Below are 226,986 nucleotides of genomic sequence, written 5' to 3' on the forward strand. Positions count from 1 at the left end.
ACCTACGAGTGGGCGGTTCGGTTCCCCGACAAGGTGCTGCGTGCCGCCCCCATCGCAGGTACGGCCCAGAACCTGCCGCACGACTTCCTCTACACCCAGACCTTGATGGATGCGATCACGTCGGACCCGGGCTGGAACGGTGGGGAGTACGCCGCGAACACCGACGTGGCTGACGGGTTGCGGCGCCACGCCGGCATCTGGGCGGTCATGGGACTGACCACGGACTTCTGGAAGACGGAGTTCTGGAGGGACATCCCACCCGTGGTGGAAGGCCTCGAGTGGGAGACGTTCGAGGAGTTCCAGCAGAACTTCATCGCGTTCCTCTTCGGCCTGATGGACCCCAACGCACTGCTGTCGATGGCCTGGAAGTGGCAACGCGGGGACGTGGCGCGCAACACCAACGGGGACCTCGCAGCGGCGCTGGGCAGGATCACCGCCAAGACGTTCGTGATGCCGATCGAGCAGGACATGTTCTTCCCGCCCCGCGACTGCATCCCGGAGCAGGAGATGATCCCTGGCGCCGAGCTCAGGATGCTGCACAGCGTCGCCGGTCACTTCGGGTTGTTCGGCTTCGAGCCCTCCTACACCGCCGAGGTGGACGCCGCACTCTCAGAGCTGCTGGCCATCGAGGTCTGAGGGCTCAGCAACGGGCTCGAAGACTGCCCGGCGTCGGCTCCGTACCTCCGACCGGCGGCTACTGGACGATTCCGTCAGGACTCGGTCCAGGTGGTCGGCCGGAGCACGGGAGCTGTCAACGGGCGAAGAGCGCCCTGTTCTCCTCGATCCATCTGATCTCCGCTGCTTCGTGCTCGAGGCTGCCTTCGGCGACCCAGGTCTTCTGAGGCTCTAGCCCTTGGCCGGCGAGGGAACGGACGTGCTCGATGGTTGCGTGACGGCGTCGGATGACGGCGTCGGCCACGTCGAAGTCGGCCGGGATTCCGTACGCGTCGAGGAAGGCGACGATGCGCGCACGACGGTCGGGCACCTCGGGGAAGTGGTGCCACTCCAGAGCCGACTCGTCGTCGCGCATGGGGGCGAACCACAGCAAGGCGTACACCACGTCGTCGAGTCGAGGCGCAGGATGCAGGAAGTCCCAGTCGAGAAGTGCGACTGCCTCTCCGTCTCGCCACACGAAGTTCCACGGCCCGGGGTCACCATGGACGAAGACGTCGCCGTGTCCGGTCGTGGGCGGCGCGTCGAAGACGGCGTCCTGTGGCGGAACCCAGTCGGCCGAGGCGTCATGGATGCGTCGCAGAAGTCGCGCGGCTGAGCGAAGCCCCGCCTCGTCGTGCTGGTTCTTCCACCCGTCGCCGCCGCTCTCGCCGTCGATGTAGCGGAGCACCTCGGTCTCGTCACTCAGCGACAGCGGCTCGGGGACGCAGTCCATGCCCTTCTCGCGAAGGTGGCGCAGGAACGAATGCACCGTCCGACTCTGGGGTCCTGCCGGCCGAGTCACCGTCTCGGCGGAGAGCCTGACGGGACGGAACCGCTCATTCACGTCTGCTGCTCGGCTCAGCGCCTCGTCATCGGCCACGACTGCACCCTCACACAGGCCGCGGACAAGGCACCATCGAGTTGTCGTACGGCCCGCCGGTCGTCTACGCGCGCAGCGTACGGATCCCCAGAGCGACCGCCAGCAGCAGGGCACCGATGGACACGGTCCCGACCCACGCCCACCCCGGAACGGTGTCGAAGGGGCTCGGGCCCCAGGCCATCAAGGCGCCGAGGAGCATCAGGGCGACCCCGCCACGCAGTGCGCCGACAGGTGCGAACTTCGCCTCTGGAGATGCCATGGCGCGACAGTAGCCGACGTGGAAACTGCGGTGGCACACGGCGGACGCGCCGAAAGGCGGGCTGCCTAGTACAGCTGCGGGACGAACGTCTGCTCGTGCATCGGCGGCCTGACGTAGGGGATGTCCCGCACCTCCGGGAGCTCCACGGGCGCGGGAGCGACATCCTCGTAGTCGAACTGCGCGAGCAGATGGCTGATGCAGTTGAGCCTGGCCGCCCTCTTGTCGTCGGACGGAACGACGTACCAGGGCGCCTGCTTGATGTCGGTGTACTGGAAGGTGGTGTCCTTGGCCATGGAGTAGCGGACGTAGAGCTCGCGCTCCGCGAGGTCCATGTCGGACAGCTTCCACCGCTTGAGGGGCTCGGCGTTGCGCGCCTCGAAGCGCCGTTGCTGCTCCTCCGCGCTGATGGAGAACCAGTACTTGAGGACCACGATCCCGGAGCGGACCAGCATCCGCTCGAACTCGGGACAGCTGCGGAGGAACTCCTGGTGCTCGTCCTCCGTGCAGAAGCCCATCACCCACTCCACGTTCGAGCGGTTGTACCAGCTGCGATCGAACAGGACCATCTCCCCAGCGGCCGGCAGGTGCTCGACGTAGCGCTGGAAGTACCACTGGGTGCGCTCGCGCTCGCTCGGCTTCGGCAGCGCGACGACCCGTACGGTGCGCGGGCTGGTGCGTTCGGTGATGCGCTTGATGACCCCGCCCTTGCCGGCCGATCCGCGACCCTCGAAGATCACCAGCACCTTGAGTCCCTCGCGCTGGATCCAGTACTGCAGCTGCACGAGGCGCTCCTGGAGCTTCTCGATCTCGGCCTCGTAGACGGCGGAGCGGAGCCTGCCGCCGCGCGTGTAGCGCTCGGGGTCGCGGTCGGCAACGGGCTGGGCGTCGTCCGCGCCGGGCGGCGGCGAGATGGTGACCATGGCCCACCCTAAGGCCGAGTCGCGGCGACCGGATGCCGTGAGGGCGCGCGATCTAGAGTCGGTCCATGGAGTCCGACATCCGCTTCTACTTCGACCCGGTGTGCCCGTTCTGCTGGCTGACGAGCAAGTGGGTCCGGATGGTGCAGGCCGAGCGCGACCTGTCGGTGGACTGGCGCTTCATCTCGCTGCGCCTGATCAACCAGCACATCGACTACGACGCCCACTTCCCCCCGGAGTACGAGGCGGGCCACACCGCCGGCCTCCGCCTGCTGCGCGTGGTCGCCCGGGCGCGTGCGGAGCACGGTGCCGCAGCGGTGGACTCCCTCCAGGCCACCTTGGGCGCGCACGTCTTCGACACCCCGCCCGGCGACACGGACGCGGAGGCCGACCCCGGACGGGCGGGCACGCGGGAGTTCCTCGAGCCCGTCCTGCGCGAGGTGGGCCTGCCGACCGACCTCGCCGACGCCCTCGACGACCCCTCCTGGGACGAGGCGATCCGCGCGGACGGCGACGAGGCCCTCGCGCTGACCGGCAAGGACGTCGGCACGCCGATCATCCACTTCGAGCCGCCGGACGGAGTGGCGTTCTTCGGCCCCGTGATCAGCCGGCTCCCCGAGCCCGACCGGGCCGGGGAGCTGTGGGACCACGTGGTCGGCCTGGCCCGCTTCCCCGGCTTCGCCGAGCTCAAGCGCAGCCTGCGTGAGCGACCGCAGCTGGTCGCGTTCGGGGTGGAGCCCGGCACGGTCGGCGTCGAGGAGGACTGGCACGGCGGCAGCCGTCGACAGCGGAGCGAGCGGGGATAACCGCGGCGGATCGCAGCAACGAACCGGTCCCGGGGGCTCGCTGCGAACGTCGCGCTCGTCAGCCGACCGTGGGCGCTACGAGACCTACAAGCTCTCCGGCGGCAGGTGCTTCTTCATCAGGCGCCGGACCCGCTTCTGCTTCCGGTCCGGGATCATCGACCGCATCTCCTCGAGCTTCCCGAAGCACAGGAGCCGGTCCTCGCCCTCGAGCACGGTCTTGTTGCGCGGGTTCGGGATGACCTGCGGGCCACGGTGGAGCGTCAGCACGGTGATGTCGCGCTCGTCGAGACCGGACTCGCCGAGCTTCTTGCCGACCATGTCGGAGCCGCCGTGCACGACGATCTCGGCCACGCCGTAGCCGGTCGAGACGGTCAGCCGCTGGCGTACGTCGATGTCGGGGAAGGCGACCTGGTTGGCCATGTAGTCGACGATCGCGCCGGCGACGTCGAGCTTGGTCGCGGCCTCGATGCCCTCCAGGCCGGGTGAGGAGTTCACCTCCATCACCTGCGGGCCCTTGCGGCCCTCGAGCATGTCGACGCCCGCGACGCGCAGGCCCATGATCTGCGCGGAGCGTACGGCCACCCGCTCGAACTCCTCGTCCAGCTCGACCGCCTCGACGCTGCCGCCGCGGTGGACGTTCGAGCGGAACTCGTCGCCCTGCGCCACGCGCCGCATCGCCGCCACCACGCGGTCGCCGACGACGAGGGCGCGGATGTCGCGGCCCTTGCTCTCCTTGACGAAGCGCTGGATCAGCACGTTCTGCCGGGTGCTCTGCAGCGTCTCGATGATCGCCTCGGCCACCTTGATCGTCGGCGCCAGGATCACGCCGATGCCCTGCGTGCCCTCGAGCAGCTTGATCACGACCGGCGCACCACCGACGCGCTCGATCGCAGGGATCACGTCGGCGCGGTCGCGCACGAACGTCGTCGCCGGCATCGGGATCTTGTGGCGCGACAGGATCTGCGTGGCCCGCAGCTTGTCGCGGCTGTTGGCGATGCCGTAGCTCGTGTTGGGCGTGTAGACGTCCATCTGCTCGAACTGGCGCACCACCGCGGTGCCGAAGTAGGTGATCGAGTTGCCGATGCGCGGCAGCACCGCGTCGTACGTCGAGAGCTGCTTGCCGCGGAACAGCAGGTCGGGCTCGTCCGACGACAGGTCGATGCCGAAGCGCAGCGTGTTGAGCACCTTGACGTCGTGGCCGCGGTCGATGGCCGCGGTCCTCAGCCGCTGCGTGCTGTAGGAACGCGGGGCCCGAGAGAGGATGGCGAGCTTCATGGTGAGCCATCCAACCATCCACCCTCCATCCACCTCGCCCGTCGGCGCCACCTGCCAAGATGGCCCGGTGTCCGCCGACCCGCAGCTGCCCGCGACCGAGCACGTCGTCGTCGGCTGGCGCGAGTGGGTCGCGCTCCCGCAGGCCGGCGTGGAGTGGGTGAAGGCCAAGATCGACACCGGCGCACGCTCCTCGTCCATCCACGCCTTCGACCTCGAGGCCTGGGAGCAGGACGGCGCCGAGTGGGTGCGCTTCTCCATCCACCCCTGGCAGCGCTCCGACGAGGACCACGTCGAGCTCAGCCTCCCCGTCCTCGACCGGCGTGAGGTCCGCTCCAGCAACGGCCAGGTGGAGCAGCGCTACGCCGTCGCGATGGACGTGACGCTCGCCGGGCGCACCATCACCACCGTCATGACGCTGAGCAACCGCGACGAGATGGGCTTCCGGATGCTCATCGGCCGCGAGGCGCTCGAGCGCGGGTTCCTCGTGGACTCGGCGCGCTCGTACGCCGGGGGCAGGCCCAAGCGCGCCGTGCGCCGCAAGAACTGGGGCAAGTAGCGCCTCAGCGCAGGCGTACCTCGCAGCTCGTCAGCCTCTCGCCGCTGCACCGGTCGCGGTTGGCCCTGCCGTGGGTCGTGTCGCGGCCCGGGCCACCGACAAGCAGGTCCTTGCCCCGGCTGCCGGAGATCCGGTCGTCGCCGCCGTCGCCGTAGATGCGGATGGTGGACTTCCGCGCGTCGCAGTCGAGCAGGAAGGTGTCGTCGCCCCTGCGGTAGGACTCCAAGGAGTCCTTGCCCGCGCGGCCGCGGACGGTGGCCGTGCAGGCGGCGAAGCGGATCCTGTCGGCCTTCCTGGTGCCGAGGACCTTCATCCGCTTCGCCACGACCTTCACGTCGTCCCAGCCACGGAAGGTGCTGCGCTGGGTCCTGCCGAAGAACCGGTTCTCGAGTCGGCCCGTGGCCAGGTCGAGGTCGAGGCGCTTGCCGGCCCACAGGTCGATCGAGTCCTCGCCCGGGCCGCCGACGTACTCACTGCCGCGCCAGCCGGTCCCGTCCGGCACGTCCAGGATGTCGTCGCCGCCGCCGAGGGCGATCCGCAGGGCCGTTCGGGCACCGCGGCTGAGGGAGACGCCGACGTACTCGTCGCGGTCGCTGCCGGTGAGGGACAACGAACGCGGCGCGCCACCGTGCAGCTCGAAGCGGGTGACCGCACCCGTCCACGAGAGCACCGGCGCACCGTCCTCGGTCCACGTTCCCCGGACCGCGTCGATGGAAATGTCGCCGACGCCTAGGGCGGGTCGCAGCTCGGCCGAGGTGCCGACCGCCACGCGTGACCCGGGGGCCTGGATCCCGCTCCAGTAGATCGTGTGCGAGGCCCCGGCGAGGTCCAGGACGTCGGCGTTGGCCACGTCGAGCATCCCGGAGAAGTACCAGTCGCCGGACTGGATCGAGCTCGCCCCGGACGTGGCCACGACCGTGTCGGCCTCCAGGTCCGTGCGGGTGCGACCATCCCTGGACCCGAGCACCACGACGTCCCGGCCGGCCGAGGCGGTGTAGTGGTCGGACCCGCTGCCCAGCTCGGCGTCGATCATCGACCCCGACACCGAGGCGTCCACCACGTCGTCGCCCGCCCCGGTGCGCAGCGTCAGAAGGCCGGGCCGGTCCACGTCGGTGACGCAGACCAGGTCGTCACCCCCGAGCGTGTCGATGCCGAGTGCACCGTTGGTCACCACCACGTCCGGACCGTCCGTCCCGACGAGGCTGGTCTGCAGTGGCTGGCCCACGATCGTCGCAGGCCGCCCCTGGCAGGTCTCTCCCGCGGCGTACGCCGGCGCGGTGGCGGGCAGCAGGGTGGCGGCGAGGAGGCCGGTGGCCACGACGGAGAGCGATCGCATGGGGTTCCTTCGGTGGGACGGTGACAGGGAGACGGTGCCAGACGACGAGAAGTTGTCACGCCGGCCCCCGGGGACTGTCCCCGCGCGCCACTAGGCTGGACGCGTGACCACCGCCGCCGCACCGACGACCGCCCGCTGATGGCACGCGAGTCGTTCGGCATCGGCGGCGTACGGATCCGCGCGGGCACCGTACGCGCCCTGGAGCTGCCCATCACCCGCCTCGTCACCGGCGCCGACGTCACCCTGCCGGTGCGGGTCGTGCACGGGCGCGAGGACGGGCCCACCGTGTGGATCAACGCCGCCATCCACGGCGACGAGGTCGCGGGCGTCGAGGTGGTGCGCCAGGTGATGGCCGGCCTCGACCCCAAGTCGTTCCGCGGGACGCTCGTCGCCGTACCGATCGTCAACGTCCTCGGCTTCATGACGGGCGACCGCTACCTCCCCGACCGCCGCGACCTCAACCGCTCCTTCCCCGGCTCGGCCCGCGGTTCGCTCGCCGGCCGCATCGCGCACCTGTTCATGCGCGAGATCGTCGCCGGCTGCGAGGTGGGCATCGACCTGCACACCGGCTCCGACCGCCGCAGCAACCTTCCGCAGGTCCGCGCCGACCTCGACGACCCGCGCACCCGCGAGCTCGCCGCCGCGTTCGGCGCGCCGGTGATGCTGCACGCGAAGATCCGCGACGGATCGCTGCGCCACGCCGCCCGCGAACGCGGCGCCACGGTGCTGCTCTACGAGGGCGGCGAGAACCTGCGCTTCGACGACTACGCCGTCGAGGCCGGCGTCGCGGGCGTACGCCGGGTGCTGGCCGCGCTCGGCATGACCGACGCGGTCGTCGAGCCGCCCGTCGAGGACAGCCTGGAGTGTCGCTCGAGCGGCTGGGTCCGCGCCCGCCGCACGGGCATCCTGCACCTCGACGCGCACCTCGGGCAGAAGGTCAGCGACGGTGAGCGGCTCGGCACCCTCTTCGACTCCTTCGGCAAGACGCTGCGCGCGGTCTACGCCAACCGCGACGGCATCGTCATCGGCCGCACCGAGGCGCCGCTGGTGAACTCCGGGGACGCCGTGGTGCACATCGCCTCCTGAGGCGTCTGGTTGAGTGCGGGTGTGCCCGCCTTCGACGTCGCCGCCTTCCGCTCCGAGTTCCCCTCCCTCGCCTCCGGCATCGCCCACTTCGACAACCCCGGCGGCACGCAGACGCCGCGCGTCGTCGGCGAGGCGATCGCCCGTACGCTCACCGGCCCGCTGTCGCAGCGCGGGTCCGCCCTGGTCAGCCAGCGCAACGCCGAGGACGCGGTCGCCGGCTTCCGCTCCGCCGTCGCCGACCTCGTGGGCGGGGTCCCCGGCGGCGTGGTGCACGGGCGCAGCGCCACCGCCCTGACGTACGACATCTCCCGCGCACTGGCGAAGACCTGGTCACCGGGCGACGAGGTCGTGGTCTGCGAGCTCGACCACGACTCCAACGTCCGGCCGTGGATCCAGGCGGCCGAGCGGGCCGGCGCGACCGTGCGCTGGCTGCGGCTCGACCCGGCGACCGGCGAGCTCGACCTGTCCTCCCTCGACGCGATCACCCCGCGGACGCGGCTGGTCGCCCTCACCGCCGCGTCCAACCTGCTCGGCACCCGTCCGCCGGTCGCGACCGTCGCGTCGCAGGCGCACGAGGTCGGGGCGCTCGTCCACGTCGACGCCGTCCACCACGCCGCGCACGCGGCACCGGACATCGCCGCGATGGGCGCCGACCTCCTGGTCTGCTCGCCCTACAAGTTCTTCGGGCCGCACTGCGGCGCGCTGGTCGCCGACCCCGCGCTGCTCGAGACCCTGCGCCCCGACAAGCTCCTGCCGTCGTCCGACGCAGTGCCCGAGCGCTTCGAGCTCGGGACCCTCCCGTACGAGCTGCTCGCCGGGGTGACGGCCGCGGTCGACCTCATCGCGTCCGTCGGGAGCGGCGACTCCCGCCGCTCGCGCCTCGTGTCCGCTGCCGCGTCGATCGCCGAGCACGAGCTGGGGCTGCGGCTCCGGATCGAGGAGGGTCTGGCCGAGCTCGGCGACCACCTGACGCTGCACTCCCGGGCCGCCGACCGGACCTCCACCCTCTTCCTCACGCTGCGCGACCGCGAGCCCGTCGAGGCGTACGAGCAGCTGGCGAAGCGTGAGGTCCTCGCCCCCGCCGGGACGTTCTACGCCCACGAGACCTTCCGCGCGCTGGGCCTCCCCGTCGACGCCGGGCTGCGGATCGGGCTTGCGGCCTACAACGACGACAGCGACGTCGACCGACTGCTCGAAGGGCTCACGGACGTCCTCGCCTGACGGTCAGTCCCCTCGCCGCCAGCGGTAGGTCCGCGTGCGGGCCCCCGGCACGAATCCGATCCGTCGGTAGAGCCGGGCCGGTCCGGGGTAGCCGTCGTCGCCGCGCGGGCACACGAGCCCGGTCGTGGCGCCGGCGTCGCGGGCGGCGGTGAGCGCCGAGACCGAGGCGGCCGTGGCGAGACCCTGGCGGCCGTGCTCCTCGACGCACCCCACGGGCTCGACCAGGGCGACCCCGGTCGTCGCGTCGAGCCAGACGCAGCAGGAGGCGACCCACTCGCCGTCGGTCGTGGTCACGACGTGGTCGAGCTCCGGGCGATAGGGCGCGGTCGCCATCAGCCGCTCGTAGGCCGCAGTCGTCACCCGCGACGTCGGCGACCAGGCGGCACGGTGGACCGCCGCACGGGCCTCGGCCTCGTCGGCCCGCACCGCGCGGACGGTGTACCCCTCGGGGAGGTCCACCGCGGGCAGGCCATCGAGGTCGAGGTGGTGGTGGGTGAACCACGGCGACTCCACCTCGGTGAAGCCGTGGTCGGCCAGCACGCCGATCACGGCGGTCTCCGTCTCGAGGGTGCTGGCGGTGACCTCGTCGGCCGCCTCCGCGAGGGCGGCGACGACGACGGCGTCGACCGCGGTCGGGTCGGTGCCGCAGACCTCCAACCAGTCCAGCGACTCCAGCCACGCCCAAGCGTCCTCGAGCACGTGGGCCGGACCGAGGTCGAGCACGTCGGGCTCGCCGTAGGCCGCCGACCAGGCGAGCTGGCCCGGGTGGTGCCGTGACTCCGGCGACCAGGTCCGCGAGGCCAGCTTCTGCATGCGAGCCAGGGCCTGGTCGACGTCGAGACGCTCAGGAGTCATGGGCGAACAGTCGCACCCGGTCGTGCCGGCTCGCTCCCGATTTACTGCTCGTGGGCCTGCCGGTCGACCTCGTCGGCCCCCGGCCCGTCCTCGTGGACACGGGAGTCGACGCGGTCGGTGGCGACCGTGTCGCCGACCGTGGCGTTGCCCGCGGGCTCGGCGTCGAGCGCGCGCCGGCGGTCCTCGTCGCTGACCCGCTCGCCCGCGGCCGGGAAGACGGACTCCTCCGGGTGCTCCGCGTACGGGTCGGGGTCGCGCTGGTGATCGTTCATGGCCTCGACCGTACGCCGACGGCGGGACGCGGCGACCCCCCGCAGGGGTGGCGGCACATCGCACGCCGAAGGCTGGTCCGGCTGCAATCTGCCGCCACCACCACGACGACCCCCCGCAGGGGTGGCGGCACATCGCACGCCGAAGGCTGGTCCGGCTGCAATCTGCCGCCACCACGCGGCAGCCACTGCAATGTGCCGCCACCCCCACCGGCGGGCGCCATGATGGCCGGGTGACCCAGTGGGTGCTCCACGTCGACATGGACCAGTTCCTCGTCGCCGTCGAGCTGCTGCGCCGACCGGAGCTGGTCGGCCTGCCGGTCGTGGTCGGCGGCCGGGGCGACCCGACGGAGCGGGCAGTCGTGTCGACCGCGTCGTACGAGGCGCGCGAGCACGGCGTACGGTCCGGGCTGGCGCTCAGGCTGGCGAAGCGGCGCTGCCCCGACGCGGTGTTCCTGCCCGTCGACCGGCCGGTGTACGAGGAGGCGTCGGCGCGGGTGATGGAGACCCTGCGATCCCACCCCGGCGCGGTCGTCGAGGTGCTCGGCTGGGACGAGGCGTTCGTCGGCGTCGAGACCGACGACCCGCTCGCCACCGCCCGCGAGGTCCAGGCCGCGGTGCTCGCGGCGACGTCGCTGCACTGCTCGGTCGGCATCGGCGACACCCTGGTGCGGGCCAAGATCGCGACCGAGTTCGGCAAGCCCCGGGGCACCTTCCAGCTCACCCGCGACAACTGGATGGAGGTCATGGGCGAGCGACCGACGACCGCGCTGTGGGGCGTCGGTGCGAAGATCGCCGCCCGACTCGAGGCGATCGGCATCCGTACGGTGGCCGACCTCGCCGCGGCGGACGAGGACGCGCTGGTGGCGGCGTTCGGGCCGTCCAGCGGCGCCCACCTCGGACGGCTCGGTCGCGGCGGTGGTCGGTCGCGTCCCGACGACACCCCGTGGGTGGCCCGCGCCCATGGCCGCGAGACGACCTTCCAGGCCGACCTCACCACCGCCGACGACGTACGGGCCGCCCTGGCCGAGCTCGCCGAGCGGGTCGTCGACGACGTGCGCGCCGAGGACCGGCCGGTGCAGCGGGTGCACCTGAAGGCCCGCTTCGCCCCGTTCTTCACCTTCACCAAGGTCCGCAAGCTCGCCGAGCCGACGTACGACGTCGAGGTGATCGCGAGGACGGCGTACGAGCTGTTCGTCGCCCTCGACGACGACCGGCCCGTACGCCTGCTCGGCGTGCGCGGCGAGATGGTCCCGCCGCCCGGCGGCTACTGATCCGGCGTCACTCGGTGGCGATCGCCTCGAGCACCTTCATCCGCGACGCGCGGATCGCCGGGACGACCGCGGCCAGCACTCCGAAGACCACCGCCACCACGAGGAAGACGCCCAGGCTGCCCAGTGGCAGCGACAGCTCGGTCAGGTCCTCCTTGAGCGACTCGCGCAGCACCACGCCGATGACCAGGCCCAGCGCCATGCCGAGCACGGCGCCGAGCACGGCGATCGCCACCGACTCCAGCGTGATCATCCGCCGCAGCCGGCGCCGCGACAGGCCGACCGCGCGCAGCAGGCCGATCTCGCGGGTGCGCTCGATGACGCTGAGGCCGAGGGTGTTGACGATGCCGATGACGGCGATGACGACGGCCAGCGCGAGCAGTCCGTAGATCACCGACAGCAGCTGGTTGACCTGGCTGCTGATGAGCTCCTTGAACTCGACCTTGTCCTGCACGGACAGGATCGGCAGCTCGGCGACGACGTCCTCGAGGTCCTGCTTGACCGCTCCACGGTCGGCCCCGTCGGCGACCATGATGCTGAGCGCGGAGTCGCTGCGCTTGAGCCCCGCCTCCTCGAGCACCGGCAGCGGGACGGTGATGCCGCCCGTGGTCGGGGTGTCCTCGAAGATCCCCACGACCTCGACCGGGATGGTCTCACCGCCGGGGAAGGAGATGTCGACGGTGTCGCCGACGCCGGCGTCGAGGTCGTCGGCACGCCCCTCGTTGAGCAGCGCCTGCCGGCCCGAGATCTCGTCGGTGCCGTCGACCATCCCGAGCTCGTAGATCTCGAAGAACGCGTCGTCCACCCCGACCAGGAAGGTCTGGTCCGGCTCACCGTCCACCTCGACGCTCACCGGGGTGCCCTGCTGGCGCGAGACCAGGTCGACGCCGTCGACCTCCGCCATCCGGTCGCCGTACTGCGCGGGGAAGCCCTGGAAGGTCGGCATCTGGACCAGGAAGTCGCTCCTGAACTCGTCGTCGACGATCGCGTCGTTGGTCGCGCTCAGCGACGAGGCCAGCACGCCGACCGCCGACACGACCGCGAGGCCGATCATCAGCGCGGAGGCGGTGGCGCCCGTACGACGCGGGTTGCGCAGCGCGTTCTCGCCGGCGAGGCGACCGGCGGTGCCGAAGAGCCGGCCGAAGACGGTCCGGCACGCGAGCAGCACCGGCCTGCCGACGACGGGGGCGAGCACAGCGGTGGTGATCACCCAGATGACCGCGCCGACGCCGATCCAGATCGCGTCGTTGCCGGGGGCGCCGAGCAGCCCGAGGACGGCGAGCGCGGTGCCCACGACCATGGCGATCGTGCCGAGCAGGAGGCGGCGCCCCATGCCCTTCTCCTGGACCACCAGGTCGTCGCGCATCGCGGCGACCGGCGGCACCTTCGCCGCGCGGCGGGCCGGCACGAACGCCGCGACCATCGTGACGACGATGCCGACGACGTAGCCGGCGACCACGGTGAAGGGGGTCAGGGTCAGCACCTCGCCCGCGATGTCGAGGCCGAAGGTGCGGAAGAGGCTCGCCAGCAGGCGCGAGAGGCCGAGCCCGAGCAGCAGCCCGAGCGTGGCGCCGACGAGCGCCATCAGGAAGGCCTCCACGAGGACCGACTGGGTGACCTGCTTCTTGCTGGCGCCGAGGGCGCGGAGCAGCGCGGACTCGCGGACGCGCTGGGAGACGAGGATCGAGAAGGTGTTGAAGATGATGAACGCGCCGACGACGATCGCGATCACCGCGAAGGTGACGAGGAAGTAGGAGATCACGTCGAGGAACTGGCCGAGCTGCTCCTGGCTCTCCTCCACGACCTCGTCGCCGGTCACGGCGGTGAAGCCGTCGGGCGCGACGGCGGCGGCCGCGTCGGCGAGCTCGGTCTGCGACACCCCGGACGCGCCGGTCAGCGCGACGCTGGTGAAGGCGTCCTGGCCGTCGAGGAAGATCTCCTGGGCCTCGGCGGTGTCGAGCAGGACGAGCGTCGCGCCCGCCGTACCGCCGCCGTTGAAGTCGGCGGTGCCGACGAGGGTGAACTCGCGCATGGTCTCGGCCGTCGGCACGATCATCGTGACCGTGTCGCCGACCTCGTACGAGCCGCGCTCGGCCGAGGACGTGTCGATGGTGATCTCGCCCGGCTCGGCCGGCCAGTCGCCGGCCGTGAGCTCGAGGATCGACTCGCCGGCCATGTTCTCGACGGGGGCGTAGTTGAAGGCCAGCGTCGGGGCGCCCTGGCCGCCGACGAGCTTGCCGTCCTGGCCGAGCAGGAAGGACCCGACGCCGTCGACCGAGCCGACCGCGTCGTCCACCTCGGGCAGCGCGCCGATGCGCTCGACGTCCTCGGGGGTGACCACCTGCGACGTGCCGACCCCCGCGTTGGCACCCTGCAGCTCGCCCGCCGGGCGTACGACCGCGTCGGAGGTGGAGCCGCTGATGATGTTGTCGAAGGTCGCGTTGAGGCCGGTGCTGAAGGTCATCACACCGGCGAGGAAGCCGATGCCGAGCACGATCGCGAGCGTGCTCATCAGCAGGCGCACCTTGCGAGCGAGCAGGTTGCGCCAGGTCAGCCGGAGCATGTCAGCCCGCCGCCTTCGCGACCGCGGCGTCCTGCAGGCGCGCCATCTTCTCGAGGATGTGGTCGCGGTCGGGCTGGCGCAGCTCGTCGACGATGCGGCCGTCGGCGAGGAAGAGGACGCGGTCGGTGTAGGACGCGGCGACGGGGTCGTGGGTCACCATCACCACGGTCTGGCCGAACTCGTCGACGCTGCGGCGCAGGAATCCCAGCACCTCGGCGCCGCTGGTGGAGTCGAGGTTGCCGGTCGGCTCGTCGGCGAAGACGATGCTCGGCTGGCTGACGAGCGCGCGGGCGCAGGCCACCCGCTGCTGCTGGCCGCCCGACATCTCGCTCGGGCGGTGCCCGAGCCGCGGGCGAAGGCCGACCGCGTCGACCACCTGGTCGAACCACGCCTTGTCCGGCTTGCGGCCGGCGAGGTCGAGCGGGAGGAGGATGTTCTCCTCGGCGGTCAGCGTCGGCACCAGGTTGAACGACTGGAAGACGAAGCCGACCCGCTCGCGGCGCAGCGTCGTGAGGTCCTTGTCCTTGAGCCCGCCGAGGGCGGTGCCGTCGACGATCGCCTCGCCGGACGTCGGGGTGTCGAGGGCGGCCAGGCAGTGCATCAGGGTCGACTTGCCGGAGCCCGAGGGACCCATCACGGCCGTGAACTCCCCCTTCATCAGGTCGACGGTCACGCCGTCAAGCGCGCGCACCTCCGCCTCGCCCTTGCCGTACGTCTTCACCAGGTCACGCGCGCTCGCCGCGACGCCGCGCGCCGCTCCCCCCGGGGTCTGCTCAGTCATGGCGGCAAGTCTGGCAGGGGGCCTGAACAGCCAGCCATGGGATAACGCCCCGGTCCACCCCTGACGCTCGTCAGGGGTCCCTCGGGGTCCAGACCAGTGGTCCGGTGGCCGATGGGCCTAGGTTGGCCCCGTGGGAGACGTGGCGGCCGGGCTGCTGACCGGCCTCTCCCTCATCGTCGCCATCGGCGCGCAGAACGCCTTCGTCCTCCGCCAGGGCCTGCGCCGCAGCCACGTCGGGCTCGTCGTCGCGATCTGCGCGCTCTCCGACGTCGTGCTGATCCTCGCCGGCGTCGGCGGCATCGGAGTGGTGGTGGACCGGGCGCCGTGGGCCGTCGAGGTGGTCCGCTGGCTCGGCGTCGCGTTCCTGACGGTGTACGGGGTCGGGTCGCTGCGCCGCGCCCGTACGCCCCAGGTCCTGACGGTCGGCTCCCCCGGGTCCGCTGTCCCGTCGCGGCCCGAGCGCCGTGTCAGCGTCGCGGCCCGCGCGGTGGCGCTCACCTGGCTGAACCCGCACGTCTACCTCGACACCGTCCTGCTGCTCGGCTCGATCGCGGGCACCCACGGCCCCACCGGGCGGTGGTGGTTCGCCCTCGGCGCCTGTGTCGCGAGCCTCGGGTGGTTCGCCGGCCTGGCGTACGGCGCCCGCCTCGCCGCGCCACGGCTCGCCAGCCCCCGCGCCTGGCAGGTGCTGGACGTGGTCATCGGCCTGGTGATGCTGGCGATCGCCGTACGCCTCGCCCTCGGTAGTTAGGGACGTTCTGGTAGGTCTTCGGGCCAGTTCACCTACGAGAACGTCCCTAACTACCGGGGGCGACAGGCGGACCGTCCGCCCCAGCCTCGCGCGCCACAGCCTCGTCGTGCCGCCGGTGCAGCCGCTCGCGGATCTCCGACGGCTCGTAGTGGCGGCGTACGCGCTCGTCGCGGGCGACCGCGGCGCCGGTGGCGACGCCGGCCAGGATCCCGGCCAGGCCGAGCCACTTCCATGCGCGCATGGCGCCAAGCGTAGGACCCGGTGGGGCAGACTGCGCGCATGGCATCGCCCCTGACCCTCGACCAGGCGGTGGACCTCACCCGCAGCGGCGACATCTGGCTCTTCCGCGGGCGCCGGGCCCCCGACCGGGCGATCCGGGCCGTCACCAACTCGCCGGTCAACCACGTCGGGATGGCGGTCGTGGTCGACGACCTGCCGCCGCTGATCTTCCACGCCGAGCTCGGCAAGAAGCAGCTCGACGTGTGGACGGGCGCGCACCACCGTGGGGTGCAGCTGCACGACCTGCGCGATGCGGTCGCGCGCTGGCAGGGCGAGTACGACCAGGACGCCTGGCTGCGGCAGCTCGAGCCGGAGATCGGGCGCGACGAGGAGGACGGCATGCTGCGCGCGATCGCGCGCCTCGACGGGGTCTCCTTCCCCAGCCTCACCCGGCTCGGCGCGCGCTGGCTGCGCGGGCGCGACGCGTACGTCCCCCACCGCAAGCGCGGCCGCAAGGTCACCCCGGAGGCGGCGTTCTGCGCCGAGATCGTAGCCACCTGCTACATCGAGATGGGCATCCTGCGCGACGACCGCCGGGCGACCTGGTACGACCCCGGGAAGTTCTGGAGCGGCGACTACCTGCCGATCTCGCCCGGGTGGACGCTGCGCACGGAGGTCGCGGTCAGCCGCTGACCGAGCGCGCCAGCCGCTGCGCCACCGCCTCCACCGCGGCCCGCAGCTCCGGCCCGCCCACGACCGTGAACGGGACCGGCACCTGCGCGAGCCACTCGCCGGCGTACGCCTCGGGGTTGCTGGTGCTGCCGACGAGCTCGCACCGCCCGTCGGGCAGCCCGCGCAGGGTGCCGCGCGTGGGCGGGACCCACGGACGGAGCCGCTCGAGAGGGGCGTCGAAGACCACGTGCGTCCCGTGGTCCCAGCCGGTGCCGAGGTTGGCCTCGAGCTCGGCGGCCGGGTCGAGGTCGGCGGGCACCTCGAAGCCTCCCTCGAGCTGCACCACCTCGGTGACCCGGTCGATGCGGTAGGTCCGCAGCGCGTCGGCGTGGTGCGAGCGGCACAGCAGGTACCACCGGCCGTACCTCACCACCACCGACCACGGGTCGACCTCGAACGTCCGGGCGTGGCCCGCCGCCGTCCGGTAGCCGAGGCGCACCTGCCGCTGGGCCGCCACCGCGGCGACGAGGTCGCTGGTCACGGTGGGGTCGGGCCGGGCCGGGGCCCGGTCGGGCACCGTACGCGCGGTGTCGCGCAGCGCGACCGCCTGCCGCGCGACGTTGGCCGGCAGCACCCGGAGGATCTTGCCGAGCGCGGCGCCCACCGGGTCGTCGGGGTCCGCGACGGCGTGGCGCGAGTCGAGCGCGGCCATCACCAGGCCGAGCGCCTCGGTCGCGGAGAACACCAGCGGCGGCAGCCGCAGCCCGCGACCCAGGGTGTAGCCGCCGTAGGGCCCGCGGGTGGACTCGACCGGGATGTCGGCCTCGCGCAGGATCGCGACGTAGCGCCGGGCCGCGCGCTCGGTGACGCCGAGCCGCTCGCCCAGCTCGGCTGCGGTGACACCGGGCCGGCCCTGAAGGACGTCCAGCGCCCGCAGCGCCCGTGCGGTCGGGCTGACGTCCCTCATCCCGCCAGTCTTGCACCGATTCCGGACGCAGATCGTCCGGAATCGGCTCTACCGTCGTCCTCGACACCGACACATCAAGGTCAAGGAGACCCCATGGACATCGTGCTCATCGCCGGACTCTGGCTCGACGGCTCCGCGTGGGACGCCGTGCTCCCCGAGCTCGAGCAGCGCGGCCACCGCGGCATCCCCGTCACCCTGCCCGGTCAGGGGGACGGCGCGACGACGGCGACGTACGACGAGCAGGCCGCCGCGGTGCTCGCCGCGGTCGACGCCGCCGAGGGCTCCCCCCTCGTGGTCGGCCACTCCGCCGCGTCGACCCTGGCGTGGGTCGCGGCCGACCGGCGGCCCGACGCGATCACCGGCGTGGTCCTGATCGGGGGCTTCCCCGCCACCGGCGGCAACACCTACGCCGACTTCTTCGAGCCGACGGGCGACGGCGTCCCGTTCCCCGGCTGGAAGCCGTTCGCCGGCCCCGACTCCGACGACATGTCGCCCGACCTCAAGGCCGAGGTCGCCGCGGGCGCGCACCCGGTCCCGACCGGGGTGACCAAGGGAGTGGTGACCTGGACCGACGAGCGCCGCCACGGCGTACCGCTCACGCTGGTGTGCGCCGAGTTCACTCCCGAGCAGGCGCGGGAGTGGATCGCCACCGGCGACGTGCCCGAGCTCTCCGACGCGACCGCGCTCGAGCTCGTCGACATCGACTCCGGCCACTGGCCGATGTTCACCAGGCCGGCCGAGCTGGCGGCGCTGCTGGACGAGGCGACCCGGAGGTAGCCGTCAGTCGAGGAGCTCCTCGGGGCCGGCGGCCATCGTCGGGAGGTCGGCCGGCGCCCGGTCCGGGGGCTTGACGGCCTCCAGCGGCGTCGACGGGGTGAGCGGGGTGACCGGCATGACGACGTAGCCGCTCGACACCCCGGAGGCGTCGACGTCGACCTCGGCGAGCTCCGGAGGCGCCATCCCGAGCAGCACGGCGACGGAGAGCGCGCAGTCCGGCCGGTCGGCAGGGTCCTTCTCCAGCAGCGACGCCACGACCGCGCGCAGGTCCTCCGGCACGTCGTCGCCCAGCGGCGGCGGCGGCTCGTTGACGTGGCACATGGCCGTCGCGATGGGGGTGCCGCGGTCGAACGGACGCGTGCCGGTGAGCATCTCGTGGCCGACGACACCGAGGGCGTAGAGGTCGCTCGCGCCGGTCGCGGTCTGCCCGACGGCCTGCTCGGGGCTGATGTAGTTGGGGGTGCCGAGCATCTCGCCCACCCGCGTGTGACCGATGGTGTCGATGGCACGCGCGATCCCGAAGTCGGTGAGCTTCACCAGGCCGTCCTCGCGCACGAGGATGTTGGCCGGCTTGACGTCGCGGTGCACCACGCCCGCCTCGTGAGCCGTACCGAGTGCGAGGGCCGCCTGGCCGAGGATCGAGCGCACCGCCTCGGGGTTCATCGCGCCCTGCTCGCGGATGACCGCGGAGAGCGGGAGCCCCTCGACGAGCTCCATCACGAGGTAGGTGCGGTGGTCGTCCTCGCCGTAGTCGAAGACGGTGGTGATGTTGGTGTGCATCAGGGCGGCGGAGTGCTGCGCCTCGTCGCGGAACCGCTCGAGGAAGATCTCCTCGTTGTCCGGGTCGGCGCGCATGACCTTGACGGCGACGTCGCGCTTGAGCACGTCGTCGATGCCGCGCCACACGTCGGCCATGCCGCCGGAGGCGATCCGCTCCTGCAGCACGTAGCGGTCCCCGAGGCGGAGTCCTTCCACGAGCCTGTGCATGGGCCGTGCCCCACTTCCCTAGAGATCCAGCGCGCAGATCGCGCCAGCGTCGGATGCTACTCCCGCCAGTGCCCCGATCCGACGTTTTCGTACACGCTCCCCCTCCCTCCGGGTGGCCTTGACAACCTACAACCAATTAGTTGTAGGTTGTCGTCATGACCGAGACGGACGATGACCGGGCCGATGCCTGGTTCCACGCGCTCGCCGACCGCACGCGCCGCGACATCCTGCGCCGCGTGCTGGCCGGCGAGCACTCCGTCTCGGCCCTGGCACGCAGCTATGACATGAGCTTCGCCGCCGTCCAGAAGCACGTCGCCGTGCTGGAGCGGGCGGGCCTGCTGACCAAGCGTCGGCAGGGACGCGAGGCCCTGGCGAGCGGCGACGTGGAGGCGGTGCGGTCCGTGGGCGCGATGCTCACCGACCTCGAGGCGCTCTGGCGCGGCCGCATCTCCCGCATGGACGAGCTGTTCGCCACACCCCAGCAGGCACCGCAGCCACCTGGGACCGATCACCCAGAAGAGGAATGAGCCCATGCCCGTCACCGACGTCCGCCACGACCCGGACACCCTGACCCTGACCATCACCGCCGACTTCGCCGCACCCGTGGATCGCGTGTGGCAGGTGTACGCCGACCCCCGCCAGCTCGAGCGGGTGTGGGGTCCTCCGACCCACCCCGCGACGTTCGTCGACCACGACCTCGTCCCCGGCGGACGGATGAACTACTACATGACGAGCCCCGAGGGCGAGAAGTACTACGCCTACTGGGACGTGGTCACCGTCGAGGAGCCCACCTCCTTCACCTTCCGCGACGGCTTCGCGCTCGACGAGACCTTCGCCCGCAACACCGACCTGCCGGAGTCGACCAACACCTACGAGCTCGCGCCCACCGACACCGGAACCCGAGCGACCTACGTGGCGACGTACGCCAGCGCCGAGGCCCTGCAGCAGGTCCTCGACATGGGCGTCGTCGAGGGCTCGAGCCTCGCGATCAACCAGATCGACGAGCTGCTCGCGTCCTGAGCGACCGGCACCCGACCAGACCCGACCGCACCACACCCAGAGCAGCAGGAGAGCACCATGCGCCCCATCGTCGTCACCGAGTTCGTCACCCTCGACGGCATCGTCGACTCCCCCGGCGGCGGGGACCACCCGCACGCCGGGTGGACCTTCGCCGACGTCGCCTTCGACGAGGCGGCCTACGACATCAAGGGCCGCGAGGCCGAGCAGGCCTCCGCCCTCCTCTTCGGCCGGCAGTCCTACGAGGAGTTCGCCCCGCACTGGCCCTCGATGGAGGAGTTCGCGACCTACAACGCGATGCCGCGCTACGTCGTGTCCACGACCCTGCCGGGCGACACCGCGCCGTGGGGCGACGACGAGGTGCGGGTGCTGCGCTCCCTCGACGCGGTCGCCGAGCTCAAGGAGACCGAGGGCGGCGAGATCCACGTCCACGGCAGCCCCACCCTGGCCCAGGGCCTGGCCCGCGCCGGCCTGGTCGACCGCTACCACCTGCTGGTGTTCCCGCTGCTGCTCGGCAGCGGGAAGCGGCTCTTCGCCGACGGCGACAAGACCTCGCTGGCGCTGACGGAGCACGCGGCGTACGCCAACGGGATCACGCTCCAGGTCTACGACGTCGTGCACTGAGACGGCACCGGCCGGGGCACTACGCTCTGGCCATGGGTGCGCCCGCCATCGTCATCGCCTCCGCCCACCACGCCGACGTCCTCGCCGAGGCGTTCGCCCGCTACGAGCGCGAGTACGACGTCCGCCACGTCGGCGACGAGGACGCCGCCAGGGCGACCGCGGAGGACCTGGGGCGTGAGGGGCACCAGGTCGCCCTCTTCGTCATCGACAGCGACCACGACCGGGACGAGCTGCTCGCGCTCATCGGCGGCACCCGCCAGGCGGTGCCGACGGCGCGCCGCCTGGTCGTGGCGCACGTCAGCCGCTTCCTCGCCGACAGCCAGGAGTTCCGGCACGCCGTCGCCGCCGGCAAGGTCGACGCCCTGCTGCTGATGCCGCAGGGACCGAGGGACGAGGAGTTCCACGGCGCTGTCGGCGAGCTGCTCAACGAGTGGAACGCGACGGTGGCCGCGCCTGTGGTCGAGAACGTCCGCATCATCACGCCCGAGAAGGACGCGCTCACCCGCGAGCTCCTCGACTACCTCGCCCGCGTCGGCATGCCGGCCGGCGTGCACCACCCCGACAGCGAGGTGGGTCGCGAGGTCATGGCGACGTGTCCCGAGCACGAGGGACGCTGGCCGGTCGTCTCCTCGCTGGCCGGCTGGTGCGGACACTGCCCGAGCGTGCGCGCGCTGGCCAACCAGCTCTACGGCCGTCCCGACGACATCGACGTCGACGAGGTGGTCGACCTGGTGGTCGTGGGCGCGGGCCCGGCCGGGCTGGCGGCCAGCGTGTACGCCTCGAGCGAGGGCCTCTCGACGGTGTGCCTCGAGGCGGAGGCCATCGGCGGCCAGGCCGGCACCAGCTCGATGATCCGCAACTACCTCGGCTTCCCGCGCGGCATCTCGGGCATGCGACTGGCCCAGCGGGCGCGCGGGCAGGCGCTGCGCTTCGGCACCCGGTTCTTCACCGGGTGGCCGGCGACCGGCATCTCCCCGTGCACCGACGGCGACCACCACGTCGTGCACACCGACGGCGGCGACGTGCACACCCGTACGGTCCTGGTCGCCACCGGTGTCGACTACCGCCGCCTCGGGGTGGACTCCCTCGAGGAGCTGGTCGGGCGCGGTGTGTTCTACGGCGCGGCGATGGCCGCGGCGCGCGAGCTCGCCGGAGACGACGTCGTGGTGGTGGGCGGCGGCAACTCCGCCGGCCAGGCGGCGATCCACGCGGCCCGCTTCGCGCGCACGGTCACGATCGTCGTACGCCGGGCCGACCTGACCGCCACGATGTCGTCCTACCTGATCGACGAGATCGAGTGGAACCCGCGGATCTCGGTGCGCGGCTCGACGCGCGTCGTCGACGGCGGGCCCGACGACGTGGGCCACCTCGCCTGGCTCGACCTCGAGGACGTCGCGAACGGCGACCGCGAGCGGGTCGGGGCGCGCGGTCTGTTCCTGCTGCTCGGCGCCGCCCCGGAGTGCGCCTGGCTGCCCCCGAGCGTGCTGCGTGACGAGCGGGGGTTCGTCCTGACCGGCCGCGACATCCCGCCGGACCGGTGGGTCGGGGACGTGCCGCCGGAGGACCTGGCCACGACCGTGCCGGGCATCTTCGCCGGTGGCGACATCCGGTCGGGATCGATGAAGCGGGTGGCCTCGGCGACCGGCGAGGGCGCGTCGATCGTGTCGTCGGTCCACGCCTGGCTGGCGCAGTAGCCGCCTACCCCTGGGAGGGTGGTCCCGGGCGCACCCGGACGGCAGAGTGGAGCACCGGCTATCCCGCCGAGTGGATCGAGGAGGTCCCCATGGGACGACTGATCAGCATCCTGGTCGTGGTCTGGCTCGTCATCGGCGCGTTCGCCGCGTTCCAGCGCGGCTACTTCGAGGACGCGGAGACCAACTGCTCCGAGGCGAGCGACATCGCGCTCAACATCGTGGCCGGCCCGCTCAACTACACCGGGCTGAACCCCAAGGTCGACTGCGCCGACGTCGACGTCGACGTGCCGGAGCCCAGCCAGTAGTCGCGGACTCGCTGCGCCATCCGTCCGACCCGCGGCGTCGAACCCCCGGCGTGCGTGACCTCGACACCCTCTTCGCGAGCCGAAGCGTCCCCGAGCACCTGGTGCGCGGAGCGGTCGGCCTGCCGCTGCTGGTCGCGGCCTTCGTCCTGGTGCCGTCGTGGGGGCCGCTCGCGATGCTCCTCGCCGTGCCGGCGGTCGTCTTCCTGCGCGGCTGCCCGGGGTGTTGGGCGATCGGGCTGTCCCAGACCTGCGAGCTGCGGGACGCCCGCCGCGACGGTGCGCGCGAGCCCGACCGGCAGCCGGTCGCTCGCTAGGGTCGAGGCGTGCCCGACCTCTCCCACGTCCCCACCGCCCCGCTCCTCGCGGCCGGCCTCGTCGGCGGCTTCGCGCTCGCCCAGCAGACCGGGGTACGCCCGCTCGGCGGGGTCGCGATGATCGGCGCCAACGCGCTCGCCGCACGGCAGTGGTACGCCGTGGGCGGCGCGCCGCTGGCCGCTGGCCTGACCGCGGCGTACTGGACCGCGATGGGCCTCTCGCACCCGCTGGCCAGGAAGGTCGGCACCTGGCCGTCGGTCCTCGGTGTCACCGCAGCCGCGTCCGCGGCCGCCTGGGTGCTCGCCGACCGCCGCTCGCGCTAGTCCTCCGGCAGGGCCGCGAAGGCGGCCTGCATGTCGCGGCACCAGCCGAGCGACTTCTTGGGGGTGTGACCTCCAGTGTGCCACCCCGCCGACCTCGCGCCCGAAGGTGGCGGCAGATCGCACCCGTACGGCCCTCAAACCTGCGATGTGCCGCCACCCCGCGGGGTGCCGGACGGCCGGACCTCACCACCCTCGCGGCGTACGACCCGGGCGAGCACCTCGGGGTCGGCACGGAAGGTGATGGCCGCGACCCGGCCGTGCTCGACGGTGAAGTCGAAGACGACCGCCGCGCGGCCACGGTGGAACCACGCCGCCGCCGGGCGGTCGCCGACGAAGACCGCCATCGCGGCCTGGGCGCTGCCGTCGAAGAAGGCCGCGACCTCGCTGCGACCCTCGAGGGACGCGGGTGTGCCGGCCAGGACTGCCGCCTCGTCGGCGCCGACGACCGCGTCGGGCGCGAGGAGCCGGAGCAGCCGCTGGAGGTCACCACCGCGGGCCGCCGCCATGAACGCGTCGACGACCTCCCAGTCGGCGAGGGCGTCCTCGGCCGGGGGCTGGGCGACCTTGGCCCGCGCACGCGAGGCGAGCTTGCGGGCGGCGGCCGGCGTGGTGTCGAGCAGGCTCGCGATCGTGGCGAACTCGAAGCCGAAGCTGTCGTGCAGCACGAACGCTACCCGCTCGCGCGGTGAGAGCCGGTCGATGACCGCCTGCAGAGCGACACCCACCGTGTCGGCGAGCGCGACGTCGTCGGCCGGGTCGACCGGCGGCTGCGACCACACCTCGCCCGGGTCGTCGAGGTCGTCCACCGGGACCGGCGTACGCGCCCGCAACCGGTCCAGGCACAGGCGGGTGGTGACCGTCGTCAGCCAGGCCGGCAGGTTCTCGATCGCGGTGCCGTCGCGGGTGACGGCACGGTCCAGGCGCAGCCACGCCTGCTGCACGACGTCCTCCGCCTCGTCCCGGTCGGCCAGCACCCGGCCGGCCAGGGCCAGCAGCCGTGGCCGCTCGGCCTCGAAGGTCTCCACCCGTTCCATCGCTCCGCCCTCCCTCGCCCGCATCATCGCAACCCGGTGACGAGTGGGCGGCCGGATGTGTGACCAGCCCTCCCGCACACTGGACGCCATGGACGCCCCCCGGCTCCCCGCACCCGGACTCGTCACGGCACTGGTCGTGCTGCTGGCGCTGCTCGCCGGGTGCACCGGCGAGTCACGGTCCGCGCCGTCCCCGGACGTGCCGTCACCGACCGCGTCCTCGGACGAATCCACCGAGGAGCCGACGTCCGGGGCGACCGAGGCACCCACCGAAGAGCCCTCCACGGAACCCACCGAGGAGCCCGAGCCCGTCGACCCGATCTCGATGGCCGCCCTGGCACAGGCCGACCTGACCGGGGGCGACCTCCGGTTGGGAGCGGTGCGCGAACGGACCTCGGCCTACACGTCGTACGACGTCACCTTCGCGTCGACGACCGCCGGAAGGGGCACCCGGCCGCTGCGGATCAGCGGCGTGCTCAACGTGCCGACCGGCCGGGGTCCCTTCCCCGCCGTCGTCCTCGCCCACGGCTACATCGACCCTGCGGTCTACGTGCGCGGGCAGGGCATGACGCGCGAGCGCGGCTTCCTCGCGCAGCGGGGCTACGTGGCGCTGCACGTCGACTACCGCAACCACGCCGAGTCCGCTGACGACCCACGCGTGGACACCGCCGTACGCCTCGGCTATGCCGCCGACACGATCGCGGCGCTGCACGCCCTGCGCAGGTCGCGCGACGTACGGGTGGACCCCGACCGGATCGCGCTGTTCGGCCGGTCGATGGGCGGCGGCGTGATGATGAAGGCGCTGGCCGCCGAGCCCGGGCTCTTCGCCGCGGGCGTCGGCTGGGCGTCGGTGTCGAGCCTCGAGGCGGAGAACTTCGCGCAGTTCCAGCGACCGGACGCCCCGCTCGCGCAGCTGAAGGCCGAGTTCCGCGGGCGGCACGGTCTCCCCGCCGAGGACCCCGGGTTCTGGCGCGGCATCTCGCCCCGCCCCCTCTTCGGCGAGATCACCGAGCCGGTCCTGATGGTGCACGGCAGGTTCGACGACACCTGTCCGCCCGCGTGGGCCCGCGCCACGCAGCGTGCGATGACGCGCGCGGGCGTGGACGCGACGCTCGAGTGGTACGACGACGGGCACGCCTTCGGTCCGGCCTTCGTCGCCGCGATGGACCGGACCGTGCGCTTCCTCGACGCCCGGATGCCGGCCTGAACGCGGGACGCGGGGACCGGGAGCCCGTCCGCCGTGCGCGCGAGCAGTGGCGGCGGTGGCGGAGCACGGCCGCCTGCACCGGGGTCGGGCTGCTGAGCGTGACCGCGCTGGTCTGGCTGGCCGACCGCAGCCAGCACACGCGGCTGGGACAGGAGCTCGACCAGGCCGGGATGGACATCGTCGCCGGCGACGCGGCCGCGACCCGGCGTCTCGTCGGCGTCCTCGGCAACGTCTCGCTCGGATCGATCGCGGTCGCCGTCGCGTTGCTCGTCGGGGTGGCGTGGGTGCGCCGGCTGTACGCCGCGGCCGTGGCGGCGGGGGCGCTGGTGCTCGGGGCCAACGTGACCACCCAGGCGATGAAGGCGCTGTCCGAGCGCTCCGACTTCGGCTACCTCACCGTGACGAGCTTCCCCAGCGGGCACTCCACGGTCGTGGTCTCGCTGGTCCTCGCCGCGCTCCTCGTCGTGCCCGGTCAGGCACGCGTCACCGTCTCGCTCGTCGGCTCGGCGGCCGTGACGGTGACCGCCGCCGCGACGCTGGTCGCGAGCTGGCACAGGCCTGCAGACATCGTCGGCGCGATCCTGGTGTGCCTGGCTTGGGGCACGGGCGTGCTGACGGTCTGGAGCCTGACGCGCGGCGGGATGCCCGGCACCGCCCCCGCCCGCCAGCACCGCGTCTTCGCCGTCACCGGCGTCGGCGTGGCCCTGGCCGGGCTGCTGGCCGTGGGCGTACGGCCCGACACCGGCTGGTCGGGCTTCCTCGACGCCGGGGTGGTGCTGGCCGGGATCGCCCTGGCCACCGCCCTGGCCGTGACCGCGTTCGCCCAGCTGTCCGCGCCGATGGCGGCCGGCGCGCCCGTGCCACGCACAGGGGCCGGCCGCCACGACGACTGAGGCGGTCGGTCAGGTCGTCGCGCGCTCCTCGACCGGGACCTCCTTGATGGCGCCCGTACGACGGCCCTCGCGGAAGGAGCGCAGCTCCTCGCGGACCTTCGGCAGCAGGATGTAGCAGGCGAGCAGGTTCACGATCGCACAGACGAAGAGCATCGAGTCGGCGAAGGTGAGGACCGAGGTGAAGGTCATGACGCTGCCGATGACGGTGAAGAGGCAGAAGACGATCTTGAAGATCGCCTCGCTGCGCTTGGACCGGCCGAACAGCTCGGTCCACGCCTTCATCGTGTAGTAGGACCAGGTGATCAGCGTCGAGAACGCGAACAGGGCGACCGCGATGGCGAGGATCACCGGGAACTGCGGCAGGAACGTCTCGAACGCCCGCGAGGTGACCACGACGCCGTCCGGGGTCGGTCCGCCGCCGGCGACGATCTCGCGCTGCTCGGAGTAGTAGGCCGAGTCGGCGATCACGATCGTCAGCGCGGTCATGGTGCAGATGACCACGGTGTCGATGAAGGGCTCGAGGAGGGAGACGAAGCCCTCGCTGACGGGGTGCTTGGTCTTGACCGCGGAGTGGGCGATCGGCGCGGAGCCGACGCCGGCCTCGTTGGAGAAGGCCGCACGCTGGAAGCCGATGATGAGGACGCCGAGCGCACCACCGGCGACGCCCTCGGGGTTGAAGGCGCCGGTGACGATCGTGCCGATCGCGTCCGGGATGTTGGTGAGGTTGCCGAGGATCACGAGCAGGCAGGTGCCGAGGTAGAGCAGCGCCATCACCGGGACGAGCTTGGAGGTCACCTTGGCGATGGAGGTGATGCCGCCGATGATCACGGCGCCGACCAGGAGCGCCAGGACGATGCCGAAGATCAGAGCGGAGCCCGCGGACCCGAGGAAGCCGTCGTCACCGCCGGTCACCTCGCGCGCCTGCGCGAAGGTCTGGTTGGCCTGGAACATGTTGCCGCCGACCGCGCCGAACAGGAACAGCGCGACGGCGAACACGATCGTGAGCCCGCGGGAAACGCCGCTGCCGAAGCGCTCGAACGCGACCGGCAGGTAGCGGAACGGGCCGCCGGTCACGCTGCCGTCCTCGTGCACCTCGCGGTACTTCACGCCGAGGGTGCACTCGACGAACTTGGTGCACATGCCGAAGAGGCCGGCGATGATCATCCAGAACGTCGCGCCCGGGCCACCGAGCGTGACCGCCGCGCCGACGCCGGCGATGTTGCCGAGGCCGACGGTGCCGGACACGGCCGACGAGAGGGCCTGGAAGTGGGTGACCTCACCGGGGTCGCTGGCGCGGGAGAACTTGCCGCGCACCAGGTCCATCGACGTCTTCCACGACGTGAACTGGATGCCCTTGAAGTAGATCGTGAAGACGATCGCCGCGACCACGAGCCACAGCACGATCAGCGGGAAGGAGACCCCGCCGATCGTCGGTGCGTAGAAGATGACCGACGCCACCGCGTTGGCGACCGGGTCGAAGGTGGAGTTGATCGCGTCCTCGATGGACGCCAGCCATTCCCACTCCTGCTGGATGCCTTCTGCCGCCACTATCTCTGCCGCCTCGGATGTCATAACCGACGACCCAACCAGTGATCGGCGCCGCGCTCAACCCCTAGGGGTGGGTTCGTTCACACCGGTCGCGGGGTCCACCCGTCCCACATCGCCGCGACGTGTCGCGCGTCCGTGCCGCAGCAGCCACCGACGATCCGTACGGCCGGGAGGTCGCTCGCGAGCCTGCGCGTCGTCTCCCGGAGGTCGGCGAGGTCGCCCTCGTCGAGCTGCTCGGCCTCGTCGAGCTCGGCGTGGCTCAGCCGCGACGAGTTCACGCGCAGGCCGGCGATCCGTCCGGTCCACGGCGCGGCGACGTCGACCCCGGCCGCGACGTGGTCGGGGTGGGCGCAGTTGACCAGCAGGTGTGCCGCGGCGGCCGCCGTCAGCTCGTCGAGCCGCTCGACCGCCTCGCCGAGCGCGGTGCCGTCGGGCAGCCGGCCGTCGGTCTCGACGGTGAAAGAGACCGCCACCGGGAGGTCGACGTCCTGGGCCGCGCGCACGACGCCCACGGCCTCGGCGACCGTGCTCAGGGTGTACGCCGTGGCGAGGTCGGCGCCCTCCTCGGCGAACGCCTCGAGCTGGGGCCGGTGGTAGTCGGCGTAGTGCTCCGCGTCGTGCTCGCCGGCCCGGTAGCCGTCGCCGCGCGGACCCATCGCGCCCACCACGAGCGTCGTCACCACGCGGTCGCCGAGCTCGTGGGCAAGTGCCCGCAGGTGGGCGACCGCCTCACGGTTGATCCGGCGGAGGGCCTCGGGGTCGTAGCCCAGACGTGCTCCCCAGTCGGCGTTCGCCCGCCAGGTCGGCGTCTCGAGGAGCAGGCCCGCGCCGGCGCGTGCGGCCACCCCGGCGTACGCGCGGTAGTAGTCCTCCAGCACCGCGCGACCCTCCGCGTCGTCGAGCAGCGGGAAGGACGCGAAGTCCGGCAGGTCGATGCCGCGGTGGAAGATCAGGTCGGTCTCGAGCCCGCCGTCGGTGACCCAGCCGTTCGCCGTCGCCGGCAGCTGCCACGTGGTCGACATCGCGCCTCCCGGGGATCTGCTGACCTTCCGGTGTAGCACCATCGGCGGCACGCGTCAGCCGTGGTCTGGACCTGCGGGGGCGCGGCGTACGGTCGCAGGCGTGAGCTCCCGCGTGCACTCGATCCACCTCGCGCCCGGCCGCCGCCTGCCGACGAAGCCGGTCCCGTCCGTCGCGGCCGAGGCGGGCGCGGGCCTGGTCGGCGACCGCTACCACGGCAGCCGGCACCGCCACGTCACCGTGCAGGCGCTCGACGACCTCACCGCCGCCGCGGAGGTCCTGGGGCGCCCCGTCGACCCGGGCCTGACCCGGCGCAACATCACCCTCACCACCGGCCCGATCCCGACGCGCCCCGGCGAGCGGATGCGGATCGCGGACGTCGAGCTCGAGGTGGTGCGCATCGCCGCGCCGTGCCGGCTGCTCGACGACTGGCTCGGCCCCGGCGCGATGCAGGCGCTGCGGTCCCCGCGCGGCGGCACGGTCTTCCGGCTGCTGTCGTCGGGGACGATCAGCGTCGGCGACGACGTGGTCCTGGGCGAGGGGTCGGGCTAGGGGTTCTGCACGAGCCGCAGCTGGTTGCCGTCGGGATCCACCAGGTGACCGATGCGCATCCCGGAGGCCTCGACCTGCGGCGGGTGCAGGCGCGGCCACCCGAGGTGCGTCTCAGGCAGGCCCGCGGCCAGGAGCGCGGCGTACAGCCCGTCCAGGTCGTCGACGCGCAGGCAGCAGCCGGCCGAGGTGGTCGTCGGGTCCGTGGTCGGGTCGCGGAAGAACTCCACCTTCAGCCCGCCGCGCTCGACGATGAGCCAGCCGGGGTTGCGGTAGGTCTCGGCGAACCCGATCGAGCCGAAGAACGCCGCCGTCGCGTCGAGGTCGCGGCAGGGCAGGTTGGGGGTGGCGTGGTCGGCCATGGACCCACGCTAGCCGGACGCACGCCGGCCCGGACTCCCGCGAGGGAGCCCGGGCCGGCGAGGCGTACGGGGGTCAGCGCAGGTCGAACCGGTCGTTGTCCATGACCTGGGCCCACGCGGCGACGAAGTCGGTGACGAACTTGTCGCCCGCGTCCTCGCTCGCGTAGACCTCGGAGAGCGCGCGGAGCTGGGAGTTCGAGCCCAGCACCAGGTCGACCGCGGTGGCCGTCCACCTGACGTCGCCGGTGGCGACGTCGCGGATCTCGTAGACGCCCTCCTCGGACTGCGACGCCTTCCACTGCGTGCCCGGGGACAGCAGGTTCGCGAAGAAGTCGTTGGTCAGCACGCCCGGCCGGTCGGTCAGCACGCCGTGCGCGGCGCCGCCGGCGTTGGCGCCGAGCGCCCGCAGGCCGCCGAGCAGGACGGTCATCTGCGGCCCGGAGAGGCCGAGCAGGTAGGCCTTGTCGACGAGCAGCTTCTCCGGCTGGAGCTTCTCACCGGGACGGGTCCAGTTCCGGAAACCGTCGGCGCGGGGCTCGAGGTAGCCGAAGGACTCCACGTCGGTCTGGTCCTGCGTGGCGTCCGTACGCCCGGGGCTGAACGGCACGGTCACGTCGTGGCCGGCATCCTTGGCCGCCTTCTCGATCGCCGCCGCACCGCCGAGGACGATGAGGTCGGCCAGCGAGACCTGCGCGCCGCCCTGGGCGTTGAAGTCCTGCTGCACCTGCTCGATCTTGGCCAGGGTCGCGTCGAGGTCGAGGTCGGCGTGTACCGCCCAGCTGCGCTGCGGCTCGAGGCGGATGCGGGCACCGTTGGCGCCACCGCGCCGGTCCGTGCCGCGGTAGGTGGCGGCCGAGGCCCACGCCAGCGACACGAGCTGCGAGACCGACAGGCCGGTGCCGAGGAGCTGCTGCTTGAGGGACGCGACATCGGCGTCACCGACGAGCTCGCCCTCGACCGGCGGGACCGGGTCCTGCCACAGCTGCGCCTCGGGCACCCAGGGGCCGAGCAGGTGCGGGCCGACGGGGCCCATGTCGCGGTGCAGCAGCTTGTACCAGGCCTTCGCGAAGGCCTTCGCGAACTCGTCGGGGTTCTCCAGGAAGCGGCGCGAGATCTTCTCGTACGTCGGGTCGAAGCGCAGCGCGAGGTCGGAGGTGAGCATCGTCGGGCGGTGCTTCCTCGACGGGTCGTGCGCGTCGGGGATGATCGCGTCGTCGGTCTTGGCGACCCACTGCTTCGCGCCGGCCGGGCTCTCGGTGAGCTCCCACTCGTAGCCGAAGAGGATCTCGAAGTAGCGGTTGCTCCACTGCGTCGGCACGTCGGTCCACGTGACCTCGAGGCCGGAGGTGATGGTGTCGCCGCCCTTGCCGGTGCCGTACGAGCTCAGCCAGCCGAGGCCCTGCGCCTCCAGCTCGGCGCCCTCGGGCTCGGGGCCGACCAGGTTGGCGTCACCGGCGCCGTGGGTCTTGCCGAAGGTGTGGCCGCCGGCGATCAGCGCGACGGTCTCCTCGTCGTTCATCGCCATCCGTCCGAAGGTCTCGCGGATGTCGCGCGCCGACGCGATCGGGTCGGGGTTGCCGTTGGGGCCCTCGGGGTTGACGTAGATCAGGCCCATCTGGACCGCGCCGAGGCCGTCGCCGAGCTCGCGGTCGCCGGAGTAGCGCTCGTCGCCGAGCCAGGTGTCCTCCGGGCCCCAGAAGATCTCCTCGGGCTCCCACACGTCCTCGCGGCCGAACGCGAAGCCGAAGGTCTCGAAGCCCATGTCCTCCAGGGCGACGTTGCCCGCGAGCACGAGCAGGTCGGCCCACGAGATCTTCTGGCCGTACTTCTGCTTGACCGGCCACAGCAGGCGGCGGGCCTTGTCGAGGTTGGCGTTGTCGGGCCAGGAGTTGAGCGGGGCGAAGCGCTGACCGCCGTCGCCCGCGCCACCGCGGCCGTCGTGCACGCGGTAGGTGCCGGCGGCGTGCCAGCTGAGCCGGATCATCAGGCCGCCGTAGTGGCCGAAGTCGGCCGGCCACCAGTCCTGCGAGGTGCGCAGCACCTGCGCGATGTCGGTCTTGAGCGCCTCGACGTCGAGCTTTGCGAACTCCTCGCGATAGCTGAAGTCGGCGCCCAGCGGGTTGCCCTTCGGCGAGTGCGCGTGCAGCACCGAGAGGTCGAGCTGGTTGGGCCACCAGTCCTGGTTGGTGCGCGGGCGGTGCCCCCGGGGCTCCGGCGCGTCGATGACCGGGTTCTCGCTCTCGCTGCCCTGCGCGGTGGCGGAGTCGTGCATCACCGGGCAGCCCGCCTCGGCCTTGCGGTCCACGCCCTGGGGGCTCTCGGGTGCGGTGTCCTGGTTGTCGGTCATGGCAAGTCCTTCCGGATGGGTGTCGAGGTCACGAGCGGTGGTCGGAGGTGGTGCTGGTCGAGCAGTCGGGGCACAGGCCCCAGTAGGTGACCTCGGCCTCGTCGATGACGAAGCCGTGGGTGTCGGAGGCGTCGAGGCAGGGGCGTACGCCGACGGCGCAGTCGACGTCGGCGACCACGCCGCACGAGCGGCACACCACGTGGTGGTGGTTGTCGCCGACGCGCAGCTCGTAGCGCGCGACCGAGCCTGCGGGCTGGATCCTGCGGACGAGGCCGGAGTCGGCGAGCGCGCCCAGCACGTCGTACACCGCCTGGTGGGAGACCGTGGGCTCCTCGGTGCGGACGGCCGCGAGGACGCTGCCGGTGTCGGCGTGCGGATGGCGGCGTACGGCGCGCAGCACGGCCAGGCGCGGGCGGGTGACCCGCAGGTCAGCGCCGCGGAGCAGCTGCTCGAACTCAGCCTCGGTCGCGTGGTCGTCCATCGCGGTCAACCCTGCCGCCTTTTCTTGAACGGGTCAAGTTATCTGCGGGCGGGGTCTTCGGTTCCCCCAAGCTGGGGTAGTCCAGTGGCGAACGGTCGTGGAGCGGCCTCCGGAACGACAGAAGCTCACTGGACTATCCCGGCCCGGGGACAGGAGGTCACTGGACTACCCCGGGCTTCCCGGCGGCAGCCCCCCGGCCCGCGGTCGGCAGGCCGGACCACTCACGCGACAGGAGCGCCCAGACCTCGAGGTCCTGGCGCTCCTCGCGCACCGGGAAGACCTCGCGCAGCGTCCCCTCGTGGGTGAAGCCGAGCCGCTGGGCGACGCGCCGGCTGGCGACGTTGCCGGGGGCGCAGCGCCACTCGACGCGGTGCAGACCGCGCTCGACGAACGCCCAGTCGAGCATCGCCGCGACCGCGCGGGTCACGATGCCGCGACCGCGGGCGGAGGAGGCGAGGAAGACCCCGGCCTCGGCCGTGCGCGATCGGGCGTTGATGCTCGGGAAGAGCGTGCCGCCGACGAGCTCGTCACCGATCCAGATGCCGTAGAGCCGGCGGGCGTCCTCGCCGCGCCCCTGGGCGAACCGCTCGATGAACCCGCGAGCGCCGGCGACCTCCTCGAAACCCTCCCACGGCAGCCAGTCGTAGAAGTCGGCGCCGTGCGCGCGGAACAGCCCGGCGAGCTGGTCGGCGTGCCAGGGCTCGAGGTCGGACAGGCGGGCGTCGTCGATCTGCAGGCTCAGCACCGCGCCACCCTAGACGTCGCGGACGTCCGCTCGGCCCAGGCCGGCGGCCGCCACCAGCCACGTCCACGCCCGGGCGCGGTCGACGTCGCTCGCGCGCGTCGTCGGGAGCAGGTTGGTCGGCCGCTCGACGCGGTCGTGCCAGAAGCGACCCGTGGGCGGGGCTGGCTCGACGGCGGTCAGCCACACGCTCGTGTCGGCGCCCTGGGCGTCGTCGCGCAGCACCGGCCGGGTCAGCCTCCGGAAGGTCGGCAGCGACTCCTGCACGCCGGGGGTGTCGGCCCAGCCCGGGTGCATGGTGGCCACGGTGATGCCGTCCGCGCCCCACCACTCCGCCAGGTGCGGGGTCATCTCGACCTGCCAGCGCTTGGACCGGGCGTACGCCGTCGTCGGCGAGTAGTCGCCCGTCGTGTAGTCCGGGTCGTCGGCGCGCAGCACCTGGCCGTACATGCCGCCGCTGCTCACCAGCACGACCCGGCCGCCGGCGCCGTCGCGGGAGAGCGGTCCGCGCAGCGCCTCGGTCATCACCACCGGGCCGACGAGGTGCACCGCCATGCTGAGCTCGTGGCCCTGCGCGGACTCGGTCCGGGTCGGGGGCATGACGCCCGCGTTGTGCACCACGGCGTGGAGCTCGGGGACCTCCTCGGCGAAGTCGGCGGCGAAGCGGCGCACGTCGTCGAGGTCGGCGACGTCGCACCGCCACAGCCGTACGTCGGCGCCGGGGTGCGTGGCGCGGATCCGTTCGGCGACGGCCGAGCCCTTGGCCTCGTCACGCACGAGCATGTGCACGACCGCACCGAGGGCGACCAGGCCCTCGACCGTGGCGATGCCGAGGCCGGAGCTGGCGCCGGTGACCAGCACGTGGCGTCCCGCGAGTGCCCTCGGCGCCGGGTCGGCCGGCCAGCCGGGCAGCGTGCGCCGCACGGCGAGGCCGATCGTGGTGTAGCCGAGGACGAGCGAGCGGTCCATGACCGCGTCGACCGCCCGGGTGAGCAGGGGGCGTGCCACGGCTCGCCTCAGCTCGCGTCGAGCCGCGACAGCTCGTCGGCCGTGAGCTCGATGTCGGCCGCGGCCGCGGAGTCGGTGATCGACGAGGGGCGCTTGGCGCCGGGGATCGGGATGACCACCGGCGACTGCGCGAGCTCCCACGCGAGGGCGACCTGCTGCGCGCTCACCCCGCGCGCCTGCGCGATCTCGGCGAAGGCGGGGTGCTTCTCGGCGAGCTCCTTGGCGTCGGAGAGACCGCCCAGCGGGCTCCACGGCAGGAACGCGAGACCGAGCTCCTCGCAGACGTCGATCTCGGGACGGCTCGAGCGGAACTTGGGGCTGAACTGGTTCTGCACGCTCACCAGCGCGTCGCCCAGGACGGCGTACGCGTCGCGGATCTGCTGCGGGTCGGCGTTGGAGAGCCCGACGTGGGCGACCTTGCCGCTGTCGGCGATCTCCTTGAGGGTGCCGATGACCTCGTCGTAGGGGACCTTCGGGTCGGGACGGTGGTGCTGCCACAGCGAGAGCTGGTCGACACCGAGGCGCTGCAGGCTGGCGTCGACGGCCTCGCGGAGGTGGGCGGCGGAGCTGTCGGTGTCCCAGCCGCCGCCCTCGGTGCGGACGTGGCCGCCCTTGGTGGCGAGCAGCACCTTGTCGCGCACCCCGAGCTCGTCGAGGAGCGAAGCGATGAGCCGCTCGTTCTCGCCCTGCGCGCCCGCGCCCTTCTCGTCCCCGGGGCCGTACGCGTCGGCGGTGTCGAAGAGCGTCACGCCGGCGTCGAGGGCCGCGGTGACGGTGTCGAGGAGCTGCTGGCGCGGCTGGGTGCCGGTCTGGTCGAAGGTCATCAGGCCGAGCCCGATGGCCCCGACCTGCTGGTTGCCGAGAGTACGAGTCTGCATGCCGACGACCCTACGACCGGGACCGAAAGCCGTGCCCACCCCGAGGGCCGGTCACCGGCAGGCCTCAGGCGGTGTTGAGCCGGAAGGTCTCCAGCAGCTCGAAGGCGGAGGCCGCGTGATCGACGAGGGCGTGACCCACCGACTGCCGCGCGAACTCGTTGAAGTCCTGCAGGTCGGCGACCTCGCGCGCGGTGACGTTGCGGAAACCCATCGACCACGTCGCGAAGGAACGGTCGTCCACATAGCGCCGGTCGACGATGCACACCTCGCCGTGGCGGGGGTCGGCGCGGATCGCGTCGAAGACCTCGTAGACGGCGGCCGACGCGCCCTCGAGCGTCTGGATGACGTTGCCGCCGCTGTAGAGCAGCAGTCCGGTCAGGCCGAGACGCTCGTTCTTGGGGCGGATCTGCTCGATCAGCTCCACCAGCTGGGCGACGGACATCAGGTGCGTCGTGGCGCTCGTGTAGGTGAGCGTGAGGATCCCGCGGGCGTCGCTGTGCATGGTCGAGCGGGACGCTACCCAGCGACGAGGGTGGACACATCATCCCTAGGGGGAAGGCTGTCCTCGGTTCGCCCGCTCCTGGTCGGGCCGGTGGAGACGCCTACTCGTCGTCGGCACCGGTGATGGCGCGCAACATCCGGTCGGCCTCCCGTTCGCACTCCAGCCAGAACCCGGCGCCGAAGAGGGGCTCCGAGCCGTGCCGCGTCACGTCGATGGTCTCCACTGCGCTCACCTGACCGTTTCGCCCCCATGTCCTTGACGACGAGACGTCTGCGGCCCGCGGCCGTGACGCGGACTCACGGACCTTTTCGGCTCATGTCCGTCGGGCACGAGGCGCTCCGGTGTCAGGCCGGCGACACCGCGTCGAGGTCGGTCATGTCGTAGGTGACCCAGGCCGTACGGGTGGCCACCCGGTCGTAGACCGCACGTGCCCGGCCGTTGGACTCCGCGGTGATCCACCGGACCCGCTCCCACCCCTCGGCGCTCGCGTGCTCGCGGACCGCGTCGAGGAGGGACTCGACGACGCCGGTGCCCCGGTGCGCGGGGTCGACGAACAGGTCGTCGAGGAATCCGGCCACCACGGCGGCCACCGGACGGATGAACTCGCGGACGTGAGCGAGACCGACGAGCTCCCCGGGAGCCTGGGCCGAGCAGGCCACGAGCGAGACGAGACGGCCCTCCTGGATCCACGTCCACAGCGTGTCCAGCCGATCCCGGGTGACCTCGCGCTCGTAGAACGTGCAGTAGCCGACGTAGAGCCGCTCCCACTCGGTGCGGTCCTCGGCCGCGACGCGGCGCACCACCCATGTGGTCATCAGGTGCTCAGCCCTGCGCCATGTCGACGAACCGCGAGTAGTGGCCCTGGAAGGCGACCGTGAGGTCGCGCGTGGGGCCGTTGCGGTGCTTGGCCACGATCAGGTCGGCCTCGCCCGGGCGGGTCGACTCCTTCTCGTAGACGTCGTCGCGGTGGAGCAGGATCACCATGTCGGCGTCCTGCTCGAGCGAGCCGGACTCACGCAGGTCGCTCATCATCGGGCGCTTGTCGCCACGCTGCTCGGGACCACGGTTGAGCTGCGACAGCGCGATGATCGGGCACTCGAGCTCCTTGGCGAGGAGCTTGATGTTGCGGGAGAACTCCGAGACCTCGAGCTGGCGGGACTCGACCTTCTTGCCCGAGCTCATCAGCTGCATGTAGTCGATGACGATGAGCTTGAGGTCGTGGCGCTGCTTGAGCCGCCGCGCCTTGGCCCGGATCTCCATCATCGTCATGTTGGGGCTGTCGTCGATGAACATCGGCGCCCCCGAGACCTGGCCCATCTTGCGGGCGAGCTTCTCCCAGTCGTCGTCGCGCATCGTGCCGTTGCGGATGTGGTTGAGCGGCACCTTCGCCTCCGCGGAGAGCAGGCGCATCATGATCTCCGAGCGCGTCATCTCCAGGCTGAAGAAGACGCTGGTGAGGTTGTTGTGGATCGACGCCGCGCGGCAGAAGTCGAGGGCGAGCGTCGAGTTGTGGGTTGGGATCATGGACCGACCCGCGAGGTAGAGGTGATCATCGTTGTCCACCTCCACGCAACGCACCGGCACTGACTCGATGGGGCGCACGGACGTGATGTAGCGCTTCCCGATACGGACCGTGGAGGACGGACGCTCCTCCTTGTGGAGGAGGGCCTTCCGCTCCAGCTTGAAGACGTCATCGACCGTCGAGAAGTTGAGGATGTGACAGGTGGATGAAGCCTCGGAACGCCCAGCCACCCGCTTGGTCGTCCTGCTGCACCGGTAGCCAAGGCTCACGACCAACTCGTGCACGGTGTCGGCCAGTCGCTCGTTGGTAACGGCGAACTGAACCGAGCCCACTCCCTTGACCACGGTGCCGTCGGTGTCAAGCAGACCGGCCAGGAGGTCGCGCCGGGCCTGTTCGGACGCTCGCAGGTAGACGTCGGGGACGTGCTTGTTGTCGAGCACACCGACCGTACGAAGAAGTGCGGTGAAGGAACCGTGGTCCTGCTGGCAGGACGCGCAGAGATAGGTGCCGTGCATGGCGCCGCCGCAGTCGGGGCACACCGATCGTTGCGCAGCGGCGACACGCGGAGTCCGGATGCTGTAGAGCATGTTGCCCTGAGCCGTGACGGTGTAACCGCGACCTTCGATCCGCATCGGGATCTCCGGTGTCTCACAGGTGATGCGGCATCCGGCGCTGTGCCCGTCGCCCAGCCAGGCCCCGAGGACGTAGGGATCGATCGGAAGCGCGTCGTCGTGACCCGCCAGCGCCTCCGCGTTCAGCACCGCGTGGTTGGCTCGTCGCTCCTTGCCGATCCGCACGGTGCGAGCGATGTCCTCCGTGGTCACCACGCTCGCCCGGATGCGTTGATTCTTCGCCCGGTTGTAGCGGTTGTCCGCTGCCCAGCGCGACTTCCTGGCCGCCCTCGTCTCGGTCAACCACTGGTGTTCGGCATCCGCCACGAGCACGGAGCCGTCAGAGAAGGTCACCTCGTAGCACGGCCGGTCGAGCATCACGTCGGTCGCGGCGACGACGCGGGTCGGTCGGCCCTTCGCGTCGTAGAGCTCGTCGCCAACCGCCACCTCGCCCATGGTCGTCCACCCGGTGGGGGTCGGGAGCGGGGTGTCGAGCGCAAGCGCTTTGCCCATGGCCGGACGCGCCGCGACGATGATCATCTGGCCGGAGTGGAGGCCGTTGGTGAGGTCGTCGAGGTCGGCGAAGCCCGTCGGCACACCGTAGAGCCCGGCCTCCCGGTTGCCGATCGCCTCGATCTCGTCGAGGACGCCGCTCATGATGTCGCTCAGCGGCGCGTAGTCGACGGCCGCGCGCCGGTCGGTGACCTTGTAGACCTCGGCCTGGGCGTTGTCGACGACGTCGTCGATCTCGCCCTCGCCGGCGTAGCCGAGGGCGGCGATGCGGGTGCCGGCCTCGACGAGGCGGCGCAGGATCGCCTTGTCGCGCACGATCTCGGCGTAGTAGCCGGCGTTGGCCGCGATCGGCACGTTGGCCGAGAGCGTGTGCAGGTAGGGCGCGCCGCCGATGCGGCCCAGCTCGCCGCGCTTCTGCAGCTCGGCGGCGACGGTGATCGGGTCGGCCGGCTCACCACGGCCGTAGAGGTCGATGATCGAGTCGTGGATGACCTCGTGGGCGGGGCGGTAGTAGTCGACGCCCTTGATGACGTCGACGACGTCGGCGATGGCGTCCTTGGACAGCAGCATCGAGCCGAGCACGCTCTGCTCCGCGGCGTTGTCCTGCGGAGGCGTACGGTCACCCGCCGAGCGCGGCGACTGGCCGGGCTCGTAGGCCGCGGGACCGTCGCCCCAGGCCTCGTCGGTGTCCCCCTCGAAGGCGATGCTCACTCCTCGGTCCTCACTTCCTGTGCCACCCACGACCCGCCGACCCTGACGGTAGGCACGACCACCGACAACCGCTGTCCCGATCCACGTCCGCGCGAGACCGTACGTGCTCCGGCGGGGTCAGGGGAAGCCAGCGAGGCCGAGTTATCCACAGGTCGTGTGGACAACCTGCGGACAGGGGTGGACGACACGCAGGCAGGCGCGCACACGACGTGGACGAGCCTGTGGAGGCCCAGGTGTCGACCGCACCCAAGACCGCTCTGACCTGCGAAAACTCTGTACACACCTTGTGGAGGAGAAATACACGGCCGCTGCGGTCGTTCACCTGTCCGACATCTGGCGGTCGCCGTCCGCTCGGCCGACGGGCGGGCCTTGACGCCCACCCGCGCTGCGTCATCCACACGGCCATTCACAGGTAGCCCGAAGGGGCTATGTACGTGCCGTGCACCCGCCGGGTAACGCACCGCCGACGTCGTCGCCGGCGCAGGTCGTTCCTAGGGTGTGCACGTGACGGCGGACCGGGAGCGCGAGCAGGAGACCGACCGGGAGACCGACCGGGAGATCCTGCGCCTCGCGGTCCCCGCCTTCCTGGCGCTGGTCGCCGAGCCGCTCTTCCTGCTCTCCGACGCCGCGATCGTCGGACACCTCGGCACGCCCGAGCTCGCCGGACTCGGGGTGGCCGCCGTCGTCCTGCAGACCGTCGTCGGGCTGTGCGTCTTCCTCGCCTACGGCACGACCGCGAGCGTCGCGCGGCACCTCGGCGCCGGCGACCTGCGCGCCGCCCTCGCCCAGGGGGTCGACGGCGTTTGGCTGGCGGTCCTCATCGGCACGCTCGCCACCGCTCTCGGCATCGTGCTGACGCCGACCCTGGTGGGGATCTTCGGTACCGGGGAGGAGGCGGCCGGGCACGCCGAGACCTACTTGTCGATCGCCTTCCTCGGCACCACCCCGCTGCTCGTCATGCTCGCCGCGACCGGCGTCCTGCGCGGCCTGCAGGACACCCGTACGCCGCTGGCCGTCGCCGTCGTCGGCAACGGCCTCAACATCGTCTTCAACGTCGTGCTCGTCTACGGTCTCGACCTCGGCATCGCCGGCGCGGCCATCGGCTCGGTGCTCGCGCAGGTGATCAGTGCCGCTTGGCTGCTCGTCGTCGTGGTCCGCGCGGCCCGCGCCCACGACGCACCGCTCTCGCCCGACCGCGCCGGCATCGCCGCGGCCGCGCACGCCGCCGTCGCGCTCGTCGTCCGCACGCTCGCGCTGCGCGCCTGCCTCCTCGTCGGGACGTACGCGGTCACCCGCGTCGGGACCGGCACCACCGACGTCAACGTCGCGACCCACCAGGTCGCGATCACCCTGTGGACGTTCCTCGCCTTCGCCCTCGACGCCATCGCGATCGCTGCGCAGGCGCTCACCGGCCGCGCGCTCGGCAGCGGCGACGTCGACGGCACCCGCCGCCTCACCCGGCGGATGGTGCGTTGGGGCTGGGGCAGCGGGATCGTGGCCGGGATCGCCCTCGCCGCGGTCGCCCCGTTCGTCGGCGCCCTCTTCACCCCCGACCCCGAGGTCCGGGCGCTCCTCGTGCCCGTCCTGCTCGTCGCCGCGCTCGGCCAGCCGCTGGCCGGGATGGTCTTCGTCCTCGACGGCGTCCTCATCGGGGCCGGCGACGGCGCCTACCTCGCGTGGGCCGGGCTGGTCGTGCTCGCGGCGTACGCCCCGGCCGCGCTCTGGGCCGCCAGCCTCCCCCACGGCCTGGTCGCGGTGTGGGTCGCGATGACCTTCGTCTTCATGGGTGCGCGGGGGGTGCTGCTGTCGTGGCGGGCCCGCGGCGAGGCGTGGCTCGTGACCGGAGCGACGTCGGCTCGTTGAGCCTGCACCACGACCGGGGAGGGGCCCGATGGAGATCAAGCACGCAGCCGTCCGACCGGCGATCCGGCTGGGGGTGGTCATGCTGGTCGCCGGCGCCCTCGTCCCGCTCGGGACCGCAGCACCCGCGGCCGCGGAGCCCGGATGCGTCGACGAGACGGCACCCAACCTGCTGCAGGACGGCTGCGACGACAGCACCCCGCCCGACACGGTCGTCGCCGCGTCGACCACCCCCAACGGCGCCGGCCTGGTGAGCGTGTCCACCATGACGTTCACCGTGGGCGTCCAGGTCTCCGACGCCGACCCGGGACCCTTCGGCCTCGAGTGCACGCTGGCGGGCGGTCCGCAGGCCCACGACTGGCGCACCTGCACCAGCCCCGTGACGTACGCCGACCTGCCCGACGCGCCCGCCGGGACGTACGTCTTCCGGGCACGCGCGGTCGACCTCGGCGACGCCGGCCGCGACCCGGATGCCAACCCGCTGCCCCCGGCCGTCGCCGACACCCCCGACCACGACCCCACCCCGGCGACCGTCGGCTGGGGCCAGGACACCCGGGCGCCGTTCGTCTTCGTCACCCCCACCACCTACGACGAGGTCACCCCCACCCAGCCGGTGGTCATCGGCCCGAGCGTCCCGATCCGGCTCAACAGCAGCGAGGCCGGCTCGACGATCGAGTGCACCGACAACGGTCGCCCCGTCGCGTGCGCCACCGGCCGGTGGGAGCTGCCCGACCCCGCGGCGGGCCGGCACCGCTTCGCCGCGCGAGCGGTCGACGCGGCCGGCAACGCCGGCGCCTGGTCGGAGCCGGTCGAGTTCTTCGTCCCCCGCGACCTCACCCGCCGGCGCGGCTGGACGACGGTGCGCGACGACGGCTACTTCCGCGGCGACGCCCTCACCACCACCCGGCGCGGCGCCCGGCTCGTCCTGCCGCGCACGAAGGTCGGCGAGCTCCGCCTCCTCGCCCCGACCCGCCGCGGCTACGGGAAGGTGCGGGTGCGCGTCGGCAGGCGCGCGTGGCACGTCGTCGACCTCTCCGGCCCGAGGAGGGCCCTGCGGCAGCTCGTCGTCATCGACCGCTACTCCGGCCTGCGGTCGGGGAGGATCGTGATCGAGTCGCTGAGCAGCAGGCGCGTCGTCGTCGACGCCGTCGTCGCCAGGCCCAACCGCTTCCCAGCGGCCACCAGGAAGGACGCCCTGCGACTCGGGACGTGACCGTCGCGGGACACGATCCGGGGTTACGTCTGCGTTACGGGAGAATCTTCAGGCGCGGTTTTCGTTGACAGACTGATCGAGGTGATCCTCACCTGATCCACTCGGAGGGGCCGGCGGTGTTCGCACCGTCGGCCCCTTCGTCGTCCACGGAACGCCCTCCGGCGTCCTGGCGTCACACTGGGGTGATGCACATGATGCGCCGCCTCCCGTTGCTGCTGGCGACCGTCGTCCTGACGGTCCTCCCGGCAGCGGCCTGCGGCGGCACCGACCGGTCCCCCGACACCGAGGAGACAGCCGTGGACCCCCGCACGTCCTCCAGCCCGTCCAGCCCCTCGTCCAGCCCGTCCGGCGACGTCGGGCGAGCCGTCGACGACCTCGCCTCCGCGCTCGGCGTCGCTGCCGGGGACGTCGAGGTGGTCGCCGTCGAGGAGGTCACCTGGCGCGACGGCAGCCGCGGCTGCGCCAAGCCGGGTGAGATGTACACCCAGGCACTCGTCGACGGCCAGCGGATCACGCTGCGTGCCGACGGACGGACGTATGAGTACCACTCCGGCGGGAGCCAGCCGCCCACGCGCTGCGACAAGCCGACCGAGTAGCCCGGACAGCACGACGGCCCGCCACCCCTCAGGGGCAGCGGGCCGTCGTGGCGTACGGAGTGTGTCCGGGTCAGGCGGGGACCACGTTGAGGGCCACCGTTGCGGTCACCTCGTCGTGCAGCTTGACCGACACCTCGTGGGCGCCGAGCGTCTTGATCGGGTTGGCGACCACGATCGTGCGGCGGTCGACCTTCTCGCCGGAGACCTCGGTGATCGCGTCGGCGATCTCCGTGGTCGTGACGGCGCCGAACAGGCGACCGCCCTCGCCGGCGCGGACCTTCACGTTGACCGCGTTGGCCTCGAGCTTGGCCTTGACGTCCGTCGCGTGGTCGGCGTCGCGCACCGCGCGGGCGGTGCGGGCGGCCTTGATGGACTCGATGGTCTTCTCGCCGCCGCGGGTCCAGCGGATGCCGAGGCCACGGGGGACGAGGTAGTTGCGGCCGTAGCCGTCCTTGACCTCGACCACGTCACCGGGGGCGCCGAGACCGTCGACCTCCTGGGTCAGGATGAGCTTCATGTCTTCCGCTCCTCTCAGCGACCGGTGGACGTGTAGGGCAGCAGGGCGAGCTCGCGCGCGTTCTTGACGGCGATGGCCACGTCGCGCTGGTGCTGGACGCAGTTGCCGGTCACGCGACGGGCGCGGATCTTGCCGCGGTCGGAGATGAACTTGCGGAGCAGGGTGGTGTCCTTGTAGTCGACACCGGTCGCCTTCTCCTTGCAGAACTGGCAAACCTTCTTCTTGGGCTTGCGCAGAATTGCCTTGGCCATTGTGGTGCTCCCTTTCAGTGAGCCCGGCCCTGAAGGCAATCAGGGACGGAATGGAATGTGTGTTTCTTTGTCTGGTCCGGATCCGGACTAGAAGGGGGGCTCGTCGTTGCCGCCGCTGACCCCGGGCGTGGCCCACGGGTCGTTGGGCGGGGACGACTGGCCGCCACCCTGGGGCTGGCCGCCCTGGGACTGACCGCCCCAGCCGCCGCCCTGGCCACCCTGGGAGGGAGCGGGGCTGGCCCACGGGTCGTCGGCCGGCGCGGACTGCTGCCCGCCACCGCCCGAGTAGCCGCCGCCACCACCGGAGTAGCCGCCACCGCCGCCGGATCGCGTCGTCTTGGTGACCTTCGCCGAGGCGTTGCGCAGCGACGGGCCGACCTCCTCGACGTCGATCTCGAAGACGGTGCGCTTCTCACCCTCGCGGGTCTCGTACTGACGCGACTTGAGACGACCCTGGACGATCACCCGCATGCCCCTCTGGAGGGACTCGGCGACGTTCTCCGCGGCCTGGCGCCACACAGCGCACGAGAGGAACAGCGTGTCGCCGTCCTTCCACTCGTTGCTCTGGCGGTCGAAGGTGCGCGGCGTCGACGCGATCCGGAAGTTGGCCACGGGTGCCCCCGAGGGGGTGAACCGCAGCTCCGGGTCGTCGACGAGGTTGCCGATGACGGTGATCGTGGTCTCGCCTGCCATGTCAGGTCTCCTCTAGATGTCCTGCTGATCCGGGGACGCTCCCGGCGTGGTGCCCATCAAACAGGCACCGACCGACAGCGGGAAGGGTGTTTCCACAGGCGCTCAGTGAGCGTCGGGACGCATGACCTTCGTGCGCAGGATCGACTCGTTCAGCGTGAGCTGGCGGTCGAACTCCTTGACCGTCGCGGGCTCGGCCGTCAGCTTGACGACGGCGTAGATGCCCTCGGCGTTCTTCTTGATCTCGTACGCCATCCGGCGACGACCCCACACGTCGAGCGACTCGATCGAGCCACCGTCCTTGCGGATCACGTTGAGGTACTTGTCGAGCGACGGCTCGATGGTGCGCTCGTCGAGACTCGGGTCGAGGATGACCATCACTTCATAGGCACGCATAGCGGTCTCCACCTCCTCTGGGCTAGAGCGGCCACGGGCTCTCCGTGGCAGGAGGACTCTGCGTTCGCGGGGCGTGCGACGTGGGTCGCGGCCCCGAGGTCGCCCGAAGGCAACCGGTGAAGGCTACCAGCGCCCGGCCGTACGCCCGGAATCGTCAGTGGCGCCCACCTGCACCTGTGGAGGACGCCCCGGTGACCGCGTCGCGGGGCTAGCGTCGGGACGTGCCCGCGACCGCCGCTCCCCGCTCCGCCACCGTGGTGGCCGGGCGCTACCGCCTGCTCGACCAGGTCGGCAGCGGCGGGATGGGCTCGGTGTGGCGCGCCACCGACGTACGCACCGGCCGGGACGTGGCGCTCAAGGTCCTCGGCCGGCACGGCTCGGCGCTGCTGGCCCGCTTCGTGCGCGAGCAGGCGGTCCGAGTGCGTCACCCCCACGTCGTCGCGCCGCACGGCTGGGCCGCCGAGGACGACCTGGTGGTCCTCGCCATGGAGCTGGTCCCCGGTGGGTCGGTCGCCGACCTGCTCCGCGAGCACGGACCGCTCGACGCGGGCACCGCCGCGCTGCTGGTGGAGCAGCTGCTGATGGGTCTCGCGGCCGTGCACGGCGCCGGGCTCGTGCACCGCGACGTCAAGCCCGCCAACCTGCTCCTCGAGGCGACCGGCGATGGCCCACCGCACCTGCGCCTCGGCGACTTCGGGGTGGCCGCCCCGATCGCCGACCGCCGCTTCACCACGGTCCCCGGTGCGATCGGCACCGACGGCTACATGGCGCCCGAGCAGGCGCGCGGAGCGCCGCCGGAGCCCACGCAGGACCTGTACGCCGTGGGGCGCGTGGCGCTCGAGCTGGTGACCGGTCTGCCCCCGTCGCGCCAGGGCGAGGTCCCCTCCCACCCCCTGCGTCCGCTCCTCGAGCGTCTGCTCGTGACCGACCCGGAGCAGCGCATCGCCACCGTCGAGGCGGCCCTGCGCCTGCTGCGCCGGCTGCCCGTCCCGCCGCCCGACCCTCCGCCGGTGCCCGACCGGCTCGGCCCGCGCCCGCGCCCGCGCCGTCGGCGTACGTCCCGGACTGCCCGGACCGCCGACGGCGCCGGAGGCGTGGACTGGCTCGGCTGGCTCGCCGTCGCCGCGCTCACCGGGGTCGTCCTGGGCTGTCTGCACCTGCTCCTAGGGTGGTCGGCATGACGATCCAGATCGGCGCCCACGTCGACCAGAGCGACCCGGTCGCCGAGGCGCTCGCGCGCGGCACGACCCTCGTGCAGTTCTTCCTCGGCGACCCCCAGGGCTACAAGGGCCCTGAGGTGCGCTTCGAGGGCGGTGCCGCCGCGCTGCGGTCCGCGGCCGAGGAGGCGGGCGTCGACCTCTACGTCCACGCGCCCTACATCGTCAACGTCGCCACCACCAACAACCGCATCCGCATCCCCAGCCGCAAGCTGCTCCAGCAGCACATGGACGCCGCGGCCGAGATCGGCGCGAAGGGGCTGATCGTGCACGGCGGGCACGTCAACAAGGCCGACGACCCGGCGGTCGGCTTCGACAACTGGCGCAAGGCGATCGAGGCGACGGACCTCAAGGTCCCGCTGCTCATCGAGAACACCGCCGGCGGCGACAACGCGATGGCGCGCCACCTCGACCGGATCGCCGGCGTCTGGGACGCGATCTCCACGGCCGAGGGCGCCGACCGCGTCGGCTTCTGCCTCGACACCTGCCACGCGTGGGCCGGCGGGATCGAGCTCGGCGACGCGGTGGAGAAGGTCCGCGCCATCACCGGTCGCATCGACCTCGTCCACGCCAACGACTCGCGGGACTCGTTCGACTCCGGCGCCGACCGCCACGCCAACTTCGGTCACGGCACCCTGCCGGCCGACGAGTTCGCGGCCGTCGTGCGCGAGGCCGGCGCCCCGGTCATCTGCGAGACCCCGGGCGGGGCCGCGGAGCACCGCGCCGACTTCGCGTGGCTGCGCGAGCACCTGTGAGAACCCTCAGCCCGTGAGCCTCAGCCGCGCCGCGCGGTGACCACCACGTTGCTGCGGTAGGAGGTGCCGTCCCAGTCCTCGCAGGTGATGAGGACGAGCCGACCAGACCCCGAACGGGAGAACAGCGACGCGCTCCTGCGCGCCAGCTGCTCGCGACTGAGCACCTCGACGCTGTCGACGACGAACGGGACCGTCCGGGTCCCCGAGCGCACGAGCACCTCGTCGCCGGCGGTCAACGTCTCCAGGTCGTCGAAGGCACCGCCTCCCGCGCGCACGGTGTGCCCGGTCACCACCGCCGCGCCCGTGGACGCACCCGGACGGGCGCCGCCCGTCCACCACCCCACCTGTGACGGGTCGTCCGGTGGCGTGAGCGCGCCGTCCACGGTGCGGATGCCCGTCACCGGAGCCCGGACGCCCAGCTCGGGCACCACGACCACGTCAGGGCGTACGCCGGGGTCGGCGGTCGCACGCGCGGTGGCGGGGCTCGGCGCCGCCGTGCTCGACGGTGCAGTACGGGCGTGCTCGCTCACCGCGACCACCGCCGGGGACGGCGAGGGGTCGTCCGCCGGTGACGGCCAGGTCCCGAGGGCGCCGCCGGCCAGGAGCAGCCCACCCGCGACGAGCGCGGGTGCGGCTGCCCCCAGCAGGACCGCCGTCAGCCGACGGGGAGCGGCATCAGCCACGTGCGCGGAGCCACCCGAGCCGTGCGCACGCACCACCGAGCAGCACCAGGAGCGCGCCCAGCAGGACCTGGACGGGCCCGGGACCGGACGGCTGCGCCTGGTCGAGGCCGGCGTTGACCGCCGTCGGCAGCTGCTGCTGGGCCGCAGGAGCGGACTGGTTCGGGCCGGCGGAGTTGTTGTTGCCGGCGAAGGCCTGCTCACCGAGCACCTCCGGCGCCTCGGACTCCGGGGTCTCCGGGGTCTCCGTCTCCTGCTCCCCGAGCACCTCCGGTGTCTCCGAAGGCGGCGTGACGGGCGGGGTGACGGGCGGCGTCACGGGCGGGGTGACCGGCGGCGTCACCGGCGGCGTCACCGGCGGCGTCACGGGCGGGGTGACCGGCGGCGTCACCGGCGGCGTCACGGGCGGCGTCACGGGCGGCGTCACCGGCGGCGTCGTCGGCTCGCAACCCCCGACCCAGAAGACCTTGGTCTTGGTGTCGTTGCCGATCGAGCCGGGGGTCGAGATCGTCAGCTTCACGTGGTAGCCCTGCTGCGGGTGCGGGGCGCCGGTGAAGGACAACGTGTAGGTCTCGCGGCCGTCGAGGCCCGTCGGCGTGCCCGCGCCCGTCGCCGGGTCGTCCCCGACGAACACCTGGCCCGGTCCGTCGACGGTCATCCCGACGCCGGTGGTCGGCGCCTGCTCGGCGAACGAGACGGTCGAGACGATGTCCGGCCCCTCGTCGAAGCCGTACCACTCGACGTCGAAGCTGCAGCCGACGTGCGGGGTGTTGTTCGGGATGGAGTCGATGTCGCCGTAGGGCGCGATCTTCACGGTGCCGTTGTTGCCGGGCGGGTCCGCCAGAGCAGCGAGGGGCGCAGCCGTCACGGTCCCGAGACAGACGAGGGCGGCCAGCCCGAGGCGCGGGGCGAGTCGGTAGCGGTCGTTCGAGGTCGTGGTCATGCGGGGTCCCCCAAGGGTTCGGTGCGGCGCGTGCCGCGCGGCAGGTGGCGAGGGAGCGAAGAACGTCGGTCTCCCACAGACCGCATCGCGCCCCTCACACCAGAGAACGTCGGCACCACCACGGGAGGCACGCCCAAAGGGCGGATTCGGTTGAACGTGCAACCTTTCTTGAGACCGTCCAGACCTTCTTGACGAAACTCGTGGCACAACCGGGGTCCGGGACGCGCAACCGAACCAAGGTGCGATGCGTCTCTCCTCATGAAGGGACCAGACGCGTACGGGGGTCGTGTCTGGTCCCTTGTAGCCTTGCCGGAGTGACGACCCCCCTGACGCTCCGCCCGATCTCCTCGCAGGAGCACCGCGACTTCATCGCCGGCAGGTCGTCCGCGAGCTTCCTCCAGACGCCCGCCTGGGCGCGCGTGAAGGCGGAGTGGCGGGCCGAGTCGATCGGGTGGGAGCGCGACGGCGTCGTCGTCGGAGCCGCCCTCGTCCTCTACCGCCAGCTGCCGAAGGTCCGCCGCTACCTCGCCTACCTGCCCGAGGGCCCGGTCATCGACTGGAGCGATGACGACCTCGGTTCGTGGCTCGCCCCGATGGTGGCGCACCTCAAGGACCGGGGCGCGTTCGCCGTACGGATGGGTCCCCCCGTGGTGACCCGCCGCTGGTCCGCCGCGCAGGTCAAGGCCGGTATCGCCGACGAGTCCGTGCGCCGACTCGGCGACGTGCCGCCGCTCGAGCGCTCGCAGGACGGCGCCCGCGTGATCGCCCAGCTCCACGAGCTCGGCTGGCAGCAGCAGAGCGCCGAGAGCGGCTTCTCGGCGGGGCAGCCGCAGTTCAACTTCCAGGTCCCGCTGGTCGACGCCGACGGTGAGGCACGCAGCGAGGACGACGTGCTCAAGGGCATGAACCAGCTCTGGCGCCGCAACATCAAGAAGGCCGACAAGGCCGGGGTCGAGGCCACCCTCGGCGAGCGCGCCGACCTCAAGGCGTTCCACGACCTCTACGTCCACACCGCCGAGCGCGACCACTTCACGCCGCGACCGCTCGCCTACTTCGAGACGATGTACGACGCGCTCACCGCCGAGGACCCCGACCGGATGCAGGTCTGGCTGGCCCGGCACGAGGGCGACCTCGTCGCTGCCACGATCGCCATCCGAGTCGGCACCCACGCCTGGTACTCCTACGGCGCCTCCTCCACCGAGAAGCGCGAGGTCCGCGGCTCCAACGCCGTGCAGTGGGCGATGATCCGCCACGCCCTGGCCGCGGGCGCACACGTCTACGACCTCCGCGGCATCACCGAGACCCTCGACGCCGACGACCCGCACGTCGGGCTCATCCAGTTCAAGGTCGGCACGGGTGGCGAGGCGGTGGAGTACGCCGGGGAGTGGGACCTGCCGGTCAACCGCGCGATCTACAAGGCGTTCCAGCTCTACCTGAAGCGGCGCCCATGAGCCTCACCCTCACGGTCGACGGCGAGCGCTGGCGTCGGCACCTGCTCGCCACCGCCGCCAAGCACCCGGGCATCGTCCCGGTCGCCAAGGGCAACGGCTACGGCCTGACCCTGCCCCGGCTCGCCCGCCGCGCCCAGTGGCTCGCCGACCACGCCGCCGAGACCGGGGCGCCGCTCGACACCCTCGCGGTAGGCACGTACGACGAGGTCGAGCAGGCAGCCTCCCGATACGCCGGCGACCTGCTGGTGCTCACCCCGTGGCGTCCCTTCGGCGCGGCGCTCGAGCTCGACCCGCGCACGGCCCGGCGCGTGGTCCACACCGTCAGCCGCGTCGAGGACCTCGCCGCCCTGCGCGAGCGGCACCCCGACGCCCGGTTCGTGCTCGAGCAGCTCACCTCGATGCTGCGCCACGGGATGACCCGGCGCGACCTCGCCGCCGCGGCGGACGCGCTCGGGCCGGCGCGCAGCGGGCTGCGCGGCGTCGCGCTGCACCTGCCGCTCAACACCGCCTCGCACCTCGGCGAGGTGAGCCGGCTGATCAACGACGTCGTCGCCTCGGGCCTGCCGACCCGCACCGTGTTCGTCTCGCACCTGACCGAGGCCGAGCTCGACCGCCTGGCCGGCAGCTATCCCGACTTCACGGTGCGTCCGCGCACGGGCACCGACCTGTGGCTCGGTGACCGCGGCGCGCTCTCGGTCACGGCGACCGTGCTCGACGTGCACGAGGTCGAGCGCGGCGACACGTTCGGCTACCGCGGGCGCAGCGCCCCCAAGCACGGCCACATCGTCGTCGTGAGCGGCGGCACCGCCCACGGCATCGGCCTCGAGGCGCCCACCGGCGACCAGTCGCTCAAGGCACGCGCAGCGACGCTGGCCCGCGGCGGCCTCGACGCCGTCGGCTTCGTGCGGTCGCCGTTCTCCATCGACGGCAAGCAGCGTCTGTTCGCCGAGCCCCCGCACATGCAGGCCTCGATGCTGTTCGTCCCGTCAGGCGCGCGGGTGCCGCACATCGGCGAGGACATCGACGTCCGGGTCCGCTTCACCGCGACCGACTTCGACCGGGTCCTCGTCCGCTGACGCGTCGCGCACAACCGCGACGACGAGCCACACCAGTCCTGCGACGCGCAGCAGGATCGCGAGCCAGTAGGCCCGTCCGTCGTCGGTCACCGTCGGCACCAGCTCCTGCCCGACGTACCACCCGGTGAGCACCCAGCTCACCAGGTGCAGGCCCTGCCACACGAGCAGGTCGCGCCACCGGCGTACGGCGAGGGCTGCGAGCGGCAGCACGAGCAGCGCGGTCTCGGGCGGGGCTGCCGGCGCGACGACGAGTGCGGTGGCGAGCAGGACCAGTCCCGCGCGGGCGCTGGTCAGGGCGGTCGGCCGGCCGGCGCGACGCACCAGCCACCACACCAGCGTGCCGGCCGCGGCCAGCGCGGCGACCTGGACGAGCGTGCGGGTCAGGGTCGAGCCGCCGAGGCCGACCCGGTCCAGGAGCAGCCAGACGGACCCGACGTCCGGGGTCTCGCCGGTGCCGCGACCGGGCAGGGTGAGGAGGACGTACGCCGCGGCCGCCGCGAGCAGCGCGTCCACGCGGTCGCGCAGCCGTCCGCCGACCGCGAGCACGCCGACGAGCGCGACCGCCACCGGGAGGGCGAAGGCGGCGCCCGCCCCCGCGCCGGCGCCGGCGATCCACGGCCGTCCCGTCGCCCAGCCCCAGAGGCAGACCGCGACCCCCGCGGCGGCCACCGTCTCCCAGGAGAGCCAGTGGACCAGCAGGACCGGTGACAGTGCCCAGCCGGCCGCCGCCCACGGCCTGCGGGTGTCGACGCGTGCGAGCAGGACCGTCGCGATGAGCACCAGTGCGGCGAGGAGGACCGCGAGGACGGCGGTGGTGGCGACGGTGCCGGCGCCGGGCAGCGCCTGCGCGAGCCGGACGAGCCAGCCGGCGACCGCGGGCGGCGACGCGGCGTCGACCGGCGTGCCCGCCAGGTCGCTCCAGCAGAGCTGGGCGTAGGGCTGGTCGGTCCCGCTCCATCCCGACGGCACGCACGCGGCCTTGCTCGCCATCCCACCCGCCAGGACGACCGCGGTCGCGCCGAGGAGCGCACGCCGGGCGTCCCACCACCGGTGGCCCGCGGCGTGGTCGCCCAGCGGTCCTCCCAGGACCTCCGACATCGCCGCCGCGACCGGGTCGGTACGCGTCGGCGCCTCGCGAGCCACCGGCTCGCTCAACCCTGGCGCAGCTGCGCCCGGCCGACCGGGGTCGGCGTCTCGGACGGTGGCGGCGTCGTGGGCGTCTCCGTCGGCGTCGGAGTCGGCGTCGGCGTCGGCGTCGGGGTCTCGGTGGGCAGCGGGGTCTCGGTCGGCGTCTCCGTCGGGGTCTCGGTGGGGGACTCCGTCGGCTCCTCCGGCTCGACCGTCGGCTGCTTCGTCGGCTGCTTGGTGGGCTTCGGCGGCGGGGGCGGCGGCGGGGTGTACTCGTGGCCCTCCTCCGGGGCGTCACCGTCGACGTAGACGGGCTCGGGGAAGTCCTCGACCTCCATCCCCTCCATCACCCGCTGCATGATCGCGGTCCAGGTCTTGGCCGGGTAGTTGCCGCCGAAGTAGCCCGACTTGCCGTCGGAGCTGGTCGGGAGCCACAGGTCGGCACCGTCAGGACGGACCTCGTCCAGGGCGGCACGACCCTTGCCCCGGACGTACATCACCGCTGTGGACATCTGCGGGGTCATCCCGACGAACCACGACGAGGACACCATGTCGTCGGCGTTGGTGGCGGTGCCGGTCTTGCCGGCGGCCGGGCGGCCGAGCGCGAGGGCCTCGGTGCCGGAGCCGGACTGGACCACCTGCTGGAGGGAGTAGGTCACGTCGGCCGCGATGTCGGGGTCGACTGTCTGCTTGCTGCGCTTGCGGGCCTCGTAGAGGACCTCGCCGCTCTTGTCGACGACCTTCTGGAGGACGTGGACCTCGTTGCGCACGCCGTTGTTGGCGAGGGTGGCATAGGCATTGGCCATGTTGATCGGGCTCACCTGGGCGGTGCCGAGGGTGACGCCGACGTTCTCCTGGAAGTCGATCGAACGCCGCGGGATGCCCCAGCGCTGGGCCTCGTTGCCGGGGATGCCGAGGTCCTCGGCGGCCTGGATGACCTTCTGGGGGCCGTCGGGCATCGAGTCGACCATGTCGACGTAGGCGGTGTTCACCGAGTTCTCGGTCGCGTCGAGCATCGAGACCGCGGGGCCGTAGTCGGTGTCGCCCTGGTTGCCGAACTCGGTGCCGGCGATGTCGATCGGGCTGTTGCCCTCGAACGTGTCGGTCAGGGAGTAGCCCTCGCGGATGGCAGCGACGTTGGTCGCCGCCTTCATCGTCGAGCCGGACATGCCGCCGGAGACGGCCCAGTTGATCTGGGAGTCGAGGTAGTCCTGCCCGCCGTAGAAACCGAGGAGCTCGCCGGTGCGGGTGTCGACAGTGGCAGCGCCGACGTGGAGGTCCTTGTTCCCGGCCGCTCCGGGCATGCCCGCGTCGGGACGCTGCTCGGTGACCGCCTCTTCGACGTCGGCCATCACCTGCGGGTCGAAGGTCGTGGTGATCCGCAGGCCACCGCCGTCGATCTCGTCCTCGGAGGCGATGCCGCGCGCGAGGATCTCCTGCTTGACCAGCGCGAGCATGTGGCCGCGCTGCCCGCCGTACTGGCTCTGGGCGGCGATCTTGGGGAACTTCGGCAGCCGCTTGATGGCCTTGTCGCGCTGCTCGGGCGTGATCGTGCCCATCTCCGCCATGCTGTCGAGGACGTAGGCGTAGCGACCCTTGAGGTCGTCCTTGGCCTCCTTGCCGTTGGCCGGGTCGTAGCGCGAGGGGTTGTTGAGCACGGTGGCGAGCACCGCGGACTCGCGCAGGCTGAGGTCCTTGGCCGGGTGGTTGAAGTAGGCCTGGGAGGCCGCCTCGATGCCATAGGCGCCGCGGCCGAAGTAGATGGTGTTGAGGTAGCCCTCGAGGACCTCCTCCTTGCTGAGCTGCTGCTGGATCTTCAGCGAGACGACGGCTTCGCGGATCTTGCGCTTGTAGCTCTGCTCGCTGGTGAGGTAGAGGATCTTGACGTACTGCTGGGTGATGGTCGAGGCGCCCTGGCGGTCGTTGCCGCGAGCGTTGGAGAACGCCGCACGCACGATGCCCCGCGGGTCGATGCCCTTGTCGGTCCAGAAGGTCTGGTTCTCCGCGGCGACCACCGCGTCCTGGATCGTCTCCGGCATCTCCGACAACGGGATCGAGACGCGGTTCTGGTCCTCGTAGTAGGTGCCGAGCTCCTGCTTGCCGTCACGGTAGTAGACGAACGTGGTCTGCGCCTGGAAGGCCGAGTTTGCCGTCGGGATGCTGATCGCCTGGTAGAGGACCACCGCGATGCCTGCCAGGACGAGGGCGCCGACGACGCCGAGGACCGCGAGGACCTTGGCGACCTTCGCTGCTCGCTGCTTGCCCGTACGGCGCGGCGCCGGGCGCCGGGTCTGGGCCTTGCCGTCGGCCCTCCGCTTCTTCGCACTCACCCGGAAAGGGTACGGGGAACGCTCGGGCATCCCTGATTCCTCGTCGCGGGATATATCGGTACGATAGATCGCATGGCGCGTCGCGGTGACACCATCGAGCTGGCAGTCCTCGGGCTGCTGCACGAGGGACCCATGCACGGCTACGAGCTGCGCAAGCGGCTGAACCTCATGCTCGGGTGGGGTCGCGTCCTGTCGTACGGCTCGCTCTACCCGGCGCTGAAGAAGATGCTGCGGGCCAATCTCATCACCGAGGTGAGCACCACCACGACCCCGACGAGCCGCCGGCCGCGCATCGTCTACGAGGTCACCGAGGCCGGCACCGAGCAGTTCCAGCGACTGATGTCGGAGGTCGGCCCCACCGCGTGGGAGGACGACAACTTCGACATCCGGTTCGCGTTCTTCTCCTCCACCGACATGGAGATCCGGCTGCGCGTCCTGGAGGGGCGGCGCTCGCGCCTGCAGGAGCGGCTGGCCCGCGTGCAGGACGAGCTGGCCCGCACCCAGGCCGAGGTCGACCGCTATGCCGGTGAGCTCCAGCGCCACGGCGTGGAGTCGGTGGAGCGCGAGGTCCGCTGGCTCTCCGACCTCATCCGGGCCGAGCGCGGGGACGACACCCCCGGCTCGGCGGGCAACGCGAGTCCCAGCACCAGTCCAGCCAGCAAGCCAGTCGTCAACGACTGACCATCCACCAGCCAGAGCAGGCAGCACAGAGAAGGAGAGCCCCATGGGTTCGGTACGAGTAGGGATCGTGGGAGTCGGCAACTGCGCCACCTCCCTCGTCCAGGGCGTGGAGTACTACAAGGACGCAGACCCCAACGGGACCGTCCCCGGGCTCATGCACGTCGTCTTCGGCGACTACCACGTCAAGGACGTCGAGTTCGTCGTCGCCTTCGACGTCGACGACAAGAAGGTCGGCAAGGACCTGTCCGAGGCCATCAACGCCTCGGAGAACAACACCATCAAGATCGCCGACGTCCCGACGCTCGGCGTCGAGGTCAAGCGCGGTCCCACCCTCGACGGCCTCGGCAAGTACTACCGCCAGACCATCGAGGAGTCGGCCGCCGAGCCGGTCGACGTCGTGCAGGCGCTCAAGGACGCCGAGGTCGACGTCCTGGTGTCCTACCTCCCGGTGGGCTCGGAGGAGGCCGACAAGTTCTACGCCCAGTGCGCCATCGACGCCAAGGTGGCCTTCGTCAACGCGCTGCCGGTCTTCATCGCCTCCGACCCCGTGTGGGCCAAGAAGTTCGAGGACGCCGGCGTCCCGATCGTCGGCGACGACATCAAGAGCCAGGTCGGCGCCACCATCACCCACCGCGTGATGGCCAAGCTGTTCGAGGACCGCGGCGTCGCGTTGGACCGTACCTACCAGCTCAACGTCGGCGGCAACATGGACTTCAAGAACATGCTCGAGCGCGAGCGCCTGGAGTCCAAGAAGGTCTCCAAGACGCAGGCCGTCACCTCGAACCTCGAGGGCTCGCTGGCGGGCGTCGGCGCTGACGACCGCAACGTCCACATCGGCCCGTCCGACTACGTCGCGTGGCTCGACGACCGCAAGTGGGCGTACGTCCGCCTCGAGGGTCGCGCGTTCGGCGACGTCCCGCTCAACCTCGAGTACAAGCTCGAGGTCTGGGACTCCCCCAACTCCGCCGGCATCATCATCGACGCAGTCCGGGCCGCGAAGATCGCCAAGGACCGCGGCATCGGCGGCCCGATCATCTCGGCCTCGACCTACCTGATGAAGTCGCCCCCGGTGCAGATGCCGGACGACCTCGGTCGCGCCGAGCTGGAGAAGTTCATCAAGGGCGAGTGACGCCCGCGTCGTCCGACGCAGCAGCACACACCGCAGGGCGGTGACCGGGTCGACGGTCACCGCCCTGCGGCACGTCCTGAGGACCTTCGTCACCGGTGCCTCCGGCGGCGGGTGACGAGGCTGGAGGGGCCCGGAGCGGAGGAGCGATGACGGAGCACGCCGCCAGCGCCGCGACCTCGTCGGAGCCTGACCGTGCCCGGACGGGGCACGCTCGCGTAACGAGCGCCGCTACACCTCGTTGAGCGAATCACGACGCACCGATCGTGCGGCGTCATTCCTCACCTGGAGAAGTCATGCCTGCTCACCGGAGGCTCCCCGTCCTGGCGGTCACCACCGCCCTCGCGGCCAGCCTGCTCCTCCCGCTCTCGTCCTCCACGGCAGCACCGGCGCCCGCGCCCGCCCCGGCCACCGCCCCGTCCCCGACCATCGACTCCGAGTCCACCGTCGGCGGCCTCGAGGTGGAGAACTCCTTCGTCTCCGCCGTCGGCTGGGTCAAGCCCGGCGAGTCCTACCCGTCGCGGATCATCGTCCGCAACACCTCGCCGCTCACCGTGACGGGTGCGAGTGTCGAGGTGACCGCCCCGGAGGGCAGCACCATCGTCCAGGCCGGGACGACCGCGGTCGGGGCGTCGACGTACACCTGGCAGGTTGGCAGCCTCGCCGCCGGCGCCACCCGCACCCTCGTCCTGGAGAGCCGCGCCGCCGACCTCGCCGAGCTGCCGACGATCGTGTGGCGCGACCTGTCCACCACCGCCGTGGTGAGCCTCGACTCCGCCACGACCACGGTCACCAGCCATGGACCCAAGGTCATCCCGCCGGGCTCGGAGTTCGACACCGCCCGCTACGGCGACCGCCCCTTCCCCGTGGTGCCGGTGGCCTACACCGATCGCGACTACATCGCCCACGCCAGCACCCTCGACGAGGTCATCAACGACCCGGCCTACGAGGGATCGACCTACAACCTGTTCCAGGAGATGAGCCTGGGCCAGCTCCACCCCGAGGGCACCGTCCCCTCGACCGGGAAGGAGACCGCCGACTTCGCCTACGGACCCGGTTTCCCCTTCACCACAGTGCAGCCGGGCCAGACGTGCACGGGCGGCGCGACCTACGCCGACAGCCCGATCCCCGCCGAGGGGACGCCGCTCTACCCCGAGCGCATCCAGGAGGGCGTCTACCAGCTGCCCGGCAACACCGCCTACTACGGCGCGGACGCCAACGGCTCGGCGCTGGCCGGCGCGGTCGCCGGCGTCGGCGCGCTCCAGGCGATCGACTCCGGCTGCGGGCCCGTCGGCAAGCTCGTCCACGACGCCGCGGCGATCGCCGACCCGGAGATCGACTACTCCGACTACGACACCGACAAGGACGGCGTCGTCGACTTCTTCATGGCGGTCTTCGCCGGCTGCGGCGGGAACGGCTCCTCACAGCTCTCCGTGGCGGGCTGCCCGACGGACTACGGCGTGACGCCGTACGACAACGTGTGGCCGCACTCCTCGAGCCTGGAGTTCTACTACTCCGACCCGGCCACCGGCCTGCCCGGCTTCACCACCGACGACCAGCTCAAGGACCTCGAGGGCCGGCCCCTCTGGTACACCGACACCACCTACTCCACGATGACGACGACCGACCGGGGCGAGGACCTCAAGGTCCTCGTGCGGGTCGGTCCCTACAACGTCAACCCCGAGACCGCGATCGACGCGGCCAGCGTCATCTCCCACGAGTACGGTCACTCGCTGGGCCTGCCGGACTTCTACTCCACCGGTAGCCGCGAGACCTACGGCGACTGGAACCTGATGGCGACCGACAAGTCCCACCACATCGACGCCTTCGGTCGCCAGGAGCTGGGCTGGGTGGTGCCCGAGGTGCTCGACTCCTCGCGCACCGAGACGGCCATCACCGACTCCAAGCAGGACACCGACACGATCACGTGGCAGACCCCGAGCGGCGAGCCCTACACGCTCACCGAGGGCGTCGACGGCGTCGGGCGCGTGCAGAACTCGCAGATGTACGTCGCCAAGCTCCCCGGCCGCGTGCTGCTCGACCCCGCGAAGTTCGACACGGGAGACACCGCGACCGCGTCGCACACCTGGTGGTCGCGCTCGGGCAACGACTACGGCTGCGCCAAGGACCCGGGCAAGGGCCACAACATCGACGTCGCCGTCCCCGAGGTCGCCTCGCTGCCCGCCGGCACCACGCTCACCGCGGACTTCAAGTCCATGTGGGACATCGAGTGGGACTACGACTACGGCTTTGTGCTGACCTCGACCGACGGCGGCCGGAGCTTCGCCTCGAACCCGTCGGAGAACGGCTACACCACCTCCAACACCGACCCGCTCGCCGGCAACCCCAACCAGAACGCGTGCCAGCAGCACTACGACAACGGCATCACCGGGACGTCCGGCTCCTACCAGGCCGGCTCCGAGGCCGTCGACCGCAAGGCGGGCGGCACCCCGGAGATGGTCTTCCTCGCCGACAGCTACGACATCTCCGAGCTCGTGGGCGCCGCGAGCCCGGTGCTGCGGTTCAGCTATTCCACCGACCCGGGGCTGGCCCGGCCGGGCTGGTTCATCGACGACCTCACCATCACCGCCACGCTGCCCGACGGCAGCACCCAGGTCGTCTACGGCACCGACTTCGAGACCAGCGGCTCCCCGGAGGACCCGCGCATCTTCAACGGCGGCTGCCGTGCCGACGGTCCCGGTGGACAGTGCACGCAGGGTTGGCAGTACGTCGCAGCGGGCGCCGAAGGCCCCTCGGACCACGCCTACTACATGGAGATGCGCGACCGCTCGGGCTTCGACCTCGACGGCAACGGGCAGATCGACCGCGACCCGATCGCCTTCGCGTCGGGCTTCTACACCGCCTACACCGACGAGGCCCATGGCTACGGCAACGCCGGCACCGACGACCCGCCGGCGCAGTCCCCGCTCGACAGCCAGCCCGAGCCGGGGAACAACACCCCCGACCTCTCCGACGCGGCCTGGACGGCCGCCGCAGGAGACTCCCGCTTCTCCGACGCCGGGGCGGGGTGGACCGACAACTACGCCGACCCGAGCAGCGCGTCGGGCAACTGGGAGTTCGCCTGGGACTGCCTCACCTTCGACGTGCTCGGCATGAGCGGCAACGGCGACGGATCCCAGGCCGGCGAGGGCCCGCAGCAGGCCGACGGCGACCTGACGGGGGAGGTCCGCTTCACCCTCGGCGAGGGCTGCGGCGCCTACGACTACGGCTACGGCGACGAGGCGGCAGCGCCCGCGAACACCGCGCCGGAGGCCGTGGCCACGGCCACCCCCGCGTCCGGGGTCGTTGGGACGACGGTGCGTCTCGACGCCTCGAGCAGCACGGACGCCGAGACGCCGGGCGACCTCACCTGGTCGTGGGACCTCGGCGACGGCGGCGACACCAAGGACGCCGAGGGGGCGGTGGTCGAGCACGTGTACGCCGACCCCGGCACGTACGACGCCACGGTGACCGTCTCCGACGCCGGCGGGCTCACCGACACCGCCACGGTGCGCATCACCGTGACCGCGTCCGGCACGACCACGACCCCGCCCGCCGTCGGAACCACCGGCACTCCGGAACCGTCCGGCACCGGCGGCGGGACGGGCGAGCCGACCGTGACCGTCACGTCGGGCTCGCCGGCCGAGCTCGCGAGGAAGCACCCGTGCCAAGGGCGCTCGGTGGGTCACCTGGGCAGCTGGCGGGTCGTGGACGGGCGGGCCCCCGGCGGGTCGTACTGCGACAACGGCGGCAAGCGACCCGGTCGTGACGTGCTGCGCCTGGGCTTCCAGGGCGACTCGGTCGCGATCGTGTTCGGCCGTGCGAGGCGGGGCGGGAAGGGGGTGCTGTTCGTCGACGGCGAGCGAGTGGGCACCCTCTCCTTCAAGGGCGGCAGGAGCCGGCCCCGCCTCGATCGTCACGCCGTCGTCACCGGTCTCGGTCAGGGACGTCCCCACCGGCTCCGGCTGGTCGTGAAGCGGGGACGGGCCTTCGTCGAGGGCTTCCGCACCGCCCGCTGAGCTCCATCTCGCGGCCCCGCAGGTCCGACCCTGCCCTGCGGGGCCCGTACGCTCGCCGGCGTGACCGCACGCACGCCGCTCGTGGTCGGGTTCGACCTCGACCTCACGCTGATCGACACCGCCGCCGGCGTCCGCGACGTGCTGCTTGCGCTGGGCACCGAGCTGGGCGTCGACTTCCCGGTCGAGGACATGACGGCCCGGCTCGGTCCGCCGCTCGACCACCTGCTCGCCCCCCACCTCCCGCCGGAGCAGGTCGGCCCGGCGGGTGATCGCTTCCGCGCGCTCTACCCCGACCACGCGATCACGACGGTGCCGGTCCTGCCCGGAGCGCACGAGGCGTTCGAGGCGGTGCGCGCCCACGGCGGACGGGTGCTCGTCGTCACCGGGAAGTACGGCCCGAACGCCCAGCTGCACCTCGACCACCTCGGCCTCATCGCCGATCACCTCGAGAGCTGGGTCTGGGGCGTGGGAAAGGCCGAGGTCCTCCGCCGCGAGGGAGCCCTGGCCTACGTCGGTGACCACGTGCACGACGTCGAGGGCGCCCGCGCCGCCGGCGTGCTCAGCGTGTCGGTGCTGACCGGCGGCTGCACCCGCGCCGAGCTCGAGGAGGCCGGCACCGACGTCGTCCTCGACGACCTCACGGCCTTTCCGGCCTGGCTCGACGCCGCGGTCGTCGACCGCAGCGCCTGAGGTTCGCGCTCAGCCCCGCGCGGCCCACCACTCCTTCAGCGCGGCCTCGGCCTCCTCGGACGACTTCGGCCCCTCCTCCATCCGCAGCTCGAGCAGGAAGGCGTACGCCTGCCCCACCTCGCGGCCGGGGCCGATGCCGAGGACCTCCATGATCCGGTTGCCGTCGAGGTCGGGACGGATGGCGGCGAGCTCCTCCTCCTCGGAGAGCCGCGCGATCCGCTCCTCGAGGGAGTCGTACGTCCGGCGCAGGCGGTCGGCCTTGCGCTGGTTGCGGGTGGTGCAGTCGGCGCGGGTGAGGATGTGCAGCCGTTCGAGCTGGTCCCCGGCGTCGCGGACGTAGCGGCGCACCGCGCTGTCGGTCCACTCCCCCGAGCCGTAGCCGTGGAAGCGCAGGTGCAGCTCGACCAGCCGCGCGACCGCGTCGATGTCGTGGTTGGAGAAGCGCAGCGCCTTCATCCGCTTGCGGGTGAGCTTGGCGCCCACCACGTCGTGGTGGTGGAAGGTGACGATGCCGCCGTCCTCGAAGCGCCGCGTCCGGGGCTTGCCGACGTCGTGCATCAGCGCCGCGAAGCGGGAGACGAAGTCGGGGCCGCCGCCGAGGCGGTGCTCGAGGTCGATCGACTGCTCGAGCACGGTGAGGGTGTGCTCGTAGACGTCCTTGTGGCGGTGGTGCTCGTCGCGCTCGAGCGCCAGCGCGGGCAGCTCGGGCAGGACGTGCTCGGCCAGGCCCGTCTCGACGAGCAGGGTCAGGCCCAGGCGGGGGTGGGGGGCGCAGACCAGCTTGACCAGCTCGTCGCGCACCCGCTCGGCGGAGATGATCTCGATCCGGGCGGCCATCGCGGTCATCGCCTCGACCACCTCGGGGGCGACCGAGAACCCGAGCTGCGCGGCGAAGCGGGCGGCGCGCATCATCCGCAGCGGGTCGTCGGAGAACGAGTCCTCCGGGGCGCCGGGCGTGCGCAGCACCCGCTCGGCGAGGTCGACGATGCCCCCGAACGGGTCGACGAACTCGCGACCCGGCACCCGCACGGCCATCGAGTTGACGCTGAAGTCGCGACGACCGAGGTCGCCCTCGAGGGTGTCGCCGAAGTCGACGTCGGGCTTGCGTGAGGTCGGGTCGTACGTCTCCGAGCGGTAGGTCGTGATCTCGACCTGCCACGGACCCTTGCGGCAGCCGATCGTGCCGAACTCGCGTCCCATGTCCCACACGGCGTCGGCCCAGCCGGACACCAGCCGCTCGGTGACGTCGGGGTGGGCGGAGGTGGTGAAGTCGAGGTCGTTCTGGAGGCGGCCGATCATCGCGTCGCGGACGGGACCGCCCACCAGCGCCAGCTCCTCGCCGGCCGTGGCGAACAGGGCGCCGAGCTCGTCGATGACGGAGCCGATGCGGTCCAGCTCCGCGGAGACCCGGCGCTGGATCTCGACGATCGTGAGGGGTTGCAGTGCGGCGTCGGACACGACCAGACAGTCTAGGTGCCGGCCCGGGACCACCGAACAACTAGCATCGGTGCGTGCCCCGCCCGTCCGTGTTCCGCGCTGCCCTGGCGGGGCTCCTGACACTCGGCGTCGCCGGGGTCGGCACGCCGACGCCCGCCAAGGCCGCCGAGGACGACGCCGACCCCCTGGTCGTCCACATCGACACGATCAGCCCCGAGCTGCCGCGCAGCGGCGACGTGGAGATCACGGGCACCGTCACCAACGTCAGCGACGACACCTACACCCGGGTGAACCTGCACGCCTTCTCCTCCGCCTCGCCCATCCTCGACTCGGCGACGCTCTCCGCGTCGGCGACCACCGACCCCGCGGAGTACGTCGGGGACCGCGTGCTGGTGCCGGGCACCTTCGACACCGTCGACACCCTCGAGCCCGGCCAGACGGCGAGCTTCACCGACACCGTGCCCGTCGAGCTGCTGCCGGCCTCCGGCGAGCAGGGCGTCTACTGGATCGGCGTCCACGCGCTCGGCGACACCGCGGAGGTGCCCCGCGACGGTGTGGCCGACGGTCGGGCGCGGACCTTCATCCCGACACGCCCGAGCGGTGACGAGACCCAGGAGGCGTCGGTCGTCCTGCCGATCCGCACCCGCGTCTGGTACACCGAGGACGGAGCCGTCGCAGGCACCGAGCGGTGGGCGCGGCGCCTCGCCGAGGGCGGGAGCCTCGACGGCGTGCTCGACATGGCCGAGTCGGCCGGCACCACCCCGTACAGCTGGCTGGTCGACCCTGCGGTCCTGCTGGCGCTCGTCCGGCTCGCCGAGGGCAACGCCACCCGCAGCCTCGCGCCCGACCCGAGCGTCCCCGGGCAGGAGATCACACCCACCGAGACGCCGACGGACGGCGACGTGACGCCGACCGAGGGGGTGGCGCCGTCGACGAGCCCGGAGACGCTCACTCCGACCGAGGCGCTGCCCACGGAGGAGCCGAGCGAGGAGGACGCCGAGCTCGCGGCAGCCGCGTCGGCCTGGCTGGCACGGTTCACCGAGCTCGTGGGCTCCATCCCGGTGCTGACGCTGCCCTACGGCGACATCGACGTCTCCGCCGCGGTGCGCCACGACCCCGCCCGCCTCGAGCAGGCGGTGGCGCGCGGCAACGAGATCATGGCCGCGCTCGGCCTGCCGACGCAGCCCGCCATCGCGCCGAGCGGCGACGTGCTCAGCCCGGAGGCGCTGTCGGCGGTCCCGGTCAGCACGGTCGTCATGCTGGGCGACAACGCCTTCGCGATCCCCCCGCGCAGCCCGAACTCGGTCGTGCGGCTCCTCGGCCACAAGGTCCTGGTCACCAGCACCGGAGCCGAGGCCGGCGGACCCGGCCCCACGGCCGCGAGCGACCCGCTGGCGCTGCGACAGCGGCTGCTGAGCGAGGCCGCCCTCCGACTCTCGGCCGGGGACACCGCCCCCTTGGTGGTCACCCTGCCCACGGTCTGGCGCGGCGAGGACGCCGCCTCGTTCTTCACCGACCTCGAGCAGGGCTGGCTCGACGTCGTGCCGGTGGGAGAGGTCGCGAGGCGGCAGGCCGTCGGCGTGCCTGCCACGAGCCTGCTCTACACCGAGAGCGACGTGGAGGCCGAGCTCGGCGCGTCCGCCTTCTCCACCGCCACCCGCGCCACCTCCGACGCGACCCTCCTCGAGCAGGTGCTCTCCTCGGTCACGCGGGTCGAGGCGCTGGTGCGCGACGAGGTCCTGGTGACCCTGTCCGAGCAGCACCGCGCACGCCCCGGGCTCGCGCTCGCGGCCGCGCGCCGGGTCCAGGACTCCCTGCGCGACGACCTCGCCAAGATCGAGATCGAGGGTCCCACCGCGGTGACCCTGTCCGGCGACTCCGGCCCGCTGGGCGCCACCCTCGTCAACGGCCTCGACCAGCCCGTCGAGGTGCAGGTGCTGGCCAGCACCGACGGCCGGCTCACCCTCACCGGAGGCGGCGTACGGCGGCTCGCGCCCCAGGCGCGCAGCGTCGTGCGCTTCGAGGCGACCACCAGCCGCGCCGGCGTCCACAACGTACGTCTGTCCGTCACCAGTCTCGACGGCGTCCCGCTCGGGTCCTCCGACGAGCTGCCCATCCGCGCCGCGCGGGTCAGCGCACTGATCTGGATCGCGATGGCGGGAGGCGCCCTCGTGCTCTTCGGGATGATCGGCTACCGCCTGCCCGGACAGATCCGGCAGCGCCGGGCCGAGCTGGCGGCGGCCGAGGCACGGTCGGCGGAGGAGCAGCCGACGTGACCGAGCAGCGCATCCTGGCCTCGTCCGCCGTGATGGCGGCGGGCACGGTGGTCTCGCGCGCCTCGGGCTACGTCCGCGCCGCCCTGCTCGTCGTGGCGCTCGGAGCGGGCCTGCGCGGTGACCTCTTCGCCATCGCCAACACGCTGCCCAACATGGTCTACATCCTGCTGGCCGGCGGCATCTTCAACGCCGTGCTGGTCCCGCAGCTCGTGCGCCGGATCAAGGACGACGCCGACGGCGGCGACGCGTACGCCAGCCGGGTCATCACGCTGTCCGCCCTCTTCCTCGGCACGGTGACCGTCCTCCTGGTGCTCGTGGCGCCCCTGGTGCTGCGGATCTACCTCGACGACCGGTTCCTCGACCCCGACCGGGTCTCCCAGCTCGAGTCGATCGTCGACCTCACCCGCTGGTGCCTGCCGCAGGTCTTCTTCTACGGCATGTACGTCCTGGTGGGGCAGGTCCTCAACGCGCGGGGCCGCTTCGGCCCGATGATGTGGGCGCCGATCGCCAACAACCTGCTCTCGGTGCTCATGCTGGTCCTCTACCTGGTGTTCTACGGGCCGACCGGCCGTGGGCCGGAACGGGCGGAGGCGTTGGGCACGGGGCCGGAGGTCCTGCTCGGCCTCGGCTCGACCCTGGGCATCGCGGTGCAGTTCCTCGTGCTGGTGCCCTACCTGCGAGCGTCCGGCTTCACCTACCGCCCGCGGTTCGACTTCCGCGACCCCGAGCTGCGCCGGACGCTGTCGCTGGGCGTCTGGACGGTGCTGTTCGTCGTCGTCACGCAGGCGGCCTACCTCGTCGTGGTCAGGCTGGCCTCCGGCGGCACGGTCGACGGCGGCGACGGCACCGGGTACCTCGTCTACAGCAACAGCCTGCTGATCATGATGGTGCCGCACGCGGTCGTCACGGTCTCCCTGGCGACGGCGATCCTTCCGCGGCTCTCCGCCTTCGCCCACGAAGGCCGGCTCGGCGACCTGGGGAGCACCGTCGGGTCGACGCTGCGCACCGCCCTCGCCCTCGTGCTGCCGTTCGCGGTGCTGCTGCCGATCACAGCGGGCGACGTCGCCGGGTTCGCCTTCGGGTGGGACAACCCCGAGGAGGCGGCCGCCTTCGCCCCCACCCTGGCCCTCTTCGGCCCGGCGCTGGTCTTCTTCACCGTCCACTACTTCATGCTGCGCGGCTTCTACGCCATGGAGATGACCCGTCTGGTCTTCTTCATCCAGCTCGCCGTGTCGTCGACCAACGTGGTGGTCGCGTCCGTCCTGGTGCCGCTGCGACCGGCGGCGGAGACCGCCCCGATGCTCGTGGTGGCCTACCTCGCCTCGTACGCCGTGGGCGCCGTGGTCAGCTTCGTGCTGCTGCGACGCACGGTCGGGGGCCTGGAGACGCCGCGCCTGCTCCGGTTCCTGGTGCGGATGGTCCTCGTGCTCGCCGCCGCGGGCGCGACCGCGTGGCTGGTCGAGCAGAGCCTGTCCGGGCTCGGCTCCTATCCCGGACCCTTCGCCTCCCTGCTCCGGGGTGGCCTCAGCGCGCTCGCCGGGCTGCTGGTGGTGCTCGCCGGCAGCCACCTGCTGCGGGTGCGCGAGGTCACCTCGCTGGTGGACACCGTCGCGGCGCGGCTGCGGAGGACGTGAGACTCCCTAGAGTGGCAGTCAGCAGTGGGAAGCCGGAGGGAAGTGGGGTGAGCGATGCCGACGTCGATGCAGGCTGGTGACGTGCTCGCCGACCGCTACCGCCTCGACGACCTGCTCGCCGAGGCCGGGACGGGCCGGTTCTGGCGTGCCCACGACCTCGTGCTGCACCGGCCCGTGGCCGTGCACCTGCTGCCCGCCGACGACGAGCGGGCCACGCCGATGCTCGAGGCGGCCCGCCGTACCGGCCCGGTCGTCAACCGGCGACTGCTGCGGGTGCTCGACGCCGAGTCGGCGGACGGGCGGTGCTTCGTGGTCCACGAGTGGGGCCAGGGCGAGTCCGTGGACGTGCTGCTCACCCGCGACGGACCGCTCCCGCCCCGTCGCGCCGCCTGGCTGGTGGCCGAGGTCGCCGACAGCATCGCTGAGGCCCACGACGCCGGTCTCGCCCACGGGTCGCTGACGCCGGAGAACGTGCTCGTCGACCAGCACGGGCAGGTGCGGATCATCGGGTTCGGCGTCGAGGCGGCGCTGCGCGGCCTCCCGTCCGGGCGCACCGACGTCGACGAGGTCGACCTCGCCGGTCTGCTCTACTGCACGCTCACGGGCAAGTGGGCCGGTGCCTCCCGCTCGGAGGTCCCGCCGGCGCCCGAGGCCCACGGCGAGGTGCTCCGCCCGCGACGGGTGCGCGCCGGCATCCCGCGCGTCCTCGACGCCCTCTGCGACCAGGTCCTCAACCCGCACGGGGAGTCCACGGCCGGCCACCCCTCGGCCCACACGATCCGTGACGTGCTCCTCGACTACGTCGGGGAGATGACCGGGACCCACGTGCCGGTGCCAGGCCTGCGTCCCGCCCCCGTCGCACCCGAGTCGACGCCGACCGCGGTCGTCCCGGTCGTGCCGGCCGAGGAGGCGGCACCGGAGGCCGAGGCCGAGGTCACGCCGGAGCCTGCCCCCGAGCCCGCCGCGGAGACGACCGCGACCGACGTCTCGCCCGTGCCTGCCGCACCGGTCCGGCCGGCAGCGGTCCACGACCTGCCGACCGAGGCCGGCATGCCGGTCTTCCACGACGACGACGAGGTCGACTGGCTGCGCGCCCGCGCCGACAAGCCGGCGCCCCCGCCGCCGCTCGACGACCCGACGCCCAAGCCGCTGTTCGCCCCCGACCCGCCCGAGGGGGAGCCCGTACGTCGTCCCCGTCCCGGGAGCCGCGCCGCATCGGCCGACAAGGACTACTGGCCGTGGGACAGCAGCCAGGCCCCGGGCCGCGCCGCCGCGACCGGGTCGGGGGTCCACCCGGTCGGCCGCGACACCGGCTCGTGGGGCTCGGGCGCGTGGACCGACGACCGGTGGGGGACGCAGGACGGCATCGACGACACGGGCGAGCAGGTGCCCGGGCGCAGCTGGATCCGGCTGGCCATGATCGTGGGGATCTGCCTGCTGGTGGGCGTGGCCGCGGTCGCGGCCTACCAGCTCGGGCGCCGGCCGCCGACGTCCGGCTCCAGCGACGAGCCGACCGCCTCGCCGACGCCGACCGTCGTCGAGCCCACGCCCTTCGAGGGGCTCAGCGCCGACGACTTCGACCCCCAGGGCGGCGACGGAGGGGTGGAGAATCCCGAGTCGGTGCCCAACGTCCTCGACGGCGACCCCGCCACGTCGTGGAACACCTCGACCTACCTGCAGAACTTCGGTCCGGCCGGGCTGAAGACCGGCGTCGGGCTGGTCGTCGACCTCGGCTCGACCCAGGCGGTGCGCCAGGTGCGGGTGACGACCGAGGGCGGCCAGACCTCGCTCGCGGCGTACGTCACCTCCGAGCCGCCCACCGGCATCGCGGGACTCACCCCGATCGGCACCGCGTCAGGTGCCGGCGACCTCACGATCGACCTCGACGAGGCCGTCTCGGGCCGCTACGTCACCGTCTGGCTCACGCTGCTGCCACCGGTCGACGGCGGGTTCCGCGGGACGGTCTCCGAGGTGCAGGTGCTCGGGTGAGGTCCGGCCCGCGATGAACCACGAGCGCTCCGACTCCGAGCTGCTCCGGGCCCACGTCGACGGTGACGTGGACGCGTTCGGCGAGCTCTTCGCCCGCCATCGCGACCGGTTGTGGGCCGTGGCGCTGCGCACGATGGGCAACCCCGACGACGCCGCCGACGGGCTCCAGGACGGGATGGTCGCCGCTTTCCGCCGGGCCGGGTCCTTCCGCGGCGAGGCCGCCGTCACCACCTGGCTGCACCGGGTCGTGGTCAATGCCTGCCTCGACCGCCTGCGCGCGGCGAAGATCCGCCGCTTCGACGCGCTCCCCGACGACGTCGACGACCGCGGGACCGTGGTCGCCACCGCGACCCGCGACGACCAGCCCGACGAAGCCGCCGAGGTCGCCGAGCGGCGACGCCGCGTCCTCGCCGCGCTCGCCACGTTGCCCCCGGAGCAGCGGGCCGCCCTCGTGCTCGTCGACATGGAGGGCTACCCCGTCGCCGAGGTCGCCGAGATGCTCGGCTGCGCCGAGGGCACCGTGAAGTCCCGGTGCTCGCGCGGGCGCACCCGGCTCGCCGGCCTGCTCGACGACCTGCACCGCCCGGTGGGTGAGCGTCCTCACGGGAACCCGCCCCAGGACGGTCCCGTCCAACCCACCGTGCGGCCCCGCGGCCCGCCCACGCCCTGAGCCCTCCCCCGCACCGCACCCGACCGACCGCCCTCCGAGGAGGTGACCCACGATGACCGACGCGTCCGACCTGCCGCCCGCCCAGGAGGCCGTACGCCGCCAGCTGGCCGACGCCCGTCACGTCGGGCCGCCGCCCCCCGAGGTCGTGGCCCGTCTCGACGACACCCTGGCCGCGCTGGTCGCCGAGCGTGGGGCTCCTGCGTCAGGGGCTGTGCCCGGCACCGCCCCTGACGCGCCCGCCCCCGCCGCGTCCGCCCCGGCCGTCGACCTCGCCGCCCGCCGGCGGCGCATCACCGGCGTCGGTCTGCTGGCCGCCGCCTCGGTGGTGGTCGCCGGGGTCGCCCTCGGCCAGGTCCTGCCCCGCGGAGCCGGCGACGAAGGAGGGTCGAGCGCGAGCTCCGACTCCTCGCTGGCCGAGGCGCCGGCCGACTCCGGCGGTGGCTCCGAGCCCGAGTCGGGGGACGCCGGGACCGACCGCGGGGAGGTCGCCCCGGAGTCGCTCCGGAGGAGCCCTCCCGCGACCACGTTCGCCGGCCGTCCCGCGCTGACCTCCACCGACCCCGACCTCGACCAGCAGGTGCTCGCGCTGCGTCCCGACGCGGCGCGGGAGGGGGACCTCGACTCCCTCGACGCCCTGTCCGGGTGTGCCCTGCCGAGCCCGGGTCCCGGCCGGCGGCTGCTCGCCCAGGTCGACGGCGCGGCCGGGGTCGTGGTCTACCGTCGCCCCGCCGGCGCGACCCAGCAGGCGGAGGTCTTCGTGTGCGGCGCGTCGGACCCCGTACGCACGCTCACGCTGCCTGCCCCCTGAGCGGTGCGGGCCGCGCCGGAACAACGGTCGCCTACGATCGGTTGAGCAAGGCGTACAGCCCGTCGAGGCAGACCCGATCCCCAGGAGTCCGATCCACCCATGAGCACCAGCACCGAGACGCGCAACGTCATCATCATCGGCTCGGGGCCGACCGGCTACACGGCCGCCGTCTACGCGGCCCGCGCCTCGCTCGAGCCCCTCGTCTTCGAGGGCTCGGTCACCGCCGGCGGCGCGCTGATGAACACCACCGAGGTCGAGAACTTCCCCGGCTTCCGCGACGGCATCATGGGCCCCGCCCTGATGGACGAGATGCGCGCCCAGGCCGAGCGGTTCGGCGCCGAGCTCGTCGCCGACGACGTGGTCGAGGTGGACCTCACCGGCGACGTCAAGGTCGTCAAGACCGCCACCGACACCTACACCGCGCGTGCGGTGATCCTCGCCACGGGTTCGGGCTACCGCAAGCTCGGCCTGCCCCGCGAGGACGAGCTCTCCGGCCGCGGCGTGTCCTGGTGCGCGACCTGCGACGGCTTCTTCTTCCGCGAGCAGGCGATCGCCGTCGTCGGCGGCGGCGACTCGGCCGTCGAGGAGGCCACCTTCCTGACCCGCTTCGCCTCGAAGGTCTACCTGATCCACCGTCGCGACGAGCTGCGCGCCTCCAAGATCATGCAGGAGCGCGCCTTCAACGACCCCAAGCTCGAGATGGTGTGGAACTCCGAGGTCGCCGCGATCAACGGCGAGGACAAGCTCGAGTCGATCGTCCTGCGTGACACGGTCACCGGCGAGGAGCGCCAGCTCGACGTGACGGGCCTGTTCATCGCGATCGGCCACGACCCGCGCTCGGAGCTGCTCACCGGCCAGGTCGACCTCGACGACGACGGCTACGTCCTGGTCAACCACCCCTTCACCGCGACCAACGTGCCGGGCGTGTTCGCCGCCGGCGACCTCGTCGACCACCACTACCGCCAGGCGATCACCGCTGCCGGCACCGGGTGCGCCGCCGCTCTCGACGCCGAGCGCTTCATCGCCGCGCTCGACCACGAGGCGTCGACGGCCGGCGACGCCGCCGCGACCGTCGAGGCCATCGCCGAAGAGGTGCAGACCGCGGGCGCCTGAGCGCCCCCCACCGGCCGCGACGGGGAACAACTGTCGCCGGCATGGTGTTGAGTACACATCGCCGCACGACAACCGCAGACTCCTGAAAGGGGCACTTCCGTGGCCAACATCGCCGCCGTGACCGACGCCGAGTTCGAGGCGCAGGTCCTCAAGTCCGACAAGCCCGTCCTGGTCGACTTCTGGGCGGAGTGGTGCGGTCCGTGCCGCCAGGTCGCTCCGATCCTCGACGAGCTCAACGCCGAGCACGGCGACAAGCTCACCTTCCTCAAGATGAACGTCGACGAGAACCCGGTCACCCCGTCGTCCTACCGCGTGACCGGCATCCCGACGATCAACGTCTACCAGGGCGGCGAGGTCGTGAAGTCCATCGTGGGCGCCAAGCCCAAGGCCGCGCTGCTCAAGGAGCTCGAAGGCATCATCTGATGTGACACGCAGCAGGGCGCGCTCGCGCGGCCTGCGTGGGCGTGGCCAGGTTGAGCAAGCCCTGCGGCTGAGGGACGAAGCCGCAACGGGCGGGTCGAAACCCCTCGGAAAGGGGAGTCGAGACCCCCTAGTCTCCCGGGGCGACCCGCACCGATCCGATCGGGCGGGTCGCCTTGTGCGTGGGGCGCACGACGCCCCACACCCGCTCGAGCGCGAGCTCGACCTCGTCCTTCCAGCTCAGCGCGGTGCGCAGCTCCATGCGCATCCGCGGAGTCGTCGGGTGGGCGCGTTGGGTCTTGAATCCGACGCTGCCGAGGAACTCGGCCGGCAGCACGCACCCGTTGGTCTGCCCCCGTGTGTCGCCGTACGCCTCGATCGCCGTGTGACCGCGCTCGACGAGGTCGGCCGCCATCGCCTGCACCAGCAGGCGCCCCAGCCCGCCCCCACGCAGGCCGGGCTCGATCCACGCCGTCGCCGCGATGATCGCGTCCGGTGACCCCGGCGCCGTCGGGAGCGTCGCTGCGCCCGGCAACCGCGCCGCAGGGGCGTACAGGATGTAGCCGACCGTGCGCCCGTCGACCCGCACGACGCGTCCGCACGACCCCCAGTCGCGCAGCGTCGAGGAGAGCCAGCTCTCCTTCTCCGCGATCCGCTCCTGCTCGTCGAGGCGGGACCGGTCGACGGGGCCGAGCTCCCAGAACAGGCACGCGCGGACCGGGTCGGCCAGCTCCGCGAGGTGGTCGACCGTCAGGCGCGCGGTCTTGCGTGACACGCATCCCATGCTAGACGCGGGCGGCGCCTGAGAGGATGAGTCGTGCGCCCGATCCGACAGAGCAAGAAGCTGCAAGGTGTCCGCTACGACGTGCGCGGACCGATCCTGGTCGAGGCCCAGCGGCTCGAGGCCGAGGGACACCGCATCCTCAAGCTCAACATCGGCAACACCGCGCCCTTCGGCTTCGAGGCGCCCGAGCAGATCCTCGCCGACATGATCCACCACCTCCCGCAGGCGCAGGGGTACGCCGACAGCCAGGGCATCTGGTCGGCCCGGACGGCGGTGATGCACTACTACCAGTCCCGTGGGTTGCGTGACGTGGGCGTCGAGGACATCTTCATCGGCAACGGCGTCTCCGAGCTGATCTCGATGGTCCTGCAGGCCTTCGTCGACGACGGCAACGAGATCCTGGTGCCGGCGCCGGACTACCCGCTGTGGACCGGTGCGGTGACGCTGGCCGGCGGCATCCCGGTGCACTACCGCTGCGACGAGGCCGACGACTGGAACCCCGACCTGGCCGACATCGAGGCCAAGATCACCGAGAACACGCACGCCATCGTCATCATCAACCCCAACAACCCCACAGGTGCCGTCTACAGCGAGGAGACGGTCAAGGCGCTGGTCGACATCGCACGCCGCCACCAGCTCGTCGTGATGGCCGACGAGATCTACGAGAAGATCCTCTTCGAGGACGCCCAGCACCACCACGCCGCGACGTACGGCGGCAACGACGTGCTGACGCTGACGTTCTCGGGGCTGTCGAAGGCCTACCGGGTGTGCGGCTACCGCGCCGGGTGGGTGATGGTGTCGGGGCCCAAGGAGCTCGCCACGGACTTCCTCGAGGGCCTCACCCTGATCGCCAACATGCGTATGTGCGCCAACGTGCCCGCCCAGCACGCGATCCAGACCGCTCTCGGCGGCTACCAGTCGATCGAGGAGCTGATCGGGCCCGGCGGCCGCTTCTACGAGCAGTCGATGCTCGCGCACCGCCTCCTCAACGAGATCCCGGGCGTCAGCAACGTGAAACCCCGCGGCGCGCTCTACTGCTTCCCGCGCCTCGACCCGGAGATCTACCCCATCGAGGACGACCAGGAGTTCGTCATCGACCTGCTGCGCGCCAAGAAGATCCTCGTCACGCACGGGACGGGCTTCAACTGGCCCGCTCCCGACCACTTCCGGCTGGTCACGCTCCCCGAGGCGGCCGTGCTCGAGGAGGCGATCGGCAGGATCGCCGACTTCCTGGCCACGCGACGCTGATCACGAAGGGTCGCGGTCGCTGCGCGCGGACCCTAGGCTCCTCGCCATGCGCGATGTGACCTACCCCCCGATCGTCGTCACCGCCAAGGCGGCCTTCAAGGCGCTGGGCCAGCGCATCGTCATGACCGGCACCGAGCACGTGCCCCGCGAGGGCGGCGTGCTGCTCGCCTACAACCACATCGGGTACGTCGACTTCGTCTACGGCGGGCTCGCGGCCAACCCGTCGGGCCGGCTCGTCCGGTTCATGGCCAAGCGCGAGCTCTTCGACCACAGGTGGACCGGGCCCCTGATGCGCTCGCTGCACCACATCGAGGTGGACCGTGGCGAGGGCCTCACCAGCTTCCACACGGCCGTCGACTACCTGCGCCGGGGCGAGGCGGTCGGCATCTTCCCCGAGGCGACGATCTCCCGCGCGATGGAGCTCAAGGAGTTCAAGACCGGAGCCGTACGCATCGCCGCCGAGGCCGGGGTCCCGCTCGTGCCGGTGATCATGTGGGGCACGCAGCGGATGATGACCAAGGACCACCCGCGCGACTTCTCCCGCGGGAAGACCATCATGCTCACCGTCGGCGAACCCATGCGCCCCACCGGGGACGACCCGGTGGGCGACACCGCGCGCCTCAAGGCGCAGATGTCGAAGATGCTCGTCGAGACGATCGCCGCCTACCCCGCCGACGAGCAGCCCCCCGGGTCCTGGTGGGTGCCGGCCTCGATGGGCGGTACCGCCCCCACCCTCGAGGAGGCGTCCCGCCTCGATGCGGAGGAGAAGCGGGAGCGGGCGCGCAGGCGGGCTGAGAAGCGCGCCAAGAAGACGAAGCGCTAAATCAACAGGTCGATGTGGCAATACATCGATCTGTCGCTTTGTCGACAAAGCGTTCGCTGACGGAATCCCCGCTCGAGCGGGGATTCTGGCTCTTGGAGGCCGTTGCAACCGCCTCGAGGAGTCAGGATGCCCCTACAGGTACGTCCGCGGGCTCCTAGATCGGGCGGTCGTCCCGGTTGCGCGGGTCCATGATGTCGACGATCCGACGCAGGTCGTCAAGGCTGGCGAACTCGACGGTGATCTTGCCCTTGGCCTTGCCGAGGTCGACCTTGACCCGGGTCTCCAGCCGGTCCGAGAGCCGGTCGGCCAGCTCGGCCAGCCCAGGAGCCACCGGCTTGGCACGCAGCGTTCGGGGAGCGGCGTCCTCTACCCCGACGGAGACGATCTCCTCCAGGCCGCGTACCGAGATTCCCTCGGCCGTGACCCGGGCGGCGAGCCGGTCCTGGAGGCCTTCGTCGTCCACCGAGAGGAGGGCGCGCGCGTGGCCGGCCGACAGGACCCCGGCTGCGACGCGTCGCTGGACCGCCGGGGACAGCTTGAGCAGGCGCAGCGTGTTCGAGATCTGCGGCCGCGAGCGTCCGATGCGCTGGGCCAGCTCGTCGTGGGTGCAACCGAAGTCCTCGAGCAGCTGACCGTAGGCAGCGGCTTCCTCGAGGGGGTTGAGCTGGGAGCGGTGCAGGTTCTCCAGCAGCGCGTCACGCAGCATGTCGTTGTCGTCGGTCTCACGCACGATGGCGGGGATGGTGTCGCGCCCCGCCTCCTGGGAGGCGCGCCAGCGGCGCTCGCCCATGATCAGCTCGTACGCGTCCTCGCCCGTGCGACGTACGACCACCGGCTGCAGCAGCCCGACCTCGCGGATGGAGTGCACCAGCTCGGCGAGCGCCTCCTCCTCGAAGACCTGCCGCGGCTGGCGGGCGTTCGGGCGGACCTGCGAGATCGGGAGCTCGGCGAAGTACGCCCCGGCGACCTGGTCGCCGGTCACCGCTGCCGAGGGTGCCGCCTCGCCCCGGGCCGAGGGGCCGTCCGTCGCCCGCGCCGTGCCGTCGACCCGGTCGGCCTGGATCGAGGAGCCGTTGGTTTGGGGCGCGGTGGACGGCGTCGGCTGGCTGGGAGCGGTGGGAATGAGAGAACCCAGACCGCGTCCGAGGCCACGACGAGGGGGATTCGATGTCATGCGGGTGCTCCCTTGCTGGCGATCTCGCGGGCGGCCTCCAGGTAGGAGAGCGCTCCTGCCGACGCAGGATCGTAGGTCATCACCGTCTGGCCGTAGGACGGCGCCTCGGAGACGCGCACGGACCGGGGGACGGCGGTCTTGAGCACCTGGTCGCCGAAGTGTCCGCGGACCTCCTCCGCCACGCCTGCCGCGAGACGCGTCCGCGCGTCGTACATCGTGAGCAGGATGGTGGAGATGGTGAGACCCGGGTTCAGGTGCTGGCGCACCATCTCGACGGTCTCAAGCAGCATGCCGAGCCCCTCGAGGGCGTAGTACTCCGCCTGGATCGGGATGAACATCTCCCGGCCCGCCACGAGGGCGTTCAGCGTGAGCAGGCCCAGGGACGGCGGGCAGTCGACGAAGACGTAGTCGAACCGCTCGTCTCCGACCTCGTCCTCGGTCCCGACGAGGGGGTGGGCGGCGATGGCCCGGGCGAGCCGTTGCTCGCGCGCCACGACGCTGACGAGCTCGATCTCGGCGCCGGCGAGGTCGATGGTGGCCGGCACGGCCCACAGGCCCGGCAGGTCGGCACATTCGGTCATGACGTCGGCGAGGGGCTGGCCATCGACGAGCATGTCGTACGTGGACGGGGTGCCGCGGTGGTGCTCCACGCCGAGCGCGGTCGAAGCGTTGCCCTGGGGGTCGAGGTCGATCACCAGGACCTTCTGACCGAGCTGGGCGAGGCCAGCGGCGACGTTCACGGTCGACGTGGTCTTGCCGACGCCACCCTTCTGGTTGGCGACGACGAGGACACGGGTCTCGCGCGGCCGGGGGACGCCCTGTCGGCGCAACCCTCCTGATCGTGCCAGCACCGAGTGCTGGGCAGCCCGAGCGAGGGGGGTCCCATGATCGGTGAAGTCGGCCTCGCGTTCGGCAAGGTCGCCGGCGGTACGGACCTGCCACGCCGGTCGCGTTTCACGTGAAACGTCTCCGGTAGTCGTTTCACGTGAAACATCGTCGGTCGCACCAGCCTGTGGATGAACGGGGTCCACCTGTGGATATCCCCGCTCAGAGACGCCATCTGGAGCGGTGGAAAACGGGTACGGCGCATCCGCGCCGGACCGCCAGCCCGTGCCGTCGGTCGTGCCTTCGGTCGTCAACTCAGCTCACCTCTCGCGTGGCTCACGTCGGCCAGGTCGCGGCTTGCGCCGCTTGGGTTCACGGGCAAGGGGCCAACCTATCCGGGCCGGGTCGGCCCACGACACCCGCACTACGGTCATCGGTGGGGTCACCACTCCGACTCCGAGCTCCAGGACCTCTGGGTCCCCGCACCGCCACGCGCTCAGGAAGGCTCGCGCTTCGTCGATCTCGTCCTGGACTGAGCGACCCTTCATTGCGACGAGGGCCCCGTCGGGGGACACCAGCGGCATCGACCAGCCGAGCAGCCGCTCGAGCGGCGCGACCGCCCGCGACGTCACGACGTCGAACGTCGCCGCCCCGTGGAGGTCGTCGGCCCGACCCCTCACCACCGTGACGTGATCCAGTCCGAGCTCGTCCACCACCTCCTCGAGGAAGGTGGTCCTGCGCAGCAGGGGCTCGACCAGGGTCATGCGTACGTCCGGACGCGCGATAGCGACGACGACCCCCGGGAGTCCGGCTCCGGTGCCGATGTCGCACACCGACGCACCGTCCGGGATGGCCTCTGCGAGAACCGCCGAGTTGAGCAGGTGACGCTCCCACAGACGTGGTGCCTCGCGCGGGCCGATCAGTCCGCGTACGACGCCTTCGGTGGCGAGAAGCTCCGCATAGCGCTCAGCGATCGGCAGTCGCTCGGACGCGAACACCCCCTGCGCCTCGGAAGGGGCAGAGGGTGGTCCCGATACAGCCCCGACGGGCCTGCTCGACCCATCGGTTTCACGTGAAACGTGGTCGCTCACGCGGGGAGGATCACCACGTAGCGCTTGGGCTCCGCGCCCTCGGACTCCGACGTCAGACCAGCGGCGGCCACCGCGTCGTGCACGACCTTGCGCTCGAAGGCGCTCATCGGCTCGAGCGACACCGGCTCCCCGGACTCGCGAACAGCTGCGATGGACTTCTCAGCGATCGCGACCAGGCGCGTGCGCTGCTCGGCACGGTGTCCGCTGACATCGAGCATCAGCCGCGACCGCTCGCCGGTCTCGCGGTAGACCGCGAGGCGCGTCAGCTCCTGCAACGCCTCGAGCACCTCGCCGTTGCGACCGACGAGCATGCTCAGGTCGGCACCACCGATCTGGACGCTGGCCCGGTCGCCCTCGACGTCCATGTCGAGGTCCCCGTCCAGGTCAGCGATGTCGAGGAGCTCCTCGAGGTAGTCCGCGGCGATGTCACCCTCGTGCTCGAGGCGCTCGATCTTCGACGGCCGGGCCTTGCCGCTCTCGGTGGACTCGTTCGCGTCGACGTCCTCGCCGTTCGGCTCGACGCTGTCCACGGCGTCAGCGTCCGTCAGCTGCTCACTCACGTGTGTCTCCTGCTTCTCGATCGGGTGCGACGTCGCCGGAGCGAGCGTTCGCGGATGTCTGGGGTCAGCGCTTCTTCTTGTTGCGCTGCGCCTTGGTCTGGCGCTGGGGCTGCTGCCGCGTCTGGGACTTCTCCGCGCGACGTGCCTCGGCTTCGGCCGCGAGGCGCTCCTCCTCGATCTGCGCCGGGGTCTTGAGTCCCTTGCGCGCGGCCTTGGCCCGGTCACGCTCCTCCTTGGCCTCCGCTGCGGGAGTCCCGGGGGCTGGGTTGTTCCGGATCACGTAGAACTGCTGACCCATCGTCCAGAGGTTCGACGTCGTCCAGTAGAAGAGGACACCGACCGGGAACGCGATGCCACCCACGGCGAACACCACCGGGAGGACGTACAGCAGCATCTTCTGCTGCTGGGCGTACGGACCGGAGAGCGCGTCGGCCGGCATGTTCTTGCTCATCAGCTGACGCTGGGTGAGGAACGTGGTCGCCGTCATCGCCAGCACCAGGACCGCGGCCAGCACCCGCACCTCGACACCCTCCGCGTTGAGGAAGGTGTCGGAGATCTTGCCGCCGGCGAAGACGGCCGCGCTGAGCTGCTCGTTGAGCTCCGGGGTCATCAGGCCGCGCTTGTCCTGGGGGTTGCGCGCAGCCTGGTCGAGGATGCGGAAGAGTGCCAGGAAGATCGGCATCTGCAAGAGGATCGGCAGGCACGAGGCGAACGGGTTCGTCCCGGAGTCCTTGTAGAGCTTCATCGTCTCCTGGGCGAGACGCTCACGGTCGTGGCCGTACTTCTTCTGCAGCTCGCGCACCTTGGGCTGGATGAGCTGCATGTTGCGGCTGGACTTGATCTGCTTGACGAACAGCGGGATCAGCGCGGCGCGGACCACGAGCGTGAGCCCGATGATCGACAGAACCCAGGCGAGGCCGGACGTGGGCCCGAACAGGTCGCCGAAGACGTTGTGGAAGCCCACCAGCACGAACGAGATCGCGTAGTAGAGCGGCGTCATGATGGCGCTGCCGATGGACACGAAGAAGTCGATCACTCAAGCTCCCTGACTCGGGGTGGTGGGCCCCACGCTCGTGGCGTGGGAAGGGACGCGGGGTGGAACCGGGTCGTAGCCGCCGTCGGACCACGGGTGGCAACGGACGAGACGACGGGAAGCGAGCCAGGTGCCGCGCAGCGCGCCGTGGACGGTGACCGCCTCCAGCGCATACGCCGAGCAGCTGGGGTGGTAGCGACACACCTGGCCGTAGAGCGGGCTGATGGCGAAGCGCCACGCGCGGATGAAGCCGATGAGGAGGTACTTCATGACGCGCCCACGTGGCCGAGGATACGCGTCAGGTCGGCACCGAGCCCGGCGTACGACGCGTCCGCAGCGGCCGGCAGCGCCCGCACCACCAGTGCAGCACGACCCGGGAGCTCCTCCAGTGCAGGGAGGTGTTCCCGGGTCAGGTGCCGCAGTCGCCTCTTCACGCGGTTGCGCGTGACGGCGTCGCCCACGGACTTGCCGACCGTGAATCCCACCTGTGCCGGACCGGGCGCTGAGGCCTGGTCCACCCACAGGTGGACGACGAGCGTCGAGCACCCGGCACGTCGCCCCTTGCGGACGGTGCGACGGAAGCCGTCACTGTCGGTGAGGCGATGGACAGCGGAGAGCACGGCGGGTGCCGTGAGCCCTGGGCCGTCAGACGGCCAGGCTCTTGCGGCCCTTGCGGCGTCGGCTCGACAGGATCGCGCGACCGGCACGGGTCCGCATGCGCAGGCGGAAGCCGTGCACCTTGTGACGGCGACGGTTGTTCGGCTGGTACGTACGCTTGCTCACGGCTATTTCTCCGAAGGTTTCGAGGGATGTCCACTCCACACGGCGTCGGTGCTGGCCCAACATCAGGTACTTCGGCCGGCACCGCCCACCCACGCGGCCGCCGTGTGGCGGATCGTGGACATGCGGCACCCGTCGACAGGGAGCGACCGGCCAACGGTACGCGGAGGGGAAAGTGAGGGTCAAACCCTCGCGGGCGCACCGACCGCCGGCCTGTGGATGACGTCTTGCTCCGTACGCCGCGCCGTTGTTACGTTCCACCCCTCCGCGGTCGCACCGGACCACGGTCGCTCCAGGGTCCACGGCATGCTGTGATCCGGGTCACAAAGCCTGTGAATAGGGCTCTGACCTGCGGAAACGCTGGAAGGATCGCCGACCGGAGCAGCCCGGAGGTCCCGACCGCCCCGGTCGGGGAGATCAGTGCACAGCTTGTGGACAACTCTGTGGAAGCACAACCGGCCGACGTCGCGCACGACACACCTCGACGCCGCCTGGGAGGTCACGAGACCTCGTGCCCGCCGACGGGCACGGGACGGCACGACGACATGGTGGAAGCGAAGGCGGTCCGGTGGACGACCAGCAGGTAGATCTCGGGACGGCGTGGCAGCAGATCGTCGCCGACCTCCAGCCCAACCAGCGGGCCTGGTTGCGCCCGAGCGTGCCGATGACGCTCCACGAGAACACCGCGATCATCGCGGTGCCCAACGACTTCACCCGCAACCAGCTCGAGGGCCGGCTGCGCAACCACATCGAGGACGCGCTCAGCGAGGGCTTCGGGCGCGAGATCCGGATGCTCGTCACGGTCAACCCCGCGCTGGAGGACGCCGCGCCACCCCCTGTCGACGAGTCGACGGATCGATCTGTCGCCATGTCGACAATTGAGCAGCCCTACGAGTCGGCGGCGCCCGAGCACACCCACTCCCTCGACCCGACGCCGACCACAGGCGAGCGGCGACCGTCCGCGCTGGAGACACGGCTCAACCCCAAGTACACCTTCGAGACCTTCGTCATCGGCTCGTCCAACCGCTTCCCCCATGCTGCGGCCGTGGCCGTGGCCGAGGCGCCCGGCAAGGCGTACAACCCGCTCCTCGTCTACGGCGAGTCCGGTCTCGGCAAGACCCACCTGCTCCACGCGATCGGCCACTACGTGCGCAGCCTCTACAGCAACGCCAAGGTGCGCTACGTCTCCAGCGAGGAGTTCACCAACGAGTTCATCAATGCGATCCGCGACGACCGGCAGGACCGCTTCAAGCGGCGCTACCGCGACGTCGACGTGCTCCTGATCGACGACATCCAGTTCCTCGAGGGCAAGACGCAGACGCAGGAGGAGTTCTTCCACACGTTCAACACCCTCCACAACGCCAACAAGCAGATCGTGCTCACCTCCGACCGCGCACCCAAGCGCCTCGAGGCGCTCGAGGACCGCCTCCGCAACCGGTTCGAGTGGGGCCTGATCACCGACGTCCAGCCCCCCGACCTCGAGACCCGCATCGCGATCCTGCGCAAGAAGGCCGCGATGGACCGCCTGACCGCGCCGCCGGACGTGCTGGAGTTCATCGCCTCCAAGATCCAGACCAACATCCGCGAGCTCGAGGGCGCCTTGATCCGCGTGACGGCCTTCGCGAACCTCAACCGCCAGGAGGTCGACATGACCCTGGCCGAGATCGTCCTCAAGGACCTGATCCCCGAGGGTGGCGAGCCCGAGATCACCCACGCGTTGATCATCGCCCAGACCGCGGCCTACTTCGGTGTCTCCCTCGAGGACCTCACCGGACCCTCCCGCGGACGGCACCTGGTGATGGCGCGCCAGATCGGCATGTACCTCTGCCGCGAGCTGACCTCGATGTCGCTGCCGCAGATCGGACGCGAGTTCGGCGGTCGCGACCACACCACCGTGATGTACGCCGACCGCAAGATCCGCCAGCTCCTCGCCGAGCGACGCGCGGTCTTCAACCAGGTCAGCGAGCTCACCAACCGGGTCAAGATGCAGGCCCGTCAGGCCTGACGACGCCAGGACCCGTACGGCGCCGGTCGCGTGTGGAGAAGTTGTGATTCGGTCGCCCCGTCCGTCCCCAGCCCCTGTGGACACCTCGGGACGAACCACACGCCACCGCGTCGCGTCCACATCGGACACAGGCTCGTCGCGCTGTGTCCACACCCGTCGTCCACAGGGTTTCAGCGCCCTGACCTGCACAGACACTCGTCATCCACAGTTTCCACGGACCCTACGACGACTGTGAACCTCAAGATTGCCCCGATCTCCCACCAACACCTGACCGCGCCCCCTCTGGGGAGAACCCTGCCGGAGCGCCCGCCGCGCGTGGCAGGATGCACTTCCCACGCGCACGTGTGTGGTCCTCATCTGCCTGCCCGTTGCTCGCCCCACCTCTCCTCGAGGAGACCCTTGTGAAGTTCCGCGTCGAACGCGACGTCTTCGCCGACGCCGTTGCCTGGGCTGCCCGCAGCCTTCCCGTCCGCCCCAGCTCCCCGGTCCTGGCCGGTCTGCTGATCGAGGCGAGCGACGCCGGCCTGGTGCTCTCCACCTTCGACTACGAGACCTCCGCGCGCGCCACGCTGTCGGCCGAGGTCAACGACGAGGGCAAGGCACTGGTCAGCGGCCGGCTGCTCGCCGACATCTGCCGCAGCCTGCCGGCCAAGCCCGTCGAGCTGACCCTCGAGGGACCGCGCGTCTCGCTCACGTGTGGCTCGGCCCGCTTCAGCCTGCAGACCATGCCGGTCTCGGACTACCCGACCCTGCCGGAGATGCCGTCGGCCACCGGCACCGTCTCCAGCGCCGACTTCGCCCACGCCGTCGCCCAGGCGGTCACCGCAGCCGGGCGCGACGACATGCTGCCGGTCCTCACCGGCGTACGGATCGAGATCGACGGTTCCACGATGGCGCTGCTCGCCACCGACCGGTTCCGCCTCTCGCACCGCGAGCTGACCTGGAACCCGCAGTCCCCCGACGTGTCGGTGGCCGCCCTGGTCCCGGCCAAGGTGCTGGGCGACACCGCCAAGTCGCTCACCTCCGCGGCCGAGATCACGATCGCGCTGAGCACCAGCGGCACCGGCGAGGGTCTCATCGGCTTCGAGGGCACCGGCCTGGGGGGCGTACGACGCACCACCACCCGCCTCCTCGACGGCGAGTTCCCCAAGGTCCGCTCGCTCTTCCCCGCCGAGCACCTCACGGTCGCCAAGGTCAACAAGGCCGAGCTCATCGAGACCGTCAAGCGCGTCGCGCTCGTGGCCGAGCGCAACACCGCGGTCCAGATGAAGTTCGGCGACAACCAGATCGTCCTGGACGCCGGGTCAGGCGACGAGGCGATGGCGACCGAGGCCGTCGACGCCGAGATCAGCGGCGACGAGCTCACGACCGGCTTCAACCCGCAGTTCCTCCTCGACGGCCTCACCGCCATCGACGGGGAGTTCGTCGACCTCGCCTTCACCCAGGCGACCAAGCCGGTCGTCATCTCCGGGACCGACGCCGCGGACGACGACAGCAGCTCCTTCCGCTACCTGCTGATGCCGCGGCGCCTGTTGAGCTGACCGTGCGATCGCACGTCGATGGGTTTCGACGCGCGGTTCCGACCTCGTGCCTCGGTCGGACGCTTGCTCAACCTCCCGAGCCACGCCGCGTGCTCCTCCGTCGCACCCGGCTAGGCTCGTGACATGGACATCGGACTCATCGGGCTCGGCAAGATGGGCGGCAACATGCGCGAGCGCATGCGCCGCGCGGGACTCACGGTCGTGGGCTACGACCGCAACCCCGACGTGAGCGACGTCGACTCGCTCGAGGCGCTGGTCGAGGCGCTGCCCAGCCCCAAGGTCGTGTGGGTGATGGTCCCGGCCGGCGAGCCGACGCGGGCCACCGTCCAGGAGCTCGCCGGGCTGCTCGGCGAGGGTGACGTGGTCGTCGACGGCGGCAACTCCCGCTGGACCGACGACCTCGCCAACGCCGAGCTCCTCGCACCGAAGGGCATCGGCTACGTCGACTGCGGCGTGTCCGGGGGCGTGTGGGGCCTCGAGAACGGCTACGCCCTGATGTACGGCGGCGACGCCGACGACATCGCCAAGGTGCAGCCGGCCTTCGACGCCCTCAAGCCCGAGGGCGAGTTCGGCTCGGTGCACGCCGGCAAGGTCGGCGCCGGGCACTTCTCCAAGATGGTCCACAACGGCATCGAGTACGCGATCATGCAGGCGTACGCCGAGGGCTGGGAGCTGCTGGAGAAGGCCGAGCTCACCGAGAACGTCACCGAGGTCTTCCGCTCGTGGCGCGAGGGCACGGTGATCCGCTCGTGGCTGCTGGACCTGATGGTCAACGCCCTCGACGCGGACCCGGGCCTGAGCCAGGTCGCCGGCTATGCCGAGGACTCCGGCGAGGGACGCTGGACCGTCGAGGCCGGCATCGAGAACGCCGTCGCGACGCCCGCCATCACCGCCGCCCTCTATGCACGCTTCGTGTCCCGCCAGGACGACGCGCCGACGATGAAGGCGATCGCCGCGATGCGCAACCAGTTCGGCGGCCACGCGGTCCGCTCGTCCGCACCCAAGGGCGGCGACGCCGAGGGCACCAGCGGCGCCGAGCAGTCCGAGACGGCGAAGAAGGCCGGCGCCGGCAGCGCCGAGGAGCCGGCCGAGAGCTGATGCAGCAGTGCACGTCGCCCACCTGACCCTCCACGACTTCCGCTCCTACGGCGACATCGACGTCGCCCTCGAGCCGGGTGCGACGGCGTTCATCGGCCGCAACGGGCAGGGCAAGACGAACCTCGTCGAGGCCATCGACTACCTCTCGCGGCTGTCCTCGCACCGCGTCGCCACCGACGCGCCACTGGTGCGCGCCGGTGCCGACCAGGCGATCGTGCGCGCCTCGGTGGTCAAGGAGGGGCGTACGGCGCTGCTCGAGGTCGAGCTGAACCCCGGCCGGGCCAACCGGGCGCGGATCAACCGCTCCCCCCTCCCCCGACCCCGGGAGATCATCGGCCTGGTGCGCACGGTGGTCTTCGCCCCCGACGACCTGACGCTGGTCAAGGGCGACCCGTCGGACCGGAGGAAGTTCCTCGACGACCTGCTGGTCCTGCGCACCCCGCGCCTGGCGGGCGTGCGCTCCGACTACGACCGGATCCTCCGCCAGCGCAACAGCCTGCTCAAGACCGCCGGCCTGGCGCGCGGCTCCTCGCGTGACGCGGCCATGTCGACGCTGGAGATCTGGGACGACAACCTCGCCCGGGTCGGCGCGGAGATCCTGGGCGCGCGCCTGCAGCTCGTGGCGGACCTGCGGCCGTACGTCGGCAAGGCCTACGAGGCGGTGGCCCGCGGGGCGAGCCGTGACGACGCCGACCTGGACTACAGGGCCAGCATCGACCAGGGTCTCGTGACAGGACTCCGTCCGTCCTCCACCAGCGAGTCCTCGCTCGAGCCGGGCGCCGACCTGCAGCAGGCGCTGCTCGACGCGATCGTGGCCCGCCGCAAGGAGGAGCTCGACCGCGGTGTGTCCCTCGTCGGCCCGCACCGCGACGAGCTGGTGCTGACCCTCGGCGACCCCGAGCTCCGCCTGCCTGTCAAGGGCTACGCCTCCCACGGGGAGTCCTGGTCCTACGCGCTGGCACTGCGCCTGGCGTCGTACGACCTGCTGCGCGCCGACGGCGACGACCCGATCCTCGTGCTCGACGACGTGTTCGCCGAGCTCGACGCCGAGCGTCGCAGCCAGCTCGCCGAGCTCGTCGCGGGAGCCGAGCAGGTGCTCGTCACCGCCGCCGTCGCTGCGGACGTGCCGGCCTCGTTGCAGGGCGTGCGGTTCCTCGTCGCCGACGGGACGGTGACCCGTGACGGATGAGCAGCAGCCGGCCGGGGGCACGGCCGACGAGGACGGCGCGCCCGAGGGGGCTCCCCTGCCGGAGCACCGCGCCGACGGCCTCGACCTGGCCCGCGCGGCCGCCCGTGCCGCGGCCGCCAGCCCCGGCGCCGCACCCGCCAAGCGACGTACGACCCCCCGGCGCCGCACGGTGCCGCGCTCCTCCGGCTCGCGGCCCGACGACCGCGACCCCCAGCTGCTCGAGCAGGCGATGGGCCGGCTCATCGCCAACCACGGGTGGGAGGTCGACCTCCGCGTGCAGGGCGTCTTCGGCCGGTGGGCCGAGCTCGTCGGGTCCGAGGTCGCCGACCACTGCACGCCCGAGTCCTTCGACGACGGCCGGCTCGTCGTGCGCACCGACTCGACCGCCTGGGCCACGCAGCTCAAGCTGCTGGCGCCGAGCATCGTGAGACGGCTCAACGAGGACCTCGGCCATGGGACCGTCACCGTCATCGAGGTGCTCGGCCCGCACCTGCCGACCTGGACCAAGGGCCGGCTCGCCAGCCGCGACGGCCGCGGTCCGCGCGACACCTACGGGTGAGTGCGCGAGAGCCCCGTTCTGCCGATCTGGGAGGCGTACGACCACATGGGGGCCCACCGGCCCCCCTGTTCGAGCGGCTGAACGGCCCGCACAGGGCCGCTGCGGGCATCTTTTCGCACGGATCCATCCCCAACCCGGGCTGGTCGCTTCGTTTCAGGCCTGCTGACAGGTAATATGAGCGTACGAGTCGCACGTCGTGTTGCTGGCGCAACCGCAGCGACTCGACTCATGTCGAACGCCCTCGGACGAGATCCCGGGGCGACGAGCAGAAGGCTGTGCCTTGAGCGAACAGAATCACGAGTCCACCCCGGCCACCACCCACGATTCTGACCCCACTCCACAGTCCGGACCCTCTCCCGCGGACGCCCCGACGGAGAGCGAGCGCGCCGAGGCGCTCGCTGCCGCCGTCGAGGAGGCGGCCGAGGCGGTCGAGAAGCGCTCCACCACCGCCGTCGACGGCAGCGTCGAGTACGACGCCTCCGCGATCCAGGTCCTCGAGGGCCTCGAGGCCGTGCGCAAGCGCCCCGGCATGTACATCGGCTCCACCGGGGAGCGCGGCCTGCACCACCTGATCTGGGAGATCGTGGACAACGGCGTCGACGAGGCCCTCGCCGGCTACGCGACCCGCATCGTGCTCACCCTGCAGGCCGACGGTGGCGTGCGGGTCGAGGACAACGGCCGTGGCATCCCCACCGACACGGCCCCCGGCCAAGAGATGCCGGCGCTGACGATGGCGCTGACGATGCTCCACGCGGGCGGCAAGTTCGGCGGCGGCGGCTACAAGGTCTCCGGCGGTCTCCACGGCGTCGGCGTGTCCGTCGTCAACGCGCTGTCCACCCGGCTCGTCGCCGAGGTCAAGAACCGCGGCCACCTGTGGCGGCAGAGCTTCCAGCTCGGCGTGCCCGACGCCGACCTCGAGCAGGTGCGTCCGATGGAGGACGGCGAGCAGACCGGCACGACCGTCACCTGGTACGCCTCGGAGGACATCTTCGAGCACACCACCTACAACCTGGAGACCATCACGTCGCGGCTGCGGGAGATGGCCTTCCTCAACAAGGGCGTCGAGTTCGTCGTGCGCGACGAGCGCCCCGAGGCGGAGTCGCGCGTCGACGCCGTCCAGGACGACACCATCGACAACGAGGTCGACAACGCCGGCCACGACGCCATCAAGCGCGCCGAGACCGGCGGCCTCGAGCAGGTCTTCAAGTACGACCGCGGCCTCGTCGACTACGTCGAGCACCTCAACCGCCGCAAGACCGTGGCCAACCCGAGCGTGATCTCCTTCGAGGCCGAGACCGCCGAGGGCGCGGTCGGGCAGCACATGAGCCTCGAGGTCGCGATGCAGTGGAACACCTCCTACACCGAGTCGGTCCACACCTTCGCCAACAACATCAACACCCACGAGGGCGGCACCCACGAGGAGGGCTTCCGTGCCTCGCTCACCTCCCTGGTCAACAGCTGGGGCGAGGAGTGGGGCCTGATCAAGAAGAAGGAGGACCGGGTCTCGGGCGACGACATCCGCGAGGGCCTGACCGCCATCATCTCGATCAAGCTCGGCGAGCCCCAGTTCGAGGGCCAGACCAAGACCAAGCTCGGCAACACCGAGGCCAAGGGCTTCACCCAGCGGATCATGAACGACCAGCTCGGTGCCTGGCTCGAGCAGAACCCCTCCGAGGGCAAGGAGATCGTCCGCAAGTCGCAGGCCGCGGCCAACGCGCGCATCGCTGCCCGCAAGGCACGCGAGCTGGCCCGCAACCGCAAGGGACTCCTCGGCGGCGGCGGCCTGCCCGGCAAGCTCAGCGACTGCCAGTCGACCAACCCCGCCGAGTGCGAGGTCTTCATCGTCGAGGGCGACTCCGCCGGCGGGTCGGCGCGCCAGGGCCGTGACCCGCGCATCCAGGCGATCCTCCCGATCCGCGGCAAGATCCTCAACGTCGAGAAGGCCCGCATCGACAAGGTGCTGGCCAACTCCGAGGTCCAGGCGATCATCTCCGCGCTCGGCACCGGCATCCACGAGGAGTTCAACCTCGAGAAGCTGCGCTACCACAAGGTCGTGATGATGGCCGACGCCGACGTCGACGGCCACCACATCAACACCCTGCTCCTCACGCTGCTGTTCCGCTTCATGAAGCCGCTGATCGAGCACGGCTACGTCTACATGGCCCAGCCCCCGCTCTACCGCCTGCGGTGGAACAAGCCCGCCGAGCACGAGTTCGTCTACTCCGACGCCGAGCGCGACGCGCTGCTCGCCGACGGCCAGGCCCAGGGCAAGAAGCTGCCCAAGGAGAACCCGGTCCAGCGCTACAAGGGTCTCGGCGAGATGAACGCCGACGAGCTGTGGGAGACCACGATGGACCCCGACGCCCGCCTGATGAAGCAGGTCACCCTCGAGGACGCCGCACAGGCCGACGAGATCTTCTCGATCCTCATGGGCGAGGACGTCGAGCAGCGCCGCTCGTTCATCCAGCGCAACGCCAAGGACGTCCGCTTCCTCGATATCTAGGTCGCTAGCCCCATCTACGAGCAGCCCTAGACATCGATAGAACGCAGGAGAGAAGACAGACATGACTGAGACCCCCACGGGCACCGGAGCAGGCGGCTTCGGCTTCGGCGACGACCGCATCCAGCCGATCGAGCTGCAGACGCTGATGCAGCAGTCCTACATCGACTACGCGATGACCGTCATCGTCGGCCGCGCGCTGCCCGACGTGCGCGACGGCCTCAAGCCGGTGCACCGCCGCATCCTCTACGCGATGTACGACGGCGGCTACCGCCCCGACCGTGGCTTCTCGAAGTGCTCGCGCGTCGTCGGCGACGTGATGGGTCAGTACCACCCCCACGGCGACACCGCGATCTACGACACGATGGTCCGCCTCGCGCAGCCGTGGGTGCTGCGCGCACCGCTGATCAACGGCCAGGGCAACTTCGGCTCGCCGGGCAACGACTCCGCCGCCGCCATGCGGTACACCGAGTGCCGCATGGCGCCGCTGGCGATGGAGATGGTGCGCGACATCGACGAGGACACCGTCGACTTCCGGCCCAACTACGACGGTCGCTCGCAGGAGCCGACCATCCTGCCCTCCCGCTTCCCCAACCTGCTGGTCAACGGCTCGGCCGGCATCGCGGTCGGCATGGCGACCAGCATCCCCCCGCACAACCTGCGCGAGGTCGCCGAGGGTGCCGTGTGGGCGCTCGAGCACCCCGACGCCACGAAGGAAGAGCTCCAGGACGCGCTCGTCGAGCGGATCAAGGGCCCCGACTTCCCCAACGGCGCGCTGATCGTGGGCCGCCAGGGCATCGAGCAGGCCTACCGCACCGGGCGCGGCTCCATCACCCAGCGTGCCGTGGTCGAGATCGACGAGGACGCCAAGGGCCGCGTCATGCTCGTGATCAGCGAGCTCCCCTACATGGTCAACCCGGACAACCTCGCGCTCAAGATCGCCGAGCTCGCCGACTCCGGCAAAATCCAGGGCATCTCCGACGTCCGCGACGACACCAGCTCGCGTACGGGCCAGCGCCTGGTCATCATCCTCAAGCGCGACGCCGTCGCCCGCGTCGTGCTCAACAACCTGTTCAAGCACACCGAGCTCCAGACCAACTTCTCGGCCAACATGCTGGCCCTGGTCGACGGCGTGCCGCGCACGCTCCCGATCGACCAGTTCATCTCGCACTGGGTGACCCACCAGATCGAGGTCATCCAGCGGCGTACGCGCTTCCGCCTCGCCGAGGCCGAGCGCCAGGCCCACATCTACCGCGGTCTCGCGAAGGCGCTCGACGCGCTCGACGAGGTCATCGCGCTCATCCGGCGCAGCCCCGACGTCGAGGAGGCCCGCAGCGGCCTGATGTCGCTGCTGGAGATCGACGAGATCCAGGCCAACGCGATCCTCGAGATGCAGCTGCGGCGCCTCGCCGCCCTCGAGCGCCAGAAGATCATGGACCGCCTCGCCGAGCTCGAGCGCGTGATCGCCGACCTCGAGGACATCCTCGCCAACGAGGCCCGCCAGCGTCAGATCGTCGCCGACGAGCTCACCGAGATCGTCGACAAGTACGGCAACGACCGCCGCTCGCAGATCATCGCGGCCGACGGCGACCTGTCGATGGAGGACCTCATCCCCGACGAGGACCTCGTCGTCTCGATCACCCGTGGCGGGTACGCCAAGCGCACCCGCGCCGATCAGTACCGCCTGCAGAAGCGCGGCGGCAAGGGCGTACGGGGTGCCACGCTGCGTGGCGACGACGTGGTCCAGCACTTCATCGCGACCACCAACCACCACTGGTTGCTGTTCTTCACCACGGCCGGTCGCGTCTACCGCACCAAGGCCTACAACCTGCCGGAGGCGGCACGCGACGCCAAGGGCGGGCACGTCGCCGGCCTGCTGAGCTTCCAGCCCGACGAGGACATCGCCCAGGTGCTGGCGATCCGCGACTACGACCAGGCCCCCTACCTGGTGCTCGCCACCCGAAACGGGCTGGTCAAGAAGACCAAGCTGGGCGACTACAACAGCCCCCGCCAGGCCGGCGTCATCGCGATCAACTTCCGCGAGGAGGACGACGAGCTGATCGGCGCCGAGCTGGTCAACGGCGACGACGACATCCTGCTCGTCTCCCGCAAGGGCCAGGCGATCCGGTTCCAGGCCAGCGACGACCAGCTGCGCCCGATGGGACGCGCGACCGGCGGCGTGCGCGGCATGAAGTTCAAGCACGACGACGACTCCGTGCTCTCCCTCTCGGTGATCCGCGCGGCACAGGTCGCGGCCGAGGAGGCGGCGGAGGCGCGCCTGGTCGAGGACGGCGAGGCGCCGGCCGACATCGAACCCGGTGACCTGCCCGACGTGAAGGAGCAGTACGTCTTCACGATCACCGACGGCGGCTACGCCAAGCGCACGCGCATCACCGACTACCGCATCACCAACCGCGGCGGCGTCGGCATCCGCGCGGTGCGGCTCACCAACGAGGACCGCGGCGGCCTGGTCGGCGCGTTCATCGTGGAGGAGGGCGACGAGGTCCTGTCGATCACCAGCGGCGGCCAGGTGGTGCGCAGCCCCATCGACGCCAACTTCCGCGCGACCGGTCGCGACAGCCAGGGCGTGAAGTTCGTGACGCCCAAGAAGGGCGACACCGTCGCCGTCGTGGCCCGGTCGGTGGAGGCGCCCGAGGAGGACGAGGAATCGCCCGCTGCGGCCGACGGTGCAACAATCGACGGTCAGGACGCCCCTGCCGACACCACCGAGGAGTGAGTGATCCATGTCGGAACGCACCGCGACTCCCCGCCGTACGTCCGGGGACGCGCCCGCCAAGCGGTCCCTGACCGACCGGCTCCAGGACACCTTCTCCAGCGCCGCCGAGGAGCACCGGGCCAACGCCGGGCTCCGTGAGGCCAGGGGCAGCCGCGCCCGCCGTACGCCCGGGCGCCAGCCGCGCCGGGCCAGGCTGCGGTTGACCCGGATCGACCCGTGGTCGGTGATGAAGACGTCGTTCCTGCTCTCCGTGGCCTTCGGCGTCGTCACGTTCGTCGCGATCTTCATGGTCTGGTCGGTGCTCGGCGCGGCCGGCGTGTGGGACTCCATCAACTCAGCCGTGGCCAGCATCGTCGAGGGCGACAGCGGCAACTCCACCTTCGACGTCACCGACTACGTCGGGATGTCGCGGGTCCTGGGCTTCACGCTCCTGGTCTCGGTCCTCGACGTCGTCCTGATCACCGCGATCGCCACGCTGACGGCCTTCCTCTACAACCTCGCCGCCGCCCTGCTCGGTGGCATCGAGGTCACCCTGGCCGAGGACGAGAAGTGAGCCCGGCCTGAACGACGCCGGGCCGATTGGCATGGCCTGACCGCGGTCAGGTAACCTTCGGCGTCGCCGCTTGCGGCGCGAGCGGGCCTATAGCTCAGACGGTTAGAGCGCTTCCCTGATAAGGAAGAGGTCACAGGTTCAAGTCCTGTTAGGCCCACTCCAGTTCCTCCGACTTCGTGCCAGCCACCGAGGAGAGTCCATGAAGAAGCTCCTGCTCCTCGTCCTCGCCGCCGCCGGTGCGGTCGTCGCGAAGAAGAAGCTGGACGAGGGCAAGAACGAGCAGGCCCTCTGGGCCGAGGCCACCGACACCGTCGAGAAGGCCTGACGCTCACCCGCTCGGGGCCTTGGCGCAATTGGTAGCGCACCTGCTTTGCAAGCAGGGGGTTAGGGGTTCGAGTCCCCTAGGCTCCACTAGAGAAGCCGCAGGTCAGGTGCGGGTTCTTCCATCTTTGCATCGTTCTGCGACTTCAAGATCGACCTGCTTGGGGGACTGGTGGGGGAAGCGAACTCATCTCCCAGAGACGCAGAGGACGTGGAGGCGCCCTCGTAACCGGCCCGGGCTTGCGGCCCGAGCCCTGTAGCGGCGAGCCACGTAGACGCCCGCGGGGTGGCTTCGGCGAGAGACGGGCCCAACGTGCCACGCGTGTGTAGTCGCCTCGCTAGCATCAGCGATACCAATACGAGAGGCTGGGCATGCCGTTCAACATTCGATCGGGACTTCTCAAGAAGCTTCCGCAGACGGAGCAGGGAACGGCGGAGGAAGTCGGCCAAGCCCTCTACGACGCCCAGGGCGGACTGTGCAACCTCTGCGCCGGCGCGATGAATGTCGCCTCCGAGGTGCTGCAGGCCGACCACGACGTCCCAGAGAACGAGGGCGGACCGACCGTCCTCCGCTCGGGTCTCACGCGTACTCCGCACCGTCACAATCGGAACGAGCCCTTGCTTGCTGACAATCACATTCTGGACGCGGGGCTCGTCGCCCCGAGCACGAGGTCGGGCTTGAACCAGTGGGACGACGGCTTGTCGTCCGAATCGATCAGGGACCGGATCGATCGGGCCATCTTCTCCACTGGCTGGCGCACCGTGGTCAGGGAGGGGTGTGCGAGTGCTGCGGCGCCGATTCCGTCGAAGCCGATCACGCGGAATTCGGCGGGGACCGAACGGCCCTGGTGGAGCAGGTGCGCCAGGACGCCGAGCGCAATCACGTCGGCCGCGGTGATGATGGTGGCGCCGGTCCAGCCGTCGGCGAGGATGCGGGCGGCCGCCTCGCGGCCCCAGGCCGCGGAGAAGTCGCCTAGCAGGGTTGGGGTCTCGGGCGAGAACCACCGACGGATGCCGTCGAGACGTTCGTGCGCGGAGGAGGAGTCAGGCTTGGCGCCTACGTAGACGACCGGCTGCGCGCTGAGGTCGACTACCGAGCTCACGTGCTCGTGGACCAGCCGCATCCCAGCCCGGTTGCTCACTCCGACGTAGGACGCTGCCGTCCCCGCGACCTGGCGGTCGAGCTGGATGGTGTGCACGGCCGCCGCGGCAGCCGAGACCGAGGCCTCGCTCAGCTGTTCGTGCACGGGGATCAGGACGAGGGCGTCGACCTGGCGACCGAGGAAGGAGCGGACGCCGCGCGCCTCGGTCTCCAGCGACCCGTCGGCGCTGAACACCAGCAGGTCGATCCCGGGGTCGGAGAAGGCGCGGGAGAGTTGCTGGGCCAACGCGGAGAAGTAGGGATTCTCCAGGTCGGGAACGACGAGGCCGACGGTGGATGTGCGCGTCTGGCGCAGCGCGCGCCCTACGAGGTTCACCTGGTATCCGAGTTGCTCGGCGGCCTCGGTGACCTTGCGCTGCATGGCAGGGTCGACGGCGCGGGTGCCGCTGAGGGTGCGTGAGACGGTCGACACCGAGACCCCTGCGAGGCGCGCGACGTCGGCCATCGTTGCTGAGCGAGTTAGCGGCACGAAGTTCTCCTGCGGTCAGACGACCCCCGAGAAACTTCTCGGACATCGATTTCCCGACAACTCTGGACGACGCTGCATCCCTGTGTCTAGAGTCACGTCCATCTCGGCAATCGATTTCCGACCAAGCGAGGACCCCATGAACCGATTCTTCCGCCGGGCCGCCCTAGCGACCGCCGCGACCCTGACTCTCGCCGCCTGCAGCACCGGCAACGAGGAGCCCACCACCGGCGAGGCCGGTGAGCCCGCTGACGAGTGCGTGATCGGCATGACGCAGATCAACCAGACCGCCACCTTCTTCACCCAGATGAACGAGGGTGCGCAGGAGGCGGCGGACGAGGCGGGGTGCGAGCTGCAGATCGCCAACGCCAACAACGACTCGGCGAAGCAGAACAGCGACATCGAGAACTTCGTGTCTCAGGGCGTCACGGGGCTCATCGTCGTCGCCATCGACGTCAATGGGGTGCTGCCCGCAGTGGAGCAGGCCCGCAGCCAGGGCATCCGCACCGTCGCCATCGATGCCGAGCTGGAGGAGGGGGCCGTCGACACCTTCGTCGGCGTCGACAACGAGGCCGCTGGAGCAGAGGCCGCCCAGTGGGTCGTGGACCAAGGCCTCGCCGAGGGGGCCAGCTACGGCATCGTCGACGCTCGCAGCTCCTTCATCCAGAACCAGCGCGAGGACAGCTTCCGTGAGGTCGTCGATGCGGCCGGCGCGAAGTTCACCCAGGCCGTGGATGGTGAGAACGTGCAGGAGCAGGCAGCCACGGCCGCGCAGAACCTGGTGACGGCTCAGCCCAACCTCGACTTCGTGTACACCACCGGCGAGCCGGCCACCGTCGGTGCCGTCGCGGCTCTGGATGCGGGCGCTGACACCAAGGTCATCGGCTGGGACCTGACAGCGGAGGTGATCGCCGGCATCGACAGCGGGCTGGTCACTGCGGTCGTGCAGCAGGATCCCCGCCAGGAGGGGGTGGAGGCCGTCAACGAGCTCGTCGCCATCCTCGACGGCGCGGAGCCGGCCGGCTTCATCGACGTGCCGATCACCATCGTCACCGCTGAGAACGTCGACCCGTACCGCGAGATCTTCGAGTGACCTCCGCGACCCGGGACGTCTCGGTCCCGCGCGTCGAGATGCGCGGGATCCACAAGAGCTACGGCGCTCTCGACGTGCTCCGCGGCGTCGACCTGACCGTGGGTCGGGGTGAGGTCGTCGGGCTGGTCGGTGACAACGGCGCAGGCAAGTCGACCCTCATGAAGATGCTGGCCGGCGCGGTCTTCCCGGACGCGGGGGAGATCCGCGTCGACGGAGTGGCGCTGACCGGCTCGGGCCCACGGGCGGCGCGGGCCGCGGGGATCGAGATGGTCTACCAGGACCTCGCGCTATGCAACGACGTGGACGTCGCGGGCAACCTCTTCCTCGGCCGGGAGATCTATCGCCCCTTCAGCCGACGCCTGGACCACAGGCGGATGCACGAGGAGGCTGCGCAGGACCTGGCGACGCTCCACATCCGCATCAAGGACACCCGGCAGCTCGTGGCCAACATGTCCGGCGGTCAACGCCAGGCCATCGCCATCGCTCGCGCCGTCACCTTCGAACCGAAGGTGCTCGTGCTCGACGAGCCGACCGCCGCCCTCGCGGCCCGCGAGGTCGAGATGACCCTGCAGCTGATTCGCGACGTCTCCTCCCGCGGGGTGAGCGTCGTGCTGATCACTCACCGGCTGCAGGACCTCTTCGAAGTGGCCGACCGGTTCGTCGTCCTCTACGAGGGTGTCAACCACAGCCAGCTGAAGCCGTCAGAGACCGACCTCGGCGGTCTCGTCACTGCGATGATGGGGAAGTGAGATCGTGAGCACCCGGACCGTCACGCCTGCTCGAGCCTCCACCCGCCGCGGTGCTCGCCAGGACTTCGTCACCCGCAACTTCGGGGTGCTGTCCATCCTGGCCGTGCTCGCCGTGCTGTTCGTCTTCTTCAGCGTTCAGACCGACGCCTTCCTGACGTCGAACAACCTCGTGAACGTCGCCCGGCAGGTCGCCCCGACCGTCATCGTCGCCGTCGCCATGACGTTCGTGATCACCACCGGCAACATCGACCTCTCGGTCGGCTCCATCGTCGGGCTCACCGCTGCATCGTTGGCGATACTGGCCGAGAGTCGCAACCCTCTGGTGGCGCTCATGCTCACCCTCGTGCTCGGCGCGGGCATCGGGTTGATCAACGGCGCACTGACGGCATTCGGCAAGCTGCAGTCGTTCATCGTCACGCTCGCCGCCCTGACGGCCGTACGGGGTGTCGCGCTGCTCATCACCGACGGCTACAGCACGCCGATCACCTCGGACGTGCTGTTGCCGATCGGCAACGGCAAGCTCGCCGGGCTCTACACGCCCACGTGGATCGCACTGGTGGCCGTGCTCCTAGGCTGGTACGTCTTCAACCACACCCGCTTCGGGCGGTACGTCGTGGCCGTGGGCTCCAACGCGGAGTCCCTGCGTCGCGCCGGGGTCGACGTACGACGTATCCAACTGGCCGTGCTCACGCTGACGGGACTGGCCGCCGGACTGGCCGGGATCATCACCGCCGCGAGGCTGGCCAGCGGTTCGTCCAACTCGGGGACACTCTTCGAGCTCGAGGTGATCACCGCCGTAGTGCTGGGCGGGACCGCGCTGATGGGCGGCAAGGGATCCATCGTCGGCTCGGCGATCGGCGCGATCACACTCGGCGTGATCAGCAACGGACTGGTCCTGCTGAGGGTGGACGTCTACTGGGTGCCGATCACCCAGGGCCTGATCCTGATCGTGGCGATCCTGCTCAACGCCAAGCTCTTCGGCCGGATCTCCGGCCAGCGAGGGTGAGGCCGGTGACGTCCGTCCAGACCGTCCGCGGTCCCGTTCCCGTCGACGACCTCGGCATCACCCTGAGCCACGAGCACCTGCTCAATGACGTCTCCTCTTGGTGGACGCGCAGCGAGTCCCCCGGTCTCGACCCGGACGAGTACGCGGAGGCCCCCATCAGCGAGGAGCTGCTCTGGGACCTGCGCCAGGACCCCTTCGGCAACCGCGCCAACCTCGCGCTGGACGACGTGCAGCTGGCCTGCGACGAGCTCGGCCGCTTCGCCGCCCTGGGCGGGCGCACCGTCGTCGAGACCACCGGATGGGGGATCGGCCGCGATCTCGCTGGGCTCAGGAGGCTGTCCGAGCAGACCGGCGTCCACATCGTGGCAGGCACCGGCTTCTACCTCGAGGCCTCCCACCCGGTCGACGTGGTGGCCCTCGGGATCGACGGCGTGACCGAGCGCATCCTGGCCGACCTCCGCGACGGCGAGGACGGCGTGCGGCCCGGGATCATCGGGGAGATCGGGGTCAGCACCGACTTCACCCCCGCCGAGCAGGTCAGCCTCCGCGGTGCCCTGGCGGCCCAGGTCGAGACCGGGCTGCCGGTCCAGGTGCACCTGCCGGGCTGGTTCCGCCTCGCCGGCAGTGTCCTCGACCTCGTCGAGGAGACGGGTGCGGACCCCACCAAGGTCGTGCTGTGCCACATGGGTCCCTCCGGGGACGACCTGGGCTACCAGAGGGCGGCCTTGGACCGCGGGGCCTGGGTCCAGTACGACATGCTCGGCATGGAGGTCTACTACGCCGACCAAGGCGTGCAGTGCCCCTCTGACGAGCAGAACGCCGCACACCTCGCCCGTCTGGTCGACCACGGCTACGGCGCCCAGCTGCTTCTCAGCCAGGACGTCTTCGTCAAGTCGCTCCTGCGTCGCCATGGCGGACCGGGCTATGCCCACATCCTCCAGTACTTCGCCCCCCGTCTGCGCCGTCACGGCCTGGACGAGGCGCAGGTGCTGTCCCTGATGACCGACAACCCGCGCTACCTGTTCGGCAGCCGCGACCACCACCCCGAGGAGACACCGTGACCCGCGTCCTGCTGGCCGGCGAGAGCTGGATCTCGACCGCCACCCACGTGAAGGGCTTCGACGAGTTCTCGAGCACCACGTTCCACACCGGAGCAGACGCGTTCATCGCGGCCGCCGGGAGCGAGGGCCTCGAGATCGAGCAGATGTACGCCCACGACGTGCCGGGCTCATTCCCCCGCACCGTCGAGGCGCTGTCGGCGTACGACGTCGTCATCCTGTCCGACATCGGCGCCAACAGCTTCCTGCTACCGCCGGAGGTCTTCCTCGAAGGGCGCCGCGCCGACAACCCGCTGCTCGCCCTGGCCGAGTGGACCCGTGGCGGCGGCGGACTCATGATGGCGGGCGGCTACCTCAGCTTCTCCGGCTTCCAGGCCCGGGCCAACTTCGCCCGCACCGCCATAGCCGACGTGCTTCCGGTGAGCATGCTCACCTCCGACGACCGGATCGAAGCCCCCCAGGGCGCCGCCGTCGCCGTCGCTGAGCCAGCCCACCCCGCCGCCTCCGGCTGGAGCGCGCTGGTCGACTCCGCACCGACCCTGCTGGGCTACAACCTGGTCCAGCCCCTCCCGGACGCCACCGTGGTGGCGACCGTCGGCGAAGACGTGCTCATCGCCACCCGAGAGGTGGGCCAGGGACGGTCCCTCGTGTGGACCTCCGACATCGGTCCCCACTGGTGCCCGGAGGACTTCCTTGCCTGGAACGGCTTCGCCCCGCTCGTCGGCGGAATGCTGCGCTGGCTGGCCGACCGGTGAGCGGCGTCGCCCCCACCCCCGTCCTCCTGGACTGCGATCCGGGCCACGACGACGCCGTCGCGATCCTCCTCGCGCTCGGGTCTCCGAGCCTCCGCCTGCTGGGTATCACGACGTGCTTCGGCAACTGCGCCGTCGAGGACGCCACCCGCAACGCGCAGCGCGTGCTCGCGCTGGCGGGCCGCGAAGACGTCCCGGTCGCAGTCGGTGCGGCCGGCCCGATGCGCGGCGAGGTCGCCTTGGGCAACTACGTCCACGGGGTGAGCGGGCTCGACGGACCTGCCCTCCCCGAGCCAACGGTCGCGCCGGTCCACGAAACAGCCACCGAGCTGCTGGCGCGGTGCCTGATCGACTCGCCGGAGCCGGTCACCGTCGTGGTGACGGGGCCGATGACCAACCTCGGCGTACTGCTGTCGGAGGAGCCGGGCCTCACCGAGCACATTCGCGAGGTCATCTTCATGGGCGGCTCCACCGAGCGGGGCAACCACACCCCGACCGCGGAGTTCAACACCTTCGCCGATCCCGAAGCGCTCGACGTGGTCCTCAGCACGGGCGTACCGGTGAGGATGGTCGGCCTCAACCTGACCCACCAGGCCCTGGCCACCCCCGCGGTCGTCGAGCGCATGTCGGCGATGCCCCATCTGGTGGGTCGCACCTGCGCTGAGTGGATGGGCTTCTTCGGCGACTCCTACGAGCGCATCTGGGAGTTCGAGGCGCCGCCCGTGCACGACCCGTGCACCATCGCACCGCTGCTGGACCCCGACGTGATCCGCTGGCGTGACTGCTTCGTGGCCGTCGAGCTCGACGGGACCTGGACCCGCGGCACCACCGTCGTGGACCTGTTCGGCCGACTGCCTGACCGAACCCCCAACGCAGCGGTCGCGATGGAGCTGGACGCCGAGCGCTACTGGGACCTGATCCTGACCGCGCTGGACCGTCTGGGCTCGCCATGACCGGTCTGGTCGTCGTCGTCGGTTCCCTCAACCAGGACACCACGCTGAGGGTCCACTCGTTGCCAGGCCCGGGCGAGACCACCCTGACCGAGGGTGAGCGGCTCACCTCCCCGGGGGGCAAGGGGGCCAACCAGGCCGCCGCCGCAGCGGTCCTTGGCGCCCGGGTCGCCATGGTCGGGGCCGTGGGCGACGACGAACCGGGCGAACAGTCACTGACCGCGCTTCGCAAGGTCGGGGTCGACGTGGCCGCTGTCAAGGTGCGCGACGACGTCGGGACCGGGATCGCAACGATCACAGTCGACGCCGGTGGCGAGAACACCATTGTCGTCGACTCTGGAGCCAACGCGTCGCTCACCGCGCAAGAGGCGACGGCCGCGGTGGTCGCCGCCGACCCCGCCGTGCTGCTCCTGCAGCTGGAGGTGCCACACGACGTCGTGACCGCGGCGGCGCGAGCGGCCCCGGGTGCCGTCGTGGTGCTCAACCCGGCTCCGATGCCCGGCGATCCCGGGCCCATCAGGGACATGCTCTCCGGCGTCGATGTGCTCGTGCCCAACCGAAGCGAGCTCGGGCGACTGGCCGGGCTCCCCGAACCGACGGATGCGACCGAGGTCGTGGACTGCGTCGCCGCACTGGGTCACGCTGGCAGCGTCGTGGTCACTCTCGGCGCAGACGGCGCGCTCTGCTTCGAGAAGGGCGCTGCGCCTGTCGCTGTGCCTGGGGTCCCCACGGCGACCCGCGACGCCAGCGGTGCTGGTGACGTGTTTTGCGGTTGCCTGGCCAAGGAACTGGCCCGCGGGACCAGCCTGCTCGAGGCTGTCCGTGAGGCAAACATCCTGGCCGCAGCCAGTACTGGCTACCCCGGCGCCCGCATCCCTGCAGACCTCGCGAACCACGAGGGTCGCCTGAACTTGCCCAGCCGCGATTTCCCGCGGTCTCCGTGACGGCCCGAGGAGTGCTCTCTGATCGGCGGCCCGCACCCGGTCGCCGCGAAGAAGGAGCGCGCACCAGCCACAGGGCCCCGACCTCGGGCTCGATGCTGAGCATCGGGGCGATCAGTGCGCCGGTGGTTGGACGGAGCTCGACTTCGCAACCAAGACATTCCAGGAGGCGAGCGAAGTGCTAGGACGCGGCAGGGAAGGTGCATCCCCATGGTTGTGAGTCCCGAGCTCGAGCTGGCAAGACAGCTGATCCGGCTGCAGAGCACCCCTGAGAGCCGCAACCAGCTTCAAGTCGCCGAGCTGCTCGCCGACCGGCTCGATGCGGCCGGCTTCGACACCACCCTGCTCACCTACGGTGACCACCACGGCAACGTGGTGGCCCGGTGGGGAAGGCCGGACATCCCCGCGGTATGCCTGTCCGGGCACCTCGACACCGTCACCGTCGTCGAGGACGACTGGAGTCAGGACCCCTTCGGCGCAGATGTCGTGGGGACGCGACTGTACGGCCGGGGGGCCGCAGACATGAAGAGCGGTGTCGCGGCCATTGTTCGAGCTGCCGAGATGTACGTTGCCGCGTCTCGACCGGACGGGCCGCCGATCGTCCTGGTGCTCACCGCCGAGGAGGAGGTCGGCAGCCTGGGAGCCGCGGTTGCGGCCGCCGAGCCGGGATTGCTGCCGGACAGCCGAGTGCTGCTGATCTCGGAGCCGACCTCGAACCAGCCCGTGCTCGGCCACAGGGGCGCTGTATGGCTCGACCTGGTCGCCAGAGGACGCTCCTGCCACGCCTCCACCCCCGAGCTTGGAGACAACGCGATCGAGAAGCTCATGGACGGCCTGCGCGTCCTGTCCGAGTGGTGTGCGGCCAATCCCACCGAGCACAAGATCCTGGGACCCCGGACCTTGAACATCGGCAGGTTGGACGGCGGCGTGCTGCGCAACATCGTCCCGGACCACGCCATGGCTCAGCTGGACTTCCGTACCCCGTCACAGGAGGAGCAGGCCACACTGTCCGACGCGCTCGCGGAACTCCTGAAGGACCGGGTCACGGTCGAGCCGGTGCTCTCCCTCCCCCCGGTCTACACCGAGCCCACCGACCCGGTCGTCCACCTCTTCCGGGAAGCTGCACGAGACCACGTCGACCTCACCGATGAGCCGGCGGTCGCGCGCTTCTTCACCGACGCAAGTGTCCTGACCGCGCGCTTGGGCATGGTCCCGACCGTGATCTGCGGACCCGGTTCACCTGACCAAGCGCACGTCGTGGACGAGTGGTGTGACACCGCGGAGATTGAAGCCGCAACGGCCATTTACCTGAACATGCTGCACAAGTTGGCCGCGTCCCCGGGGTGACAATGGCATGTGAAGCTGCTGGTCGCTGAGAGGCAGCCCGCTGCAATAGATGTCGAGGGCCGCGGCTGCCTCCAATGAGGGCTCGGAGCGGAAGTCAACGCGGTAGCGAAGCCCAGCTCGGGCACGTCGGCACGTCCTCGTCATGGCCCGGAACGAGGCAACTCGTAGATAGAGAATCGCGCATCGACGGTCACATGCTGAGATGACGATCGAGGAGACTTCAGTACCGATTGGTGCTGGTTGTTGCTGAACGTCTCGGACTGTCTCGCAACGTCATGGAATGACTAGTCGGACGGCAGAAGCGGCTCTTGACGTGCAGGAATGTCCCGTTCACGCTGGATGGTCCCTGCTCGCTTTCGCGCGCAGGGATGTCCCTCGGGAGCACGCCGTGTCCGTTGCTGATCGCCTTGGCCTCCAGGACCTGGAGGGTGCGCTCATGGGTGAGGCACGAGCGGCGTGGCGACGCTGGGTGAGCGAGCGCCTCGTTGACGGCGTTGTCGACGACCTCGTCGACCTGCCCGCTTGGGCGCTGGCGTCACCGAACGAGGCAAAGCCGGTTCTCGGCGTACTCGCGTCGATGACAGAGAGTGAACCGGTCGCGATCACCGCGCTGGTGTGGACGCTGCTCCCTGGAGCGGAGAAGGTCGCGCGGCGGCTTCGGGCCCTGTCGGACGACATCGATGGACTGGTGGCCAGCCAGCTCTGGATCGAGGCGTCTGCGGCGTACCGCCTGACCACGCCGAACATCGCGGGTGGGATCGTCGGCCAGACCCAGCGCGAGGTGCTCGCGAATCTGGGGGCGGGCGACCTGGCCGTGCGACGGGACCGGGCGATGGCGCAGGCCACTGGTGGTCCCGACCTGCTCGACGAGCTGGCGTGGATCGAACCGGAGGACGACCCTGGACCGATCCTCGCCGAGGTGTTCCATGTCGGCCAGCAGGAGGCCGCGATCAACGGCCTGGACTACTGGCTGCTGTGGGCGCTGGCCGCGGAAGCGGACCGGCAGAACGTGCACGCGCACCGCGGGCGGATGGGCCTGACCTCGCCCGGCGTCGTTGAGGCCGTGGCTTCCGAGGCCAACCTGGCGCCGAGGTCGCTGAGGAAGCGAGCGGCGAGGGCCCTGGACCGGCTCATCGAGTACGTCGATGCGCGGGACGACCCGCAGAGGTACGCGGAATGGAAGGCGCAGCACCGCCAGCGTGAGCTGACGATCTGGGACGAGATGGAGTTCACGCTGGTCGAGGCGGAGCAAGAGCGGTTCCGCCTCGACCATCCGGGCATGACGACCAAGCAGCTGCGCGTTGCGTTCAACGTCGTGCTGGGGACGAGGCGCCGGAGCTACACGCCGCAGGATTGGCGGGAGATCCTAGAGTTCGATGCCGGGTGACCGCCGGCTCGGTTGATGGGTCTGCGGCCGGAGAGCGGCGTCGTTGGCGGCGATGCGCTCGACCCGGTAGGCGAGGGCCTCGACCTTGCGCTCCTCGGGGAGCGGGCGCCGGAGTGTGGCCGCGCGGCGGAGCATCTGGGTGGCGTTGAGACCGCTGGCCTGCATGCGGTCGAGCTCGCACGCCAGGTCGAGGGTGTGGTCGCCGCCATCGTCTGGGTCGCCGATCGCATGGGCGATCTGGGATTGCCAGCGGCGGACCGACGCGGGATAGCGGGCGTCGACCTGGCGCTGGAGGTGGCGGGCGTACCGGGCAGCCGCGAAGTCGCTCTGTCGCGGGCCGAGGAGGCTGCGGTCGTCGTCGGTCACACCGTTGGCGGCCCGCCAGACGACGGCGGCTTCGCGAAGCTGGTCGGTGAGCACGTCGTCGAAGCGCCGCAGGCTTTGCGGGAGCTGTGCGTCGCGACGGACGGTGTCGGCGAGGGTGCGGACGCGCTCGGCGCGGGCGTCGAGGTACTTCGCCCAGTCGGGATGGCTGCGCAGGGCGGCGGGGATGGCGGGCAGCCACGGGAGCGGGCCGGTGTCAGCGGCTTCGAGCGCGTCGTCCGCGTCGGCGCCCAGGAGCCGCCGGGTGGCGGTGGTGATGGCGTCGGCGTACCTGCCCGTGGCCTCGTGCAGCAGCGTCGCCGGGCTGGTGGCGTGGGCGAGCTCCGTGGTCGCCGACACCGCGGCGCCGTCGCGGGCGATGATCCGGTCGAGTGTCTCGACGGCGGTGAGCTGCTCGTCGATCCCGGGCAGGAACTGCTCTTCCTTCTCGGTCGGCTCGCTGATCAGGTGGAGGTGGTTCTCGTCGCGGCCGCGGGTGAGCATCGTGTAGAGAAGTTGCCGGTCCTCGTGCCCGGTGAGTATGCCGTGCATGACGTCGGCGGTGCTGCCCTGGGCGGCGTGGACGGTGGTGGCGTAGCCGAGCTCGACGTGGTCGGCGACGTACGCCGGTGGCAGCGTGACGTGGAGTCCGGACGACAGGTGTCGGGCGCGGAGACCGCCGTTGGCGGTGAGCGCGGTGACGGTCCAGCGGTCACCGTTCTTGACCCAGTCGGTGCCGCTGATGCCGAGGCGGCGGTCGTTGTGGCGGGTCAGGATCGTGTCGCCGACCGAGGCCCGGTTGCCGTCGGCGAGTGCGACTTCGTCGCTGGAGACGGCGTCGTCGAGCCGCGTCTTGCGGGCCGCGCGGTTGAGCCTCGCGACGAGGTCGCGGGTGGGCGCGAGCATCAGGCACTCGCGGCCGGCGGCGGTCTCCTCCTGCCACGCGACCAGCACCTCGGTGAGGCTCGTGAGCTCGTCGCCGGTGTGGACGCGGTCGTGGTCGAGGTAGTACCCGAGCGCCGTACGGTCGCCGTCGCGCAGCGCGAGCGACGCCGACGCCTCGACGGGATCGTCGAACCGCACCACCTGATCGAGACGTACGGCTCCATGGGTGGTGGCGATGTCGCGGAGTACGCCGCCGGCGCCGACCGCGGCGAGCTGCTGATCGTCGCCGATGAGCCGGACTCGCGCACCTCGGGCCGCACAGGCGGCGATGATCCGGTCGAGGGTGAGGGTGTCGGCCGTCCCGGCCTCGTCGATGACGACGATCGTGTGCGTGCCGAACTCGGGATCGAGCCCGGCGGCGAGGGTGTGGTCGAGCATGGCGAGCGTCTCGGACGGGATCCCGGTCGCCTCGGCGAGCACGCCCGCTGCGGCCGCTGATGGCGCGAGGCCGACGACGTCGTACCCGAGGTTGTGGGCCACCTGGGTGAGGGCGCGCATCGCGGTGGTCTTGCCGGATCCCGCTGGCGCGAGCGCAAGTGCGACGTGGCGTGGGTCGGCGACGAGGCTGCGGACGAGCTCGCGCTGACCGTCGTTGAGCTCCGGTCCTTCGAGGGCGGCTGCCATCAGCGCGAGCTCGACGTCGACCGGATCCGGGTTGCTGGTCGCACCGGGGCGGGCGGCGTCGACGATCCGCGCCTCGGCCGCGAGGATCCGCGGGCTGGTGAGGTGGTCGGCGCCTGTGTGCCGGTACACGCTGACGCCATCGGACCGCGTGAGGGCGGTCGGCTCGGTGATCGGGTCGAGGTCGGGGGTCAGGTTGATCAGCTGGTTGGTGACGGCGTCAACGAGGTGCTCGATGACTTGGGGAATCTGCTCGGGCGCGATGGTGAGGCCGCGGACCTGGCGCTGCGCCTCGGCGTACATGTGCCAGGTCTGCCACGTCGCGCGGTGGGCTTCGAGCTCGTGGATCACTCGGTCGGCCGCTTCGCTGAGCGAGGCCGTCGATAGCTCCTGGGTGGAAGCAGGGTCGGGGTGAAGCGCAGTGTCGACCATGACCCGGAGGCCTCGCTCGCCGAGCAGCTCCGCGGCTTCGCCATGCCACGTCGTGCGCTGCTCCGCCTCGGAGCGCGGCTCGTGCTTGGCCTCCCTGGTCTCCAGGTTCGCGCGTTGCGCAAGCGCGATCCGCTCCTTGTCGTTCGGGCGGCGGCCGTGGTTCTCTGCGAACTCCTCAGCGAGTTCCTCGACTCGCTTCTCGATGTCGGATCGACGGCGGGACCAACGCTCGGAGAGCATTGAGTCGACGCCGGCGATCTCACGCACCGGTCGCTTGCCGCCGGCTCGTGGGACATCGATGAATCGGACTCCGAGCTGCTCGCGGAGGTGGGCTTCGAGGGCGGTGTTGTAGGCCTCGGAGGCGGCGACCACGTGCTCGTGCAGGATCGTGCCGTAGATCGAGAGCCACTTGCCCTGCTTGGTCTGGATCTTGTTCGAGACCGCGACGTGGGTGTGCAGATCCGGGTCGTCCGCCCGGGAGTCACGATGCAGGAACGCGGCGGCGATCAGGCCACGGGTCTCGACCTGCCGAGCGCCACCGGCGCCCTCGCGGGTGAAGATGGCGTGGCTCTCCAGAAAGGCGAGCGCGTCGAGCACGGCGGCGTTGTGCGCCGTGTTGATCCGCCGAGCGCCCTCGGGCGGCGCGACCGCCCACAGGGTCGAGACGGACTTCGCCGGGCTGAACGTCAGGTCGAAGCCGGCGACCGAGCCCTCCTTGAACGGGCGCCCGAGTGCCGTCCCGCTGACCGGGTGGCAGCCGTCGCCGAAGAGGTTCTTCATCTGCTCGGCGGTGACGACGCCGCCGTTCTCGAGACCCTCGAGTCCGACGAGACCGGAGCCGGTCCAGCGGCCGGACGCCTCGCCCTTGGCGGCGTAGTAGTCAGCCAGCGGGGTCTTGCCGAGCTCGGTGGAGTCCGCGGCCGCGACCTGGCGGGTCAGGTACTCGTAGCCCGAACCGGCGGCGAGCTTCTTCAGCGTCATCGTCACATCCCTCAAGGCCGGAACGTGGCCCGAGTGGCCACCCCGGTTGATCCGTGAAAGAGGTGTGTCCGGGAGAAGGGGGATCAAGGAGGGCGGAGGAGAGAGGGCGGGTGGGAGGGGGGACAGGCTGAAGGAGAAGGGAGGTCGGGAGGGGGAGCGGGCGAAATGGGGTGGCCACTGGAGGACATCCCTCGGCCTTAAGGGATGACGGCGGCCAACCGGGCCGCCCCCGACCCAGGAGTCCCCATGGCCACCAAGCCCCGCCAGCTCGTCACCATCCGCGAGGCGGCCGCGATCCTCGCCGTCTCGACCAAGACCGTCCGCCGCTACATCGCCGCCGGCGACCTCGACGCCGTCCGCCTCGGGAGGCGGACGATCCGCGTCCGCGTCACCTCGCTTGACGACCTGATCGACGCGCACCCGGTGAACACCTGGCGCAGCCGGGCATCGTGAAGCCGGTTGGAAGTCGACCGAAGGCGAGGCACCAAAGGACGGATGGCTGACTTGACCGAGTACCACCGCAAGGGCGACCTGTCGGTGCCGTTCAGCCCGACCAAGAAGTTCGAACGGGCGCAGGAGCAGGCACAGAAGCTCCGCGACTACGTGCAGGAGATCGTCGCGAAGGCGCCACCGATCCCGCGTGACGCTCGCGAGCAGATTGCAGCACTACTTCGCCCATACGGCAATGAGCCGAAGCCGGCTCTGATGAGGTGGCGCCTCCGGCGCTACTGCGGCGACGTGGTTGAGGAGACCGCGGACGAGAAGTACCTGGATCCGGACGAGGCGTTCAAGCACTCGGAGCAGTGCCCGCTTGCGGACGCAAGCCGTCGGTCATCGTGGACGCGGAGCCGATCGGGCTCGCCGGCGGTGTCTAGGCAGACCGAGAGGTGAAGCCGACGCCGCCGCTCAATAGCGGCCTCACGGCCGCCACCAGCGCGGACAACTCAGCCGCTGCACGTTCAGGTGCGACACCGACCTCGGCGAGAGCCTCGGCGCGAGCGAACGCTACTCGTGCGGTCGTTTCCAGAGCTGCAAGGTGCTCTGGGGTAAGTGCCCCTGCCTCGGCCTTCCGCCCGTAGGCAGCGACCTCATGCTGGGACCGCGTCAGGTAGTCGGCGTAGAACTCGACGTAGCCCTTCGCCCGCTTGTAGTCCCGATCAGCTGCCCGTCGACACGTGTCTGAGCAGTACTCCTTGCGACGACCCCGACCGAGCTCCTGGATGACCGGCTCCTTGCAGGACAGCCGCCCGCATGGAACCGCGATTCGTCCGATGCTCTGGTCGTCGTCGTTCATGTGTCCGCCTAGTCGCGCGATATTGGTGGTCTCTCACGCTTATTCTGCGCGCCCACGTGCCAGTTGAGCGGTAGACACGCGAAACTACAACGGCGTTTTTACGCGCGCAAAGGGCGCAGATTGACGGTGAGCGGTCGCCGCAGTCACCCGGTGGCCTGGCGTGTCGCGCTGGTGACGCGTACTCGGCGTGTTGGACTAGAGGCCAGTCACCCAAACCGAGGTGGCGCAGAAACCGCGCAAAACCAAAACGCCCGGCCTGGCAGCCGGGCGCAGTGGTGCACGGGACATGAGATGTCGCCGTACGGGTGGAACCGCAATGACATTACCGGTCCCGAGCTCGCGCAAGACACGCACCACGGTGCGAGATCGGAGGGATCGCCGATGTGGCGGTTCGTCGTTGCAAACAACCAGGCCGGTAACCCCACGTGGTGGCTGTACGCCGGCAACAACGAGATGGTCGCCTGGGCCGGGGAGACGTTCGCCTCGACCTACAGCGCGAACCGGGCGGCGTTGGCCTTCAAGGCAGGGGCGAGGACCGCGAGGTACGAGGTCTACCAGGACGCCGGCGGGTCCTGGCGCTGGCGGGCCTGGCGCTCGTCGGACAAGGTCGCCGCTTCCGGCGAGTCGTTCAGCAGCCGGTACGCCGCCGAGCAGGCGGCGAACCGGGTGCGTGACAACGCCGGTGGGGCGACGAGCGCGGCTGCCTGACGTCCGGATGGCAGCGGCTCTGGCTCGGGCCAGGCCGCTCAGCCAGCGGGATCTGCGACGATCCGGCTTGGATAGGAGGAGGCAATTGATGGTGCGCCCGGTCCCGACACTGCTGTTCCACTTCACGCGCGTCGAGCACCTAGAGACGATCGTCGCCACGGGCCTGCACTGCGACCGCCGCGCCCAGGCGGAAGGGGTGCTTAGCATCGAGGTGGGCAACACGGATGTGAAGTCGCTCCGCGGCAGGAGGAGTGTGCCGGTCCATCCTGGCGGCGTGGTCGCCGACTACGTGCCGTTCTACTACGCGACTCGCAGCCCGATGCTTTACGTCATCGAGCGTGGTGGCGTGCCGAGCTACATTGAGGGAACGGATCGCATCATCTACTTGGGGACCACGTTGGAGCGCGTCGCGGAGTTAGGTCTCGATCCGGTGCTCACGGACCGCAACGCCGCTCTTCGTGTTGCGGCCTTTCACCGGTGGGCCGATGGCGAGCCTGAGGACTCCTTCATCGACTGGCCCTTGATGAAGGCAACCATGTGGAACAGCGACGCCGAGCATCCCGACCGGATGGAGCGACGCATGGCCGAGTGCCTGGTCTACGACACGGTTCCGTGGACGGCGATCCAGTTTGTCGGTGCCAAGAGCCAGACTGTGCTCGACGAGGTGAACTCAGTGCTCGCAGGAACTGCGAGCCCGCCGAGCGTGGGAGTCCGACGTCACTGGTACTTCTGAGGCATGCTGGAGGTGACATGATCACGGAGACGACGGGGAACCTTCTGCGCGCGGACGTTGAGGCGCTCGTCAACACAGTCAACACCCAAGGTGTGATGGGCAAGGGCATCGCGCTTCAGTTCAAGAAGGCGTACCCGGCGATGTACGAGGACTACCGCGTGACTGCCAAGGCCGGCCAGGTTCGCCTCGGTCATGTGCAGGTGTGGCCCACCGGACAGATGACTGGCCCGAAGTACGTGATCAACTTCCCGACCAAGGGGCACTGGAAGTCGCGCTCGAAGGTCGAGGACATCGAGGCCGGGCTAGTCGACCTGATCGAGGCGATCAAGAAGTTCGGTATCCGGTCCATCGCTGTTCCTCCGCTCGGCTGCGGTAACGGTGGCCTTGACTGGCGCGAAGTCGAGCCTCGGATCGTCCGAGCCTTCGAGCGAGTACCCGAGGTCGACGTGCTCCTGTTCGCCCCTGAAGGTGCGCCCGCTGCAAACGAGATGGCCAGGTCTGCGGACCGGCCGGAGATGACGCCCGGTCGGGCAGCGCTCGTAGAGCTCCTGCATCGCTACACGCTGCAATCGTTCATGGCTCCTGGGCTGATCGAGTCGCAGAAGTTGATGTACTTCCTCCAGGTCGCGGGACAGCCGCTGCGGCTCAACTTCAAGCAGCACTACTACGGCCCATACGCCGACAACCTCCGGCACGTGCTGAACGTGGTTGAAGGTCACTTCATCAGCGGGTTCGGCGACGGCAGCGCTCCCGTAGCGGACGCCGCGCCGCTCTCGGTCCTTCCCGAGGCCGCCAACGAAGCTGAGCGACTGCTGGCTAACGATCCCCAGACGCAGGAGCGGATCCGTCGGGTCCTTGTCCTCGCCGACGGGTTCGAGTCCGCCTACGGACTGGAGCTCTTGGCTACCGTCCACTGGGTTGCCGCCATGAACCCCGACTCGAAGGACAACGAGATCGTGGAGAAGGTCTGGCAGTGGTCGCCGCGTAAGTCGCGCATGTTCACCGAGGACCACGTGCGCATTGCGCTGGAGGCACTCCGGGGCCAGGGATGGCTCGCCCAGGAGCTCGTACCCGCCTGATTCTGGCCGGACTGTCGGTGCTGTCGGTCATCCTTGCGCCATGCCGCAGCTCGCCGAACACGTTGGGGCTCCCCGCCTGCTCGTCAGCGCGCGGATTCATCTCAGCCGCGCGCTGGAGCAACGGCGTGAATGCATCCGACTCTGGAACGAGATCCGCCGGGATGGCCCATTCTCTGCCTGGCTGGTGGAGACGAGCGAGGACACCGCGGAACTTTGGTGTGCGTACCGCCCAACCGACGCGCTGCAGCGCGCCGTCGACGAGGCGGCGGCCGAGTTGGTCGCGGAGGTCAAGAACGCCATGGACGCTGCTGTCCTTGGCGCAGCCGTGGCGAACGTAGGGTTCGGCATCCTCGCCGTCGACAAGCACTCGATGCCCCTCTGTTTCGAAGCAACGGAGTTTGATGACCTCCCATACGACGGCCAGCTCATGGGTCTCCGGCCGGACCAGGTGAACGTGCTCCGCGACGTGCAGCCTTTTGCGAGGGACGGATTCGTCGGGGTCCACATGCGGCACCTGGCCCAGGCGATCATCCGGGCGCAGGCGGGCGGCGAGCTGGTTTCGATCTGGGCCGGACGGGCCAACCCGCAGCCCAACTTGCCGGACGGCTACGCGCTAGCCTCAATCACGATCGATGAGCCCGGACTGCTGGACGTCCCCAAGCGGCTGGCGATCCTGACGGTGAGTCCGCGCCTTCCGCCGGAGACGTTCTCGGGCAACCCGAGCGTCTACTTCGACCCGATCTTGAACGCGCCACCGTGGCCGCTCGACGCCGACGACAACCTGAATCGTCGGATGGACGCCCTTCTCACCATCGTGCGAACTTTCATCGAGGTGCTCGAGCAGTCCCTCAGGACGGACAAGGCAACCGACAGGCTGGATGCCCTCGACGCCCTCATGCCGTCGGCGCCCACTGAGGTGTGGCTGCCCGTTCGGTTCGATGATCCCGATCAAGAGGAGGAGTCTCGACGGGCAATTCTCGAGTCGGATCAAGGCATGGCGATTTACGGCAACGACGATGGCGTGATGACGTACATGGCGCTCCGCGGCGGTCGCGTCGTCGGGCGGGAGATCCCGGCTGCGGAAGCGTTGCCCCCGGGTGAGCAGTACGGCTCTGCCGTCGAGAACGCGACACGCGCTGCAGCAGGTCGATGGGGCTTGCCGGACTTCGTGCTTCGACCAAAGGTCGTTCCAAAGGGCAGCGGCCTTCGCGAGATCGGCGACGGGACGATCGTGTCAGGAGGCCGCGGCATCGCTCTCCAGGTGAAGGCAAGGTCAACGGCTACGCCGGACTCGGCCGAACGCGCCCGGTCATGGCTCCTAAAGAACGCGACCGCGGGGCTCAAGCAAGCACGGGGGACGATCCGAACCTCATTTCAATCCGGGGGCATGACGCTAGACAACCTGCGAGGTCGTCCGGTTCGCCTTGCCGGAAGCCGAGTGGCATGGGTGCCCGTCGTCGTCCTTGATCATCCAAGCCCTCCAAGGGAGGTCTTCCCAGCCGCGGACGCCGACGGCCCGAGCGTTGTCATGCTGCGTCGCGACTGGGAGTTCCTCTGGAATCAGTTGAGGTCGGCGTCGGCAGTTGTCGACTACGTCCACCGCGTCGCCGCTGAGAACGAGACGGCCGAACTCGGATCAGAGACGCATCGGTACTTCGACCTCGCCAACAAAGATCTCCAAGCTCCTCCGAGTGCGTTGCCGGACTGGATGTATGACGGCGGGGTTGAACCTGAGAGCGGCCCCTTGCTGCCCAAGGATCCGGCGTCGGCTAGGGATGAACTCGGATTCCGGGTCTTCCAGCGCGTATTGGAAGACATCGCCGCAACGGACTTCACCGGCGATGAGACCGATCGAGTGCAGATGCTTGCCCACATCGACCGCGTGGCTGTTACCAACCGCGCCGAGCTGGGGCGCCTGCTGCTGCGGCGGCTCATCGCATGCAGCCAAGCGCCCGAAGGCCAGCTCAGGGTCGAGCATCGGCTCCTCTATGTCGACCATGGCGAGCTGCATCTGTCGTTCACGTGCATGGGGAAACTCACCGGGTACTACCAGGAGATGTTCCGTACCTGGCTTCTCCATCGGCGACAACGGTTCCTAATGCAGTCCGACGCGAAGGGACCCATCTGGCCATGGAGCGTCGGCGTACTTCTCACCCCGCGGCCAAGCACTGACGATCGGCTCTGGGACACAACGGTCATCGCGACCAATGCCCCACCGGAATTCGATGACGACGAGTACCACCGGCTCGATGCCGTCTACGCCTCCGTTGCGCCGGACGACGAGGTCGCGGACCTCCAAGCCGTGTAGGTTTCCCCGATCTTCGCTGCGAGTGCCCGGTCGCGGTCACGGGTGGCGTGTTGGTAGATCGCCATCGCGGCCTGGGATGCATGGCCGGCGCGCGCCTGGAGCTCGGCCGCCGTTGCGCCGTGCTGGCCGGCAAGGGTGAGCGCTGTGTGGCGGAGGTGGTGGATCGTGAGGTCCTCGCGGCCGGCGGCCTTCCGAGCTGGGCGGTAGCGGTCCATCAGGTAGCGGACGCTCATGTGGTCGGAACGGTCGCCGGGGAACAGCAGTCCGGCCGGGCCGGTAGCCGCGTACTCCGAGAGGTGCCGCTGGAGCATCGGCAGGAACGGGGGCGGGACATGGACCGTGCGGATTCCGCTCGCCGTCTTGGGCGCGCTGATCGCGCGGCCGCACTTCGGGCAGGCGCCGGTGGCGCCGGGCACGGCGTCCTTGTCGACCTTGCGGTTCACGCTGATCCGGCCGGTCACTTCGTCGATGTCCGAGCGACGCAGCTCGAGGAGCTCGCCTTGGCGCAGGCCGACGAAGGCGGCGAGGACGATGAAGAGCTTCAGTCGCTCGGGCATCGCGTCGGTGATCACCGCGATCTCGTCGAGTGTCGCGGGAACGGCGACCCCGGACACCCGCGCAGCGGAGGCGCCGCGGATCTTCGGCGGCGCGCGATCGAGGAGCTCCTCCTCCTCGGCCGCTTGGAGGATCGAGCGCAGCAGGCGGTAGGCCGCGGCGTTCGCGGCTGTCGTCTTCGGATCCATGGCGGCGCGCCACGCCTTGATCTCGGCGAGGGTCACCGACTTCAACGGCAGGTCTCCGAGTACCGGCAGAATCCGAGAGGAAAGCAGCGCCCGGTAGTTGTGCGCAGTATTGGGGCGCAGTGGCCGCTCGGCCAGGTAGCGCTCGGCGTACGCCCGCAGCGTGTTGACCGCGGCCTCCTGCCTCCGCCTCTCGTCCTCCGCCTTCCGCACCGCCGGCGGCGCCCAGGCGTCACGGTCGATCAGCGCCCGCTCGGTGGCCAGCCACGCCTCGGCGTCGACCTTGGTGGCCAGCGTGCGCGAGTAGCGGGTGCCGTCGGGCATCGCGTAGCGCGCTCGATACGACACCGTGCCTGCGGCGCTCACCCGCCGCTCGATCTCCCCGAAGCCCCGCTTTGCCATCGCCGCCTCCGCCGCCGATACACTCAACCCCCTGCTCAAGCGTATATCCCGTGGGGGACTGGTGGGGGAATAAACCTCCGTCAAAGGGGAGGAATGGCCCCACCTGACCGTGGATCTGAGCGTTAGAGGCCTTGGCGCAATTGGTAGCGCACCTGCTTTGCAAGCAGGGGGTTAGGGGTTCGAGTCCCCTAGGCTCCACCACTTCCTGACCAGCAGTCGTGTGAGGTCCAGCCCACCCCTCGAAATCAGTTCCGCGCGCCCGGGTCGCGGCGCCACACTGGTCGGGTGCTGGGCATCACCGACCTCCCGACCTACCTCGTCGGCCTGGTCCTGATCATCCTGCTGCCGGGACCGAACTCGCTCTACGTCCTCTCCGTCGCGGCACGACGGGGGGTTCGCAGCGGGTACGCCGGAGCTGCGGGGGTGTGGACAGGCGACGCGGTCCTCATGACCCTGTCCGCGGCCGGCGTGGCCTCGCTGCTCCAGGCCAACCCCGCGGCGTTCGCCGTGGTGAAGTGGGCGGGCGCGTCGTACCTGCTCTGGCTCGCGATCGGCATGCTGCGTGCGGCGTGGGGCATCTGGCACTCACGCGTACCGGTCGCCGACCAGATCGCCGACGCGGCCGTCGAGGCCGGCGTGGAGCCGCAGGGACGCGGGGAGCGGCCCTACCGACGGGCGCTGGTGATCAGCCTGCTCAACCCCAAGGCGATCCTGTTCTTCGTGGCGTTCTTCGTGCAGTTCGTCGACCCGGCGTACGCCCACCCGGTCCTGTCCTTCCTCGTCCTCGGCACGCTCGCGACGCTCGCCAGCGCGGCGTACCTCAGCGTCCTGATCTTCGCGGGCACGCACCTGGCAGCAGCCTTCCGCCGGCGCAAGGCGCTGTCGGCGGGCGCGACGTCGGCGGTCGGGGCCGTGTTCGTCGGGTTCGCGGTCAAGCTCGCGCTCGCCTCGGCCTGAGCACCCCCGCACCGACAGTCCCCGGGCCCTTCGGCTCTGGTGCGCGCGGGTGCGGGCGCGCAGGCTGGGTATCAGGACGGCGGCGTGCAACCGGCGCGTAGGCGGTCCCCGAGCCCGAGGAGGTGGGAGGCGGTGGACGGATTCGACGAGGTGGAGAAGGCCGCAGCGGCGCGCGAGGCTCGTGACGCCGTCGGAGCCAGGCAGCACAGGACCAGCAAGAGCGACGAGGTCGAGGCGGCCCTGATGCGCTACCTCGCCGGCGAGACCTACCGCGAGCGTGCGAAGCCCGCCGACACCGCCGACACCGCCGACACCGCCGACTCCGCCGAGGACGCTGGGCGGACGAACCCGGACGAGCCGTCGTGATCCGTGGCGCACATGGCGCGCGTCACGCCCACGCCGGTCGTGCCCACGGGCGCGTCTGACGACTCACCGCCCGGCTGGGACAATCGGGCTCGTGACCGCGCCCCGCCGACCCGGCCTGCTGACCGACCTCGGCGCCGCGGCCCTGACGCTGGTGCTGGTCGCCGTCGCCGGGATGCTCGGGAAGTGGCAGTACGACGCGTGGCAGGCCTCGCGCGAGGCCGAGGCGCGCGACCTCACCGGCATCGCACCGGTGCCGCTGGAGCAGGTGATGGGCAACGACGACCCGTTCCCCGCGCCCGACCTCGGACGCCCCGTCGAGATCGCCGGCGAGTGGCTCGACGGCGGCTTCTGGGTCGCCGACCGCGACCGCGGTGACCAGCCGGGCTACTGGGCGGTGGCACCGCTGCGGACGGGCGAGGCGGCCGTCCTCGTCGTACGCGGGTGGGCGCCGCGACCCGACGCCGAGCTCCTCGCGGTGAGCGGCAGCGAGGAGGTGACGGGCTGGCTGCAGGCACCCGAGGGGAGCCTGGTGACCGACGACGACCCGTCCGACGACGTCTTCCCGGAGATCCGCGTCGCCGACGCCGTCCAGCGCGTCGACCTCGACCTCTACTCCGCCTACGTGATCAGCCAGGAGCCGGCCGCCGGGCTGGAGGAGGCCGAGCTCGAGGCGCTGCCCACCCCCAGCCGGACCACCGGCATCCGCAACCTCCTCTACGCGGTCGAGTGGTGGGTCTTCGGTGCCTTCGCGGCCTTCATCTGGTGGCGCTGGCGGCGCGACGTGACCGCCCCCCAGCTGCCCTCGGCGACGGCGGGATAGGTCGTGCCGGATACCTTTGCCGCCGTGTCCCGCAACCTCACCGCCTACCGCGTGATGGCCGCGATCGTCGGCGTCCTCCTCGTGGTGCTCTGCCTGGTCGGCGTGCCGCTGGCCAACTTCGACGGATCCCCCATGTGGGGCGTCTTCGACAGCACGCCCGCCTGGGTCACCACCGGCTCCGACGCCCAGCACGTCGGCGAGCTGATCACGACCTACCTCGGCGTCGCGCACGGCTGGCTCTACATGATCTTCCTCTTCAGCGCGTTCCTGCTCTCGCGTCGCGCCGGGTGGGACCTGCCGTTCACGCTGGTCACGCTCGCGTGCGGGACGATCCCGCTGCTGTCGTTCTGGGCCGAGCGCCGCGCGACGAGGCGCGTACGGGCCGAGCACCCCGAGCTGGCCTGAACCAGGGTGGCGGGTCACTAGGGTCTGTCCCATGGTGACGGCGTTCGTGCTCGGCGGTGGGGGCGTCCTCGGCGCCGTCGAGGTAGGCATGCTGCGCGCGCTGCTCGAGCGCGGGATCGTCCCCGACCTCGTCCTCGGCACCAGCGTCGGCGCCCTCAACGGCGCCATGGTCGCCCGGCAGCCCGGTCTCGAGGTCGTCGAGCGGCTCACCGAGCTGTGGGCCGCGACCGCCGAGAGCCGCGACGTCTACGGCGACCGTCCGCTGCGCACCGTACGGCGCGCGGTGTCGACCGGCACCCACATCTATTCCTCGACGCCCCTGCGGACACGGCTGGAGGAGGAGTTCGGCGACACCCGGATCGAGGACCTCCCGGTGCGGCTCGAGGTGTGCGCGGCGAGCATCGAGCGGGCGGCTGAGCACTGGTTCACCAGCGGCCCGGTGGTGCCCGCGATCCTCGCCAGCGCCGCCGTGCCCGGCCTCCTCCCGCCGGCCGAGGTCGACGGTGAGCACTTCCTCGACGGCGGCCTGGTCAACTCGATCCCGGTCGGGCGTGCGGTCGAGCTCGGCGCCACCCGGGTCTTCGTCCTCCAGGTCGGGCGGATCGACCGCCCGCTCAAGCCGCCCACGCGGCCGTGGCAGGTGGCGCGGGTCAGCTTCGAGGTCGCCCGGCGACACCGGTTCATGCGCGAGATCGCGGCGATCCCCGAAGGCGTCGAGGCTCACGTCCTGCCCGCCGCCGGCACCTCGGCGCGCGACGACTCGCTGCGCGCCCACCGCGACTTCTCCCGCGTGCAGGGCCGCATCGACGCCACGTACGCCGCGTCGCGGGCCTACCTCGACGACCACCTCGGCGCGTCATGAGACACCCCGCCGTCTGGGCAGTCCGCCGGCTGGTCGTCGCGCCCGCGGTGGTGGCGGCCACCGTGCTGATGTGGGTCACCCTGCCGGGCTGGCTGCTCGTCGCCGCGGCCCTCGCGCCCGTGCTGCCCGGGCGGTGGCGGGCGCTGCGCGTGCTGTGGCTGGTCCTGCTCTACGCCACCTTCGAGACCCTGCTCCTCGCGGTGCTGCTCGGCCTGTGGCTGGCCAGCGGCTTCGGCTGGCGGATCCGCTCGCCCTACTTCGCCGGCATCCACTACGACCTGGTGCAGGGCACGCTCATCGTGTTCTTCCGCGAGGCGCGGCGCGTGCTCGCGCTGCGGATCCGCACCGACGGGCCGCACCCCTCGCGCGCGGTGGACGGTCCGGTGATCGTGATGTGCCGGCACGCCGGCCCCGGTGACTCGTTCATGCTGATGTACGCCCTGCTGCACTGGTACCACCGCGAGCCGCGGGTGGTGCTGAAGAACACCTTGGCGTGGGACCCCGCCATCGACGTGATCCTCAACCGCGTCCCGGCGCGCTTCATCTCCCCCAACCCGGCGGCCGGCGAGGACCTCGAGTCGCAGATCGCCTCGCTCGCCGAGAGCCTGGACGCCAACGACGCGTTCGTGATCTTCCCCGAGGGCGGCAACTTCACCCCCGAGCGCCGCGACCGGGCGATAGCCCGGCTCAGGAAGCTCGGCCTGGAGCGGATGGCGGCGCGTGCCGAGGAGATGGTGCACGTGCTGGCGCCCCGCCCGGGCGGCGTGCTCGCCGCGCTCGAGGCCGCGCCCGACGCGGACGTGCTGATGGTGGCCCACACCGGCCTCGACCACCTGCTCACCGTCGGCGACCTGTGGCGCGAGCTGCCGATGGACAAGCAGATCACCATGCGGTGGTGGCGGGTCGCGCGCGAGGACGTCCCGGCGGACCGCGACGAGCGCATCGACTGGCTCTACGGCTGGTGGGAGCGCATCGACGCGTGGGTCGAGGACAACCGCCCCGCCTGACCCCCGCGGGAGCGGTGGTCCACCCGCGTCCGGGGGCCGCGGAATGTGGGTGGACCACCGCCGCCGGGCGCGTACGGGCGTGGACACGACTCGGGCGGTGCCCCACCCACCTTCGCCAGTCGGCGAATGTGGCTGGAGCACCGCCCGGAGCGGCGTACGCGGTGGTGCGGTGGCTCAGTGCTTCTTCGGCACGTCGTCGATGTCGATGACGTCGGCGGGCGCGTCGGGCGTGGTGGCGGGGTGCGCCTCCTCGACCGAGTCGCTGATCGCCTCGCCCGGCTCGCCGCCGCCGGTGTCGTCGGTGGCCGGCGGGTCGACGGTCACGACGTCGTCCGCGCTGACGTCCCCGGTGGCCTCGGGCGGCAGCGGGTCGGTGAGCGGGTCACCGCCCGGCGCCGCGGAGGTGCTCGCCGGCGAGGCGGGCGTGGGCGGCGGGGTCGGAGCGGCGGGCGTGGCCGGCTTCGGGGGCGCCGGGGGCACGTAGGTCGACTGCCAGTTCGCCTCGGCGTCCTGCTTGCCCTTGAGCTTGCTGAACACGAAACCGCCCACGGCCAGCAGGCCGGTGAGGAGCAGGAACTTCTTGAGCTTGCCGCCCTTGGGCTCGGGCTCGACGCCGCGCAGCTCGTTGACCTTGGCTGCCGCGAGCTCGCGACCCTCGGCCGCACGCTCGGCGGCGAGGGAGGCGGCGACGGCCGCCTTGTCAGCGGCGTTGGCGCGAACCTCCGCCAGCAGGGGGGCGGCCTTCTCGCGGGCCTCCGCGGTCTTCGCGGCGGCGACGGCGGCGCCCGCGGTGGCGGCACCGGCGGCCTTCGTGCGGCCGTCGGCGATCAACGGCTGCGCCTTCTCGCGCGCCTCGGCGATCGCCGGTCCGGCCTTCTCCACCGCCTGTTCCCAGGCTGACTCCAGCTGGGGGACGACGGTGTCGGTGACGGTCTCGGTGACCTGCTCGACGTAGTCCTGGGCCCGGTCCATCAGGGTCTTCTTGCGGCCGAAAGGCATGCGTGACCTCCTCAGTCAGTGTGCGTCCATCTCACCATGGGCACCCTGACGCGACCAGCCCCGTCCGGGTGTGGGGGGCGCGTGGCAGGATCGGGTCGCACACCGACATCACTCGAGAGGCACATCCCATGGCCGACCTGAAGGCGACCCTGAAGACCAACCGGGGCGACATCGTCATCGACCTCTTCCCCAACCACGCGCCCGAGACCGTCGAGAACTTCGTCGGCCTGGCCGAGGGCACCAAGGACTACCGCGACGACGCGGGCCGCACCGGCGAGAAGTACTACGACGGCCTCGGCTTCCACCGAGTCATCGAGGGCTTCATGATCCAGGGCGGCTGCCCGCTCGGCACCGGCACCGGCGGCCCGGGCTACACCTTCAAGGACGAGATCCACCCCGAGCTCGTCTTCGACAAGCCCTACCTGCTGGCCATGGCCAACGCCGGCCCCGGCACCAACGGCTCGCAGTTCTTCATCACCGTCGGCGCCACCCCGTGGCTCAACCGCAAGCACACGATCTTCGGCGAGGTCGCCGACCAGGCCAGCCGCGACGTCGTCGACGCGATCGCCACCACCCCCACCGGTGCGATGGACCGCCCGCAGGAGCCCGTGGTCATCGAGTCGGTCACGATCGAGCGCTGACCACCTCCTGACCGACACCTGTCCGACACCTGACCGACGCCCCCGACCCCGATGACCCAGCCGCCCGAGAGGCCGACTGCCGACCAGGCCGCGGCCGGGGTGCCGACGTGCTACCGGCACCCCGACCGCGAGACCTGGATCCGCTGCCAGCGCTGCGACCGGCCGATCTGCCCGGACTGCATGCGTGACGCCGCGGTGGGCTTCCAGTGCCCCGACTGCGTCAAGCAGGCCAACAAGGGCTCGCGCCAGAACCGCGCGATGTACGGCGGGGAGCGCAGCGCCGACCCCCGGCTGACGTCGTTCGTCATCATCGGGATCAACGCGCTCGTGTGGCTGGCGATCACCGCGACCGGGGGCAACCGCTCCCGGGTCGTGGAGCTGTTCGCGCTCCGGCCCAACGGCTACTGCGCGCCCGGCGACGGCTACATCTACGACCAGGGCCACCCGCTGTGCGCCAGCCCGGCCGTACGGGAGGTCGCCGGCGTCGCCGACGGCGCCTGGTGGCAGCTGATGACGAGCGTGTTCACCCACGTCGAGATCTGGCACGTCGCGCTCAACATGTTCGCCGTGTTCATCCTCGGGCCCACGCTCGAGGGCATCGTCGGTCGCACCCGGTTCCTCGCGATCTACCTCGTCAGCGGCCTGGCCTCCTCGGCGCTGGTGATGTGGCTCAGCTTCGAGTACGGCGCGACGGTCGGCGCCTCGGGCGCAATCTTCGGGCTCCTCGGGGCGCTGCTCGTGGTCGCCCGCAAGGCGCGGCTCAACGCCCAGTGGCTCGTGCAGAACCTCGTGCTCGGCGCGGTCATCACCGTCGTCGGCTGGCGGATGATCTCCTGGCAGGGGCACCTCGGCGGCTTCCTCGGGGGTGTCGCGGCCGCGGCGATCGTGGCGTACGCCCCGAAGGCGCAGCGCTCGCTCGTGCAGTGGGTCGGGCTCGGTGCCCTGGCCGTCGTGCTGGTCGTCCTCGCGCTGGTGCGCGGCGCGTCCCTGACCTGACCCGAGCCTCCGGGCCGACAGCCCCCGTCCCTCGTCGTACGACGCGGAGGCGGGGGCTGAGTCGTACGCGCGGGTGGCCGCCGATTTCCCACAGGTGTGCACACAGGTGTGGATAACTACAGGCGTGTAATTCTCCACAGGCGTTGTCCACAGTGGGGATATCTCGGGCCCAGCCCACGGTCCCTGAAATCGACTCGAGCGGTGAGAGAGACGCCTTCCCTTCCCCAGGAAGGCGCCTCACTCACCGCTCGAGGCGACGAATGGTCGGCCCGGTCACCGGGCCGAGGGAGAACCTACTCCCACTTGGTCGCGAAGCTGAAGCCGACCGCCATGAACGCGATGCCGACGACCAGGTTCCACTGGCCGAGGTCGTTGAAGACCCACAGCGCCGAGAGGTCGTCGGAGAAGACGTAGAAGGTGCAGATCCACAGCAGGCCGACCAGGAAGCAGCCCAGCATGCCGGCCACGACGCCGCGGCCACGGCCGAGCGGGGTGGAGGGGTGCGCCGAGATCATCAGGCCGAGCATCAGCAGGCCGAAGCCGATCGCGTAGTTCCACCGGCCGAGGTCGGAGACCGCCTGCGGGCTGCCGTCGACAGGTGGGAAGGCCAGCGGGTTGCCCCGGCCCTGGACGTAGTAGAAGACGATCCAGCCGATGCCGGCGACGACGAGCAGCAGGGCGACCAGGAACCTCGGGCTGAAGAGCGTGCTCCTCTGCTCGGTGGTGACCGTCGGGGACTTGGACACTGCAGCTCCTGTGGCTCGGCTGATCGGTCCCGGCGGCTCGTGGCGCCGGGCACGGGCGCCGCGGCGCCCGCCGGGGGGTTAGCGTAGTCGTCATGCCCTCCCCGTCCCACTCGTCCCCCACGCGTCGTCGCGCGTGGCGCGTCGCGACGCCGGTGGTCGTGCTGCTGAGCGGGGTGCTCTTCGCGGTCAGCGCCGAGCAGAGCGACGGTCTCGACCTTCGCGGCGGACGGCTCACCGACCTCGCCTCCGTCGTGCGTGCCGAGCGCGACGAGGCGGCCGAGCTCACCGCGCAGGTCGCCGACCTCAACGCCGAGGTGGAGGCGCTCAGCACCCAGCTCGGCGACCGCTCCGTCGGACGGGTCCAGGAGAAGATCGCGACCCTCGTCGACCCGGCCGGCCTCACGGAGATCGCAGGGGCGGCCGTGCAGGTCACCCTCGACGACGCACCGGAGGAGGCCCGGCTCGCCTACGAGGGCGACCCCAACGACCTCGTCGTGCACCAGCAGGACATCCAGGCGGTCGCGAACGCGATGTGGAGCGCCGGCGCCGAGGCGGTCACCATCCAGGGCCAGCGGCTGATCTCGACCACGGGCATCAAGTGCGAGGGCAACCAGGTGACCCTCCACGGCATCCCCTACTCGCCGCCCTACGTCATCGTCGGCATCGGCGACACCGCCCGGATGGAAGCCGAGCTGACCACCGACCCGATCCTCGCGACCTACCGCGACTACACCCAGATCCCGGGCGGCGGCGTGTTCTGGGACATGGCCGGGCTCGAGTCCGCGGTCGCCCCGGCGTACTCCGGCCTCCTCGACCTCACGTACGCCACCCCGATGGCCGGCTGACCGGCCTCAGCCCCGCTGCCGCGGGACCGGGGTCTCGGTCGGGGTCTCGGTCGGGAGCGGCGTCTCGGTGGGCGTCTCCGTCGGGGTCTCCGTCGGGACCTCCGGCTCGGCGGGCTCCTCGTAGGCCGAGACGAAGATGGTGATGGTCGAGCCCTGGTCGGCCGTGCCGCCGGACGGGATGATCTGGTCGACCACCGTCCCCTTGGGCTCCGTCGAGGTCGGGTCGGTGCGGACGTCGGCCACGAAGCCGGCGTCGCGGATGGCGCGCACGGCCTCGCGCTCCTGCAGGCCGCGTACGTCGGGGACCTGCTCGGGACCGTCGGAGAACACGAGCGTGATCGTGGTGCCCTCCGCGACCGAGGTCCCGGCGGCGGGGTCCGTGCTCAGCACCTGGAAGCGCGGCTCGTCGGAGTCCTCCTCCTGGAAGCGCACCTTCAGCCCCTGGTCGAGCATCGCGGCCCGCGCGTCGCGGCGCAGCGTGCCGACGACGAACGGCACCTCGACCTCGGGCCTGCCCAGCGAGAGGACGAAGTCGATCGAGGAGCCCGGGTCGACGAAGACGTCGCGCGCCGGGTCCTGGGAGATCACCCGGTCGGCCTCGACCGTCTCGGAGGTCTCGCGGGTGATTCGGCCGACCCGGAAGCCCTGGTCGGCGATCTCGAGCCGGGCCTCCTCCTCGGTCAGGCCGACGAGGTTGGGCACGGGGTCGCGCTCCGGCGCGTCGTCGAAGAGCATCCCGTTGAGCAGGTAGGCCCCACCCGCGAGCAGCGCGAGGACCAGGATCCCGCCGAGGACCCACCAGGCGGCGCGGCCGCGGGACGGCTCGTCGCGCCGCGGGGGCGGGGCGGCGGCCATCGTCGAGGTGGCGTCGGCCGGCGGGACGGCGGGCACGTGCTGGGTGTCCGCCGGAGGCGGCACGACCGCGGGCGCCTGGATCGGGTGTCCGGACAGGTAGCGCTCGATGTCGGCCCTCATCGCCGCGGCGCTCTGGTAGCGGTCCTCGACGCGCTTGGCGAGCGACTTCATCACGATCGCGTCGATCTCGGGGTCGAGCTGGTCGTCGAGGTCGGACGGCGGGGCGGCCTGCTCGCGCACGTGCTGGTAGGCCACGGCCACGGGGCTGTCGCCGACGAAGGGCGGGCGGCCGGTGAGGAGCTCGTAGAGCAGGCAGCCGGTGGAGTAGACGTCGGAGCGCGAGTCGACGGTCTCGCCGCGGGCCTGCTCGGGGGAGAGGTACTGGGCGGTGCCGACCACGGCCGCGGTCTGGGTCATCGTGGAGGAGGCGTCGGAGATCGCGCGGGCGATGCCGAAGTCCATCACCTTCACGTCACCCGACGGCGTGAGCATCACGTTGCCGGGCTTGATGTCGCGGTGGATGATCCCCGCGCGGTGGCTGTAGTCGAGCGCCGACAGCACGCCGGCAGTGATCTCGAGCGCCCGCTCAGGGAGGATCTTGCGGCCCTCGCGCAGGATGTCGCGCAGCGTACGACCCTCGACGCACTCCATCACGATGTAGGGCTGCGCGACCCCGGAGCCGTCGGTGGCCATCTCCTCGCCGGTGTCGTAGGTCGAGACGATGGCGGGGTGGTTGAGGGACGCCGAGGACTGGGCCTCGCGGCGGAACCGGGCCTGGAAGGTGGCGTCGCTGGCGAGGTCGGTGCGCAGCCGCTTGACCGCGACGGTGCGCCCGAGCCGCTGGTCCTTGCCCTTGCGGACCTCGGCCATGCCGCCGCGTCCGAGGAGCTCGCCGAGCTCGTAGCGGCCGCCGATCAGCGTCGGCTCCGACTGCGTCATCCTTCGCTGCCACCTTCCTCGTCGTCCTGCTGTCCCGGCGGGACCTTGCCCCAGTAGCTGACCGTGACCTGGTCGCCCTCCTGCAGGGTGCCACTGGGCTCCACGGACTCCACGACGTCGTCGGGCTGGTCGCCGGGGTTGTCCAGCTTCACGCCGACCGGCTCGAGGCCGAGGTCGCGCAGCTCCTTCTCCACGTCCTTGCGGTCACGCCCGACGTAGGCCGCCGGGTCCACCTCGACCGTGGCCGGCTCGGTCTCCGTCGGCGTCTCCGTGGGCGTCTCGGTCGGGGTCTCCGTCGGGCTCTCGGTCGGGGTCTCGCTGGGAGCCTGGGTCGGGGTCTCGCTGGGCGTCTCGCTCGGGGTCGGAGACGTGGCCTGCTCGTCGGCGTCGCCCCGGGTGCCGAGCCAGACCGCGAGGAGCACCGCGGCCAGCACCGCCGCGATGCCGAGCAGCAACGGCCACGGCGTCGTACGGCGGCGCGAGGACGACGGCACAGGGGCGGGGGACGGGTCGGGGGACGGGGCGGGGGTGGGCGCGGGACCGGCGGCCGGCATGACCTGGGTCGAGCCCCCGTCCGGGACGACGGCGGGTGCCACGACGGTGGCGGCGCCGGCCACAGCGGCGACGGACGCGGGGTCGCGCAGGGCCCGGGCGAAGGCCGCCCCGTCGGCGAAGCGGTCCTCCGGCGCCTTGGCCAGCCCACGCCGTACGACCGCCGCGAGGTCGGCGGGCACCGCGCCGGGCAGCTCGGGGACGGGGTTGCGCAGGTGCGCGACCGCGGTGGCGACGGGGGTGTCGGCGACGAAGGGCTTGCGGCCGGCCAGGCACTCGAAGGCCACGACGGCGAGGGAGTACACGTCGGAGGCGGCCGTGGCCGTGCCGCCCTCGGCCTGCTCGGGGGAGATGTAGGCGGGGGTGCCCATCACCTCCCCGGTCTGGGTGAGGGCCATTCCCTCGGCGGCGCGCGCGATGCCGAAGTCGGTGACCTTGACCCGACGGTCGGGGGTGACGAGGAGGTTGGCGGGCTTGACGTCGCGGTGCACGATGCCGGCGGCGTGGGCGACGCCGAGCGCGTCGGCGGCCTGCGCGAGCAGCGCCTGGGTGGCGGCCGGGTCGAGCGGCGCACCGGGTCGCAGCAGTGCGGAGAGCGGCTGACCCTCGACGAGCTCCATCACCAGGTAGGGCCGCGGGGTGCCCGACCCGTCGTCGAGGGTGCGCTGGCCGTAGTCGAAGACGGCGGCGATGCCGGGGTGGTGCAGCGCGGCGGCATGCCGGGCCTCGGTCTCGAAGCGCGTGCGGAAGAGAGCGTCGTCGGCGTACTCGCTCTTGAGCACCTTGACCGCGACCGGCCGGTCGAGGACGGTGTCGCGGGCCGACCACACCTCGCCCATGCCGCCGGTGGCGATCCGCGACTCGAGGACGTAGCGGCGGGCCTCGTCGACGTGGCCTCCGGGAGCGAGCGCGGTCACCGGTTGATCACCGCCTCCATCACCGACTTGGCGATCGGGCCGCCGAGCCGGCCGCCGCCGATCTCGTCGGGGGAGGTGTCGCTCGACTGGACGAGGACCGCGACGGCGACCTGGGGGTCGTCGGCGGGCGCGAAGGAGACGAACCAGGCGTACGGCGGGCGGTCCCCGGTCGACTGGGCGGTGCCGGTCTTGCCCGCGACGTCGAGCCCGGGGATCTGCGCCGGGGACGCGGTGCCCGACGCCACCGTGGCGACCATCATCTCGGTGAGCTCGTCGGCGGTGCTGCTGGAGATGGCCTTGCTGATGCTGGTGGGGTCCGTGCGGTCGAGGACCGACAGGTTGGGCGCGCGCACCTCGTCGACGACGTAGGGGCGCATCACGTCGCCGTCGTTGGCGATCGCCGCGGCCACCATCGCCATCTGCAGCGGTGTCGCGGTGACGCTGGACTGCCCGATCCCGGACAGCGCCGTCTGCGGGGCGTCCATGTCGCGGGGGTAGAGCGACTCGGCCTGTCCCGGGAGGTCCTCGAGCGCGGTGGAGTTGAAGCCGAACGCCTCGGCCTGGTCGGCCATCGCCTCGGTGCCGAGCTCGTTGGCGAGGCTGAGGAAGGTGACGTTGCACGAGACCTGGAGGGCCTGGGTCATGGTGATGCGCCGGCCGCCGCAGTTGCCGCCGTCGTAGTTGGGGACCGTCGTGGTGGACTGCGGCAGCTGGTAGCGGAAGCCGCCGGGGACCATCGACTCGGCGTCGTAGTCGCCGGACTCGATCGCCGCGGCCGCGGTGACCAGCTTGAACGTCGATCCCGGCGGGAGGGTCGTGCCGATGGCGCGGTTGATCAGCGGGTCGCGCGGGTCGTTGTTGAGCTGCTCGCCCAGCTCGGCCACGGCGCCGAAGTCGTGGGAGGCGAAGTTGTTGGGGTCGAAGGTCGGGGTCGAGACCATCGCCAGCACCCGGCCGGTGGTGGGCTCGAGCGCCACGACCGCTCCCTGGGCGTCACCCGGCAGGGCGTCGAGGCCCGCCCAGGCCGCGTCCTGCGCGGCCGGGTCCACGGTGAGCTGGACGTTGCCGCCCTGCGGGTCGGTGTTGCTGAGCATGTCGACCAGGCGGGTGACGAACAGGCGCGAGTCGTCGCCGGCGAGGACGGCGTTCTGCGAACGCTCCACCCCGGTCTGGTTGAACCACGAGAAGTAGCCGGTGATCGGCGCGTACTTCAACGGCTGGGAGTAGGTGCGCTGGAACTTGTAGCGGTCGTCCGAGGGCACGCTGCGCGCTATCGCCTCCTTGCCGACCAGGATCGCGCCGCGCTCGCGGGAGAACGTGGCGGTGATGATCCGGCGGTTGCGCGGGTCGTCGGAGAGGCTGTCCGCGCGGACGTACATCAGGTAGGTCGAGTTGACCAGCAGCGCCATGAAGAGCACGAGGCAGAAGACCGAGACGACGCGGATGGGCTTGTTCATCGCAGCTTCACCACCTGGGTGGTCTCGCTGTCGGCGCCGGAGTCGTCGACGGGCTCGAGGCGGGGGGCGGGGCGGCGGGCCTGGTCGGAGACGCGCAGCAGCAGCGCCACCACGACCCAGTTGGCCACCAGCGAGGAGCCGCCGTAGGACAGGAACGGCGTGGTCAGGCCGGTCAGCGGGATCAGCCCGGTGACGCCGCCGATGACGACGAACACCTGGAGGGCGACGATCGCGCCGAGTCCGACCGCCAGCAGCTTGCCGAAGCCGTCGCGCGAGATGAGCGCGATGCGCAGCGCCCGCTCCACGATCAGGCCGTAGCAGAGGATGATCGCCATCACCGCGGTCAGCCCGAGCTCCTCACCGATGGTGGACACGATGAAGTCGGAGTAGGCGAAGGGGACCCGCTCGGGGAAGCCGTTGCCGAAGCCGCGGCCGATGAGACCGCCCCAGCCCTGGCCGAACAGGGCCTCGACGAGCTGGAAGCTGCCCGGGGAGTCGTCGTAGTAGTCCATCGGGCGCAGCCAGAAGTTGAAGCGGTTCTGCACGTTGCCGACGAAGGTGTACGCCGCGAGCGCGCCCGCACCGAACAGCAGACCCCCCACGACGAGCCAGCCGGGACGCTCGGTGGCGACGTAGAGCATCACCAGGAACAGGCCGAAGAACAGCAGCGAGGAGCCGAGGTCGTTCTGCAGGACCAGGATCATCATCGACACCCCGAACATCGCCATGATCGGGCCGAGGTCGCGCCCGCGCGGGAGGTCGACGAAGACCACCCGCCGACCCGCGAGCGCCAGCGCGTCGCGGTGGAGGACGAGGTAGCCGGCGAACGCGATCACCAGCATCACCTTGGCGACCTCGCCGGGCTGGAAGCTGAAGCCGGCGACGTTGATCCAGATGCGGGCGCCGTTGATCTCGCGACCGACGAACGGCAGGAAGGGGAGGATCAGCAGCAGGATGCCGGTCAGGCCCGCGGTGTAGGTGAAGCGCTGGAGCACCCGGTGGTCGCGGAGCAGGACGAGCGTGGCGATGAACAGCACCACGCCGAGCGTCATCCAGGTCAGCTGCTGGCGGGCGAACGTGTGCTGGTCCAGGCCGTTGGCCTCGTAGGTGAGGTCGAGTCGCCGCAGCACCGCCAGGCCCAGGCCGTTGAGCGCGGCCACGAGTGGCAGCAGCACCGGGTCGGCGTACGGAGCGACCAGGCGCACCGTCACGTGGGCGGCCACGATCAGCGCCGTCAGCCAGCCGCCGTAGCCGACGAGGTCGGCGGGGACGGTGCCCTCGACGCCGAGCCCGACGGCGGCGTAGGCGCCGATGCCGACCACGAGGGCGAGCACGAGCAGGAACAGCTCCGCGCCCCGGCGGCGCCGGTGCACGAAGCCCATCAGGGATCCGGGATGACTCATCGCGTCACTCGCCTCACCCCGGGTCGACGTCCTGGCGTGCGGCGTAGTTGTCGACGGTCTGCCGCGCCTCGTCGAGGTCGTCGGCCTCGATGCCCTGGCGGATCTGCTCGGCGTCGATGTCGCTGAGCAGGTCGAGCTCGACGTCGGTGGTCTCGTAGGCGTGGGACAGCGAGATGCCCGGCAGGTCGGCGTCGATCCCGCGGAAGATGGTGACCCGGCCGTCCTGCTCGGCGACGTAGAACTGCTGCTGGCTCCACGCCCAGCCGGCGGCGATGACGACCCAGGCGATGCCGACCAGCACGGCCACCACGAGCAGGCGCCGCAGCCAGGCGTAGCGACCGGGGTCACGCGGGGCGTAGCGGGCGGCCTCGGGGTCGATCGGGTCCGCGACGTAGGCGCCGGGCGGCACGTCGTCGGGGATCGGGGCGATCTCGCCGGTGTCGCCGGAGCGGTGCCCGCGGAACAGTCCGCCCACCGCGCCACCGACCGCGCCGCCGAGCGGCAGCCGCCGCGGCAGGTCGGCGGCGGCGCCCACGAGCAGCGGCGCGAGGTCCTCGGGCGGCGCCTCGTCGGAGACGTCGGCGACGATGCAGGTGACGTTGTCGGTGCTGCCGGCCTCGAGGCTCGCGCGTACGAGCTCGACCGCGGCGAAGTCGGGGGTCCCGCTGGAGAGGATGTCGGCCATCCGCTCGTGGGTGAGGGTGCCGCACGCGCCGTCGCTGCACACGAAGATCCGGTCGCCGGGCTCGGCGGGGAACTCGAAGAGGTCGGGCTCCTCGTGGCGCACGCCGTCGAGCGCCTTGAGGATGAGGTTGCGGTGCGGGTGCGTCCGCGACTGCTCCTCGGTGATGCGGCCCTCGTCGATGAGCGACTGGACGAAGGTGTGGTCGTGGGTGAGCTGGCGCAGCTCGCCGCGGCGGTAGAGGTAGGCGCGGCTGTCGCCGATGTGCCCGATGCCGAAGCGGGTGCCGTCGAAGAGCGCGACCGTGGCGGTGGTGGAGGTTCCGTTGAGGTCGGGGTCCTCCTCGACGAGCTCGGCGATGCGGTCGTCGGCGCGGTGCACGGCGCCGGCGAGCTGGCCGAGGATGTCGTCGTCGGGCTGCTGGTCGAGCTTGCGCAGGGCCTGCACCGCCGTGCTCGAGGCGAGGTCGCCGCGCACGGCGCCGCCCACGCCGTCGCACACGGTGAGCAGCCAGGGGCCGGCGTAGCCGCTGTCCTGGTTCTCCCGGCGCACGCGCCCGACGTCGGAGATCGCGGAGTAGTGGAGGTACATCACTTCCGCAGCTCCAGGATCGTCTTGCCGACGCGGACCTGGACGCCGAGGCCGATGGTGGTGGGCTGGGTGATGCGGACCGGGCCGACGTAGGTGCCGTTGGTGGAGCCGAGGTCCTCCACGAACCACTCGTCGCCGCTGGCCGCGACCCGTGCGTGGCGGGTGGAGACGTAGTCGTCGTCGAGCTTGATCGCGGCGTCGCTGCCGCGGCCGATCAGCAGCGGTGCGTCGGTGAGCTCGGCGCGGATGCCGGCGTTCTCGCCCTCGACCACGAGGAGGTGGGTCGGCGCGCCGCGGCGGGGCTTGCGCGGCTTGCCGTTGGACTTGCGGCTCGGGGCGGGGGCGCCGCCGCGTGCGGTCTCGGGCACCCGCGCGCCGAACATGTCGGAGCGGATCACCGAGATCGCGGAGAGCACGAAGATCCAGAGGATGGCCAGGAACGCGATGCGGATCAGGAACAGCGTCAGCTCAGACATTCCAGCCCCCGGCCTCGTCGCGTCCGCCGTCGATGCGCACCGTCATCTCGGTGTGGCCGATCTTGATGGTCGAGCCGTCGCGCAGCCGGGCGCGGGACACCTTGGTGCCGTCGACCAGGATGCCGTTGGTCGAACCGAGGTCGACCGCCTCGACGCCGTCGATGGTGACCTCGAGCTCGAGGTGGCGTCGGCTGACGCCGGGATCGTTGATCCGCAGGTCCGCCTCGGTGCCACGGCCGATCACCAGGCCCGGCGGGCGGAGCGGGTGCCGGGTGCCGTTGACCTCGAGGGTGGCGTGGGAGGAGCGCGTACGGGTGCGCTGGTCGTTGTCGGTGACGCTCGCCTGTGCCTTCGAACGGATCCGGAAGCGACCGGTGGTGAGGTCGTCGGCCGCGTCGAAGGCGATGCTCACCGGGCCGGTGAAGACGTAGCCCTGCGCGTCGGCGTGGTCCTGGAGCTGGTCCACGAGGTCCTGCTCGAGCGCGCGGCCGAGGCCGACGATGCGCTCGAGGTCGGTGCCGGACAGCTCGACGTGGAAGTCGTTGGGCACCAGGCGGCGCTGGCGGCTGAGCACCTGGGCGTTGTTGTCGCACTCGCGCTGCAGGGCCGCCGCGATCTCGACGGGCTGCACCGCACTGCGGAAGGCCCGGGCGAAGACCCCGGAGATGACGCTCTCCAGCCGGTGCTCGAATCGCTGCAGCGGGTTCATCGTCAGGCCTCCTCTCGTCGCGCTGGGGTCGCACCGTCGTGGTGGGCAGGCTTCACACACCGCCCGGCCGGTGCGGCCGAGCGTACCGGCCGTGCGCCGGCGGGCGCGGGTGCCGCCCCGTCGAAGGGGTGGCCGCCGTCCCGGGCTCGCCGTGGGTGGCGGCAGATTGCGTGCAGGAGCGGGCCTCGAGTGCGATGTGCCGCCACCCCGAGAGATGGCTCCGGCCGATTGGGAGCGTACGTCGCGCGTGGGGTAGCCTGAGCCCGCTTCAAGCGCGAGTGGCGGAATAGGCAGACGCGCACGGTTCAGGTCCGTGTGTCCGAAAGGACGTGGGGGTTCAACTCCCCCCTCGCGCACCACCACCTCGAAGGCCCCGGACATCGTCCGGGGCCTTCGTCGTCGTCGGGCATGCTCGTGCCATGGAACCGACCGACGACGAGAGGTGGCTCGTCGTCGACGGCCGGCGCTGGCGGCGTACGGACCCCGCGATCCCGGCCGACGAGCTCGCGCGGCTGAAGTCCCACCTCGGCCGCGGCCGCTCGGGCGTACGCAGCGCCTCCTCGGACTCCGCGCTGGCAGCCACCCGGCACCGCACCCAGCTGGCCAAGGTCGGTCTCGGCGAGCGAGGGACGCCGTGGTGGGAGCAGACCGATGCCGAGCGGCGCGAGCGCTGGGAGTCCGCGCTGGTCGAGCTCGACGCCCTCGACGACTGAGGGCGCTCCGCGGGCCGCGTTGGCCGGCCTTGGCACACTCGTCGCCATGACGACTCTCTCCGACTTCTCGGCCACCGCGATCGACGGCACCGACACCGACCTGTCCCAGTACGACGGCAAGGTCGTGCTGGTCGTCAACACCGCCTCCCAGTGCGGCTTCACCGGCCAGTACAAGGGCCTCCAGCAGCTCCACGACACCTACGCCGACCAGGGCCTGGTCGTGCTGGGCTTCCCGTGCGACCAGTTCGGCAACCAGGAGCCCGGCAGCGAGGCGGAGATCTCGGAGTTCTGCGAGCGCAACTTCGGCGTGACGTTCCCGCTGTTCTCCAAGGTCGACGTCAACGGCGACGACGCGCACCCGCTCTTCGACTGGCTCAAGGACGCCAAGGGCGGCCTGCTCGGCAGCAAGATCAAGTGGAACTTCACCAAGTTCCTCGTCGGCCGCGACGGCCAGGTCATCGACCGCTACGCGCCGACCACCGAGCCGGAGAAGCTCGCCAAGGACATCGAGAAGGCGCTCTGAGTCACTAGAGGGAAGGCGCGTCCGGGCCGACCCGCTCGGCGAGCCACTCCGCGACCTGCGCCTCCGACGGCGCCAGCCCGTCGCTGATCACGTGGGGAGCCACGCGCGAGAAGTAGTCGGTCACCATCGAGTCCGACTCGCGCACCAGCATCCCGGCGGCCTCGCCGTCGACGATCCACGACCCGAGCACGACGCGGTTGCCCTCGAAGCTCGGCAGCTCGGTGTAGGCCTGGTAGACCCAGCCCTCGGCGCCGTAGCCGCCGGGCATCACGACGTCCTCGAGCATGTCGTCGAGGTGGATGCGGATGTTGTCGCCCTCGCGCCCGTGCAGCGGCTTCGCGACCCACCGCTCGAGGTCGCGCGGCTCGTCGAAGTACGCCGGCAGCAGCAGGCGGTGCCGCGGGAAGAGCTCCCACAGCACCGGCAGCAGCGCCTTGGTGCTGAGCAGCACCTTCCACGCCGGCTCGATCCACTTCGTCGGCCGCGCCTCGGCGCGGTCGATCACCATCCGCCCGAACGGCTCGGCGAGCATCTCCTCCCAGGCGTACAGCTTGAACGCGTTGCGCAGCGGCTCGTCGTGGACGTCACGGAAGTCGCGGGTGTCGGGGTTCCAGCCGACCTCGGCCACCGGGTGGGCGAGGGCGATCCAGCCGGCCTGGACGGCGGTGTCCATCAGGTAGTGGACGGTCATCTCCATCTCGCCACCGTCGTAGGAGTCCTCCTCGCCGAGGTCGTAGAGGAAGTGCAGGCGGTCGCCGTCGAAGTGCCCGGAGCGGCGGAGCGTGCGCCACCCGGCGACGAGGCGGTCGTGGACGGAGTTCCACTGGTCCATCTCCGGCATGACGTCCTCCATCCAGTTCCACTGGATGATCCCGGTCTCCACGAGCCCGGTGGGGGTGTCGCCGTTGATCTCGAGCATCTTGATCGACCCGTCGGCGCCGTACGCCAGGTCGAAGCGCGCGTAGAGCGCGGGGTCACCCGCCTCGATGGAGCGGCGCACGACCTCCAGCGAACCGGGCGGCAGACCGAGGCGCTCGTCGGTCATCATGGTGGCCATGTGGGTGACGGCCTGCAGGCACATCGCCCACAGCTCCTCGGTCGCGGCCTCGAGGGCCTCGACCTCCTCCATGGTCACCTCGTACCAGGCGTCCTCGTTCCAGTAGGGCAGCTCGGAGCCGTCGGGCATCTTGGTGGTCGGGAAGACCAGGCCCTGCTCGACGACGGTGTCGCGCCAGCCCTCACGTGCCCGCGACCGGTGCCTCCACATCGCTCGCTGCCCGCCCGCTCAGGCGATGCTGGCGCACACGATGGCGCCGACCGACAGGGCCACGGCCGCCGCCACGTGCGCGAGGGGGCGTACGGGGCCGGGCTCGGTGACGATCTGGCGCAGGTTGCCCGGAGTCATCGCCTCGACGGCGAAGAACATCAGCGTGTTGAGGGCGATGCCGATGATGCCGAACGACACCGTCCACCCCAGCGCCCAGCCGAGGGAGGTCGCGCCGTTGGTCCAGATCGCGGTGAACAGCACGGCGGCGTTGGAGACCAGCCAGGCCGAGGTGATGACCGCGGCGCCCTTGGAGTGCGCGTGCACCGACTCGTTGCCGTTCTCGTCGACGCCACGCAGGTGGGTGCCGAGGTGGCCCGGGGTGGCGAGGTCGAGCACGTAGTAGGCGACCACGAGCATCGCCCCGCCCACGAGGGCGTAGGCGACGGCGTGCAGCAGGGCGTTGATCAGGTCGGTCACAGGTGTCTCCTGGCTGGGACGAGGATCGGAGCAGGCGGGACGGAGGTCGTACGGGTCGGTGCGCTCGCTCAGCCGAAGCCGCGCGAGCTGCCGCCGAAGCCGCCCTTGGTGGTGGCGGACTTGACGGTGGAGCCACCGGTGGTGGGCAGGCCGCCGCGCTGGACCGTGCCGTTGAGCGAGCTGCCGCTGAACGTCCCGCCCGAGGTGGTCTGACCGACGGCGGGGATGCGCGAGCTCGCGCCGAGGTAGTACCAGAAGAAGCCGGAGCCGCCGCCGTTGTAGTCGGAGTCGTCGTCGCACTGGTCGTCGTCGACGCGCTCCTGGGTCTCGGGGTCGACGCACACCGCGGCGTAGTCGGCGCTGGACGAGCACCCGGTGAGGCTGCTGGCCATCAGCGCCGTGATGCCCAGCGAGATGCTGGAGGAGCGCATGCGGCGTCGCGCGGTCGTGGTCAACGGAGGCCTCCGGAGGGGTCCTGGTCGTGCTTGGGCTGGAACATCGCGAGCATCTGCTCGGCGACGTCGGTGGTGGCCGCGTCCGCGGCCTCGTGCTCGGCGAGCCGCTCCTCGAGCCACTCGCGACCGTGCTGTGCCTCGAGCGAGGCGAGCGTGAGGTGCTCGAGGCGGTCGATGCGCTCGTGGACGTCCTCGAGGACGGTCGCCACGGCCAGCGACTCCTTGTCGAAGACGAGGTTGGCGATCACGTGGCCGATCGCGATCGGGACGAGCACGAGCATCGAGACGATGAGCAGCGCCCCGACCGCCCGCCCGGGGGTCGAGGAGGGGTAGTAGTCGCCGTAGCCGACGGTCGAGCCGGTGACGATGCCCCACCAGAGGCCCTCGATCGGTCCCTTGCCCTCGAGCACCGCGTAGACGAGCGAGCACGCGACCCAGATGCCGAGGATCGCCAGCACCAGCAGGTGGGGCGCGTTGACCAGGGCGCGTACCGGCCGTGACAGGACCCCGATGCGTCGCGCGACAGCGCGCTCTGCCCTGTCGACGTCCGTGACCTCGTCGGCCATGTGCGAAATCCCCGTCCCCCGTTGTCGTCGCGGTGACTATAGGGCTGCCCCGACCGCGGCCCTGGCAAACCCCCGCGGCGCCGGGCCGGGCTCAGGCGACCAGGTCGGCGTACTCCGGGTGCTTCTCGACGTACGCCGCGACGTAGGGACACACCGGGTCCACCGAGAGGCCGCGCGCGCGGGCGTCGTCGAGCGCTCCCCTGGCGAGGGTGCTGGCGTGGCCCTGGCCGCTGAAGGCCTCGGGCACCTCGGTGTGGATGAGCCGGATCAGCTCGCCGTGGAGGCGGTAGTCGATGAACCCGACCAGCTCGTCCCCGGAGCGCAGCTCGTAGCGGTGGTGGTCGGGGGCGTCGATGAACTCTGTGTCCACAACGCGAGCCTAGACCGAGGTGACTTGCCCGTAACCCCGTGCGAGGTGGAGGGTCTGCCCCATGGCAGCAACCGCGTCGTCGTACTCGATCACCATGCGGTTGTACACCGCCGCCGACCACAGCGTGGTGGGTGCGGTCGCGACCACCATCGCGCACAACGGGGGCGTCGTCACCGCGATCGACGTCGCGGAGTCGCGGCACGACCGGCTCACCGTCGACGTGACGTGCTCGGCCGCCGACGCGGAGCACTCCCAGGAGCTGGTCGCCGCGGTGTCCGGCGTCGAGGGCGTGACGGTCCACAAGGTCAGCGACCGGACCTTCCTGCTGCACCTCGGCGGCAAGATCTCGGTCCAGTCCAAGGTGCCGCTGCGCACCCGCGACGACCTGTCGATGGCCTACACGCCCGGCGTCGGGCGCGTGTCGATGGCGATCCACGACAATCCCGAGGACGTCCGCAAGCTCACCATCAAGGGCAACTCGGTCGCCGTCGTCACCGACGGGTCGGCCGTCCTGGGCCTGGGCAACATCGGGCCCGGCGCCGCGATGCCGGTGATGGAGGGCAAGGCCGCGCTGTTCAAGCGGTTCGCCGACATCGACGCCTGGCCGATCTGCCTGGCCAGCCAGGACACCGACGAGATCGTCCGCGCCGTCGAGATGATCGCCCCCGGGTTCGGCGGCATCAACCTCGAGGACATCGCCGCGCCGCGCTGCTTCGAGATCGAGGCCCGGCTGCGTGAGTCGCTCGACATCCCGGTCTTCCACGACGACCAGCACGGCACCGCGATCGTGGTGCTGGCCGCGCTGACCAACGCGCTGCGCTGCGTCGAGAAGCAGCTCGCCGACGTACGCATCGTCGTCTCCGGCGCCGGGGCGGCCGGCACGGCCATCGTCACCCTGCTCCTGGCCGCCGGCGCCGCCGACGTCGTGGTCGTCGACCGCGAGGGCGCGCTCGCCGAGGGCGACGAGTCGCTCTCCGCCGCCCACGCGGATCTCGCCGCCGCGACCAACCCGCGCCGCGCGACCGGCTCGCTGCAGGAGGTGCTCGTCGACGCCGACGTGTTCATCGGCGTCTCGGCCCCCGGCATCCTCGACCCGGAGTGGATCCCGACGATGGCGCCCAAGCCGGTCGTGTTCGCGCTGGCCAACCCCGACCCCGAGGTCGACCCGGCCGAGGCGGACCGCTACGCCGCGGTGGTCGCCTCGGGCCGCTCCGACTACCCCAACCAGATCAACAACGTGCTGGCCTTCCCCGGCGTCTTCCGTGGACTCCTCGACGCCGGCGCCTCCGAGGTGACCGTCGACATGCTGCTGCGCGCGGCCCAGGCGATCGCCGACACGGTCAGCGAGGAGGAGCTGCACGCCGCCTTCATCATCCCCAGCGTCTTCCACCCCGACGTGACCAAGCGGGTGGCCGCGGCGATCAGCGGGCGCGAGGGCTGATCGCCGCGGCACCCTCCGGCTGGGTCAGCCGGTCACCTTCCGCGGCCACCAGAACTTCTCCCCGAGGGTGAGTGCGAGCGCCGGCACCAGCACCGTGCGTACGACCAGGGTGTCGAGCAGCACGCCGACGAAGATGATCGCGCCGAGCTGGGCGAGCACCACCAGCGGCAGCACGCCGAGGACCGCGAATACCGCCGCGAGCAGGACGCCCGCGCTGGTGATCACGCCGCCGGTGGCGGTCAGGGCGCGGAGCATGCCCGTACGGGTGCCGTGCTCGCGTGCCTCCTCGCGCGCCCGGGTGACCAGGAAGATGTTGTAGTCGACGCCGAGCGCGACGAGGAACAGGAACGCCAGGAGCGGCACGCCGGTGTCCATCGCCGGGAACCCGAAGACCGACTGGAACAACCACCACGAGGCGCCCATGCTCGCGGCGTACGTCGCCAGCACGGTCGCGACGAGCAGGAGCGGCGCCACCACCGAGCGCAGCAGCAGGAGCAGCGCGCCGAGCACGAGCAGCAGGATGAGCGGCAGGATCAGCAGCCGGTCCTGGGCGGCGTAGTCGGCGGCGTCGATCGCCTCGGCGTCACCGCCGCCCACGTGCGTGTCGTCGAAGTCGGCGACGGCGTCGCGGACGTCGAGCACCACGGCCTGGGCGGCGTCGCTGCCCGGCGCCGCGTCGGGCACGGCGTCGATCCGGGTGATGCCGTCGCCGCTCGTGCTGACGCGGGCGGAGTCGACGCCGTCGACGCCCTCGACCGCGGCGAGCACCTGCTCGGGCTCGGCGCGGGTGACGACCTGCACCGGGTCGGAGGTGCCGGCGGGGAAGGACTCCCCGAGCCGCTCGGCGGCCGCGATCGCCTCCGGCCGCTGCAGGAACTGGTCGGCCGGGTCGAGGCCCGTGGTGATCGACGTGGTGCCGAGGGCGAGCACGGCCAGGCCCGCGACGGTGCCGGCGACGAACGTGCGCGGACGGCGGGCCACCGCGTCGCCCACCCGGCGCCAGACGCCGCGCGAGTCGACCAGCACCGCGTCCCCGACGCGGGGCACCCGCGGCCAGAAGACCCACCGGCCGAACAGCACCAGCGCGGCCGGGAGCACGACGAGGGCGAAGGTCGCGGCGATCACGACACCCACGGCACAGGCCAGGCCCAGCCCGCGGGTGGTGGGGATGGCCGAGAGCAGCAGCGTCAGCAGGCCGAGCACGACGGTCGTCGCGCTGGACAGCACGGCCTCGAAGGTCCGCGACAACGCCCGCGCCATCGCCTCGTGGCGCGAGTCGGTGGTCTTCAGCTCGTCGCGGTAGCGCGAGATGAGCAGCAGGGCGTAGTCGGTGCCGGCGCCGAAGACCAGCACGCTCAGGATGCCGACGGTCGACTCGTCCCAGGCGACCTGCACCATCTCGAGGACGTTGGTGGCGATGATCGCGGCGAACCGGTCGGCGATGCCGACGACGGCCAGCGGCACGAGCCACAGGACCGGGCTGCGGTAGGTGATGATCAGCAGGAACGCCACGATCGCGGCGGTGGCGGCCAGCAGCCGGATGTCGGCGCCGTCGAAGACCTGGCCGATGTCGGCCTGGATGCCGGCGGGTCCGGTCACCTGGGCCTCGATCCCGTCGGGGGCGTCGTCGCGCAGCTGCTCACGCAGCTCCTCGACCTTGTCGATGTTGTCGGTCGCCGACGCGGCGGTGACGGGCACGGCCACGAACGCGGCGGTGCCGTCCTCCGCGACCACGACCGGCGACTGCTGGCCGCCGCCGGGTGGCCCGGTGGGGGCCCCGCCCTGACCCTGGCCCTCGGCGTCACCGGCGCCGCCCTCGCCCGCCGCGGCCGCGTCGCCGGCAGCGTCGGACAGCAGGGCGACCGCCTGCTCCGTCAGCTGTCCGCGTACGTCGTCGTCGAGCTCGCCGGACTCGGCGGTCCACAGCACGATCGCGACCTGTCCCTCGTCCTCGGGCAGCTGCTCGGCGAGCTCGACCGCGAGCGTGCTGTCGGCGCCGGCGGGCAGCGTGTCGACCGGCGATCCCTCCCGTTCGCCCTCCGGGAGGAAGGCGATGACGGCCAGGGCCATCAGCAGTGGGAGGAGGGCGACGAGCCACGCGAGGCGGGGGCCGGCGATGCCGCGCGCGAGCGCGGGAGGGCGGTGGTGGGACACGGGAGATCCTCGAGGTGACTAGGGAAGGTGGTTGCTAACCAAGTTACTTATCAATTTAGCGGTAGACTGGTAAGGGCGGCAAGCTGCCGCAAGGCCCCCCGCCCCAGTCCCCGCCCGGCCGAGAGGAGTCCCGTGACCGAGCACCACCAGCCCGATGCCGCACCGTCGTGGGTCGCCCGTGGGCAGGAGCGATCGCAACCTCCCACCCTCCTGGCGCTGCGCGACCTGGTCGCTGCCGGGAGCCGGGTCACCCACGTGGTGGCCCGCCGTGCCGGCCTCAGCGAGACCGAGCTGGTGACCCTCGAGCACCTCAGCCGCGAGCAGATCGGTCCGGCCGAGGTGGCCCGGCGGCTGGAGGTCTCCACAGCCGCAGCCACCGGGATCGTCGACCGCCTGGTCGCGCGCGGGCACGTCGAGCGCCGTCCGCACGACCTCGACCGCCGGCGTACCGACCTGCACATCACCGACTCCGGGCGTGGCGAGGTCGTCGGCCACCTGATGCCGATGTTCGCGGCGCTCGACCAGCACGACGCGTCCTTCACCGAGGAGGAGAAGGCCGTGGTGGAGCGCTACCTGCGCGGGGCCACAGAGGCCTTCGAGCGGGTGCTGGAGCCCTGACTCCGCGGGACTTCTAGTCCTTTCCGTACGGTTCTCGGCCGTTGCAACGGGCTGGAACCCGCGGAACCACCGGTTGACCGGTGATCGCGACGCGGGGTGAGCTTCCAGTCCTTTCCGTACGGTTCTTGGCCGTTGCAACGGGCTGGAACCTGCGGAACCACCGGTTGACCGGTGATCGCGACAGGGACCGGGGCGGATCAGTCCGGGCTACCGGCCTTGCGGTGCGCGACGAGCGCGGCGCCGACGATGCCGGCGCGGTTCTGCAGGGTCGCGGGCACCATCTCGGTGTCGACCCGGATCAGGTGGCCGAACTTGTCCCACGACTTGCTGACCCCGCCGCCGATGACGAAGAGGTCGGGGGTGAAGAGGCGCTCGAGATGGCGGAAGTAGGTGGTGAGCCGCTCCGACCACGCCTCCCACGTGAGACCTTCGCGCTCGCGCGCGCTGGTGGCGGTCGTGACCTCCGCGACGGCTCCGTCGAGCTCGAGGTGGCCGAGCTCGGAGTTGGGCACGAGCTCGCCGTTCCAGATCATCGCCGAGCCGATGCCGGTGCCGAGGGTGATGACCATGACCAGCCCGCGGCGGCCCTTCGCGGCGCCGTACTCCGCCTCCGCCAGACCGGCGGCGTCGGCGTCGTTGACGACGTGGACCTCACGGCCCAGAGCCTCGGTGAAGATCGCGTCGGCGTCCTCGCCGATCCACGACTTGTCGATGTTGGCGGCCGAGAGCACGACCCCGTGGCGGACGATGCCGGGCACGGTGACCCCGACGGGCTTGGTGGAGGTCGCGAAGCTGCCGACGATCTCCTCGAAGACGCGGGCGACCGCCTGAGGCGTCGCCGGCTTCGGGGTGTCGATGCGGACCCGGTCGTGGGCGAAGTCGCCGACCTCGAGGTCGACAGGGGCGCCCTTGATGCCGGTGCCGCCGAAGTCGATGCCGAAGGGGTGTTCCATGGCGCACAACCTATCGCCAGCGACCTGCGCCTGTGACGCGGGCAACAGGGCACGAGACACGGCGTACGTCGTTCGCCCGCGCGGGCGGTCTCCCCGGCGCTAGCCTCCACGCACCCGCGTCGAGGGGAGCGGGTCGTCGCGGAGGGGGATTCGGTGGTGACACGCGTGTCGAAGGTGGCCGCACTGCAGGAGCTCGGGCTGGGACTCTCGGCGCAGGGCCGCTTCGAGGAGGCCCTCGTCTCGCTGCAGGAGGCGGAGGCGCTCGCGCACCGGGTGCGGTTCGGGATGGGCCCCTTCCTCGTCCCCGACGTCGTGCATGCCCGTGCATCGGTCTTGTACGACGCGGGGCGCTGGGAGGACGCCGTCGACGTCGCGCGCGAGGCAGCGCGGCTGCGGCGTGCGACCGGGTCGACGGACTCCGACCAGCTCGCGCGACTCTCGGACTCGCTCGAGCTGGAGGCCAACAGCCTGACCCGGCTGCAACGGCTCCAGGAGGCCGACGCGGTCAGTGCCGAGGTGATCTCGATGCGGGCACGGCTGCCCTGGTCGGAGCGGGCACGCGCGCTCCTCAACCGTGCGGCCATGCTGACCGAGGCCGGCCGGCACGCCGAGGGCCTCGAGGCCGTGCTGGAGCTGGTGCGCAGCGCGCGTGACCGGCCCGCCTCCGACGGCGGCGACGCGACGTACTCCTCGGGGCTGGTCAACCTGGCCGTCCAGCTGCGGATGAACGGGCGCTGGCACGAGGCGGTCGAGGTGCAGCAGCTCGCGATCGGCGAGGTGCGCCTGGCCGCGCACGTCGGCGGCGACGACGTGCAGGCCGACCTCGCGATCGCCTTGGCCAACCTTGCCAACCTCCACCTGGAGTCGGGACGCCCCGAGGACGCCGAGGCGCCCGGGGCAGAGGCGCTCGCCCTGCGCGAGCGACTCGCACCGCGCTCCCTGTCGTCCCTGGCCGCGCTCACCGACAGCCTCAACAACCACGGGATCGTGCTGGCCGAGCTCGGCCGCCCCGCCGAGGCCGAGCCCTTGGTCGCCCGATGCGTGGACCTGCGGCGACGCCTGCACGACGCCCAGCCGCGCGCCTTCGGGCGCGCGCTCGCCAACGCGCTGGTCACCCACTGCGACGTCCTCACCCGCTGTGGTCGTGCGGAGGCCGGTCTGGTCGCGGGGCGCGAGGGCGTCGAGATGCTGCGTCGGCTCGCCGCGGGTGACGTGCGGGCGTACGGACCCTGGCTGGCGGGCGGGACCGACACGCTCGCGGAGGCCACCGCCGCGGCGCTCGGCGCGGACCGGGCCCTCGCGGTCACCGAGGAGTCGGTCGACCTCGCCCGGCGGGCCCTGGCCGACAATCCGGCGGGCTTCGCGAGCTCGCACGCCACGATCCTGCTCGCCGCCGCCGAGCGTCACGCCGCCGACCAGCCCGAGCAGGCACGCGGCTGGGCGGGCGAGGCCCTTGACCTGGTGAGCGCGCTCTCGGCAGCCGAGCCGGAGGCGTACGCCGTGGTGCTCGAGCGGGCGCGGCGGGTGGCGGCCTCGCTGGGCTGAGCCGGACGTGGTTTACAGACGGAGAACCCTTGTCAAGGTGGGTTTACACATCGTATCTTCATGTAAACCCCACGGCAGGAGGTCAGGCAGATGCCCGGATATCCCACCCGACTCGCCCCCAGCGGCACGGTCCCCGACGGCACCACCGAGCTCTGGAAGGACCGCAAGCGCTACCTGTGGCTGATCGGGCTGGTGGTGCCGAGCCTGGCGTTCGTCGCCTTCGGCGGGTACGCCGCGACCGGGTGGGGCGTGTGGTTCTGGGTCGGCCCGATCGTCATCCTCGGCATCGTGCCGGCGATCGACCTGGTCGCCGGGCTCGACCGCTCGAACCCGCCCGACGACGTGATCGAGGCGCTGGAGCAGGACCGCTACTACCGCTGGATCACCTACCTCTTCCTGCCGATCCAGTACGCAGGCTTCCTGGCCGCGATGGCCGTCGTCGGCGGGTGGGACGCCTTCGGGATCCTCGCCGACCAGCCGCTGTCGACGCTGGACGAGGTCGGCCTCGCGATCTCGATCGGCTGCATCGGCGGCATCGGCATCAACACCGCCCACGAGCTCGGCCACAAGAAGGAGGCCAACGAGCGCTGGCTGTCCAAGATCGCCCTGGCGCAGGTCTTCTACGGCCACTTCTACATCGAGCACAACCGTGGCCACCACGTCCGCGTCGCTACCCCCGAGGACCCGGCCAGCGCCCGGCTGGGCGAGAACTTCTACCAGTTCTGGCCCCGCACGGTCGGCGGCTCCCTGAAGTCAGCCTGGCGCCTGGAGAAGCGCCGCCTCGCGCGCCGCAAGCAGAGCCCGTGGCGACTGGACAACGACGTGCTCAACGCGTGGCTGATGACGGGAGTGCTGTGGGCCGCCGTGGTCGCGGCCTTCGGCGTCGAGGTGCTGCCCTTCCTCGTCATCCAGGCGGTCGTCGGCTTCTCCCTCCTCGAGGTCGTCAACTACATGGAGCACTACGGGATGCTGCGCCAGAAGGTCGGCGAGGGCGACCGGCAGCGCTACGAGCGGGTGCTGCCCAGCCACAGCTGGAACTCCAACAACATCGCGACCAACGTGCTGCTCTACCACCTGCAGCGCCACAGCGACCACCACGCCAACCCCACCCGCCGCTACCAGACGCTGCGCGACTTCGAGGAGAGCCCGGTGCTCCCGACGGGGTACGCCGGGATGATCGTCCTGGCCATCGTGCCCGCCGTCTGGCGCCGGGTGATGGACCAGCGCGTCGTGGACCACTTCGGCGGCGACGTCACGCTCGCCAACATCAGCCCGCGCAAGCGGGAGAAGTACCTGGCTCGATACGGCGGAGCGGTCGCCGACCCGGGTCTCGTGACGGGCGCAGAGCGCCTTCCTCGACCCACGGAGGGTGAGGTGCTCGCCGCCCGCTGCCCGAGCTGCGAGTACGTCTACGAGGTCGCGGCCGGGGACGAGCACGAGGGCTTCGCGGCCGGCACCGCCTGGGCCGACATCCCCGACGACTGGTGCTGCCCGGACTGCGGCGTGCGCGACAAGGTCGACTTCGTGCCGTGCGAGCCGGAGCGGTCGGTCGCCTGACGGTCCGAGCGTACGCCGGGGGCTCCTAGACTCGGCGCATGCCCGAGACCACCCGCGACCGCATCATCGCGGCGGCCGTCGAGATGACCACCTCCTCGGGATGGGCGTCCGTCACGATGGCGCGCCTCGCCGAGGCGGCCGGGGTGAGCCGGCAGACCGTCTACAACGAGGTCGGGTCCAAGCCGGCGCTCGCCGAGACGATGATCCTCGAGGAGCTGGCGCGCTTCCTGCAGGTCGTCGAGGAGGCGTTCGACGCCCGGCCCGACGACCTCACCGGAGCCATCGAGCGAGCGGTGACCGACGTGCTCACCTATGCGAGCGCCAACAAGCTGCTGCACGCCGTGGTCAGCGCCACCCACGGGGCCGACACCGAGCTGCTGCCGCTGCTCACCACCAACGCCGGCTCCCTCCTCGAGGTCGCCAAGGACGTGATCGGCGCCCGCGTGGCGCCGTACTCCTCCGGTCTGGACCCCGAGCACGTCGATCCGGCCATCGACATGGTCGTCCGCGTCGTGCTCAGCCACGTCATGCAGCCCTCGGGGTCGCCGGAGAAGACCGGCGCCGACCTCGCGTGGCTGGCGACGCGGGTGCTCGGCTGAGCCCGGCGGTCGGGCAGGTGCGGGCGTGAGCACGGTCGCCTGGGGCACGCCGTCCGCGCGCGGCGTCGTCGCTGCCGCGGCACTCGGCTCGGGGCTGACGCTCCTGGACGGCACGGTGGTCAACGTCGCGCTCCGCACGATGGGCGAGGACCTCGACGCCTCGCTGGCGCAGCTGCAGTGGATCACCAACGGCTACTTCCTCGCCCTCGCCTCCCTGATCCTCCTCGGTGGTGCGCTGGGGGACCGGTTCGGCCGACGGCGGGTCTTAGTGGTCGGCACGGTGTGGTTCGCGCTCGCCTCGCTGCTGTGCGGGCTGGCGCCCACCGCGGACGTGCTCGTCGCCGCGCGGGTGCTGCAGGGGATCGGCGGTGCGCTGCTCACCCCGGGGAGCCTGGCGATGATCCAGGGCGCCTTCCGCACCGAGGACCGCGGCCGGGCGATCGGCGCGTGGTCGGGTCTCGGCGGCATCGCCGCCGCGCTGGGCCCGCTCGTCGGCGGGCTGCTCATCGACCACGCCTCGTGGCGGTGGATCTTCCTCATCAACCTCCCGCTGGCCGCCGTGACCGTGTGGCTCGCGCACCGGTGGGTGCCGGAGAGCCGTGACCCTCGCGCGCACGGCCGGTTCGACGTCCCGGGTGCGGCCCTGGCCGCGCTCACGCTGGGCGCCACCACATGGGCGCTGACCGACGCCGGCGGGTCGGTGACCCCCTGGGCGGTCGCCGGCGGGGTCGCAGCGGCGATGGCGTTCGTCGCCGTCGAGCGTCGGACCCGGTCGCCGATGGTGCCGCTGGGCCTGTTCGCCGACCGCACCTTCGCCGCGGCCAACCTGATGACGCTGGTGGTCTACGCCGCGCTCGGGGCGATCCTGTTCTTCCTCGTCCTGCAGCTCCAGGTGGTCGGGGGCCACACCGCCCTCGAGGCAGGCCTGGCGACGCTGCCTATCACGGTCTGCATGCTGCTGCTCGCCTCCCGCGGTGGGGCGCTCGGCCAGCGCATCGGCCCACGGGTCCCGATGGCGCTCGGACCGGTCGTGATGGCGGTGGGCACCCTCTGGCTGCTGCGCGTGGGTCCCGACGTCGCCTGGTGGCGCGACGTCGCGCCCGGTCTCACCGTCTTCGGCCTCGGGCTCGCGCTGATGGTCGCCCCGCTGACCGCCACCGTGCTGGCGGCGGCCCCCGACGAGGTGGCGGGCGTCGCGAGCGGGATCAACAACGCGCTGGCGCGGACCGGGTCCCTGCTCGCCGTCGCCGCCCTGCCGATGGCAGTGGGGCTCGCCGGCGACGACTACCGCGACCCGGCACTCCTCGACGCGGCGTACGGCTCCGCGGTCCTCGCCTGCGCGGCCCTGCTCGTGGTGGGCGGCCTGATCTCGTGGATCACGATTCCGCGGCGCCTCCAGACACCGACTGCCTAGGGTCGGGGCATGGGCGTACTACGGGGTGCCGGGGCGGCAGCGACCGCCGTCCTCGCCGTGCTCCTCGTCGCGTGCAGCGACCCGGCCGCCCCGAAGGCGCCCGACGCCACCCCGGCGTCACCGGTCACCGAGCCCACCGCCGACCCGACCGAGCCCTCCTCGACCGCGCCGGTCGCCGACCCCGCGCACGCGGTCGACCCGCCCGGTGAGCGTGAGGGGCGGTTGTGGAGCGCCGACATCCTCGTCCAGTGGAACAAGCCCATCGACGACGCGCTGCTCGAGCGGATCGAGGGGCTGGAGGGCGTCGCGCACACCGAGCGCATCGGCCTGGGCCAGGTGAGCCTGGAGAACCAGGTCCTCACCGTCGCGGCGGTCGACCCGGCCGGCTATCGCAACTTCACCCGTGCCGAGGTCGCCGACCTCCAGGAGGCCTGGGACCGCGTGGCCGGGGGCGAGCTGGCGACCGAGGCGCGCGTGGCTCGCCGGCTCGCGGACGCCGACGGGAGGATCCGGCTCGGCATCGACGACGACGCACCGGCCCTGCACGTCGGGGCGTACACCCCCCAGATCCCCACCATCGACATGGTCGTCAACACCGCGTGGGCCGAGGACATCAAGATGGCCACCGACAACGGGCTGCTCATCTCGACCGACGGCACCGCCCCCGCCACCATCCGGCGCCCCCTCGAACGGCTGGTGGGCCGGGACGCGTCGGTCCAGATGCTCGACGTCGCCTCCCGCCTGGGCCTCGACCCCGACGCGAAGCTCACCGCGATCCCCACCGGCGGCACGCTCGGCAGCGTCGTCGGCACCTTCCGCTACACCGTGATCGGAGGCGGACGCATCGCGCCGGACCCGGCGTGGGTCGCCGCCCACATCCGCACCGAGGTCGTGCCGATCCTCGGCAGCGTCACCTGCCACAAGGACCTGTTCCCGCAGCTGCGAGCCGCGCTGCTGGAGGTGGAGCAGCGCGGGCTGGCGGACGCGATCGACCCGCGCCAGTACGCCGGGTGCTACTACCCCCGGTTCATCGCGAACACGACCACGCTGTCCAACCACTCCTTCGGCCTCGCCCTCGACCTCAACACCGCCGGCAACCAGCGCGGCACGGTCGGTGAGATCGACCGCGACGTGGTGGCGATCTTCAAGCAGTGGGGCTTCGCGTGGGGCGGCGACTGGCGCTGGACCGACCCGATGCACTTCGAGCTGAGCGAGGTCAAGCGGGTGGGCTGACGGCCCGTCGCTAGGGTCGGCACATGCTGGCAGTCCAGGTCGTCACGCCCACCGGTCCCACCGACGTGCAGGTGCGGGAGGTGGACCCGCCGGTCCCGGGGCCGCACGACGTGCTCGTCGAGGTGCACAGCGTCGGGGTCGCGTTCCCGGACCTGCTGCTGAGCCGCGGGGAGTACCAGTTCAAGCCGGAGCCGCCGTTCACCCTCGGCGTCGACTTCGCCGGCGTCGTCCTCGACCCCGGCTCCCCGGAGTCCAGCGGGTTCACCGTGGGCCAGCGGGTGGCGGGCGTGAACCTCAACGGCGGCGCGGCCGAGCAGGTCGCCAACCCGGCGATCTTCACCTTCGCGCTGCCCGACTCCCTGTCGTACGACGAGGGCGCGGCGCTGCCGATGAACTACCTGACCGCGCTGTTCGCGCTGGAGGAGCGAGGGGGCCTGCGCGAGGGCGAGACGGTCCTGGTCCACGGCGCAGCCGGCGGTGTCGGCACCGCCACCCTCCAGGTCGCGAAGGGCCTCGGCGCCCGGACGATCGCCGTCGTCAGCACCGACGAGAAGGCCGCGTTCGCCCGCGCCGCGGGAGCCGACGAGGTCGTCGTCGGACCGGACTTCAAGGACGCCGTCAAGGAGCTCACCGGCGGGAAGGGCGTCGACGTGGTGCTCGACGTCGTCGGGGGCGACGCCTTCACCGACTCGCTGCGCTGCCTGGCCGAGCAGGGCCGGGTGCTGGTGGTCGGGTTCGCCGCCGGTCAGGGCATCCCCGAGGTCAAGGTCAACCGGCTCCTGCTCGGCAACACCGACGTCCGCGGCGTCGGCTGGGGGGCGTACGCCATGACCCGCCCGGGCTACATGCAGCAGCAGTGGCACCGGCTCGCGCCGATGATCGAGTCCGGGGTCGTGAAGCCTCCGATCGGCGCGACGTACGACCTCGCCGACTTCGGGCGGGCGCTCGTCGACATGGACGAGCGCCGGACCCTCGGCAAGTCGGTCGTACGGGTGCGCTGAGCCGCCCCCGGCCGAGCCCACGGGCACCCGGCCCCGACACGAGCTCGACCTTCGGAGCTAAGGTCGGGCGCGTGACGATCCTCGACGCCGCCCGCGACGGCATGAACCCCGACATCCGCCCGCAGGACGACCTCTTCGGCCACGTCAACGGGCGCTGGCTGGACGAGACCGAGATCCCGTCCGACAAGTCGAGCTGGGGCGCCTTCATCGCGCTCGCCGACGCGGCCGAGCAGCAGGTGCGCGACATCATCACCGAGCTCGCCGAGCGCCCCGCCGACGAGCTCGACGAGGACGAGCGCAAGATCGGCGACCTCTACGCCTCCTTCATGGACACCGAGACGATCGCCGCCAAGGGCCTGTCCCCGATCCGCGGCCTGCTCGAGCGCGCCCACGGCCTGACCGACCTCACCGGGCTCGCCGCCTTCCTCGGTGCCTACGAGCGCATCGGTGGCCCCGGACTGTTCGGCTCCTACATCACCCCCGACCGCGGCGACGCGTCGAAGAACATCGTCTACCTCGCGCAGGGCGGCCTGGGTCTGCCCGACGAGTCCTACTACCGCGAGGACAAGTTCGCCGAGATCCGCGAGAAGTACCTCGCCTACCTCACCACGCTCCTGACCCTCAGCGAGCACGACGACCCCGAGGGCGCGGCGGAGCGGGTGCTGGCCTACGAGACCCGGCTGGCCGAGGGCCACTGGGAGGCCGCCGAGACCCGCGACGTGCAGAAGACCACCAACCACAAGAGCCTCGAGGAGCTGCGCGAGCTCTGCCCGGCCTTCGACTGGGTCACCTACGTGACCGCCCTCGGCGGGACCGAGGAGACGCTGCGCCGCACGATCGTGATGCAGCCCGACTTCTTCTCCCACCTGTCGGCGGTGCTGGAGGAGACGCCGATCGAGACCTGGCGCGACATCCTGCACGTGCGCATCGTGCGCAGCTCGGCGCCCTACCTGCCCGACGCGTTCGTCGAGGCCAACTTCGACTTCTACGGCCGCACCCTCAACGGCACCCCCGAGCTGCGGGCGCGGTGGAAGCGCGGCGTCGACTTCGTCGAGGGCGCCATCGGCGAGTCGGTCGGCAAGGTCTACGTCGCCCGCCACTTCCCGCCGTCGTCCAAGCAGATGATGGACGACCTCGTCGCCAACCTCGTCACGGCCTACCGCCGCTCGATCGAGGCGCTCGACTGGATGGGCGAGGACACCAAGCAGAAGGCGTACGACAAGCTCGACCGCTTCTACCCCAAGATCGGCTACCCGACCGAGTTCCGCGACTACTCCAGCCTCACGGTCTCGGCCGACGACCTGTTGGGCAACGTCGCCTCGGCCTCGGCGTTCGAGACCGACCGCCAGCTCGAGAAGGTCGGCCAGCCGGTCGACCGCGACGAGTGGCTGATGCTCCCGCAGACCGTCAACGCCTACTACCACCCCGGCACCAACGAGATCTGCTTCCCCGCCGCCATCCTGCAGCCGCCGTTCTTCAGCCCCGACGCCGAGGACGCGGAGAACTACGGCGGCATCGGCGCCGTCATCGGCCACGAGATCGGCCACGGCTTCGACGACCAGGGCGCCCAGTACGACGGCGACGGCAACCTGCACGACTGGTGGACCGCCGACGACAAGGCCGCCTTCGAGGCCAAGTCCCAGGCACTCATCGCCCAGTACGACGCCTTCGAGCCGCGCAACCTCCCCGGCGAGCACGTCAACGGCAGCCTCACCGTCGGGGAGAACATCGGCGACCTCGGCGGACTGACGATCGCGCACAAGGCGTACGTCATCAGCCGGGGCGGCGAGGCCTCGGTCGAGGACCGGCGCACGCTCTTCCTCAACTGGAGCCACGTGTGGCGCACCAAGCGCCGCAAGGAGCAGGAGCTCCAGTACCTCACCATCGACCCGCACAGCCCCGCCGAGTTCCGCGCCAACATCGTGCGCAACCTCGACGAGTTCCACGAGGTCTTCGAGACCGCGCCGGGCGACGGGCTGTGGCTCGAGCCGGAGGCGCGCGTCCGGATCTGGTGACGCGACCGGCGAGGGGACCTTCGACCCCTGTCGCCGCGTCCGTGGGCTTCCTACGATGGCTTCATGGTCAAGAAGGACGCTGACATCACCGGCGGCATCGTCGTCGGCCACGACGGCTCGCGGGCGGCGGCAGCGGTCGTACGCCGTGCCGCCGACCTCGCCCGCCGGCTGGGCGTCACGCTGCACGTCGTGCGCGTGTGGAACGTGACGACCGCACCGCGGCCGGACTCGATGGTCGGCGGCTACGTCCCGCCCTTCGCCGAGTTCGAGCAGGCGGTGGTCGCCGACCTCAAGGCCGACTGCGCGGCGGCCGGCATCGGCGACGACGTCGACATCCAGCTCTACGCGCTGCGCGGACAGGCGACCGAGCGCCTCATCGACGCCGCGTCCGGCGCCGAGATGCTCGTCGTCGGCACGCGGGGCGCCGGCGGCTTCAAGGGCCTGCGCTTCGGCTCCACGGCCACCCAGGTCGTACGCCACTCGACGGTGCCGGTGCTGGTGGTGCCCAACATCCCCGACTGACCCGCGTCGACCCGGCCCCTGTCCGCGGTCGTCGCACCGTCGCTGTTGAATGTCGGTGTGACGTTGCCGGGACACGACCAGTCGACCTACCGGCTCCGCATGGAGTGGGGACCCACCGGCGCGGAGGTGGTGCCGGCGGACTACGCCGTGGTCGTCGACGTGCTGTCCTTCACGACGACGCTGAGCGTCGCGATCGAGCGCGGCATCGAGGTCTTCCCGTTCCGCTGGCGTGACGCGCGCGCCGCCGAGCACGCGATGCGCCACGGCGCGACGCTGGCCGTGGGCCGCTTCGAGGCCCTCTCGCGCGGCGACGCCCGACACGTCTCGCTGTCGCCCGCGAGCCTCGCCCAGGTGGAGGGAGTCGAGCGGCTCGTCCTGCCCTCGCCCAACGGTTCGACGATCTCGTTCGCCCTCGCCGACTCCGGCGCGCAGGTCGTGGGCGCCTGCCTGCGCAACGCCAGCGCCGTCGCCCGGTGGCTCGCCCCCAAGGTGGCCACGGGCGCCAGCGTCGTGGTCGTGCCGGCCGGGGAGCGGTGGCACGACGACACCCTGCGTCCGGCCGTCGAGGACCTGTGGGGAGCCGGGGCGGTGCTCGCCGCGCTCGGAGCCGCCCTCGTGGCCGAGGCCGGGCCCGAGGGGGAGGTGGGTTCCGACTCCGCGGTCAGCCCCGAGGCACGTACGGCGATCGCCGCCTGGCGGGCGGCCGTGCTGCCCCACGACCTGCTCCACTGTGCGGGCGGGCGCGAGCTGGGCGAGGCCGGGTTCGCCGCCGACGTCGAGATCGCCGCCGGGGCCGACGTGAGCGAGGTGGTGCCGGTGCTGGTGGGCGAGTCGTTCCGCGACGCGGCGACCGACGACGACCCGCCGGGTCCGCGGCTGCGCCGCATCGACGCCTGAGGCGCCTCGGCAAAAACCGACCGCTCGGTCTGGTGCGGGACGCATCCGGGTCCCTACTGTGATCGGGGCCACACTCGGGTGGCCCCTGTCTCGGAGGACCACAGATGAATCGCTCGTCCCGTCTCGCCGTGCTCGGCACGGCACTCGCCGGCCTGCTCACCCCGCTGCTGCTGCAGCCCGCCCAGGCCGCTGCGCCGTCGTACGTCGCCCTCGGTGACTCCTACGCCTCCGGCACCGGCACCCGCTCCTACATCGCCGACGGCACGAGCTGCCAGCGCTCCACGGCGGCCTACCCCAGCCTGATCGCCGCCGCCCGCGGCTACGCGCTCAACTTCCGCGCCTGCTCGGGAGCCACCGTCACCGACGTGACCAACACCCAGCTCTCGGCCCTGACGACGTCCACCAGCTACGTCTCGATCTCCGTCGGCGGCAACGACGCGGGCTTCGCCGACGTGCTCACCGAGTGCGCCCAGCCGTGGTGGTCCAGCAACTGCGACGCTGCGATCAACACCGCCCAGTCCTACATCACCAACACCCTCCCCTCACGGCTCAGCACGCTCTACTCCTCGATCCGCAGCCGCGCGCCGTACGCCAAGGTGGTCGTCGTCGGCTACCCGCGGATCTTCATGGGCGAGGACTGCAACGCCTTCACCTGGTTCTCGCCGGCCGAGCAGAGCCGGCTCAACCAGACCGCCGACCTGCTCAACTCCCGCCTGTCGAGCGCCGCGACGTCCGCCGGGTTCTCCTTCGGCAACCCGACGAGCCGGTTCATCGGTCACGCCGTGTGCGACGCCGACGAGTGGATCAACGGCCTGTCGAGCCCGATCAGCGAGAGCTACCACCCCAAGACCACGGGCCACTCCGGCGGCTACACCCCGACGGTCAGCCCGCTGCTGACCGGCAGCACCGTCACGGTGACCGCCGCGGTCGTCGCGGAGTCGTCCTCGAGCAGCGAGGAGCAGGCCGCGCTCCAGCGCCAGTACGCCGAGGCTGACGCCCAGATCGACCAGGAGACCTTCGTCGCCCCTGACCTGACGACGCCCGAGGCCCGTCGGGCGGCGCGCAGGGCCGGCGTCGACATCGACCGCTTCCTCGCGAGGAGCCAGCGCCGCTGACCCCTTGTCGGGGGGTAGTCCAGTGGCGAACTGCTGTCCGGTGGCCGGATCTCCAGCAGTTCGACACTGGACTACCCCTGTGCCCGGTGGACGACCCGGGCCGCGCTGCCTGTGGATGCGCCGGTGCGGACGTCGGTGGCGGTTGGTAGACAGGTGGCATGACGACGGCAACCACCGCCAGCGACGACGTACGGCTCTCCGCACGCGAGGCGGCCGAGCGCCACCTGCGTGCCCTGGTCGGCCGTGACGACGCCGTCCTGCGAGAGGACCAGTGGGCCGCCATCGAGGCGCTCGCCGTCGACCGCCGTCGCGCGCTCGTCGTCCAGCGCACCGGCTGGGGCAAGTCCGCGGTCTACTTCGTGGCGACCAAGCTGCTGCGCGAGGGCGGGGCCGGCCCGACGGTCATCGTGAGCCCGCTGCTGGCGCTGATGCGCAACCAGATCGCCGCAGCCGAGCGCGCGGGCATCCGGGCGGTCACGATCAACTCGACCAACATCGACCAGTGGCAGCCCATCCACGACCAGATCCACGCGGGCGAGGTCGACGTGCTGCTCGTCAGCCCCGAGCGGCTCAACAACCCCGGCTTCCGCGACGAGGTGCTGCCGCGCCTCGCGGCGACCTGCGGCCTGCTGGTGGTCGACGAGGCGCACTGCATCTCCGACTGGGGCCACGACTTCCGCCCCGACTACCGCCGACTCCGTACGCTCCTGGCCGAGCTGCCCACCGGCATCCCGGTGCTCGCCACCACAGCGACGGCCAACCAGCGGGTCACCGACGACGTCGCCGAGCAGTTGGGGGTGCACGCCGACGGCACTTCCGACGCCGCCGTCCTCGTCCAGCGTGGCACCCTCGACCGCGAGTCGCTGCGCCTGGGCGTGGTGCAGCTGAAGACCCCCGAGCAGCGGCTCGCGTGGCTCGCCGACCACCTCGCCGAGCAGCCCGGGTCCGGCATCGTCTACTGCCTGACCGTCGCCGCCACGCAGGAGGTCGCGGGCTACCTGCGCGACCGCGGGCTCGAGGTCGCGGCCTACTCCGGGCAGACCGAGGCCGACGAGCGGCACGCGCTCGAGCAGGCGCTCGTCGAGGGACGGGTCAAGGCGCTCGTCGCGACCAGCGCGCTCGGGATGGGGTTCGACGCGACCCTCGGCTTCGTGATCAACCTCGGCGCCCCCTCCTCCCCCGTCGCCTACTACCAGCAGGTCGGCCGTGCCGGTCGCGGCACCGACGACGCGACGGTCGTCCTCCTCCCGCAGGCGGAGGACCGTGACATCTGGGCCTACTTCGCCTCCCTCGGCTTCCCGCGCGAGGAGCAGGTCCGCGAGACGCTCGCCGCCCTCGCCGAGTCCGACCGGCCGCTGTCGACCGCGACCCTGGAGACCCGGGTGGAGCTCGGCCGCAACCGGCTCGAGTCGATGCTCAAGGTGCTCGACGTCGACGGAGCGGTGCAGCGGGTGCAGGGGGGATGGGTGTCGACCGGTCGACCGTGGACCTACGACGCCGAGCGCTACGCCCGCGTCGCGGAGGCGCGCGAGCGCGAGCAACAGGCGATGCTCGGCTACCTGAGGACGACCGAGTGCCGGATGCGTTACCTCCGCGAGCAGCTCGACGACGTCGGTCCGGACGGTCGCGCGGCCGACTGCGGTCGCTGCGACAACTGCGGCGGGGTGACCCTGTCGTCGGCGGTGAGCGACGCATCGGTCGCCGAGGCCGGCCAGCGGCTCTCCCGACCGGGCGTCGTCCTCGAGCCGCGCCGCATGTGGCCCACCGCGCTGGGCAACCTCGGCCTGGACCTCAAGGGCAAGATCGCGGCCGGCGCCGGGCCCGGCCGTACGGTCGCCCGCCTCACCGACCTCGGTCACGGTCAGGCGCTGCGCCAGCTCTTCCGCGAGGACACCCCCGACGGGCCGGTCCCGCCCGGCCTGGCGCAGGCGGTGATGGACGTGATGAAGGACTGGTCGTCGCAGTGGTCGTCCCGGCCCGACGCGATCGTCGTCGTCGAGTCCGCGACCAGGCCCACGCTGGTCAACGACCTCGCCGAGGGGCTGTCACGGGTGATGCAGGTGCCCGTCGTCGGCACCTGGGCGATCCGCGACCCCTCGGTGCCGCCGCGCGCGGGCGCGTCCAACTCGGCGCAGCGCGTCGCTGCCGTACGCCGCCGCGGTGGGCTCGACGCCGATGTCCCACCCGGCGCGACGGTGCTGCTCGTCGACGACCAGGTGGCCACCGGCTGGACACTCACGGTCGCCGCGGTGGCGATCCGCGAGGCGGGCGCGGGTGCGGTGCTCCCGCTGGCACTCGCCACGCAGGGCTGAGGGACGGGCTCGGCCCGTCCGGCGGACGGGTCCGACCAGGGCGGCGAACGACAGCGGCCCGCCCTCCGGGTGGAGGACGGGCCGCGCGGACGACGTACGACGTCGCGTCAGTGGCCGATCGTCGCGGTCGGGTCGACCGGTGCGACCTTCGTACGCGGGAGGAACGCCGCCGGGATGAGGCAGCACGCGACCAGGACCGTCGCGACGATGAAGACCGTCGCGAAGGCGTCGGCCATGTCAGTGGTCGCGAGCTGCTGGAGGGTGCCGAGCTGGTCGGGCGAGATGCCGAAGCGGTCGAGGATCGCAGCGACCTGCGTCTGGTCGTCCCCGGCCTCGGCGAGCGCGGCGCCCGCCGCGACGAACCGCGAGTCCTTGAGCTCGTTGGTCAGGATCACCGAGAACAGCGCCGTCCCGATCGAGGCCGCGACCTGCTGGGTGATGTTGAGAAGGGTGGAGCCGCGGGCCACGTTGTGCGCGGTCAGCGTCGCCAGTGCAGCGGTCATGATCGGCATCATCGTGCCGCCCATGCCGAGGCCCATGATGAAGAGCGCGCCGAGGATGTAGGCGTAGGACGTGTCCGCGCCGATCTGGGTGAACATCGCCATGCCGACGGTGATCACCGAGATGCCGGTGAGGACGATCTTGCCGGGCCCGATCCGGTCGGCGAGGATGCCGGCGACCGGCATGGTGAGCATCGCGCCGACACCCTGCGGCGCCAGCAGCCAGCCGGTGAAGAGCGTGCCCTCCCCGCGAACCTGGATGAAGTAGAGCGGGAACAGCAGCGAGGCGCCGAAGAACGCGATCGCGAAGAGCGTCATCGCGATGATCGCGACCGTCATGTTCTTGTTCCGGAACAGCCGCAGCTCCACCAGCGGGTGGATGTTGCGCCGGGCCAGGGCCCACGGGACGAACGCGACGATCAGCGCGAGGCCGAGGACCATCGGCACGAGCACGCGGGCGGCCATCACGGTGCCCTCCTCGGGGATCGAGCTCACGCCGTAGAGGAACGCGGCGAGACCCGGGGAGAGCAGCACCATGCCCAGCCAGTCGAAGGTCTCCGACGGCTCGACGTGGTCCTTCGGCAGCACGATCCAGGCGTAGACGATCGCGGCGATGCCGATGGGGAGGTTGATGAGGAAGATCCACTGCCAGGACGCGCTCTCGATGAGGGCGCCGCCGAGGATCGGGCCGAAGATCGGGCCGAGCAGCATCGGGATGCCGAGCACGGCCATCACCCGGCCGACCCGCTCGGGGCCGGCGGCACGGGTGAGGATCGTCATGCCGAGCGGCATCAGCATGCCGCCGCCGAGTCCCTGGAGGACGCGGAACAGCACCAGCATCTCCAGCGACGTGGCCGCTGCGCAGAGCACCGAGCCGAGCGTGAAGAGCAGGACGGCGAGGAGGTAGAGGCGCTTGGTGCCGAACCGGTCGGCGGCCCAGCCCGTCAGCGGGATCACGCTCGCCAGGGCGAGGGTGTAGCCCGTCATCGTCCACGCGACCTCGGCGGCGGTCGCGTCGAACTCCTGCTGGAAGGTGTTGAGCGCGACGGAGACGACGGTGATGTCGAGGATCGACATGATGGCGCCGAGGACGACCACGCCGGCCACCATCAGGACGCCCCTGTCGAGCTTGTCGGAGTGCTCCGGACGGATGTCGCCCGGCGAGGTCTGGGTGTCGGTCACCCGACAACGGTAGGGGCGGCGTCCGACAACCACGCAATTGTTTTCGCGGTGGTCTGCATCACCCTCACGGGTGGAGGGCGGAGGAAGTGTCGAGGTCCTCGATCCGGGCCAGGGAGGGCTCACGCACCTCCTGCAGCTCACGCGCCACCGCCTCCACCTCGCGCATCACTCGCAGGGTGTTGCGGCAGGTGAGCCGGGCGAGGTCGCCGCTCGACCACCCGCGGTCGGCGAGGGCGGCCAGCAGGGCCGGGTAGGTCGACACGTCCTCGAGGCCGGCCGGCAGCGTCGCGACGCCGTCGTAGTCGCCGCCGAGCCCGACGTGGTCGATGCCCGCGACCTCGCGTACGTGCTCCACGTGGGCCACCACGTCGGCGAGCGTCGCGGTCGGGCGGGGGTGGTCGCGCAGCCACGCGTCCTCGAACGCGGAGAACCTGGAACCGTCCGCCTCGGGGATCCCCTCGGCGGCGGCGGCCGCGACGAGCTCGCGGTGCGCGTCGGCGCAGGCGGCGTTCACGAACTTCGGCACGAAGGTCACCATGCACACCCCGCCCCCGCGGGCCATCGACTCCAGCACGTCGTCGGGAGCGTTGCGCGGGCTGTCGGTGACCGCACGCGCCGAGCTGTGGCTGAAGACCACCGGCGCCTCGCTCACCTCGAGCGCTGCCCGCATCGTGTCGGCGGAGACGTGCGAGAGGTCGACCATCATCCCGATGCGGTTCATCTCGCGCACCACCTCGCGGCCGAAGGCGGTCAGCCCGCCCTCGACCGGGACGTCGGTCGCGGAGCCGGCCCACGGGGTGTTCGCGTTGTGGGTCAGCGTCAGGTAGCGCACCCCGAGCTCGTGCAGCTGGCGCAGCGTGCCGAGCGAGCAGCCGATCGAGTGCCCTCCCTCGGCACCGGCCAGCGAGGCGATCCGGTCCGTCGCCCAGGCCTCCTCGACCTCGTCGGCGGTCGTCGCCCACGCCAGCTGGTCGGCGTACCGCTCCGTGAGCATCCGTGCGGCGTCCACCTGCTCGAGGGTGGCCGCGACGGCGGCGTCGCCGGTGAGTCGTGTCGGGACGTAGACGGACCAGAACTGCGCCCCCATCCCGCCCGCGCGCATCCGCGGCAGGTCGGTGTGGGTCGGCGTCCCGCCGGCGCCGACGTCGAGGCGGGAGAAGTCGTACGCCGCCTGCTCGCGCGCGGCCCACAGGAGGTCGTTGTGGCCGTCGATGACGGGGTGGGCGGCGAGGAGGCCGGTGAGGTCCATGGTGCCGACCGTAACCGGTGGGAACCGGCCGGGAACCTTGTGTCGGTCCGAGGCGTTAGCGTCCTGTCGCCCGACGGTCCGCGGGCCAGAGAGGTGCTGCTGCATGAGCTTCGTCCCGGTCACTGGTCCCGCCAGGCTGCTGGCGGGCGAGCGCCCGCGGGACGGCTCCATCGAGTTCACCGACGACCGGCGCACGATCGTGCTGCCGATCCGGGGAGCGCTGCCGGTGCTCGGCAAGGTCCGCGACCAGCCCGATGCCCACCCTTCCGTGGCCCTCCTGGCGGGCGCCGCGCTGATGGGCCTGCAGCTCGTGGCCTCGGGGCGCTTCGCTCCCGAGCCCGACGGCCGGCACTGGCAGGTCGCCGGCCTGGACGGCGACGACGAGCGGCGCATCACCGACCTCGCCCGGGCCCGGGCCTGGGACGGCTCCGACGAGGCGACGGCGGAGGGGATCGTACGAGCGGTGCTCGACGCCGTCGTCGACACGATGCCGCGCACCGCGCCGGGGCGCTCACGGCACCGCGGCCCGTCACCCGCCGTACGGTCGGTGGAGGCTCGCACCCCCGACGACTTCAGCGACCGGCTCCAGAAGCGCATCGCGCGCATCCGCGCGCGGGGCCGTGACGACCGGCCGCACCTGGTGTCGATCTCGTTCCGCGTCGAGGCCGACGAGGAGGAGCTGGTCGCCGGCGCCCTGCGCCTCGTCCTCCAGGTCCACGCGGTCGACAACGCGGCGCACGTCGCCGACGCCTCAGAGCTCTGGGCCGACCCCGGGCCGGAGGCGGCGCACGGGTTCGGCGAGCGGGCCCGCACGCACGCCGCGATCGCCCTGCGCGCGGCGGCCGAGGCCTGGCCGGTGCTCGACCGGCTGCTCGACCTGCGCGTGCCCGACGAGATCGTCCTCGACTCCGACGAGATCCTCTCGCTGCTCGACGGCGGCGCGGCGGCGCTGACCGACGCGGGCCACCCGGTGATGTGGCCGAAGTACCTCGACCGCGAGGTCACGCAGCGCGTCGAGCTCGGCCGGCAGCGGCCCGCCGGCACGCGCGAGGAGGCGCTCCACGACGGCCTCTTCGGCCCGGAGGCGCTGTTCGGCTTCGAGTGGCAGCTCTCGCTGCACGGGGAGGAGCTCACCGACGAGGAGATGGACGAGCTGGCACGCACCACCAGCCCGATCATCAGGCTGCGCGACAACTGGGTCGCGGTGGACTCCGCGGTCATCAAGCGCGCCCGCAAGCGCCTGATCCGCACGGTGACGCCCGTGCAGGCCCTCGCGGCGACCCTCACCGGGGTCGTGGACATCGAGGACGCGCCGTACGAGGCGGTGGTCGGCGCGAGCCTGCTCCGGGTCCGCGACCGGGTGCGCGACGCGGCGACGGGCGACCCGGTCGAGGTGCCCGCCGGGCTGCGGGCCGAGCTGCGTGACTACCAGCGTCGGGGGCTGAGCTGGCTCGCCGAGCTCACCTCGCTGGGCCTCGGCGCCTGCCTCGCCGACGACATGGGGCTGGGCAAGACGGTCACGGTGATCGCGCTCCACCTGCACCGTGGGGGTCGCCCGACCCTGGTGGTCTGCCCTGCGTCGCTGCTGGGCAACTGGGAGGCGGAGATCCGACGGTTCGCACCGGGGGTCCCCGTACGCCGCCACCACGGCAGCGCCCGCGACCTCGACGACGTCAGCGGCGGGTTCGTGCTGACGACCTACGGCACGATGCGCAACGACGCGGACCTGCTCGCCGAGGTGCCGTGGGACCTCGTCGTTGCCGACGAGGCGCAGCACGTGAAGAACTCCCGCTCCGCAGCGGCCCGCGCGCTCCGCACGATCCCGAGCACCGCGCGCGTCGCCCTCACCGGCACGCCCGTGGAGAACGACCTCACCGAGCTGTGGTCGATCCTCGACTGGGCGATCCCCGGCCTGCTCGGCAGCCGCAACGCCTTCCGCAAGGTGTGGGCGGGGCCGATCGAGTCCGGCCTCGAGCCGACCAAGGCCCGCCAGTTCGCGGACCTGATCGGCCCCTTCCTGCTCCGCCGGCGCAAGTCCGACCCCGGGGTCGCGCCCGAGCTTCCGCCGAAGACCGAGACCGACCACCTGCTCGGGTTGAGCCGCGAGCAGGTCGTCCTCTACGAGACGCTCGTGCGTGACTCGATGCGCCGCATCGAGGAGGCCGACGAGGAGACGAGGCGCGGGCTGGTGCTCGCGCTCCTCACCGGGCTCAAGCAGATCTGCAACCACCCCGCCCACTTCCTGCGCCAGCCGAACCCCCGGCTGCGCGGCCGGTCGGAGAAGCTCGAGCTCCTCGACGAGCTCGTCGGCACCGTGATGGCCGAGGACGGCGCCGTCCTCGTCTTCACCCAGTACGTCGCCATGGCCGACCTGCTCGTACGCCACCTCGCCGCTGCCGGCGTGCCGCACCAGCTCCTCCACGGCGGCACACCCGTGCGCAGTCGCGACGCGATGGTGGCGCGCTTCCAGGCGGGCGAGGTGCCGGTCTTCCTGCTGTCGCTCAAGGCCGGCGGCACGGGGCTCAACCTGACCCGTGCCGACCACGTCATCCACTTCGACCGCTGGTGGAACCCCGCCGTCGAGGACCAGGCCACCGACCGCGCCTACCGGATCGGCCAGACCCGCCCGGTGCAGGTGCACCGCTTCGTCACCCAGGGAACGATCGAGGAGAAGATCGCCGAGCTGCTTGCCCGCAAGCGCACGCTGGCCGACTCGGTCCTCTCCCGCGGGGAGACGGCGCTGACCGAGCTCTCCGACGCCGAGCTGCGCGACCTCGTCGAGCTGCGGACCACTCCCGGAGGCCGCCGGTGAGCGCCCCCGACGCCACCGCGACCACCCACCCCCGGTTGCCCGCGCGACGCGGCGGCGGCGCCGGGACCTGGTGGAGCAAGGCGGTGCTGCGCGCAGTGGAGGAGGCGGCGTACGGCGAGAAGGAGCTGCGGGCCGGCCGCGCGCTCGCGCGCTCGGGAGCGGTCGGCGCCATCACCGTCACCGAGGGCGGGGCGGTCGCTGCCGTCACCGACGGCCAGGAGGCCTGGACCGTCGAGGTGACCGTGCCGGTCCTCGACCCAGGTGACGCAGCCGCCTTCGCCGAGCTGGTGGCGGCCGAGGCCGGCCGGATCGGCGCGCTCCTCGCCGGCCAGCTGCCCCTCGCGTTCGTCGAGGCGATCGAGGAGGCCGGGGTCGAGCTCCTGCCCTACGGCGGAGAGCTCGGCTCGGCGTGCACGTGCGACGCCTGGCTCGATCCGTGCCCGCACGCGCTGGCGGTGCTCACCCAGCTCGCCTGGCTGATCCAGGTCGACCCGTTCGTGCTGACCCACCTGCGCGGGCTGTCCCGCGACCGGGTGCTGCGCGACCTGCACCGGCTCGCAGCCCCCTCTGCCCAGCCCTCCGCCCGGTCCCTGGCCGCTGAGTCTCCAGGAGACTCAGCGTCGAGCGAGGCGCTGGACGACCTGGTCGTCGCCGAGGACGCCGCCGTCCGCGCGGCCCGGTTGCTGGACCGCGACGACCCGTTCGACGGGGTCTGACCGGTCCGCGCGGTCCTTGGAGGGGTGGCGGCGGATTGCGGGCTGGAGGGGTGGGGGTGTGCGATGTGCCGCCACCCTCAGGCGGCGGATGGGAGGGTGGCGGCAGATTGCGGGCTGGAGGGGTGGCGATCTGCGATGTGCCGCCACCTTCGGGCGGCGGACGGGAGGACGACGGGTCAGCGGGCCTCGGTCGTCGTCACGGGCCGGGCGCCGAGCTCCTCGTCGAGCCGGAGCAGCCCGGGCCCGTCGTCGTCGATCATCCGGAGGCGGCCCACGATCTCCTTGACCGTCGCCTCCTCCTCCACCTGCTCGTCGAGGAACCAGTTGAGCAGGGGGCGGGAGTCGAGGTCGCCCTCGGACTCGGCGAGGCGGTAGAGGTCGCGGATCGAGGCCGAGACCTTCTCCTCGTGGGCCAGGGCGGACTCGAAGGCGTCGAGGACGGAGGAGACCACCGGCTCGGGCGCGGACGTCGCCCCGATGCGCGGGTGGTTGTCGCGGTCGGCGACGTGGTCGATGAACTTGTTGGCGTGGACGATCTCCTCGTCCGCCTGGTGGCGCAGCCAGGCGGCCATGCCGGGGAGGTCCATGATCTCGAGCTCGATCGCGAGCTGGCGGTAGACCAACGACGCCTGGAGCTCGAGCGTGATCTGCGCGTTGAACGCGCTCTCGAGGGTCTCGCTCAGCTTCATGGCCTCACCCTATCGGGGGAGAGGAGCACGCGGCAGGGTCGCGGCTCAGGCGAGACCGAGCGCCCCGTGTGCCATCTCGCGCAGCACGTCGTGCATCTGCGGGTCGGGCAGCCGGCCGCTGTGCGGGGTGGAGTTGAGGAGGCCGAAGAGCACGTGGGCACGCGTACGAGACGCCTCGGGGCTCAGGTCGGGCTCGAGGCGGCGGACCTCGGTGGCCCAGAGGTCGACGTACGCGCGCTGGAGCGCCCGGACCCGCTCACGCGCCTCGTCGGGCAGGCTGCTCCAGTCGCGGTCCTGCACGACGATGAGGGCACGGTGCTCGAGGGCGAACGCGATGTGCCACTCGACGAGCGCCTCGACCGCCTCGCGCGGTCCCGCTGCGCCGGCGACGCGCGTACGGCCCTCCGCCAGCAGCGTCTCGCTGATGCTCACCAGCATCTCGGCCAGCATCGCGTCCTTGGACTCGAAGTGCTTGTAGAGCGCGGGCCCGGAGATGCCGCACGCCGAGCCGAGCTCGGCGACCGAGACCCCGTGGAACCCTCGGGCGGCGAAGAGCTCGGCCGCGATGTCCAGGATCTGCTGGCGGCGGGGAGTCACGAGCTCGAGGTTAGTGCCTGCTAACCCGTCGTGCGGGGGGCGCGGCGCCGGGAGCACCACGCGTCGCTCCGGCGTCCTCCAGACTGCCAGCGGAATCATGTGTCCCCTCCCCGTCCCCGGTGCCGCACGCGCCGCCAGTGGGCCGCACCCCCGCAGCGGCCCACTGATCCCCACGATCAGCGCCCTCTCGGTGCGGTGTAGACCTTACTCGCCACGCCGCATGGAATGAGTGGTGCCAGCACCACTCTGGTGTAAAGAACGTCGTTCTCATCCCTTGATTCGACGGAATCACGCGTCCAGACCACCCTGACGCGCGCGGCCGGTGGTGCCTGCTCTACCGACGGCCCCGCCGACGCGTGGCTACAGTGCGCGCATGCCCCCGATCCGGGTCGTCCTCGCCGAGGACGGCGACCTGCTCCGTGCGGGGGTGCTCGCGCTGCTCGAGGCGTACGACGACATCGACGTCGTGGCCACCGCGACGAACCTCCCCGAGCTCCTGGCCGCCGTCGACGCGCACCGTCCCGACGTGCTGCTCACCGACATCCGGATGCCGCCGGACCTCACCGACGAGGGGGTCCGTGCCGCAGGCGAGCTGCGGCGCACGCACCCGGGGGTCGGTGTGGTGGCGCTGACCCAGTACGCGGACGTGGAGTACGCCCTGGACCTCGTGCGCGAGGGCAGCGACGGTCGCGGCTACCTCCTGAAGGAGCGCGTCGCCGACGTCGACGAGCTGGTGGCCGCGCTGCACACGGTCGCGGCGGGCGGGTCGGTGATCGACCAGATCGTCGTCGACGCGCTGGTGGAGACCGGCACCAGGCGCCGCGACTCCCTGCTCGACCGGTTGACCCCGCGCGAGCTGGAGGTGCTCTCGATGGTCGCCCGCGGGATGACCAACGGCGCGATCGCCGCCGGGCTGGTGATCACCGACCGGGCCGTGGAGAAGCACATCAACTCGATCCTGACCAAGCTCGACCTCCCGGCCGACGCGCCCGTGCACCGCCGCGTGGCGGCGACGCTGGTCTTCCTCAGCGAGGCCGGCGTCGGCGGCGGGGTCGCGCCCCGCCGATGAGGGGGCCGCTGTCGGGCTGGGACAGCCTCGACCCGGCGTTGCGGTGGCTGCTGCGCATCAACCTGGGCGCGCTCACCACCGCAACCGTCCTCCTCGCCGCGACGTACGCCCTGGGCTTCCGGCACACCGCGGTCGAGATCGACCTCGCCGTCATGGTCGCCGCGATCGTGCTGATGCTCGTCACCTCGCCGCTGTGCCGGCGCCACGGCGCACCGGCGGCGATCGTCGGGCTGACCCTCTCGGCCCTCCTCTTCGCCGCCGGCGGGACGTGGGCGACGCCGGTGCTGAGCCCGCTGACGGTGCTGGTGACGATGGTGCCGCTGCTCGTGGGCTTCCCGTACGTGGGCCGCCGGTGGATCCATGCCCTCGGCGTCGTGGCGGTCGTCGGCAGCGCGTCGGTGGCGGCCCTGGCCGAGTGGCGGCGCCCCGACGCGGTCAACGATCTCTGGTGGGTCAACGCGATCGTGATCGCGGCGTCGCTCCCGGCCGGCGTGGCGGTGGTGGTGTTCCTCGTACGTGACGCCTACACCCGCCTGCAGGACCAGTCGAGCCAGCTCGTGGAGTCGCGCACGCGCATCGTGGAGGTCGCCGACGCGGCTCGCCGCAGCCTCGAGCGCGACCTGCACGACGGCGCGCAGCAGCGCCTGCTCGCGATGAGCGTGACGATCGAGCGCGCCCGCAAGGAGCTCGCGGCCGGCCGGCACGAGGGAGCCGCCGCGCTGCTGGGCCGGCTGGCCGCCGACAACCGCGAGGTCGTCACCGAGCTGCGCGAGCTGGCCCGCGGCATCTATCCGCCGCTGCTCACCGAGCGGGGCCTGGTCGCCGCCCTGCAGTCGACGGCGCGCCGCTCGACGGTCCCGGTGACGCTCGACGTCGTCGACGTCGAGCGCACGAGCCGGCAGGTCGAGGCAGCGGCGTACTTCTGCATCCTCGAGGCGCTGACCAACGTCACCAAGCACGCGGAGGCGAGCGAGGTACGGGTCACGCTGCGCGGTCGTCCGCACCTGTCCTTCAGCGTCCGCGACGACGGGCGGGGGTTCGACCGGGGTCGGGTGTCGGCGGGCGGGCTGCTCGGGATGGAGGCGCGGGTCGCGGCGGCCGGCGGGCGCCTCACCCTGGAGACCGCGCCCGGACGGGGCACCGTGCTGCGCGGCGAATTCCCCGGGGATCGTCCCGACGGACGCCACGAGCCGATGGACACAGCAGGTTAACGATCGCTAACCTGACGGGGTGCCCGAGCCCCTGACTGCCTCCCCGACCATGCGCGAGCTCGTCGACGACCTGCGCGCCCGGCTCGCCCGGGTGCGCCTCGGCGGGTCCGACGCCGCCCGGCGCAAGCACACCGACCGCGGCAAGCTGCTGGTGCGCGACCGGGTCGACCGGCTGCTCGACCCCGGCAGCCCCTTCCTCGAGATCGCGCCGCTCGCGGCACACGGGATGTACGGCAACGGGGCCGCGGGCGACGACGACTACGCCGTGCCGTCCGCGGGCGTGGTGGCCGGGATCGGCCGCGTGTCGGGGCGCGAGTGCGTCATCGTCGCCAACGACGCGACGGTCAAGGGCGGCACCTACTACCCGATGACGGTCAAGAAGCACCTGCGCGCGCAGACCATCGCCGCGGAGAACCGGCTGCCCTGCATCTACCTCGTCGACTCCGGCGGCGCGTTCCTGCCGATGCAGGACGAGGTGTTCCCCGACCGCGAGCACTTCGGCCGGATCTTCTTCAACCAGGCCAACCTCTCCGCGGCCGGCATCCCGCAGATCGCCAGCGTGATGGGCTCGTGCACCGCTGGGGGCGCCTACGTCCCGGCGATGTCGGACGAGACGGTCATCGTGCGCAACCAGGGCACGATCTTCCTCGGCGGCCCGCCGCTGGTGAAGGCCGCGACCGGAGAGGTCGTCTCGGCCGAGGACCTCGGCGGCGGCGACGTGCACGCCCGTACGTCCGGGGTGGTCGACCACCTCGCCGAGGACGACGCCCACGCGCTCGCGATCGTGCGCTCGATCGTCGACACCCTCCCCGCGGCCGTCCCCGTGCGCCGGCCGGTCGCCGAGGTCGAGGAGCCGCACGAGCCGCCGGAGTCGCTCTACGACGTCGTGCCGACCGACACCCGCACGCCCTACGACGTGCGTGAGGTGATCCGCCGCGTGGTCGACGGCAGCCGGTTCCACGAGTTCAAGAAGCTCTACGGCGACACCCTGGTCTGCGGGTTCGCGCGGATCCACGGCCACGAGGTCGGGATCGTGGCCAACAACGGCATCCTGTTCAGCGAGTCGGCGCTCAAGGGCGCCCACTTCATCGAGCTGTGCAACCAGCGCAAGGTCCCGCTGGTGTTCCTGCAGAACATCACCGGCTTCATGGTGGGGCGCGAGTACGAGAACAAGGGCATCGCCCGCGACGGCGCCAAGCTGGTCACCGCGGTGGCGTGCAGCGTGGTGCCGAAGTTCACCGTCGTCATCGGCGGCTCCTTCGGCGCCGGCAACTACGGCATGTGTGGACGCGCCTACGACCCTCGCTTCCTGTGGATGTGGCCCAACGCGCGGATCTCGGTGATGGGCGGAGAGCAGGCCGCGTCCGTGCTCGCCACGGTCCGCAGCGACACCAGGGGAGACCTCGAGGACGAGGCCGCCGTCGAGGCGTTCAAGGCGCCGATCCGCGAGCAGTACGAGACCCAGGGCTCGCCCTACTACGCCTCCGCGCGGCTGTGGGACGACGGGATCATCGACCCCGCCGACACCCGTCGCGTGCTGGGCATGGCGCTCGCCGCGACGGCGTACACGCCGATCCCGGAGCCCTCCTACGGAATCTTCAGGATGTGAACGGGATGAACACCTTGCTGGTCGCCAACCGCGGCGAGATCGCCCTGCGGGTCATGCGTACGGCCCACCGCCTCGGCTGGACGTGCGTCGCGGTCTTCACCGACCTCGACGCCGACGCGCCGCACGTGCGTGCGGCGGACCGGGCGGTGCGGGTCTCGTCCTACCTCGACGTCGAGGAGGTCGTCGCCGCGGCGCAGGGGTCCGGCGCGGGCTTCGTGCACCCGGGCTACGGGTTCCTCTCCGAGCGGGCGCCCTTCGCCCGGGCCCTGGCCGGGGCCGGCATCACCCTCGTCGGTCCCAGCGCCGAGGTGATGGACGCGATGGGTCGCAAGGACGCCGCCCGCGAGGTCGCGCTCGCGGCCGGTGTGCCGGTCGTCCCGTCGTACGCCCTCGACGACGACCCGGACTCCCTCGCCTACCCCGTGCTCGTCAAGGCCGCCGCCGGCGGTGGCGGCAAGGGCATGCGCGTCGTGCGCTCGGCCGCCGAGCTGCCCGACGCCCGCGCCGCGGCCGCGCGCGAGGCGGCGAGCTCCTTCGGTGACGACACCCTGCTGATCGAGAAGTACGTCGAGTCCGGGCGCCACATCGAGGTCCAGGTCGTCGGCGACACCCACGGCACGGTCCTGCACTTCTTCGAGCGCGACTGCTCGACCCAGCGCCGGCACCAGAAGGTGCTCGAGGAGGCGCCGGCCCCCACGATCAGCGAAGAGCAGCGGACAGCGATCACGTCGTCGGCCGTCGCTCTCGCCGCGCAGTGCGGCTACACCGGCGCCGGGACCGTCGAGTTCCTCCTCGACAACGCGACCGGCGAGTTCTACTTCCTCGAGATGAACACCCGCCTGCAGGTCGAGCACCCGGTCACCGAGGAGGTCGTCCGCGTGGACGGCGGGCGGGTCGACCTCGTCGAGCTCCAGCTCCGTGTCGCCACCGGCGAGCCGCTCGGCATCGACCAGGACGACGTCACCCTCGAGGGGCACGCGATCGAGGCGCGCGTCTACGCCGAGGACTCGTTCAACGGGTTCCTCCCGCAGGCCGGTCGCACCTCGATCGTCCGGTGGGGCTCGGGAGAGGGGATCCGCGTCGACCACGCCCTCGAGCCCGAGCAGGAGGTCAGCACCTCCTACGACCCCATGCTCGGCAAGGTCATCGCGTGGGGCCGGGACCGCGACGCCGCCCGCCGCACCCTGGTCGCCGCCCTCGACGGGACCGCCATCCTCGGCATCACCACCAACACCGGCTTCCTGCGGACGCTCGCCGCCTCCGACGAGTTCGGCGACGCCACCATCGACACCGCATGGCTCGACCGCCACGAGGTCCCGGTGCCGGACGCGGGGCTCGCCCGGGTCTTCGCCGCCTGGACCGAGGTCCTGCTCGACACCGCGGGCACCACCGGTCCGTGGCGGGCCGACGGCTGGCGAATGGGGGCCGACCCCGCCCCCGACGTGGTCCCCCTCGGCGACGAGCTGCTCGTGGTCGACCGGCACCGTGGCACCGTCACCCACGACGAGCGCAGCCACGACGTACGCCTGGTGTCGGCCGCCGACCACACCGTGCACCTGCTGGTCGACGGCATCGCGGAGCAGGCCGTGCTCAACGTGCAGCGTGACCGCGTGGACGTCGTGCACCGTGGCCAGCGCTGGGTGTGGGAGCGTCCCGACCCGTTCGGCGACCACGTCCACGCCGCCGGTGACGGCACCCTGCTCGCCCCGATGCCCGGCACCGTCCTCGCCGTGAATGTCGCGGAGGGCCAGGCCGTGGCGGAGGGTGAGACGCTGGGCGTGATGGAGGCGATGAAGATGGAGCTCGCGCTCAGGGCTCCGTTCGCCGGCACAGTCACGAGCGTGGGTGCCGCGGCCGGGGACCAGGTCAAGCTCGGCGCGCTGCTGTTCGTCGTGGAGGAGGACGCATGAACGACCTGCCGATGACCGTCCGCGCCCACGGGCTCCCCGACCGCGTGACGATCTACGAGGTCGGTCCGCGCGACGGCCTGCAGAACGAGCAGGCCATCGTGCCGGTCGAGGTCAAGGCCGGGTTCGTACGCCGCCTTGTGGCCGCCGGACTGCCGATCGTCGAGGCGACCTCCTTCGTCCACCCGCGGTGGGTGCCGCAGCTGGCCGACGCGCACCTGCTGATGGCGGAGCTGGGCGAGGCCGGGCGGCACCTGCCCGTGCTGGTGCCCAACGAGCGCGGTCTCGACCGGGCCCTCGAGCTCGGCCTCGAGCACGTCGCGATCTTCGGCAGCGCCACCGAGACCTTCGCCGCCAAGAACCTGAACCGCACCTTCGACGAGCAGTTCGCGATGTTCGAGCCGACCGTCGAGCGTGCCCGGGAGGCGGGCATGGACGTCCGCGCCTACGTCTCGATGTGCTTCGGCGACCCGTGGGAGGGGGCGGTCCCGGTCGAGCAGGTCGTCACCGCCGGCACCCGGCTGCTCGACCTCGGCGCGAGCCAGCTCAGCCTCGGCGACACCATCGGCGTCGCGACCGCCGGGCACGTCAAGGCCCTCGTCGCCGCCTTCGCGGACGCCGGCGTGGGCACCGACCGGCTGGCGATGCACTTCCACGACACCTACGGCCAGGCCCTCGCCAACACGTTCGCCGCGCTCCAGACGGGCATCACGACCTTCGACGCCAGCGCCGGCGGGCTCGGGGGATGCCCCTACGCGAAGTCGGCCACCGGCAACCTCGCCACCGAGGACCTCGTCTGGATGCTGACCGGGCTGGGGATCGAGCACGGTGTCGACCTCGACGCCGTCGTCGCGACCAGCACGTGGATGGCCGGGCAGCTCGGCCGGCCGAGCCCGAGTGCCGTCGTACGGGCACTGGGCGGGGGACTGGCACAATCCCCCGCATGAGCCGCGTCGTCCACCTCCACATCGGCGCCCCGAAGACCGGGACGACCTACCTCCAGGACCGGCTGCTGCTCAATGCCGCGTCGCTGGCGCGGCACGGTGTCACCGTCCCGTCCCCGCGTGGCAGCCGCTCCGACATGTTCCACTTCCGCGCCGCGCTCGACCTGCTCGAGCAGGACTGGGGCGGCACGCCCGGCCACGCCAAGGGCGCCTGGGACGCGATGGTCAAGCGGGTCGACCGCGCGGACGGCAACGTGATCATCAGCCACGAGATCCTCGCCGGCGCGAAGCCCGACAAGATCGCCAAGGCGATGAACGACCTCGCCGGCAACGAGGTCCACGTCATCTACTCCGCGCGCGACCTCGGCCGCCAGCTGCCCGCCGCGTGGCAGGAGTCGATCAAGCAGGGACGCAAGTGGCCGTTCACGCGATTCCTGACCAAGGTCGAGCGCGGGCAGACGTGGATGTTCAACGCCATGGACCTGCCCTCGGTGCTGGCCCGGTGGGGCGCCAAGCTTCCCCCGGAGCGCGTGCACGTCGTCACCGTCCCGCACGACCGGGGCCCCAACGGCGACGAGCTGTGGCTGCGGTTCTGCCGGGCGTTCAGCCTCGACCCGGCGTGGGCACCGCTCGACTCCGAGCGCGACAACCGCTCGCTGGGCATCGCCGAGACCTCCCTGCTGCGCAAGCTCAACCGTCGCCTCGAGCTCGGCGTCTGGCGCGAGCCGGCCTACGACAACCTGATCCGCGAGGTGCTCGCGCAGGAGGTGCTCGTCTCCCGCAAGGCCGTGCCCGTACGGCTCCCTCCCGACCGCTACGACTTTGCAGAGCAGCAGGCCGACCTGTGGATCGAGTGGATCAAGGGCAGCGGCGTCGACGTGATCGGCGACGTCGAGGACCTGCGCCCGCGCCGGCCCGCCGAGGGTGAGGTGTGGAAGAACCCCGACCGGGTGCGCGCCAAGCTGGAGCTGGGCGCGGCGCTCGACGCGCTGACCGTGATGACGCAGGAGGCCGCCAACCGTGCCTCCGCCGACACGGTGGGCGGCCGGATCCGCGAGGCCGCCCGTCGGCTGCGCGACCGTTGACCACGTCCGGGGCCGGTCGGGTCCACGGCTGGGTCGCCCACCTCCGCGCCGGGGGGACCACGCCGTGGCGGGCCTGGACCGGCGACGCCGAGCCGGTGACGCGCACGGTCCCCGGCGCCCAGCAGCTCGAGCTGCTGCGCCGGATCAACTCGGCGGCCGACATCCCCGTCCCGACGGCGCTCGCCGACCGCGTGCTGGCGGCCCCGGCCGCGGGCCGCGGCAAGGCCGACCTCCCGCTCGTCGGCGGCCCCGCCTCGTCCTTCGGGCCGCGACCCGTCGACCCCTCGCTGGTCGGTCCCCACGAGCTCCTGCGGGTGGCGAGCGTCCTGCTCGCCGACGACCTCGTCGAGCTCGGTCCCGACCCCGTCCGCGCCACGTGGGCACGACCGTGGCGGCGCCGGTACCGCCTGGTCGGCGACCCGGTGGTGACCGTCGCGGCGCGGGAGCACCTGCGGGGTCGCGGCCGTCCCGAGGGCGGGCCGCGGCCCTTCGTCGTCGCGGTCGGCGCGCCGCTCGACGTGCTCCTCGCCCACACCTGGACGCAGCGCTGCTTCGAGAACGGCAGCAAGCCGTGGGGTGACTGGCTGCGCTACTGGCGCGAGCGCGACCAGCTCCCCGCGCGCGTCGACCTCCTCGACTCCGTACGCCGCTGGGACGCCCGCAGTCCCCTCGTGCGCGTCGTCACCGACCTCGACCGGCTGCCGCGCCAGGTCGGCGTACGACACCTGCCCGAGGTGCGCGTCCCCGGCGCCGACCAGGCCGAGCTGGCGCGCCGCGTCGCCGCCGTCGTCGGGCTCCGGGTGCCGGCGGCCGAGCGCCCGGCCCTCATGCGGACGCTCCAGCGGCGCATCCCCGACACCGGTGTCGCCCCCGTCGCCGTGCCCCCCGCCGAGCACGCCTGGGTCGCGGCCTCCGCGGCCCGGCTGACCCGGCACCTGTCGCGTGCTGGCTACCCTGTCGTCGGAGACCTCGCCGACCTCGCACCTCACGCCGCGCCGGCCGCGGCCACGGGACCCGACGACCAGCAGGTGCTGGACCTCGCGATCGCGATGGTCGTCGACCCGGCATGGCGCACGAGGCGTACGGCGGGTCACACGACGGAAGGGCAGGTGGAGCGGTGAGCAGGCGGGTGCTGCTGCACGTGGGCTGCCCGAAGACCGGCACGTCCTACCTGCAGGACGTCCTGCTGCGCAACCAGTCGGTGCTGCGCGAGCACGGCATCCTCTACCCCGCGGAGCGCTTCGACGAGCACTTCCTGGCCGCCCTCGACCTGATGACGCTGCCGTGGGGTGGCATCGAGACCGAGGCCGTCGGGGTGTGGGACTCGCTCGCCGCGCAGGTGCGGGAGTGGCACGGCACGTCGATCATCAGCCACGAGATCTTCGCGCGCGCCACGCCCACCCAGGTCGAGCGCGCGCTCGCCTCGCTGGGCGACGCCGAGGTCCACCTCGTGCTGTCGGTGCGTGACCTGGTGCGGCAGGTGCCTGCGGAGTGGCAGGAGAACGTCAAGCACCGCAGCCACATCACCTACGAGCGATTCCTGCGCACCATCCGCGACCCGGAGCGCGACTCCCGCATCGGGTCGTGGTTCTGGGCGGTCCAGGAGATCCCCGACATCCTCGAGCGCTGGGGCTCCTCGCTCCCGCCCGAGCACGTGCACCTCGTGACGGTGCCGCCGCCGGGGTCCGACCGGGGCGAGCTGTGGCGCCGGTTCTCCCGGACCTTCGGGCTCGACGACCTGCCGCTCGACCTGACGGCCGAGCGGGAGAACCCGTCGCTCGGCGTGCCGGAGACCGCGCTGCTGCGCACCGTCAACGAGCGCGTCACCTCGATCATCGCGCCGCCGGACTACCGCCCGCTGGTGCGCGAGACCCTGGCCCACCAGACCCTCTCGCGCGGGGTGGCCTCGGCCCGACTCGGGCTCCCGCCCGACGACCATGCCTGGGCGCGCCGGCTCTCGCGGGAGTGGATCGACGTCCTCGCCGAGCGCGGCTACGACGTGGCGGGGTCCCTCGACGACCTGCTCGGCCCCGACGCCGGCACCTTCATCGACCCGGACGCGGTCGGCGCCGACGAGCTCCTGCCACCCGCGCTCGACGCGATCAGTGCCCTGCTGGTCGAGGCGGCGCGGCTGCGCGCCGTGGAGGAACGGCTCCACGAGGAGCTCCGGGAGGCGCGCGAGGAGCGCGACCGCGCCCGCCGCACCACGACGTACCGCGTCAAGCGCAAGGTCGTCACCACGCTCGAGGGCAGCCCTGCCGGCAGGGGCACACTCGATGCCTACCGCCGGCTCCGCGGCCGCAAGGCCTGACCGGGGCCGGCGCCGCCCCTGACCGCAGAGTCCCCGCTCGAGCGGGGACTCTGACTCCTGGAGGCCGTTGCAACCCCCTCCAGGTGTCGGAACACCCCTCCAGGTCGGCGGTCTGGCCTCAGCCACGGGACCTTGGACCCTGACCAGATCCGGCCCCCGTCACTACCGTGGAGTCGAGGGCACCTGCCCGGGAGCCGAGCGGGCCCTCGGGAGGTGAGGTCGATGATGACGGCGCCGTCGCACGCACACCGGGGAAGCAGCCACTGGGCGCCCGAGTCCCGGTCGGGCCGGTGGGCGGTCTCCCTGGCGGGGTTGGCCCTCGCCGGCACCGTCTCACTGGCGATCGCGTTCGCCGCCGGGCTGGAGCCCGGTGACACCTTCTCGGACAACCGGCTCGTCACGGGGACGGGCGCGGTGATCCTCGCCAGCGCCATCGCGTCGGTCGTCGCGGGCGGGGTCGCGAGGACCCGTCACGACGACCACGGTCGGTCGGTCGTCGCCGCCACTGTGGTGGGCGTGCTCCTGACCCTCTCGACGCTGCAGCAGGTCGCCGAGGGCCTGGGCTGGATGACCGGCTAGCGGCCCACGGGTCGACCGCGGAGAGAGGAGTCATGATGAGGCGCATCCGTTCCGCCCTCGCCCTCACCGGGGCGATCGTCCTGCTGGCGGGGTGTGGGGGAGACGGCTCCGGCACGGACCCGACCCCGCCGCCCGACCAGCCGTCGTCCACGGTGCAGGCCGCCGTCCCGACGCCCGAGCAGCTGGCCGCCGTCCTGGTGACGACGGACGACTACGACGGCACCTGGACCGTCAACGTCCCTCCGGACGAGCAGGCCGCGACCAGCGGCGTGGTGACCGAGGCCCAGCAGGCGATGCTCCCGAGGATCGAGTTCTGCGAGGCGGCCGGCGAGGAGTCCCGGGCCGCGGCCGACGCGCTGCGCTGGCAGGCCTTCCGGCAGCTCGACCAGTCCGAGGAGGACCCCATCGACATGCGCGCCGGTGACCGGCGAGGACACCTGGTCTTCGTCCAGGAGTTCCTGATGGCCGCGGAGCCGGGCGCGGTCGCGACGACCTTCGAGGCGCTGCGCGAGGGCATGCGTGCCTGCGAGGGCGACTTCCCCGCCAGCGAGGAGGGGCCCGGCACGGTCGAGCCGATCACCGTCTCGGACGTCGGCGACGACCGCTACGCGGAGCTGACGACCATGGAGGAGGCGGGCGGCGGGGCGTACTGGCTGCTGAACAACGTGCTCGTGCGCAAGGGCCCGGTCCTGATGTCCTTGCAGGTGGTCGACATCGTGATGGGGAAGGGAGTGCGGCCGGTCGTCACCACCGAGGACGTCGACACGTTCCTCGCCACCGCGGTGGACAAGCTGCCTTAGTGCGGGACCGGCCCGCGGTCAGCGCGGACGCGGTAGCAGCTCGCGGTCGGCGTACCGTCCGACCTTCCACGTCGCGAAGCCGTCGGCGCCCATGCCGACGACACCGCCGATGACCGGCACGCGCCGACCGACGGTGGTCGCGAGCCGCTTGCCCACGACCCGGGTGAAGATGTCGGACGCGACCACGGCGGAGATCGCGCCGTCGATCGACGGGTCGTGCACCGGGGCGGTCGCCAGCGCCATCGGGGTGGCGGGCAGCTTCTTCTTCTTCACCATCTCCGTGACGCTCTCCTCGCCGAGCAGCAGCGCGAGGACCGCGTTGCGCACGCGCGGGTCGGTGAGGTCGTGGCCGCGCAGGTGGGCGATGCCGGCGACCATGCGGCACTGGATCACGGCCAGCCCGGTGACGTTGGCCGGGATCGCGACGGCCATCGTCACCAGGCCGCCGACGTTGGTGGCGAAGCCCTGCGCGCCGGCGATGCGCACGTTGTTCTCGATGACCTCGTGGATCGCGCGCTCGACGTTGCCGCGCTGCTCGCGCAGCTGCTTGTCGGCCGCCTCGGCGGCGGGTGCCAGCGGGCCGATGCCGTCGATGGCACGGTTGAGCGCCTCGCGGACGAAGCCGGTGCTGAGGCCGGGGGTGAGCTCGTGGATCCGGGGGGCGAGCTGGCGCGCGACGGTCTGCTTCAGGCCCATGGGGTGATCGTACGGCGGCGCGCCAGCGCGGTGCCTCAGCGACGGACCTCGCAGGCGGTCAGCCGCTCGCCGCGCAGGCACCGGTCGCGACCCTTGTCCCCGTCGAGGACGTCACGCCCCGCGCCACCGTCGAGCAGGTCGCGTCCCCAGCCGCCGGTGAGCCGGTCGCCGCCGCCACCGCCGGTGGCGGTGACGGGGCCGTACTGCTCGGTGAGCCGCAGGACCTCGGGGCTGTCCGAGCCACGGAAGTGGAAGCGGGTCTCGGTGCTGCCGCCGAAGCCGAAGGACAGCACCGAGGAGAACCGGATCCGGGTGCCGAGCCGCAGCACGACACGGCCGGTGCGGGCGTTGACGACCACCTTGCTCTTGTGCGGGGCGGCCTTCAGGGAGGCGGCGGGCTCCAGTCGGTCGGCACCACTGCCACCCCGGACGACGACGGAGTCCTGCCGGTCCTTGATCGCGGGGAAGAAGGTGTCGTCTCCGGAGCCGCCGAGCAGGAGGGCCTTGCCGGTCGACAGGTTGCTCCACGAGCCCAGGCCGTCGCGGCCGGGTCCGCCCAGCGCGCGGGTGCCGCGCTCGCCGTCCTCGACCCGGATGGTGTCCCGTCCTCCGTTGCCGCGGAGCACGTCCTTGCCGTGTCCGCCCTCGATCTCGTCGTGGCCGTCCCCACCGTCGACCACGTCGTCGCCGGGCACGTGCGTCTCCTCGGAGGGGAGCCGGCGGGTCGGGGCGTCGGCCTGGATGTGGTCGTTGCCACCGCGCCCGTCGACCACGTCGTCGCCTCCGCCGGCGGTGATCCAGTCGATCTGCTCCGATCCGGTGATCCGGTCGTCGAAGGCGGAGCCCTCCACGCCACCGACCAGGGTGGTCGGCGCGATGGTGTCGGTGCCTTCGCCGGTCGCGGTCCCCGCCGTCAGGTCGACGATCACCGGGCCATCGGCGTCCGCGAACGAGACCTGGTCCCAGGTGTAGGTGCCGCCGGACAGCTCCTCGGTCACGGGGTCGTGGCCGAGGTCGACGTAGTCGTCGCCGGGGCCGGGCTCCACGCTGTCCCCGTCGTAGTCCTCGTAGTCGTAGAAGTCGAGACCACCGAAGAGCCGGTCGTCGCCCTCGCCGCCGCGGATCGTGTCGGCGCCGCCGAGACCGCAGATGGTGTCGTTGCCGTCGAGGCCCTCGATCACGTCGTCACCCGACGAGCCCACGATGACGTCGTCCCCGGGCGTGCCGCGCACCGGTGGCGGCGCCGGGAAGGGGGCGGTTTGCGGCACGACGATCGTCGCAGGCCGTCCGTCGCAGGCGAGAGCCGCGTGCGCGGGTGCCGAGCCGACGACCGGTGCGAGCCCGAGGCCGGCGAGGCCGCTCAGGACGGTCAGGACGGTCAGGGTGGTGGTGCGTCGCATGTGTCCTCCGAGGTGGTGTCGAGGGGGAGACGACGGCACGGTGCGAAAGGTTGTTCGCTACCGTGCGAATCGTGCCCATCGCCCCCGCTCCGACGCCGTGGGCCTTCCCCCCGCACTCGACGTGGGACCCCGACGACGACCTCGTCGCGCTGGGGGCCGACCTGGAGCCGGGCACGCTCGTGACGGCGTACGCCCTGGGCCTGTTCCCGATGCCGGTCACGCTGGACACCGAGGAGCAGCTGGGCTGGTTCTCCCCGATCGAGCGCGGCGTCCTGCCCCTCGACGGACTGCGCGTCTCGCGCTCGCTGCGCCGCTCGGTGCGTGACTTCGAGATCCGCGTCGACTCGGCCTTCGACGAGGTCGTGGCCGCGTGCGGCGACCCGGGTCGGCCCGACGGCTGGATCACCCCGGCGTTCCGGCGCGCCTACGGCCGGCTGCACCGGCTGGGCTGGGCCCACTCGGTCGAGACCTGGCGCGACGGCAGGCTCGTCGGCGGGCTGTACGGCGTGTCCGTCGGCGGGTTGTTCGCGGGGGAGTCGATGTTCCACCACGAGCGTGACGCCTCCAAGGTCGCGCTGGTCGCGCTGGTCGACCTGCTGCAGGACCAGCACGCCGACCGGCGTCTCCTCGACGTGCAGTGGCAGACCCCGCACCTGGCCTCGCTCGGAGTCGTACGCCTGCCGCGCGCGGAGTACCTCGAGGCGCTCCGCCGGAGCGTCGAGCTCCCCCCTCCGGCCGCGTTCGGAGTGGACGGCTGAGGGCGCCACGCGGGAGGGTGGCGCGAGCGTGGCGCGACGACGCGCCCCACCACGAGGGGATCCTGATGCCCGAGACCACCGAGTGAGGGATTTTCCCGGTCCGCGGTCACGACTACGGACCGGCCCGTACGATCGACGCAGCGGGGCCTTTGAGGGAGGACGCACGATGGCGATCACACGTGAGGGCAGGATCTGCTCGTTCTGCGGCGAGCCCGGCGGTCCCGGCACCGACCTGCAGCTGATGGGCGGCCTCGGGGCGCAGGTCTGCGCGCGGTGCATCGACGACTTCCACGAGATGCTCCACGACGAGGAGCTGCGAGCCGCCGCTCGTGGCGCGTCGCCCTGGGACTCGATGACCGACGCGGAGATGCTCGCGACATTGCCGATGATCCTCAGCTCCGCCGAGCAGAACCTGGCGTTCGCCCACGAGTGGGTCGACCTGCTGCGCACGCGCCGGGTGTCCTGGGCGGAGATCGGCCGGGCGCTCGGGGTCTCGCGCCAGGCGGCCTGGGAGAGATTCGCGCGCAAAACAGGCGACAAGGGCGCCACTGCGTGAGACGATCTGCCGCGTCAGGGTAAACTTGACGATGCGAGGTGTCGGGCGGGCTTCACGGGGGTGAGTCCGACCGGCACCTCCCGTACGTCCGGGCGCGGCGTCCCCGGTGGGGCGATTACTCGAACACGAACGCCTCGAGGGCCACGACCACGGCCAGGACCGCAGGGAAGGTCACCAGCGGCAGCCACAGCCGCGACGACATGCCGTGCCGTACGGCCACGACCGCGCTCGTGATCATCGCGGACAGCGCCGTCAGGAGACCGGCGAAGAGCGCCCCGACGACCGTCATGCCGACCCAGTTGTCGGAGACCGCGTCCCCGCCGCCGATCCACCACGCGACCGCGAACAGCAGGGCGCCGAGCACCAGGACCGCCAGCGCCGTCACAGCCATCCAGCGCGACCACTCGCCGGCGGCAGAGCCGTCGTCGCCGGTGCGGTCCGCACGCACGTGCACCATCGTCATCCTCCTCCTGCTGACTCCCAGCGTCGTCGCCGCGGCAGTCGGGCGCCAGGGTCGTCGGTCCCGGCGTACGGGTCCGGAGGTCACGGACGACGTCCGGGCCTGGCTACTTCAGCAGCCGGGACATCCGCCGGTCGGCGAGCGGCTTCCCGCCGGTCTGGCAGGTCGCGCAGTACTGCAGGCTCGAGTCGGCGAAGGACACCTCGCGGACGATGTCGCCGCACACCGGGCACGCCTGCCCGGTGCGCCCGTGCACGGCGAGGTTGCTCTTCTTCTCGCCCTTCAGCTCGCTGGCCGCGAGCCCGGCCGAGCGCTGCACCGCGTCGCCGAGCGTGCGGCGCACCGCGTCGTACAACGTCTGGAGCTCGGTGGCGTCGAGGCTGTTGGCGGGCTTGAACGGCGACATCCGCGCGGCGTGCAGGATCTCGTCGGAGTAGGCGTTGCCGATGCCCGCGATGATCGACTGCATCCGCATGACGCCCTTGACCTGCTTGCGTCCCTCGGCCTCGAGGATCTGGCGCAGGACGTCGATCGTGAAGTCGTCGGAGAGCGGGTCGGGTCCCAGGCGTGCGATGCCCTCGACCTCCTGCGGGTCGCGCACGACGTAGATCGCCAGTCCCTTCTTGGTCCCCGCCTCGGTGATGTCGAGGCCGGGCTGTGCCTCGAGGTCGGGGTCGTCGATCACGACCCGCGCGGCGAGGGGGTTCTTGGGGTTGGGGCGGGCCGGCAGGTCCGGGACCTCGTCGCGCCACCGGATCCACCCGGCGCGGGCCAGGTGGATCACCAGGTGCACGCCGCTGGCGTCGATGTCGAGGAACTTGCCGTGCCGGGTCACGTCGTCGACGAGGGTGCCGTGCAGTGCCTGCAGCGGCGGGTCGAACGTCTTGAGCGCGCTGAAGGCGGTCAGGTCCACGCGGCTGATGGCCCGGCCGACCAGTCGGCGGCGCAGGTCCTGGGCGAGGGCTTCGACCTCGGGCAGCTCGGGCACGCTCCCGAGTCTAGGCAGAGGCGGGTGCTGCGCGTCACAATGACGCATGGCCCAGCCACGCACCCTCCCGCGCACCGGGGCGGTCTTCCTCGACCCCCGCGGCGAGGACCGCTCGCTGCGGGTGACGTGGCACCAGGAGTCGCAGCTGGTGGTGCTCTCGCTGTGGCGCGACAACGTCTGCGCCGGCACCTTCCGCCTCTCCGCCGACGAGGTCCCCGACCTCATCGCGCTCCTGCGCCGGGGGCTCGACGAGGCGTACGACGCCGCGCGCGAGCGGGTCGAGCGGGTCGAACGGCCCAGCGCCGCCGGCTGATCGCCGGTGTCGGAACCACCGGTTACCCGGTGGTTCTCGCACTTCCAGTCCTTTGCAACCGGTGAGAACCCGAAGGACCACCGGTTGACCGGTGATCGCGACTCGCGGACTATCCGGCAATCTAGGGAGAGCCCTAGATTCCCCGATACCGTCTGATCGTGGACCCGATCCGGAACCCGTACGCCCCCGGCGCGGGCCAGCGCCCGCCCGAGCTCGCCGGTCGCGACGAGCAGCTCGCCGCGTTCGAGGTCGTCCTCGAGCGGGTGGCCAAGGGGCGGCCTGAGCGCAGCCTGGTGCTGACCGGGCTGCGCGGCGTCGGCAAGACCGTCCTGCTCAACGCGCTGCGCGGCGCCGCCGTACGCAAGGGCTGGGGCACCGGCAAGCTCGAGGCCCGGCCCGGGCAGGGACTGCGTCGCCCGCTGAGCAGCGCGCTGCACCAGGCGGTGCGCGAGCTGGGGCACCGCGACGAGGAGTCGCTCGACCACGTGCTGGGGGTGGTCAAGTCCTTCGCCCAGCGCGACGCGGGGTCGGGCGCCAAGATCCGCGACCAGTGGAGCCCGGGCATCGACGCCCCGGCCGTGCGCGGGCGCGCCGACTCCGGCGACATCGAGATCGACCTCGTCGAGCTCTTCACCGACCTCGGCGGGCTCGCCGCCGACGTCGGCAAGGGCGTGGGCGTCTTCATCGACGAGATGCAGGACCTCGGCGCCGACGACGTCTCCGCACTGTGCGCCGCCTGCCACGAGCTGAGCCAGTCGGGGCTGCCCGTGATCGTGGTCGGGGCAGGGCTTCCCCACCTGCCCGCGGTCCTCAGCGCCAGCAAGTCCTACAGCGAACGGCTCTTCCGCTACCAGCGGATCGACCGGCTCTCCCGCGAGGCGGCGGACCGCGCCCTCGAGGCGCCCGCCGCCGAGGAGGACGCCGCGTACGAGCCCGACGCGCTCGCCGCGATGTACGACGCGACCGGCGGCTACCCCTACTTCATCCAGGCCTACGGCAAGGCCGTGTGGGACCTCGCCCCCCGTTCGCCGATCACCGCCGCCGACGTCGCAGTCGCGGCTCCCGAGGCCGAGTCGGAGCTCGCGGTCGGGTTCTTCGGCTCGCGCTACGAGCGCGCGACGCCGGGCGAGCGTGACTACCTCATGGCGATGGCCGACGTCGCGGTCGAGCAGGACGAGGCCGACGGGGACGCCGTACTCAGCTCCGACGTCGCCGCCCGCCTCGGGAAGAAGCCGCAGTCGCTCTCGCCCGCCCGCGACTCGCTGCTGAAGAAGGGGCTCGTCTACTCCGGCGAGCGCGGGCGGATCGCCTTCACCGTCCCGCACTTCGGTCGCTACCTGCGCGAGCGCGGCTGACGCCCTTCGCCCGCGGCCTGGGCCGACACCTCACCGGAAGGTGCTCGGTCCATCCGGCTGGAGGCACCGCCCGACGGGGAGGCGGACGCTGCGAGCGGACCGATAGCCGTGATCGATCGTGCCGGGACCCCAGCCCGTCACGGTCAGGACGTCCGAGACCGTTCGAGGTGTCACCCGGGCGACGCTGAGCGACCGGTCGGCCAGGTCGATCGTGAGTCCGGCGCGGCGCGGGCGTCCCTCACGCGGTGCGACGACGACCTTCATCGGGCTCGACCAGGTGAGCACCACCGGCTGGGGCTCGTCGACGTCGCTCAACGGCCGAGGGGCCAGGGCGACATGTGCCACCCCTGACGGCGAGCACAGGAACGTGACCTGCGCGGACCGTACGCCGCTCCAGCTCGCGCTGCAGGCGTCGGTGGACCACAGCCGGCCGGACCCCGGGACCCAGTCGGTGCCGTGCGCTTCCCACACCTGCACCGCGGTCTCCAGGTAGAGGAGCGTGGGGGCGGCGCGGCGCCGGACGACGAGGCGGAGGTCGATCGTGCCGCCGGCCTCGACCTGCCCGTGTGTGGCCGTGGCACCGGCCACCCGGAACGGTCCGGACGCGGCCAGGCTGAAGCGAGCACGCCGGCCCCGGTTCGGGTTGGTGACGGTCACGTGGACGATCGCGGTGTCCTCCGCGGGACAGGCAACCGCCGAGGTGACCTCGACCGGACGGGCTGCCGCGGGCTCGTCGGCGCAGAGCAGGCGGTTGATCGGCGCGAGCGCGAACGCGGGGTCGCGGCACTCGGACGCCGTGGTGCGTTCGGGCGGGGACTCGGTGCTCGGCGACATGCGCCCGTCCGTGGAGGCCATGCCCGCGAGCGCCAGGCCGGTCACCACCGACACGACGACCCCGGCGGCGACTCGTTGGCGAGGCTGCCGGAGGTCCCACCCCACGTCGCGCAGCACCTCGCGGGCGAGCCAGGCCAGGGCCAGGGCGCAGCCCGCCCAGATGGTGAGGTCGGCCAGGTTGTAGCCCTGGAGCCAGTCCACGGTGCCCCGCCGGCTGCCGGGGGCGGTCAGCCAGTGGAGACCCAGGCGGTCGAGCAGGTTCGACGTCCACCCCGCGATGTTGAGGGCCGCTGCCCACCACAGCAGCCGGTCACGACATCGTCGGACAGTCAGGACCGCCGCCGTGGTGAGGACGAGGACACCGGCCAGGTCCAGCGGTGCGCCGCCGAGCGACGACCGCGACGTGGCGTCGAGCCACGGAGCGATGACCTCGGACCCGGGGTTGAGCGTGGCGCTCCCTGATCCGCGCCAGGCGATCGCCTTGCTCACCTGGTCGATGACCACCGTCGCCCCGACGACCGCGGCCAGCTGCCGGGACGGGTGCCGGACCGGTGCCGCAGACTCCCGCCCCGCCGTGTCGGGGCCCCGGATCCACCTCCCGTTGCCGCGTCCCACCACTCCATGACAACCCGGGTGGCAGACGCCCACCAGAGCAGTTGGTCCCGGACGGGTGGCGACGTGGCCGGGACTCAGTCGGGCGGAGGCGTACGCATCTCCCGCGGCAGCTCCTCCAGCAACCGCAGCCACAGCTCGCTCGCGGTCGGGAACGACGCCACCGCGTGCCGCAGCACGTGCACCGGGACCCCGCCGGTGATCGCGACCGTCGCAGCGTGCACCAGCTCGCCGGCCTCGACGCCGACGAACGTCGCGCCGAGCAGGAGGCGGCTGCGGGCGTCGACGACGAGCTGGGACTCCCCGGTCACGTGGTCGCGCAGCAGGCTCGTGCCGGCCGCGGACGAGGTGGGCACGCGCGTCAGCACGACGTCGTGGCCGGCGTCGCGGGCCTGGGCCTCGGTCATCCCGACGTAGGCCACCTCGGGCTCGGTGAAGACGACCTGCGGCACCGGCGCCTCCCGGTCGGGCTCCCACGCGACCTCGCCGGCAGCGGCCGCGGCGATGCGCGCGCCGACCAGTCGAGCCTGGTGCTTGCCCCAGTGGGTCAGCGGCGGGCCGCCGCTCGCGTCGCCGACGACGTGCAGCCACTCCGGCAACCGCCCGGATGTCACGTCGTCCGCGGACAGGTCGACCGAGGACAGCCCGAGGTCGTCGAGCCGCGGCTGACGGCCGATCGCGAGCAGTACCTCGTCGGCCTCCAGGTCGCCGCCCGACGTGGTGAGCGTGACCGGGCCACCGTGGATGCGGCCGGTGCCGGTCGCCTCCGCGTCCTGCCGGCGTACGGACTCCACCGACGTGCCGAGCAGCACCCGTACGCCGCGCTCGCGCAGTCTCTCGAGCACCGCCTGCCCGGCGAACGGCTCCGCGCGCCCGAGCAGCCGCGGGCCGCGGACGACGAGCGTCACCTCCGAGCCGAGCGCCGACATCCACGTCGCGGCCTCGCACGCCACGACGCCGCCGCCGACGACGAGGAGCCGGTCGGGCACCTCGACGACCCCGGTGGCGTCGCGCGAGTCCCAGGGCAGCACGTCGACGTACGGCTCGGGCACGTGCGCGGCGCTCCCGGTCGCGATGACCACCGCCTCTCGCGCCCGGACCAGCCGGTCGCCGTCGGCCGAGGTGACCCGTACGGTGCGCTCGCCGACCAGCACGCCGGTGCCACGGAGGACGGCGATGCCGGCACCGTCGGCCCACTGCTGCTGGCCGGAGTCGTCGTAGTGCGACACCCACGTGTCGCGGCGCTCGAGGAGCGCCTTGGGGGCGACGTGGGCGGTCGAGACGCCCGGCAGGTCGGCGGTCACCCCGGACACGGCCACCGGGCGCAGCAGCGCCTTGCTGGGCATGCACGCCCAGTAGCTGCACTCGCCGCCGAGCAGCTCGCCCTCGATGATCGCGGCGGTCATGGGCGTGCCCTCGACGGCGTACTGCGCGGCGTTCTCCCCGGCGGGGCCGCCGCCGATGACGACGACGTCGTGCTCCTGTGCGTCCATGCTCGCGACACTACGGGGCCGCCGACTGGAGGTCCCCTTGCCCCTTCAACTACAATCGCTCCAGAGGGGAGTACCCCACCAACGCTCGTCGGTCACTACGACGCCTCAGCAGGCGTCCCGGGGAGCGGCCGTCCGTCCGGGCGGCGGGGGAGACCTCAGGACACCATCCTGAGGAGACCCATGTCGTCCATCGCGTCCCCGACCCTGTGGTTCGTCACCATCGGCGTCGTGCTCGTCCTGCTCGCCGTCGACTTCATCGCGACCCGACGCCCGCACGAGGTGACGATGAAGGAGGCCGTCGCCTGGTCGGCCTTCTACGTCGCGCTGCCGCTGGCCTTCGGCCTCTACGTCTGGAACGTCCACGGCGGGGACCGTGGGCTCGAGTACTACACCGGCTACCTCGTCGAAAAGTCGTTGAGCGTCGACAACCTGTTCGTCTTCATGCTCCTGCTCTCGGCCTTCGCGGTGCCGAAGGTGCTCCAGCAGCGCGTCCTGCTCTACGGCATCATCGGCGCGCTCGTGCTGCGCGGCATCTTCATCGCGCTCGGCGCCGCGGCGCTCTCGGCCTTCGACTGGGTGTTCCTGGTCTTCGGCGCGATCCTGCTGGCCACCGGCGTCAAGCTCCTCCGCGACGCGATCAGCGGCCACGACCACGAGGTCGACGTCGCCGAGATGCGGGTGGTCAGGCTGATGCGTCGCTTCATGCCGGTCAGCGACGACTACAACGGCACCCGGTTCACGGTGACGAAGGACGGGGTGCGCGCGCTGACCCCGTTCGCGCTCGTCACCGTCGCGGTCCTCGCGACCGACGTCGTGTTCGCCGTCGACTCCGTGCCGGCCGTCTACGGCATCACCGGCGACCCCTACCTGGTCTTCGTGACCAACGCCTTCGCGCTCCTGGGCCTGCGCGCCCTCTACTTCGTGCTGCAGGGGGCCCTGGGTGCGCTGGCGCACCTCGGCTACGGCCTGGCCGCGATCCTGGGCTTCATCGGTTTCAAGCTGGTGCTGCACTGGGCGCACATGGTGTGGCCGTCGGTGCCGGACGTGCCGACGCTCACCTCGCTGTTCGTCATCCTCGGCATCCTGGCCACGACGATCGCCACGAGCCTGTGGGCCAACCGGCGCGAGCGGAGCCGCGAGGTCGAGGCGCGCGACGAGGAGACGGCCGGCACGCGCTGACGGGTGCCGGTCTGGACCGCGAGCCAGTCCCTCGGCCGGACGATGCCCGCGTGGGACACGTCGGGGCCACGGTGCGGTAACAACGGCCCCGACGTGGTCCCGGCGACCTACCGTCCCTATCACTGGAATCCGCACGAGTGGGGTAGCGACACGGCGGAATCAACGGCCCTGTGGGGGGTGCACCATGTTTCGAAAGATGCTCGAACCGGCGGACGATGTGCAGGCACATCACTGCGTCCCGCTGATCTGTCCGGTGTGCAGCGAGCTCGACCGTACGATGCCCGGTGCTGCCGTCGCTGACACGGAGGTGCCCATGTTCGCCCTCCTGCGCGGCACGTTCGGCCTGCCGCTCGACAACTCGGCCTGGTGGCCCGAGGGGGTGCCGCGCACGGGGTTCGCACCGCCGACCGTGGAGTTGCTCGAGCGCACCCTGCGCGCCCTGCGCACGCTGCCGGCCGCGACGATCGCCGGCTGACCGGCCGCAGCACCGCCCCGGGACCGGCTTTTCACCGACGGCCGGATCGAACGGGTGCCGGCGAGGCGCAAGGTCCGCGCGGCCGTGCTGCTCGGGGTGCACGAGGACTTCGCCTACCTGCGACGCGAGCTGGTGAACTACCACTACCTCGAGCGCGAGGGGGTCGCTACCGCACTGCGGGCCGGGCCCCCGTGCGCGCAGCGGTCCAGCACCAGGAGATACCGGCGTGGGAGGCGTACTGGCTGCCGGGATTCCTCGCCGGCTCTGGCTGATCGACCGCCGACGAGGCACGCTGGTCGCATGACCACAGGCATCGACCCCGACGTGCCCCCGTCCGGTCCGGGCTGCGTGGAGTGCGAGGAGTCGGGCGGCTGGTGGGTGCACCTGCGACGCTGCGCGCAGTGCGGTCACGTCGGCTGCTGCGACTCCAGCCCCTCGCAGCACGCGAGCGCGCACTTCGACGCCACCGGCCACCCGGTGATGCAGAGCTTCGAGCCGGGGGAGGACTGGTTCTGGGACTTCACCCGCTCCGTCGGCGTGGTGGGACCCCGGCTCGCCGACCCGCAGAGCCGGCCGGAGGACCAGCCCGTTCCCGGTCCGGCCGGCCGGGTGCCGGCCGACTGGCGCGACCACGTGCACTGAGCGCCCCGGGTGGGCGGCGCCTCAGGTGCCGCGCGCCCAGCCCGGCAGCCGCTGCACCAGTGCGTACGTCGACAGCGACACCGCCGCGGCGAGGAACGTGCCCCACGCCAGGTCGATCGGGACGAGCGCGGCGGGGAAGTCGCGGATGACCGCGAGGCTGGTGAGGTCCCAGGTCGCGTAGGTGACGAGACCGAAGAACGCCCCGGCCCCGGCAGCCCTGCGCCACGAGCCGGCCTCGACCGCCGGGCGGATGACGAAGTAGACGAGCCCGGCGATGAAGATCGCGTAGAAGACCACCGCCGCACCCACGTCGGGCGACGGAGCGAGCAGGTCGCCGAGCTGGCGGTCGTACAGGTCCTCGGCGATCGTGCCGAGCCAGACCAGGTCCAGGACGCAGAACACGGCGGCAGCGACGACGTACTGCGCGACCCACGACATGGGACCAGCATGGCACCGCGGGCCAGTCGGGCCAGCCGCGAGCGGCGTGCGATGGGTGACGAGCGGTGTGCGAGGCGTGGGTGGGGTCGCGCTGTGCAGGTGCCTCACGCACCGCCCGTCCGGCGGCGCGGTCCAGACCACCGGGGTGCCCGGGGCCGCCCGGGGGGACCTCCCGCAGACCCGCCACCGGACGTGCCATGCTCAGCCCATGCGTCGTACGCCGCGCATCCGCCGCCGACCCCGGGAGCGCTCCCTGCCGCAGGTGGTCGCCCACCGCGGGAGCAGCCACGCGACGGCCGAGCACACGCTCGCGGCCTACGTGAGGGCCCTCGACGAGGGCGCCGACGCGCTGGAGTGCGACGTCCGGCTGACCGCCGACGGGCACCTCGTGTGCGTCCACGACCGCAACCTCAGGCGTACGGCCGCCACCACCGGCCTGGTGTCGACGATGAACCTCGCCGAGCTCGACGAGCTCGACTTCGCCTCGTGGAAGAACCCGTGGTCAGAGCTCGACGACGAGGCACCCGACCGCGACCCCGAGCACGGCAAGGTGCTCACGCTCCGCAAGCTGCTCGAGACAGCCGCCGACTACGACCGCTACGTCGAGCTGGCCGTCGAGACCAAGCACCCCACCCGCTACGGCGGGCTGGTCGAGCGACGCCTGGTCGAGACGCTGGGCGACTTCGGCTGGGACCGGGCCGGTTCGCCGGTCCGGGTGATGAGCTTCTCGGTCAACGCCGTCAGCCGGGTACGTCGCCTGGCGCCCGAGCTCGACGTCGTGATGCTGGTCGACAAGGCGCACCACTGGCCGGTGCTCCGGCCGGTCGTCGGCGAGGACTGGATCATCGGTCCGGGCATCGAGGAGCTGCGCGACCACCCCGGGCTCGGGAGGCACCTGGTCAAGGCGGGCCGCGAGATCCACGTGTGGACCGTCAACACCGCCGAGGACCTCGAGATCTGCCTGGACCTCGGCGTCACCGCCGTCATCAGCGACCGGCCGGCATACATGCTGGAGCTGCTCGGCCGATAGCGCGCTGAAGGTCTCTACGCGCCCCGACTAGGGTTCGGGCATGGCCAAGAAGTCCCGCAACCGCACCCAGACCGCTCCCGCCGCCGGCGAGGTCGGTCCCCGCCAGCCGTGCCCGTGCGGCTCGGGCAAGCGCTACAAGGCGTGCCACGGCGCCGCCGGCGGTGCCGCCCCGACCTTCGTCGCCCGGCCCTTCGAGGGCATGCCGAGCGAGTGCGACGTCATCGCCCTGCGTGAGCTGGTGCCCGCGGCGACCGCCCCGCTGACGCTCAAGGACGGCGAGCGCACCGTACGGCTCGCCACCCTCCTGCCCGGGGCCGCGCCGGCCATGGTGCGCGAGAGCGGCGACGTCTGGCTCGGCCTGCAGGTCCAGCACTCCTACGGCAACCCGGCCCGCGACCTCGGCGCCGTCCTCGAGGCCGCGCTGGCCACCGAGGAGCCCGGCATCGTGGGGTTGATGTCCGCGCCGGGCGACGGTCCGAGCATCCAGGACCTCATCACCGACACCTCCCTCGACATCACCGTCCACGACGGCTTCGAGTACTGGATCGACGACATCCCCGAGCGTGACGCGAGCATGGAGGCCGCGCTCGAGCAGGCCAACGGCGGCGTCATGCCGACCAGCCGGCTGACCTCGGTCGAGGCGGCGTACTGGACCAACGTCGGCACCAAGGAGCACCTGCGCTGGGTGATGCCGCACCCCGAGGACCAGCTGCTCGACGCGCTCGCACGGCTGCACGCCGCCGGCCGGGACTCCGTCGCCGAGGGCTCGCGCTTCGTCGGCATGTTCCGCGCGCACGGCCTGCTGGCACCGGTGTGGGACCTCCCGCTCGGCACGGGCGCCGAGGTCCTCGAGGAGCCGGCCGCACGTTTCGCCGCGGACCTCGAGGAGGCTTTGAAGAGCGGCGAGCTGAGCGCGGCCGAGCGCTCGGCCCGAGCCGGCCTCGCCAACCGCCAGGTCACGATCCGGTAAGACTCGCTCCACCATCCGGCCACCATCCGGCCACCATCCGGCCACGGGGTGAACACAACCGGGCCAACGGTTGTGCGGGCCCTCGCGAGCGGAGTAGATTCGTCCCTGCCCGGTCGTTGTTGTTTCCCCCGTCAACAACGACCGGGCTTTCACGTCTCCAGGGCCCGCACCCGCCACGCCTCCAGGTTCGTGAAGCCCTTCGCCGGGATGCGGCGTGCGCGCCGCCACCGCCAGGCCGGCTGTCCGTCGCCGTCGCCGTCGCCCACGAGAGCCTCGTGGACGCCCGCGTCGACGAGCACGCTGCCGGGGCGCGCGGCCGACGTCAGGCGCGAGGCGGCGTTGACCGTCGAGCCGAAGACGTCGCCGAGCCGGCGTACGACCGCTCCGTGCGCGATCCCGGCGCGCACCGCCGGGAACGGGTCTTCCTCGTCGGCACCGCGCGCGGTCAGCGCCAGCGCGACGTCCACGGCGGCAGCCGGGTCGGCGACGGTGAACAGCACCTCGTCGCCGATGGTCTTGATCACCTGCCCGCCGCGGTCGACGACGAGGGTCGTGGTGTCCTGCTCGAAGGCGTCGACCCACGCCACCAACTCGGCGCCGTCGAGGCGGCGGCTCTGCGTGGTGTAGCCGACGATGTCGACGAAGCACACCGACGTCTGCGTCTCGCCGACGGTGAGCGTGGCGGTGTCCTCCAGCAGGTGCTGGACCGCGCTGGCGAGGTGGCGGCGCCAGACGTACGCCTGCAGCGCCTCCACGCGCGGCAGCACGTCGCCGGCGAGCGAGGTCAGCCCGTCGGCCGGGTCGCCGTCGTCCGCGGCCAGGCCGGCGAGCAGCGTCGTCTGCCACTCCGCGAGCCGGGCGAAGCTGCGTCCCCAGGTGCGCACCAGCGCCGCCTGCGACTCCGGGGACAGGACGCCGATCCGCACCAGCTCGGCCGACAGGCGCAGCGCCTCCACGTCGCCCTCGGTGAAGGCGACGTCGTCGTCGGCGTGGTGCGGGAAGCCCAGCTGGTGCCACAGGGTGACCGCGAGGTCGAGCGGCACACCGGCCCGCTGGGCCACCTCGACGCGGGTCAGGTTCGGTTCCCGCCCGAGCAGGTACGCCTCCATCGCCGCCGCGACGTCGGCCGACGCCTCCACGTCAGACCTGGTCGGCGCGCCCCGCCGCGGCGGCTCGCAGCGCGGCGCCGAAGGCGGGGACCTCGTCCGCGAGCCGTTCGAGCGTCTCGCTGGTGAAGTGCACGACGCGCAGCGGGGTCAGCGCCACCACGGAGGCCGAGCGCAGCGTCCGGTTGACGATCGCGGTCTCGCCGACGACGGCGCCCGGGCCCAGCGTGGCGATCTCGACGCCCCCCTTGCGGACCGACACCTCGCCCTCGGTGATCAGGTAGGCCTTGTCGGCCGGGGTGCTCTCCGCGATGGGCGACCAGCCCTGCGGCAGCGTCAGCGGTCGACCTGCGGCCAGGACGCGCTCGGCGTCGGCGGACGGCAGGCCGTCGAGGATGGACTCAGTCATGTCCCCTCAACGATCCGCGGGGCCGAACGTGATGCCCCGCGGGCCGGACCGGTCAGCCGGCGTGCAGCGGCTCGCGGGAGATCGGGCAGCTCATGCAGCGCGGACCGCCGCGACCCGAGCCGAGCTCGGACCCGGCGATCCGGACGACCTCGATGCCGGCGTCCTCGAGCCGGTCGTTGGTCTCGTCGTTGCGCTCGTAGGCCACCGCCACCCGCGGCGCGAGCGCCAGGGTGTTGTTGCCGTCGTCCCACTGCTCGCGCTCGGCGGTGACCGGGTCGAGGCCGGTGTCGATCTGGTGCAGCGTGTCGATCTGCATCGCCTTGGCGGCCGCGACCAGGAACGGCTCGGACTCGGTCACGCTCAGCGACAGGTCGGCCTCGCCCGAGCCGGGGTCGTCGAGGGTGACGGTCACGGCGCGGAGCGTGTCGGCGACGTTGGGGTACATCACGACCTTGTCCACGTCGACCATCGTGCAGACCGTGTCGAGGTGCATCGTGGCGCGCTCCTGCGCGATCGGCACCGCAAGGACCGTGTGGGCGAGGCCTGCGTGGAAGACCTGGCGGGCCAGCCGCTCGACGCCTGCGGGAGTCGTACGCTCGCCGACGCCGACCGCGATCACGCCGGGGGCCAGCAGCAGGACGTCGCCGCCCTCGACGTGCTCGTTGTGCCAGCCGTGGATCTTGCGGGTGCCGGCGAACCGGGGGTGCTCGGTGTAGATCAGCTCGGTCAGCTGGGTCTCGCGCTTGCGCGCCGGCATCGCGAGGCTGGTCACGGCCACCCGGTCGCGCACCCACACGCTGGAGTCGCGGGTGAAGAGCAGGTTGGGCAGCGGGTCGATGAGGAAGTCGTGCGGGTCGAGCAGGCTGGTCACCAGGCCGTGCCCGCCCTTGACCTCGTCGTTGCGGATGCCGGCCGTCAGCACGTCGGTGAGCTCGGCGGGCGAGCACTCGCGCAGCGCCTGCGCGAGGTAGCGCCGCATGGTGTCGCCGAGGTGCAGGCCCGACAGCGCGCTGGTGATCGCGTGGTTGCGGGCGATCTCGCTCTCGAGCGTCTCGGTCAGCAGCTCGGTGAGGTAGAGGACCTCGACCCCGCGGTCGCGCAGCGTCTCGGCGAAGGCGTCGTGCTCCTCCTGTGCCCGGCTCACCCAGGGGATGCCGTCGAAGAGCAGCCGGTCGTTGTTGCGCGGCGTCAGCCGCTTCAGCTCGTTGCCGGGGCGGTGGAGCATGACGGTGGCCAGTCGGCCGACCTCGCTGTCGGCCCCGTGCGGGGCGCCGCTGCTGGTGGGGTTGGGCATAGCGGGACTCTAGCGCTCGCGCTGCGCCGCCCACTCCTCGCGCAGGAGCGCGTACTCGTACGAGCTGGTCCAGGTGCCCTTGGACCAGAAGTCCGCGACGCGGTCGACCTCACGCCGCATGCCGAGCCGCTCGCAGAGCGCCGCGGACCGGTCGTTGCGGGCGTCGAGGTTGGCCACGACCCGCCGCAGCCCGTAGTGCTCGAAGCCCAGGCGCAGCACCGCCCGTGCGGCCTCCGTGGCGTAGCCGTGGCCGCCGTGACCGGGCAGGACCGTCCAGCCGATCTCGCCCTCGCTGAGCCCGGTGCCCTGCAGGTGGAGCAGCGAGTCGCCGACGACGGTGCCGTCGTGGGTGGTGACCACGAGGCTGACGAACGCTGGGTCGGCCGCCGAGGTCCGGCGGCGCACCATCTCGAGGACCTCCGCGCGGTTCATCGGCCGGCTGAGCAGCAGGCTCGTCCATTGCTCGGAGGCCCACGCCTCGACGAACGCCTCCGCGTCCGAAGGCTCGTACGGGCGCAGCACCAGCCGCTCGGTGCGCAGCGGCCAGTCCGGCGGGACGGGGGTGAGGAACTCGGCACGCGGGCCGTCGACCCACTGGTCACGGGCCGTCGGCCCGGCGAACCGCAGCCGGTCGTACGCCGTCATCGGCCGCAGCAGGAAGTCGAGGCCCGGCACGCCGAGGACGCCGTCGACGGCCTCGCCGAGCATCCCGCGGGCGACGCCGTCGTGCGGGTCGCGCCGGAGCAGGTCCACGGCGGCGACCGCCTCGGCGATGCGTTCGGCCCGCTGGCGGATCCGGACCGGGTTGACCTCGTTCAGGCCGACGTGCTGTCCCGACAGGTAGGCCACCCACTCCTGCTCCCCGGTGGTCGCGTCGCCCTCCCAGAACGCCACGAACCAGTCGTGCAACCGGTCGAGACCGCCGGCGACCTCGGCGAGCGCCCCGTGGTCGACGGGCACCATCGGCGTGCCGTCGCGCAGGACGTACGACGGCAGCGGGAGCAGGCCGTCGAGCATCAGCCGCATCGCCTCCGGCGGCGCGGCCACGAAGCCGTCCCGGACGTAGGCGTCGTCCTCCGCGGTCATCGGGTGGTCGCCGTTGACGGCGACGAAGCGGTCGTGGACCGCCTGCCTCAGCGTGTCATCTCCCACACGGTCAAGGCTGCCATGAAGACGCAGACCGCCGCACCGACATAGTGGAGCACCGAGAGCCGTACGCGCTGCAGGAGCAGGCGGCCGACGACGACGGCCAGGCCGGACACGGCGAGCAGCGCGCCCCAGGCGCCCAGGAACACCGACACCGGGTCGTCGTACTTGGCGACGAGCGAGATCGTCAGCAGCTGCGACAGGTCGCCCCACTCGGCGGCGAACAGCACCAGGAACGAGGTCGCGACGACGCGGAAGCCCTGCGCGCCCGTGTCGGCCTTCGCGGCGTACTCGTCCTCCTGCGCGCCCTCGTCGGTGTCCGCCGTGCGGGCTGCGCGGAACAGGATCACCGCACCGATCAGGAACATCAGCGCGGCGACCGTGCTCACCAGCCGGTCGGGCAGGAAGGAGGCGGCCGTGCCGAGGCCGACCGCGACGCCGGTCTGCACGAAGAACGCGAGGGCGACGCCGAGCCACACGAAGAGCGGGCGCATCTTGGTCGACATCACCAGGGTGGCGATGAAGGTCTTGTCGGGCAGCTCGACGACGAAGATGGCGCCGAACGCGAGCGCCACCACGAGGAGATCGATCACCGGGCGAGTGTCGCAGTCACTCCGCGCGACCGGCTATTCGGCGCGGAAGGCGTCGGCGGGGTAGACGCCGAGCACCTTGACCTCGGTGGTGAAGAAGGCGAGCTCCTCCAGCGCGTTGCGCACCGGCGGGTCGTCAGGGTGCCCGTCGACCTCGGCGAGGAACTGGGTCGCGGTGAAGTGCCCGTCGACCATGTAGGACTCGAGCTTGGTCATGTTGACCCCGTTGGTGGCGAAGCCGCCGAGTGCCTTGTAGAGGGCGGCCGGCAGGTTGCGCACGTTGAAGATGAAGGTGGTCACGACCGGGCCGTCGCCCGCCGGGGCCTGCACGAAGTCACGCGAGAGCACCACGAACCGGGTGGTGTTGTGGTCCTCGTCCTCGATCTCCTCGCGCAGGACCTCGAGGCCGTAGATCTCGGCGGCGAGCGGCGGCGCGATGGCGGCCTGCGTCGGGTCGCCGGACTCGGCGACCTCGCGCGCGGCACCGGCGGTGTCGCCCGCGACGACCGGCGTCAGGCCGAGCTCGCGGATGACCCCGCGGCACTGGCCGAGGGCGTGGACGTGGCTGTGCACGGTGCGCAGGGAGTCGATGCTCGCCTCCGGCAGCGCCATCAGGGAGAACTGGATGCGCAGGAACCGCTCGCCCACGATGTGCAGGTCCGAGGTCGGCAGGAAGTGGTGGATGTCGGCCACCCGGCCGGCGATCGAGTTGTCGATCGGGATCATCGCCAGGTCGGCCTCGCCGGACTCGACGGCGGCGAAGGCGTCCTCGAACGACGCGCACGCCAGCGGCTTCCAGTCGGGGTAGGCCTGCTGGCAGACCAGGTGGGAGTTGGCGCCGGGCTCTCCCTGGTAGGCGATCCGTCGGGCAGTCACGTGGTCGAGTCTGTCACCACCGGCCGTGTCCGACGGGCCGTGACCAGCCGCCGAACATAGGGTCGCCCCATGCTCGATGTGCTCGCCCTCGTCCTCGCCGCCGTGGCCCTCGCGGGCGCCGGCCTCGCCCTGCGTCGTACGACCGCGCGCCCCGCCGCGGACGGCGTCGACGCGCTGCCCGAGGACGTGCACGGCCTGCGGCAGGAGGTCGCCGCGCTCAAGGCCGAGAACGCCGACGCGCTGCGCCACCTCTCGGTGGTGCGCTACGACGCGTTCGGCGACGTCGGCGGCCACCTGAGCTGGAGCCTCGCCGTCCTCGACGACGCCGGTCACGGGGTGGTGCTCACCTCGATCCACGGCCGCAGCGAGGCCCGTACGTACGCCAAGTCGATCTCCTCGTGGTCGTGCGAGCAGCAGCTCTCGCCCGAGGAGGAGGAGGCGATCGAGCACGCCCGTCCCTGACCGACGCGCCGTGGTGGCGGCAGATCGCAGGTCTGATGGGCGCTGTGGCGCAATGTGCCGCCACCTCAGCCGGCCGGGTGGTGGGGGTGGCGGCAGATCGCAGGTCCGGTGGGCGCTTTGGCGCAATGTGCCGCCACCCCCGGCGGCTCGGAGGAGGCCGCGCTCGGACGTCAGCGCGGCACGCGCACCAGCAGCCGCCCGTGGATGCACTCCATCCACAGCTCGCGGCCCTCGCCGATGGAGTCGCCGTCGAGCTGGCGCGGGGTGTCGGAGGACGCCTTCACCCGCACGCGCGATCCGGTGCGGCGGTCGAGCGTCTCGTCGACGATGGTGCTCTTGCGCAGCACGCGCATCGCCACGGTGATCCAGGACAGGAACTGGCGCGGGTGGATGATCACCACGTCGAGGATGCCGTCGTCGATCGTGGCGTCGGGCAGCAGCGGCATGCCGGCCTGCAGGAAGCCGACGTTGCCGACCACGACCGTACGGGCGCGGTGGACGGTGGGCTCCTGGTCGTCGATCTGGACCTCGACCTTGATGGCGGGGAACATCAGCGACTTCAGCCCGGCGACGACGTAGGCCACCCAGCCGATCCTCTTCTTGATGTCCTCGTTGACGCCCTCCATGATCGCGGCGTCGAAGCCCATTCCGGCCATCACCATGAAGTGCGTGTCCTCGATGCCGTCGCCGCCGACCTTGACCAGGTCGATCGCGCGGTCCTGGCCGTTGAGGGCGACGTCGATCGCCGAGCGCAGGTAGAGCGGGACGTCGAGGTTGCGGGCCAGCAGGTTGCCGGTGCCGGCGGGGATGATCCCGACCGGGATCCCGGTGCCCGCCAGCTCGGCGCAGACCTCGCGCACGGTGCCGTCGCCGCCGCACACCAGGACGAGGTCCGCACCCGAGACGGCGGCCCGCTCGGCCATGCCGGTGCCGGGGTCCTCGACGGTGGTGTACTGCCAGGTGGGCTCCGACCAGCCGGACTCCTCGGCCATCGCTGACACGATCGCGCGGAACTGGCCCACGTCCTCGACCTTGATCGGGTTGAGGATCACCGCCAACCGCTTCTCCGAGGCGTACACCTCGGGCAGCGGCTCCGCCCTGGCCGCGGTCGAGCGCGGCCGCGGGTCGATGAAGGCGAGCGCGAGCAGGAAGACGCCGACGCCCAGCAGCGACCCGGCGATCACGTCGGTCGGGAAGTGCCGGCCCAGCAGCACGCGGTCCAGGCACATCAGCAGCCACCACGCCACGACCACCGCGATGCCCGTACGCCGCAGGCTCGCGCGACGGACGAAGAGCACGAGCAGCATGACGAGGACGGCGGCGAACGCGGCTCCCGAGGACGCGTGCCCGGACGGGAAGCTGTTGTTCTCGTGGAGCCCGAGGGTGTCCTGCCAGTCGGGTCGCCCGCGGGCCAGCCAGAGCTTGAGGACGGTGGTCGCGAGCGCCGTCACCGACATCACCACGACCGTGAGCAGCGCGGCCCAACGCTGGCGGCGCAGCAGGAGCGCGCCGGCGAGCAGCACCGTGAGGACGGTCATCCCGATCGTGTTGAACGCCACCTCGACGACGCGGAGCACCTCGATGAGGACGGACTGGTCGTCGGCCCAGTCCTCCAGCCGGCGGCCCTCGACGTCGAAGGCCTCGAGGGCCGACCTGTCGCGGGTCACGAGCCAGGCGAGGGCGCCGAACAGCAGCAGGGCCAGGCCGGCCCCGGTCAGGCTGCGGGTGCGGGAGGCGGGAGTCACCCGCGAAGTATGACCGCACCGGACCCGGCTCCCCACGCCCGGACGGATAGCCTTGCACCGTGACCCCACCCCACGACGAGCCTCGCTTCGCTCCCCTCGCCGCAGGGACCCCGAGATGATCGACCCCCGCCTGCTCCGTGACGACCCCGACCGCGTACGCGCCGCCCAGGCCAAGCGCGGGCTGTCCGACGACGTGGTGGACCGGGCGCTGGCCGCCGACTCCGCGCGGCGGCAGGCGATCGCCGACTTCGAGGCCAGGCGGGCCGAGCAGAAGGCCAGCGGCGCGCTCGTCGCGAAGGCGCAGGGCGAGGAGAAGCAGTCACTGCTCGCGCAGGTCAAGCAGCTCGCGGCCGGCGTCAAGGAGGCCGAGGCCGCCCGTACGAGCGCCGAGGCCGCGTGGGAGGAGGCGATGAAGGCGATCCCCAACATCGCCGACGACGCCGCCCCGGCCGGCGGCGAGGACGACTACACCGTCATCGAGCAGGTCGGCACGCCCCGCGAGTTCGACTTCGAGCCGCGCGACCACGTCGAGCTCGGGCAGCTGCTCGGCGCCTTCGACCTCGAGCGCGGCGCCAAGGTCAGCGGCTCGCGCTTCTACTTCCTCACCGGCGTCGGCGCCCAGCTGCAGCTCGCCCTCGTCAACATGGCCATGGACCAGGCCCGCGCGGCCGGCTTCGTCCAGACGGCCGCCCCCTCGCTGGTGCGCCCGCGCGCCATGGAGGGCACCGGCTTCCTGGGCCAGGCCGCCGACGACGTCTACCGCATCGAGGGTGAGGAGCTCTACCTCGTCGGCACCTCCGAGGTGGCGATGGCGGCCTACCACTCCGACGAGATCCTCGACGAGGCCTCGCTCCCGCTGCGCTACGCGGCGTTCAGCCCGTGCTTCCGCAAGGAGGCCGGCTCGCACGGCAAGGACACCCGCGGCATCTGGCGGGTGCACTGGTTCGACAAGGTCGAGATGTTCGTCTACACGACCGTGGAGGAGTCGTACGCCGAGCACCAGCGCCTGCTGGCGTGGGAGAAGGAGTTCCTCGACAAGCTCGAGCTCTGCTACCGCGTGATCGACACCGCGGCCGGCGACCTCGGGCTCAGCGCGTCGCGGAAGTTCGACTGCGAGGCCTGGATCCCGACCCGCCAGGGCTGGGGCGAGCTCACCTCGACGTCCAACTGCACCGAGTTCCAGGCCCGCCGCCTCGACATCCGCACCCGCGTCGAGGGGCGTACGACGCCGGTCGCGACCCTCAACGGCACCCTCACCGCGGTGACCCGCGCGATCGTCGCGATCCTGGAGACCCACCAGAACGCCGACGGGTCGGTGACGGTCCCGCAGGCGCTGCGTCCCTACCTCGGCGGCCTCGAGGTCATGAAGCCGATCGCATGACCGACTGGACCCCCAAGGTCGTCGCCCTCGACATCGACGGCACCCTGCTCAAGTGGGTCGACGGACAGACCGAGGACTACGAGACCATCACCGAGCCGGTGTACGCCGCGGTCCACCGCGCGCTCGACGCCGGCGCGCACATCGTGCTGTCGAGCGGGCGCTCGCCGCACGGCATGACGCGGATCGCCGACCTCCTCGACATCCCGCGCGAGGAGGCCGACCAGCTGTGGGTGGTGGCCTCCAACGGCGCCGTGGTCTTCCGCTACCCGCCGATGGAGGTCGTCCACGAGGAGACCTTCGACGCGGCTCCGGCGGTCGCGGCGGTCCTGGAGCACCACCCCCGCGCGCTCGTCGCCGTCGAGGAGCGTGAGGTCGGGGGCTACCGCGTCAACCGCGTCTTCCCCGAGGGCGAGCTGTCCGGCGAGCAGGTGATCACCCACGTCGACGACATCGTCGGCGAGCCCGTCAGCCGTGTCATCGTGCGCGACCCCGAGGCCACCGCCGACGACTTCATCGAGCTCGCCGCCAGGCTCGGCCTCCACGGCACCGACTACGTCGTCGGCTGGACCGCGTGGCTCGACCTCTCCCCGGTCGGGGTGTCCAAGGCGTCCGGCCTCCAGCACGTCTGCGACAAGCTGGGGCTCTCGGCCGCCGACGTCCTCGCGATCGGCGACGGACGCAACGACATCGAGATGCTGCGGTGGGCCGGTCGCGGCGTGGCGATGGGCCAGGCCGTCGACGAGGTGAAGGCCGCCGCCGACGACGTGACCGGCTCGGTCCACGACGAGGGCGCGGCGCTCGAGATGTCGCGCTGGTTCCCGCAGGGCTCGTGACCGTGGACGCCGGCCTCACCTTCACCGCCCGGCTCTGGCGGTGGGCCGCGCGCAAGGAGTCCGCCGACGTCGACGGGTGGTGCTTCGTCACCCTGCCCGTCGACCTCGCCGACGACGTACGCGAGCGGGCCGGCGAGCCGCGCGGGTTCGGCTCCGTGCGCGTACGGGCGCGGGTGGGCGAGACCGAGTGGGACACCAGCGTCTTTCCCGACAAGGAGTCCGGCAGCTTCGTGCTGCCGGTGAAGAAGGCGGTCCGGGCGGCGGCGGGCGTCGCCGAGGGCGACGAGCTCACCGTCACACTGACCCTCCGGGACGTCGCGTGACCGGCACCCCGCGCCTCGTGGCGACCGACCTCGACGGCACCCTGCTCGGCTCCGAGGGGAGGGTCTCGGCGCGTACACGCGGCGTGCTCGACGAGCTCGACGCCGCCGGGGTGCCCGTCGTCTTCACCACGGGCCGGCCGATCCGGTGGATGGAGGAGCTGTGGGAGGCGGTCGGCGGGCACGGCCTGGCGATCTGCAGCAACGGGGGCATCGTGTACGACGTGGCGCGCCGCGAGGTGCGCACCGCCCGCGCGATCCCGGCCGAGGTGCTGCTCGAGGTCGCGACGATGTTGCGTCGCGAGGTGCCCGGCACGGTGTTCGCGCTGGAGAAGACCACGGGCTTCGCCAAGGAGCCCGACTTCATGCCGCGGCTGGCGGTCAACCTCTCCGCCGACGTGCCGACGGCCCCGCTGGAGGACCTCGTCGACGGGGACGTCGTCAAGCTCCTCGCTCGCCATGAGGACCACGAGCCCGAGCCCTACTGGGAGCGCGTCGCCGCGGCGCTCGGCGAGCAGGTGGTGACCACCTGGTCGTCCACCGGCACCCTCGTCGAAATCAGCGCCGCCGGCGTCACGAAGGCCACCACCCTCGCGACGGTCGCCTCGGAGATGGGCCTGGGGCCCGAGGACGTGGTCGCGTTCGGCGACATGCCCAACGACCTGCCGATGCTGGAGTGGGCCGGTACGTCGTACGCGATGGCCAACGCCCACCCGTCGGTGCGCGAGCTCGCCGACCACCTCGCCCCGCACCACGACGAGGACGGCGTGGCCACGGTGCTGGCCGACCTCTTCGGCCTCTCCGTCGATCTCCCTCGATAGGCTGCCCGCCATGATCCGCGCCGTACGCCTCGCTGCCGCACTGCTGCTCGCGTGCCTCGGGCTGGTCGTCATGGTCCAGGCGCCGGCCTCGGCGGAGTGCACCTGCAAGCCGGGCACCCTCGAGCAGCAGGTCGAACGCGCCGACGCGGTCTTCATCGCCACCGTCGACAACGTCGAGGTCGCCGGCAACGACCACACCTACGACGTCACCGCCTCCCGTGCCTACGCGGGCACGCCCGAGCGCTCGACGCAGGTGTTCTCGGCCGGCGGGCGCAACGCCTGCGGCCTCGGTGAGCTCGGCGTCGGCACGTCGTACGTCTTCCTCGCCACCGGCAGCGCGGCTCCCTACGAGGCCGACAGCTGCAGCGGCACGAGCGTGGCCAACCCGACCAAGGTCGCCAAGATCGAGAAGCTCCTCGGCGAGGGCACCTCCGTCGAGCCGCCCCCGCCGCCGACCGCCGAGCGCACGCTCGTGGAGGACGCCCCGCCCGCCGGGTTCGCCCGTACGGCAGCGCCTGGTGCCGCGGTCGCGATCATCGGCCTGCTCGGCCTCGTCGTCGTACGCCGCGTCGCGCGCCGCTGAGGGGCCGGTCGGACCTCAGAGGTACATGCCGCCGCGGTTGCCGGCGTGGTCGTCGGCGTCCTCGGTCGGCATCGTCGGCATCCCCGTGGGCGTCTGCGGGGCGTGCCCGTGGCCGTCGCCGGCCGGGAGCGCCCGGCGCATCTGCTCGAGCTGCGCGCGCGAGGCCATCTGCTGGGCGTAGATCGCGGTCTGGATGCCGTGGAACAGGCCCTCGAGCCAGCCGACGAGCTGGGCCTGGGCGATCCGCAGCTCGCCCTCCGACGGCGTGCCGTCCTCGGTGAACGGCAGCGAGAGGCGCTCGAGCTCCTCGACCAGCTCGGGGGCGAGGCCGCTCTCGAGCTCCTTGATCGAGGCGGCGTGGATGTCCTTGAGGCGGTTGCGGCTGGCCTCGTCGAGGGGCGCGGCCTTCACCTCCTCGAGGAGCTGGCGGATCATGCTGCCGATGCGCATGACCTTGGCCGGCTGCTCGACGAGCTCGGTGATGTGGCGCTCGCCGTCGCCGTCCTCGTCGTCGCCGCTCGCCTGCGTCATCGCCGGCAGGGCGCTCGCGGGGATCGTGCCGATGGGCTGGCCGTCGGGGCCGACGACCACGACGTGGTCCTCGCCCGCGGGGTCGGCGGCGGCCGCGGGCTGCTGCTGCTCGGTCATGTCACGACCCTAGCCGGGGCCGACGAAGTCGGACACGGCGTGGGGCGGGAGGTTGCCGGGGCGGTGCGTGAGACAGGTTCTGCCGACGGAAAAGGTGTCTCCCTCACCGCCCGGCGAGTGGGGGCCGTACGGGCGGTGCGTGAGACAGGTTCTGCCGACGGAAAAGGTGTCTCCCTCACCGCCCGGAAGCCCATCCTCAGAGGGTCAGGACGATCTTCCCGGCACGCCCGCCCTCGTCCATCATCCGGTGCGCGCGGGCGACCTCCTCGAGCGGCATCGTGGTCTCCACGATCGGTCGCACGCGACCGGACGCGACGAGCGGCCAGACGTTCTCGACGACCTCGCAGCAGATCTGCGCCTTCTCGGCCAATGGCCGGGCGCGCAGCGAGGTCGCGGTGACGGAGGCCCGCTTGCGGAGCAGGGCGTTGATGTCGAGCTCGCCCTTCGCGCCGCCCTGCATCCCGATGATGACCAGGCGACCGCCGGTCGCGAGGGCGGAGACGTTGCGCCCGAGGTACTTCGCGCCCATGTTGTCGAGGATGACGTCGGCGCCTCCGGCCTCGGTGAGCACCTCGACGAAGTCCTCGTCGCGGTAGCTGATCGCCCGGGTGGCCCCGAGCGAGCGGCACAGCTCGAGCGTCTCGGGCGAGCCGGCCGTGGTGAAGACCTCCGCCCCGCGTGCCGCGGCCAGCTGGATCGCCATGGTGCCGATGCCGCCGCCACCGCCGTGCACGAGGAAGCGCTCACCCTTCTCCAGGTGGGCGGTCATGAAGACGTTGGACCACACCGTGGCCGCGACCTCCGGCAGGCAGGCCGCCTCGACCAGGGAGACCCCGGCCGGCACCGGCATCACCTGTCCGACCGGCAGGGCCACGCGCGCGGCGTACCCGCCTCCGGCGAGCAGCGCGCAGACCTCGTCGCCGACCGACCACCCCTCGACGCCCTCGCCGAGCTCGGCGATGCGGCCGCTGCACTCGAGGCCGATCACCTCCGAGGCACCGGGCGGCGGCGGGTAGAAGCCCAGCCGCTGGAGCGTGTCGGCGCGGTTGACCGCGGTGGCGACGACGTCGAGGAGGACCTCGCCGTGCCCGGGACGCGGGTCGTCGACCTCGCCGACGGACAGGACCTCGGGGCCACCGGTGCCGGTGGTCACGACTGCGCGCACGTGATCAGTCCTCGAACAGGTCGTCGGAGTGGTCGACCGAGGAGTCGTCGGGGACCTCGTCGTCGATGTCGTCGGGATCGCGGGCGTCGGCGGGCCGGTCCCAGCTCTCGGCGAGCCGCTGCGCCTTCGCGGCGAGCCGCTCGACCGCCTCGGGGTTCGCGTCGCTGGCGCCCGCCGCCACGCCCAGGAGGTACGCCGTGATCGGGGCGGCGGTCTTCTGCACGTTCTGGGCGGCGATGCGGGCCAGGTCGAGGACCAGGCCCTCGTCTACCTCGGTCTCGACGTCGAGCACGTCGCTCAGCTCATCGATCCAGTCGTGGAGGTTCACCGCCCCAATGTCTCGCACGCCCCCGGGCCGCGGCAAGGGACCCGCGGGTCAGCGGCCGAGGTCGCGCAGGTCGGCCCACGAGTCCACGTCGAGCGCCTCGTCGCCGTCCGGCGCGACCTGCGCGAGGTCGAGCGGTGCGAGGAGGCGGTGCAGCGCCATCCCGTGCTGCCGCTCCAGGTCCGGGCGTACGGCGGCCAGCCGGGCGGCGTCCAGCACGCCGGCGAGCTGCCGCCGTCCGTCGGGGTCGACGAGGAACGCCCCGTCGCGGCCGCTCGCCGCATCCCGCAGCCGCCGCATCGTCGTGGCGGTCACCCGCGGCATGTCGACGGCCAGCACGCCGACCAGGCGGGGCGTCCGCAGGAGCGCGTCGACACCGGTGAGCAGGCCCGCCACCGGACCGCCGCGGGGCGGGTCCTCGGTGACGAAGGTGACCGGCCGCTCGGTGCGTACGCCTGCCGGTCCGACGACGACCACCTCGTCGGCGTCCACGAGCGCGTCGACGGCGTAGGCCAGGAACGTGCGCCCCGCCAGCTCCACGCCGGCCTTGTCCACCCCGTCCATCCGGACGGCCGTGCCACCGGCGAGGACCACTCCGCAGAAACCACCGGCAGCGAGCTCGACGTCCATGCGGCGAGTGTCGCAGCCGGGGTCCTAGGCTGGTCCGATGGCCGACCAGCTGCGGGTGCGTGTCCACCAGTGGGGCAGTGCGCTCGACCCCGCCGCCAACCGCGCCCGGCTGGCGCAGGGCGTCACGCCCGGGGCGGACCTCGTCGTCCTCCCCGAGGCCTTCGCGCGTGACTTCGGCGAGGCCGGATCGGACGTGAGAGGCTTCGCCGAGCCGCTCGACGGGCCGTTCGCCACGCAGGTGGCCCGGGTCGCCGACGCCACCGCGACGACCGTCGTGGCCGGCATGTTCGAGACCTCGGAGGATCCAGCCCGCCCCTTCAACACCCTCGTCGTCGGCGGCCCTTCGACGACGGCCTACCGGAAGATCCACCTCTACGACTCGTTCGGCTACCGCGAGTCCGACCGCCTGACGGGCGGCCCGCTCGAGCCTGCCGTGGTCGAGGTCGCAGGCTGGAAGGTGGGCCTGATGACCTGCTACGACCTGCGCTTCCCCGAGCTGGCCCGGCGCCTCGTCGACGTCGGGGCCGAGGTGCTCGTCGTGCCGGCCGCGTGGCTGCCGGGCGAGCGCAAGGTCGTCCACTGGCGCACCCTCCTCGCCGCACGGGCCATCGAGAACACCTGCTTCGTCGTCGGCGCGGGCCAGCCCGAGCCGCGCTACGTCGGGCACTCGGCGGTCTTCGGCCCGCTGGGCGACGTCCTCGCCGAGGCTGACGGTCGCGAGCAGGTCCTCGAGGCCGTCCTGGACCGCCGGGACCTCGACGAGGCCCGTCGCACCAATCCGTCGCTGGCCAACCGTCGGATGTAACCTCCTGCGTCGTGTCTTCCCCCTCCTCCGGCAGCCCCCGCGGGTCCTCCCGTGGCAAGCGGGCTGCCGAGCGGCCGCCGTCGCGGCTGCGCCGCACCCGGAGGGCCGGCTCGTCCGGGGACCGTACGGAGGCGACCGACGTCCGGATGGCCGCCCCGGCTCCCGCGCCGGCCGCGAGCCCTCCCCCCGCAGCGGGCCCGCCGGCCACGCCTGCCGTCGAGGCGCCGGCCGCCACACCGGCTGCCGCGCCGGCCGAGGTCCTCACCTACGGCCCGCGCCGCTGGGTGCTGGCCTTCTGGTTCCTCGTCCTCGTCCTCGGCGCCGCCGCACTCGGCTGGTCCGCGGTCACGGGGATCTTCAGCGACCGGCAGGTGATCAGCGACCTCACCCCGCTGCCGGAGTGGTTCGACGGCGCCGGCGCGGTCGCCGTGGCCACTGCCCTCTCCTGGCTGCTCGCGACCCGCACCGCCGGCCGCGCCCTGATCTCCGCCGGCCTGGCGCTCGCGCTGGGCGTCGCCGCCGTCGTCGTCGGCGGTCGCGTGCTGCCGACCGGCGCCGCGGTGATGACGTGCGTCGTCGGCAGCGTGTACGCCGTGATGGTCACGGTGCCCGCCGTCACCGGCCTGAAGGCGATGCGCGAGGCGTGCATCGCCGCTCTCGTCGCGACGGTGACGGCCTTCGCGGCGGTGGGCTTCGAGCCGACCGTGGCGACCGAGCGCTTCGAGATCGTCACCCTGCTGCTGGCGCTCGCGCTGGTCCTGGCGATCGTCTACCGCCTCGGTGCGGGGCTCCACGGCCTCGGCCGGCGCGGCATGATCGTGGTCGCGATCGGGTTGGGCGTGCTGTTCGCGACGCTGGCCTACGCCGAGCTGCTGCGCCGCTACGGCGCCCAGAGCTTCGTGTCCTCGGTGCTCGACTTCGCCGACTGGACCTCGGCCCGCATCGGCGCCTTCCCGCGCCCGCTGGTCGTCCTGCTCGGCATCCCGGCCCTGGTCTGGGGCACCCACGTCCGGGCCCGCCGGCGCCAGGGCTGGTGGTTCTGCGCCTTCGGCGTGGCGGCCACGGTGCCCCTGGCGACCGGGCTCGTCTCCCCGGACAGCTCCTACCTCGAGGCCGGCCTGCGCGCGGCGTACTCGCTGGTCCTGGGCCTCGTCCTGGGCTACCTCGTGATCCGCGCCGACCTCGCGCTCACCGGCCCCAAGGGCAAGCGCGGCCGACGCGCCGAGGAGGCTGGGCCGCACCGTCCCGAGCCGCGGCGCTTCGCCGAGCTCTGAGCCGCCCGCTGCCAGCGCGATCCGCGCGTACGCCCGGGTAACCGCTAGCGTCGAGCCATGGCCCGCACCACGTCCCTCGAGATCCTCTCCGAGCTGGTCGCCAACGTCCTGACCATCGAGGTCGAGGTCGGCGACCGCGTCGAGGCCGGCGACACCGTCGTGCTCCTGGAGTCGATGAAGATGGAGATCCCGATGCTCGCCGAGCGCGGCGGCACCGTCACCGCGGTCAAGGTCACCGTCGGCGACGTCGTGCAGGACGGCGACGTCCTCGTGGTCCTCGACTGAGGGCTCCGGGCGGTCGCGCTCCGCGCCGCTCGCCCTTCCGGGTGCCCCGCTAGTGTCGGAGGAATGGAATTCCGATACCTCGGCAACAGCGGACTGAAGATCTCCGAGATCACCTACGGCAACTGGCTCACCCACGGCTCCCAGGTCGGGAACGACGTCGCCACGCAGTGCGTGCGCGCCGCCCTCGACGAGGGGATCTCGACCTTCGACACCGCCGACGTCTATGCGAACACCGCGGCGGAGACCGTCCTCGGCGAGGCGCTCAAGGGCGAGCGCCGTGAGTCGCTGGAGATCTTCACGAAGGTCTACTGGCCGACCGGCCCCGGCGGCAAGAACGACACCGGCCTGTCGCGCAAGCACATCATGGAGTCGATCAACGGCTCGCTGCAGCGGCTCCAGACCGACTACGTCGACCTCTACCAGGCCCACCGCTACGACGTGGAGACGCCGCTCGAGGAGACGATGCAGGCGTTCGCCGACATCGTGCGCCAGGGCAAGGCGCTCTACATCGGCGTCAGCGAGTGGACCGCCGACCAGATCCGCGCCGGCGTGGAGCTGTCGCGTGAGCTCGGCTTCCAGCTGATCTCCAGCCAGCCCCAGTACTCGATGCTCTGGCGCGTCATCGAGGACGAGGTCGTCCCGACGTCGCGCGAGCTCGGCGTCTCCCAGATCGTGTGGAGCCCGATCGCGCAGGGCGTGCTCACCGGCAAGTACAAGCCCGGCCAGGCCCCGCCGGAGGGCTCACGCGCCACCGACACCAAGGGCGGCGCCGACATGATCTCGCGCTTCATGCGCGACGAGGTGCTCTCGGCCGTGCAGGACCTCGAGCCGGTCGCGAAGGACTGCGGCCTGACGATGGCGCAGCTCGCCATCGCGTGGGTCCTGCAGAACGACAACGTCGCGGCCGCCCTCGTCGGCGCCTCGCGCCCCGAGCAGGTCGCCGACAACGTCAAGGCCGCCGGGGTGAAGCTCGACGCCGACGTGATGGAGCGCATCGACGCAGCGCTCGGCGACGTCGTCGTGCGCGACCCCGCCAAGACGCTCGAGGGCATGCCGAAGACCCGCGTGGTCTGAGGGTCCTGGTGAGCGGTGTGTGAGGCAGGTTCGGGACGCTCGGAACCTGCACCACGCACCGCTCGGTGGGGGCGCTCGCAGAGGCCTCCGGCGCGTCGGACGACCAGAAGTGGCGTACGACGCCGCACCCACGCGTACGACGACGCGGCCGGGCCGACATGTGGTCGTCCGACGCGCCGGTCGGCCTCAGGCGGCGGAGGCGTGCGTGACCCGGTAGCGCACGAACGCCGGGACAGCGAGCGCGGCGACGACGGTGAACACCACCACCAGCACGCCACCACCGGCGGCCGCGACGGCGGCGCCGGTGGTGGCCGCGGCGGCCCCGTGGGCCACGTCGGCGATCCGGGGCCCGCCGGCGACCACGACGATGAAGATGCCCTGGAGCCGCCCGCGGACCGCGTCGTCGGCAGCGGCCTGCAGCATCGACGTACGGAAGGCGGCCGACGCCATGTCGGCCGCGCCGCCGACCGCCAGCATCAGCACGGCGACCACCAGGAAGAGCGCGGGCGCGAGCGGTGCCAGCAGGGCGGCGACGCCGAAGCCGATCATCGCCACGCCCCACACGAGGATCGAGACGATCACCGCGAGACCCTGGCGCTCGACGCGCGACACCCAGCCGGACAGGACGCCGCCCACGACGGCCCCGGCCGGGATCGCGGCGAAGAGCAGCGCGAAGGCCAGGCCGCCCTCGCTCGGTCCGCCGAAGTCGACGTCGGCCATCTCGGGGAACAGCGCCCGCGGCATCCCGAAGACCATCGCGATGATGTCGACGACGAACGACATCATCAGCACCGGCTGCGTGCGGAGGTAGCGGAAGCCGTCGACGACCGCCCGGATCCCCGGCGTCACGGTCGCGCCCATCACCGGCAGGGGCGGGAGGCGTACGACGGCGCCGAGGGTGGCGAAGAGGAAGACCGTGTCGATCAGGTACAGCCAGGAGAAGCCGACGACCGGGATCAGCGCCCCGCCGACGAGCGGCCCGGCGATGCCGCCGGCCTGCATGACGGTCATGTTGAGCGAGTTCGCCGCGGGCAGCAGGTCCTCGTCGATGATCCGCGGCAGCAGCGCCGAGCGGGTCGGCTGGTTGACCGCGAAGAACGCCTGCTGCACCGCGAAGAGCGTCAGCAGCAGCCACACGTCCTCGGCGCCGAGCGCGGCCTGCAGCCAGAAGCCGGCGCTGGTGGCGATCAGGCCGAGCGTGGTGATGAGCAGGAGGGTCCGCCGGTCGAACACGTCCGCGAGCGCACCGCCCCAGAGGCCGAAGACCACCAGAGGCACGAGGCCGAAGACGCCGGTCAGCCCGACGTACGCCGAGGACCCGGTCATGGCGTAGATCTGCGCGGGGACGGCCACCACCGTCAGCTGGGCGCCGATGACCGTCACGATGTTGGCGCGCCACAGGCGCCTGAAGTGCGGGTTGGCGAGCGGGCGGGTGTCCGCCAGCAGCCGCTTCTCCACCCGCGCAGGCTAGGCGACGGCCGGGGTGCCTCCTCGCCCCGGTGTTGACGGAGCGGCTGAGGCAGATATCATCGCCACATGACGATGACTGAGGCCCCGGCCCAGGCGCTCGACGACACGGCGGGCCTGACCGCGGCCGCGTGCCTGTTCCACGGGTTCTCCGACCCGTCCCGGCTCTCGATCGTGCGCCACCTCGCCCTCGGCGAGCACCGGGTCGTCGACCTCACCGCTCACCTCGGCCTGGCCCAGAGCACGGTGTCGGCCCACCTCGCCTGCCTCAGGGACTGCGGCCTGGTGACGTCGCGGCCACAGGGACGCGCATCGCTGTGGTCGCTCGAGCACGCCGACACGGTGATGGAGCTCCTCGCGGCGGCCGAGCGGCTCCTCGGCCTGACCGGCGACGCCGTGACTCTGTGCCCGACGTACGGTCCCGCCTCGCTGCACGGGGAGGCGTGATGTCCGCGCACACGCACACGCATGCGACAGCTCCGGCCGACCGGGCCCGACTGGGTCGTCGCGCCCAGCTGCTCGCCGCGGCCTCGGTCGCCTACAACGCTGTCGAGGCCGTCATCGCCATCTCCGCCGGCCTCGTCGCCGGGTCGGTCGCGCTCGTCGGCTTCGGCCTCGACTCGGTCGTCGAGGTGTCGAGCGGGCTCATCATCCTGTGGCAGTTCCGCCACCGGATGCCGGAGTCGCGCGAGCGGAGGGCGCTGCGGCTGATGGCGGTCTCGTTCTTCGCGCTGGCGGCCTACGTCGGCTTCGAGTCCGTACGGGCCCTGCTCGGCGACCACGAGCCCGAGGCCTCGCCGGTCGGCATCGGCCTCGCGGTCGCGTCGCTGGCGATCATGCCGTTCCTGTCGTGGGCGCAGCGGCGCACCGGTCGGGCCCTCGGCTCCGAGGCCGTGGTGGCCGACTCGACCCAGACCCTCCTGTGCTCCTACCTCTCCGCCGTCCTCCTCGTCGGCCTCCTCCTCAACGCCACCCTCGGCTGGTACTGGGCCGACCCCCTCGCCGGGCTCGTGATCGCCGCGGTCGCGGTGCGGGAGGGGCGCGAGGCGTGGCGTGGCGAGGGCTGCTGCGGCCTCGGCGGCGAGCACCACCCGGACCTCGCCGACTGCGCGCCCGCGACCTGTCAGAGCAGCGACGACCAGTAGGACCAGAAGCGCTCGAGGACCAGCAGCACGACCAGCAGGAACGTGCCGAACACCAGCGGGGCGCGCCAGTCCTGCAGCCCGCTCGCCAGGCGTCCGCCGGGGCCCGTCCCGAGCACGCCCGCGCTCGCGTTGCGGGCCGTGACGTACCAGAACAGCGGGATGACCACCGCCCACACCACCATGCAGTAGGGGCACAGCGCGCCGATGCGGTAGAGGCTCTGGAAGACCAGCCACGCCACGAACGCCATCGCGGCGGTGACCCCGGCCTGGAGGCCCAGCCAGTACCACCGGGCCAGCCGGGCGCCGGCCAGCATCGCGGCACCGGTGGCCACGACGACGGGGAAGGCGGCCACGCCGATGACCGGGTTGGGGAAGCCGAGCAGCGAGGCCTGGGCGGACTCCATCACGTTGCCGCAGCTCAGCACCGGGTTGATGCTGCACGTCGGGACGTAGCCGCTGTCCTCGGCCAGCCGGATCCGCTCGATGAGCAGCATGGCCGCGGCGACGAGGCCGACGAGGCCGCCGAGGAGCAGCCCGAGTGCCAGGGGTCGCTCCTGCGGCTCGCCGGTGGGGGCGTACGTGCTCATGCCGGGCCGGTCTCCTCCGGGAGGGGCGGGAAGGTCGGCACCATCCTCCGTCATCCGGCCAACCACGGGTGAGACACTGGGGCCCGGCGCGTGACCGACGCGGGCCGGTGGACAGGGGAACGCGTGTCAGAGCTAGCCATCGAGCGTTCGGTGACGCCCACCCTCGCCAAGACCGCCAACGTGCTGGCCAAGGGTGCGCTGGTGCTCCTGCTGGCCTTCGCGGTGCTCTACCCCGACCAGGCGCACCTGCGCGACAAGGCCGCCGGGATGCGCGCGATCGGCTACCCGCTGATCTCCTTCACCGTGCCCGTCCTGTGGTGGACGCTGTGGCGCGACCGCATCTCCTTCCCGTGGCTGCCCGACCTGCTGATCACCATCACCTGCTTCACCGACATCCTCGGCAACCGGATGGACCTCTACGACACGGTCGTGTGGTTCGACGACTGGATGCACTTCATGAACACCGGCCTGCTCGCCGCGGCCATCATCCTGCTGACCCTGCCGCGCGACGTCGGGTTCGGCCGGGTGCTCGAGCGGGCCCTCGCCTTCGGTGCGACGGCCGCCATCGCGTGGGAGGTCGCGGAGTTCTTCGCCTTCATCAGCCGCTCGACCGAGCGGGAGTTCGCCTACGCCGACACGCTGGGCGACCTGACGCTCGGCGCCGCGGGGGCGGTCGTGGCGGCCATCGTGATCCACCGCGCGTGGCGGCGCGGCCAGCTGCGGGATCCGCGGCCGCTGACCTGAGCGTGGCTATCCTCGGAGGAGGGAGCCACCGGCTCCATCCCTCGAGCACCAGGAGCACGCCATGCTTGGATTCCTCGTCGCCGGACTCGTCATCGGAGCGCTTGCCCGGCTCATCAAGCCCGGCAAGCAGGACCTCGGCCTCCTCGCCACCCTCGGTCTGGGCCTGGTCGGCTCGCTGATCGGGGGCCTGATCGCCCAGCTCTTCGGCACCGGCGACATCTGGGAGCTCAACGTCATCGGCTTCGTGCTCGCCGTGGTCGCGGCCGTGCTGCTCATCGGCGTGGCCGAGTCGGTGGCCGGGAAGAACAAGTCCGCGGCCTGACCCGCGTCAGGCCCCGGCCTCCAGCGCGCGGCCGTTGGCCCAGGCGTACGTCGTCAGCAGTGCCGTCACGGGCCAGACCAGCGTGGTCACCAGGTGGGGGATGCCGCTCACGACGGTGTACGGCGCGGGTGAGACGACGAACGTGAGCGCGGCGAGCACGCCACCCAGCGCGGAGACCAGCGCGAACGAGACCGCGAGCACCAGCAGGACGGTCAGCAGCTGCGGACGTACGAGCCGCCAGCTGCGCCGCAGCGCCCGCCAGCCGCCGAGCCCCTCGAGCTGCACCACCGGCAGCACCAGCGACCAGGCGACGAGGAGCGCGAGGGCCACGGGGGAGAGCACGCCGGTGACGAGCAGGGGCACCAGCACGAGCGCCCACACCCCGACAGTCGCGAGCACGGCCGCCTGCGCCGAGGCGACCTGCGCCCAGGCGAGCGCCAGCACGAGGACGAGCAGCGCCACGGCCGCGAGCGCGGACCACCACCACGCCGAGACCGGCGGCGTGGCCGCGCTCAGCACCGAGGAGACGACCGAGGCGGCTGCTGCAGGTGCTGCCACCAGGAGGAACACCCGCCGATGGCGGCCCAGCATCCGTAGCGCGGCGCCCACGACCTGACCGGGGCGCCGCCGGGCGACGAGCGGCGCCGGTGTCGCCTGCGCCCAGCCGGAGCGACGTACGACCCAGCCCAGGAGCAGCACCACGCCGAGCAGGACCAGCAGGGTCGGACCCGGGTCCGCGGAGAACCGGCGGAAGGCGTCCGACCCCGAGCCGACCAGCGTGCAGAAGTAGGCCCCGGCCTTGTCGCCCGCGACCTCCGCCCCGGGCAGCGAGAAGCTGTGCTCACGCGCCTTGGCCGACCAGGTGAACGGTTTGCGCCACGCCTGCTTCATGTTCGGCCCGGTCGGTCCCTCGTAGAACCGGCGCGGACCGACGTCGCCCCAGTGCCCGCGGTAGGTCGTCCACGGGTACGCCTCGGCGGCGGCCTCGAGGTCGCTTGGGATGGTGCGGACCTCCGGTCGCACCTCGTCGTGCGGGCCGATCGTGGTGTCGCACCCGAACCCCTCGGTGGCGGAGCGGCCGAGGTAGAGGCCCTCGTCGAACTGGCTGGCGTGGGAGCCGGCGGAGACGTAGACGACGGGATGGGTGCCGTCCAGCTCGAGCTTGTCGTCGTCCCAGTCGGCGCGCTCGGCGCCGTAGTGCTGGGCGTAGAGCACGAGGTCGGGCCCGGTCTCCAGCGCGGTGGCGGCGTCGCCGGCGGGGAACTCGACCTGGATCCGCTCCCAGTCGCTCTCGTGCTTGTTGTTGTAGTCGTTGAACGGGTAGTAGAAGAAGTACTGCAGCGCGATCCGGTCCTCGACCCCGGCCTCGGTCGCGACGTGGGCATAGATCGTCGGCTCAGGGGAGGAGCCCCACACGCTGTCGGCCCAGTCCTCGTAGTCGCAACCCGGCTCGAGCGGGTCGCCCGGCTGGTCGAGCGCATAGCCCTCCAGGCCCTCGGCCAGCTCCTCGACGGACGGCGCGACGGCGACGAGGTCGCGGTCGGTCCACGGCCCGCGCAGCGCGATCGACGGCTCGTCGAACAGCGCGTCGACGTCGCTGGGGACGTAGGGCTCGCCCGGTCCGCACGACTCGTCCTGGCGCACCAGCATCATCACCGGGGCGTACGCCTCGGCGAGCCGCTGCTCGGCGGCGAGGTCCTCGGCGCCGTACGCAGCAGCGTCCTCCGTGCCGTCGGCCGCCCCTGCCGGGTCAGGGACGGCGAGCAGCACCGCGACCGCCAGTGCGAACGCGCGCACGCTCCTGGCCATGTCGGCCTCCCTCCCGCCCGGTCCCCCGACCCTGGCCGAAGCGTGGCGGAAGCCGCCGGTCGAGCGCAACGCACCGCTATCGTCGGGCCATGTCCGCGCCCGGTCCCCGCAGCGGACGCAGCGGCCACAGCGGACCCGACGCCGTCCTCGAGCGCGGTCGCCAGCTGCTCGACCGCTTCGAGCACACCGTGCCCGTCCGCCTGGTCCGGCTCTTCGTGGCGATCGACGGCCGCGACCGCATCCTCATGCTCGCCGGACAGGCCTTCATCGCGGTCATCCCGCTGCTGATCGTCGTCGCGACCGTGTCGGGGACCGGTGGGAGCAGTGCGGTGGGCAGCTACCTCGTGCGCCGGTTCTCCCTGGACGGCTCGGCGGAGGAGTCGGTGCGGATCCTCTTCGACCGGCCGCCCGACGCGACCGGGGGTCTCACCCTCCTCAGCCTGGTGGTCCTGGCCTGGACCTCCAACAGCTTCGCCCGGTCGCTCCAGCGCACCTTCGCCGCGGCATGGGACATGCCCCGCTCGGGGTTCCGGGGCACCGTGCTCCGCACGGCCGGGCTCGTGGTGCTGCTGGTGGTCCTCTTCGGGGCGTCGTGGCTCGGCAACGCACTGGAGGAGGGACCGGCGCTCGGCGTCGTCGTCGTGACGGTCCAGCTGGCGGTCGTGGTCGGCGGGTGGGCGCTCGCCTCGCACCTCATGCTCGCCCGCCGCGTCCCGGTGCGGCTGCTCGTGCCCGGAGCCGTCGCCAGTGCCGTCGTGCAGCTGGTCGTGGGCTGGGGGACCGCGATCTGGTTGCCCGCCCTCGTGACGCGGAACGCTGACAACTACGGGGTCATCGGGGCGGCACTCGCGCTGGTCTCGTGGCTCATCGTCGTCTCCGCCAGCATCGTGGCCAGCGCGGTGCTGGGTCGGGTGCTGGCGCCGGCGCTAGGGTCCGGCTGACAGGATCGACGCCATGGCCGGCGACAGGACAGGTGGGGCGACGCGCGAGCACGGGCTGTCCTCGTGGGTGGCGGCCGCGCTGGTCTTCGGCTCGTCGGCGGCCGTGCTCGTGGTCGAGCTGGTGGCGCTCCGGCTGCTCGCGCCCCACTACGGCCTGACGCTCGAGACCAACACGCTGGTCATCGGCCTGGCCCTGACCGCCATCGCCGCCGGCACCTGGGCCGGCGGCTGGACCGCGGACCGGGTGCCGCCGCGACCCCTGCTCGGGCCGCTGCTCGGCATCTCGGGCGCCGCCGTGGCGCTCACGCCCACGGTCGTACGGGGGGCGGCCGCGTCCGGCGACCCCGGGTTCCTCCTGCTCGCGGCCACCCTGTCGATCCTCGTGCCCGGCGTGCTGCTCTCGGCCGTCAGCCCGGTGGTGATCAAGCTGCGGCTCACCAGCCTCGCGGAGACCGGCACCGTCGTGGGCCACCTGTCCGGGCTCGGCACCGTGGGCGCGATCGTGGGCACCGTGGTGACGGGCTTCGTCCTCGTCTCGCGGGTTCCGGTCAGCGGGATCCTCGTCGGCCTCGGCGTCGCGCTGCTGGTGACGTCGGTGCTGGTTCAGGTGGCGGGACGCCGCGGGCGCGGCGACGCGGTCCTCGGCCTCGTCGTCGCGTTGGCCGGGCTCGGCGCGGCCGCGACGCCCAGCGGCTGCGACGTCGAGACGACCTACCACTGCCTCGCCGTCACCGCGGACCCCGAGCGGCCGGACGGCCGCGTCCTGGTGCTCGACGGGCTGCGCCACTCCTACGTCGACCTCGAGGACCCGACCCACCTCGACTTCGCCTACGTCCGCGCGATGGCTGCCGCGGTCGACGCCGCCCGCCCCGCCGGCGAACCCCTCGTCGCCCACCACCTCGGGGCGGGCGGGCTCACCCTGCCCCGCTACCTCGCGGCGACCCGGCCGGGCACCGTCAGCACGGTCTCGGAGATCGACGCGGGCGTCGTCGAGGCCGACCTCGACCTGCTCGGCGGCTCGCTGCCCGACGGGGTCGAGGTCGCCGTGGAGGACGGACGCCTCGCCATCGACGACCTCGCGCCCGGCAGCCTCGACCTGGTCGTCGGCGACGCGTTCGGCGGCGTCAGCGTGCCGTGGCACCTCGCCACGCGCGAGGCCCTGACCGGCATCGGCCGGAGCCTGTCCGAGGACGGCGTCTACGTGGCCAACGTCATCGACCACGGGCCCCTCGACTTCGCCCGCGCCTACGTCCGTACGTCGGCGGAGGTCTTCGACGAGGTGGCGCTGCTCGCCGCGCCGGACGTCCTGGCCGGCGAGGACGGCGGCAACCTGGTCCTGGTCGCCTCCGCCGCTCCGGTCGACCTCGACGCGGTCGCCGCGGGCTTCGCCGAGCGCGACCTCGACTGGAGCGCGATGTCGGGGGAGGAGCTGACGGCGTGGGCGGCCGGGGCGCCGGTGCTGACCGACGACCACGCGCCGGTCGACCAGCTGCTCACACCGTACGGTCGCTGACCACCTCGTCGTCCTCGGGCAGGCACATCCGGCTGACGAAGGGGACCACGTCGGCGATGGAGTCGACCACACGCGTCGGTCGGTAGGGGAAGTCCTCCACCTGGTGGCGCTGGGTGGCGCCGGTGGCCACCAGGATCGTGCGCATCCCGGCCTCGAGGCCGCTGATGATGTCGGTGTCCATCCGGTCGCCGATCATCACGGTGGTCTCCGAGTGCGCCTCGATGCGGTTGAGCGCGCTGCGCATCATCAGCGGGTTGGGCTTGCCGATGTAGTAGGGCTGGCGCCCGGTCGCGGTGCTGATCAGGGCCGCGACCGATCCCGTCGCCGGCAGCATGCCCTGGGCGCTCGGGCCGTTGGGGTCGGGGTTGGTGGCGATGAACCGGGCACCCGCGGCGATCAGGCGGATGGCGCGGGTGATCGCCTCGAACGAGTAGGTCCGGGTCTCGCCGAGCACGACGTAGTCGGGGTCCTGGTCGGTCATGACGTACCCGACGTCGTGGATCGCAGCGGTCAGCCCGCTCTCCCCGACGACGTAGGCCGAGCCGCCGGGCCGCTGGTCGTCGAGGAACTGCGCCGTCGCCAGCGCGGAGGTCCAGATCGACTCCTCCGGCACGTCGATGCCGCTGCTGCGCAGCAACCGCACCCGCAGGTCGCGCGGGGTGAAGATCGAGTTGTTGGTCAGCACCAGGAAGGGGACGTCGTGCTCGCGCAGGGTCGCGATGAACTCCTTCGCGCCCGGGATCGGGTCCTCCTCGCGCACGAGGACCCCGTCCATGTCGGTGAGCCAGGTGCGGACGGCGCGGGAGTCGGTCACGGGTGCATTGTCGCGTGAGCGGCCGACTCGTGCACCGGGTGACTGCGCTCGAGCCTGGCACCCTCGACGTCGACGTCGGGCAGGATCCGGTCCAGCCAGCGCGGCAGCCACCAGGCCTTCTCGCCCAGCAGGTGCATCGCGGCCGGGATCAGCAGCATCCGTACGACGAACGCGTCGAGCAGCACGCCGAAGGCCAGGCCGAAGCCGATCGGCTTGATCGTGGGGTCGTGGGAGAACACGAAGCCGGCGAACACCGAGATCATGATGACCGCGGCCGCGGTCACCACCGCGCGCCCGGCGTGCAGGCCGTGCTGGACCGCGACGCGCGCCGGGGCACCGTGCGCGTACGCCTCCCTCATCCCCGACACCAGGAAGAGCTGGTAGTCCATGGCCAGGCCGAACAGGATGCCGGTCGCGATGATCGGAAGGAAGCTCAGCACCGGCCCCGGGGCGACGCCGAAGAGGTCGGCGAGGAAGCCGAGCTGGAAGATCGCGGTGATGCCGCCGAAGGCCGCGAGCAGCGACAGCACGAACCCGAGCGTCGCGGTCAGCGGCACGAGGATCGAGCGGAACACCACGACCAGGATCAGCAGGGAGAGGCCCACGACGAGCACGAGGTAGGTCGGCAGGACGTCGGCGAGCTGCTCGGAGATGTCGATGTTGGCGCTGGCGTTGCCCGCCACGCCCAGCGTGGCCTCCCCGCCACCGGCGGTCTGCGGGGTGAGGGCGCGGAGGTCCTGGACCAGCGCCTCCGTCGACTCGCTGGAGGGCCAGCGGTCGGGGACGACCTGGAAGGCGAGGGACGTGCGGTCCTGCGACGCACCGATCGGCACCACCGCCACCACGTCGCCGAGCTCGGCGACGGCCGTGCCGATGGCAGCCTGCTCGGCCAGGAGGTCGTCCTCGGCCACGGGTGCCGGGAGGTCGGCGACGACGAGCAGCGGGCCGTTGAAGCCGTCGCCGAACTTCTCCGCCTGCACCTCGTAGGCGCGGAACCCCGACGACTCCTCGGGCTGCGTCGAGCCGTCGGGGAGGCCGAGCCGCATCTGGGTGGCCGGGGCGGCGATCACCAGCAGCGCGACGATGCCGAGGCCGAGGACGGCCCAGGCCCGTCCGGTGCCCATCTGCCGGTCACGCTCGGTGATGTCGTCGTCGTGGGCCCGTTCGCCGGCGGCCAGTCGCTCGCGCTCGCGGCGGCGCAGGATCCGCATGCCGATGAGCGACAGCAGCGCGGGCGTGAGGGTGACGGCCATGAGGATGGCGACCAGCACGGCGACGGCGCCGACGGTGCCCATCAGGCCGAGGAAGCCGACCCCGGTGACGTTGAGGGCCAGCAACGCCACGATGACGGTCACGCCGGCGAAGACCACCGCGTTGCCGGAGGTGCCGTTGGCGAGCCCGAGCGACTCGTGCAGCGTCGCACCCTGCTTCAGCTGCCGGCGGTGCCGGTTGATGATGAAGAGTGAGTAGTCGATGCCGACCGCGAGGCCGAGCATCACCCCGAGCACCGGGGTGACCGAGACGAACTGCACCAGCCCGGAGAACGACAGCGAGGCCAGCGAGGCCACCCCGACGCCGAGCAGCGCGGTCACCAGCGGGAGCGCGGCGCCGACCAGCGTGCCGAGCATGACGGTGAGCACGATCGCGGCGACCACGACGCCGGCGATCTCGCCCGGGCCGAGGATCGACGGGACGGTCTGCGCGATCTCCTGCGACGCGTGGATCTCGACACCGTCGATGCCGGCCGCGGCCTCGGTGACGAGGTCCTCGATCTTCGTCTTCGTCTCCACCTCGAGCTCGTTGACCGGCACCGAGAAGACCACGTTGGCGACCGCCGCCGAGCCGTCCTCGGAGACCGTGCGGAAGCCGGAGGACAGCTCGGACAGCGTCTCGCCGACCTCGAGCCGGGGCGCCTGCTCCTCGACCCGCGCGCGCTGCCGGTCGACCTCGGCCTGCCCGTCGTCGAGCTGCTGCTCGACGGCCTCGAGCTGCGGGCGTACGGCGGCGAGCGTGCCGGCCTCCCGTGCCTGCTCGCGCTGCTCGGCGAGGGCCTCGCGGCCGGCGTCGATCTGGGCCTGCGCGCCGTCGAGCTGCGCGAGCCCGTCCTCGAGCCGCTGCCGACCGTCCGCGACCTGCTCGGCCGACTCGTCGACGCGGGCCTGGGTGGCGAACGGGTCGGTGACGTCCTCGACCGTGTCGACCTCCTCGACCCGGGCGAACAGCTCGACCAGGGCGTCCTGCTGCTCGCGGGTGAAGGCGGCGCCGTCGGTGGTCTCGGCGACGATCGAGCCGTTGCCGGCGCCGGTGCCCTCGAACTCCTCCTGCAGCTGCTGGGAGACCCGCGTGGTCGGGGTGTCCGGGAGCGAGATCGACGACGACAGCGCACCGGCGAACGACACGTACGTCACCACCGTGACGGCCAGGAGGGCCAGCCAGGCACCGATGACGGTCCAGTGGCGGCGGGCCGCGAAGCGACCGATGCGATAGAGGAGCTCAGCCATGTCGGCGGGCCTTTCGGGGAGGAGCGGGGGAAGCGGGAAGGGCGGGGCGGGACGCCGTCAGTCGGCGCGGCCCACGCGGAGGTGGTCGAGCAGGCGGTCGAGGAGCCGGTCCCAGTCGGCGCGCGCGGCGTCGGGCACCACGTGCCGGAGGTCGGGGTGCCGGGCCAGCCAGCGGTCGGCGAGGGTGGTGATGCCGCTGAACATCAGCGCCAGCGTCAGGTCGAGGTCGAGGTCGTCGAGTCCGGGGGCCCGGCGCTGCAGGTGCTCGCGCAGGCGCCCGCCGACGTGCTCGAAGGCGGTGCGCGAGATGTGCTGCGCACGCTCGTCGCCCGGGCCGGGAGCGCCGAGCACGAGGTGGATCGACGCGATCGCGGTCGGCAGGTCCACCCCGCGGGCGGCCCCGGCGACGGCAGCGAGGACCGTACGGCCGTCGGTCCCCCCGGGCTCTTCGGCGGGGAGCGCGGCGGTGCGGCGGTCGACCTCGGCGAGCAGCGAGGTGGTGGTCTCGGCGAGGAGCTGCTCGCACACGGCGACGAGCAGCGCCTCGAGGCCGGCGAAGTGGTTGAAGACGGTGCGGCGCGAGACCCCGGCGCGCATGGCGACCTGGTCGACGGTGAACCCGTCGGGGCCGTGCTCGGTGGCAAGCGAGCGCGCCGCGTCGAGGATGGCGACGCGACGCCCGGCCAGCAGCGTGCTGCGTCCGTCGGGGCGCGGGTCCGTGCTCACCCGGCCATAGTTGCACTCAGTGCAAAATAATCACCCGGGAGGGGTCAGCCGCAGGTGTCCGCGGCGGGCATCTGGCGCGTCGAAGCGCAGGCTACCGAGTCCTACGACGACATCGGATTGATATATGCGTTCGCCGTGGTGGACACCGAGAACAACGTCACCTGCTCCAGCAGCGCGACTGAGGCCACCTTCACCCAGTCAGCGTTGAACCTCAAGGGAATCTCGGCGCAGGATCTCAACCTGTCCAGCAATGAAGCCGACGGCACTTCGATCACGGCCGACGTCGCCTTCACATGTTGATCTGATCCGCCGCGAGCCGACGGCGCCGCGAACCCGGCACGTATCTGGCACCTCCCGATAAGCAGCACAGCCCCTGACCCGCGTTCTCGCGGGTCAGGGGCCGTTTCCTGCTGGGTGGCGGTGACGGAGGGATTTGAACCCTCGGTGGACTTGCGCCCACAAACGCTTTCGAGGCGTTCTCCTTAGGCCGCTCGGACACGTCACCGGCGCGAACGTTACCGGAGGTGGCGCGCAGGACCGAAACCGGCGCCGGGGTCCGCCGCCACAGGGGTGGACGCACCCATGGCCAGCGGATGCCCCCGACCGGTACGTTTCGCCGCACGCCTGTGCTCGCACCACTCGCGAGGGGAAGGAGGTCGACCGTGGCCGCCGTACGACGTGTCCGCGACCTCGCCCGCGCCGCGCTGCCGAGGAGCGTCGGGGAGCGACTCCCGGCGGCACCTCCGCAGGAGGTCACCGAGCTGATCCACGACAAGCGCTTCCAGCGCGCCGTCGCCAGGGCGGCCGAGGACCAGGGGCGCGTGGAGGACGAGGTCTGGGAGGAGGTCAAGGGCTACCTCCACGAGATGGCGGCCGCCCACGACGAGCGCGCCTCCCAGGGCTGGGCCCGGATGGGCGACTGGTTCCTGCGTGCCTACGACGTGCTCGTCGACGAGGACCAGATGCAGCAGCTGCGCAAGCTCGACCGCACCCACAGCCTGGCGCTGGCGTTCAGCCACCGGTCCTACCTCGACGGCATGGTGATCCCCAACGTCCTGATGGCCCGGCGGTTCTCCCCGACCTACACGTTCGGCGGCGCCAACCTCAACCTCCCGGTGATCGGGACCTTCGCCAGCCGCACCGGCGTCATCTTCATCCGTCGCGCGACCCAGGAGATCCCGGTCTACCGGCTCGCGCTGCGCTCCTACATCCGCCAGATGGTGGCCAACAAGCGCAACCTGGCGTGGTCGATCGAGGGCGGCCGTACGCGCACCGGCAAGCTGCGACCCCCGGTGCACGGCATCCTCAAGTACCTCACCGACACCGTGCAGGGAGACGAGCAGGGCGACTCCCCGGACCAGGAGGCGCCGGACGTGCAGGTCGTGCCGGTCTCGGTGGTCTACGACCAGCTGCACGAGGTGTCGCTGATGACCGACGAGGCGCGCGGCGCCAGCAAGACGCCGGAGGACTGGCGCTGGCTGGTCCGGTTCGCGCGCCTGCAGCGCAACCGCCTCGGCCGGGCCTACCTGAGCATCGGCGAGCCGTTCTCGCTGCGCGAGCGGCTGGACGAGCTCGCCGCCGAGGGCGTCACCGGCCACCAGGCCGTCGAGCGCGTCGCGCTCGACATCTCCCACCGCCTCAACCGCGCCACCCCGGTCACCACCACCGCGATCGTGTCGCTGGCGCTGCTCGGTGCCGACCGCGCGCTGACCGTCGACGAGGTCCTCGAGACCGTCGAGCCGCTCGCGGCCTACATCGACGCCCGCCAGTGGCCCGTCGCCGGCGCCGCCGACCTCCGGGACCGCTCGACCATCCGCCGCGCGCTCACCGAGCTGACGCGCAGCGGCGTGCTCACGGCGTACGACCAGGGCACCGAGCCGGTGTGGAAGATCGGCGACGACCAGCACCTCGTCGCCGCGTTCTACCGCAACACCGTGATCCACATCCTCGTCGAGCGGGCGATCGGCGAGATGGCGCTGCTCACCGTCAGCGAGCTCGGCCCCGGCGCGGAGCTGCCGCCGGGCGGGGAGCTCCAGGTGGGCTGGGAGGAGGCCAAGCGGATGCGCGACCTCCTCAAGTTCGAGTTCTTCTTCCCCTCCCGCGCCGACTTCGAGGACGACCTGCGCACCGAGCTGCGCCTGCTCGTCGGCGAGGGCGTGACCGAGATGACGCCGACACGTGCCCGCGAGCTCCTCGTCGGCGCCCGCCCGCACCTCGCGCACCTCGTGCTGCGACCGTTCCTCGACGCCTACCTCGTCGTCGCCGACCGGCTCGCCGACCACGGTGACGCGCCGGTCGACGAGGACGCCCTGCTCGCCGACTCGCTCGCGGTCGGGCAGCAGTGGGCGCTGCAGCGCCGGGTGGCGAGCGAGGAGTCGATCTCGCTCGAGCTCTTCCGGACGGCGCTGTCGCTGGCGCGTCACAAGGGCCTGCTCGAGTCCGGGGAGGGCATCGGCTCGGCCCGCGAGGCGTTCGCCGCCGAGCTGCGCGACTCGGTGCGGCGGGTCAACATCATCGGCGAGATCGCGGGCGAGCCCGTGCAGGTGGTCCTGCCCCCGGTCCCGCGGCAGCAGGAGCAGGTGTGAGCGGGCTGTCGACCGCGGTCCAGGAGGCGATCGAGGCCATCGAGGCCGGTCCGCAGGGGCCGTCGGTGGGCGCGTTCTTCGACCTCGACGGCACCCTGGTCGCGGGCTACACCGCCGCGACGTTCTACGGCGACCGGCTCAAGGGCCGCGACGTCTCGCCGGCGGAGTTCCTGCGTACGGTCGTCACCGCCGTCGACGGCGAGCTCGGCGGCGACCCGACCCGCATCGCCCACGTCGCCTTCTCCGCGATGCGCGGAGAGTCGGAGGAGGCCTTCGCCGACCTGGGGGAGCGACTCTTCCGGTCCAAGATCGCCGGCACCATCCGGCGCGAGTCGCGCGCCCTCGTGATGGCCCACCAGCGCGCGGGCCACACCGTCGCCGTCGCCTCGGCCGCCACGAAGTACCAGATCGCGCCCGTCGCCCGCGACCTCGGTGTCGAGCACCTCGTGTGCACGCAGCTCGTCGTCGGGGACGGCCAGTTCACCGGCGCCACCGACGGCCCGATGCTGTGGGGCCGGCACAAGGCCAGCGGCGTGCGCGCCTTCGCCCGCGAGCACGGCGTCGACCTCGCCGAGTCCTACGCCTACGGCAACGGCTACGAGGACGTCGCCTTCCTCTCCTCCGTCGGGCACCCCACCGCCCTCAACCCGCACCGCGACCTCCGGGCCGCCGCCGCGCGGCTGGGCTGGCCGGTGCTCGACCTGAGCGACCCGGTCGGCGGCTCGCTCGTCGCGGCCGGTCGTACGCTCGCCGCGCTCGCGACGATGAACGCCGGGGTCGGCGCCGGCCTGGCGTGGGGCGCGGCCCGGGGCAACCTGACAGAGGGGCGCAACGCCGCCGTACGCCTCGCGACCCGGCTGCCGATGGCACTGGCCGGCGTCTCGGTCGACGTGCTCAACGAGGAGCGCCTCTGGACCCACCGGCCGGCGATCTTCGTGGCCAACCACCAGAGCGCCCTCGACATCCCGGTGCTCGGCCGGCTGCTCGACCGCGACTTCACCATCGTGGCCAAGAAGGAGGCGCGCTGGGACCCGCGCGCGATGGTCGGGTCGGTGGTCATCGACCCGGCGTGGATCGACCGCAGCGACTCGGAGTCGGCGCGCGCGACCCTCGACGGCGTCGTGGAGCGGATCCGGTCGGGCACCTCCTTGATGATCTTCCCCGAGGGCACCCGGTCGGCGACGCCGGTGCTCGGCCCGTTCCGCAAGGGCGCCTTCCACCTCGCCGCGCAGGCCGGTGTGCCGGTCGTGCCGATCGTGCTGCGCAACACCGGCGAGCTGATGCGCCGCAACTCCCTCGTGCTCAACCCGGGCGTGGTCGACGTCTGCGTGCTGGAGCCCGAGACCGACTGGAGCACCGACGACATGAGCGAGCGGATCGCCGCGTTGCACGCGAAGTTCGAGGAGACGCTGGCGAGGTGGCCGTCGTGAGTCCGTCCTCGTCATCGTCCTCGTCGTCGGAGGACTTCGAGCGCTGGGGCGACGCGGCCGCCTGGTCCGCCGGCACCGAGCTCACGCCCATGCAGACCCTGCTGTGGCGAGCCGAGCGGCACCCCGTGCAGTCCTCGACCACGACGGTCGTCATCGACCTCGACCGCGCGCCGGACTGGGACCGCTTCGTCGCCGCGACCGAGTGGGGCACCGGCCTGGTGCGCCGGCTGCGCCAGCACGTCGTGGAGCCCGTGGTCCCGACGGCTGCGCCGACCTGGGCCGACGACCCGACCTTCGACCTCGGCTACCACCTGCGCCGCGAGCGGGTGTCGTCGCGCGAGGAGATGCTCGCGGCTGCCGCCCAGGTCGCGCTGCGTCCCTTCGACCGGTCGCGTCCGCTGTGGGAGGGCGTGCTGTTCGAGGGGCTGCCGGACGGCGCGGCGTACGTCCTCAAGATCCACCACGCGCTCGCCGACCCGCTCGGAACCGTGCAGCTGCTCTCGATGCTCCAGTCCGGCAGGCGCGCGCACACCGCTCGCAAGCCTGTGGGCGAGGAGCAGGTCGCGCCTGCCGCTGCCGACCCGGTCGACCTCGCCGTCAGCGGGCTGCGCACCGACGTGTCGACGCTGCCCGGGGCCGTACGGACCACGGCGCGCGCGCTCGGGGTGGCGGCCGCCCGACCGCAGGCCGTCCTCGCCTCGACGCTGCGCTACGGGGCGTCGCTGCGTCGCCTGCTCACCCAGGCTGCCCCGCCCTCGCCCGAGCTGTCGCCGCGCACCGGCAAGCAGTGGTCGTTCCTCACCTTCGAGGCCCCGCTCGACCCGATCCGCACGGTGGCCCGGCAGGGGGGCGGCACGCTCGACGACGCCGCCGTCGCGCTGGTCCTCGGCGGCCTGCGCCGCTACCACCTGCGACGCGACCACCTCGTCGGTGAGATCCCCGTCGGCGTACGCGTCTCGCTTGCTCGCGCCGACGACCTCGGCAACCGCTTCGCGCAGGCGATCATCTCCGGCCCGCTGTCGATCGACGACCCGGTCGACCGGGTGGCCGCCGTGCGCGGCGAGGTGCTCTCGCTGCACACCGAGCGGGCGCTCGAGGTGCTCGACGCCGCCGCGCCGCTGGTCAACCGGATGCCCTCCTTCGTCGGCGCCTCCACCCTCCGTACGGCCGCCGCCCCCGACGCCTTCGTCCTCACCCTCCCCGGTCCGCCGCGCAAGCGGTTCATGGCCGGCGCGGAGGTACAGGGGATGTACGTCCTCGGGCCCCTGCCGGGCGCGGCACTCACCGCCTGCCTCGTGACCTGCGGCGACACCGCGTGCATCGGGGTCAACGTCGACGCCAGCGCGGTCGCCGACCTCGCCGCGCTCGAGGAGTGCCTGGCCGAGGAAGTCGCTGCGTTCTCGGGGTGACCGGTGGCGGGTCCTTGGCGGGTCCTTGGCGGGTTGTCTCCAGCACGTGAAGGCAGCTGCCGGCGACGGCGGGAGGGGATACTCACCGCGTGGGTGCTCGCAACTTCCTGGTCGAAGGCGTCTCAGGCACTGGCAAGAGCTCGGTGTGCCGAGAGCTCCGGCGACGCGGACACCACGCCGTCGACGGGGACCGAGAGCTCGCCTACCAGGGCGACCCGGAGACGGGCATGGCGACCGACACCGCCGACCACGAGCACCACGTCTGGGACCTCGACCTCGTGCGAGCGATGGCAGCCGATCACCGGGAGCGCGCGACCTTCTTCTGCGGGGGCTCGCGGAACTTCCCCCGGTTCCTGGACCTGTTCGACGAGGTCTTCGTCCTCGACGTCGACGTCGACACCCTGCACCAGCGTCTCGACCAGCGCCCACCGGACGAGTGGGGCTCGCGACCCGCCGAGCGCGAGCTCATCGTCCGGCTCCACGATTCGAAGGAGGACGTTCCGGGTGTCGGTGTGGTCATCGATGCCACTCGTCCGATCGGTGAGGTCGTCGACGAGATCCTCCAGGAGGCGGGACTCCCCACTACGTGACGCCCGCGCATGCCTGTGTCCCCGCCATCGTGGGGACTGGCGGGGTGTGGGGCGGGGTCATTGTCGGCGGGGTCGCGGGATGCCGGGCGGGATGTCGGGTGGGTCGAGCTCGGTGGTGCCGGTGTGGTCGCGGCGGTAGCGGTAGCCGTAGGGACTTCTCCACTCGAACACCCCCGGCGCGGTGGTTTCGTAGCGCCAGGGTGAGTGGGTCTTGAGGCGGTGGTGGAAGCGGCACAGGGCGGCGAGGTTGCTCGTGGTCGTGGGCCCTGGCTGGGGTCTGCCTTCGGCTTCGGCGTGCTCGTCCCACGGCACGACATGGTCGATGTCGCAGCCGCGGGCGGGGCGGCCGCAGTTCGGGAACACGCAGGTGCGGTCGCGGAGGATGATCTGCTCGCGGATGCGGTCCGGGACCTTGCGCGTCTGGCCAGTGAGCTGGGTGTTGAGGTCGATGACCGGCTTGACCGTCACTCGGGTGCGGGTGTCGCCGCACCACGCCCGGATCTGCTCGAGGAGGACGAGGCGTTGGCCGTTCTCCATCCGTCCGGTCGGCCCGAAGATCGTGGTGTCGCCGGACAGGGTGGCGTCGAAGTGGGCGTGGATGACAACTTCCCGCGCGGGCGGCAGCCCATCAATGTCTGCCGGTCCGGTCGCGCCCGAGGCGTGGAGGTCGAGGGCGGTCTGGGTGCGAGCGAGGTTCCCGAGGGCCTTGGCGCGGCGGGCGTCGAGCGACAGCGTGGAGCCGAGTGCCTTCAAGGTTTCTGCACCGTGGGCCACGGCGCGGTCGAGGTCGAGCGCGTCGGCGAGGTCCACCTCGGCCTCGATGCGCATCGTGCCGGCGAAGTGGACGTCGTCGTCGTGGACGGTCACGTGGCGCGGATCGACGTGCAGGTAGCCGTCCTCCGGGTCCTGGGTGGGGTCGGCGGTGGCGAGGTCGTAGCGCTTGATGGTCTCGGCGACGAGGCGGTCGAGCTGCGCGGGTCCGATGCGGCCGGCGACGGCGGCGACCTGCGCGTCGACGAACCCCGCCGCCTCACGAGTCAACGGAGGGGAGGTGTGGATGGTGGTCTCGGCGACCGACCGCGCCCGCCACGCGGGAACGGCGCCGGCGTGGACCTGGTCCCAGAGGCGGGGGAGGCGGTGGCGCAGCTCGAGGGCGTGCCCGATGAGCTTCTTCGCCGCAGTCGAGCTGATGCCGAGGACGGTGCCGAGCTCCGCGACGCAGAACTCCGCCACCAACGGCGCACCCTCACCGGCGATGGGCTCTTCGTGCTCGCACCCCGGGACGGCGAACGTGGCGGCGGAGTGGATCGACTCGGGCGGGTGGAGGTCGGCCCACTGCGCAGCGAGCACCAATTGGCGAGCGGCTTCGGCGTTCTCGGTCTCCCGCGACGCCTTGATCGAGGCGAGCAGGCCAGCGGCGGTGAGGGCGTCTGCCTCACCTGCTCCGGGTCCTGCCAGTACTTCGATCATGTGTTCGACCCTACGCGAACCCACCGACACTGACCATGGCTGTGGACGGTAAGTGGCCTACGACTTTTGACGGGTCTCGTGACGCGACTTCGTCGCTCCTCGCCCAGCGGGACGGGGGTCTCGATACGCCGCTCGTCCCTCGCGCGCTACTCGACCATCGAACAGAAGATCGGCTCCTCGACCAGCGGGGGGGTGTCCAAGCCGGCGAGGCGGAGCGGCTATCCCTCCGGCGACGTCGGCCCGATGTAGCAGAGCATCCGGTAGTCGGTGTCCTCCTCGACGTTGACGAAGCCGTGCCGCTCGTAGAAGCGGCGGGTGTCGGCGTCCACCTCGTCGACGTTGATGTGCATCTCCGGCGACCCGACCTCGCGGACCAGGCTCCGGCACAGGTCGAGGACCTCGGTGCCGATGCCGCGCGACCGGAGCGCCGGGACCACGTAGAGCTCCTCGAGCTGCGACACCGGACCGTCGAACCAGATCGCCGGCCGCAGGCTCACCAGGGCGAAGCCCACCGGACGGCCAGACGGGTCCTCGGCCAGGACGGCCACGATCTCCGGGAGCGGGAGCAGTCGCGCGAACCGCGCGGCCAGCACCGAGGCGTCGTCGGTCTCGGCGTCGAACTCGGTGTTGAAGTCCCACAGCAGGCGCCCGAGCACCTCTGCGTCGGCGACGGCGGCGCGGCGTACGGTCACCGGACCTCCCTGTGCTCGGAGCGGTGGCGGGCGAAGAAGGAGTCGAGCAGGGCGGACGACTCCCCGGCGAGCACCCCGGCGACGACCTCGGGCCGGTGGTTGAGGCGGCGGTCCCGCACGACGTCCCACAGCGAGCCCACGGCGCCGAGCTTGTCGTCGTACGCACCGAAGACCAGCCGGTCGACGCGCGCGAGCACGAGGGCGCCGGCACACATCGTGCACGGCTCGAGGGTGACGACCAGCGTGCAGCCCGTCAGCCGCCACTCGCCGCGCGCGGTCGCGGCGGCGCGCAGCGCGACCACCTCGGCATGGCCGGTCGGGTCGGCGTCGGCCTCGCGCGTGTTGTGGCCGGTGCCGATCACCGTGCCGGTCTCGTCGAGGACCACGGCACCGACCGGGACGTCGTCGGCCGCCAGCGCGGCCCGGGCC

At 71.9% G+C, this 226,986-nt stretch carries 223 protein-coding genes, 5 tRNA genes and 1 pseudogene (2 of these 229 cut by a window edge); 134 read left to right on the plus strand and 95 right to left on the minus strand.

The features are described from left to right. A protein-coding gene (locus IE200_RS02475) for an alpha/beta fold hydrolase (protein ID WP_191277756.1) crosses the window boundary here: on the plus strand, positions 1-636 show its 3' portion. It extends 444 nt beyond the left edge of the window; only the last 636 of its 1,080 coding nucleotides appear in the window; the start codon falls outside the window, past its left edge; its stop codon occupies positions 634-636. Positions 637-751: 115 nt separating this feature from the next. On the opposite strand, the gene IE200_RS02480 is transcribed toward IE200_RS02475, so the two are convergent. From IE200_RS02480 to ppk2, 3 genes are all read right to left on the minus strand, one after another. Further along, a complete protein-coding gene (locus tag IE200_RS02480; protein WP_407940948.1) occupies positions 752-1,534 on the minus strand; it encodes a phosphotransferase in 783 nt (260 codons plus the stop codon). A 64-nt stretch (positions 1,535-1,598) separates the two neighbouring features. Further along, positions 1,599-1,793: a hypothetical protein gene (locus IE200_RS02485; protein WP_191277757.1), complete on the minus strand. Its 195-nt coding sequence runs from the start codon at positions 1,791-1,793 to the stop codon at positions 1,599-1,601. Between the two features lie 65 nt (positions 1,794-1,858). Further along, the gene (gene ppk2 / locus IE200_RS02490; protein ID WP_191277758.1) at positions 1,859-2,713 is read right to left on the minus strand and encodes a polyphosphate kinase 2; all 855 of its coding nucleotides are present in this window, start codon (positions 2,711-2,713) and stop codon (positions 1,859-1,861) included. Between the two features lie 65 nt (positions 2,714-2,778). Here ppk2 and IE200_RS02495 point away from each other — a divergent pair, with 65 nt between their 5' ends. Then, the gene (locus tag IE200_RS02495; RefSeq protein WP_191277759.1) at positions 2,779-3,516 is read left to right on the plus strand and encodes a DsbA family protein; all 738 of its coding nucleotides are present in this window, start codon (positions 2,779-2,781) and stop codon (positions 3,514-3,516) included. Positions 3,517-3,600: 84 nt separating this feature from the next. On the opposite strand, the gene IE200_RS02500 is transcribed toward IE200_RS02495, so the two are convergent. Further along, positions 3,601-4,791, minus strand: coding sequence for a RimK family alpha-L-glutamate ligase (locus IE200_RS02500; protein ID WP_191277760.1), 1,191 nt, complete (start codon positions 4,789-4,791; stop codon positions 3,601-3,603). A 67-nt stretch (positions 4,792-4,858) separates the two neighbouring features. On the opposite strand from IE200_RS02500, the gene IE200_RS02505 reads away from it, so the two are divergent. Then, positions 4,859-5,347: an ATP-dependent zinc protease family protein gene (locus IE200_RS02505; protein WP_229855999.1), complete on the plus strand. Its 489-nt coding sequence runs from the start codon at positions 4,859-4,861 to the stop codon at positions 5,345-5,347. 4 nt (positions 5,348-5,351) lie between these two features. Here IE200_RS02505 and IE200_RS02510 read toward each other — a convergent pair whose 3' ends face one another. Further along, positions 5,352-6,683, minus strand: coding sequence for a hypothetical protein (locus IE200_RS02510; protein WP_191277762.1), 1,332 nt, complete (start codon positions 6,681-6,683; stop codon positions 5,352-5,354). A gap of 138 nt (positions 6,684-6,821) precedes the next feature. Between IE200_RS02510 and IE200_RS02515 the strand changes: the two genes are divergently transcribed. Further along, positions 6,822-7,769: a succinylglutamate desuccinylase/aspartoacylase family protein gene (locus tag IE200_RS02515; protein ID WP_191277763.1), complete on the plus strand. Its 948-nt coding sequence runs from the start codon at positions 6,822-6,824 to the stop codon at positions 7,767-7,769. Positions 7,770-7,790: 21 nt separating this feature from the next. Then, positions 7,791-8,990, plus strand: a complete 1,200-nt coding sequence (locus tag IE200_RS02520) for a cysteine desulfurase-like protein (protein ID WP_191277764.1) — start codon at positions 7,791-7,793, stop codon at positions 8,988-8,990. 3 nt (positions 8,991-8,993) lie between these two features. On the opposite strand, the gene IE200_RS02525 is transcribed toward IE200_RS02520, so the two are convergent. Further along, positions 8,994-9,845, minus strand: coding sequence for a GNAT family N-acetyltransferase (locus tag IE200_RS02525; protein ID WP_191277765.1), 852 nt, complete (start codon positions 9,843-9,845; stop codon positions 8,994-8,996). Positions 9,846-9,886: 41 nt separating this feature from the next. Continuing rightward, the gene (locus tag IE200_RS02530; RefSeq protein ID WP_191277766.1) at positions 9,887-10,117 is read right to left on the minus strand and encodes a hypothetical protein; all 231 of its coding nucleotides are present in this window, start codon (positions 10,115-10,117) and stop codon (positions 9,887-9,889) included. Positions 10,118-10,347: 230 nt separating this feature from the next. Between IE200_RS02530 and IE200_RS02535 the strand changes: the two genes are divergently transcribed. After that, positions 10,348-11,388: a DNA polymerase IV gene (locus IE200_RS02535; RefSeq protein ID WP_191277767.1), complete on the plus strand. Its 1,041-nt coding sequence runs from the start codon at positions 10,348-10,350 to the stop codon at positions 11,386-11,388. Between the two features lie 7 nt (positions 11,389-11,395). Here IE200_RS02535 and IE200_RS02540 read toward each other — a convergent pair whose 3' ends face one another. Continuing rightward, the gene (locus IE200_RS02540) at positions 11,396-13,948 is read right to left on the minus strand and encodes an ABC transporter permease (protein ID WP_191277768.1); all 2,553 of its coding nucleotides are present in this window, start codon (positions 13,946-13,948) and stop codon (positions 11,396-11,398) included. A 1-nt stretch (position 13,949) separates the two neighbouring features. Further along, positions 13,950-14,729, minus strand: coding sequence for an ABC transporter ATP-binding protein (locus tag IE200_RS02545; protein WP_191277769.1), 780 nt, complete (start codon positions 14,727-14,729; stop codon positions 13,950-13,952). Positions 14,730-14,859: 130 nt separating this feature from the next. On the opposite strand from IE200_RS02545, the gene IE200_RS02550 reads away from it, so the two are divergent. Continuing rightward, a complete protein-coding gene (locus IE200_RS02550; RefSeq protein WP_229856001.1) occupies positions 14,860-15,480 on the plus strand; it encodes a LysE/ArgO family amino acid transporter in 621 nt (206 codons plus the stop codon). Positions 15,481-15,526: 46 nt separating this feature from the next. Here the strand turns inward: IE200_RS02550 and IE200_RS02555 are convergent, their stop codons facing one another. Beyond that, positions 15,527-15,721: a hypothetical protein gene (locus IE200_RS02555; protein ID WP_191277770.1), complete on the minus strand. Its 195-nt coding sequence runs from the start codon at positions 15,719-15,721 to the stop codon at positions 15,527-15,529. Between the two features lie 38 nt (positions 15,722-15,759). On the opposite strand from IE200_RS02555, the gene IE200_RS02560 reads away from it, so the two are divergent. Continuing rightward, a complete protein-coding gene (locus IE200_RS02560) occupies positions 15,760-16,392 on the plus strand; it encodes a hypothetical protein (RefSeq protein ID WP_191277771.1) in 633 nt (210 codons plus the stop codon). Here IE200_RS02560 and IE200_RS02565 read toward each other — a convergent pair. Next, positions 16,382-17,338, minus strand: a complete 957-nt coding sequence (locus IE200_RS02565; RefSeq protein WP_191277772.1) for a helix-turn-helix transcriptional regulator — start codon at positions 17,336-17,338, stop codon at positions 16,382-16,384. The genes IE200_RS02560 and IE200_RS02565 overlap by 11 nt on opposite strands. A 93-nt stretch (positions 17,339-17,431) precedes the next feature. On the opposite strand from IE200_RS02565, the gene IE200_RS02570 reads away from it, so the two are divergent. Further along, positions 17,432-18,115 carry an alpha/beta fold hydrolase gene (locus IE200_RS02570; protein ID WP_191277773.1) on the plus strand — a complete coding sequence of 228 codons (684 nt, stop codon included), beginning with the start codon at positions 17,432-17,434 and terminating at the stop codon, positions 18,113-18,115. Positions 18,116-18,118: 3 nt separating this feature from the next. On the opposite strand, the gene IE200_RS02575 is transcribed toward IE200_RS02570, so the two are convergent. Beyond that, positions 18,119-19,090 carry a serine/threonine-protein kinase gene (locus IE200_RS02575; RefSeq protein ID WP_229856003.1) on the minus strand — a complete coding sequence of 324 codons (972 nt, stop codon included), beginning with the start codon at positions 19,088-19,090 and terminating at the stop codon, positions 18,119-18,121. Between the two features lie 167 nt (positions 19,091-19,257). On the opposite strand from IE200_RS02575, the gene IE200_RS02580 reads away from it, so the two are divergent. From IE200_RS02580 to IE200_RS02610, 7 genes are all read left to right on the plus strand, one after another. Next, positions 19,258-19,629 carry an ArsR/SmtB family transcription factor gene (locus tag IE200_RS02580; RefSeq protein WP_191277775.1) on the plus strand — a complete coding sequence of 124 codons (372 nt, stop codon included), beginning with the start codon at positions 19,258-19,260 and terminating at the stop codon, positions 19,627-19,629. Between the two features lie 4 nt (positions 19,630-19,633). Continuing rightward, the gene (locus tag IE200_RS02585; RefSeq protein WP_191277776.1) at positions 19,634-20,122 is read left to right on the plus strand and encodes an SRPBCC family protein; all 489 of its coding nucleotides are present in this window, start codon (positions 19,634-19,636) and stop codon (positions 20,120-20,122) included. Between the two features lie 57 nt (positions 20,123-20,179). Next, entirely contained in the window at positions 20,180-20,743 is a 564-nt protein-coding gene (locus IE200_RS02590) for a dihydrofolate reductase family protein (protein ID WP_191277777.1), read from the plus strand. Between the two features lie 32 nt (positions 20,744-20,775). Continuing rightward, the gene (locus IE200_RS02595) at positions 20,776-22,437 is read left to right on the plus strand and encodes an FAD-dependent oxidoreductase (RefSeq protein ID WP_191277778.1); all 1,662 of its coding nucleotides are present in this window, start codon (positions 20,776-20,778) and stop codon (positions 22,435-22,437) included. A gap of 89 nt (positions 22,438-22,526) precedes the next feature. Then, a complete protein-coding gene (locus tag IE200_RS02600; RefSeq protein WP_191277779.1) occupies positions 22,527-22,742 on the plus strand; it encodes a hypothetical protein in 216 nt (71 codons plus the stop codon). A 50-nt stretch (positions 22,743-22,792) separates the two neighbouring features. Next, entirely contained in the window at positions 22,793-23,056 is a 264-nt protein-coding gene (locus IE200_RS02605) for a hypothetical protein (protein WP_191277780.1), read from the plus strand. Between the two features lie 9 nt (positions 23,057-23,065). Further along, positions 23,066-23,380, plus strand: coding sequence for a hypothetical protein (locus tag IE200_RS02610; protein WP_191277781.1), 315 nt, complete (start codon positions 23,066-23,068; stop codon positions 23,378-23,380). Between the two features lie 134 nt (positions 23,381-23,514). On the opposite strand, the gene IE200_RS02615 is transcribed toward IE200_RS02610, so the two are convergent. After that, positions 23,515-24,414 (minus strand): sigma-70 family RNA polymerase sigma factor, encoded by a 900-nt coding sequence (locus IE200_RS02615; RefSeq protein WP_191277782.1) that lies wholly within the window; start codon positions 24,412-24,414, stop codon positions 23,515-23,517. 88 nt (positions 24,415-24,502) lie between these two features. On the opposite strand from IE200_RS02615, the gene IE200_RS02620 reads away from it, so the two are divergent. Both IE200_RS02620 and IE200_RS02625 read left to right on the plus strand, forming a co-directional pair. Then, complete coding sequence (locus IE200_RS02620; RefSeq protein WP_229856005.1) at positions 24,503-25,618, plus strand: alpha/beta hydrolase family protein; 1,116 nt, start codon at positions 24,503-24,505, stop codon at positions 25,616-25,618. A gap of 98 nt (positions 25,619-25,716) precedes the next feature. Then, positions 25,717-26,511, plus strand: a complete 795-nt coding sequence (locus IE200_RS02625) for a phosphatase PAP2 family protein (RefSeq protein WP_191277783.1) — start codon at positions 25,717-25,719, stop codon at positions 26,509-26,511. 9 nt (positions 26,512-26,520) lie between these two features. Here IE200_RS02625 and IE200_RS02630 read toward each other — a convergent pair whose 3' ends face one another. Beyond that, positions 26,521-28,083 carry an alanine/glycine:cation symporter family protein gene (locus tag IE200_RS02630; RefSeq protein ID WP_191277784.1) on the minus strand — a complete coding sequence of 521 codons (1,563 nt, stop codon included), beginning with the start codon at positions 28,081-28,083 and terminating at the stop codon, positions 26,521-26,523. A 56-nt stretch (positions 28,084-28,139) separates the two neighbouring features. Then, the gene (locus tag IE200_RS02635; RefSeq protein ID WP_191277785.1) at positions 28,140-29,081 is read right to left on the minus strand and encodes a homocysteine S-methyltransferase family protein; all 942 of its coding nucleotides are present in this window, start codon (positions 29,079-29,081) and stop codon (positions 28,140-28,142) included. Positions 29,082-29,181: 100 nt separating this feature from the next. On the opposite strand from IE200_RS02635, the gene IE200_RS02640 reads away from it, so the two are divergent. After that, a complete protein-coding gene (locus IE200_RS02640; protein WP_229856008.1) occupies positions 29,182-29,631 on the plus strand; it encodes an MOSC domain-containing protein in 450 nt (149 codons plus the stop codon). Here IE200_RS02640 and IE200_RS02645 read toward each other — a convergent pair. The 10 genes from IE200_RS02645 to dnaB form a co-directional block, all read right to left on the minus strand. After that, positions 29,628-29,990 carry a VOC family protein gene (locus tag IE200_RS02645; RefSeq protein ID WP_191277787.1) on the minus strand — a complete coding sequence of 121 codons (363 nt, stop codon included), beginning with the start codon at positions 29,988-29,990 and terminating at the stop codon, positions 29,628-29,630. The two genes, IE200_RS02640 and IE200_RS02645, sit on opposite strands and share 4 nt — an antisense overlap. A gap of 73 nt (positions 29,991-30,063) precedes the next feature. After that, entirely contained in the window at positions 30,064-32,337 is a 2,274-nt protein-coding gene (katG, locus tag IE200_RS02650; RefSeq protein ID WP_191277788.1) for a catalase/peroxidase HPI, read from the minus strand. 28 nt (positions 32,338-32,365) lie between these two features. Further along, positions 32,366-32,818 carry a Fur family transcriptional regulator gene (locus tag IE200_RS02655; RefSeq protein ID WP_191277789.1) on the minus strand — a complete coding sequence of 151 codons (453 nt, stop codon included), beginning with the start codon at positions 32,816-32,818 and terminating at the stop codon, positions 32,366-32,368. Positions 32,819-32,975: 157 nt separating this feature from the next. Continuing rightward, positions 32,976-33,563, minus strand: a complete 588-nt coding sequence (locus IE200_RS02660) for a GNAT family N-acetyltransferase (protein WP_191277790.1) — start codon at positions 33,561-33,563, stop codon at positions 32,976-32,978. Positions 33,564-33,572: 9 nt separating this feature from the next. Beyond that, complete coding sequence (locus IE200_RS02665) at positions 33,573-34,568, minus strand: SDR family NAD(P)-dependent oxidoreductase (protein ID WP_229856010.1); 996 nt, start codon at positions 34,566-34,568, stop codon at positions 33,573-33,575. Between the two features lie 8 nt (positions 34,569-34,576). Then, positions 34,577-35,446 carry an aldo/keto reductase gene (locus IE200_RS02670; protein ID WP_191277791.1) on the minus strand — a complete coding sequence of 290 codons (870 nt, stop codon included), beginning with the start codon at positions 35,444-35,446 and terminating at the stop codon, positions 34,577-34,579. A gap of 64 nt (positions 35,447-35,510) precedes the next feature. Beyond that, positions 35,511-35,948: a BLUF domain-containing protein gene (locus IE200_RS02675; RefSeq protein ID WP_191277792.1), complete on the minus strand. Its 438-nt coding sequence runs from the start codon at positions 35,946-35,948 to the stop codon at positions 35,511-35,513. A 100-nt stretch (positions 35,949-36,048) separates the two neighbouring features. Beyond that, on the minus strand, positions 36,049-36,171 hold the full coding sequence (locus tag IE200_RS20995; RefSeq protein ID WP_268245524.1) for a hypothetical protein: 123 nt from the start codon (positions 36,169-36,171) through the stop codon (positions 36,049-36,051). 121 nt (positions 36,172-36,292) lie between these two features. After that, a complete protein-coding gene (locus IE200_RS02680) occupies positions 36,293-36,763 on the minus strand; it encodes a GNAT family N-acetyltransferase (RefSeq protein ID WP_191277793.1) in 471 nt (156 codons plus the stop codon). A 7-nt stretch (positions 36,764-36,770) separates the two neighbouring features. Continuing rightward, positions 36,771-39,299, minus strand: coding sequence for a replicative DNA helicase (dnaB, locus tag IE200_RS02685; RefSeq protein WP_308432989.1), 2,529 nt, complete (start codon positions 39,297-39,299; stop codon positions 36,771-36,773). A 510-nt stretch (positions 39,300-39,809) separates the two neighbouring features. On the opposite strand from dnaB, the gene IE200_RS02690 reads away from it, so the two are divergent. The 3 genes from IE200_RS02690 to IE200_RS02700 all read left to right on the plus strand — a co-directional run bounded on the left by IE200_RS02690 (position 39,810) and on the right by IE200_RS02700 (position 42,974). After that, complete coding sequence (locus IE200_RS02690; protein WP_191277795.1) at positions 39,810-41,168, plus strand: MATE family efflux transporter; 1,359 nt, start codon at positions 39,810-39,812, stop codon at positions 41,166-41,168. Between the two features lie 28 nt (positions 41,169-41,196). Next, a complete protein-coding gene (locus tag IE200_RS02695; RefSeq protein ID WP_191277796.1) occupies positions 41,197-42,378 on the plus strand; it encodes a hypothetical protein in 1,182 nt (393 codons plus the stop codon). 185 nt (positions 42,379-42,563) lie between these two features. Further along, positions 42,564-42,974 carry a hypothetical protein gene (locus IE200_RS02700; protein WP_191277797.1) on the plus strand — a complete coding sequence of 137 codons (411 nt, stop codon included), beginning with the start codon at positions 42,564-42,566 and terminating at the stop codon, positions 42,972-42,974. Between the two features lie 70 nt (positions 42,975-43,044). Here IE200_RS02700 and rplI read toward each other — a convergent pair whose 3' ends face one another. The 4 genes from rplI to rpsF form a co-directional block, all read right to left on the minus strand. Then, positions 43,045-43,491, minus strand: a complete 447-nt coding sequence (rplI, locus tag IE200_RS02705; RefSeq protein WP_191277798.1) for a 50S ribosomal protein L9 — start codon at positions 43,489-43,491, stop codon at positions 43,045-43,047. 14 nt (positions 43,492-43,505) lie between these two features. Further along, positions 43,506-43,742 carry a 30S ribosomal protein S18 gene (gene rpsR / locus IE200_RS02710; RefSeq protein WP_056603689.1) on the minus strand — a complete coding sequence of 79 codons (237 nt, stop codon included), beginning with the start codon at positions 43,740-43,742 and terminating at the stop codon, positions 43,506-43,508. Between the two features lie 87 nt (positions 43,743-43,829). Further along, a complete protein-coding gene (locus IE200_RS02715) occupies positions 43,830-44,435 on the minus strand; it encodes a single-stranded DNA-binding protein (protein WP_191277799.1) in 606 nt (201 codons plus the stop codon). Between the two features lie 102 nt (positions 44,436-44,537). After that, positions 44,538-44,828 carry a 30S ribosomal protein S6 gene (rpsF, locus tag IE200_RS02720; protein WP_135837775.1) on the minus strand — a complete coding sequence of 97 codons (291 nt, stop codon included), beginning with the start codon at positions 44,826-44,828 and terminating at the stop codon, positions 44,538-44,540. A 221-nt stretch (positions 44,829-45,049) separates the two neighbouring features. Between rpsF and IE200_RS02725 the strand changes: the two genes are divergently transcribed. Both IE200_RS02725 and IE200_RS02730 read left to right on the plus strand, forming a co-directional pair. Then, positions 45,050-46,009: a serine/threonine-protein kinase gene (locus tag IE200_RS02725; RefSeq protein WP_191277800.1), complete on the plus strand. Its 960-nt coding sequence runs from the start codon at positions 45,050-45,052 to the stop codon at positions 46,007-46,009. Next, the gene (locus IE200_RS02730; RefSeq protein ID WP_191277801.1) at positions 46,006-46,800 is read left to right on the plus strand and encodes a deoxyribonuclease IV; all 795 of its coding nucleotides are present in this window, start codon (positions 46,006-46,008) and stop codon (positions 46,798-46,800) included. Before IE200_RS02725 ends, IE200_RS02730 begins: the two co-directional genes overlap by 4 nt. Before the next feature lie 20 nt (positions 46,801-46,820). Here IE200_RS02730 and IE200_RS20545 read toward each other — a convergent pair whose 3' ends face one another. After that, a complete protein-coding gene (locus IE200_RS20545) occupies positions 46,821-47,483 on the minus strand; it encodes a class F sortase (RefSeq protein ID WP_229856013.1) in 663 nt (220 codons plus the stop codon). Next, on the minus strand, positions 47,476-48,423 hold the full coding sequence (locus tag IE200_RS02740; protein WP_191277802.1) for a hypothetical protein: 948 nt from the start codon (positions 48,421-48,423) through the stop codon (positions 47,476-47,478). Before IE200_RS02740 ends, IE200_RS20545 begins: the two co-directional genes overlap by 8 nt. Before the next feature lie 314 nt (positions 48,424-48,737). On the opposite strand from IE200_RS02740, the gene IE200_RS02745 reads away from it, so the two are divergent. Then, the gene (locus IE200_RS02745) at positions 48,738-49,874 is read left to right on the plus strand and encodes a lipid II:glycine glycyltransferase FemX (protein WP_229856014.1); all 1,137 of its coding nucleotides are present in this window, start codon (positions 48,738-48,740) and stop codon (positions 49,872-49,874) included. Then, entirely contained in the window at positions 49,871-50,950 is a 1,080-nt protein-coding gene (locus tag IE200_RS02750; RefSeq protein ID WP_191277803.1) for an alanine racemase, read from the plus strand. The genes IE200_RS02745 and IE200_RS02750 overlap by 4 nt, the downstream gene beginning before the upstream one ends. Here the strand turns inward: IE200_RS02750 and IE200_RS02755 are convergent. Both IE200_RS02755 and IE200_RS02760 read right to left on the minus strand, forming a co-directional pair. Further along, entirely contained in the window at positions 50,861-52,093 is a 1,233-nt protein-coding gene (locus tag IE200_RS02755) for a hypothetical protein (RefSeq protein ID WP_191277804.1), read from the minus strand. The two genes, IE200_RS02750 and IE200_RS02755, sit on opposite strands and share 90 nt — an antisense overlap. A gap of 8 nt (positions 52,094-52,101) precedes the next feature. Further along, entirely contained in the window at positions 52,102-54,408 is a 2,307-nt protein-coding gene (locus tag IE200_RS02760) for a transglycosylase domain-containing protein (protein ID WP_191277805.1), read from the minus strand. Positions 54,409-54,480: 72 nt separating this feature from the next. Here IE200_RS02760 and IE200_RS02765 point away from each other — a divergent pair, with 72 nt between their 5' ends. The 4 genes from IE200_RS02765 to IE200_RS02780 all read left to right on the plus strand — a co-directional run bounded on the left by IE200_RS02765 (position 54,481) and on the right by IE200_RS02780 (position 60,924). Continuing rightward, the gene (locus IE200_RS02765) at positions 54,481-55,089 is read left to right on the plus strand and encodes a PadR family transcriptional regulator (protein ID WP_191277806.1); all 609 of its coding nucleotides are present in this window, start codon (positions 54,481-54,483) and stop codon (positions 55,087-55,089) included. A gap of 43 nt (positions 55,090-55,132) precedes the next feature. Next, entirely contained in the window at positions 55,133-56,218 is a 1,086-nt protein-coding gene (locus tag IE200_RS02770; protein WP_191277807.1) for an inositol-3-phosphate synthase, read from the plus strand. Between the two features lie 293 nt (positions 56,219-56,511). Continuing rightward, positions 56,512-60,234 (plus strand): PKD domain-containing protein, encoded by a 3,723-nt coding sequence (locus IE200_RS02775; protein WP_191277808.1) that lies wholly within the window; start codon positions 56,512-56,514, stop codon positions 60,232-60,234. 60 nt (positions 60,235-60,294) lie between these two features. Next, the gene (locus IE200_RS02780) at positions 60,295-60,924 is read left to right on the plus strand and encodes an HAD family hydrolase (protein WP_191277809.1); all 630 of its coding nucleotides are present in this window, start codon (positions 60,295-60,297) and stop codon (positions 60,922-60,924) included. Between the two features lie 9 nt (positions 60,925-60,933). Here IE200_RS02780 and IE200_RS02785 read toward each other — a convergent pair whose 3' ends face one another. Next, positions 60,934-62,382, minus strand: coding sequence for a CCA tRNA nucleotidyltransferase (locus tag IE200_RS02785; RefSeq protein ID WP_191277810.1), 1,449 nt, complete (start codon positions 62,380-62,382; stop codon positions 60,934-60,936). Between the two features lie 53 nt (positions 62,383-62,435). On the opposite strand from IE200_RS02785, the gene IE200_RS02790 reads away from it, so the two are divergent. The 7 genes from IE200_RS02790 to trxA all read left to right on the plus strand — a co-directional run bounded on the left by IE200_RS02790 (position 62,436) and on the right by trxA (position 71,274). Next, a complete protein-coding gene (locus IE200_RS02790) occupies positions 62,436-64,637 on the plus strand; it encodes a hypothetical protein (protein WP_191277811.1) in 2,202 nt (733 codons plus the stop codon). After that, on the plus strand, positions 64,634-66,271 hold the full coding sequence (gene murJ, locus IE200_RS02795) for a murein biosynthesis integral membrane protein MurJ (RefSeq protein WP_229856016.1): 1,638 nt from the start codon (positions 64,634-64,636) through the stop codon (positions 66,269-66,271). The genes IE200_RS02790 and murJ overlap by 4 nt, the downstream gene beginning before the upstream one ends. 54 nt (positions 66,272-66,325) lie before the next feature. Beyond that, positions 66,326-68,260 (plus strand): protein kinase family protein, encoded by a 1,935-nt coding sequence (locus IE200_RS02800; protein WP_191277812.1) that lies wholly within the window; start codon positions 66,326-66,328, stop codon positions 68,258-68,260. Positions 68,261-68,273: 13 nt separating this feature from the next. Then, a complete protein-coding gene (sigM, locus tag IE200_RS02805; RefSeq protein ID WP_191277813.1) occupies positions 68,274-68,930 on the plus strand; it encodes an RNA polymerase sigma factor SigM in 657 nt (218 codons plus the stop codon). A gap of 52 nt (positions 68,931-68,982) precedes the next feature. After that, complete coding sequence (locus tag IE200_RS02810) at positions 68,983-69,738, plus strand: hypothetical protein (protein WP_191277814.1); 756 nt, start codon at positions 68,983-68,985, stop codon at positions 69,736-69,738. A gap of 99 nt (positions 69,739-69,837) precedes the next feature. Further along, the gene (gene trxB / locus IE200_RS02815; protein ID WP_191277815.1) at positions 69,838-70,851 is read left to right on the plus strand and encodes a thioredoxin-disulfide reductase; all 1,014 of its coding nucleotides are present in this window, start codon (positions 69,838-69,840) and stop codon (positions 70,849-70,851) included. A 99-nt stretch (positions 70,852-70,950) separates the two neighbouring features. Then, positions 70,951-71,274, plus strand: coding sequence for a thioredoxin (gene trxA, locus IE200_RS02820; RefSeq protein ID WP_308432985.1), 324 nt, complete (start codon positions 70,951-70,953; stop codon positions 71,272-71,274). A 127-nt stretch (positions 71,275-71,401) separates the two neighbouring features. Here trxA and IE200_RS02825 read toward each other — a convergent pair whose 3' ends face one another. Further along, positions 71,402-72,046, minus strand: coding sequence for a GNAT family N-acetyltransferase (locus IE200_RS02825; protein WP_229856018.1), 645 nt, complete (start codon positions 72,044-72,046; stop codon positions 71,402-71,404). Between the two features lie 42 nt (positions 72,047-72,088). Here IE200_RS02825 and IE200_RS02830 point away from each other — a divergent pair, with 42 nt between their 5' ends. Both IE200_RS02830 and IE200_RS02835 read left to right on the plus strand, forming a co-directional pair. Then, complete coding sequence (locus tag IE200_RS02830; RefSeq protein WP_191277817.1) at positions 72,089-73,303, plus strand: pyridoxal phosphate-dependent aminotransferase; 1,215 nt, start codon at positions 72,089-72,091, stop codon at positions 73,301-73,303. A 46-nt stretch (positions 73,304-73,349) separates the two neighbouring features. Next, positions 73,350-74,126: a lysophospholipid acyltransferase family protein gene (locus tag IE200_RS02835; protein ID WP_191277818.1), complete on the plus strand. Its 777-nt coding sequence runs from the start codon at positions 73,350-73,352 to the stop codon at positions 74,124-74,126. A 154-nt stretch (positions 74,127-74,280) separates the two neighbouring features. Here IE200_RS02835 and IE200_RS02840 read toward each other — a convergent pair whose 3' ends face one another. The 8 genes from IE200_RS02840 to rpmH form a co-directional block, all read right to left on the minus strand. Further along, complete coding sequence (locus IE200_RS02840) at positions 74,281-75,300, minus strand: ParB/RepB/Spo0J family partition protein (protein ID WP_191277819.1); 1,020 nt, start codon at positions 75,298-75,300, stop codon at positions 74,281-74,283. Further along, positions 75,297-76,130 carry a ParA family protein gene (locus IE200_RS02845; protein WP_229856020.1) on the minus strand — a complete coding sequence of 278 codons (834 nt, stop codon included), beginning with the start codon at positions 76,128-76,130 and terminating at the stop codon, positions 75,297-75,299. The genes IE200_RS02840 and IE200_RS02845 overlap by 4 nt, the downstream gene beginning before the upstream one ends. A gap of 315 nt (positions 76,131-76,445) precedes the next feature. Further along, positions 76,446-77,123, minus strand: coding sequence for a 16S rRNA (guanine(527)-N(7))-methyltransferase RsmG (rsmG, locus tag IE200_RS02850; RefSeq protein WP_191277821.1), 678 nt, complete (start codon positions 77,121-77,123; stop codon positions 76,446-76,448). A gap of 89 nt (positions 77,124-77,212) precedes the next feature. Continuing rightward, a complete protein-coding gene (locus tag IE200_RS02855) occupies positions 77,213-77,776 on the minus strand; it encodes a Jag family protein (RefSeq protein ID WP_191277822.1) in 564 nt (187 codons plus the stop codon). Between the two features lie 64 nt (positions 77,777-77,840). Beyond that, positions 77,841-78,776, minus strand: a complete 936-nt coding sequence (yidC, locus tag IE200_RS02860) for a membrane protein insertase YidC (protein WP_229856083.1) — start codon at positions 78,774-78,776, stop codon at positions 77,841-77,843. Between the two features lie 36 nt (positions 78,777-78,812). Beyond that, positions 78,813-79,079, minus strand: coding sequence for a membrane protein insertion efficiency factor YidD (gene yidD / locus IE200_RS02865; RefSeq protein WP_191277824.1), 267 nt, complete (start codon positions 79,077-79,079; stop codon positions 78,813-78,815). Continuing rightward, complete coding sequence (rnpA, locus tag IE200_RS02870) at positions 79,076-79,429, minus strand: ribonuclease P protein component (RefSeq protein ID WP_191277825.1); 354 nt, start codon at positions 79,427-79,429, stop codon at positions 79,076-79,078. Before rnpA ends, yidD begins: the two co-directional genes overlap by 4 nt. A 25-nt stretch (positions 79,430-79,454) precedes the next feature. Then, positions 79,455-79,592 carry a 50S ribosomal protein L34 gene (gene rpmH, locus IE200_RS02875; protein WP_011758123.1) on the minus strand — a complete coding sequence of 46 codons (138 nt, stop codon included), beginning with the start codon at positions 79,590-79,592 and terminating at the stop codon, positions 79,455-79,457. Between the two features lie 508 nt (positions 79,593-80,100). On the opposite strand from rpmH, the gene dnaA reads away from it, so the two are divergent. The 11 genes from dnaA to IE200_RS02925 all read left to right on the plus strand — a co-directional run bounded on the left by dnaA (position 80,101) and on the right by IE200_RS02925 (position 92,182). Next, a complete protein-coding gene (dnaA, locus tag IE200_RS02880; protein ID WP_407940949.1) occupies positions 80,101-81,594 on the plus strand; it encodes a chromosomal replication initiator protein DnaA in 1,494 nt (497 codons plus the stop codon). Between the two features lie 401 nt (positions 81,595-81,995). Next, positions 81,996-83,135 carry a DNA polymerase III subunit beta gene (dnaN, locus tag IE200_RS02885; protein WP_191277827.1) on the plus strand — a complete coding sequence of 380 codons (1,140 nt, stop codon included), beginning with the start codon at positions 81,996-81,998 and terminating at the stop codon, positions 83,133-83,135. A gap of 123 nt (positions 83,136-83,258) precedes the next feature. Next, entirely contained in the window at positions 83,259-84,233 is a 975-nt protein-coding gene (gnd, locus tag IE200_RS02890; protein WP_191277828.1) for a phosphogluconate dehydrogenase (NAD(+)-dependent, decarboxylating), read from the plus strand. Between the two features lie 7 nt (positions 84,234-84,240). Next, positions 84,241-85,422, plus strand: coding sequence for a DNA replication/repair protein RecF (gene recF, locus IE200_RS02895; RefSeq protein WP_191277829.1), 1,182 nt, complete (start codon positions 84,241-84,243; stop codon positions 85,420-85,422). Then, complete coding sequence (locus tag IE200_RS02900) at positions 85,412-85,981, plus strand: DUF721 domain-containing protein (RefSeq protein WP_191277830.1); 570 nt, start codon at positions 85,412-85,414, stop codon at positions 85,979-85,981. Before recF ends, IE200_RS02900 begins: the two co-directional genes overlap by 11 nt. Before the next feature lie 280 nt (positions 85,982-86,261). Then, on the plus strand, positions 86,262-88,484 hold the full coding sequence (gyrB, locus tag IE200_RS02905; RefSeq protein WP_191277831.1) for a DNA topoisomerase (ATP-hydrolyzing) subunit B: 2,223 nt from the start codon (positions 86,262-86,264) through the stop codon (positions 88,482-88,484). 61 nt (positions 88,485-88,545) lie between these two features. Then, positions 88,546-91,218 (plus strand): DNA gyrase subunit A, encoded by a 2,673-nt coding sequence (gene gyrA, locus IE200_RS02910; RefSeq protein WP_191277832.1) that lies wholly within the window; start codon positions 88,546-88,548, stop codon positions 91,216-91,218. A 7-nt stretch (positions 91,219-91,225) separates the two neighbouring features. Next, on the plus strand, positions 91,226-91,771 hold the full coding sequence (locus IE200_RS02915; RefSeq protein ID WP_191277833.1) for a DUF3566 domain-containing protein: 546 nt from the start codon (positions 91,226-91,228) through the stop codon (positions 91,769-91,771). Between the two features lie 83 nt (positions 91,772-91,854). After that, positions 91,855-91,928: transfer RNA gene (locus IE200_RS02920), tRNA-Ile, on the plus strand. Positions 91,929-91,970: 42 nt separating this feature from the next. After that, entirely contained in the window at positions 91,971-92,096 is a 126-nt protein-coding gene (locus IE200_RS20550) for a DLW-39 family protein (RefSeq protein ID WP_229856022.1), read from the plus strand. Positions 92,097-92,109: 13 nt separating this feature from the next. Continuing rightward, positions 92,110-92,182: transfer RNA gene (locus IE200_RS02925), tRNA-Ala, on the plus strand. 542 nt (positions 92,183-92,724) lie between these two features. On the opposite strand, the gene IE200_RS02930 is transcribed toward IE200_RS02925, so the two are convergent. Beyond that, a complete protein-coding gene (locus IE200_RS02930; protein ID WP_191277834.1) occupies positions 92,725-93,723 on the minus strand; it encodes a LacI family DNA-binding transcriptional regulator in 999 nt (332 codons plus the stop codon). A gap of 136 nt (positions 93,724-93,859) precedes the next feature. On the opposite strand from IE200_RS02930, the gene IE200_RS02935 reads away from it, so the two are divergent. The 9 genes from IE200_RS02935 to IE200_RS02975 all read left to right on the plus strand — a co-directional run bounded on the left by IE200_RS02935 (position 93,860) and on the right by IE200_RS02975 (position 103,003). Continuing rightward, entirely contained in the window at positions 93,860-94,813 is a 954-nt protein-coding gene (locus tag IE200_RS02935) for a substrate-binding domain-containing protein (RefSeq protein WP_191277835.1), read from the plus strand. Further along, positions 94,810-95,562 carry an ATP-binding cassette domain-containing protein gene (locus IE200_RS02940; RefSeq protein ID WP_229856024.1) on the plus strand — a complete coding sequence of 251 codons (753 nt, stop codon included), beginning with the start codon at positions 94,810-94,812 and terminating at the stop codon, positions 95,560-95,562. Before IE200_RS02935 ends, IE200_RS02940 begins: the two co-directional genes overlap by 4 nt. Positions 95,563-95,566: 4 nt before the next feature. After that, the gene (locus IE200_RS02945; RefSeq protein WP_191277836.1) at positions 95,567-96,568 is read left to right on the plus strand and encodes an ABC transporter permease; all 1,002 of its coding nucleotides are present in this window, start codon (positions 95,567-95,569) and stop codon (positions 96,566-96,568) included. A 5-nt stretch (positions 96,569-96,573) separates the two neighbouring features. Continuing rightward, on the plus strand, positions 96,574-97,629 hold the full coding sequence (locus IE200_RS02950; protein ID WP_229856025.1) for a phosphotriesterase family protein: 1,056 nt from the start codon (positions 96,574-96,576) through the stop codon (positions 97,627-97,629). Beyond that, entirely contained in the window at positions 97,626-98,381 is a 756-nt protein-coding gene (locus IE200_RS02955; RefSeq protein WP_191277838.1) for a glutamine amidotransferase, read from the plus strand. Before IE200_RS02950 ends, IE200_RS02955 begins: the two co-directional genes overlap by 4 nt. Further along, positions 98,378-99,331: a nucleoside hydrolase gene (locus IE200_RS02960; protein ID WP_191277839.1), complete on the plus strand. Its 954-nt coding sequence runs from the start codon at positions 98,378-98,380 to the stop codon at positions 99,329-99,331. The genes IE200_RS02955 and IE200_RS02960 overlap by 4 nt, the downstream gene beginning before the upstream one ends. Beyond that, entirely contained in the window at positions 99,328-100,272 is a 945-nt protein-coding gene (locus IE200_RS02965; protein ID WP_191277840.1) for a ribokinase, read from the plus strand. The genes IE200_RS02960 and IE200_RS02965 overlap by 4 nt, the downstream gene beginning before the upstream one ends. Before the next feature lie 213 nt (positions 100,273-100,485). Then, positions 100,486-101,616, plus strand: a complete 1,131-nt coding sequence (locus IE200_RS02970) for a M20 family metallopeptidase (RefSeq protein WP_191277841.1) — start codon at positions 100,486-100,488, stop codon at positions 101,614-101,616. A 436-nt stretch (positions 101,617-102,052) separates the two neighbouring features. Next, entirely contained in the window at positions 102,053-103,003 is a 951-nt protein-coding gene (locus tag IE200_RS02975; protein ID WP_191277842.1) for a hypothetical protein, read from the plus strand. On the opposite strand, the gene mobF is transcribed toward IE200_RS02975, so the two are convergent. Further along, a complete protein-coding gene (mobF, locus tag IE200_RS02980; protein ID WP_229856027.1) occupies positions 102,983-106,345 on the minus strand; it encodes a MobF family relaxase in 3,363 nt (1,120 codons plus the stop codon). The genes IE200_RS02975 and mobF overlap by 21 nt on opposite strands. 246 nt (positions 106,346-106,591) lie before the next feature. Here mobF and IE200_RS02985 point away from each other — a divergent pair, with 246 nt between their 5' ends. Continuing rightward, a complete protein-coding gene (locus tag IE200_RS02985; RefSeq protein ID WP_191277843.1) occupies positions 106,592-106,798 on the plus strand; it encodes a helix-turn-helix transcriptional regulator in 207 nt (68 codons plus the stop codon). 42 nt (positions 106,799-106,840) lie between these two features. Then, the gene (locus IE200_RS02990; protein WP_191277844.1) at positions 106,841-107,236 is read left to right on the plus strand and encodes a hypothetical protein; all 396 of its coding nucleotides are present in this window, start codon (positions 106,841-106,843) and stop codon (positions 107,234-107,236) included. Here IE200_RS02990 and IE200_RS02995 read toward each other — a convergent pair. Then, positions 107,217-107,639, minus strand: coding sequence for a hypothetical protein (locus tag IE200_RS02995; protein ID WP_191277845.1), 423 nt, complete (start codon positions 107,637-107,639; stop codon positions 107,217-107,219). The genes IE200_RS02990 and IE200_RS02995 overlap by 20 nt on opposite strands. A gap of 381 nt (positions 107,640-108,020) precedes the next feature. Between IE200_RS02995 and IE200_RS03000 the strand changes: the two genes are divergently transcribed. From IE200_RS03000 to IE200_RS03015, 4 genes are all read left to right on the plus strand, one after another. Further along, positions 108,021-108,347, plus strand: coding sequence for a YegP family protein (locus tag IE200_RS03000; protein WP_191277846.1), 327 nt, complete (start codon positions 108,021-108,023; stop codon positions 108,345-108,347). Positions 108,348-108,435: 88 nt separating this feature from the next. Next, entirely contained in the window at positions 108,436-109,080 is a 645-nt protein-coding gene (gene darT / locus IE200_RS03005) for a type II toxin-antitoxin system toxin DNA ADP-ribosyl transferase DarT (protein WP_191277847.1), read from the plus strand. A gap of 17 nt (positions 109,081-109,097) precedes the next feature. Then, the gene (darG, locus tag IE200_RS03010) at positions 109,098-110,159 is read left to right on the plus strand and encodes a type II toxin-antitoxin system antitoxin DNA ADP-ribosyl glycohydrolase DarG (protein WP_191277848.1); all 1,062 of its coding nucleotides are present in this window, start codon (positions 109,098-109,100) and stop codon (positions 110,157-110,159) included. 40 nt (positions 110,160-110,199) lie between these two features. Beyond that, a complete protein-coding gene (locus IE200_RS03015; RefSeq protein ID WP_191277849.1) occupies positions 110,200-112,467 on the plus strand; it encodes a hypothetical protein in 2,268 nt (755 codons plus the stop codon). Here the strand turns inward: IE200_RS03015 and IE200_RS03020 are convergent. Next, positions 112,416-113,609 (minus strand): tyrosine-type recombinase/integrase, encoded by a 1,194-nt coding sequence (locus tag IE200_RS03020; protein WP_191277850.1) that lies wholly within the window; start codon positions 113,607-113,609, stop codon positions 112,416-112,418. The genes IE200_RS03015 and IE200_RS03020 overlap by 52 nt on opposite strands. 125 nt (positions 113,610-113,734) lie before the next feature. On the opposite strand from IE200_RS03020, the gene IE200_RS03025 reads away from it, so the two are divergent. From IE200_RS03025 to IE200_RS03055, 7 genes are all read left to right on the plus strand, one after another. Continuing rightward, positions 113,735-113,810 (plus strand) — tRNA-Ala (locus IE200_RS03025). A gap of 84 nt (positions 113,811-113,894) precedes the next feature. Next, a complete protein-coding gene (gene leuE, locus IE200_RS03030) occupies positions 113,895-114,566 on the plus strand; it encodes a leucine efflux protein LeuE (protein ID WP_191277851.1) in 672 nt (223 codons plus the stop codon). 132 nt (positions 114,567-114,698) lie between these two features. After that, entirely contained in the window at positions 114,699-114,932 is a 234-nt protein-coding gene (locus IE200_RS03035) for a hypothetical protein (RefSeq protein WP_191277852.1), read from the plus strand. A 91-nt stretch (positions 114,933-115,023) separates the two neighbouring features. Next, positions 115,024-115,752 (plus strand): SURF1 family protein, encoded by a 729-nt coding sequence (locus tag IE200_RS03040; RefSeq protein ID WP_191277853.1) that lies wholly within the window; start codon positions 115,024-115,026, stop codon positions 115,750-115,752. Between the two features lie 24 nt (positions 115,753-115,776). Further along, the gene (locus tag IE200_RS03045; RefSeq protein ID WP_191277854.1) at positions 115,777-116,157 is read left to right on the plus strand and encodes a DUF3817 domain-containing protein; all 381 of its coding nucleotides are present in this window, start codon (positions 115,777-115,779) and stop codon (positions 116,155-116,157) included. A 31-nt stretch (positions 116,158-116,188) separates the two neighbouring features. Beyond that, entirely contained in the window at positions 116,189-117,019 is an 831-nt protein-coding gene (locus IE200_RS03050) for a patatin-like phospholipase family protein (RefSeq protein WP_191277855.1), read from the plus strand. After that, the gene (locus IE200_RS03055; protein WP_191277856.1) at positions 117,016-118,026 is read left to right on the plus strand and encodes a lysophospholipid acyltransferase family protein; all 1,011 of its coding nucleotides are present in this window, start codon (positions 117,016-117,018) and stop codon (positions 118,024-118,026) included. Before IE200_RS03050 ends, IE200_RS03055 begins: the two co-directional genes overlap by 4 nt. 174 nt (positions 118,027-118,200) lie before the next feature. On the opposite strand, the gene IE200_RS03060 is transcribed toward IE200_RS03055, so the two are convergent. Beyond that, a complete protein-coding gene (locus IE200_RS03060) occupies positions 118,201-119,025 on the minus strand; it encodes a hypothetical protein (RefSeq protein ID WP_191277857.1) in 825 nt (274 codons plus the stop codon). 128 nt (positions 119,026-119,153) lie between these two features. Between IE200_RS03060 and IE200_RS03065 the strand changes: the two genes are divergently transcribed. Continuing rightward, positions 119,154-119,666, plus strand: a complete 513-nt coding sequence (locus IE200_RS03065) for a peptidylprolyl isomerase (protein ID WP_191277858.1) — start codon at positions 119,154-119,156, stop codon at positions 119,664-119,666. Positions 119,667-119,717: 51 nt separating this feature from the next. Then, a complete protein-coding gene (locus tag IE200_RS03070) occupies positions 119,718-120,662 on the plus strand; it encodes a rhomboid family intramembrane serine protease (protein ID WP_191277859.1) in 945 nt (314 codons plus the stop codon). Between the two features lie 293 nt (positions 120,663-120,955). On the opposite strand, the gene IE200_RS03075 is transcribed toward IE200_RS03070, so the two are convergent. After that, a complete protein-coding gene (locus IE200_RS03075; RefSeq protein ID WP_191277860.1) occupies positions 120,956-121,408 on the minus strand; it encodes a cell division protein CrgA in 453 nt (150 codons plus the stop codon). A gap of 92 nt (positions 121,409-121,500) precedes the next feature. Here IE200_RS03075 and IE200_RS03080 point away from each other — a divergent pair, with 92 nt between their 5' ends. Further along, positions 121,501-122,253, plus strand: coding sequence for a DUF881 domain-containing protein (locus tag IE200_RS03080; RefSeq protein WP_191277861.1), 753 nt, complete (start codon positions 121,501-121,503; stop codon positions 122,251-122,253). 6 nt (positions 122,254-122,259) lie between these two features. On the opposite strand, the gene pknB is transcribed toward IE200_RS03080, so the two are convergent. From pknB to IE200_RS03115, 7 genes are read right to left on the minus strand one after another with little or no spacing between them, the layout of a single operon-like run. Next, positions 122,260-124,047, minus strand: coding sequence for a Stk1 family PASTA domain-containing Ser/Thr kinase (gene pknB / locus IE200_RS03085; RefSeq protein WP_191277862.1), 1,788 nt, complete (start codon positions 124,045-124,047; stop codon positions 122,260-122,262). Then, on the minus strand, positions 124,044-125,516 hold the full coding sequence (locus IE200_RS21000; RefSeq protein ID WP_191277863.1) for a serine/threonine-protein kinase: 1,473 nt from the start codon (positions 125,514-125,516) through the stop codon (positions 124,044-124,046). The genes pknB and IE200_RS21000 overlap by 4 nt, the downstream gene beginning before the upstream one ends. Beyond that, on the minus strand, positions 125,513-126,973 hold the full coding sequence (locus IE200_RS03095) for a peptidoglycan D,D-transpeptidase FtsI family protein (protein ID WP_191277864.1): 1,461 nt from the start codon (positions 126,971-126,973) through the stop codon (positions 125,513-125,515). The genes IE200_RS21000 and IE200_RS03095 overlap by 4 nt, the downstream gene beginning before the upstream one ends. Next, the gene (locus tag IE200_RS03100) at positions 126,970-128,376 is read right to left on the minus strand and encodes an FtsW/RodA/SpoVE family cell cycle protein (RefSeq protein ID WP_191277865.1); all 1,407 of its coding nucleotides are present in this window, start codon (positions 128,374-128,376) and stop codon (positions 126,970-126,972) included. Before IE200_RS03100 ends, IE200_RS03095 begins: the two co-directional genes overlap by 4 nt. 13 nt (positions 128,377-128,389) lie before the next feature. Then, the gene (locus IE200_RS03105) at positions 128,390-129,649 is read right to left on the minus strand and encodes a PP2C family protein-serine/threonine phosphatase (RefSeq protein WP_191278152.1); all 1,260 of its coding nucleotides are present in this window, start codon (positions 129,647-129,649) and stop codon (positions 128,390-128,392) included. After that, a complete protein-coding gene (locus tag IE200_RS03110) occupies positions 129,649-130,125 on the minus strand; it encodes an FHA domain-containing protein FhaB/FipA (protein ID WP_191277866.1) in 477 nt (158 codons plus the stop codon). The genes IE200_RS03105 and IE200_RS03110 overlap by 1 nt, the downstream gene beginning before the upstream one ends. Next, the gene (locus IE200_RS03115) at positions 130,118-130,834 is read right to left on the minus strand and encodes an FhaA domain-containing protein (protein ID WP_191277867.1); all 717 of its coding nucleotides are present in this window, start codon (positions 130,832-130,834) and stop codon (positions 130,118-130,120) included. The genes IE200_RS03110 and IE200_RS03115 overlap by 8 nt, the downstream gene beginning before the upstream one ends. Positions 130,835-131,106: 272 nt before the next feature. Here IE200_RS03115 and IE200_RS03120 point away from each other — a divergent pair. The 3 genes from IE200_RS03120 to IE200_RS03130 all read left to right on the plus strand — a co-directional run bounded on the left by IE200_RS03120 (position 131,107) and on the right by IE200_RS03130 (position 132,070). Continuing rightward, positions 131,107-131,193: transfer RNA gene (locus tag IE200_RS03120), tRNA-Leu, on the plus strand. Positions 131,194-131,253: 60 nt separating this feature from the next. Next, positions 131,254-131,547: a biopolymer transporter Tol gene (locus tag IE200_RS03125; protein ID WP_191277868.1), complete on the plus strand. Its 294-nt coding sequence runs from the start codon at positions 131,254-131,256 to the stop codon at positions 131,545-131,547. A gap of 46 nt (positions 131,548-131,593) precedes the next feature. Further along, positions 131,594-132,070 carry a glutathione peroxidase gene (locus IE200_RS03130; protein WP_191277869.1) on the plus strand — a complete coding sequence of 159 codons (477 nt, stop codon included), beginning with the start codon at positions 131,594-131,596 and terminating at the stop codon, positions 132,068-132,070. Between the two features lie 4 nt (positions 132,071-132,074). Here the strand turns inward: IE200_RS03130 and IE200_RS03135 are convergent, their stop codons facing one another. The 5 genes from IE200_RS03135 to IE200_RS03155 form a co-directional block, all read right to left on the minus strand. Beyond that, positions 132,075-133,337: a glutathionylspermidine synthase family protein gene (locus IE200_RS03135; RefSeq protein WP_191277870.1), complete on the minus strand. Its 1,263-nt coding sequence runs from the start codon at positions 133,335-133,337 to the stop codon at positions 132,075-132,077. 18 nt (positions 133,338-133,355) lie between these two features. Beyond that, positions 133,356-133,814, minus strand: a complete 459-nt coding sequence (locus IE200_RS03140; RefSeq protein WP_191277871.1) for a DUF350 domain-containing protein — start codon at positions 133,812-133,814, stop codon at positions 133,356-133,358. Between the two features lie 68 nt (positions 133,815-133,882). Next, positions 133,883-134,245 carry a hypothetical protein gene (locus IE200_RS03145; protein WP_229856029.1) on the minus strand — a complete coding sequence of 121 codons (363 nt, stop codon included), beginning with the start codon at positions 134,243-134,245 and terminating at the stop codon, positions 133,883-133,885. Between the two features lie 20 nt (positions 134,246-134,265). Beyond that, a complete protein-coding gene (locus IE200_RS21005; protein ID WP_191277873.1) occupies positions 134,266-134,835 on the minus strand; it encodes a potassium channel family protein in 570 nt (189 codons plus the stop codon). Positions 134,836-134,926: 91 nt separating this feature from the next. Continuing rightward, positions 134,927-135,205, minus strand: a complete 279-nt coding sequence (locus IE200_RS03155) for a GNAT family N-acetyltransferase (protein WP_191277874.1) — start codon at positions 135,203-135,205, stop codon at positions 134,927-134,929. Positions 135,206-135,266: 61 nt separating this feature from the next. Between IE200_RS03155 and IE200_RS03160 the strand changes: the two genes are divergently transcribed. After that, a complete protein-coding gene (locus IE200_RS03160; RefSeq protein ID WP_191277875.1) occupies positions 135,267-136,646 on the plus strand; it encodes an NAD-dependent malic enzyme in 1,380 nt (459 codons plus the stop codon). Positions 136,647-136,670: 24 nt separating this feature from the next. Here the strand turns inward: IE200_RS03160 and IE200_RS03165 are convergent, their stop codons facing one another. Beyond that, positions 136,671-138,800, minus strand: coding sequence for an MMPL family transporter (locus tag IE200_RS03165; protein WP_229856031.1), 2,130 nt, complete (start codon positions 138,798-138,800; stop codon positions 136,671-136,673). A 132-nt stretch (positions 138,801-138,932) separates the two neighbouring features. On the opposite strand from IE200_RS03165, the gene IE200_RS03170 reads away from it, so the two are divergent. Further along, positions 138,933-139,418: a MarR family winged helix-turn-helix transcriptional regulator gene (locus tag IE200_RS03170; protein WP_191277876.1), complete on the plus strand. Its 486-nt coding sequence runs from the start codon at positions 138,933-138,935 to the stop codon at positions 139,416-139,418. Between the two features lie 197 nt (positions 139,419-139,615). Here the strand turns inward: IE200_RS03170 and ppgK are convergent, their stop codons facing one another. Beyond that, complete coding sequence (gene ppgK, locus IE200_RS03175) at positions 139,616-140,371, minus strand: polyphosphate--glucose phosphotransferase (RefSeq protein WP_191277877.1); 756 nt, start codon at positions 140,369-140,371, stop codon at positions 139,616-139,618. Positions 140,372-140,527: 156 nt separating this feature from the next. On the opposite strand from ppgK, the gene IE200_RS03180 reads away from it, so the two are divergent. From IE200_RS03180 to IE200_RS03230, 11 genes are all read left to right on the plus strand, one after another. Next, a complete protein-coding gene (locus tag IE200_RS03180; protein WP_191277878.1) occupies positions 140,528-141,916 on the plus strand; it encodes a tetratricopeptide repeat protein in 1,389 nt (462 codons plus the stop codon). 90 nt (positions 141,917-142,006) lie between these two features. Further along, the gene (locus IE200_RS21165; RefSeq protein ID WP_191277879.1) at positions 142,007-143,473 is read left to right on the plus strand and encodes a fatty acid desaturase; all 1,467 of its coding nucleotides are present in this window, start codon (positions 142,007-142,009) and stop codon (positions 143,471-143,473) included. A 38-nt stretch (positions 143,474-143,511) separates the two neighbouring features. Beyond that, positions 143,512-144,072, plus strand: a complete 561-nt coding sequence (locus tag IE200_RS03190) for a TetR/AcrR family transcriptional regulator (protein WP_191277880.1) — start codon at positions 143,512-143,514, stop codon at positions 144,070-144,072. 25 nt (positions 144,073-144,097) lie between these two features. Then, positions 144,098-145,486, plus strand: coding sequence for an MFS transporter (locus IE200_RS03195; protein ID WP_191277881.1), 1,389 nt, complete (start codon positions 144,098-144,100; stop codon positions 145,484-145,486). Between the two features lie 9 nt (positions 145,487-145,495). Continuing rightward, complete coding sequence (locus tag IE200_RS03200; RefSeq protein ID WP_191277882.1) at positions 145,496-146,719, plus strand: M15 family metallopeptidase; 1,224 nt, start codon at positions 145,496-145,498, stop codon at positions 146,717-146,719. Positions 146,720-146,742: 23 nt separating this feature from the next. Further along, positions 146,743-147,720: an NADPH:quinone oxidoreductase family protein gene (locus IE200_RS03205; protein WP_191277883.1), complete on the plus strand. Its 978-nt coding sequence runs from the start codon at positions 146,743-146,745 to the stop codon at positions 147,718-147,720. A gap of 71 nt (positions 147,721-147,791) precedes the next feature. Next, positions 147,792-149,735, plus strand: coding sequence for a M13 family metallopeptidase (locus IE200_RS03210; protein ID WP_308432986.1), 1,944 nt, complete (start codon positions 147,792-147,794; stop codon positions 149,733-149,735). Positions 149,736-149,798: 63 nt separating this feature from the next. Next, on the plus strand, positions 149,799-150,257 hold the full coding sequence (locus IE200_RS03215) for a universal stress protein (RefSeq protein ID WP_191277884.1): 459 nt from the start codon (positions 149,799-149,801) through the stop codon (positions 150,255-150,257). Between the two features lie 57 nt (positions 150,258-150,314). Next, the gene (locus tag IE200_RS03220) at positions 150,315-151,154 is read left to right on the plus strand and encodes a 2-phosphosulfolactate phosphatase (protein ID WP_229856033.1); all 840 of its coding nucleotides are present in this window, start codon (positions 150,315-150,317) and stop codon (positions 151,152-151,154) included. 104 nt (positions 151,155-151,258) lie between these two features. Continuing rightward, positions 151,259-152,269: an SGNH/GDSL hydrolase family protein gene (locus IE200_RS03225; protein ID WP_191277885.1), complete on the plus strand. Its 1,011-nt coding sequence runs from the start codon at positions 151,259-151,261 to the stop codon at positions 152,267-152,269. A 158-nt stretch (positions 152,270-152,427) separates the two neighbouring features. Beyond that, positions 152,428-154,581: a RecQ family ATP-dependent DNA helicase gene (locus tag IE200_RS03230; RefSeq protein WP_191277886.1), complete on the plus strand. Its 2,154-nt coding sequence runs from the start codon at positions 152,428-152,430 to the stop codon at positions 154,579-154,581. Between the two features lie 107 nt (positions 154,582-154,688). Here the strand turns inward: IE200_RS03230 and IE200_RS03235 are convergent, their stop codons facing one another. Next, complete coding sequence (locus tag IE200_RS03235) at positions 154,689-156,263, minus strand: DHA2 family efflux MFS transporter permease subunit (protein ID WP_308432987.1); 1,575 nt, start codon at positions 156,261-156,263, stop codon at positions 154,689-154,691. Between the two features lie 64 nt (positions 156,264-156,327). Next, positions 156,328-157,512 (minus strand): dipeptidase, encoded by a 1,185-nt coding sequence (locus IE200_RS03240; protein ID WP_191277887.1) that lies wholly within the window; start codon positions 157,510-157,512, stop codon positions 156,328-156,330. A gap of 103 nt (positions 157,513-157,615) precedes the next feature. Here IE200_RS03240 and IE200_RS03245 point away from each other — a divergent pair, with 103 nt between their 5' ends. Further along, a complete protein-coding gene (locus tag IE200_RS03245) occupies positions 157,616-160,324 on the plus strand; it encodes a DEAD/DEAH box helicase (RefSeq protein WP_191277888.1) in 2,709 nt (902 codons plus the stop codon). Then, positions 160,321-161,040: an SWIM zinc finger family protein gene (locus tag IE200_RS03250; protein ID WP_191277889.1), complete on the plus strand. Its 720-nt coding sequence runs from the start codon at positions 160,321-160,323 to the stop codon at positions 161,038-161,040. Before IE200_RS03245 ends, IE200_RS03250 begins: the two co-directional genes overlap by 4 nt. 176 nt (positions 161,041-161,216) lie before the next feature. Here IE200_RS03250 and IE200_RS03255 read toward each other — a convergent pair whose 3' ends face one another. Further along, positions 161,217-161,729: a ferritin gene (locus IE200_RS03255; RefSeq protein ID WP_191277890.1), complete on the minus strand. Its 513-nt coding sequence runs from the start codon at positions 161,727-161,729 to the stop codon at positions 161,217-161,219. Between the two features lie 45 nt (positions 161,730-161,774). After that, positions 161,775-162,326 (minus strand): SACE_7040 family transcriptional regulator, encoded by a 552-nt coding sequence (locus tag IE200_RS03260; protein WP_229856035.1) that lies wholly within the window; start codon positions 162,324-162,326, stop codon positions 161,775-161,777. Positions 162,327-162,699: 373 nt separating this feature from the next. Between IE200_RS03260 and IE200_RS03265 the strand changes: the two genes are divergently transcribed. The 10 genes from IE200_RS03265 to IE200_RS03310 all read left to right on the plus strand — a co-directional run bounded on the left by IE200_RS03265 (position 162,700) and on the right by IE200_RS03310 (position 173,841). Continuing rightward, positions 162,700-163,395, plus strand: coding sequence for a response regulator transcription factor (locus IE200_RS03265; protein WP_191277892.1), 696 nt, complete (start codon positions 162,700-162,702; stop codon positions 163,393-163,395). Further along, complete coding sequence (locus IE200_RS03270) at positions 163,392-164,606, plus strand: ATP-binding protein (protein ID WP_191277893.1); 1,215 nt, start codon at positions 163,392-163,394, stop codon at positions 164,604-164,606. Before IE200_RS03265 ends, IE200_RS03270 begins: the two co-directional genes overlap by 4 nt. Before the next feature lie 19 nt (positions 164,607-164,625). Further along, the gene (locus IE200_RS03275) at positions 164,626-166,215 is read left to right on the plus strand and encodes a carboxyl transferase domain-containing protein (protein ID WP_456237842.1); all 1,590 of its coding nucleotides are present in this window, start codon (positions 164,626-164,628) and stop codon (positions 166,213-166,215) included. Between the two features lie 5 nt (positions 166,216-166,220). Beyond that, complete coding sequence (locus IE200_RS03280) at positions 166,221-168,125, plus strand: acetyl/propionyl/methylcrotonyl-CoA carboxylase subunit alpha (protein ID WP_191277894.1); 1,905 nt, start codon at positions 166,221-166,223, stop codon at positions 168,123-168,125. Further along, positions 168,122-169,069: a hydroxymethylglutaryl-CoA lyase gene (locus IE200_RS03285; RefSeq protein ID WP_191277895.1), complete on the plus strand. Its 948-nt coding sequence runs from the start codon at positions 168,122-168,124 to the stop codon at positions 169,067-169,069. The genes IE200_RS03280 and IE200_RS03285 overlap by 4 nt, the downstream gene beginning before the upstream one ends. Beyond that, positions 169,066-170,151 (plus strand): hypothetical protein, encoded by a 1,086-nt coding sequence (locus IE200_RS03290; RefSeq protein ID WP_191277896.1) that lies wholly within the window; start codon positions 169,066-169,068, stop codon positions 170,149-170,151. Before IE200_RS03285 ends, IE200_RS03290 begins: the two co-directional genes overlap by 4 nt. Next, positions 170,148-171,272 carry a hypothetical protein gene (locus IE200_RS03295; protein ID WP_191277897.1) on the plus strand — a complete coding sequence of 375 codons (1,125 nt, stop codon included), beginning with the start codon at positions 170,148-170,150 and terminating at the stop codon, positions 171,270-171,272. Before IE200_RS03290 ends, IE200_RS03295 begins: the two co-directional genes overlap by 4 nt. Beyond that, positions 171,269-172,462 (plus strand): hypothetical protein, encoded by a 1,194-nt coding sequence (locus tag IE200_RS03300; RefSeq protein ID WP_191277898.1) that lies wholly within the window; start codon positions 171,269-171,271, stop codon positions 172,460-172,462. Before IE200_RS03295 ends, IE200_RS03300 begins: the two co-directional genes overlap by 4 nt. A 222-nt stretch (positions 172,463-172,684) precedes the next feature. Then, a complete protein-coding gene (locus IE200_RS03305; protein ID WP_191277899.1) occupies positions 172,685-173,041 on the plus strand; it encodes a hypothetical protein in 357 nt (118 codons plus the stop codon). Between the two features lie 35 nt (positions 173,042-173,076). Then, the gene (locus IE200_RS03310; protein WP_191277900.1) at positions 173,077-173,841 is read left to right on the plus strand and encodes a hypothetical protein; all 765 of its coding nucleotides are present in this window, start codon (positions 173,077-173,079) and stop codon (positions 173,839-173,841) included. Between the two features lie 18 nt (positions 173,842-173,859). Here the strand turns inward: IE200_RS03310 and IE200_RS03315 are convergent, their stop codons facing one another. Further along, positions 173,860-174,537, minus strand: coding sequence for an EcsC family protein (locus IE200_RS03315; protein ID WP_191277901.1), 678 nt, complete (start codon positions 174,535-174,537; stop codon positions 173,860-173,862). A 35-nt stretch (positions 174,538-174,572) separates the two neighbouring features. After that, positions 174,573-175,937: a calcium-binding protein gene (locus IE200_RS03320; RefSeq protein ID WP_191277902.1), complete on the minus strand. Its 1,365-nt coding sequence runs from the start codon at positions 175,935-175,937 to the stop codon at positions 174,573-174,575. Positions 175,938-176,008: 71 nt separating this feature from the next. On the opposite strand from IE200_RS03320, the gene aat reads away from it, so the two are divergent. After that, positions 176,009-176,695, plus strand: a complete 687-nt coding sequence (gene aat / locus IE200_RS03325; RefSeq protein ID WP_191277903.1) for a leucyl/phenylalanyl-tRNA--protein transferase — start codon at positions 176,009-176,011, stop codon at positions 176,693-176,695. Positions 176,696-176,861: 166 nt separating this feature from the next. Beyond that, positions 176,862-177,251, plus strand: coding sequence for a hypothetical protein (locus IE200_RS03330; RefSeq protein WP_191277904.1), 390 nt, complete (start codon positions 176,862-176,864; stop codon positions 177,249-177,251). 115 nt (positions 177,252-177,366) lie between these two features. On the opposite strand, the gene IE200_RS03335 is transcribed toward IE200_RS03330, so the two are convergent. Together IE200_RS03335 and IE200_RS03340 are read right to left on the minus strand one after the other, a co-directional pair. After that, entirely contained in the window at positions 177,367-177,708 is a 342-nt protein-coding gene (locus IE200_RS03335) for a hypothetical protein (protein ID WP_191277905.1), read from the minus strand. 109 nt (positions 177,709-177,817) lie between these two features. Continuing rightward, a complete protein-coding gene (locus IE200_RS03340; protein ID WP_191277906.1) occupies positions 177,818-178,699 on the minus strand; it encodes an Fpg/Nei family DNA glycosylase in 882 nt (293 codons plus the stop codon). A gap of 46 nt (positions 178,700-178,745) precedes the next feature. Between IE200_RS03340 and IE200_RS03345 the strand changes: the two genes are divergently transcribed. After that, a complete protein-coding gene (locus IE200_RS03345) occupies positions 178,746-179,012 on the plus strand; it encodes a hypothetical protein (protein WP_191277907.1) in 267 nt (88 codons plus the stop codon). A gap of 158 nt (positions 179,013-179,170) precedes the next feature. Next, positions 179,171-180,367, plus strand: coding sequence for an ATP-binding protein (locus IE200_RS03350; protein ID WP_191277908.1), 1,197 nt, complete (start codon positions 179,171-179,173; stop codon positions 180,365-180,367). Positions 180,368-180,397: 30 nt separating this feature from the next. Here the strand turns inward: IE200_RS03350 and IE200_RS03355 are convergent, their stop codons facing one another. Together IE200_RS03355 and IE200_RS03360 are read right to left on the minus strand one after the other, a co-directional pair. Further along, positions 180,398-181,816 carry a signal peptidase II gene (locus tag IE200_RS03355; RefSeq protein WP_191277909.1) on the minus strand — a complete coding sequence of 473 codons (1,419 nt, stop codon included), beginning with the start codon at positions 181,814-181,816 and terminating at the stop codon, positions 180,398-180,400. 74 nt (positions 181,817-181,890) lie between these two features. Further along, positions 181,891-183,306 (minus strand): dihydrolipoyl dehydrogenase family protein, encoded by a 1,416-nt coding sequence (locus tag IE200_RS03360; protein ID WP_191277910.1) that lies wholly within the window; start codon positions 183,304-183,306, stop codon positions 181,891-181,893. 180 nt (positions 183,307-183,486) lie between these two features. Here IE200_RS03360 and IE200_RS03365 point away from each other — a divergent pair, with 180 nt between their 5' ends. The 4 genes and pseudogenes from IE200_RS03365 (at position 183,487) to IE200_RS20590 (ending at position 185,602) form a co-directional block, all read left to right on the plus strand. After that, positions 183,487-184,485 carry a TerC family protein gene (locus tag IE200_RS03365; protein WP_191277911.1) on the plus strand — a complete coding sequence of 333 codons (999 nt, stop codon included), beginning with the start codon at positions 183,487-183,489 and terminating at the stop codon, positions 184,483-184,485. A 196-nt stretch (positions 184,486-184,681) separates the two neighbouring features. Then, positions 184,682-184,960, plus strand: coding sequence for a hypothetical protein (locus tag IE200_RS20585; protein WP_229856037.1), 279 nt, complete (start codon positions 184,682-184,684; stop codon positions 184,958-184,960). 84 nt (positions 184,961-185,044) lie between these two features. Further along, a pseudogene (locus IE200_RS21170) lies at positions 185,045-185,107 on the plus strand (DUF2087 domain-containing protein); the annotation flags it as partial. A gap of 153 nt (positions 185,108-185,260) precedes the next feature. Then, positions 185,261-185,602, plus strand: coding sequence for a UBP-type zinc finger domain-containing protein (locus IE200_RS20590; RefSeq protein WP_229856039.1), 342 nt, complete (start codon positions 185,261-185,263; stop codon positions 185,600-185,602). A gap of 21 nt (positions 185,603-185,623) precedes the next feature. Here the strand turns inward: IE200_RS20590 and IE200_RS03380 are convergent, their stop codons facing one another. After that, entirely contained in the window at positions 185,624-186,040 is a 417-nt protein-coding gene (locus IE200_RS03380) for a DUF2177 family protein (protein WP_191277914.1), read from the minus strand. 208 nt (positions 186,041-186,248) lie between these two features. Between IE200_RS03380 and IE200_RS03385 the strand changes: the two genes are divergently transcribed. Together IE200_RS03385 and IE200_RS03390 are read left to right on the plus strand one after the other, a co-directional pair. Beyond that, positions 186,249-187,070, plus strand: coding sequence for a glycerophosphodiester phosphodiesterase family protein (locus IE200_RS03385; RefSeq protein WP_191277915.1), 822 nt, complete (start codon positions 186,249-186,251; stop codon positions 187,068-187,070). Between the two features lie 40 nt (positions 187,071-187,110). Then, complete coding sequence (locus IE200_RS03390; protein WP_191277916.1) at positions 187,111-188,040, plus strand: DUF5926 family protein; 930 nt, start codon at positions 187,111-187,113, stop codon at positions 188,038-188,040. 149 nt (positions 188,041-188,189) lie between these two features. Here IE200_RS03390 and IE200_RS03395 read toward each other — a convergent pair whose 3' ends face one another. Genes IE200_RS03395 through IE200_RS03420 form a run of 6 tightly spaced genes read right to left on the minus strand, consistent with a single transcriptional unit; the run spans position 188,190 to position 193,461 of the window. Then, the gene (locus tag IE200_RS03395; protein WP_229856041.1) at positions 188,190-189,179 is read right to left on the minus strand and encodes an adenylate/guanylate cyclase domain-containing protein; all 990 of its coding nucleotides are present in this window, start codon (positions 189,177-189,179) and stop codon (positions 188,190-188,192) included. 1 nt (position 189,180) lies between these two features. Continuing rightward, positions 189,181-189,555, minus strand: coding sequence for a cyclic nucleotide-binding domain-containing protein (locus IE200_RS03400; protein WP_191277917.1), 375 nt, complete (start codon positions 189,553-189,555; stop codon positions 189,181-189,183). Between the two features lie 52 nt (positions 189,556-189,607). Beyond that, positions 189,608-190,849 (minus strand): arginine deiminase, encoded by a 1,242-nt coding sequence (locus tag IE200_RS03405; protein ID WP_191277918.1) that lies wholly within the window; start codon positions 190,847-190,849, stop codon positions 189,608-189,610. Between the two features lie 9 nt (positions 190,850-190,858). Further along, a complete protein-coding gene (locus IE200_RS03410; RefSeq protein WP_191277919.1) occupies positions 190,859-192,001 on the minus strand; it encodes a GNAT family N-acetyltransferase in 1,143 nt (380 codons plus the stop codon). After that, positions 191,983-192,588, minus strand: a complete 606-nt coding sequence (locus IE200_RS03415; protein WP_229856043.1) for a TMEM165/GDT1 family protein — start codon at positions 192,586-192,588, stop codon at positions 191,983-191,985. Before IE200_RS03415 ends, IE200_RS03410 begins: the two co-directional genes overlap by 19 nt. Before the next feature lie 33 nt (positions 192,589-192,621). Next, the gene (locus IE200_RS03420) at positions 192,622-193,461 is read right to left on the minus strand and encodes a prephenate dehydratase (protein WP_191277920.1); all 840 of its coding nucleotides are present in this window, start codon (positions 193,459-193,461) and stop codon (positions 192,622-192,624) included. Between the two features lie 69 nt (positions 193,462-193,530). Between IE200_RS03420 and IE200_RS03425 the strand changes: the two genes are divergently transcribed. Beyond that, entirely contained in the window at positions 193,531-193,923 is a 393-nt protein-coding gene (locus IE200_RS03425) for a DUF4446 family protein (RefSeq protein WP_191277921.1), read from the plus strand. A gap of 170 nt (positions 193,924-194,093) precedes the next feature. On the opposite strand, the gene IE200_RS03430 is transcribed toward IE200_RS03425, so the two are convergent. Further along, positions 194,094-195,668 carry a YegS/Rv2252/BmrU family lipid kinase gene (locus IE200_RS03430; RefSeq protein WP_229856044.1) on the minus strand — a complete coding sequence of 525 codons (1,575 nt, stop codon included), beginning with the start codon at positions 195,666-195,668 and terminating at the stop codon, positions 194,094-194,096. Positions 195,669-195,783: 115 nt separating this feature from the next. Between IE200_RS03430 and serS the strand changes: the two genes are divergently transcribed. From serS to IE200_RS03455, 5 genes are read left to right on the plus strand one after another with little or no spacing between them, the layout of a single operon-like run. Then, entirely contained in the window at positions 195,784-197,049 is a 1,266-nt protein-coding gene (gene serS, locus IE200_RS03435; RefSeq protein WP_191277922.1) for a serine--tRNA ligase, read from the plus strand. Next, positions 197,046-197,882 (plus strand): HAD family hydrolase, encoded by an 837-nt coding sequence (locus tag IE200_RS03440; RefSeq protein WP_191277923.1) that lies wholly within the window; start codon positions 197,046-197,048, stop codon positions 197,880-197,882. Before serS ends, IE200_RS03440 begins: the two co-directional genes overlap by 4 nt. 2 nt (positions 197,883-197,884) lie before the next feature. After that, positions 197,885-198,205, plus strand: a complete 321-nt coding sequence (locus IE200_RS03445) for a DUF1905 domain-containing protein (RefSeq protein ID WP_191277924.1) — start codon at positions 197,885-197,887, stop codon at positions 198,203-198,205. Then, positions 198,202-199,023, plus strand: coding sequence for a Cof-type HAD-IIB family hydrolase (locus tag IE200_RS03450; protein ID WP_191277925.1), 822 nt, complete (start codon positions 198,202-198,204; stop codon positions 199,021-199,023). The genes IE200_RS03445 and IE200_RS03450 overlap by 4 nt, the downstream gene beginning before the upstream one ends. A gap of 10 nt (positions 199,024-199,033) precedes the next feature. Then, positions 199,034-199,606, plus strand: a complete 573-nt coding sequence (locus IE200_RS03455) for a hypothetical protein (protein ID WP_191277926.1) — start codon at positions 199,034-199,036, stop codon at positions 199,604-199,606. Positions 199,607-199,621: 15 nt separating this feature from the next. On the opposite strand, the gene IE200_RS03460 is transcribed toward IE200_RS03455, so the two are convergent. From IE200_RS03460 to mobA, 4 genes are all read right to left on the minus strand, one after another. Continuing rightward, a complete protein-coding gene (locus tag IE200_RS03460; RefSeq protein ID WP_407940950.1) occupies positions 199,622-200,254 on the minus strand; it encodes a bacterial proteasome activator family protein in 633 nt (210 codons plus the stop codon). Positions 200,255-200,450: 196 nt separating this feature from the next. Then, positions 200,451-201,419: an NAD(P)H-quinone oxidoreductase gene (locus tag IE200_RS03465; protein WP_191277927.1), complete on the minus strand. Its 969-nt coding sequence runs from the start codon at positions 201,417-201,419 to the stop codon at positions 200,451-200,453. A gap of 4 nt (positions 201,420-201,423) precedes the next feature. After that, complete coding sequence (locus tag IE200_RS03470) at positions 201,424-201,747, minus strand: DUF6457 domain-containing protein (RefSeq protein ID WP_191277928.1); 324 nt, start codon at positions 201,745-201,747, stop codon at positions 201,424-201,426. A gap of 48 nt (positions 201,748-201,795) precedes the next feature. After that, positions 201,796-202,374 carry a molybdenum cofactor guanylyltransferase gene (mobA, locus tag IE200_RS03475; protein ID WP_191277929.1) on the minus strand — a complete coding sequence of 193 codons (579 nt, stop codon included), beginning with the start codon at positions 202,372-202,374 and terminating at the stop codon, positions 201,796-201,798. A 37-nt stretch (positions 202,375-202,411) separates the two neighbouring features. On the opposite strand from mobA, the gene IE200_RS03480 reads away from it, so the two are divergent. From IE200_RS03480 to IE200_RS03495, 4 genes are all read left to right on the plus strand, one after another. Next, the gene (locus IE200_RS03480; protein ID WP_191277930.1) at positions 202,412-203,179 is read left to right on the plus strand and encodes a carbon-nitrogen hydrolase family protein; all 768 of its coding nucleotides are present in this window, start codon (positions 202,412-202,414) and stop codon (positions 203,177-203,179) included. An 11-nt stretch (positions 203,180-203,190) separates the two neighbouring features. Then, the gene (locus IE200_RS03485; protein WP_191277931.1) at positions 203,191-204,453 is read left to right on the plus strand and encodes a hypothetical protein; all 1,263 of its coding nucleotides are present in this window, start codon (positions 203,191-203,193) and stop codon (positions 204,451-204,453) included. Between the two features lie 57 nt (positions 204,454-204,510). Then, positions 204,511-204,738 (plus strand): biotin/lipoyl-binding carrier protein, encoded by a 228-nt coding sequence (locus IE200_RS03490; protein ID WP_191277932.1) that lies wholly within the window; start codon positions 204,511-204,513, stop codon positions 204,736-204,738. A 63-nt stretch (positions 204,739-204,801) separates the two neighbouring features. Then, positions 204,802-205,812, plus strand: coding sequence for an aldo/keto reductase family protein (locus IE200_RS03495; RefSeq protein ID WP_191277933.1), 1,011 nt, complete (start codon positions 204,802-204,804; stop codon positions 205,810-205,812). A gap of 186 nt (positions 205,813-205,998) precedes the next feature. Here the strand turns inward: IE200_RS03495 and IE200_RS03500 are convergent, their stop codons facing one another. Further along, complete coding sequence (locus IE200_RS03500; protein WP_191277934.1) at positions 205,999-207,270, minus strand: MFS transporter; 1,272 nt, start codon at positions 207,268-207,270, stop codon at positions 205,999-206,001. A 78-nt stretch (positions 207,271-207,348) separates the two neighbouring features. Between IE200_RS03500 and IE200_RS03505 the strand changes: the two genes are divergently transcribed. Together IE200_RS03505 and IE200_RS03510 are read left to right on the plus strand one after the other, a co-directional pair. Next, positions 207,349-207,726, plus strand: a complete 378-nt coding sequence (locus IE200_RS03505) for an ArsR/SmtB family transcription factor (RefSeq protein WP_407940952.1) — start codon at positions 207,349-207,351, stop codon at positions 207,724-207,726. Then, positions 207,726-208,424, plus strand: a complete 699-nt coding sequence (locus IE200_RS03510) for a cation diffusion facilitator family transporter (protein WP_191277935.1) — start codon at positions 207,726-207,728, stop codon at positions 208,422-208,424. The genes IE200_RS03505 and IE200_RS03510 overlap by 1 nt, the downstream gene beginning before the upstream one ends. On the opposite strand, the gene IE200_RS03515 is transcribed toward IE200_RS03510, so the two are convergent. Further along, positions 208,403-209,011, minus strand: a complete 609-nt coding sequence (locus IE200_RS03515; protein ID WP_191277936.1) for a vitamin K epoxide reductase family protein — start codon at positions 209,009-209,011, stop codon at positions 208,403-208,405. The genes IE200_RS03510 and IE200_RS03515 overlap by 22 nt on opposite strands. 123 nt (positions 209,012-209,134) lie before the next feature. Between IE200_RS03515 and IE200_RS03520 the strand changes: the two genes are divergently transcribed. Together IE200_RS03520 and IE200_RS03525 are read left to right on the plus strand one after the other, a co-directional pair. Then, positions 209,135-209,755 (plus strand): hypothetical protein, encoded by a 621-nt coding sequence (locus IE200_RS03520; RefSeq protein ID WP_191277937.1) that lies wholly within the window; start codon positions 209,135-209,137, stop codon positions 209,753-209,755. A 61-nt stretch (positions 209,756-209,816) separates the two neighbouring features. Further along, a complete protein-coding gene (locus tag IE200_RS03525) occupies positions 209,817-210,077 on the plus strand; it encodes a hypothetical protein (RefSeq protein WP_191277938.1) in 261 nt (86 codons plus the stop codon). Positions 210,078-210,083: 6 nt separating this feature from the next. Here the strand turns inward: IE200_RS03525 and IE200_RS03530 are convergent, their stop codons facing one another. Then, complete coding sequence (locus IE200_RS03530; protein ID WP_191277939.1) at positions 210,084-211,886, minus strand: hypothetical protein; 1,803 nt, start codon at positions 211,884-211,886, stop codon at positions 210,084-210,086. 89 nt (positions 211,887-211,975) lie between these two features. Here IE200_RS03530 and IE200_RS03535 point away from each other — a divergent pair, with 89 nt between their 5' ends. Next, positions 211,976-212,827: a YhjD/YihY/BrkB family envelope integrity protein gene (locus IE200_RS03535; RefSeq protein ID WP_191277940.1), complete on the plus strand. Its 852-nt coding sequence runs from the start codon at positions 211,976-211,978 to the stop codon at positions 212,825-212,827. Between the two features lie 13 nt (positions 212,828-212,840). Then, entirely contained in the window at positions 212,841-214,340 is a 1,500-nt protein-coding gene (locus tag IE200_RS03540; protein WP_191277941.1) for a fused MFS/spermidine synthase, read from the plus strand. Here the strand turns inward: IE200_RS03540 and IE200_RS03545 are convergent. From IE200_RS03545 to IE200_RS03555, 3 genes are read right to left on the minus strand one after another with little or no spacing between them, the layout of a single operon-like run. Further along, positions 214,321-215,115 carry an HAD-IIA family hydrolase gene (locus IE200_RS03545; RefSeq protein WP_229856094.1) on the minus strand — a complete coding sequence of 265 codons (795 nt, stop codon included), beginning with the start codon at positions 215,113-215,115 and terminating at the stop codon, positions 214,321-214,323. The two genes, IE200_RS03540 and IE200_RS03545, sit on opposite strands and share 20 nt — an antisense overlap. Positions 215,116-215,150: 35 nt before the next feature. After that, positions 215,151-217,655 carry an MMPL family transporter gene (locus tag IE200_RS03550; RefSeq protein WP_191277943.1) on the minus strand — a complete coding sequence of 835 codons (2,505 nt, stop codon included), beginning with the start codon at positions 217,653-217,655 and terminating at the stop codon, positions 215,151-215,153. 57 nt (positions 217,656-217,712) lie between these two features. After that, positions 217,713-218,345, minus strand: a complete 633-nt coding sequence (locus tag IE200_RS03555) for a TetR/AcrR family transcriptional regulator (protein WP_456237847.1) — start codon at positions 218,343-218,345, stop codon at positions 217,713-217,715. Between the two features lie 90 nt (positions 218,346-218,435). Here IE200_RS03555 and IE200_RS03560 point away from each other — a divergent pair, with 90 nt between their 5' ends. Continuing rightward, complete coding sequence (locus IE200_RS03560; protein ID WP_191277945.1) at positions 218,436-218,681, plus strand: hypothetical protein; 246 nt, start codon at positions 218,436-218,438, stop codon at positions 218,679-218,681. Between the two features lie 115 nt (positions 218,682-218,796). Here the strand turns inward: IE200_RS03560 and IE200_RS03565 are convergent. Beyond that, positions 218,797-218,886 (minus strand) — tRNA-Ser (locus tag IE200_RS03565). A 157-nt stretch (positions 218,887-219,043) separates the two neighbouring features. On the opposite strand from IE200_RS03565, the gene IE200_RS03570 reads away from it, so the two are divergent. From IE200_RS03570 to IE200_RS03585, 4 genes are all read left to right on the plus strand, one after another. Continuing rightward, entirely contained in the window at positions 219,044-220,966 is a 1,923-nt protein-coding gene (locus tag IE200_RS03570; RefSeq protein WP_229856046.1) for a lysophospholipid acyltransferase, read from the plus strand. Beyond that, on the plus strand, positions 220,963-222,396 hold the full coding sequence (locus IE200_RS03575) for an HAD-IB family hydrolase (RefSeq protein ID WP_191277947.1): 1,434 nt from the start codon (positions 220,963-220,965) through the stop codon (positions 222,394-222,396). Before IE200_RS03570 ends, IE200_RS03575 begins: the two co-directional genes overlap by 4 nt. After that, entirely contained in the window at positions 222,393-223,805 is a 1,413-nt protein-coding gene (locus tag IE200_RS03580) for a wax ester/triacylglycerol synthase domain-containing protein (protein WP_191277948.1), read from the plus strand. The genes IE200_RS03575 and IE200_RS03580 overlap by 4 nt, the downstream gene beginning before the upstream one ends. Before the next feature lie 89 nt (positions 223,806-223,894). After that, the gene (locus IE200_RS03585) at positions 223,895-224,395 is read left to right on the plus strand and encodes an AAA family ATPase (protein ID WP_191277949.1); all 501 of its coding nucleotides are present in this window, start codon (positions 223,895-223,897) and stop codon (positions 224,393-224,395) included. A gap of 57 nt (positions 224,396-224,452) precedes the next feature. On the opposite strand, the gene IE200_RS03590 is transcribed toward IE200_RS03585, so the two are convergent. From IE200_RS03590 to tadA, 3 genes are all read right to left on the minus strand, one after another. After that, complete coding sequence (locus tag IE200_RS03590; protein WP_191277950.1) at positions 224,453-225,865, minus strand: HNH endonuclease signature motif containing protein; 1,413 nt, start codon at positions 225,863-225,865, stop codon at positions 224,453-224,455. 218 nt (positions 225,866-226,083) lie between these two features. After that, positions 226,084-226,557 carry a GNAT family N-acetyltransferase gene (locus IE200_RS20595; RefSeq protein WP_229856048.1) on the minus strand — a complete coding sequence of 158 codons (474 nt, stop codon included), beginning with the start codon at positions 226,555-226,557 and terminating at the stop codon, positions 226,084-226,086. Next, positions 226,554-226,986, minus strand: the 3' portion of a protein-coding gene (gene tadA / locus IE200_RS20600; protein WP_407940953.1) for a tRNA adenosine(34) deaminase TadA. It continues 50 nt past the right edge of the window; 433 of the gene's 483 nt are visible here — the last part of the coding sequence; the start codon falls outside the window, past its right edge — the gene reads right to left on this strand; its stop codon occupies positions 226,554-226,556. The genes IE200_RS20595 and tadA overlap by 4 nt, the downstream gene beginning before the upstream one ends.

The organism is Nocardioides flavus (ex Wang et al. 2016), from assembly GCF_014653115.1.
Taxonomy (GTDB): Bacteria; Actinomycetota; Actinomycetes; order Propionibacteriales; family Nocardioidaceae; genus Nocardioides; species Nocardioides flavus.

Bases quoted from the DNA above. Each gene is read 5' to 3' on its own strand.
- IE200_RS02485 (WP_191277757.1), bottom strand. From the start codon at position 1,793: ATGGCATCTCCAGAGGCGAAGTTCGCACCTGTCGGCGCACTGCGTGGC.
- ppk2 (WP_191277758.1), bottom strand. From the start codon at position 2,713: ATGGTCACCATCTCGCCGCCGCCCGGCGCGGACGACGCCCAGCCCGTT.
- IE200_RS02495 (WP_191277759.1), top strand. From the start codon at position 2,779: ATGGAGTCCGACATCCGCTTCTACTTCGACCCGGTGTGCCCGTTCTGC.
- IE200_RS02500 (WP_191277760.1), bottom strand. From the start codon at position 4,791: ATGAAGCTCGCCATCCTCTCTCGGGCCCCGCGTTCCTACAGCACGCAG.
- IE200_RS02510 (WP_191277762.1), bottom strand. From the start codon at position 6,683: ATGCGATCGCTCTCCGTCGTGGCCACCGGCCTCCTCGCCGCCACCCTG.
- IE200_RS02515 (WP_191277763.1), top strand. From the start codon at position 6,822: ATGGCACGCGAGTCGTTCGGCATCGGCGGCGTACGGATCCGCGCGGGC.
- IE200_RS02525 (WP_191277765.1), bottom strand. From the start codon at position 9,845: ATGACTCCTGAGCGTCTCGACGTCGACCAGGCCCTGGCTCGCATGCAG.
- IE200_RS02530 (WP_191277766.1), bottom strand. From the start codon at position 10,117: ATGAACGATCACCAGCGCGACCCCGACCCGTACGCGGAGCACCCGGAG.
- IE200_RS02540 (WP_191277768.1), bottom strand. From the start codon at position 13,948: ATGCTCCGGCTGACCTGGCGCAACCTGCTCGCTCGCAAGGTGCGCCTG.
- IE200_RS02545 (WP_191277769.1), bottom strand. From the start codon at position 14,729: ATGACTGAGCAGACCCCGGGGGGAGCGGCGCGCGGCGTCGCGGCGAGC.
- IE200_RS02555 (WP_191277770.1), bottom strand. From the start codon at position 15,721: ATGCGCGCATGGAAGTGGCTCGGCCTGGCCGGGATCCTGGCCGGCGTC.
- IE200_RS02560 (WP_191277771.1), top strand. From the start codon at position 15,760: ATGGCATCGCCCCTGACCCTCGACCAGGCGGTGGACCTCACCCGCAGC.
- IE200_RS02565 (WP_191277772.1), bottom strand. From the start codon at position 17,338: ATGAGGGACGTCAGCCCGACCGCACGGGCGCTGCGGGCGCTGGACGTC.
- IE200_RS02570 (WP_191277773.1), top strand. From the start codon at position 17,432: ATGGACATCGTGCTCATCGCCGGACTCTGGCTCGACGGCTCCGCGTGG.
- IE200_RS02580 (WP_191277775.1), top strand. From the start codon at position 19,258: ATGACCGAGACGGACGATGACCGGGCCGATGCCTGGTTCCACGCGCTC.
- IE200_RS02585 (WP_191277776.1), top strand. From the start codon at position 19,634: ATGCCCGTCACCGACGTCCGCCACGACCCGGACACCCTGACCCTGACC.
- IE200_RS02590 (WP_191277777.1), top strand. From the start codon at position 20,180: ATGCGCCCCATCGTCGTCACCGAGTTCGTCACCCTCGACGGCATCGTC.
- IE200_RS02595 (WP_191277778.1), top strand. From the start codon at position 20,776: ATGGGTGCGCCCGCCATCGTCATCGCCTCCGCCCACCACGCCGACGTC.
- IE200_RS02600 (WP_191277779.1), top strand. From the start codon at position 22,527: ATGGGACGACTGATCAGCATCCTGGTCGTGGTCTGGCTCGTCATCGGC.
- IE200_RS02615 (WP_191277782.1), bottom strand. From the start codon at position 24,414: ATGGAACGGGTGGAGACCTTCGAGGCCGAGCGGCCACGGCTGCTGGCC.
- IE200_RS02620 (WP_229856005.1), top strand. From the start codon at position 24,503: ATGGACGCCCCCCGGCTCCCCGCACCCGGACTCGTCACGGCACTGGTC.
- IE200_RS02630 (WP_191277784.1), bottom strand. From the start codon at position 28,083: ATGACATCCGAGGCGGCAGAGATAGTGGCGGCAGAAGGCATCCAGCAG.
- IE200_RS02635 (WP_191277785.1), bottom strand. From the start codon at position 29,081: ATGTCGACCACGTGGCAGCTGCCGGCGACGGCGAACGGCTGGGTCACC.
- IE200_RS02645 (WP_191277787.1), bottom strand. From the start codon at position 29,990: ATGGCCGACCACGCCACCCCCAACCTGCCCTGCCGCGACCTCGACGCG.
- katG (WP_191277788.1), bottom strand. From the start codon at position 32,337: ATGACCGACAACCAGGACACCGCACCCGAGAGCCCCCAGGGCGTGGAC.
- IE200_RS02655 (WP_191277789.1), bottom strand. From the start codon at position 32,818: ATGGACGACCACGCGACCGAGGCTGAGTTCGAGCAGCTGCTCCGCGGC.
- IE200_RS02670 (WP_191277791.1), bottom strand. From the start codon at position 35,446: ATGCAGACTCGTACTCTCGGCAACCAGCAGGTCGGGGCCATCGGGCTC.
- IE200_RS02675 (WP_191277792.1), bottom strand. From the start codon at position 35,948: ATGCACAGCGACGCCCGCGGGATCCTCACGCTCACCTACACGAGCGCC.
- IE200_RS02680 (WP_191277793.1), bottom strand. From the start codon at position 36,763: ATGACCACATGGGTGGTGCGCCGCGTCGCGGCCGAGGACCGCACCGAG.
- IE200_RS02695 (WP_191277796.1), top strand. From the start codon at position 41,197: ATGGAGATCAAGCACGCAGCCGTCCGACCGGCGATCCGGCTGGGGGTG.
- IE200_RS02700 (WP_191277797.1), top strand. From the start codon at position 42,564: ATGCACATGATGCGCCGCCTCCCGTTGCTGCTGGCGACCGTCGTCCTG.
- rplI (WP_191277798.1), bottom strand. From the start codon at position 43,491: ATGAAGCTCATCCTGACCCAGGAGGTCGACGGTCTCGGCGCCCCCGGT.
- rpsR (WP_056603689.1), bottom strand. From the start codon at position 43,742: ATGGCCAAGGCAATTCTGCGCAAGCCCAAGAAGAAGGTTTGCCAGTTC.
- IE200_RS02715 (WP_191277799.1), bottom strand. From the start codon at position 44,435: ATGGCAGGCGAGACCACGATCACCGTCATCGGCAACCTCGTCGACGAC.
- rpsF (WP_135837775.1), bottom strand. From the start codon at position 44,828: ATGCGTGCCTATGAAGTGATGGTCATCCTCGACCCGAGTCTCGACGAG.
- IE200_RS02730 (WP_191277801.1), top strand. From the start codon at position 46,006: ATGACGATCCAGATCGGCGCCCACGTCGACCAGAGCGACCCGGTCGCC.
- IE200_RS02740 (WP_191277802.1), bottom strand. From the start codon at position 48,423: ATGACCACGACCTCGAACGACCGCTACCGACTCGCCCCGCGCCTCGGG.
- IE200_RS02750 (WP_191277803.1), top strand. From the start codon at position 49,871: ATGAGCCTCACCCTCACGGTCGACGGCGAGCGCTGGCGTCGGCACCTG.
- IE200_RS02765 (WP_191277806.1), top strand. From the start codon at position 54,481: ATGGCGCGTCGCGGTGACACCATCGAGCTGGCAGTCCTCGGGCTGCTG.
- IE200_RS02770 (WP_191277807.1), top strand. From the start codon at position 55,133: ATGGGTTCGGTACGAGTAGGGATCGTGGGAGTCGGCAACTGCGCCACC.
- IE200_RS02775 (WP_191277808.1), top strand. From the start codon at position 56,512: ATGCCTGCTCACCGGAGGCTCCCCGTCCTGGCGGTCACCACCGCCCTC.
- IE200_RS02800 (WP_191277812.1), top strand. From the start codon at position 66,326: ATGCCGACGTCGATGCAGGCTGGTGACGTGCTCGCCGACCGCTACCGC.
- sigM (WP_191277813.1), top strand. From the start codon at position 68,274: ATGAACCACGAGCGCTCCGACTCCGAGCTGCTCCGGGCCCACGTCGAC.
- IE200_RS02810 (WP_191277814.1), top strand. From the start codon at position 68,983: ATGACCGACGCGTCCGACCTGCCGCCCGCCCAGGAGGCCGTACGCCGC.
- trxB (WP_191277815.1), top strand. From the start codon at position 69,838: ATGAGCACCAGCACCGAGACGCGCAACGTCATCATCATCGGCTCGGGG.
- IE200_RS02835 (WP_191277818.1), top strand. From the start codon at position 73,350: ATGCGCGATGTGACCTACCCCCCGATCGTCGTCACCGCCAAGGCGGCC.
- IE200_RS02840 (WP_191277819.1), bottom strand. From the start codon at position 75,300: ATGACATCGAATCCCCCTCGTCGTGGCCTCGGACGCGGTCTGGGTTCT.
- yidC (WP_229856083.1), bottom strand. From the start codon at position 78,776: ATGACGCCGCTCTACTACGCGATCTCGTTCGTGCTGGTGGGCTTCCAC.
- yidD (WP_191277824.1), bottom strand. From the start codon at position 79,079: ATGAAGTACCTCCTCATCGGCTTCATCCGCGCGTGGCGCTTCGCCATC.
- gnd (WP_191277828.1), top strand. From the start codon at position 83,259: ATGGACATCGGACTCATCGGGCTCGGCAAGATGGGCGGCAACATGCGC.
- gyrA (WP_191277832.1), top strand. From the start codon at position 88,546: ATGACTGAGACCCCCACGGGCACCGGAGCAGGCGGCTTCGGCTTCGGC.
- IE200_RS02915 (WP_191277833.1), top strand. From the start codon at position 91,226: ATGTCGGAACGCACCGCGACTCCCCGCCGTACGTCCGGGGACGCGCCC.
- IE200_RS20550 (WP_229856022.1), top strand. From the start codon at position 91,971: ATGAAGAAGCTCCTGCTCCTCGTCCTCGCCGCCGCCGGTGCGGTCGTC.
- IE200_RS02935 (WP_191277835.1), top strand. From the start codon at position 93,860: ATGAACCGATTCTTCCGCCGGGCCGCCCTAGCGACCGCCGCGACCCTG.
- IE200_RS02965 (WP_191277840.1), top strand. From the start codon at position 99,328: ATGACCGGTCTGGTCGTCGTCGTCGGTTCCCTCAACCAGGACACCACG.
- IE200_RS02975 (WP_191277842.1), top strand. From the start codon at position 102,053: ATGGGTGAGGCACGAGCGGCGTGGCGACGCTGGGTGAGCGAGCGCCTC.
- mobF (WP_229856027.1), bottom strand. From the start codon at position 106,345: ATGACGCTGAAGAAGCTCGCCGCCGGTTCGGGCTACGAGTACCTGACC.
- IE200_RS02985 (WP_191277843.1), top strand. From the start codon at position 106,592: ATGGCCACCAAGCCCCGCCAGCTCGTCACCATCCGCGAGGCGGCCGCG.
- IE200_RS02990 (WP_191277844.1), top strand. From the start codon at position 106,841: ATGGCTGACTTGACCGAGTACCACCGCAAGGGCGACCTGTCGGTGCCG.
- IE200_RS02995 (WP_191277845.1), bottom strand. From the start codon at position 107,639: ATGAACGACGACGACCAGAGCATCGGACGAATCGCGGTTCCATGCGGG.
- IE200_RS03000 (WP_191277846.1), top strand. From the start codon at position 108,021: ATGTGGCGGTTCGTCGTTGCAAACAACCAGGCCGGTAACCCCACGTGG.
- darT (WP_191277847.1), top strand. From the start codon at position 108,436: ATGGTGCGCCCGGTCCCGACACTGCTGTTCCACTTCACGCGCGTCGAG.
- darG (WP_191277848.1), top strand. From the start codon at position 109,098: ATGATCACGGAGACGACGGGGAACCTTCTGCGCGCGGACGTTGAGGCG.
- IE200_RS03015 (WP_191277849.1), top strand. From the start codon at position 110,200: ATGCCGCAGCTCGCCGAACACGTTGGGGCTCCCCGCCTGCTCGTCAGC.
- IE200_RS03020 (WP_191277850.1), bottom strand. From the start codon at position 113,609: ATGGCAAAGCGGGGCTTCGGGGAGATCGAGCGGCGGGTGAGCGCCGCA.
- IE200_RS03050 (WP_191277855.1), top strand. From the start codon at position 116,189: ATGGTGACGGCGTTCGTGCTCGGCGGTGGGGGCGTCCTCGGCGCCGTC.
- IE200_RS03055 (WP_191277856.1), top strand. From the start codon at position 117,016: ATGAGACACCCCGCCGTCTGGGCAGTCCGCCGGCTGGTCGTCGCGCCC.
- IE200_RS03060 (WP_191277857.1), bottom strand. From the start codon at position 119,025: ATGCCTTTCGGCCGCAAGAAGACCCTGATGGACCGGGCCCAGGACTAC.
- IE200_RS03065 (WP_191277858.1), top strand. From the start codon at position 119,154: ATGGCCGACCTGAAGGCGACCCTGAAGACCAACCGGGGCGACATCGTC.
- IE200_RS03070 (WP_191277859.1), top strand. From the start codon at position 119,718: ATGACCCAGCCGCCCGAGAGGCCGACTGCCGACCAGGCCGCGGCCGGG.
- IE200_RS03080 (WP_191277861.1), top strand. From the start codon at position 121,501: ATGCCCTCCCCGTCCCACTCGTCCCCCACGCGTCGTCGCGCGTGGCGC.
- pknB (WP_191277862.1), bottom strand. From the start codon at position 124,047: ATGACGCAGTCGGAGCCGACGCTGATCGGCGGCCGCTACGAGCTCGGC.
- IE200_RS03095 (WP_191277864.1), bottom strand. From the start codon at position 126,973: ATGAACAAGCCCATCCGCGTCGTCTCGGTCTTCTGCCTCGTGCTCTTC.
- IE200_RS03100 (WP_191277865.1), bottom strand. From the start codon at position 128,376: ATGAGTCATCCCGGATCCCTGATGGGCTTCGTGCACCGGCGCCGCCGG.
- IE200_RS03105 (WP_191278152.1), bottom strand. From the start codon at position 129,649: ATGTACCTCCACTACTCCGCGATCTCCGACGTCGGGCGCGTGCGCCGG.
- IE200_RS03110 (WP_191277866.1), bottom strand. From the start codon at position 130,125: ATGTCTGAGCTGACGCTGTTCCTGATCCGCATCGCGTTCCTGGCCATC.
- IE200_RS03115 (WP_191277867.1), bottom strand. From the start codon at position 130,834: ATGAACCCGCTGCAGCGATTCGAGCACCGGCTGGAGAGCGTCATCTCC.
- IE200_RS03125 (WP_191277868.1), top strand. From the start codon at position 131,254: ATGGAACCGACCGACGACGAGAGGTGGCTCGTCGTCGACGGCCGGCGC.
- IE200_RS03130 (WP_191277869.1), top strand. From the start codon at position 131,594: ATGACGACTCTCTCCGACTTCTCGGCCACCGCGATCGACGGCACCGAC.
- IE200_RS03135 (WP_191277870.1), bottom strand. From the start codon at position 133,337: ATGTGGAGGCACCGGTCGCGGGCACGTGAGGGCTGGCGCGACACCGTC.
- IE200_RS03145 (WP_229856029.1), bottom strand. From the start codon at position 134,245: ATGCGCTCCTCCAGCATCTCGCTGGGCATCACGGCGCTGATGGCCAGC.
- IE200_RS21005 (WP_191277873.1), bottom strand. From the start codon at position 134,835: ATGGCCGACGAGGTCACGGACGTCGACAGGGCAGAGCGCGCTGTCGCG.
- IE200_RS03160 (WP_191277875.1), top strand. From the start codon at position 135,267: ATGGCAGCAACCGCGTCGTCGTACTCGATCACCATGCGGTTGTACACC.
- ppgK (WP_191277877.1), bottom strand. From the start codon at position 140,371: ATGGAACACCCCTTCGGCATCGACTTCGGCGGCACCGGCATCAAGGGC.
- IE200_RS21165 (WP_191277879.1), top strand. From the start codon at position 142,007: ATGCCCGGATATCCCACCCGACTCGCCCCCAGCGGCACGGTCCCCGAC.
- IE200_RS03190 (WP_191277880.1), top strand. From the start codon at position 143,512: ATGCCCGAGACCACCCGCGACCGCATCATCGCGGCGGCCGTCGAGATG.
- IE200_RS03200 (WP_191277882.1), top strand. From the start codon at position 145,496: ATGGGCGTACTACGGGGTGCCGGGGCGGCAGCGACCGCCGTCCTCGCC.
- IE200_RS03205 (WP_191277883.1), top strand. From the start codon at position 146,743: ATGCTGGCAGTCCAGGTCGTCACGCCCACCGGTCCCACCGACGTGCAG.
- IE200_RS03215 (WP_191277884.1), top strand. From the start codon at position 149,799: ATGGTCAAGAAGGACGCTGACATCACCGGCGGCATCGTCGTCGGCCAC.
- IE200_RS03225 (WP_191277885.1), top strand. From the start codon at position 151,259: ATGAATCGCTCGTCCCGTCTCGCCGTGCTCGGCACGGCACTCGCCGGC.
- IE200_RS03230 (WP_191277886.1), top strand. From the start codon at position 152,428: ATGACGACGGCAACCACCGCCAGCGACGACGTACGGCTCTCCGCACGC.
- IE200_RS03240 (WP_191277887.1), bottom strand. From the start codon at position 157,512: ATGGACCTCACCGGCCTCCTCGCCGCCCACCCCGTCATCGACGGCCAC.
- IE200_RS03245 (WP_191277888.1), top strand. From the start codon at position 157,616: ATGAGCTTCGTCCCGGTCACTGGTCCCGCCAGGCTGCTGGCGGGCGAG.
- IE200_RS03255 (WP_191277890.1), bottom strand. From the start codon at position 161,729: ATGAAGCTGAGCGAGACCCTCGAGAGCGCGTTCAACGCGCAGATCACG.
- IE200_RS03265 (WP_191277892.1), top strand. From the start codon at position 162,700: ATGCCCCCGATCCGGGTCGTCCTCGCCGAGGACGGCGACCTGCTCCGT.
- IE200_RS03270 (WP_191277893.1), top strand. From the start codon at position 163,392: ATGAGGGGGCCGCTGTCGGGCTGGGACAGCCTCGACCCGGCGTTGCGG.
- IE200_RS03280 (WP_191277894.1), top strand. From the start codon at position 166,221: ATGAACACCTTGCTGGTCGCCAACCGCGGCGAGATCGCCCTGCGGGTC.
- IE200_RS03285 (WP_191277895.1), top strand. From the start codon at position 168,122: ATGAACGACCTGCCGATGACCGTCCGCGCCCACGGGCTCCCCGACCGC.
- IE200_RS03290 (WP_191277896.1), top strand. From the start codon at position 169,066: ATGAGCCGCGTCGTCCACCTCCACATCGGCGCCCCGAAGACCGGGACG.
- IE200_RS03305 (WP_191277899.1), top strand. From the start codon at position 172,685: ATGATGACGGCGCCGTCGCACGCACACCGGGGAAGCAGCCACTGGGCG.
- IE200_RS03310 (WP_191277900.1), top strand. From the start codon at position 173,077: ATGAGGCGCATCCGTTCCGCCCTCGCCCTCACCGGGGCGATCGTCCTG.
- IE200_RS03315 (WP_191277901.1), bottom strand. From the start codon at position 174,537: ATGGGCCTGAAGCAGACCGTCGCGCGCCAGCTCGCCCCCCGGATCCAC.
- IE200_RS03320 (WP_191277902.1), bottom strand. From the start codon at position 175,937: ATGCGACGCACCACCACCCTGACCGTCCTGACCGTCCTGAGCGGCCTC.
- IE200_RS03330 (WP_191277904.1), top strand. From the start codon at position 176,862: ATGGCGATCACACGTGAGGGCAGGATCTGCTCGTTCTGCGGCGAGCCC.
- IE200_RS03335 (WP_191277905.1), bottom strand. From the start codon at position 177,708: ATGGTGCACGTGCGTGCGGACCGCACCGGCGACGACGGCTCTGCCGCC.
- IE200_RS03345 (WP_191277907.1), top strand. From the start codon at position 178,746: ATGGCCCAGCCACGCACCCTCCCGCGCACCGGGGCGGTCTTCCTCGAC.
- IE200_RS03360 (WP_191277910.1), bottom strand. From the start codon at position 183,306: ATGGACGCACAGGAGCACGACGTCGTCGTCATCGGCGGCGGCCCCGCC.
- IE200_RS03365 (WP_191277911.1), top strand. From the start codon at position 183,487: ATGTCGTCCATCGCGTCCCCGACCCTGTGGTTCGTCACCATCGGCGTC.
- IE200_RS20585 (WP_229856037.1), top strand. From the start codon at position 184,682: ATGCTCGAACCGGCGGACGATGTGCAGGCACATCACTGCGTCCCGCTG.
- IE200_RS20590 (WP_229856039.1), top strand. From the start codon at position 185,261: ATGACCACAGGCATCGACCCCGACGTGCCCCCGTCCGGTCCGGGCTGC.
- IE200_RS03380 (WP_191277914.1), bottom strand. From the start codon at position 186,040: ATGTCGTGGGTCGCGCAGTACGTCGTCGCTGCCGCCGTGTTCTGCGTC.
- IE200_RS03385 (WP_191277915.1), top strand. From the start codon at position 186,249: ATGCGTCGTACGCCGCGCATCCGCCGCCGACCCCGGGAGCGCTCCCTG.
- IE200_RS03390 (WP_191277916.1), top strand. From the start codon at position 187,111: ATGGCCAAGAAGTCCCGCAACCGCACCCAGACCGCTCCCGCCGCCGGC.
- IE200_RS03400 (WP_191277917.1), bottom strand. From the start codon at position 189,555: ATGACTGAGTCCATCCTCGACGGCCTGCCGTCCGCCGACGCCGAGCGC.
- IE200_RS03405 (WP_191277918.1), bottom strand. From the start codon at position 190,849: ATGCCCAACCCCACCAGCAGCGGCGCCCCGCACGGGGCCGACAGCGAG.
- IE200_RS03425 (WP_191277921.1), top strand. From the start codon at position 193,531: ATGCTCGATGTGCTCGCCCTCGTCCTCGCCGCCGTGGCCCTCGCGGGC.
- serS (WP_191277922.1), top strand. From the start codon at position 195,784: ATGATCGACCCCCGCCTGCTCCGTGACGACCCCGACCGCGTACGCGCC.
- IE200_RS03440 (WP_191277923.1), top strand. From the start codon at position 197,046: ATGACCGACTGGACCCCCAAGGTCGTCGCCCTCGACATCGACGGCACC.
- IE200_RS03455 (WP_191277926.1), top strand. From the start codon at position 199,034: ATGATCCGCGCCGTACGCCTCGCTGCCGCACTGCTGCTCGCGTGCCTC.
- IE200_RS03460 (WP_407940950.1), bottom strand. From the start codon at position 200,254: ATGACCGAGCAGCAGCAGCCCGCGGCCGCCGCCGACCCCGCGGGCGAG.
- mobA (WP_191277929.1), bottom strand. From the start codon at position 202,374: ATGGACGTCGAGCTCGCTGCCGGTGGTTTCTGCGGAGTGGTCCTCGCC.
- IE200_RS03480 (WP_191277930.1), top strand. From the start codon at position 202,412: ATGGCCGACCAGCTGCGGGTGCGTGTCCACCAGTGGGGCAGTGCGCTC.
- IE200_RS03490 (WP_191277932.1), top strand. From the start codon at position 204,511: ATGGCCCGCACCACGTCCCTCGAGATCCTCTCCGAGCTGGTCGCCAAC.
- IE200_RS03495 (WP_191277933.1), top strand. From the start codon at position 204,802: ATGGAATTCCGATACCTCGGCAACAGCGGACTGAAGATCTCCGAGATC.
- IE200_RS03505 (WP_407940952.1), top strand. From the start codon at position 207,349: ATGACGATGACTGAGGCCCCGGCCCAGGCGCTCGACGACACGGCGGGC.
- IE200_RS03510 (WP_191277935.1), top strand. From the start codon at position 207,726: ATGTCCGCGCACACGCACACGCATGCGACAGCTCCGGCCGACCGGGCC.
- IE200_RS03515 (WP_191277936.1), bottom strand. From the start codon at position 209,011: ATGAGCACGTACGCCCCCACCGGCGAGCCGCAGGAGCGACCCCTGGCA.
- IE200_RS03525 (WP_191277938.1), top strand. From the start codon at position 209,817: ATGCTTGGATTCCTCGTCGCCGGACTCGTCATCGGAGCGCTTGCCCGG.
- IE200_RS03530 (WP_191277939.1), bottom strand. From the start codon at position 211,886: ATGGCCAGGAGCGTGCGCGCGTTCGCACTGGCGGTCGCGGTGCTGCTC.
- IE200_RS03535 (WP_191277940.1), top strand. From the start codon at position 211,976: ATGTCCGCGCCCGGTCCCCGCAGCGGACGCAGCGGCCACAGCGGACCC.
- IE200_RS03540 (WP_191277941.1), top strand. From the start codon at position 212,841: ATGGCCGGCGACAGGACAGGTGGGGCGACGCGCGAGCACGGGCTGTCC.
- IE200_RS03545 (WP_229856094.1), bottom strand. From the start codon at position 215,115: ATGGACGGGGTCCTCGTGCGCGAGGAGGACCCGATCCCGGGCGCGAAG.
- IE200_RS03550 (WP_191277943.1), bottom strand. From the start codon at position 217,655: ATGGCTGAGCTCCTCTATCGCATCGGTCGCTTCGCGGCCCGCCGCCAC.
- IE200_RS03590 (WP_191277950.1), bottom strand. From the start codon at position 225,865: ATGATCGAAGTACTGGCAGGACCCGGAGCAGGTGAGGCAGACGCCCTC.